The sequence below is a fragment of the Sphingobium sp. B8D3A genome, assembly GCF_025961995.1.
Classification (GTDB): domain Bacteria; phylum Pseudomonadota; class Alphaproteobacteria; order Sphingomonadales; family Sphingomonadaceae; genus Sphingobium.
On the sequence record NZ_JAOQOS010000001.1, the window covers coordinates 503,727 to 734,412 of the forward strand.

175 protein-coding genes, 1 tRNA gene, 3 pseudogenes and 1 riboswitch (2 of these 180 only partly in view) are annotated in these 230,686 nt (G+C 63.1%); of the genes and pseudogenes, 92 read left to right on the forward strand and 87 right to left on the reverse strand.

Annotated elements, in window-relative coordinates; all coding sequences use genetic code 11:
- The 7 genes from M2342_RS02495 to M2342_RS02525 all read left to right on the forward strand — a co-directional run.
- Nucleotides 1–244: the end of an MFS transporter gene (locus M2342_RS02495; protein ID WP_264577899.1), read on the forward strand. 992 nt of this gene lie to the left of the window's left edge; the window shows 244 of its 1,236 coding nt (coding positions 993–1,236); the start codon falls outside the window, past its left edge; it ends in the stop codon at nucleotides 242–244.
- Nucleotides 241–1,587 carry an MFS transporter gene (locus tag M2342_RS02500; protein WP_264577900.1) on the forward strand — a complete coding sequence of 449 codons (1,347 nt, stop codon included), beginning with the start codon at nucleotides 241–243 and terminating at the stop codon, nucleotides 1,585–1,587. Before M2342_RS02495 ends, M2342_RS02500 begins: the two co-directional genes overlap by 4 nt.
- 236 nt (nucleotides 1,588–1,823) lie before the next feature.
- Nucleotides 1,824–4,667, forward strand: a complete 2,844-nt coding sequence (locus M2342_RS02505; protein ID WP_264574185.1) for a TonB-dependent receptor plug domain-containing protein — start codon at nucleotides 1,824–1,826, stop codon at nucleotides 4,665–4,667.
- An 80-nt stretch (nucleotides 4,668–4,747) separates the two neighbouring features.
- Nucleotides 4,748–6,220, forward strand: coding sequence for an FAD-dependent oxidoreductase (locus M2342_RS02510; RefSeq protein ID WP_264577901.1), 1,473 nt, complete (start codon nucleotides 4,748–4,750; stop codon nucleotides 6,218–6,220).
- A gap of 73 nt (nucleotides 6,221–6,293) precedes the next feature.
- Nucleotides 6,294–7,325: a hypothetical protein gene (locus tag M2342_RS02515; protein WP_264577902.1), complete on the forward strand. Its 1,032-nt coding sequence runs from the start codon at nucleotides 6,294–6,296 to the stop codon at nucleotides 7,323–7,325.
- A 34-nt stretch (nucleotides 7,326–7,359) separates the two neighbouring features.
- Nucleotides 7,360–8,271 carry a LysR family transcriptional regulator gene (locus M2342_RS02520; protein WP_264577903.1) on the forward strand — a complete coding sequence of 304 codons (912 nt, stop codon included), beginning with the start codon at nucleotides 7,360–7,362 and terminating at the stop codon, nucleotides 8,269–8,271.
- Between the two features lie 56 nt (nucleotides 8,272–8,327).
- Complete coding sequence (locus M2342_RS02525; RefSeq protein ID WP_264577904.1) at nucleotides 8,328–9,647, forward strand: hypothetical protein; 1,320 nt, start codon at nucleotides 8,328–8,330, stop codon at nucleotides 9,645–9,647.
- Nucleotides 9,648–9,713: 66 nt separating this feature from the next.
- Here M2342_RS02525 and M2342_RS02530 read toward each other — a convergent pair whose 3' ends face one another.
- The 4 genes from M2342_RS02530 to glpD all read right to left on the reverse strand — a co-directional run bounded on the left by M2342_RS02530 (nucleotide 9,714) and on the right by glpD (nucleotide 14,541).
- On the reverse strand, nucleotides 9,714–10,502 hold the full coding sequence (locus M2342_RS02530; RefSeq protein ID WP_264577905.1) for a DeoR/GlpR family DNA-binding transcription regulator: 789 nt from the start codon (nucleotides 10,500–10,502) through the stop codon (nucleotides 9,714–9,716).
- Between the two features lie 129 nt (nucleotides 10,503–10,631).
- On the reverse strand, nucleotides 10,632–12,119 hold the full coding sequence (gene glpK / locus M2342_RS02535) for a glycerol kinase GlpK (RefSeq protein ID WP_264577906.1): 1,488 nt from the start codon (nucleotides 12,117–12,119) through the stop codon (nucleotides 10,632–10,634).
- A 39-nt stretch (nucleotides 12,120–12,158) separates the two neighbouring features.
- A complete protein-coding gene (locus M2342_RS02540; protein ID WP_264577907.1) occupies nucleotides 12,159–12,995 on the reverse strand; it encodes an MIP/aquaporin family protein in 837 nt (278 codons plus the stop codon).
- Nucleotides 12,996–13,023: 28 nt separating this feature from the next.
- The gene (glpD, locus tag M2342_RS02545) at nucleotides 13,024–14,541 is read right to left on the reverse strand and encodes a glycerol-3-phosphate dehydrogenase (protein ID WP_264577908.1); all 1,518 of its coding nucleotides are present in this window, start codon (nucleotides 14,539–14,541) and stop codon (nucleotides 13,024–13,026) included.
- A 294-nt stretch (nucleotides 14,542–14,835) separates the two neighbouring features.
- On the opposite strand from glpD, the gene M2342_RS02550 reads away from it, so the two are divergent.
- The 7 genes from M2342_RS02550 to M2342_RS02580 all read left to right on the forward strand — a co-directional run bounded on the left by M2342_RS02550 (nucleotide 14,836) and on the right by M2342_RS02580 (nucleotide 22,830).
- The gene (locus M2342_RS02550; RefSeq protein ID WP_181561543.1) at nucleotides 14,836–15,036 is read left to right on the forward strand and encodes a hypothetical protein; all 201 of its coding nucleotides are present in this window, start codon (nucleotides 14,836–14,838) and stop codon (nucleotides 15,034–15,036) included.
- Between the two features lie 20 nt (nucleotides 15,037–15,056).
- Entirely contained in the window at nucleotides 15,057–16,136 is a 1,080-nt protein-coding gene (locus M2342_RS02555) for an FAD-dependent monooxygenase (protein WP_264577909.1), read from the forward strand.
- Between the two features lie 521 nt (nucleotides 16,137–16,657).
- A riboswitch (cyclic di-GMP riboswitch) is annotated at nucleotides 16,658–16,734 on the forward strand.
- Between the two features lie 349 nt (nucleotides 16,735–17,083).
- Nucleotides 17,084–17,527 (forward strand): DUF4402 domain-containing protein, encoded by a 444-nt coding sequence (locus M2342_RS02560; protein WP_264577910.1) that lies wholly within the window; start codon nucleotides 17,084–17,086, stop codon nucleotides 17,525–17,527.
- 19 nt (nucleotides 17,528–17,546) lie between these two features.
- Nucleotides 17,547–18,119: a hypothetical protein gene (locus tag M2342_RS02565; protein ID WP_264577911.1), complete on the forward strand. Its 573-nt coding sequence runs from the start codon at nucleotides 17,547–17,549 to the stop codon at nucleotides 18,117–18,119.
- A 34-nt stretch (nucleotides 18,120–18,153) separates the two neighbouring features.
- The gene (locus tag M2342_RS02570) at nucleotides 18,154–19,101 is read left to right on the forward strand and encodes a hypothetical protein (protein ID WP_264577912.1); all 948 of its coding nucleotides are present in this window, start codon (nucleotides 18,154–18,156) and stop codon (nucleotides 19,099–19,101) included.
- A gap of 16 nt (nucleotides 19,102–19,117) precedes the next feature.
- Entirely contained in the window at nucleotides 19,118–21,769 is a 2,652-nt protein-coding gene (locus M2342_RS02575) for a hypothetical protein (RefSeq protein WP_264577913.1), read from the forward strand.
- Between the two features lie 131 nt (nucleotides 21,770–21,900).
- Nucleotides 21,901–22,830, forward strand: a complete 930-nt coding sequence (locus M2342_RS02580; RefSeq protein ID WP_264577914.1) for a DUF4402 domain-containing protein — start codon at nucleotides 21,901–21,903, stop codon at nucleotides 22,828–22,830.
- A 61-nt stretch (nucleotides 22,831–22,891) separates the two neighbouring features.
- On the opposite strand, the gene M2342_RS02585 is transcribed toward M2342_RS02580, so the two are convergent.
- Nucleotides 22,892–24,346, reverse strand: coding sequence for an amidohydrolase family protein (locus tag M2342_RS02585; protein ID WP_264577915.1), 1,455 nt, complete (start codon nucleotides 24,344–24,346; stop codon nucleotides 22,892–22,894).
- Nucleotides 24,347–24,767: 421 nt separating this feature from the next.
- Here M2342_RS02585 and M2342_RS02590 point away from each other — a divergent pair, with 421 nt between their 5' ends.
- Nucleotides 24,768–27,035: a TonB-dependent receptor gene (locus M2342_RS02590; protein ID WP_264577916.1), complete on the forward strand. Its 2,268-nt coding sequence runs from the start codon at nucleotides 24,768–24,770 to the stop codon at nucleotides 27,033–27,035.
- Between the two features lie 321 nt (nucleotides 27,036–27,356).
- Here the strand turns inward: M2342_RS02590 and M2342_RS02595 are convergent, their stop codons facing one another.
- The 4 genes from M2342_RS02595 to M2342_RS02610 form a co-directional block, all read right to left on the reverse strand.
- Entirely contained in the window at nucleotides 27,357–28,619 is a 1,263-nt protein-coding gene (locus M2342_RS02595) for a lipase family protein (RefSeq protein ID WP_264577917.1), read from the reverse strand.
- Nucleotides 28,620–29,157: 538 nt separating this feature from the next.
- Entirely contained in the window at nucleotides 29,158–29,946 is a 789-nt protein-coding gene (locus tag M2342_RS02600; RefSeq protein WP_264577918.1) for an SDR family NAD(P)-dependent oxidoreductase, read from the reverse strand.
- Nucleotides 29,946–30,803 (reverse strand): phytanoyl-CoA dioxygenase family protein, encoded by an 858-nt coding sequence (locus M2342_RS02605; RefSeq protein WP_264577919.1) that lies wholly within the window; start codon nucleotides 30,801–30,803, stop codon nucleotides 29,946–29,948. Before M2342_RS02605 ends, M2342_RS02600 begins: the two co-directional genes overlap by 1 nt.
- A gap of 5 nt (nucleotides 30,804–30,808) precedes the next feature.
- Complete coding sequence (locus tag M2342_RS02610) at nucleotides 30,809–31,624, reverse strand: D-glutamate cyclase family protein (RefSeq protein WP_264577920.1); 816 nt, start codon at nucleotides 31,622–31,624, stop codon at nucleotides 30,809–30,811.
- Between the two features lie 131 nt (nucleotides 31,625–31,755).
- Between M2342_RS02610 and M2342_RS02615 the strand changes: the two genes are divergently transcribed.
- The gene (locus tag M2342_RS02615) at nucleotides 31,756–32,472 is read left to right on the forward strand and encodes an SDR family NAD(P)-dependent oxidoreductase (RefSeq protein ID WP_264577921.1); all 717 of its coding nucleotides are present in this window, start codon (nucleotides 31,756–31,758) and stop codon (nucleotides 32,470–32,472) included.
- On the opposite strand, the gene M2342_RS02620 is transcribed toward M2342_RS02615, so the two are convergent.
- The 3 genes from M2342_RS02620 to M2342_RS02630 all read right to left on the reverse strand — a co-directional run bounded on the left by M2342_RS02620 (nucleotide 32,473) and on the right by M2342_RS02630 (nucleotide 37,358).
- Entirely contained in the window at nucleotides 32,473–33,672 is a 1,200-nt protein-coding gene (locus tag M2342_RS02620; protein ID WP_264577922.1) for an MFS transporter, read from the reverse strand.
- 921 nt (nucleotides 33,673–34,593) lie between these two features.
- Nucleotides 34,594–36,033, reverse strand: a complete 1,440-nt coding sequence (locus M2342_RS02625; RefSeq protein WP_264577923.1) for a glutamine synthetase family protein — start codon at nucleotides 36,031–36,033, stop codon at nucleotides 34,594–34,596.
- A complete protein-coding gene (locus tag M2342_RS02630; RefSeq protein WP_264577924.1) occupies nucleotides 36,030–37,358 on the reverse strand; it encodes an aromatic ring-hydroxylating dioxygenase subunit alpha in 1,329 nt (442 codons plus the stop codon). The genes M2342_RS02625 and M2342_RS02630 overlap by 4 nt, the downstream gene beginning before the upstream one ends.
- A gap of 191 nt (nucleotides 37,359–37,549) precedes the next feature.
- Here M2342_RS02630 and M2342_RS02635 point away from each other — a divergent pair, with 191 nt between their 5' ends.
- A complete protein-coding gene (locus M2342_RS02635) occupies nucleotides 37,550–38,137 on the forward strand; it encodes a TIGR00730 family Rossman fold protein (protein ID WP_264577925.1) in 588 nt (195 codons plus the stop codon).
- Nucleotides 38,138–38,151: 14 nt separating this feature from the next.
- Here M2342_RS02635 and M2342_RS02640 read toward each other — a convergent pair whose 3' ends face one another.
- Genes M2342_RS02640 through M2342_RS02695 form a run of 12 tightly spaced genes read right to left on the reverse strand, consistent with a single transcriptional unit; the run spans nucleotide 38,152 to nucleotide 47,654 of the window.
- Entirely contained in the window at nucleotides 38,152–38,721 is a 570-nt protein-coding gene (locus M2342_RS02640; RefSeq protein WP_264577926.1) for a HupE/UreJ family protein, read from the reverse strand.
- Nucleotides 38,718–39,356, reverse strand: coding sequence for an urease accessory protein UreG (ureG, locus tag M2342_RS02645; RefSeq protein ID WP_264572313.1), 639 nt, complete (start codon nucleotides 39,354–39,356; stop codon nucleotides 38,718–38,720). The genes M2342_RS02640 and ureG overlap by 4 nt, the downstream gene beginning before the upstream one ends.
- A 5-nt stretch (nucleotides 39,357–39,361) precedes the next feature.
- Entirely contained in the window at nucleotides 39,362–40,135 is a 774-nt protein-coding gene (locus M2342_RS02650; protein ID WP_264577927.1) for an urease accessory protein UreF, read from the reverse strand.
- The gene (locus M2342_RS02655) at nucleotides 40,050–40,568 is read right to left on the reverse strand and encodes an urease accessory protein UreE (RefSeq protein ID WP_264577928.1); all 519 of its coding nucleotides are present in this window, start codon (nucleotides 40,566–40,568) and stop codon (nucleotides 40,050–40,052) included. Before M2342_RS02655 ends, M2342_RS02650 begins: the two co-directional genes overlap by 86 nt.
- 17 nt (nucleotides 40,569–40,585) lie before the next feature.
- The gene (gene ureC, locus M2342_RS02660) at nucleotides 40,586–42,295 is read right to left on the reverse strand and encodes an urease subunit alpha (protein WP_264577929.1); all 1,710 of its coding nucleotides are present in this window, start codon (nucleotides 42,293–42,295) and stop codon (nucleotides 40,586–40,588) included.
- Nucleotides 42,295–42,603 (reverse strand): urease subunit beta, encoded by a 309-nt coding sequence (locus M2342_RS02665; protein WP_264579972.1) that lies wholly within the window; start codon nucleotides 42,601–42,603, stop codon nucleotides 42,295–42,297. The genes ureC and M2342_RS02665 overlap by 1 nt, the downstream gene beginning before the upstream one ends.
- Nucleotides 42,604–42,634: 31 nt before the next feature.
- A complete protein-coding gene (locus M2342_RS02670) occupies nucleotides 42,635–42,937 on the reverse strand; it encodes an urease subunit gamma (RefSeq protein WP_181560798.1) in 303 nt (100 codons plus the stop codon).
- 1 nt (nucleotide 42,938) lies between these two features.
- Nucleotides 42,939–43,757 carry an urease accessory protein UreD gene (locus M2342_RS02675; protein WP_264577930.1) on the reverse strand — a complete coding sequence of 273 codons (819 nt, stop codon included), beginning with the start codon at nucleotides 43,755–43,757 and terminating at the stop codon, nucleotides 42,939–42,941.
- A 2-nt stretch (nucleotides 43,758–43,759) separates the two neighbouring features.
- Nucleotides 43,760–45,217: an aldehyde dehydrogenase family protein gene (locus M2342_RS02680; RefSeq protein ID WP_264577931.1), complete on the reverse strand. Its 1,458-nt coding sequence runs from the start codon at nucleotides 45,215–45,217 to the stop codon at nucleotides 43,760–43,762.
- A gap of 4 nt (nucleotides 45,218–45,221) precedes the next feature.
- A complete protein-coding gene (locus M2342_RS02685; protein ID WP_181560796.1) occupies nucleotides 45,222–45,638 on the reverse strand; it encodes a DUF3830 family protein in 417 nt (138 codons plus the stop codon).
- 17 nt (nucleotides 45,639–45,655) lie between these two features.
- Nucleotides 45,656–46,852 (reverse strand): cystathionine beta-lyase, encoded by a 1,197-nt coding sequence (metC, locus tag M2342_RS02690; RefSeq protein ID WP_264577932.1) that lies wholly within the window; start codon nucleotides 46,850–46,852, stop codon nucleotides 45,656–45,658.
- Between the two features lie 16 nt (nucleotides 46,853–46,868).
- The gene (locus M2342_RS02695; protein ID WP_264577933.1) at nucleotides 46,869–47,654 is read right to left on the reverse strand and encodes an SDR family NAD(P)-dependent oxidoreductase; all 786 of its coding nucleotides are present in this window, start codon (nucleotides 47,652–47,654) and stop codon (nucleotides 46,869–46,871) included.
- Between the two features lie 159 nt (nucleotides 47,655–47,813).
- Between M2342_RS02695 and M2342_RS02700 the strand changes: the two genes are divergently transcribed.
- Genes M2342_RS02700 through M2342_RS02710 form a run of 3 tightly spaced genes read left to right on the forward strand, consistent with a single transcriptional unit; the run spans nucleotide 47,814 to nucleotide 52,583 of the window.
- Nucleotides 47,814–48,824, forward strand: a complete 1,011-nt coding sequence (locus tag M2342_RS02700) for an isopenicillin N synthase family dioxygenase (protein ID WP_264574219.1) — start codon at nucleotides 47,814–47,816, stop codon at nucleotides 48,822–48,824.
- Nucleotides 48,808–50,928 (forward strand): hydantoinase/oxoprolinase family protein, encoded by a 2,121-nt coding sequence (locus tag M2342_RS02705; protein WP_264577934.1) that lies wholly within the window; start codon nucleotides 48,808–48,810, stop codon nucleotides 50,926–50,928. Before M2342_RS02700 ends, M2342_RS02705 begins: the two co-directional genes overlap by 17 nt.
- Nucleotides 50,925–52,583 (forward strand): hydantoinase B/oxoprolinase family protein, encoded by a 1,659-nt coding sequence (locus tag M2342_RS02710; RefSeq protein WP_264577935.1) that lies wholly within the window; start codon nucleotides 50,925–50,927, stop codon nucleotides 52,581–52,583. The genes M2342_RS02705 and M2342_RS02710 overlap by 4 nt, the downstream gene beginning before the upstream one ends.
- Before the next feature lie 24 nt (nucleotides 52,584–52,607).
- Here M2342_RS02710 and M2342_RS02715 read toward each other — a convergent pair whose 3' ends face one another.
- Nucleotides 52,608–53,597, reverse strand: coding sequence for a LysR family transcriptional regulator (locus M2342_RS02715; protein ID WP_181560790.1), 990 nt, complete (start codon nucleotides 53,595–53,597; stop codon nucleotides 52,608–52,610).
- A gap of 239 nt (nucleotides 53,598–53,836) precedes the next feature.
- Here M2342_RS02715 and M2342_RS02720 point away from each other — a divergent pair, with 239 nt between their 5' ends.
- The gene (locus M2342_RS02720) at nucleotides 53,837–54,595 is read left to right on the forward strand and encodes an SDR family NAD(P)-dependent oxidoreductase (RefSeq protein ID WP_264574222.1); all 759 of its coding nucleotides are present in this window, start codon (nucleotides 53,837–53,839) and stop codon (nucleotides 54,593–54,595) included.
- Nucleotides 54,596–54,620: 25 nt separating this feature from the next.
- Nucleotides 54,621–56,045 carry an allantoinase AllB gene (allB, locus tag M2342_RS02725; RefSeq protein ID WP_264574223.1) on the forward strand — a complete coding sequence of 475 codons (1,425 nt, stop codon included), beginning with the start codon at nucleotides 54,621–54,623 and terminating at the stop codon, nucleotides 56,043–56,045.
- Nucleotides 56,046–56,849: 804 nt separating this feature from the next.
- Here allB and M2342_RS02730 read toward each other — a convergent pair.
- Entirely contained in the window at nucleotides 56,850–57,335 is a 486-nt protein-coding gene (locus M2342_RS02730) for a MarR family winged helix-turn-helix transcriptional regulator (RefSeq protein ID WP_264577936.1), read from the reverse strand.
- A 319-nt stretch (nucleotides 57,336–57,654) separates the two neighbouring features.
- Between M2342_RS02730 and M2342_RS02735 the strand changes: the two genes are divergently transcribed.
- From M2342_RS02735 to M2342_RS02760, 7 genes and pseudogenes are all read left to right on the forward strand, one after another.
- Nucleotides 57,655–60,447 carry a TonB-dependent receptor plug domain-containing protein gene (locus M2342_RS02735; protein WP_264577937.1) on the forward strand — a complete coding sequence of 931 codons (2,793 nt, stop codon included), beginning with the start codon at nucleotides 57,655–57,657 and terminating at the stop codon, nucleotides 60,445–60,447.
- Complete coding sequence (locus M2342_RS02740) at nucleotides 60,444–61,832, forward strand: MFS transporter (RefSeq protein ID WP_264577938.1); 1,389 nt, start codon at nucleotides 60,444–60,446, stop codon at nucleotides 61,830–61,832. The genes M2342_RS02735 and M2342_RS02740 overlap by 4 nt, the downstream gene beginning before the upstream one ends.
- Nucleotides 61,833–62,053: 221 nt before the next feature.
- Nucleotides 62,054–62,677 (forward strand): RNA polymerase sigma factor, encoded by a 624-nt coding sequence (locus tag M2342_RS02745; protein WP_264577939.1) that lies wholly within the window; start codon nucleotides 62,054–62,056, stop codon nucleotides 62,675–62,677.
- Nucleotides 62,565–62,798, forward strand: a pseudogene (locus tag M2342_RS17070) (FecR/PupR family sigma factor regulator); the annotation flags it as partial. The gene M2342_RS02745 and the pseudogene M2342_RS17070, both read left to right, overlap by 113 nt.
- A 192-nt stretch (nucleotides 62,799–62,990) precedes the next feature.
- Nucleotides 62,991–63,689 carry a FecR family protein gene (locus tag M2342_RS02750; protein WP_264577940.1) on the forward strand — a complete coding sequence of 233 codons (699 nt, stop codon included), beginning with the start codon at nucleotides 62,991–62,993 and terminating at the stop codon, nucleotides 63,687–63,689.
- A gap of 121 nt (nucleotides 63,690–63,810) precedes the next feature.
- Nucleotides 63,811–66,816: a TonB-dependent receptor gene (locus M2342_RS02755; protein WP_264577941.1), complete on the forward strand. Its 3,006-nt coding sequence runs from the start codon at nucleotides 63,811–63,813 to the stop codon at nucleotides 66,814–66,816.
- A gap of 138 nt (nucleotides 66,817–66,954) precedes the next feature.
- Nucleotides 66,955–68,154 (forward strand): FG-GAP repeat domain-containing protein, encoded by a 1,200-nt coding sequence (locus tag M2342_RS02760; RefSeq protein ID WP_264577942.1) that lies wholly within the window; start codon nucleotides 66,955–66,957, stop codon nucleotides 68,152–68,154.
- A 227-nt stretch (nucleotides 68,155–68,381) separates the two neighbouring features.
- Here the strand turns inward: M2342_RS02760 and M2342_RS02765 are convergent, their stop codons facing one another.
- Nucleotides 68,382–68,510 carry a hypothetical protein gene (locus M2342_RS02765; RefSeq protein ID WP_264577943.1) on the reverse strand — a complete coding sequence of 43 codons (129 nt, stop codon included), beginning with the start codon at nucleotides 68,508–68,510 and terminating at the stop codon, nucleotides 68,382–68,384.
- A 104-nt stretch (nucleotides 68,511–68,614) separates the two neighbouring features.
- Here M2342_RS02765 and M2342_RS02770 point away from each other — a divergent pair, with 104 nt between their 5' ends.
- Both M2342_RS02770 and M2342_RS02775 read left to right on the forward strand, forming a co-directional pair.
- Nucleotides 68,615–68,830 (forward strand): hypothetical protein, encoded by a 216-nt coding sequence (locus tag M2342_RS02770; protein WP_264577944.1) that lies wholly within the window; start codon nucleotides 68,615–68,617, stop codon nucleotides 68,828–68,830.
- An 86-nt stretch (nucleotides 68,831–68,916) separates the two neighbouring features.
- Nucleotides 68,917–69,168 (forward strand): annotated as a pseudogene (locus tag M2342_RS02775) (efflux RND transporter permease subunit); the annotation flags it as partial.
- Here the strand turns inward: M2342_RS02775 and M2342_RS02780 are convergent.
- The 10 genes from M2342_RS02780 to M2342_RS02825 form a co-directional block, all read right to left on the reverse strand.
- Nucleotides 69,153–70,598 (reverse strand): spinster family MFS transporter, encoded by a 1,446-nt coding sequence (locus M2342_RS02780; RefSeq protein WP_264577945.1) that lies wholly within the window; start codon nucleotides 70,596–70,598, stop codon nucleotides 69,153–69,155. The pseudogene M2342_RS02775 and the gene M2342_RS02780 sit on opposite strands and share 16 nt — an antisense overlap.
- Nucleotides 70,599–70,646: 48 nt before the next feature.
- Nucleotides 70,647–71,804 (reverse strand): 12-oxophytodienoate reductase, encoded by a 1,158-nt coding sequence (locus tag M2342_RS02785; RefSeq protein WP_264577946.1) that lies wholly within the window; start codon nucleotides 71,802–71,804, stop codon nucleotides 70,647–70,649.
- Nucleotides 71,805–71,844: 40 nt separating this feature from the next.
- Entirely contained in the window at nucleotides 71,845–73,959 is a 2,115-nt protein-coding gene (locus M2342_RS02790) for a TonB-dependent receptor (RefSeq protein WP_264577947.1), read from the reverse strand.
- Nucleotides 73,960–74,080: 121 nt separating this feature from the next.
- Nucleotides 74,081–75,001, reverse strand: coding sequence for a helix-turn-helix transcriptional regulator (locus M2342_RS02795; RefSeq protein ID WP_264577948.1), 921 nt, complete (start codon nucleotides 74,999–75,001; stop codon nucleotides 74,081–74,083).
- Between the two features lie 500 nt (nucleotides 75,002–75,501).
- On the reverse strand, nucleotides 75,502–76,578 hold the full coding sequence (locus M2342_RS02800; protein ID WP_264577949.1) for an isopenicillin N synthase family dioxygenase: 1,077 nt from the start codon (nucleotides 76,576–76,578) through the stop codon (nucleotides 75,502–75,504).
- 185 nt (nucleotides 76,579–76,763) lie between these two features.
- Nucleotides 76,764–76,982, reverse strand: a complete 219-nt coding sequence (locus tag M2342_RS02805; protein ID WP_264577950.1) for a hypothetical protein — start codon at nucleotides 76,980–76,982, stop codon at nucleotides 76,764–76,766.
- A 68-nt stretch (nucleotides 76,983–77,050) separates the two neighbouring features.
- Nucleotides 77,051–78,415 (reverse strand): hypothetical protein, encoded by a 1,365-nt coding sequence (locus M2342_RS02810; RefSeq protein ID WP_264577951.1) that lies wholly within the window; start codon nucleotides 78,413–78,415, stop codon nucleotides 77,051–77,053.
- A 4-nt stretch (nucleotides 78,416–78,419) separates the two neighbouring features.
- A complete protein-coding gene (locus M2342_RS02815) occupies nucleotides 78,420–79,328 on the reverse strand; it encodes an amidohydrolase family protein (RefSeq protein ID WP_264577952.1) in 909 nt (302 codons plus the stop codon).
- A 38-nt stretch (nucleotides 79,329–79,366) separates the two neighbouring features.
- Nucleotides 79,367–80,764 carry a spinster family MFS transporter gene (locus M2342_RS02820; RefSeq protein WP_264577953.1) on the reverse strand — a complete coding sequence of 466 codons (1,398 nt, stop codon included), beginning with the start codon at nucleotides 80,762–80,764 and terminating at the stop codon, nucleotides 79,367–79,369.
- 50 nt (nucleotides 80,765–80,814) lie between these two features.
- Nucleotides 80,815–81,966 (reverse strand): iron-containing alcohol dehydrogenase, encoded by a 1,152-nt coding sequence (locus M2342_RS02825; RefSeq protein ID WP_264577954.1) that lies wholly within the window; start codon nucleotides 81,964–81,966, stop codon nucleotides 80,815–80,817.
- Nucleotides 81,967–82,207: 241 nt separating this feature from the next.
- On the opposite strand from M2342_RS02825, the gene M2342_RS02830 reads away from it, so the two are divergent.
- The 3 genes from M2342_RS02830 (at nucleotide 82,208) to M2342_RS02840 (ending at nucleotide 84,394) form a co-directional block, all read left to right on the forward strand.
- Entirely contained in the window at nucleotides 82,208–82,507 is a 300-nt protein-coding gene (locus tag M2342_RS02830; protein ID WP_181560674.1) for an antibiotic biosynthesis monooxygenase family protein, read from the forward strand.
- A gap of 142 nt (nucleotides 82,508–82,649) precedes the next feature.
- Nucleotides 82,650–83,678, forward strand: coding sequence for a 6-bladed beta-propeller (locus tag M2342_RS02835; RefSeq protein ID WP_181560673.1), 1,029 nt, complete (start codon nucleotides 82,650–82,652; stop codon nucleotides 83,676–83,678).
- On the forward strand, nucleotides 83,678–84,394 hold the full coding sequence (locus M2342_RS02840) for a ThuA domain-containing protein (protein ID WP_264577955.1): 717 nt from the start codon (nucleotides 83,678–83,680) through the stop codon (nucleotides 84,392–84,394). Before M2342_RS02835 ends, M2342_RS02840 begins: the two co-directional genes overlap by 1 nt.
- A gap of 15 nt (nucleotides 84,395–84,409) precedes the next feature.
- Here M2342_RS02840 and M2342_RS02845 read toward each other — a convergent pair whose 3' ends face one another.
- A complete protein-coding gene (locus M2342_RS02845; protein ID WP_264577956.1) occupies nucleotides 84,410–85,465 on the reverse strand; it encodes a mandelate racemase/muconate lactonizing enzyme family protein in 1,056 nt (351 codons plus the stop codon).
- Nucleotides 85,466–85,663: 198 nt separating this feature from the next.
- Between M2342_RS02845 and M2342_RS02850 the strand changes: the two genes are divergently transcribed.
- The 3 genes from M2342_RS02850 to M2342_RS02860 are packed head-to-tail and all read left to right on the forward strand — an operon-like array spanning nucleotide 85,664 to nucleotide 90,271.
- Nucleotides 85,664–88,225, forward strand: a complete 2,562-nt coding sequence (locus M2342_RS02850) for a TonB-dependent receptor (RefSeq protein ID WP_264575532.1) — start codon at nucleotides 85,664–85,666, stop codon at nucleotides 88,223–88,225.
- 59 nt (nucleotides 88,226–88,284) lie between these two features.
- Complete coding sequence (locus tag M2342_RS02855; RefSeq protein WP_264577957.1) at nucleotides 88,285–89,490, forward strand: cobalamin-independent methionine synthase II family protein; 1,206 nt, start codon at nucleotides 88,285–88,287, stop codon at nucleotides 89,488–89,490.
- Nucleotides 89,491–89,524: 34 nt separating this feature from the next.
- Nucleotides 89,525–90,271: an SDR family oxidoreductase gene (locus tag M2342_RS02860; protein ID WP_264575534.1), complete on the forward strand. Its 747-nt coding sequence runs from the start codon at nucleotides 89,525–89,527 to the stop codon at nucleotides 90,269–90,271.
- A gap of 70 nt (nucleotides 90,272–90,341) precedes the next feature.
- Here M2342_RS02860 and M2342_RS02865 read toward each other — a convergent pair whose 3' ends face one another.
- Nucleotides 90,342–91,250: a helix-turn-helix domain-containing protein gene (locus M2342_RS02865; RefSeq protein ID WP_264577958.1), complete on the reverse strand. Its 909-nt coding sequence runs from the start codon at nucleotides 91,248–91,250 to the stop codon at nucleotides 90,342–90,344.
- Between the two features lie 138 nt (nucleotides 91,251–91,388).
- Nucleotides 91,389–92,117 carry a GntR family transcriptional regulator gene (locus tag M2342_RS02870; protein WP_264577959.1) on the reverse strand — a complete coding sequence of 243 codons (729 nt, stop codon included), beginning with the start codon at nucleotides 92,115–92,117 and terminating at the stop codon, nucleotides 91,389–91,391.
- 243 nt (nucleotides 92,118–92,360) lie between these two features.
- On the opposite strand from M2342_RS02870, the gene M2342_RS02875 reads away from it, so the two are divergent.
- Nucleotides 92,361–93,548: a hypothetical protein gene (locus M2342_RS02875; RefSeq protein WP_264577960.1), complete on the forward strand. Its 1,188-nt coding sequence runs from the start codon at nucleotides 92,361–92,363 to the stop codon at nucleotides 93,546–93,548.
- Nucleotides 93,549–93,715: 167 nt separating this feature from the next.
- On the opposite strand, the gene M2342_RS02880 is transcribed toward M2342_RS02875, so the two are convergent.
- The gene (locus tag M2342_RS02880; protein ID WP_264577961.1) at nucleotides 93,716–95,017 is read right to left on the reverse strand and encodes an IS701 family transposase; all 1,302 of its coding nucleotides are present in this window, start codon (nucleotides 95,015–95,017) and stop codon (nucleotides 93,716–93,718) included.
- An 83-nt stretch (nucleotides 95,018–95,100) separates the two neighbouring features.
- Nucleotides 95,101–95,882, reverse strand: a protein-coding gene (locus M2342_RS02885; RefSeq protein ID WP_264577962.1) for an IS5 family transposase whose coding sequence is annotated in 2 segments (ribosomal slippage) — nucleotides 95,101–95,558 and nucleotides 95,558–95,882 — 783 coding nt in all. Because the reading frame shifts where the segments join, the coding sequence is not laid out codon by codon here.
- 106 nt (nucleotides 95,883–95,988) lie between these two features.
- Between M2342_RS02885 and M2342_RS02890 the strand changes: the two genes are divergently transcribed.
- The 7 genes from M2342_RS02890 to M2342_RS02920 all read left to right on the forward strand — a co-directional run bounded on the left by M2342_RS02890 (nucleotide 95,989) and on the right by M2342_RS02920 (nucleotide 119,830).
- Nucleotides 95,989–96,195 (forward strand): hypothetical protein, encoded by a 207-nt coding sequence (locus M2342_RS02890; protein WP_264577963.1) that lies wholly within the window; start codon nucleotides 95,989–95,991, stop codon nucleotides 96,193–96,195.
- Between the two features lie 1,915 nt (nucleotides 96,196–98,110).
- Complete coding sequence (locus M2342_RS02895; protein ID WP_264577964.1) at nucleotides 98,111–100,549, forward strand: ATP-binding protein; 2,439 nt, start codon at nucleotides 98,111–98,113, stop codon at nucleotides 100,547–100,549.
- Entirely contained in the window at nucleotides 100,546–100,935 is a 390-nt protein-coding gene (locus tag M2342_RS02900; protein ID WP_264572414.1) for a response regulator, read from the forward strand. The genes M2342_RS02895 and M2342_RS02900 overlap by 4 nt, the downstream gene beginning before the upstream one ends.
- A gap of 233 nt (nucleotides 100,936–101,168) precedes the next feature.
- The gene (locus tag M2342_RS02905; RefSeq protein ID WP_264577965.1) at nucleotides 101,169–101,855 is read left to right on the forward strand and encodes a response regulator transcription factor; all 687 of its coding nucleotides are present in this window, start codon (nucleotides 101,169–101,171) and stop codon (nucleotides 101,853–101,855) included.
- Between the two features lie 602 nt (nucleotides 101,856–102,457).
- Entirely contained in the window at nucleotides 102,458–104,179 is a 1,722-nt protein-coding gene (locus M2342_RS02910) for a ShlB/FhaC/HecB family hemolysin secretion/activation protein (protein ID WP_264577966.1), read from the forward strand.
- 34 nt (nucleotides 104,180–104,213) lie between these two features.
- The gene (locus M2342_RS02915) at nucleotides 104,214–104,984 is read left to right on the forward strand and encodes a SapC family protein (protein ID WP_264577967.1); all 771 of its coding nucleotides are present in this window, start codon (nucleotides 104,214–104,216) and stop codon (nucleotides 104,982–104,984) included.
- A 272-nt stretch (nucleotides 104,985–105,256) separates the two neighbouring features.
- The gene (locus tag M2342_RS02920) at nucleotides 105,257–119,830 is read left to right on the forward strand and encodes a YDG domain-containing protein (RefSeq protein WP_264577968.1); all 14,574 of its coding nucleotides are present in this window, start codon (nucleotides 105,257–105,259) and stop codon (nucleotides 119,828–119,830) included.
- 60 nt (nucleotides 119,831–119,890) lie between these two features.
- Here the strand turns inward: M2342_RS02920 and M2342_RS02925 are convergent, their stop codons facing one another.
- A complete protein-coding gene (locus tag M2342_RS02925) occupies nucleotides 119,891–120,322 on the reverse strand; it encodes a response regulator (RefSeq protein WP_264577969.1) in 432 nt (143 codons plus the stop codon).
- Nucleotides 120,323–121,152: 830 nt separating this feature from the next.
- Between M2342_RS02925 and M2342_RS02930 the strand changes: the two genes are divergently transcribed.
- From M2342_RS02930 to M2342_RS02950, 5 genes are read left to right on the forward strand one after another with little or no spacing between them, the layout of a single operon-like run.
- The gene (locus M2342_RS02930; RefSeq protein ID WP_264577970.1) at nucleotides 121,153–122,670 is read left to right on the forward strand and encodes a putative bifunctional diguanylate cyclase/phosphodiesterase; all 1,518 of its coding nucleotides are present in this window, start codon (nucleotides 121,153–121,155) and stop codon (nucleotides 122,668–122,670) included.
- Nucleotides 122,667–124,676, forward strand: a complete 2,010-nt coding sequence (locus M2342_RS02935; protein WP_264577971.1) for a TonB-dependent receptor plug domain-containing protein — start codon at nucleotides 122,667–122,669, stop codon at nucleotides 124,674–124,676. The genes M2342_RS02930 and M2342_RS02935 overlap by 4 nt, the downstream gene beginning before the upstream one ends.
- 1 nt (nucleotide 124,677) lies before the next feature.
- On the forward strand, nucleotides 124,678–125,193 hold the full coding sequence (locus tag M2342_RS02940) for a YfiR family protein (protein WP_181560762.1): 516 nt from the start codon (nucleotides 124,678–124,680) through the stop codon (nucleotides 125,191–125,193).
- A gap of 6 nt (nucleotides 125,194–125,199) precedes the next feature.
- Entirely contained in the window at nucleotides 125,200–127,455 is a 2,256-nt protein-coding gene (locus M2342_RS02945) for an ATP-binding protein (protein ID WP_264577972.1), read from the forward strand.
- Nucleotides 127,439–128,182, forward strand: coding sequence for a response regulator transcription factor (locus M2342_RS02950; RefSeq protein ID WP_264577973.1), 744 nt, complete (start codon nucleotides 127,439–127,441; stop codon nucleotides 128,180–128,182). Before M2342_RS02945 ends, M2342_RS02950 begins: the two co-directional genes overlap by 17 nt.
- A 172-nt stretch (nucleotides 128,183–128,354) precedes the next feature.
- Here M2342_RS02950 and M2342_RS02955 read toward each other — a convergent pair whose 3' ends face one another.
- From M2342_RS02955 to M2342_RS02980, 6 genes are all read right to left on the reverse strand, one after another.
- Complete coding sequence (locus M2342_RS02955) at nucleotides 128,355–128,801, reverse strand: nuclear transport factor 2 family protein (RefSeq protein WP_264577974.1); 447 nt, start codon at nucleotides 128,799–128,801, stop codon at nucleotides 128,355–128,357.
- Nucleotides 128,802–129,272: 471 nt separating this feature from the next.
- On the reverse strand, nucleotides 129,273–129,833 hold the full coding sequence (locus M2342_RS02960) for a fasciclin domain-containing protein (protein WP_181558481.1): 561 nt from the start codon (nucleotides 129,831–129,833) through the stop codon (nucleotides 129,273–129,275).
- An 86-nt stretch (nucleotides 129,834–129,919) separates the two neighbouring features.
- Nucleotides 129,920–130,651, reverse strand: a complete 732-nt coding sequence (locus M2342_RS02965; RefSeq protein WP_264577975.1) for an anti-sigma factor domain-containing protein — start codon at nucleotides 130,649–130,651, stop codon at nucleotides 129,920–129,922.
- Nucleotides 130,644–131,204, reverse strand: a complete 561-nt coding sequence (locus tag M2342_RS02970; RefSeq protein WP_264577976.1) for a sigma-70 family RNA polymerase sigma factor — start codon at nucleotides 131,202–131,204, stop codon at nucleotides 130,644–130,646. The genes M2342_RS02965 and M2342_RS02970 overlap by 8 nt, the downstream gene beginning before the upstream one ends.
- Before the next feature lie 122 nt (nucleotides 131,205–131,326).
- Nucleotides 131,327–131,860, reverse strand: a complete 534-nt coding sequence (locus M2342_RS02975; protein WP_264572088.1) for a PEPxxWA-CTERM sorting domain-containing protein — start codon at nucleotides 131,858–131,860, stop codon at nucleotides 131,327–131,329.
- A gap of 251 nt (nucleotides 131,861–132,111) precedes the next feature.
- Complete coding sequence (locus tag M2342_RS02980) at nucleotides 132,112–132,747, reverse strand: tyrosine-type recombinase/integrase (protein WP_264579973.1); 636 nt, start codon at nucleotides 132,745–132,747, stop codon at nucleotides 132,112–132,114.
- 124 nt (nucleotides 132,748–132,871) lie between these two features.
- On the opposite strand from M2342_RS02980, the gene M2342_RS02985 reads away from it, so the two are divergent.
- The 3 genes from M2342_RS02985 to M2342_RS02995 all read left to right on the forward strand — a co-directional run bounded on the left by M2342_RS02985 (nucleotide 132,872) and on the right by M2342_RS02995 (nucleotide 135,487).
- Nucleotides 132,872–133,102: a type II toxin-antitoxin system ParD family antitoxin gene (locus tag M2342_RS02985; RefSeq protein ID WP_413715102.1), complete on the forward strand. Its 231-nt coding sequence runs from the start codon at nucleotides 132,872–132,874 to the stop codon at nucleotides 133,100–133,102.
- Complete coding sequence (locus tag M2342_RS02990; protein ID WP_264577977.1) at nucleotides 133,099–133,425, forward strand: type II toxin-antitoxin system RelE/ParE family toxin; 327 nt, start codon at nucleotides 133,099–133,101, stop codon at nucleotides 133,423–133,425. Before M2342_RS02985 ends, M2342_RS02990 begins: the two co-directional genes overlap by 4 nt.
- 346 nt (nucleotides 133,426–133,771) lie before the next feature.
- Entirely contained in the window at nucleotides 133,772–135,487 is a 1,716-nt protein-coding gene (locus M2342_RS02995) for an AIPR family protein (RefSeq protein WP_264577978.1), read from the forward strand.
- A gap of 258 nt (nucleotides 135,488–135,745) precedes the next feature.
- Here the strand turns inward: M2342_RS02995 and M2342_RS03000 are convergent, their stop codons facing one another.
- Entirely contained in the window at nucleotides 135,746–137,182 is a 1,437-nt protein-coding gene (locus M2342_RS03000; protein ID WP_264577979.1) for an IS1182 family transposase, read from the reverse strand.
- 596 nt (nucleotides 137,183–137,778) lie between these two features.
- Between M2342_RS03000 and M2342_RS03005 the strand changes: the two genes are divergently transcribed.
- A complete protein-coding gene (locus M2342_RS03005; RefSeq protein WP_264577980.1) occupies nucleotides 137,779–140,196 on the forward strand; it encodes a TonB-dependent receptor plug domain-containing protein in 2,418 nt (805 codons plus the stop codon).
- A 501-nt stretch (nucleotides 140,197–140,697) separates the two neighbouring features.
- Here M2342_RS03005 and M2342_RS03010 read toward each other — a convergent pair.
- Entirely contained in the window at nucleotides 140,698–141,660 is a 963-nt protein-coding gene (locus M2342_RS03010; RefSeq protein ID WP_264577981.1) for a hypothetical protein, read from the reverse strand.
- Nucleotides 141,661–142,097: 437 nt separating this feature from the next.
- On the opposite strand from M2342_RS03010, the gene M2342_RS03015 reads away from it, so the two are divergent.
- From M2342_RS03015 to M2342_RS03030, 4 genes are all read left to right on the forward strand, one after another.
- A complete protein-coding gene (locus tag M2342_RS03015) occupies nucleotides 142,098–142,919 on the forward strand; it encodes a hypothetical protein (protein WP_264577982.1) in 822 nt (273 codons plus the stop codon).
- 629 nt (nucleotides 142,920–143,548) lie between these two features.
- A complete protein-coding gene (locus tag M2342_RS03020) occupies nucleotides 143,549–144,562 on the forward strand; it encodes an aldo/keto reductase (RefSeq protein WP_264577983.1) in 1,014 nt (337 codons plus the stop codon).
- 105 nt (nucleotides 144,563–144,667) lie between these two features.
- Nucleotides 144,668–145,522 carry a VOC family protein gene (locus M2342_RS03025; protein WP_264577984.1) on the forward strand — a complete coding sequence of 285 codons (855 nt, stop codon included), beginning with the start codon at nucleotides 144,668–144,670 and terminating at the stop codon, nucleotides 145,520–145,522.
- A gap of 38 nt (nucleotides 145,523–145,560) precedes the next feature.
- Nucleotides 145,561–145,977: a putative quinol monooxygenase gene (locus tag M2342_RS03030; RefSeq protein ID WP_264577985.1), complete on the forward strand. Its 417-nt coding sequence runs from the start codon at nucleotides 145,561–145,563 to the stop codon at nucleotides 145,975–145,977.
- Between the two features lie 51 nt (nucleotides 145,978–146,028).
- Here M2342_RS03030 and M2342_RS03035 read toward each other — a convergent pair whose 3' ends face one another.
- Nucleotides 146,029–146,934: a LysR family transcriptional regulator gene (locus M2342_RS03035; RefSeq protein ID WP_264577986.1), complete on the reverse strand. Its 906-nt coding sequence runs from the start codon at nucleotides 146,932–146,934 to the stop codon at nucleotides 146,029–146,031.
- Nucleotides 146,935–147,142: 208 nt separating this feature from the next.
- Between M2342_RS03035 and M2342_RS03040 the strand changes: the two are divergent.
- The 3 genes and pseudogenes from M2342_RS03040 to M2342_RS03050 all read left to right on the forward strand — a co-directional run bounded on the left by M2342_RS03040 (nucleotide 147,143) and on the right by M2342_RS03050 (nucleotide 149,983).
- Nucleotides 147,143–148,240, forward strand: a pseudogene (locus M2342_RS03040) (alkene reductase).
- A gap of 27 nt (nucleotides 148,241–148,267) precedes the next feature.
- The gene (locus M2342_RS03045) at nucleotides 148,268–149,527 is read left to right on the forward strand and encodes an MFS transporter (RefSeq protein WP_264577987.1); all 1,260 of its coding nucleotides are present in this window, start codon (nucleotides 148,268–148,270) and stop codon (nucleotides 149,525–149,527) included.
- A gap of 42 nt (nucleotides 149,528–149,569) precedes the next feature.
- Nucleotides 149,570–149,983, forward strand: coding sequence for an SRPBCC family protein (locus tag M2342_RS03050; protein ID WP_264577988.1), 414 nt, complete (start codon nucleotides 149,570–149,572; stop codon nucleotides 149,981–149,983).
- Nucleotides 149,984–150,246: 263 nt separating this feature from the next.
- Here M2342_RS03050 and M2342_RS03055 read toward each other — a convergent pair whose 3' ends face one another.
- Entirely contained in the window at nucleotides 150,247–151,683 is a 1,437-nt protein-coding gene (locus tag M2342_RS03055) for an IS1182 family transposase (protein ID WP_264577979.1), read from the reverse strand.
- A gap of 277 nt (nucleotides 151,684–151,960) precedes the next feature.
- The gene (locus M2342_RS03060; RefSeq protein WP_264577989.1) at nucleotides 151,961–152,401 is read right to left on the reverse strand and encodes a hypothetical protein; all 441 of its coding nucleotides are present in this window, start codon (nucleotides 152,399–152,401) and stop codon (nucleotides 151,961–151,963) included.
- Between the two features lie 97 nt (nucleotides 152,402–152,498).
- Between M2342_RS03060 and M2342_RS03065 the strand changes: the two genes are divergently transcribed.
- From M2342_RS03065 to M2342_RS03085, 5 genes are all read left to right on the forward strand, one after another.
- A complete protein-coding gene (locus M2342_RS03065) occupies nucleotides 152,499–152,906 on the forward strand; it encodes a hypothetical protein (RefSeq protein ID WP_264577990.1) in 408 nt (135 codons plus the stop codon).
- Nucleotides 152,907–152,908: 2 nt separating this feature from the next.
- Complete coding sequence (locus tag M2342_RS03070) at nucleotides 152,909–155,398, forward strand: HD domain-containing protein (protein ID WP_264577991.1); 2,490 nt, start codon at nucleotides 152,909–152,911, stop codon at nucleotides 155,396–155,398.
- Between the two features lie 196 nt (nucleotides 155,399–155,594).
- Nucleotides 155,595–156,743, forward strand: a complete 1,149-nt coding sequence (locus M2342_RS03075) for a DUF2235 domain-containing protein (protein ID WP_264577992.1) — start codon at nucleotides 155,595–155,597, stop codon at nucleotides 156,741–156,743.
- 69 nt (nucleotides 156,744–156,812) lie between these two features.
- A complete protein-coding gene (locus tag M2342_RS03080) occupies nucleotides 156,813–158,060 on the forward strand; it encodes an AAA family ATPase (RefSeq protein WP_264577993.1) in 1,248 nt (415 codons plus the stop codon).
- On the forward strand, nucleotides 158,057–158,947 hold the full coding sequence (locus tag M2342_RS03085) for a hypothetical protein (protein ID WP_264577994.1): 891 nt from the start codon (nucleotides 158,057–158,059) through the stop codon (nucleotides 158,945–158,947). Before M2342_RS03080 ends, M2342_RS03085 begins: the two co-directional genes overlap by 4 nt.
- 235 nt (nucleotides 158,948–159,182) lie before the next feature.
- Here the strand turns inward: M2342_RS03085 and M2342_RS03090 are convergent, their stop codons facing one another.
- The 6 genes from M2342_RS03090 to M2342_RS03115 all read right to left on the reverse strand — a co-directional run bounded on the left by M2342_RS03090 (nucleotide 159,183) and on the right by M2342_RS03115 (nucleotide 166,625).
- On the reverse strand, nucleotides 159,183–161,006 hold the full coding sequence (locus tag M2342_RS03090) for a hypothetical protein (RefSeq protein WP_264577995.1): 1,824 nt from the start codon (nucleotides 161,004–161,006) through the stop codon (nucleotides 159,183–159,185).
- Between the two features lie 161 nt (nucleotides 161,007–161,167).
- The gene (locus M2342_RS03095) at nucleotides 161,168–161,491 is read right to left on the reverse strand and encodes a DCL family protein (RefSeq protein WP_264577996.1); all 324 of its coding nucleotides are present in this window, start codon (nucleotides 161,489–161,491) and stop codon (nucleotides 161,168–161,170) included.
- 91 nt (nucleotides 161,492–161,582) lie between these two features.
- Complete coding sequence (locus M2342_RS03100) at nucleotides 161,583–164,216, reverse strand: DEAD/DEAH box helicase (RefSeq protein ID WP_264577997.1); 2,634 nt, start codon at nucleotides 164,214–164,216, stop codon at nucleotides 161,583–161,585.
- Nucleotides 164,213–165,178 carry a DUF1837 domain-containing protein gene (locus tag M2342_RS03105; protein WP_264577998.1) on the reverse strand — a complete coding sequence of 322 codons (966 nt, stop codon included), beginning with the start codon at nucleotides 165,176–165,178 and terminating at the stop codon, nucleotides 164,213–164,215. Before M2342_RS03105 ends, M2342_RS03100 begins: the two co-directional genes overlap by 4 nt.
- Before the next feature lie 507 nt (nucleotides 165,179–165,685).
- Nucleotides 165,686–166,039: a DUF3768 domain-containing protein gene (locus tag M2342_RS03110; RefSeq protein WP_264577999.1), complete on the reverse strand. Its 354-nt coding sequence runs from the start codon at nucleotides 166,037–166,039 to the stop codon at nucleotides 165,686–165,688.
- Between the two features lie 37 nt (nucleotides 166,040–166,076).
- Complete coding sequence (locus tag M2342_RS03115) at nucleotides 166,077–166,625, reverse strand: hypothetical protein (protein WP_264578000.1); 549 nt, start codon at nucleotides 166,623–166,625, stop codon at nucleotides 166,077–166,079.
- 952 nt (nucleotides 166,626–167,577) lie between these two features.
- Between M2342_RS03115 and M2342_RS03120 the strand changes: the two genes are divergently transcribed.
- The 3 genes from M2342_RS03120 to M2342_RS03130 are packed head-to-tail and all read left to right on the forward strand — an operon-like array spanning nucleotide 167,578 to nucleotide 169,345.
- Nucleotides 167,578–168,480 carry a hypothetical protein gene (locus tag M2342_RS03120; protein ID WP_264578001.1) on the forward strand — a complete coding sequence of 301 codons (903 nt, stop codon included), beginning with the start codon at nucleotides 167,578–167,580 and terminating at the stop codon, nucleotides 168,478–168,480.
- Nucleotides 168,481–168,506: 26 nt separating this feature from the next.
- A complete protein-coding gene (locus M2342_RS03125; RefSeq protein ID WP_264578002.1) occupies nucleotides 168,507–168,803 on the forward strand; it encodes a hypothetical protein in 297 nt (98 codons plus the stop codon).
- Nucleotides 168,800–169,345 carry a hypothetical protein gene (locus M2342_RS03130; RefSeq protein ID WP_264578003.1) on the forward strand — a complete coding sequence of 182 codons (546 nt, stop codon included), beginning with the start codon at nucleotides 168,800–168,802 and terminating at the stop codon, nucleotides 169,343–169,345. The genes M2342_RS03125 and M2342_RS03130 overlap by 4 nt, the downstream gene beginning before the upstream one ends.
- 46 nt (nucleotides 169,346–169,391) lie before the next feature.
- Here the strand turns inward: M2342_RS03130 and M2342_RS03135 are convergent, their stop codons facing one another.
- The gene (locus M2342_RS03135; protein ID WP_264578004.1) at nucleotides 169,392–169,784 is read right to left on the reverse strand and encodes a hypothetical protein; all 393 of its coding nucleotides are present in this window, start codon (nucleotides 169,782–169,784) and stop codon (nucleotides 169,392–169,394) included.
- Between the two features lie 166 nt (nucleotides 169,785–169,950).
- Here M2342_RS03135 and M2342_RS03140 point away from each other — a divergent pair, with 166 nt between their 5' ends.
- The 3 genes from M2342_RS03140 (at nucleotide 169,951) to M2342_RS03145 (ending at nucleotide 172,316) form a co-directional block, all read left to right on the forward strand.
- Nucleotides 169,951–170,691: a hypothetical protein gene (locus M2342_RS03140; protein ID WP_264578005.1), complete on the forward strand. Its 741-nt coding sequence runs from the start codon at nucleotides 169,951–169,953 to the stop codon at nucleotides 170,689–170,691.
- 97 nt (nucleotides 170,692–170,788) lie between these two features.
- Nucleotides 170,789–170,968 carry a helix-turn-helix domain-containing protein gene (locus tag M2342_RS17075; protein ID WP_413715108.1) on the forward strand — a complete coding sequence of 60 codons (180 nt, stop codon included), beginning with the start codon at nucleotides 170,789–170,791 and terminating at the stop codon, nucleotides 170,966–170,968.
- Nucleotides 170,969–171,143: 175 nt separating this feature from the next.
- Entirely contained in the window at nucleotides 171,144–172,316 is a 1,173-nt protein-coding gene (locus M2342_RS03145) for a hypothetical protein (RefSeq protein ID WP_264578006.1), read from the forward strand.
- Nucleotides 172,317–172,333: 17 nt separating this feature from the next.
- Here M2342_RS03145 and M2342_RS03150 read toward each other — a convergent pair whose 3' ends face one another.
- Together M2342_RS03150 and M2342_RS03155 are read right to left on the reverse strand one after the other, a co-directional pair.
- Complete coding sequence (locus tag M2342_RS03150; RefSeq protein ID WP_264579974.1) at nucleotides 172,334–173,521, reverse strand: tyrosine-type recombinase/integrase; 1,188 nt, start codon at nucleotides 173,519–173,521, stop codon at nucleotides 172,334–172,336.
- A 181-nt stretch (nucleotides 173,522–173,702) separates the two neighbouring features.
- Nucleotides 173,703–173,794 (reverse strand) — tRNA-Ser (locus M2342_RS03155).
- A 363-nt stretch (nucleotides 173,795–174,157) separates the two neighbouring features.
- Here M2342_RS03155 and M2342_RS03160 point away from each other — a divergent pair.
- Together M2342_RS03160 and M2342_RS03165 are read left to right on the forward strand one after the other, a co-directional pair.
- Nucleotides 174,158–175,315, forward strand: a complete 1,158-nt coding sequence (locus M2342_RS03160) for a M23 family metallopeptidase (protein ID WP_264571391.1) — start codon at nucleotides 174,158–174,160, stop codon at nucleotides 175,313–175,315.
- Nucleotides 175,254–175,667: a bactofilin family protein gene (locus tag M2342_RS03165; RefSeq protein WP_264571390.1), complete on the forward strand. Its 414-nt coding sequence runs from the start codon at nucleotides 175,254–175,256 to the stop codon at nucleotides 175,665–175,667. Before M2342_RS03160 ends, M2342_RS03165 begins: the two co-directional genes overlap by 62 nt.
- 32 nt (nucleotides 175,668–175,699) lie before the next feature.
- Here M2342_RS03165 and M2342_RS03170 read toward each other — a convergent pair whose 3' ends face one another.
- Nucleotides 175,700–177,280: a peptide chain release factor 3 gene (locus M2342_RS03170; RefSeq protein WP_264571389.1), complete on the reverse strand. Its 1,581-nt coding sequence runs from the start codon at nucleotides 177,278–177,280 to the stop codon at nucleotides 175,700–175,702.
- Nucleotides 177,281–177,685: 405 nt separating this feature from the next.
- Between M2342_RS03170 and M2342_RS03175 the strand changes: the two genes are divergently transcribed.
- Entirely contained in the window at nucleotides 177,686–179,788 is a 2,103-nt protein-coding gene (locus M2342_RS03175) for a TonB-dependent receptor (RefSeq protein WP_264578007.1), read from the forward strand.
- Nucleotides 179,789–179,971: 183 nt separating this feature from the next.
- Nucleotides 179,972–180,508, forward strand: coding sequence for a hypothetical protein (locus tag M2342_RS03180; protein WP_264578008.1), 537 nt, complete (start codon nucleotides 179,972–179,974; stop codon nucleotides 180,506–180,508).
- Between the two features lie 31 nt (nucleotides 180,509–180,539).
- Here the strand turns inward: M2342_RS03180 and pheT are convergent, their stop codons facing one another.
- The 5 genes from pheT to rpmI all read right to left on the reverse strand — a co-directional run bounded on the left by pheT (nucleotide 180,540) and on the right by rpmI (nucleotide 185,653).
- Nucleotides 180,540–182,942, reverse strand: a complete 2,403-nt coding sequence (pheT, locus tag M2342_RS03185; RefSeq protein WP_264578009.1) for a phenylalanine--tRNA ligase subunit beta — start codon at nucleotides 182,940–182,942, stop codon at nucleotides 180,540–180,542.
- A 130-nt stretch (nucleotides 182,943–183,072) separates the two neighbouring features.
- The gene (pheS, locus tag M2342_RS03190) at nucleotides 183,073–184,185 is read right to left on the reverse strand and encodes a phenylalanine--tRNA ligase subunit alpha (protein ID WP_264571385.1); all 1,113 of its coding nucleotides are present in this window, start codon (nucleotides 184,183–184,185) and stop codon (nucleotides 183,073–183,075) included.
- A gap of 89 nt (nucleotides 184,186–184,274) precedes the next feature.
- Nucleotides 184,275–184,922: a choice-of-anchor C family PEP-CTERM protein gene (locus M2342_RS03195; RefSeq protein ID WP_181561531.1), complete on the reverse strand. Its 648-nt coding sequence runs from the start codon at nucleotides 184,920–184,922 to the stop codon at nucleotides 184,275–184,277.
- A gap of 152 nt (nucleotides 184,923–185,074) precedes the next feature.
- Nucleotides 185,075–185,437 carry a 50S ribosomal protein L20 gene (gene rplT, locus M2342_RS03200; protein ID WP_181560727.1) on the reverse strand — a complete coding sequence of 121 codons (363 nt, stop codon included), beginning with the start codon at nucleotides 185,435–185,437 and terminating at the stop codon, nucleotides 185,075–185,077.
- A 12-nt stretch (nucleotides 185,438–185,449) separates the two neighbouring features.
- Complete coding sequence (gene rpmI / locus M2342_RS03205) at nucleotides 185,450–185,653, reverse strand: 50S ribosomal protein L35 (protein WP_014078133.1); 204 nt, start codon at nucleotides 185,651–185,653, stop codon at nucleotides 185,450–185,452.
- A 262-nt stretch (nucleotides 185,654–185,915) separates the two neighbouring features.
- Here rpmI and M2342_RS03210 point away from each other — a divergent pair, with 262 nt between their 5' ends.
- On the forward strand, nucleotides 185,916–186,707 hold the full coding sequence (locus M2342_RS03210; RefSeq protein ID WP_181560726.1) for a universal stress protein: 792 nt from the start codon (nucleotides 185,916–185,918) through the stop codon (nucleotides 186,705–186,707).
- Between the two features lie 37 nt (nucleotides 186,708–186,744).
- Here the strand turns inward: M2342_RS03210 and M2342_RS03215 are convergent, their stop codons facing one another.
- Nucleotides 186,745–189,531, reverse strand: a complete 2,787-nt coding sequence (locus M2342_RS03215; RefSeq protein ID WP_264578010.1) for a [protein-PII] uridylyltransferase — start codon at nucleotides 189,529–189,531, stop codon at nucleotides 186,745–186,747.
- 60 nt (nucleotides 189,532–189,591) lie between these two features.
- Entirely contained in the window at nucleotides 189,592–192,177 is a 2,586-nt protein-coding gene (gene mutS, locus M2342_RS03220) for a DNA mismatch repair protein MutS (protein WP_264579975.1), read from the reverse strand.
- A gap of 197 nt (nucleotides 192,178–192,374) precedes the next feature.
- Here mutS and M2342_RS03225 point away from each other — a divergent pair, with 197 nt between their 5' ends.
- Nucleotides 192,375–194,636, forward strand: coding sequence for an NADP-dependent malic enzyme (locus M2342_RS03225; protein WP_181560724.1), 2,262 nt, complete (start codon nucleotides 192,375–192,377; stop codon nucleotides 194,634–194,636).
- Nucleotides 194,637–194,695: 59 nt separating this feature from the next.
- Here the strand turns inward: M2342_RS03225 and M2342_RS03230 are convergent, their stop codons facing one another.
- A complete protein-coding gene (locus tag M2342_RS03230; RefSeq protein ID WP_264574243.1) occupies nucleotides 194,696–195,463 on the reverse strand; it encodes a hypothetical protein in 768 nt (255 codons plus the stop codon).
- Nucleotides 195,464–195,575: 112 nt separating this feature from the next.
- Nucleotides 195,576–196,052: an outer membrane protein assembly factor BamE gene (locus M2342_RS03235; RefSeq protein WP_264571380.1), complete on the reverse strand. Its 477-nt coding sequence runs from the start codon at nucleotides 196,050–196,052 to the stop codon at nucleotides 195,576–195,578.
- A 178-nt stretch (nucleotides 196,053–196,230) separates the two neighbouring features.
- Between M2342_RS03235 and M2342_RS03240 the strand changes: the two genes are divergently transcribed.
- The 3 genes from M2342_RS03240 (at nucleotide 196,231) to M2342_RS03250 (ending at nucleotide 198,030) form a co-directional block, all read left to right on the forward strand.
- A complete protein-coding gene (locus M2342_RS03240; protein WP_264574244.1) occupies nucleotides 196,231–196,746 on the forward strand; it encodes a ubiquinol-cytochrome C chaperone family protein in 516 nt (171 codons plus the stop codon).
- Nucleotides 196,747–196,750: 4 nt separating this feature from the next.
- On the forward strand, nucleotides 196,751–197,302 hold the full coding sequence (locus M2342_RS03245) for a YceD family protein (RefSeq protein WP_264578011.1): 552 nt from the start codon (nucleotides 196,751–196,753) through the stop codon (nucleotides 197,300–197,302).
- 143 nt (nucleotides 197,303–197,445) lie between these two features.
- Entirely contained in the window at nucleotides 197,446–198,030 is a 585-nt protein-coding gene (locus M2342_RS03250; RefSeq protein ID WP_264578012.1) for a hypothetical protein, read from the forward strand.
- 97 nt (nucleotides 198,031–198,127) lie between these two features.
- On the opposite strand, the gene M2342_RS03255 is transcribed toward M2342_RS03250, so the two are convergent.
- Nucleotides 198,128–198,556 (reverse strand): GFA family protein, encoded by a 429-nt coding sequence (locus tag M2342_RS03255; protein ID WP_264578013.1) that lies wholly within the window; start codon nucleotides 198,554–198,556, stop codon nucleotides 198,128–198,130.
- Nucleotides 198,557–198,604: 48 nt separating this feature from the next.
- On the opposite strand from M2342_RS03255, the gene dinB reads away from it, so the two are divergent.
- Entirely contained in the window at nucleotides 198,605–199,702 is a 1,098-nt protein-coding gene (gene dinB, locus M2342_RS03260) for a DNA polymerase IV (RefSeq protein WP_264578014.1), read from the forward strand.
- Here dinB and M2342_RS03265 read toward each other — a convergent pair.
- Both M2342_RS03265 and M2342_RS03270 read right to left on the reverse strand, forming a co-directional pair.
- Nucleotides 199,699–201,279 (reverse strand): SLC13 family permease, encoded by a 1,581-nt coding sequence (locus M2342_RS03265; protein WP_264578015.1) that lies wholly within the window; start codon nucleotides 201,277–201,279, stop codon nucleotides 199,699–199,701. The genes dinB and M2342_RS03265 overlap by 4 nt on opposite strands.
- 121 nt (nucleotides 201,280–201,400) lie before the next feature.
- Complete coding sequence (locus M2342_RS03270) at nucleotides 201,401–202,009, reverse strand: flavodoxin family protein (RefSeq protein ID WP_264578016.1); 609 nt, start codon at nucleotides 202,007–202,009, stop codon at nucleotides 201,401–201,403.
- A 137-nt stretch (nucleotides 202,010–202,146) separates the two neighbouring features.
- Here M2342_RS03270 and M2342_RS03275 point away from each other — a divergent pair, with 137 nt between their 5' ends.
- From M2342_RS03275 to M2342_RS03305, 7 genes are all read left to right on the forward strand, one after another.
- A complete protein-coding gene (locus M2342_RS03275) occupies nucleotides 202,147–204,486 on the forward strand; it encodes a prolyl oligopeptidase family serine peptidase (RefSeq protein WP_264578017.1) in 2,340 nt (779 codons plus the stop codon).
- Between the two features lie 50 nt (nucleotides 204,487–204,536).
- A complete protein-coding gene (locus M2342_RS03280; RefSeq protein WP_264578018.1) occupies nucleotides 204,537–205,112 on the forward strand; it encodes a hypothetical protein in 576 nt (191 codons plus the stop codon).
- Nucleotides 205,113–205,165: 53 nt separating this feature from the next.
- The gene (gene guaA, locus M2342_RS03285) at nucleotides 205,166–206,746 is read left to right on the forward strand and encodes a glutamine-hydrolyzing GMP synthase (RefSeq protein WP_264571370.1); all 1,581 of its coding nucleotides are present in this window, start codon (nucleotides 205,166–205,168) and stop codon (nucleotides 206,744–206,746) included.
- A 365-nt stretch (nucleotides 206,747–207,111) separates the two neighbouring features.
- Nucleotides 207,112–209,955 (forward strand): TonB-dependent receptor domain-containing protein, encoded by a 2,844-nt coding sequence (locus M2342_RS03290; protein WP_264578019.1) that lies wholly within the window; start codon nucleotides 207,112–207,114, stop codon nucleotides 209,953–209,955.
- Between the two features lie 59 nt (nucleotides 209,956–210,014).
- Nucleotides 210,015–211,616 carry a carboxylesterase/lipase family protein gene (locus tag M2342_RS03295; RefSeq protein WP_264578020.1) on the forward strand — a complete coding sequence of 534 codons (1,602 nt, stop codon included), beginning with the start codon at nucleotides 210,015–210,017 and terminating at the stop codon, nucleotides 211,614–211,616.
- Nucleotides 211,609–213,303: a tannase/feruloyl esterase family alpha/beta hydrolase gene (locus M2342_RS03300; protein ID WP_264578021.1), complete on the forward strand. Its 1,695-nt coding sequence runs from the start codon at nucleotides 211,609–211,611 to the stop codon at nucleotides 213,301–213,303. Before M2342_RS03295 ends, M2342_RS03300 begins: the two co-directional genes overlap by 8 nt.
- A 32-nt stretch (nucleotides 213,304–213,335) precedes the next feature.
- Nucleotides 213,336–213,458, forward strand: coding sequence for a hypothetical protein (locus M2342_RS03305; RefSeq protein WP_264578022.1), 123 nt, complete (start codon nucleotides 213,336–213,338; stop codon nucleotides 213,456–213,458).
- A gap of 23 nt (nucleotides 213,459–213,481) precedes the next feature.
- Here M2342_RS03305 and M2342_RS03310 read toward each other — a convergent pair whose 3' ends face one another.
- The 6 genes from M2342_RS03310 to M2342_RS03335 are packed head-to-tail and all read right to left on the reverse strand — an operon-like array spanning nucleotide 213,482 to nucleotide 221,348.
- Nucleotides 213,482–214,228, reverse strand: coding sequence for a response regulator (locus tag M2342_RS03310; RefSeq protein WP_264578023.1), 747 nt, complete (start codon nucleotides 214,226–214,228; stop codon nucleotides 213,482–213,484).
- A complete protein-coding gene (locus M2342_RS03315) occupies nucleotides 214,225–216,894 on the reverse strand; it encodes a sensor histidine kinase (RefSeq protein ID WP_264578024.1) in 2,670 nt (889 codons plus the stop codon). The genes M2342_RS03310 and M2342_RS03315 overlap by 4 nt, the downstream gene beginning before the upstream one ends.
- Nucleotides 216,891–217,481: a potassium-transporting ATPase subunit KdpC gene (gene kdpC / locus M2342_RS03320; RefSeq protein ID WP_264576724.1), complete on the reverse strand. Its 591-nt coding sequence runs from the start codon at nucleotides 217,479–217,481 to the stop codon at nucleotides 216,891–216,893. Before kdpC ends, M2342_RS03315 begins: the two co-directional genes overlap by 4 nt.
- Nucleotides 217,482–217,492: 11 nt before the next feature.
- Entirely contained in the window at nucleotides 217,493–219,526 is a 2,034-nt protein-coding gene (gene kdpB, locus M2342_RS03325) for a potassium-transporting ATPase subunit KdpB (RefSeq protein ID WP_264578025.1), read from the reverse strand.
- Nucleotides 219,527–219,539: 13 nt separating this feature from the next.
- Complete coding sequence (gene kdpA / locus M2342_RS03330; protein ID WP_264578026.1) at nucleotides 219,540–221,243, reverse strand: potassium-transporting ATPase subunit KdpA; 1,704 nt, start codon at nucleotides 221,241–221,243, stop codon at nucleotides 219,540–219,542.
- Between the two features lie 15 nt (nucleotides 221,244–221,258).
- On the reverse strand, nucleotides 221,259–221,348 hold the full coding sequence (locus M2342_RS03335) for a potassium-transporting ATPase subunit F (RefSeq protein ID WP_181560703.1): 90 nt from the start codon (nucleotides 221,346–221,348) through the stop codon (nucleotides 221,259–221,261).
- 366 nt (nucleotides 221,349–221,714) lie between these two features.
- On the opposite strand from M2342_RS03335, the gene M2342_RS03340 reads away from it, so the two are divergent.
- The 3 genes from M2342_RS03340 to M2342_RS03350 are packed head-to-tail and all read left to right on the forward strand — an operon-like array spanning nucleotide 221,715 to nucleotide 225,918.
- The gene (locus M2342_RS03340; RefSeq protein ID WP_264578027.1) at nucleotides 221,715–223,388 is read left to right on the forward strand and encodes an MFS transporter; all 1,674 of its coding nucleotides are present in this window, start codon (nucleotides 221,715–221,717) and stop codon (nucleotides 223,386–223,388) included.
- On the forward strand, nucleotides 223,385–224,545 hold the full coding sequence (locus M2342_RS03345; protein WP_264578028.1) for an HlyD family secretion protein: 1,161 nt from the start codon (nucleotides 223,385–223,387) through the stop codon (nucleotides 224,543–224,545). The genes M2342_RS03340 and M2342_RS03345 overlap by 4 nt, the downstream gene beginning before the upstream one ends.
- Nucleotides 224,545–225,918 carry an efflux transporter outer membrane subunit gene (locus M2342_RS03350; RefSeq protein ID WP_264578029.1) on the forward strand — a complete coding sequence of 458 codons (1,374 nt, stop codon included), beginning with the start codon at nucleotides 224,545–224,547 and terminating at the stop codon, nucleotides 225,916–225,918. Before M2342_RS03345 ends, M2342_RS03350 begins: the two co-directional genes overlap by 1 nt.
- 25 nt (nucleotides 225,919–225,943) lie before the next feature.
- On the opposite strand, the gene M2342_RS03355 is transcribed toward M2342_RS03350, so the two are convergent.
- From M2342_RS03355 to treY, 5 genes are all read right to left on the reverse strand, one after another.
- The gene (locus M2342_RS03355; RefSeq protein ID WP_264579976.1) at nucleotides 225,944–226,513 is read right to left on the reverse strand and encodes an alpha-ketoglutarate-dependent dioxygenase AlkB; all 570 of its coding nucleotides are present in this window, start codon (nucleotides 226,511–226,513) and stop codon (nucleotides 225,944–225,946) included.
- Nucleotides 226,514–226,529: 16 nt separating this feature from the next.
- On the reverse strand, nucleotides 226,530–226,793 hold the full coding sequence (locus tag M2342_RS03360) for a DksA/TraR family C4-type zinc finger protein (RefSeq protein ID WP_264571358.1): 264 nt from the start codon (nucleotides 226,791–226,793) through the stop codon (nucleotides 226,530–226,532).
- A 65-nt stretch (nucleotides 226,794–226,858) separates the two neighbouring features.
- Entirely contained in the window at nucleotides 226,859–228,829 is a 1,971-nt protein-coding gene (malQ, locus tag M2342_RS03365; protein ID WP_264578030.1) for a 4-alpha-glucanotransferase, read from the reverse strand.
- Nucleotides 228,830–228,840: 11 nt separating this feature from the next.
- The gene (locus M2342_RS03370) at nucleotides 228,841–229,173 is read right to left on the reverse strand and encodes a DUF2934 domain-containing protein (protein WP_264578031.1); all 333 of its coding nucleotides are present in this window, start codon (nucleotides 229,171–229,173) and stop codon (nucleotides 228,841–228,843) included.
- Nucleotides 229,112–230,686, reverse strand: the 3' portion of a protein-coding gene (gene treY, locus M2342_RS03375) for a malto-oligosyltrehalose synthase (protein WP_264578032.1). Its footprint extends 702 nt past the window's final position; the window shows 1,575 of its 2,277 coding nt (coding positions 703–2,277); the start codon falls outside the window, past its right edge; its stop codon occupies nucleotides 229,112–229,114. Before treY ends, M2342_RS03370 begins: the two co-directional genes overlap by 62 nt.

The following is a 230,686-nucleotide window of genomic DNA, read 5'->3' on the forward strand; positions in this document are numbered from 1 at the left end:
CTACTCGGCCGGCGCTGCCGCCGGTCCGCTGGGTGCGGCACTGCTGATGAGCGCGGCGCCCACAGGCGGCCTGTTCTTCTTCATCGCCCTGTGTGCGGGCCTGACGCTCGCTTTCGGCCTCTGGCGGCAGGCATCGACCCCGCCTGTGCCGGCCCCCGACCAGCAGGATTTCCAGATCGTCCCGCGCACCACCCCCATGGCCTCGCTGCTGGACCCCAACACTGTCGACGGACACACCGAATGACCGCATCCCCCCTGCCAGCCTCCCCCGACCAGCCGGTCGAGACTGCCACGCTGCGCCGCGCGATCGCGGCCTCGGCATTGGGCAATGCCACCGAATGGTTCGATTACGGCATCTATGCCTATGGCGTGACCTATATCTCGGCTGCGCTCTTCCCGGGCGATCTGGATGATGCGGTGCTGTTCGCGCTCGCGACCTTCGCCATCTCCTTTCTGGTGCGTCCGCTCGGCGGGCTGTTCTGGGGACCGCTGGGCGACCGGCTGGGGCGCAAGTCGGTGCTCGCATTCACCATTCTGCTGATGTCGGGCGCCACGCTCGCGGTCGGGCTTATCCCGTCCTATGCCAGCATCGGCCTCTGGGCGCCCGCGCTGCTCATCCTGCTGCGGATGGTGCAGGGCTTTTCGACCGGCGGCGAATATGGCGGCGCGGCGACCTTCATGGCCGAATATGCGCCCGACAAAAGGCGCGGCTTTTACGGCAGCTTTCTCGAATTCGGCACGCTGGCCGGCTTCTCCTTCGGCGCGATCCTCATGCTCAGCTTTTCGATGCTGCTCGGGGAGGCGCAAATGTATGAATGGGGATGGCGCATTCCGTTCCTCGTGGCGGGGCCGATGGGGCTTGTCGGCATGTATCTGCGCTCGCGCATGGAGGACACGCCGGTCTTCCGCGCTCATGAGAGCGAAGAGCGGCCGTCGGTATCGCTCCGCCAGCTCATGCACAGCCACTGGCGCCCGATGCTGGTCGTGGGCGGACTGGTCGTCGCGCTCAATGTCGTCAACTATACGCTGCTCAGCTACATGCCGACCTATCTCGAGCGGCGCATCGGCCTGACCGCGCAACATGCGCTGATCGTCCCGATTGTCGGCATGCTGTTCATGATGCTGTTCCTGCCCTTCGCCGGGTCGCTCTCGGATCGGATCGGGCGCAAACCGATGTGGCGCTTCTCGCTCATCGGCCTGCTGGTCTGTGTTGTGCCGCTTTATCTGCTCATGGGCACGGGCTTCCTCGGCGCCACGATTGCATTCGTGTTGCTCGGCCTCCTCTATGTGCCCCAGCTGGCGACGATTTCGGCGACATTCCCGGCGCTGTTCCCAACCGCCGCGCGGTTCGCGGGCTTCGCCATCGCCTATAATGTCTCCACCTCCATCTTTGGTGGCACGGCGCCGGCCATCGGCAGCGGCCTGATCACACTGACCGGGAACGAGCTGATGCCGGCCTTCTATATGATGCTGGCCTGTCTGGTCGGGCTGGTTGCCTTGCGCTTCATGCCGGAAACGGCGGGCCGCTCGCTTCACGAAGATGTTTTTGCTCGCGGTGACCGCGCCGGGACGCCGACGCGCCTTTGAGCGTTCTCGAATCGAGAATGCACCGCCAAAGCTACATGGCCTTCTGATCTGGCCCTCTCGCGCGTACCGCAGATCCTATCGCGCTCAGCCCTAACGGGAATCGTGTCGAACCCAGCTCTGCTGGTTCGGGTCTTCGGTCTGGCGATGCGCAATAAGAGCTTGAGCAGGGAGAGGATCAGATGAAAGCTATCAGCGCAGCCCGTTCGCGGTTCCATTTGGGCGTTTGCATTGCGGCCATGGTATGCCCCCTCAGCGGCGCCTTGGCGCAGGTGAGCGACGATGCCGCCGAGCCGGCGACGGCCCAGATTACGAGCGCGCAGCCGGAAGGCACCGGTGCGGCCTCTTCTGCCGGCGCAGCGGCCGATCAGGACATCGTCGTCACCGGCTCACGCATTCAGGCGAGCGGCTTCACGGCGCCGACGCCGACCTCGGTCATCAGCACCGCGCAAATTCAGTCCGTAGCGCCGACGCGGGTCGATGACGCGCTCCGCCTCATCCCGGCCTTTTCGACGACGGGCAACGGCGTTGCACGGGCTTTGTCATCCGCGACGGTGGTTGCCGATCTGCGCAATGTCGGCGCGCAGCGCACGCTGGTGCTGGTCGATGGCCGCCGCCATGTCGCGACTGCGCCGGAGGGCACGGTCGACCTCGGCGTCATCCCGGCCATTCTCATTGAACGCACGGAAGTTGTCACCGGCGGTGCTTCGGCATCCTGGGGATCGGACGCCGTGTCCGGCGTGATCAACCTCATTCTCAAGTCCAAACTCCAAGGCGTCGAGGGCACGGTTCAGAGCGGCATTTCGCAATATGGCGATGCCCAGAACGTGCTGGCCGGGCTGGCGGCCGGAACCAGCTTTGGCGGCGGGCGCGGCCATATTCTGATCGGCGGCGAATATTCCAAGAATGAGGGCATCGGCCAGACGCCCTATCGCCCGCGTCCCTGGGTGAGCCGTGGCGTCGCCGGCAACTCGGCTTATGCGCAAAATGGCCTGCCTGCGACCATCTACGCGGACGACGTGCGCCGCACCGACCTGTGGGAAGGTGGCCTGATCACCAGCGGCCCGCTGCGTGGCACGACCTTCCTGCCGGGGCAGCAGACCGGCCAGTTCGGTTATGGCGAAGTCTTCGGCAACCGGATGATCGGCGGCACGAGCAACTACACCGAGATCATCAATCCCGGCGGCAACCTCCAGCAGCCGGTCGAGCGCTATTCGGCGATGGCTCGCGTCTCCTATGAGGTGGTCGACAACCTCACTCTGTTTGCGGAAGGCAGCTTCGCGCGGTCGATCACCAATGGTTATTTCGCCGAGCCGCGTCAGCAGGGCTCCGTCACCGGCAACCCCACCTGTTCGGCGACCACCATTCCCGGCGGGCAGACCGGCAATGTGCTGGTGCCGATCACCAACCCCTATCTGAGCGATGACTTCCGCACGCGTGCGCTTGCCGCCGGCGTGACCTGCTTCAACTTCGGTCGCTCTCTGCGCGAGCAGGGCCTGGGCGCCGTGCGTGGACATGTCGGCTCGCCGTCGGTCTATCGCGGCGTCGTCGGCGTGGAAGGCACGCTCGGGGACTGGTCGTTCGATGCTTATTACCAATATGGCCGCAATCACTTCGTCCAGGAGTATGTCGGCCAGATCAACATGATCAATTATCGCAAGGCGATCGACGCCGTGCGCTCCGGCAGCAACATCGTTTGCCGCGTGAATGCCGATGCCAATCCGCTCAATGACGACCCGGCGTGCGCACCGCTCAATCTCTTCGGCTTTGGATCGCCCTCGCAGGAAGCCATTGCCTACATCACCGGCACGTCGCGTTTCGACCTCATCACCAAGCAGCAAGTGGCGGCGTTCAGCGCCAATGGCGCGCTGTTTGAAGGCTGGGCCGGCCCGATCAACGCCGCGTTCGGCGCGGAGTATCGCGAAGAGTCGATCGATGCGACGGTGGACGCCATTTCGCAGGCCGGCCAGTGGCAAAGCGGCGCGCGCCAGCCGATCTCCGGCAGCTATAATGTGAAGGAAGTGTTCGGCGAACTGGCGATCCCGCTATTGAAGGATCTGCCGTTCATTCGCTCGTTCGATCTCAACCTCGCCGCGCGTTACACGGACTACAGCACATCGGGCGGCGTCACGACCTGGAAGGTCGGCGGCACGTGGGAATTGTCGAGCGAACTGCGGCTTCGCGCCACGCGGTCCCGCGATATCCGGGCCGGCAATTTTGCCGAGCTGTTCGCGCCGACGACGGTTGCGCGCCAGAATATTCGCGATCCGCGCCGGTCGACCAACTACACCGTCGAGGTCGCGTCTCTGGGCAACCCCAATCTCGATCCTGAAAAGGCCGATACGCTCACGGCGGGCATCGTCTATCAGCCCCGCTGGCTGGACGGCCTGCGTCTCTCGGTCGATTATTACGATATCGACATCAAGGGCGTGATCGGGACGATCTCGGCGAACGAGGTGCTTGAGCGCTGCTATGTTGACGGCATTTCCGACTTCTGCAGTCTCGTCACGACCTCTGGCGGTGCCCCGGCCGGCGACATCACCGGTGTGACGGTCCGCTTCGAGAATCTGGATCGTCTGAAGACCAAGGGCGTCGACTTCGAAGCCGCCTATCGCTCCTCGCTGGAGAACATCTTCGGTCAGGGCGCCGGGTCGCTCTCCATTCGCCTGCTCGGGACATATCTGGACACATTGGCCACCACGGCCGTGTCCACCGCCAGCACGGAAGAACGGGCAGGCGAATATGTGACGCCGCACTGGCGCGTGTCCGGCCTCGTCACGCATGAGCTGGGCCGCCTGACGAGCACGCTGGACCTGCGCTGGCTGCAGGGCGGCAAGATCGACAATGATTTCGTTGTCGGGACTGGCACGCTGAACAGCATCAACTTCAACGATACGAAGAACACCTTCTACACCAACGCGACGTTCACGGTCGATGTCTCGCGGGATGCCGATCGGAGCCGGGAGATGTTCATTCGCCTGAACAATATCTTCAATGTCGCGCCGCCCTTCCCGGACCAGGCATCGCCCTTGTTCGATCAGGTCGGGCGCGCATTCCGCGTCGGTCTGCGGTTCAAGATGTAAGGGCACCCGCGCTTCACCAACACTCATGGGATGGCGCCCGCAGCGCCATCCCTCCCCAGAAAGGATATGGTTCGCCGATTATGGACAGACCTAAAGTTCAGGAAGTTCGCCAGTCGGAGGATCGTTTTCTGGCCTCTGACGTGTTCGAGACGGGTGGTCGGGTGCTGCCGCGGGCCAATGGCACGGGGACCTGGGTCGAGCCTGCACGCGAGATTCCGGTGTATCACAGCTGCGACGTGCTGGTGGTCGGCGGCGGGCCTTCGGGCACGGCGGCGGCCTGGGCGGCGGCGCAGGCCGGGGCCGATGTGGTGCTGATGGAGCGCTATAATCATCTTGGCGGGCTTTCCACCGGCGGCCTCGTCATCTGGATCGACCGGATGACCGACTGGACCGGTCGCCAGGTCATCCAGGGCTTTGCCAATGATGTGCTCGGGCGCTTGCCCGCCGCTGGCCTTGCCGGACCACCGCGCGCCGACTGGGGCTCGCGCGATCCCAAGAAGGCGAGCTATTGGGGCCAGCGCACTGCGGCCTTCCACGGCACGGTCTGCTGGTCGCCCACGCTCGATCCCGAGCGGTTGAAGCTGATCAGCCAGGAGATGCTGCTGGCAGCCGGCGTGCGGCTGGTGTTCCACAGCTGGGCAGCGGTGCCGATGGTCGCCGATGGCAAGGTCGAGGGCGTGGTGTTCGAATCCAAGGCCGGGCGTCAGGCGCTGCGCGCCAAGGTGGTGGTCGACACCACTGGCGATGGCGACATCTTCGCGCGCGCCGGGGCCGAGTTCGACACCGACATCGAGGAAGGCGACGTCCACCACAGCGCCAACACCGGCTTCATGCTGGGCGGTGTGGACATGGACCGCTGGCTGGCCTTCCGCGCCAATGAGCCCGAGCAATATGCCGAGTTCGCCAAGCTCGGCCGCGAGCGGCTCGGCTTCTTCCAGCCGCCTTATGTCTCCTGGCGCAACGACATCGCGCTGTTCCTCGGCCCGCGCCAGTCCGGCCTCTCGGCGCTGGACGTGGATGACCAGACCGAGCTGGAGATCCGCTCGCACCGCTTCATGCAGACGCATTGCGAGTTCTTCCTCGAGCATGCGCCGGGCTTCGAGCAATGTTATATGCTGCAGAGCGGCTCGCAGCTTGGCGTGCGGCACACACGGCGTCTGGCCGGCATGGGCAAGATCCTGCGCAGCCAGTGGGCCGACGGCATTGCGCTGCCTGACGAGGTTGGCGTCAGCCCTTCGGTCAGCCTCAAATATCCGGTGATCTCGGTGCCCTATGGCGCGCTGGTCCCGCGCAAGCTCGATGGCTTGCTGGCGGGCGGCAAGCACATCAGCTGCGATGCCAACTCGCATGGCTTCATGCGCGAGATCCCGCAATGCTGGCTGACCGGCCAGGCCGCCGGTGCTGCAGCCGCGCTCAGCGTGAACGCCGGCGTCCAGCCCCGCGCGCTCGATGTGACCAGCCTGCAGGCAGAGTTGCGCAGGCAGGGCGTGTTCCTGCATGACCAGCCTGGTGAGACGAGCCAGACAGCGCAGGCGGCCAGCCGGCAGGCCTGAGGCTCCCATAGAGACGATGGAGAGGATCAGAGAGATGTGGAGCGGTAACAGGACGAAGCGAACATATGCCGGGTTGCTGGCCAGCCTCCTGATCTCTCCGATCCTCGCCGGCGCCTCTCCCGCGACGGCTCAGGCGCCGACATCGCGCTCGACCGAGAGTGTCAAGGTCTCGGCCGTGGTGGCGGAGCGCATCGGCTCAGGCCCCGTCATCTATCCGGACATGCCGGGCCTGGAAGGCGATCTGGGCAACAACATCAACGGCCCGTCGGTGATCCGGGTGCCGAGCTGGATCAAGAATCCGCTCGGCAAATATTATATGTATTTCGGCCATCACCGCGGCGGCTACATCCGCCTGGCTTATGCCGATCGGCCTGAAGGCCCCTGGACCGTCTATAAAAATGGCACATTGCGGCTGGAGCAGACCTCGGCGCTGCACCACATCTCGTCTCCCGATGCCGTCGTGGATGAAGAGAATAAACGGATCGTGCTCTATTATCATGGCGCCACCGAGATGCCCGGCGGCGACTATGGCGGCCGGCCCTACGCCCAGCGCAGCTTTGTTGCGACGTCGCCAGATGGTCTGAGCTTTACCGCTGCGTCCGGCGCGTTCGGGGCGCCCTATATTCGCGTGTTCAGCTACAAGGGCAGCAGCTATGGCCTGGGCATGGCCGACAAGGCGAGCGCCTATCCGGTCTGGCTGCGCAGTGGCCAGTTCTTCCGGTCCGCGTCGCTCCTGCCGCCGTTCGAAGCCGGCCCGCGCATTCTCGATGAGATGCGTCATGCCGGCGTGACGCGCATCGGCGACACGCTGCATGTCTTCTACACCAATGTAGGGGACTCGCCAGAGCGCATCCTCCATGCCAGCGTCGATCTGCGGCCCGACTGGTCGGAGTGGACAGCCTCGACGCCAACAGAAGTGATGCGCCCGGAAAAGGCCTATGAAGGCGCCAATCTGCCTTTGGTCTCCTCGCGCGGGGGCATGGCGACGGGCGCGGAGCATGCCTTGCGCGATCCCGGCGTTCTCAACGACGATGGCCGCATCTATCTCTATTATGCCGTCTCCGGCGAGAAGGGGATTGCGGTGGCGCGGGTGACTTTCAAATGATGACGCGCGGGCGGCCATTCGTGAGCGCGCCCTGATGGATACGCTGCTCAACATGCGCGCCTTTCTGGCCGTGGTTGAATGCGGCAGCCTCGCTGCTGCCGCGCGCAAGCTCAATATCGCGCCGTCGGTCATGTCCAAGCGGATCGGGCGACTGGAGGATGAACTGGGCGCGATGCTGTTCGTCAGGACGCCGCGCAAGGCCGAGCTGACGGCCTTTGGCGAACGACAATTGCCGCGCGTCCGCGCGCTGGTGCGCCAGACCGACGACGTCGTCGCCGGCGCGCGCCGATCCCGCCAGGCGCTAGACGGGCACCTGCGGATCAAATGCCCGACCACGGTGGCCAGCAGCTATTTCGGCCGCTTCTTCGCGGATTTCGTGCAGAGCCATGTCGGCGTCAGCATCGATCTCATGCTGGTCGATCGGTCCGTGAACCCGATCGAGGAGGGCTTCGATCTGGCGATCGGCGCCATGGCCGCCTCTTATGCCGGTGTGATGGATGTCCCTTTGTGCGAGCATCCGATGGTGATCTGCGCCGCGCCGTCCTATCTGGCCCGAAGGGGACACCCCAAGCATCCGCGCGAGCTGGTCGAGCATGATTGCCTCAACTCGCAGTCGGTCGGGGGAACCTGGGTCTTCGAGAGCGAGTCAGGCGATCTGGCGGTGGACGTCAGTTCGCGCTTTGCGGTCAACACCGCCATCGTCCTGCGCGATGCCGCTTTGAGGGGCGCGGGGATCGTCATGCTGAGCGAGTTCGTCTCGCGCGAAGCCGTGCGCGCTGGCCGGCTCGTGCAATTGCTGCCGGACTTTCCAGTCAAATCTCTCTGGCTCAAAGCCCTGGTTCCCAATGTCAAAATGAGCCTGCCGCTGGTGCAGGCGCTGATCGAAGATCTCCTCGCCTTCACCCAGCCCGTGGCGCCCTGGGACCGGGCGGACCCGGCCAACTGAACCAGCGCCTGCGGGCGACCCATAGAAGGAACACATCGATGCAGAGCAGGCGTGATATGCTTCAGGCTTCTGTCGGGCTGGCGGGCGTTGCCGTCTGGGCTGGCGGAGCGCCGGCCTCGGCTGCATCCGCTCCGGCACCCACCGGCGCCGCGCCCTTCGCGTCTCCGCTTCAAAAGCAGCTGCGCGAAGACATGGAGACCTACGCCTCGTTCGGCAGCAAGGTCTCGGGCTCTGCGGGCGATCTTGCCACCGCGGCGTGGATCGGCAAGCGCCTCGCGACGGTCGGCTTCAAGGTCGATGAGGTTAAATTCCCGATCCCCACATTCGAGCCGGCGGTGACGGAGTTGCGCGCCGGGGACAAGCGGGTCGCGGTGGCCGCGCAGCCGGTCGTCGTCCCCACGCCTGCGAAGGGCATTACCGCACCGGCCGTTCTGGTCCGCGATGCGTTCGAGGCGCAGGGCGTCGCCGGGAAGATCGCCATCGTCGTCCTGCCTTATGGTCGCCACGCGGCGATTTTCTCGGGCGAGGTCAAGCCGATGCTGGATCGGGTCATTCCGAACAAGCCGGCCGCGATCGTCATCGTGACGACCGGGCCGACCGGCAGCATCGTGGCGCTCAACACCCGGTTGAAGCCCATCGCGGACGTGCCCATCGCGCTGATGGCGCCGCGCGACCTGCCGATCATCGCCGAGGCGGTTGCCGCGGGCCGACCCCTGACCCTCATTCTCACCGGGAAAAGCGCGACCGGCCACACCAGCAATATCATCGCGCGGCGCGAGGCGGGCCCCAAGTGGCTGGCTTTCTCCACGCCCCGCTCGGGCTGGGGCGTCAGCGTCGGCGAGCGGGCGCCCGGGACTGCCGCCTTTCTCGAGCTGTGCCGCTGGGCGGCGATCCGCTACCCGGATCATTCGCTCTTCGCCATCAACGCCGGCGGGCATGAGCTCGATTTCGCCGGCACGCACCACTCTCTCTCCGAGGGGCCGCCGGCCGCCCAGACACAAATCTGGACCCATCTGGGCGCCGGGCTGGCCACCCGCGATGCCTATGAGGTGCTGAGCCGCAATCACCAGCTTCTCTCCTGCGCCGATCCGCAGCGTGTCCTCATGACCTCGCCGGGCTTGATGGCAGAGACCACTGAGGCGTTTCGCGGGCTTGCGGGTTATGAGCGGCCGATCGAAGTCGTCGGTGGCGCGGGCGAGCTGTCTTCGATCATCGACCGGGGCTATGTGAATGCCTTCGCCGGCCTTGGCATCCATCGCTGGTGCCATGTCGAGGACGATACGATCGACAAGGTCGATGCCGCGCTGCTCGAACCGGTTGTGGAAGCCCATCGCGCCGTGGTCGAAGCGGCCGTCGCGCGGGCGGTGAGGGGCTAGGCGGGATCTTGAGCCCCTCCCCTTCGGAGGAGTGAAGCCAACCCCACGAACCTCCTGCGCTGCGCCTTACTCCGTCGTGGCGCTTTCGGGCATTGCGTTGACGACCTCGACATTATGCTCGGCGCAGACTGCGGCGAGTTCCGGGCTGTCGAGATAGTCGGTCACCAATATGTCGACGGCACTGATGTGGCCGATGCGGACCGGGGCGCTGCGGGTAAGCTTGCTGCTGTCCGCGACGAGGATGACGGAGCGCGAGTTTTCGACGATGGCGTGCGAGACCTGCACCTCGTTCAGGTCGAAATCCAGCAACGAGCCATCCTCATCGATGGCGGACGCGCCGATGACCGCGAAATCGACCTTGAAGTTCCGGATGAAATCGACCGCGGTGGGGCCGACCGCGGCCCGATCGGCATGACGCACCCGCCCGCCGACGACGATCAGGTCGATTGCGCTATTGCGGCAAAGGATATCGACCACGTTCAGATTGTTGGTGAGGACCATCAGATTGCTGCGACCGGCCAGCGCCCGCGCGACTTCCTCGGTCGTGGTGCCGATATTGATGAACAGGGAGGCGCCATCGGGAATGCGGGCCGCAGCCTCCTTGCCGATTGCCTTTTTCTCGGCCACGGACAGGCGGCGGCGGGCCTCATATTCCAGATTCTCGACGCCTGAGCCGAGAATGGCGCCGCCATGGACCCGCGACAGATAACCGCGCTCGCACAGATCGTTGAGATCCTTGCGAATGGTCTGGGGCGTCACATTCATGCGGCCGACGAGATCCTCGACCGTCACCTTGCCGTTGCGGCGCGCCAGATCCAGGATCTGGCGGTGGCGGGTGTTGGATGCGCTCGACATGCCGGCGTTCTGACGCCTCGATCCTTGAGTTGCAAGCGTCCTTGTAGCCCGGCGCACGGCATCACGGGGGGCCGTGATGGCTGCGCGGCCTGCCCTTCGTGGCATGGAACAGCGGGGCGAAAGCGCGGCTTAGGAAATGGCGCGTTCAACCGCTTTGCGCCAACCATCGACGGCGGCCGATCGGGTTGCTTCCGGCATCTTGGGCTCGAAGCGCCGCTCGCGGGTCCAGATCCGGTCGAGGTCATCCAGACTGCTCCAGACGCCGGTCGCCAGCCCGGCCATGAACGCCGCGCCCAGTGCCGTCGTCTCGACAATGGCGGGCCGCTCGACCGGCGCGACCAGCACGTCGGAGAGGAACTGACAGAGCCAGTCATTGACCGCCATGCCGCCATCGACGCGCAAGGCGGTTTCGCCTTCGCCGACATCGGCCTTCATGGCGTCGATCAGGTCCATGGTCTGATAGGCGACGGATTCCAGCGCGGCGCGGGCCAGGTGCGCGTCCGTCGCATCGAGCGTGAGGCCGCAGATCAGTCCGCGCGCGTGCGGATCCCAATAAGGCGCGCCCAAGCCGACAAAGGCGGGCACCATATAGACGCCATGACTGTCCGGCACGCGGGTGGCCATGCCGTCCGTTTCCGAGGCATGGGTGATGATCTTGAGCCCGTCGCGCAGCCATTTGACCGCCGCGCCGGCGACGAAGATCGAGCCTTCCAGCGCATAGGTCGTCGTTCCGGCCAAGCGATAGGCCGGGGTGGTGAGCATGCGCGTCTTCGAGAGCACGGGCTCCGTGCCGATGTTCATGAGCGCGAAGCAGCCTGTGCCATAGGTTGATTTCGCCATGCCGGTGCGGAAGCAGCCCTGACCGAAGAGCGCGGACTGCTGATCGCCGATCATCCCCGCGACCGGGATGGCCTTCCCGAGAATCTCGGCATCGCACTGGCCGAAGATGCAGCTATTGTCCCGAACCTCAGGCAGCATCGCGGCGGGCACGCGGAAGAGGCTGAGCAACTCGTCGTCCCAGGCCTGGTCCATGATGTTGAACAGCAACGTGCGGCCCGCATTGGTGGGGTCGGTTGCGTGGACCGTGCCGCCGGTCAGCCGCCAGAGCAGGAAGCTGTCGATCGTACCGAACGCCAGTTCGCCGCGCTCGGCGGCAGCGCGGGCGCCCGCGACATTGTCCAATATCCACGCGGCCTTGGTCGCCGAGAAATAGGGGTCGATCAGCAGCCCGGTCTTGGCGGTGACCATTTCTTCGGCGCCGCTGTCCTTCAGCCGCGCGCATTCATCGGCGGTCCGCCGGTCCTGCCAGACGATCGCGTTGTGGATGGGCTTGCCGGTCGCCCGGTCCCACACCACAACAGTCTCCCGCTGGTTGGTGATGCCGATCGCGGCGACATCCGCGACATCGACGCCGGCCTTGGCCACCACATCCCGCATCATGGCGACGGTGTCGGTCCAGATGTCCTCCGGATCATGCTCCACCCAGCCGAGTTTGGGATAATGCTGCTTGAATTCGCGCTGCGTCGTGGCGACCGGATTGGCGGCGGCATCGAACAGGATGCACCGCGTCGAAGTCGTGCCCTGGTCGATCGCGAGAATATAAGGTGGCTGGGCCATGATTGCTCTCCTGTGGTCGCCGGCTGCGCGGCGCGATTGTCAGTTGGCCGCGTCTGCCTCGGCGGGGATCGTCTCCTGCAGGACGCGCTTGTGGCGTGCGGGCAGGAATGGCCGGATCAGCCAATGATAGACGCTGGCGCCCAGCACGCCGCCGCAGAACGGGCCGGCGATGGGCACCCACCAGTAATTGCCTGGCCCCGGGAAAGCGGATTCGCCCCAGCCAGCCAGATAGCCGAAAATGCGGGGACCAAGGTCGCGCGCGGGGTTGATCGGCCACCCTTCCAGATACCCCGCGCCGCCGCCGATCATGGCGACCAGCAGGCCGATGATGAGCGCGCTCGAATTGGCCTCGGGCGCCTGCGTGTTATATTCCTCGGTGATCGCGAAGATGCCGAGCAGCAGGAAGCCGGTCAGTACGATCTCGTTGAAGAACGCCCGGATCGGCGTGATGTGCGCCCCCGGCGCGGTGAAGAACACACCGGCGCCGCCACCGGCCGCCCGCTCCACGCCCTGCGTGGCGTTGAACGCGTCGATCACCGGTGAGAACATCATATAGACCACCGCGGCACCCAGAAATGCGCCGAAGATTTGCGCCAGCCAGAACGGCACGACCTTGCGTCCGGGGAAGCCCCGATAGATCATGAGCGCGAGGGTCACCGCCGGGTTGGCGTGCGTGCCGGAGACGGCGCCGGTCACATAGATGGCGATGGTGACGGCAAGACCCCAGGTGATGCACACCCCGAAATAGGCTGTGCTGTAAGGGCTTGGATCATAGAGAAAATACATCGCGGCGGCAGAACAGCCGATGGTGATGATGATGAACACTGCAATGCATTCGGAGATCAGTTCTCCAGTAAATGCCTTCCCCGGTGACATTGGCCCCTCCACGTTTATTGATTGTCATTTATCCGACGGCGTTGACGTCCACCCTCGCATGATCCGCGAGATAGGCTTCCAGCACCGCCACCTCTTCCCTGCGCATATGCAGGCCAAGTTTCGATCGACGCCAGACAATATCGTCGACCGAGCGTGCCCATTCATGCGTGAGAAGATAATCCACTTCGGTTTGTGTGAGCCCGGCGCCGAAATGCTGCCCGAGATCGTCGGCCGTCTTCACGCCTGCGAGCAGCTTGAAGATGCGTGAGCCATAGCTCTCCGCCAGGCGGCGGATGGTGGTTTCGCCGAGAAAGCCGACCTTTTCCCGCAGGCCGGCAATGAGGCCGTCCAGCCCTCCCGCGCCCAGGTCGCCGCCGGGCAGCGGAGCGGTGGCTGTCCAGGCCGGTCGCAGGCTCGGAAGGTGCCGGGCGAGCTTGTCCATCACCTCTTCGGCCAGCGCGCGGTGCGTGGTGATCTTGCCGCCGAAAACGCTCATCACCGGCGCCGCGCCCCCGGCATGATCCAGCGAGAGGACGTAGTCGCGACTGATCTCCGACGCGTTGGTCGTCGCGTCGTCATAGAGCGGGCGCACGCCAGCGAAACTCCATATCACATCCTGCGGCGTGATCTGCGTTGCGAACCAGCGGTTCACGGAGTCGCAGAGATAATCCGTTTCGGCGGCGTCGATCGTCACGACGTCCGGCGCGCCCTGCCACTCCACATCCGTCGTGCCGATCAGCGTGAAGTCGTTTTCATAAGGAATGGCAAAGACGATGCGCTTGTCCGGATTCTGCAGGATATAGGCATGGTCGCCCTCATACAGCTTGCGGGTGACGATGTGGCTGCCCTTGATCAGCCGCAATGTGCCCGCGCCCGCAACGCCGGCCCGCTCGGGCAGAAAATCAGCGGCCCAGGAGCCGGTGGCATTGACGAGCACATGCGCCGTCACGGAGAACGGCGTGCCGTCAGTGCCCTGCAAGGACACGCGCCAGCCATGCTGATCCCTTTGTGCGGCGAGGCATTTTGTGTGGGTGAGGATCGTCGCGCCATGCTCGGCGGCATCCTGCGCGTTGGCGACGACGAGGCGGCTGTCGTCGCCCCAGCAATCGGCATAGACATAGCCGCGGCCAAATCGAGATTGAATGGCGCTGCCATAGCCATCCCCGGCCAGCCTGATCGCCCGGGAGTGGGGCAGGCTGCTGCGCCCGCCCAGCCGATCATAGAGAAACAGGCCGATGCGCATCATCCACATGGGGCGCATGCCGCGATCATGGGGCAAAACGAACTCCAGCGGGCGGATGAGGTGCGGCGCCGCACGCATCAGCCGTTCCCGCTCCGCCAGGGCCTTGGCGACCAGCCGGAACTCATATTGCTCGAGATAGCGCAGCCCGCCATGAATGAGCTTGGTGCTGGCCGAGGAGGTGTGCGCGGCGAGATCGTCCTGCTCGACGAGCATGACACGCGCGCCACGGCCCGCCGCATCGCGCGCAATCGCAGCGCCGTTTATGCCTCCCCCAACGACCAGAACATCATACTCAATAGCCATGAAGCGACTTTCGCAGCACTAACTAACGAAAGTCAAATGCTTTCGTATCTTTCGTTATTTTGAGATGGATAGATGGTCGGGCGCCGGCGCGAGCGAATTTCGCTCGCAAGACTATATTGGCTAGCGAGTTTCCCGTTAGCTTAGCCGGACGACGGGGTCGGCGCGAGATACGGGACCTATCAGCGCACGGAAAAGCGAAATTTCAAACGAACCCCGTCGGATGTACCCGCGCGGCGTCGGCAGGCTATCAATATCACTGGACCGAAGCACGCCGTGATGGCTATCGGCTGGGCCATGAGTGTCATCGCAACCATCATGAATTCGGCCACCGGCCAGCCCGTTCAGAAAATGACCTTCGGTCGCATGCCCAAGCCCTGGGCCAGCTTTAATCTGGAAAGCGGCGAGCTGGTGACGATCGATCGCGTGCAGGTCGGCAAACCGGCGCCCGGCAAGTTCGTCGCCCCCGTCGAGGTCTGGGTGACGCCGAAAAGCTGATGTCGGCAAGCGCGGAGCGGATGAGCGACATTCTGATCGTCGGCGGTTCGCTCGCCGGCCTCATGACCGGCCTCGCCTTGTCGCGACATGGCTTCTCGATCACGTTGCTGGAGCGCTCGACCGATACCGACCGGACCGGGGCAGCGCTGCAGGTCGGCTATGGCTTGCTTGAGCAGTTGACCGGGCGTCCTCACGCTACGGGCGCGCTCGCGACGGGCGTTCAGGCATGGCAATCGGTCTATCGCGGTCTGCGCGCAGCGGCGGACGAGGCCGGCATTGTCGTCCTGCAGAACGCCCGTGTGGAAGCGACGGGAGAGGCGGAGGATCGGGCCTGGGCAAGGACCGCCGATGGTCGGCGGTTCGACGGCAAGGTGCTGGTCGGCGCGGACGGCTATCAGAGCGTTGTGCGGCGGCAGGTCAGTCCGGAGCGTCCGGATGCCGTCTTCGCGGAGTATCTGGCCTGGGTCGGCTTTGCCGAAGAGTCGGCGCTGTCTGTCCGCTTTCCGTCCAATCTGGAGTTTCTCGAGTCCGAGCCCTATGTGCTTCTCGGCTTTCCGCTGACAGCCGCCGATGGCAGTCCGGAGCGTGGCCGCCGCCGGGTCGGCTGGGGCTGGTACGACGCCGGACATAACGCAATCCTGCGTAGAACAGGGGCGGTCGAGGGCCCGTTGGCGCGGCATTCGCTGCGCCCGAGCGACATGCCGGATGAATTGTTCGACGAGCTGGCCGCACTGGCGCGCCGGCACTGGCCATCGCCCTGGCGCGACGCGATCCTGGAATGTATCGCCCGCAAAGCGGTGCTCGGCACACCGGTCGTGGAATATTGTCCGGACCGCCTTGTCGCCGGCCGCATGTGTCTGGTTGGCGACGCTGCCCATGTCTGCACGCCGATGACAGGCAATGGCTTTGCAACCGCCGCGCAAGATGCTCTCACCCTCGCGCGCTGCCTCGACCCGGCGGTCCTGCAGGCCGACCCCAAAGCCGCACTCGCGCGATATGAAGCGTCCCGGCTACCCGAGGTGCGCCGACTGGCCCGGTCTGGCCAGCAGGTCAGCCGGAATTTCGTGGGCTCTGTGGTTGAGGCGGTTGCTCTGACATAGCGGTGGGCCGGTAGCACGAAGACCTTTTCAAGCCTGCCTTTCGTCGCCCTCCGGCATTGCGCCGACATCTTGAGGCAGCGGCCCACCGCAGAAGCGCTTAGATGAGAACCGACGCTTGGCAGCGTCGCGCGCTCCACGCCCTGACAGGCGAAGCGAGGGGAGAGGAGCCCAAGCGGCGTTTTTCGCGGGAGGGGCCTTGGCATTTAGCCCGGATGTGTAATTCGTCGGGATCATAGCGACGGCAACGAAATACATTCTCATGGAATTCGGTTTGGCGCGAGCTAACCGCATCGTCGGTTCGCTTCAGTCCGCGAAGTTCTTGGCGTTTTGCTTAGGCTCTGATGACGCAAACCTCACGTTTATTTCATTGAAAACAAACGCGCTCCTAATCCGGCTACTCGATCTGCGGTTCAACATGGGAGTAGTCGCACAATTCTCCATCTGGTCGTTCACCACATAAGCGTTGACTGCGTAGCGTATAATAGTTAAATCAAAATTTACCTAATAGCGCCCGAGATTCTCGGTCGAAACGGCAAACCATCGGCGACGATGGGACGCAAAGCCTCCGGTCCCTCACAGGGATAGCGGGGTTACCGAAACGGAGAACTATTGTGGACCTGTCGTCCTCGCGCCTTCCAGATCCTTTACGCCCTCGTCGGGCGACGGCCCGTCTTTGGCGACGGTCAGCAAGCACCAGTACCGATCATCACGTGATCCAGTCGCTTGCGACTGGCTCGCCAGATGCACGCGCTTGCAATCCAAAGCTCCGCGAAACGCAGTCGCCCGAGGGACTCTAAGGTAGGCGGAGTCTAATATTTTCCGATTAAATTCATGTGCATATCAAGTAAGAGAAAGACATCGTCATGTTCGTGAACTTGAAGTCTATCGCGACAATTGCGCTTCTGGGTTCCATCCCGGCGGCAAGCTACGCTCAGTCCTCAGCATCTGTGTCGACCACGGGTACAGCCCGGATCGTTCAGCCGATCTCGATCGCAAAAACCAGCGACCTTGCGTTCGGCACGATCGTGAAACCCTCGGTAGCAGGGACCAACACGGTCACTGTCGATGCCTCGACGGGCAATCGCAGCCTGTCTGGTTCCGGCGACGCCGTTGCCGCTGGTGGCACGACGTCGCGCGCCGCCTATACGGTCTCGGGTGAAGGGGGGCAGACTTTCTCGATCTCGGTGCCCGCCAGCTTCTCCATGACCGGTACGCCCGGCGGCACGATCACCGTCACCCTGACGCCGAGTGCCGCAACAGGCACATTGTCCAGCTCCATCGGCACAGCTGGCACCGCGACCTTCGGCGTCGGCGGTAGCTTCTCCCTGCCCAATACGCAGGCCTCTGGCAATTACTCGGGCACCTTCACGGCGACCGTCGCCTACAACTGACCTGTGACAGGAGCGTCTCGTGACGGTCTCATCATCCATCCGGATGGGAGCGCGCCTGTTGCTGGCGACCGCTCCTGCGCTGGGAGCGCTGTGCCTTTGCGCGGCGCTTGCAGCCTCACAGGCGAACGCGGCGGAAGCGAATGCGAAAGGCCAGGTTTCGATCGTGGAGCCAGCTTCGATCACGCAATCGGCGAAGGACATTGTTCTGCAGCCGGTGCTGGTTCTTCAGTCGAGCCTCCGGGTCATGATCTTGTCGCCAGGGCCGCAGTCAAACGAGAGCGACCAAAACACCGGGCTTTCGATGGCCGCTCCTATTCAAATCGCCGGGGGCAGCAACCAGACGTTTTCGCTCCTGGTCTCAAAAGCATTCGTCCAGCCAGGCGCAGGGGGTTCGCTTAGTGTCCCGATGGCGACGCTGAGCGATGATAATTTCCCGTCCTTTGAAGCCGGCCCCTCGGGTTTCGAGGATGTCCTCATGGGCCGGCTGAGCGGCGATGGCCTTCTGTCTGTTCCTCCATTTCTTTTGAAAGCGCTGCGCGACAGCTACGGGCCCGACGGCGGGCCTTTGCTGGTCCTGGCGCAATATGAATGAGCGAGAGACGCCGGTGATGACTCTCCCAGGCGTCGTGACGCGTCTCACGCGATCTGCGAACCAACGCAAGAGCATCGCTATCGCTATCGCGTTGGTCGCTGGCGCCTTCCCATCCGCTTTTTGCACTTCCTCTTCTGCCCAGCCTGCGACGACAGAGCAGGCCGGCGGGAGCGCCAGCCTCAACATCAATCCAAAGCGGATCACCTTTGATCGGCTGGGGCGGACGTCGAGCATATTCCTCTTCAACCAAGGGACTGCCGCCGGGGTATATGACATCAGCTTTGTCGACCGGGTCATGTTGCCCACCGGTCAGATCCGCCCGACGGATGAAGCAGACGGCGCGCCGGAGGTGAGAGACCTCAGTGCCAAGCTTCAATCCGCGCGTTCCATGATGCTGGTGACGCCCAGGCGCGTGCTGCTCAAGCCGGGGATGGGGCAGACAATCCGTCTTCGTGCAGGTGGCACCGGCGACTGGCCCGCCGGCGAATATCGCACGCATCTGACGGTGACGGCGGTGCCGCCACCTGACACGGGCCTAACCGCCGATCAGGCTGCGAATGCTGAGCCCGGTGCTGTTTCGTTCCGCATCGCATCTGTTCTTGGGATTTCCATCCCTGTGATCGTGCGTATCGGCACGCCTCAGGTTGAGGCCGCGATCGAAAACACACGGTTCACGATGGAGAGCCCTGGGCCGGGGTCTGAGCTGAACAGCCCTATGCCAGTCGTCACTTTTGACCTTGTGAGGCGTGGGCCGAATTCCCTTTTCGGCGATATCGAAATCCGAAAGGCGAAGGCGCGCCGTGAGGACGAGCCGTTGGGTGTCGTGCGGGGGATCGGTGTCTATCCTGAGATAGAGCGGCGACAGGTAAAGATCGCTCTGCGCTCTCATCCGCAGCGAGGCGAGCAAATCAGCGTCGTGTTCACCGACCAAGATACAGCTCCGGGGAAGATACTTGCGCAGAGCCAGATCTCCTTGCCGTAGCCTGTGGATTGGACTGATGCTCATGATCGCCACTGCTCAGCCTACTCCTCTTTGGGCGGACAGCGGCGAACTGGCCGCTGACGATACTCAACTTTTGCTGCTTGAGGTTGTCCTTGACCGGGCATCTTTATCGGATGCGCTTCCCGCACTTCAGGTGGGCGACGATATCGTTCTCATCCCCGTCGGCGCGCTGACGCGCCTTCTCGATCTGGATGTTCAGGTTTCACCGGCAGATGGGAGTTTGACGGGGCAGGTGGGCCAGGCTCGCCAGTCCATCTTCCTTGATATTGCGTTGGGTGAGGCGCGGGCGGGCACGGCGCGCATCATTCTGAAGCCGGGTGACGCGCTGCAAGACAGCGGCGACATCTACCTGACCGTTTCCCTGATGGAACGGCTGCTCCCGGTTCGAATGACATTGGATGTGTCGGAATTGACGCTCAATCTCGAGGCTCGAGAAAAGCTGCCCGTGCAGATGCGGGCTGAGCGGATGGCGCAGGGAGGGGGCATCGCGCATTCTGGCGCTGTCCTGGAGCCGGTTCTTTCGGTGGCGGCGCCAGCTGGCATGCTGTCTTTTCCCGCCTTCGATGTAACCATGGATTTGGGCTCCGATACGCGTGGGCAACCCTTTCAAAGGCGGTTCGACGTGCGGGCTTCGGCCGCACTCTTGAACGCCGGGTTTCAAGGTTATCTCGCCTCCGACGATCGTGGGAAGCCAGCTCTGGCGCGGTTGCTTCTTGAGCGGCGTGAGTCGAAGGGCGGCTTGCTGGGCCCCCTGCAGGCGACCAGTGCTTCCTTGGGCGATACATTCCTGCCGGCCCTCGCACTGGGCCCCAGAAGTGTTGCCGCGCGTGGTTTTGCGTTTTCGACCCGGCCTTTGGAGCAGGCGAGCATCTTCGAACGTGTCGATATTCGCGGCGAACTCCCGCGTGGGCATGACGTCCAGATTTATGTGAACGACATCCTGAGCGGTGCGCAGTCGACGGCGGTCGAAGGACGCTACGAATTTGACGATGTCCCGCTGGTTCGTGGCCTCAATGTCATCCGCATTGTGGATTATGGCCCCAATGGCAGCCGGACCGAGACCACCCGGGTCATTTCCGTCGGCAGTGGACAGGCCGCTCCCGGAGAACTGATTATCGACTTTGGCATTGGCGAGCAGGGCAAGACCCTCGTTGGCTTCGAAGGCTCGCAGGAGCCATCCGTGGGCGCTGGGCGGCTCGTCGGTACGCTGAATGTGCTGTACGGCTTTTCCGAAAGCTGGACAGGCGCGGTCGGTCTCGCGCGCTATTCGTCCACGCAGGATGCCGCGCGCTTCCTCCTCTCGGCCGGCGTGCGAGGTTCGGTATTCGGCCTGGCTGTTCAGGCCGATGCAGCGCGAGACAGTCTGAGCGGATATGCTGCTGCCGTGGGCATCGCGGGCAAGCCGTTCGGGATCGCATCGACGATACGACGCGCCGAATTCCGAAATGGCTTTGTCGATGACGCCGCCCCCCATGGTGGTGACGGGCGCGCTCTGCGATCTGGAACCGAAGCAACTTTCGACTTTGGCTTGAAGGCCGGAAACCGCTCGATCATTCCGGTGGCCTTGCGGATCGGTCAAGACGCCTATGTGGACGGACAGAGCGCCGTGTATGGGACATTGAACATGTCGCTTCCCGTTGCCCGTGCGCTGGTCTCTGCCAGCTGGGATTATAACCGCGTGACCGGGCCAGGGGCTCAGAACCGATTGACCGGAAATGTCTCGGCGTCTCTCAATCCGGGCTATGACTGGCAAGTTCGCGGCGGGTTTGACTATGATGTGCAGCCCTCTCTTCAGGCCCGATCCTTTAACTTGGCTGTCGACCGAAGCGTCGGAGAAGGCTCCTCCCTGCGGCTCGCGGCCGGACAATCATTTGTAACGACCTGGGATACGACGGCGGAAGCGGGATTGAGTGTCCGCTTGCCGATAGCCGATCTTACCTTCAGCGCGGATTATTCCAGACCCCGAGGGGACTGGAGCGTCGGCATCCAGCTAAGCTTCAGTCTGGCACCCAATCCATTGAGCAGGCGCTATGCTGTGCGGCGCTCCGGGGCGGCATCGGGTGGGAATCTGGCGTTCGAAAGTTTCTTCGATTCCGATGGCAACGGTCGACGAGATCCGGGCGAATTGCCTGTATCCGGGCTCAAGCTGAAAGGCGGGACCAGGGAGGAAGTCACCGACGCGAACGGCCGAGCGCTGGTGACCGGCCTGGGATATGGCCCCTCCGCCCGAGTCACGATAGGGCTGGATGATGTGGATTTGCCCTATGTCGCCGTCCCTCCCCAAATTGTGGAATTTGCGCCCGTCCGGGGCAAGGTGGCGGTGCTGGCTTATCCGTTCAAGCCGGTAGGGGAAGCGCTTGTCCACATCGTCTTGCGGCAACCGACTGGCAAGCTCGTGGGCCTGTCGTCCGTGCGCGCTGCGCTTGTGGGTGAGGATGGCACGCGGAAGGAGGCGGTTTCCGAGTTCGACGGCAGCATTTATTTCGAGAGCCTGCCTCCGGGCACCTATGATTTGGAACTCGATCGCGAGCAGGCCGGGCGGTTGGGCATGGCCATGGCCGCGCCGGTCTCCGTCATCATTCCGGAAGCGGGAGGCATGGCTCCGGACGCGAACGCAACCGTCATTTTCGAAGGGACAAGGCATTGAGACATGCGACCGCATCTGGGGCGGCGCGCAGCGCTTGGCCCACCAGGCAGCCGGCGCCGGTGCGGCGGCTGCGCACACTGGCAGCGACTTGTGCGGCAATGCTCTGGGTGGCGCTTCCACAAGGGTCGGCGTTGGCCCAGTCTTTCACAGTCAACACTATCACAACGAACACGCCGAACTTCGGCAATGTGGCGGCGGCGGCGAGCGGCGACACCGACTTCGCCATTACGACGAGCGGCGCGGTCTCCTCGGCGGCGGGCAGCGGGGGAAATATCGCCTCGGGCACCAAGTCGGCCGCCACCGTCACCATCCGGTGCTCGGGCGGCAGCGCGTGCACGAGCGCGACGGCGATCGTCCGCCTCTTTTCGCTGACGACGATCAGTGGCCGGGCTCAGAAAGTGAAGAACTTCACCGTGGCTTCCGGCACTGCAACGGTGGGCGCTGTCACCACGAATCCCGATGGCTCGATCACCTTTCCCCTGACCGGCTTCTCCTCAACGAGCAGCCGCACCTTCCTCGTTGGAATGACCCTGCCGATTCTTGGCGATAACGCCTCTACCAGTACGAGCGCGTCAGCCTCATGGGGCGTGGGCGTCGCGAAATCGCCGACAGTCCCGTCCGCATCTTCGCTTTCCCGAAACGCGATGGCGACAATTCGGAAGTCGCTGACCCTCACCAAGAGCAGCGATCTGGCGTTCGGCGCGATCCGACCGCCTGCGAGCGGCAGCGGCACTGTCTCGATCAGCAACGTGAATGGTGCCCGGTCCATCGGAACGGGAAGCCCCGTCCTGCTTCCCGGCCTCACCAGCGGTCGCGCGCAGTTTTCCATTGGCGGACAGGCAAGCACGGCAATCACGGTCACAACGCCGGGCAGCCTGACAATGAGCGGGAGCGGCGGGGGCACGCTCAGTGTCACACTTTCGCCATCCGCCAGCGGCGCACAGACGCTGAATACATCGGGCTCCCTCACGTTGGGCGTAGGGGGCACTCTCACGGTGCCGAGTAGCGCCGCCTCGGGAGATTACGCCGGCAGCTTTGCCGTTACGGTGAGCTATAATTGACGAGCGTCCTGTTGCGCCTCGGAAGCTGCCGCAGGGCTCGCTTGAATCAGCATCGATGTATCTATTCGCAGCAGTAGTAGCGCCCTATGGCCGACTTTGCCTGCGCGATGTCTCGCTCAGACGCCGGTGACCGGGCGAAGGCGTCTCGCGCTTCCTCGACGAGCCGCGCTTCTAGTGCGCGCAGATCGATCCCGGTGCATTGCCCTCCCTGAACGATGGGGCGACCGCCGATGAGCAGACATTCGACATGCTCGGCTCTGGCCCGTCCGAGCACAAGGCGAACAGGATCGGGATCAGGCATGATGCAATCGGCTGCCAGAACGCCGAAGCGAAGGATCAAAAGATCCGCATCCTGGCCCGCTGCGACCGCATGGGCGGGCGTCGCAGCAGTGCCGAGGATGGACTGCCTCCCCCAGTCGAAAACGCCTTTCAGGATTTTGCCGGGGTCCCGGCCCATGCCCCACTTCGTCTCGCGAGCGCCTACATGCCATGCCAGCCTCAGCTCCCGTAGCATATCCTCGTCGTCGTCCAGAGCCATGCCATCCAGCCCGAACGCGACACGCACGCCAGCATCGAGCAGACGGCCGATCTGAGGCATGCCCGACCGGAGACGCAGATTGGAGGAAAGGTTGACGCTCACGATGACGCCGCGTTCGGCGAGTAGCGCGATGTCGCGATCATCGAGCCAGATTGCATGTGCGACAGTGAGCTGCTCATTGAGCAGGCCCAGGCTGTCTAGCCAGCTCACGACCCCCCCCGGACAGTTGGCCCGCGACCAATCCCGTTGAAGCTCGGTTTCCAACATATGTGTGTGCACCCGTCGTCCGTCCGCTGCTGATGCACGCGCGATCGCCTCGAGCGTCTCGGGTTTTGTCCATTGCGGCGCCACCGGATGGTACTGAAGCGTGAAATAGTCGTGCTCGAGTGCCTTGGCCTGCTCGAACCATGAGAAATTCGTGGCACAATCCCGCATTCCATCAGCGGACGCGAGAATCCCCGCGCGCTGCTCTTCAGGATAGAAAGCGGCGAGACGGCCCAGATCGCCGTAGACTTGGGGGTTTCTGTCAAAGAACGGCCAGCCAAACCCGACACGGATTCCCACATCGCGCGCGGCCCGCGACACAGCCTCCGCCTCAGCGAGCAAGGCGTGCCCGTCCTGCGTATTGTGGCAATGGTTGACGGCGGCGACACCGCTCAACGCAATCCTGCCGAGCGCCACGACGGCGTTGAGCCAGGGATCGACTCGAGGGTGGCGGCGCAGGTCGGGCAACCAGCTTTCCAGAGATTGATCGGGCGCGCCAAAGGCGAGGGTCCGAAGGCCTCTGCCATGATCATGCGCGTTGGACAGTGCGGGCATGATCAGGCGCCCGGCCTCCTCCGGACTTAACGACTCCGCGGGCACCGGCTCGACCGTCAAGATCCGTCCTTCGGTGCCTATGCTGATCCGACTTGGTCCGAGCAGCGTGCCTTGCGCATCCACAAGGACGCGTCCCGCCAGCAGTGTCCGCAGTGTCATGACGGGTTTCCCATTCTGCCTGTGCTCACCCAAAACCCAACGGCCTTGATCTGCAATCACTCTAAAGCGCCTGGACGCTCCAGGCGGTGCAAAAAAGAGATCGCTCGACGCCGCTTGCAACAACGCCGGACCCTCCTCTTACACATTTAGCAACAGGTCGGTTCGCTTCTTGCAATGGTGCAGCGGGCAAAACTTTGTCTTGATGTGTGTGCGCCGGGGAACGCGGTGCCCAGAAATGCTGGTCAACAGCAGGGAGGTTACACGCGAGGACATCTGGACGGTGCGTGGCGCAAGAGAGGTTACTCGCAAGTATCGAGAAAAAGGGGTCGGAGTCATGTCTCTCATCAAGAACGAAAACGGGTCTACACGCAGCGGCCGCTGCACATTCAGCGCGCTCTCCATATCCTGCGCAGCCGCTGTCTTGGCCACGTGCATCGGCACGGCGCATGCTGCCGACGCCGCCGATGCTGCCGCAGCGGAGGCTGCTGACGATCAGGGCGTCATCGTCGTCACCGCGACGCGGCGCGAACAGGCAATCAACGAGGTTCCCCTCTCGATCACCAGCTACGACAAGCGCCTGATGGACCAGCAGGGCGTTCGCACGATCGACGACCTCTCCCGGCTGACCCCCGCGCTGAACTTCACGTCGAGCGCCGGTTCTACCGCCAATAATGGCAGCAACATCGCGATCCGCGGCCTTTCCTCGGACGTCGGCTCCGCCACGACCGCGATCTACATCGACGAAACGCCGATCCAGATCCGCAACGTTGGCTATTATGGTGGCAACCCTTATCCCCGGATTTTCGACCTCGACCGTGTCGAGGTTTTGTACGGCCCACAGGGCACCTTGTTTGGCGCAAGTGCGCAGGGTGGCGCGGTGCGCTTCATCACGCCGGAACCGAACTATGACTCGCTTAAAATTTACAGCCGCGCGCAGGTTTCCTTCACGCAGGAGGGCTCGCCCAGCTACGAAGCCGGTCTCGCTTTCGGAGCGCCGATCAGCGACAAGGTCGCCTTCCGCCTCAGCGGCTGGTATCAGGACACGGGCGGCTACATCGATCAGGTCGTGCACGGCACCGACGTGGTGAAGGCCAAGGACATCAATTCCGGCAACGCTGCCGTCTTCCGTGCTGCTTTGGGCATGAAGCCGACCGAGACGCTCACCATCACTCCGAGCTTCTATTATCAGCGCGTCCACACCCGCTCGCGCGATGACTTCTGGGAAGGCTACGGCCTGGCCGCAGAAAATGATTATCACAGCGGCGTCTACGCCCTCGAGCCGAGCACGGACACCTTCTACCTACCGGCCCTGAAGGTCGAATGGGAAGTTGCGCCCAATATCGACCTGATCACCAACACGTCCTACTTCGATCGCAAGCAGAAGCAGACGCTGAACTACGCGACTTATTTCTCGGTCCTGCGCTCGGGCAGTCCTTTCGGCACCTACGCCAACAAGGACCTGAACAACATGGGCGTATACCTGAACATGCGTCAGAAGAACTTCGTTCAGGAAGCGCGTCTGCAGTCCTACGAGAACGCGCTGCTCGATTGGACGGCCGGCGTCTATTACTCGAAGAGCAAACAGGAATTCGCCAACTACACTGGCTCTGGCCGTATTCCTGGCGTTCTGGTGAACGGCTTCCAGCAATATCAAGGCGTCTACAGCTATGTGAACCTGGTCGATGCCAAGGACGAACAGATCGCCGGCTACGCAAGCCTGGACTTCAAGCCGACCGACAAGCTGACGCTGACCGCCGCGATCCGCTACAGCCATGTTGATTTCGACTTCACCAACATCACCGATGGTCCGACCTCACGGGGCGTGCGCACCGTCACGACGGCCAGCATGAAGGAACACGCCTGGACGCCGAACTTCGGCATCTCCTACAAGTTCGCGCCCAACAACATGATCTATGCCTCGGCGACCAAGGGTTTCCGCCCCGGTGGTGCTCAGGCGAAGATCGTCAGCGACCTGTGCACGGGCGATCTTGCCACGCTCGGCCTGACCGAGAGCCCGACTGCCTATGAGTCGGATAACCTCTGGTCCTATCAGGCAGGCACCAAGAACTCGCTGTTCGGCGGTGCGCTCCAGGTCGGTGCCAGTGCCTATGTGATGAAGTGGAAGAACATCCAGCAATCCGTGCGTTTGCCGACCTGCGCCTTCTCCTTCATCTACAATCTCGGCAACGCCACGGGTAAGGGCGGCGAACTCTCGCTGGATCTGCGCGCGGCCCGCGGCCTGAACATCGGCGGCAACGTGGCCTATGTCGATCTGACCTATGACAGCGACGTGCTCGGCGGCAATGGGCTGGTGCTCAAGGCCGACGGGCAGCACATCGGCGGACCGGCCTGGACCGGCCGCGTCTATGGCAGCTACGAACGGGAGCTCAGCGCAGGTGTGGACGGCTATGTGCGTGGCGAATATTCCTTCGCCAGCCACACTTTCCGCGGCGCGGTGCCCGGCACCTATGGCTATGATGCCGGCCTGACCGAACTGCCCGGCCGCAACTTCGTCTCGGCCCGTGCCGGCGCGCGGTTCAGCGGCGTGGACCTTTCCGTCTTCGTCGACAATCTGCTGAACTCGAACGACCTGCTGGCACGCAATCACGACTCGGTAGGCTCGCCGCTCTACTACAACCAGACCTACCGCCCGCGCACGGTGGGGCTGACCTTCCAGTATCGCTACTGACGACAGGATTTGAGACGAAGGGCAAATAGCCCTTCGGGTCGCGCGACGGCGGGAGCAGCGATGCTTCCGCCGTTCTGCTTTGTTATGCGCGAAAGTCGTGGGCCGACTTGATCGGCGCAGGCGCGCTGGGCGCCTGCCTGGCAGAAATGGCGGGACGGGATGTATAGCCGAGGCGGTTCCGGCGCGCGACTGTCCTTCACCCAACGTGTCTCCTGACTGGAGGGGGCTAAGGGTGGGGCTTACGCCAAATTGCGCGCGCAGTAATCACGCGCAAAAGCGCGCTCGCGCGCCGGAAAAAGGGCTTATGAAGTCGCCCGCCGCTCAGTCGATATAAGCGTCCTTGCGCTGCTGGACTGGCCCGGGGTGCTGGATGCTTGCGCAGTTAGAGGCTGGCACATGGCCCTTGAGCAGATTCTGCGCGAAGGGGATGGAGTCGGCAGCCGAAACCGTGACGGCGGTGCTGTGGTCCTCACCCGGATAGGTGTGCCAATGGACCTGCGTCCCCGCCGCGCACATGGCGCGCACGGCGTTGTACTGTCCCTGCGTGCCGGCCATGTCGTCCGCAAGTCCGGTGCCAACGAACAGCGGGCCGGGGATGCGCCCATCGGTAAAGGCGAAGGCGGCGTCCATCTTGCTGTCGAGCGGCGCGAGATCCGCTGTGAAGACCGTCTGCCCGTCCTTGAGCCCCATCTCCTCCGCCTTGGCCATCAGGTCGCGCAGGCAGCCGTGCCGCGAAAGGCGCAGCAGCGGATAGCCCGCGGGCGTGACGAAATCGGCCGGATCAAGATCGGGATTGAGCGCGCGATCTGTGCCGGCGATGCGCAGCATGGCAAAGCCCGGGTCCATCGCACGGGGATCGGTCATCTTCTCGCCCTTTGCGGCCTGCCCGGCGGCCTCCGGCGTATCGAAGGTCATGACGAGGCCGGTCGCGACGGTGCCGAGCAGGTCTAGCTGTGGCGCATAGCTCTTTGCCAGATAGGCAGAGCCAATCGCCGCGCCCGAGCCCTGGGACTGACCGACGAGTACCACACGGCGCGACAGCACAGCGGGATAAGCGGCGGAGGCGGCGCGGGCGGCGTCCAGCACGGCATGCCCCTCGGAACGCCAGATGAGATAGGGGTGGACGCCATCTGTCCCCAACCCTTCATAATCGGTCGCGACGACGGCAAAGCCCGCCTCCAGCCAGCGCTGCAGATAGCCCTGATCGCGCAGCGACGTGCCATTCCACGAGGGCGCGCAGACATCGGCAAAACCGGTCGTGCCATGCGCCCACGAGACGAGCGGCCAACCACCCTTCGGTGCGCTTCCCTTGGGCAGGAATAGCATGCCCGAAACGACGATCGGCCATTGATCTCCCACGCCGCTCGTAGAGGAATAGAGGATGCGCAGTGCTTGGCCGCTTTCCGGCTGCCTGCGGTCCGCCGGCAACGGCTCTTGCCGCAGCATCTGGCCAGGTGCGGGGATTTCGCCGGTCCATTGATAGAAAGCTGAAACGCCGCCATCGCCATCGATGTCGCCCAGATCAACCGGGCTGGCAGTGTGCTGCGCCGTGTGTTCAGGCGCGGGCGCGGTCTCCTGTCCCATCGCCGGCCGGGCTAGCGCTACCAGGGGCAGTACGGACCACAGCGCAAGGCGAGCCAATCGATCTGATCGGTGCGAGGGCGCAGGGCGAAGGGGGCGGGTCATCATCGGCGGAGTCACTCCTTGTGCATCCTGCCGTTCTAACCTGCTGCGGGATAGTGTCGCGGGGGGATTGTGGCACCGGGGAGGTGCTGGCGGGGCAACGGGGTTGGCCCGACGCGGACAAATCCTTGCCTGACCGGTTGTCCGCTATTGGGTCTCGCGGAACGCTAGCGCTATCACTAAAAGTCGTTGGGAGCGCTCTTTGCCGATCTTCCCCGTAGGGTCTGAGTAGCGCCGCAGGTGCGTATCGAAGAGCCGTATTGAAGCATCGCAGCGCACGTAGCGGTCCTTCGATACGCCGCTTCGACAAGCTCAGCAGCTACTCAGGACGAACGGCGGGGCGTCCAGTCCGGTTTGGAACTCAGTCTTGCAAAAGCGCTGCCGGGATGATCGACAAACTGGACTCACCGCATCATCGATTGATCGGATGGTCCAAGCCTCAAAGCGTCGCGCCGCCGTCCACGACCAGTTCCTGCCCTGTCACGTTGCGGCCGCCGTCGCCGACAAGGTAAAGCACCATGGCGACGATGTCCGCCATCTCGCTGGGGCGATTGAGCGGGATGCCCATGTCGGCCACATAGGCTCGCAGGGCTTCCTCTTCCGACAGGCCTTTCAACTCGGCCATGGCGCGCCAATTGGCCTTCATGCGCGGCACGGCGATGGGGCCGGGCGCGACGTAGTTGACGGTCACGCCGTCCGGTCCCGCCTCCAGCGCCGCGCTGCGCGTGAGGCCACGCAGGCCCCATTTGGAGGCGGAATAGCTCGAGCGACCGGCCCGGCCGCGCATGCCGTGATTACCGCCGATATTGACGATGCGCCCATGCCCCGCTGCACGCATCACCGGCAGCAGGCGGCTCATGACGATGAACGGCGCCCGCAAATTGGTGGCGATGGTGTTGTCGAACTCTTCGATGCCAAACTCGCCGATGGGCGGTGACAGCGGGCCAGTGTGGCCGGCGGCATTGACAATGACGTCCACTGCGCCTTGCGACCAGCCCAGGAAGCTATCGAGCGCCGCCTCCAGCGCGGGCGCATCGCGCACGTCTGCGGTCAGCACCAGCGCTCGGTGGCCATTTGCGCGGATCTGCTCGGCGACATCCTCCATGGCGGCGGTGCGCCGTGCGACCATCGCGACATCATAGCCCTGCGCGCCCAGCGCCAGCGCGATCTCCCGCCCCGTGCCCGCGCTGGCACCGGTGACGAAAGCGATGGGGGTTCTGCCCGCCATCACTGCGCGTCCGCGAAGAATTTGCGCTTCGAGCCGGCCTGAATCTTGTAGATCGAGCTGCCGGCTCGCGAGGGGAAGGGCAGGCGAACATAATTCTGCTCGAAGCGCACTTCTCGCGTCGAGGGGCCGCAGACGAGGCGGGATTCATATTCGTCCCAATCCACCTTGTAGAAGAGCGGGAAGGCATCGCTGGCGGCATATTCATAGAAGAGAATGCGGCGCGGATCGCCCGAGCGATTCACGCTGGAGCCATGGAGCGTCATCGGATGGTGGAAGCTGACGGTTCCGGGCGGACCTTCGAGCAGCACTGCCTTCGCCATGTCGAAGTCAGCGGGATCGACCGCACCGCAGAAATAGCCTTCCTCGTCATGATGATCGAGCAGCGGCCCCTTGTGACTGCCGGGGATGACTTGCATCGCGCCGTTGGAGGCGTTCGCGCCATCCAGCATCACCGAGGCGACGCAGGTGGACATGTTGGTGTGCGGCGCGAAGGCCCAGTCCTGATGCCACTCCAGCGCGGCGCCGCCATTGGCGGACTTCATGTTGATCTTGGTGTGCGAGAGGCGCACGTTCGCGCCGATGATGCGGGTGAGGACCGCCAGAATATCCGCATTGCCCGCCTGCTCGGCATAATAGGGGTCGATGCGGTTGGGCTTCTTGATCCGCTGGATGGTGCGGTTGCCCCGAACGTCCGTGTCGAAATCGAACCAGGCGTCATCGCCCTCCACCGTCTCCGCCTTGGCGGCGACGCGGTCGGTGAGCGCGCGCAGATTGTCCAGCACCGGACCCGCCAGCAGGCCGGGCAGGACGACATAGCCGTTTTCGTAATAATCGGAGACGATCTGATCGATGTTCATGAGGGTCAGTCCTTGGGGAGCGGCAGGTCTGTGACGACCATGTGCGCCTTGTGGTGCGTGATGCAGAGCGGCAGACGGGCGTTGCGCACGGCATTCTGGCCCGTCGCGCCGCACGCCCAGAAGACCGGCAACTCGCCGGGGTTCAGGGTCGTGAGGCCGTGGCCGCCATAGCTGTGCGAAAGATCGGCGATCCCCAGATCGCCAGGCAGGCCGAGCGAAACCGGCGCGCCGTGACATTGCGGGTAGCGGGCGCTGAGCAGCGTCGCGCGGATGGCATCGGCGGGGCTGAGCGCGCGCATGGAGACAATGAGCTTCCCACCGAACGGGCCGACGGGGGTCGTCTCGCGATCCGTCTCGTACATGGCCGAGACATTGCCCTCATCGAGGTGGCGCAGGCGTACACCGGCGCGCTGAAGAATGGCTTCGAAGGAGAAGGAGCAGCCAAGCACGAAGGCGACGAGATCGTCCGCCCAGACGGCAGAGGCATCGCGCGGGGTCTCGACCAACTCGCCATCGCGGAACACCATATAGCCGCCGGTATCGCGGGCGATGTCGAGATCGTCGGCGAGCGCGGGGAGCGCACGGACGCCCGGCTCGCTGCGGCCGAGGATCGGCAGCGCTTGGGCGTTGGCGCGGCAATAGGCCTCGAAATCCTCCGCATAGGCCGCCGGGACGGCGACAAGATTGCCCTGCATGAAGTCGCGCGCGACGTGGTTGGTGAAATCGGTGAATGCCCCCGCGCGGATCGCACGCCGCACGGCGCGCGGATCGGCGCGGTCGAATGCGGGCGTGGACGCCCCTGCGGAGAGGGCTTGGGTCATATTTGCTCTTTTACGCGCGCGGGGCGTTGCCGAGAGTTGCTTTTTGATGCCTCCCCCGTTGCCGATCCGGCCATGGGCGGCACCGCGCGGCCGTGCTTGGCTACGCCTTTTGGTTGCGGGAGTGCGCAGATATGGCGGGCATGATGATCATCGGCGGCACGCGCGGACTGGGCGGCACGATTGCAGGGGAATTTGCGCGGGCTGGACATCAGGTGGCGCTGGCGGATGAAGGAGCGGCGCCTGACGGTGTCTATCCCTACGTCGCCATCGACCTCGCCCACCCTGAGGCTCCAGTCTACGCCGTCGCGCAAGCGCTCACCCACCTCCCCACGCTCGATGCGCTGGTGATCGCCGCCAGCGCCATGGAGAGTGCCCCCATCGAACGCTGGACCGGAGCGATGTGGGACCGGGCGGCAGCGATCAACCTGCGCCTGCCTTTCCTCGCGGTGCAGGCGGCGCTTTCGGCGCTGCGCGAATCGGCCAATGCGAGCATCACCCTGCTCTCATCCACTGCGACACTGCGCGGGCAACCCTTCACCCATGGCTATCAGGCAACCAAGGCCGGTGTTGCGGGGCTGGTGCGCAGCCTCGCTGCCGAACTGGGGCCGGACGGCATCCGCGTGAATGCGGTGTTGCCAGGCTGGCTCGATACGCCGCTGACTGACGCATACTGGACCACGCGGGAAAATGCCGCGGATGAGCGCGCGCAGATCGAGGCGCGCATTCCGCTGCGGCGGCATGGTTCAGCGCAGGAGGCTGCGGCGCTGGTCTGCTTCCTCGCGTCACCCGCCGCCAGCTATCTCACCGGGGCCATCCTGCCGGTGGACGGCGGCGACACGGCGGTCTGATCAAGCCGCCGACGCGGCCGCTTTGGGCGCCGTCGGCACGCGGGGCAACGCAATGAAGCAGACCAGCAGGCCGACGATCGCGACGCCGACATAGCCTGACCAGTGCGTCAGCGCGAAATAGACGGTGGGGGTGAGGAACGAGGCCAGCGACACGAACTGGTTGACCGAACCTGCCACTGTACCGCCGCCGACCGTTCCGGTCGCGAGCGCCGGCATAGTCGCCATGCAGATTCCGGTGGCGGCGCCATAAGTAAACAGCCAAGCCATCAATCCCGCAATGGCGATGATCATCGGGCTGGACGGCAGGAACAAAGCGATCTGCGCAACGATGCCGATGACCACGACGATGCCGAGCAGCCGCCGCATCGGGAAATCCCGGGAGAGCAGCGCACCGGTAATCGTGCCGCCGAGCAGCACCGCGGCGATCTTGGCAATGGCCACGATGCTCGCAGACGCGGCGAGCGAGACGCCATGCACCTTTGCCAGATAGGTTGGCGCGGCAAGGCTGGTGCCGTAGGAGATCATCGCCGGCATCGCCATGGCAAAGCCGAGCATCAGGATCGGCGGACGGCGCAGGCCGGCAAACAGGGCAGCCAGCTTCTCACGCCCATTCTGCCCTTCCTTGCGGATTGCCGCGACATGCGGGAGGATGAAGGCCAGCGCCGCGCATCCGAGCATGATCGCGCCGTGGAAGGCAATCGCGAGCCGCCAGCTGTCACTGGTGGTGAAGGGTGCGGCCATCAGCAGGCCGAGCGAAAAGCCGGTCGGCGCATAAGTAGACCACAAGGTGAGTGCGCGGGTGCGCGAGCCGCCCTCCAGCGAGCCCATCAGCATTGCCGCGCCGCCGTTCAGGATGCCGAGATAGCCCACGCCCGCCATCAGCACGCCCAGGTTGAACAGCCAGATATCCTGCGCGAACCACAGGATCACGTCCGCCAGCACGAAGACCGGCGAGGTTAGCAGCAGCACCAGGCGCGGCCCAAGGCGATCGACAATGCCGCCGCCAACCGTCGCCACGATCGTCGCGGGCAGGGAGAAGAGCGCAATGGTGAGGCCAATCGCGGCAGCGGGCGCATCCATCGCCTCGGTAATGCGCAGCGCCAGCGGAGAGAGAATGCCGACCAGCGCCATGCTCATCAGGCCGATGAGATAGACCAGCGCTATGGTGCTCCAGTTTCCTTGCGTTCGTGGCGGCAGCATCGGCAGTTCCTCATCATGCGGCCGGACGAGCGCTCCGGCATGAGGAGGCAGGATAAGGAGACGCCCGGTGCCCACAAGCGGGGTTCGCAATCTGCACCGAGGTGTTCACATTTTTTGGCGGGCTGCGGCTTGGCCGGTGAATGGGAGGAGACGGGCGGATGCCGCCTCATTAGAAGTATGGCGGGAGACCCGCCTATCCAGAAACGACGGCATTGCTGACGTTCGTCATTTCCGCGATGGTATTCCGATGAAGCAGAGCGCAGATGCAAAACTTGTGGCGGAAGCAGTCGCACACAGCGTTGGCAACCGCCGCGAGGTCGAAGCGAGCAAATACGCTGGCTGCTTCTCCTGCTGCGCGACATTTGATGTAAGCGAAGTCCGTGAATGGCTTGATGAATGGACTGTTCCCGAGAAGCAGAATCGAGTGAGGCGTTGGACGGCCAGATGCCCCCGATGTAGCGCCCCGACCATCATCGGCAGTTCTAGCGGGCTTTTAGATGACCAAGGTTACCTGCCCATTTTGCATCATGTTATCAAGCATCAGCCGACGGTTCGGTGAGGTCCTTTAACCATCTCAAACTTGCCGGGCGCCGCCCCCCATGAACGCTTAAAAGGGGGCTGATCGGACACGGCAAACATAGTGACGGCATTCCGGGGGCCTGAGTAGCGGCTGAGCCTGTCGAAGCGAGGTATCAAAGGACCAGCCCCTGCTCTGCGATGCTTCGATACGCGCCTGCGCCGATACTCGGACTCTACTCGGCACGGACGGTGAAGATCGGCAAAGACCATTCCTGCGGGAACTCAGCTGTTTCCGCCTTTTGGTTTGTTTCGCAAACCCGGACGTGCATTGCGAGGAACGCTTTTCAGGCGACCTGTTTCACGCATAGACGGCAGGGATGCCGTCCCGTGATCCGCTTCCCCTCAAAACAAATCGAAATACTCGCGATGTTCCCAGTCCGTCACGGTCTGGTTGTAGCGGGCGACTTCGGCGCGTTTGATGAGGAGGAAGTGGTCGACGAAATCATTGCCGAAGGCGGCGCGCAGGAGGGGGTCTGTGTCCAGCCGGTCGAGCGCGGCGTCGAGCGTGTGGGGGAGTTTTTCGACCTGCGCAGCATAGGGTGAGTCCACCGGCGGGGGCAGGTCCATGCCGCCCTCGATTCCGGCAAGGCCGGTGACCATTTGAGAGGCGAGGTAGAGATAGGGATTGGCGGCCGGCTCGCCCACGCGGTTCTCGATACGGCGCAGCTTGGCGGCGCCTCTGGCGAGCACGCGCAGCATGGCGCCGCGATTGTCCTCCGCCCAGGCCACGCGGTCGGGCGCGAGGCTGTTGGGCCGGTAGCGCTTGTAGCCATTGATGGTGGGCGTGGAGAAGGGCGCGGCCCCCGCTGCGCCGGCGAGCAGTCCGGCGAGGAATTGCTGGCCAACGCCGGAAAGGCCATCCGACCCGTCCGAGGGCGCGAAAGCGTTCTCGCCGGTGCGGATATTGCGCAAGGATTGGTGGAGATGCCAGCCGCTCGCCATCGCCTCGGGCAATTGGGGGCGACACATGAAGCTGACATGATAGCCATGGCGCCGGGCGATCTGCTTGGCGGCGCTGCGGAAAAGAATCATGTCGTCCGCCGGGCCAATGCCGGTGCCCGCCTTGAAGACGAACTCGCATTGGCTGGGGCCGAACTCCACTTCCAGCGAATGCAGCGGCAGGCCGAGCGCGAGGCAGTTTTCGCGCAGGATCTCGACGATTGGCTCGACCTGATCGTAACGCTGCTCGGTGAGATACGCATAGCCCTGATGGAGCAATGAGACCTGCGGGGGGCGGCCGGGCTGGCCGGCATCACCCAGCGCGAGCGCCGCGTCTTCCAGCCGGGTGAGGTAGAATTCCACTTCGAGCCCGCTCACATATTCAAAGCCGCGCGCCGCCAGCCGGTCCACCGCCGCGCGGGCAAGCCGGCGGGTGGAGGCGACGACCGGGCGACCATCATGATGATAGAGATCGCACAGCATCCAGCCGGTGCCGGGTGCCCAGGGCAGAACGCGGAAGGTGGCCGGATCGGGCACCATGATGACATCGCCGCCGCCCTGCAGATCGGCATCGCCAATCCCGGCGCCGGCCGCGAAAACCGGCACCACTGTACGGTGCGATGTATCCTTGAGCAGCAGCGTCGAGGTGATCGCGCAGCCATCCTCGAATGCGCCCGCGAGGGAGTCGGCCAGCAACGTCTTGCCGCGCGTGATCCCGTGCATATCCGCAAAGACGAGGCGGACGGTATTGATCCCGTCAGCCTCGATGCGCTTAAGGACATCGGCGGCCTGGCGACGGGCTTCGTTGCTCCACAGGCCATGGGTGGCGATGAAGTCGCTCATTCTGCGGAAACAGGAGTCGGCTGGGAGGCCCAGGGTGCGGCATCGCGGCGGCGGCGGTCCACCTCACGCCAGTAGGCCTCAAGGTCCGCACCGGCGGGCGCGACGCCATCCACGGTGCCCGGATCACGCACCTGCTGCGCTTCCTCCGCTGTCAGATCGAGCAGGGGGCGCTCGCCCTTCTGCAGCTTGCCGATCTCGCGGATGAGCATGGTGCGATAGGCGACGATGCCCTTGTCCGTGGTGCCGAGATGCTCGCGGGTGCGATCCTGGATGCGGCCCATGGACTCCACCGCCCACTGGTCGTGCACGTTGATGTCCTCGCCCATGCCCGTATAGGTGCGGCTGCGCTGCTCCACCACGTCATAGCCATAATCATTCTGGCGATTGAGGCGCGGCTTGTAGTCCGGCAGCTCGTAGAGCGTGAGCCGCTGGCGGCGCATCTCTTCCTTGTCCACTGCATCGGTAAAGCTGGTGAAGGCCGCGTACCAATAGCAGCTCACATCATCGATCGGCACATGCCATTGCGTGATCGTCATCGTCTCGGAAAGCGGGATGACGAAGGCCTGCGGGAAGAACAGGTTGGTGATGCGCACATGCGTCTTGCCCTCAGGCAGCGAGCGCAAGGCGGTGAGACGGAAGCCAATGTCCGTCTTGGTGATCGTGATGTCCGGGTTTTCGAACTCGCGCAGCACCTGGATCATGGTGAGGTCGCTGTCTGCCGAGCGGCCGCGGAACTGCTTGCCATAAGCGTCCGCCTCCTCATCCTCGAAGAAGCGGTGGAGGAAGCTGGCATGGGCCGGATCGACGCCGACTTCCAGCGCCTGCAGCCAGTTGCAATCGAGATAGCCCTTGAAGGCGAAGACATGGCTGTCCGGCGCAGCGAAGCAATCGAGACCGGGGAAGGCCGGCGCCTCGCCCTCGCCCAGAAAGCCGAAGATCATGCCGGCACGCTCGACCACCGGGTAGCTGCGCTGCTTCACACGGCTGCACAGGCTGGAGCCGGCCGGCTCGCCGGGGGTCTGGATGCAATTGCCATCGACATCGAACAGCCAGCCATGGAACAGGCAGCGCAGGCCGCCATCTTCCAGCCGCCCGAAGGCGAGATCGGCGCCGCGATGCGGGCAATCCCGGTCGAGCAGGCCGAGGCGGCCCTGCTCGTCGCGGAACAGCACCATGTCCTGCCCCAGCACCTTTACGGCCTTGGCGGGCCGCGGCCCTTCCAGCTCCTCCAGCAATGCGATGGGCTGCCAGTAGCGGCGCAGGAGTGCGCCGAGCGGCGTACCCTTGCCGCTCAGGGTGATGAGATCATTTTGTGCTGGTGTCATGCTTGGCTTCCCGTGGGTCGTCTGTGCGGTGCTGGTGCCCTGATGACGTCCGTTCTGCCTCAACCGCTCGCGCGCGCGTGTTGCCGACTGGCGCCCGCTGCGTTGCTGGAATCAGAACCCATCAGCGCTTGCCGTGACGGATTTCGAAACATAGGCTCGCGCATCGACCATTCGAACATGCGAGCACATCAATGAGCCAGCCAAAGCGCGACATCCGTACCGTTGCCGTCTTCTGCGGATCCAATCCGGGCCTTGGCGACACTTATGAACGCGCGGCGGCCGAGCTGGGCGCGGCGCTGGCCCGGCGCGGGATCGGCATCGTCTATGGCGGCACGCACAAGGGGCTGATGGGCATCCTGGCCGATGCCGCGCTGGCAGGCGGCGGTCATGTCCATGGCGTGATCAACCAGCGCCTGTTCGATCGCGGGCACCTCCACCCCGATCTCTCGCTGCACGAGATCGTCGAGACGATGCGGGTGCGCAAGGAGCGGATGCTCAGCGTCGCGGATGCCTGTATCGCCCTGCCCGGCGGCATCGGGACGCTGGAGGAGTTCATGGAGGCCTGGACGCTCAACCAGCTTGGCGAGATCGACAAGCCGGTCGGCCTCTACAATGTCGGCGGCTTCCACGAGCCATTCATGACCTTTGTCGACACGATGATCGGGCAGAAATTCCTCCCGCCTGAGCATCGCAACGGCATCGTCGTCGAAGGCGATCCAGACGCGCTGATCGACGCCCTCATCGCCTTCGAAAAGCCCGACGTGCCGAAGTGGCTCTGATCGCCTGAGCGCGATCAGGCCGCGAGCAGGAACACCGCGAAACCGGCGCCCACCGCACCCATCGCCCGCAAGGCCTGTGCGGGAACGCGGCTTCCGATCACCACGCCCAGCGCGTGCAGCGCGGCCGTCGCCCCGATAAAGCCGAACGCGAACGTGGCGACGTCCCCAGCCGGAGCCTCAAGACCATGCGCCATGCCGTGCACAAAGCCGAAAGCACCCGTCACTGCCGCCGCGACAGCCCATGAGGCCTTCAGTCGAAGGGCCAGCGCCAGACCAAGCAGGAGGATGGAGAGCAGAATGCCGCCTTCGGCAAGGCCGGCTGGTTGGCCGAGCAGCGCATAGCCAAAGCCGATCACCATCGCGCCCACGAAGGCGGCAGGTGCGGCCCATTTCGCACGGCCCGCCAACATGCCGCCCCACAGTCCGACCATGACCATCGCGACGAGGTGATCGGCGCCGGTGAGCGGATGCAGCAGGCCCGAGACCAGCGGACTGGCGACCTCATGGCCGGGATGTGCCTGTGCCGCCGCCGGCAGCATCAGCGCGATCATGGCGACGAGCGCCGTTTTGAAATGTCTGATCATCCGTTCAGCCCTCCATGTTCGATGATAAATGCCTCGATCTCCGCGACGCCCTGGCCGGCCCGCACATTGGCGAAGACGAACGGGCGCTGTCCGCGCATCTTGCGCGCATCCCGGTCCATCACCTCAAGGCTGGCACCGACATGGGGCGCGAGATCGATTTTGTTGATCACGAGCAGGTCCGAGCGCGTGATGCCCGGCCCGCCCTTGCGTGGAATCTTGTCGCCCGCCGACACGTCGATGACGTAGATCGTCAGGTCCGCCAGCTCGGGGCTGAAGGTGGCGGCAAGATTGTCACCGCCGCTCTCGATCAGCACCAGTTGCAGGCCCGGGAAGCGCTTTTCCAGCGTGTCCACCGCCGCCAGGTTCATCGAAGCATCCTCGCGGATCGCGGTATGCGGGCAGCCCCCGGTCTCGACGCCCAGAATGCGTTCAGGCTCCAGCGAGCCGGCGCGGGTGAGGAACTCGGCATCCTCGCGCGTGTAGATGTCGTTGGTGATGGCGGCGATCCGATAGCGCTCGCGCAGCGATTTGCAGAGCGCGTCCATCAGCGCCGTCTTGCCCGAGCCAACCGGCCCGCCAATGCCGACGCGCAGGGCGCCGGTGGTCTGCGCCTGCATGGCGCCATCCTGTTCCATTGTCGTCATGTCCTGAACAGCCTCGTATATTGGGTTTCATGCGCCATGCAGCCGATCTCGGCGACGAGCGTGCAGCCGCGCAGGGCGAGGAAGGGATCGCCGTCGGGCAGCGCCATCACCTCCGCTGCCAGCGCACGGATCGGCTCGCGCAGGGCAAGCAGGGCCTGCTGGCCATCGGTCTGACCGAGCGGCACGAGCCGCTGGGCGGCGGAAACGAGATTGGCGACGCAGCCATGGAGATAGGCCACAAGACCATGTCGCTCCGATATGCCCTGGCAGCCGAACAAACAGCCCGCCGCTACCGGATAGGCGAGCGCGCCATCCGGCACATGGGCGATCAGCGATGCAAAGGCGGAAGGCTGCGTCGACTGAAGCGCGATGCGGCGAAAGGCCGCACCTTGCGCCGTGGTTTCCAGATGGCGCTCGAAGCCGCTCTGGGCGGCAACCGCCAGTTCGGCCACCTCGGTCAGCCGCGCTGCATCGCTGGCCTGCGCGGCGCGAAGGGCGTGGAGGAAAAACGCCGCCTCGTTGAACAGCGGGCCATGCTCCAGCAAGTCGCCGATCCACGCGACGGTGGTGTCGCGGCTGATGACATGCCCCGCCTCAACCGCCCACTCGATGCCGCCCGAATGCGCAAAGGCGCCGATGGGCCAGGCGGGCGACATCCAGCTCAGCAGATCGAAGAGCGCACCGTCATCCATGGCTGTGATGATGGTGATGGTCGTGGTGGTGATCCCCGTGACTGTGATGATCGCGACCGTGATCGTGGGCGTGAGCATGGCCGGGCGCACCCTCATAGGCGCCACCTTCGGGATCGAACGCGGCTTCGACCGCCTGGCACGTGCCACCCAGCCCCTCGACCATATGGGCGATGACATGATCCTCGCGGATCAGCAGCCGTTCGCCATCGAGCTGGGTCGGCAGATGGCGGTTGCCCAGATGCCAGGCGATGCGCACCAGCGCGGGGAGGTCCGGGGCGGTGATGGCGGTGAGTCGCTCGGGCAGCGCCTCGACGGCGACAAGCGTGCCATCGTCCAGCAGCAGCCCATCGCCATGGCGCAGATGGACGACATTGGGCTGATCGAGCAGGATCGCGCGGCCGGCCTGCGTACGATAGACGATGCGGCGGCGGCGGCGCTGGTCATGATCGAGCAGCACCGTGTCGGTGGCGTCATGGCTGTGGCCGGGCTGGATGGCGGTGATACGGAGCATATTGCGTCCCGACCCTTTCAATAGAGGAAGTAGCGTTGGGCGAGGGGCAACTCGTACGCAGGCTCGCAGGCCAGCAATTCGCCATCCGCCCGTACCTCATAGGTCTCGGGATTGACCTCGATATGCGGCAGCGCGTCGTTGAGCTTCATGTCGCGCTTGCCGATGCTGCGGGTGGCGCGCACCGCGCTGAGCGTCCGCGAGAGACCGAGGCGTGCGGCAGGATCGGTGTCCAGTGCGGCGGCGCTCACGAAGGTGATGCAACTCGCCGCCATGGCGCGGCCATAGCTGCCGAACATCGGCCGGGCATGAACGGGCTGCGGCGTCGGGATCGACGCATTGGCATCACCCATCATCGCATGGACGATCATGCCGCCCTTGATCACCAGCTCCGGCTTGGCGCCAAAGAACGCCGGATGCCACAGCACCAAATCGGCCAGCTTGCCGACCTCGACCGAGCCGACCTCATGCGCGAGGCCCTGCGCCAGCGCGGGGTTGATGGTGTATTTGGCGACATAGCGCTTCGCCCGTGCGTTGTCCGCCTGTGCATCGTCGCCGGTAAGCGGACCGCGCTGGCGTTTCATCTTGTGCGCGGTCTGCCAGGTGCGGGTAATGACCTCGCCCACGCGGCCCATTGCCTGACTGTCTGACGAGATGATCGAAAGCGCGCCGAGATCATGCAGGATGTCCTCGGCCGCAATCGTCTCCTTGCGAATCCGGCTCTCGGCAAAGGCGAGGTCCTCCGGGATCGACGGATCGAGATGATGGCACACCATCAGCATGTCGAGATGCTCGTCGATGGTGTTGACCGTGAAGGGCATGGTCGGGTTCGTTGACGACGGGATCACATGCGCCAGCCCGGCGAGGCGGATGATGTCCGGGGCGTGGCCGCCGCCTGCACCCTCGGTGTGGAAGGCGTGGATCGTGCGCCCGGCGAAGGCGGCGATCGTATCCTCCACGAAACCGCTCTCGTTAAGCGTGTCGGTGTGAATCATCACCTGAATGTCCATCGCATCGGCGACGCTCAGGCAGCAGTCGATGGCCGCAGGCGTGGTGCCCCAGTCCTCATGCAGCTTCAGTGCGCAGGCGCCGGCGCGGATCTGCTCAATGAGGCCATCGGGCTGGCTGGCATTGCCCTTGCCGGCAAAGCCGAGGTTCACCGGCAAGCCCTCGGCGGCCATCAGCATCCGCTCGATATGCCAGGGGCCGGGGGTGCAGGTGGTGGCGTTTGTGCCGGTCGCCGGGCCGGTGCCGCCGCCGATCATGGTGGTGACGCCGCTGGCGATAGCCTCCTCCACCTGCTGCGGGCAGATGAAGTGAATATGGGCATCGACGCCGCCAGCGGTGAGGATCTTGCCCTCACCTGCAATGATCTCCGTGCCAGGGCCGATGACGATATCGACGCCCGGCTGGATGTCCGGATTGCCGGCCTTGCCTATGGCGGCGATGCGCCCATCACGCAGCGCGATGTCCGCCTTGTAGATGCCGGTCCAGTCCAGCACCACGGCATTGGTGATGACGGTATCGGCCGCCCCGGAAGCGCGGGTGACCTGGCTCTGGCCCATGCCATCGCGGATGACCTTGCCGCCGCCGAACTTTACCTCCTCGCCATAGTCGGTGAGGTCGTGTTCGATGCGGATGACAAGATCGGTATCGGCGAGGCGCAGGCGGTCGCCGGTGGTGGGGCCATACATGTCGGCATAGGCCGCGCGGGTCATGCGATATGCCATCAGTCCAGTGCTCCCATCACGTCCTGCCGAAAGCCGATGACCGTGCGCGCGCCGGCCACCGGCACCAGATCGACCTCGCGGCTCTGCCCGGGCTCGAAGCGCACCGCCGTGCCAGAGGGAATATCCAGCCGGTGCCCGCGCGCGGCAGCACGGTCGAAATCGAGCGCCGGATTGGTCTCGGCAAAATGATAATGGCTGCCGACCTGCACCGGCCGGTCGCCGGTGTTGGCGACGGTCAGGCGCAGCACGGGACGACCGGCATTCAGCTCCAATTCGCCATCGGCGGGGAGAAGTTCGCCGGGAATCATCTCGGCCGGCGCGCGGGGGTGGGCTGGGGCGTCAGCGGATCGGGTCATGGACTGTCACCAGTTTCGTGCCATCGGGAAAGGTCGCCTCGATCTGCACATCGGGTATCATCTCGGCGATGCCCGGCATGACCTGCTCGCGGGTGAGCACATGCGCGCCGGCTTCCATGAGATCGGCGACGCTGCGCCCGTCGCGCGCGCCTTCCAGCACGAAGTCGCTGATCAGGGCGATGGCCTCCGGGTAATTCAGCTTCACCCCGCGCTCCAGCCGCCGTCGCGCCACCATGGCTGCGACGGAGAGCAGCAGCTTGTCCTTCTCTCTGGGTGTCAATTGCATCTCAGCACCTCCACAGACCGGGCAGATCGGGCCGGCCCCGCAGCAATTTGAACGATGCCGCCAGACAGCGACGCAGCGCCGGTGGATCCCGAGCGAGCAGTCGGACGGCAAGGATGCCGTTCCACAGGCTCGCGCCGGCCAGCACATCGAGATGATCCTCAAGCATGGCGCGCACCGCATCGAGGCGGGTGACCGCATCGCCGCCAATGGCCAGAAGCACCGCGCTGGCACGGGCGCCGTCGCCCAGCGCCGGGCGACCGAGCTGGGCAGCCGGCGCCTCGCCGAGGGCCAGCACATCGGCATAGAGGAGTTTACCGCCGCGGCGGACCCGAACGCGATCGAGCAGCTGGCCCGTCGAGCACTGCTCGCCCCGCGCAACACGCCCGAACACGACGGATTCGCACCAGAGCAGGGCTGAATCCTCCTCCAGTACGATCTGGGTGTCGCGCTCCAGCCGGGCGCCATCGAACAGGATGGTTTCCTGCGGCAGCCACTCTGCGCTGGCGCGGGGACCGACATGAAGGCGCGTGGCAACGGTGCAGGCGGAGCCGGTGCTGCCATAGACCTTCTCGGCGGCCTGCGTGGTCAGCAGCGATGCGGTATCCTCGGCCCACGCCACGCGCTGGTCGATGCTGTCTCCGCCGCACAGGCCGCCGGATGTGTTAATGACGACCGCCTCGACGGCAGGGCCGCGCGGCACGCGCACGCGCAGGCAGCCGCCCTCCTGCCGGTGGCGCAACACCGTCTTGCCGGCGCGTTGCTCGAAGCGCAGCGAAAGCGTCCCATGGCTACGAAGGTAGGAGGGGACGGCCTGCAGCACCGTCAGACTGCCGTATCGATCCAGACGGACTTGAGCTGGAAATGCTCCTCGACATGCTGGCGGCCATATTCCCGGCCCTGTCCGCTCGCCTTGACGCCCCCGGAGGGCACGGCAGGATCAATGCGGTTATAGCAGTTCACCCACACCGAGCCGGCCTTGAGCGCGCGCGACAGGCGATGCGCACGGCCGACGCTGCTCGTCCACACGCCCGCGCCAAGGCCGAATTGCGTGGCATTGGCGCGGGCGATGACCTCATGCTCGCTATCGAAGGGGAGCGTGGCAAGGATGGGGCCGAAAATCTCCTCCCGCACCGCGCGCATCTCGTCATGCGCATCGACCAGCACCGTGGGTGGGAAGAAAAAGCCCTGATCATAATCCGCGCCGGAGAGTCGCGCGCCGCCGGACAGAGCCTGCGCGCCCTCGGCCAGCGCATCCTCCATATGCGTAGAAACCCGACTTAGCTGCCGCGCCGACACGAGCGGGCCGAGATCGGTCTGCGGATCGAGGCCATTGCCGATCTTGAGATCGGCCGCGATGCGCGCGACCTCGGCGGCGAACGCGCGATGCACTGGGCGCTCGACGAACAGCCTTGTGCCGGCGCTGCACACCTGGCCGGAATTGGCAAAGGCGGCACCGACTGCGGCCCGCGCTGCGGCTTCGAGATTGGCATCGGCAAAGACGATGTTGGGCGACTTGCCCCCCAGCTCCAGCGACAGGCGCTTGAGATTGCCGGCAGAGGCGCGAATGATCTGCTGGCCGGTTTCGACCGAGCCGGTAAAGGCGATCTTGTCGACGCCCGGATGGGTGGCGAGGGCGGCGCCGGCCTCCGTGCCGAAGCCCGTGACCACATTGAACACGCCATCCGGAACGCCGGCTTCCAGCGCGAGCTTGGCAAGGCGCAGCGGCGCGAGGCTGGCATCTTCGGCCGGCTTGAGAACCAGCGTGCAGCCACTCGCGAGCACTGGACCAAGCTTGAGCACGGAAGCCCAGAGCGGGCCGTTCCAGGGGATGATCGCGCCGCAAACCCCGACCGGCTCCTTGACGGTACAGGCGAACAAGCCGGGATCGGAGGGGGCGTTGGTTGTCCCTTCGATCGAACGGGCAATGCCGGCGAAATAGCGCAGCAGATCGACGAGCATCGCTACCGATCCGCGCGTGTGACGGATGGGAGACCCCATTTCCAGCGTGTCGAGCCGCGCGAAATGCTCGGCGTCGCGCTCAAGCAGGTCGGCGAGGCGCATCAATAACGCCTGTCGGCCGGCGGGAGAGAAGCGCGACCATGGCCCCTGCTCGAACGCCGCGCGCGCAGCGGCGACAGCGCGGTCGACATCCTGCGCCGTACCGCGCGCGATATGAGCCAGCAGGCTGCCGTCGGCGGGGTTGATCGTCTCGAACGTCTCGCCGCCGCTCGCTTCCGTCCACTGGCCGTCGATCAGGAGCTTTTCGATGCGCGGCGCCATGCGATCAGCCCCTCACCCGGAAGCTGACGGATTGGGCGCCTTCCCACAAGACGGTGCGGCCGAGTTCGGGCAGATGCTCAAGTCCTTCGATGATCGTGAGGAAATGGATGCCCGCCAGCGGCCCCAGCTTGCTGGCAAAGGCCACCCCGCCATAAGCGAGCAGGATCTCGCATTCGCTGTAGCCGCCGGGGTAGAAGATGAACTGGCCCGGCGCCGGATAGCGCGTCGGGTTCTCCCAGGGCAGATCGTATGTGGCATCGCCAAGCGGAATCCATACGCCCTCACCGCTCCAGCGGACGTGAATAAGCTTTTCGTCATAAGGCAGCATTGCCTTGAAGCGCGCGGCGGTCACGGGCGCCAGTTCTTCTTCCAGCTTGGCGACGAAGCTGAACGGGCCGGCGGTAATGTCGATCAGGGTCATGGGGTGTTCCATCAAAATCAGGCTGCGGCATGAAGCCGGGCGAAGCCGCGCTCGAGATCGGCGATGAGATCCTCGACCGCCTCTAGCCCGACATGGATGCGCACGGCCGGGCCAGGCGCGGACCACTCGGTCGCCGAGCGCAGCGTGTTGGGATAGGTCGGCACCACGAGGCTCTCATAGCCGCCCCAGGAATAGCCCAGCTTGAAGAGATCCATATGATCCATGAAAGCCGCGAACTGTGCCTCGCTGCATGCTTCCAGGACGAAGCCGAACAGACCCGAAGCGCCGTCATAGTCGCGTTTCCAGATCGCATGACCGGGATCATCCGGGAGCGCGGGATGCATCACCCGGTGAACCTCCGGCCGAGCCTGCAGCCATTGCGCGATAGCAAGACCGGAGGCGTGATGCTGCTTCATCCGCAGTGGCAGGGTGCGCAGACCGCGCATCGCCATGTAGATATCGTCCGGCCCGCCGCAATAGCCCGAGGCCGAAGCCGTTTTCTTGACCGGAATGAAGGCTGCTTCGGTCGTCACCGCAATGCCGAGCATCAGATCGGAATGGCCGGAAATATATTTGGTCGCGGCGTTGATGGACACGTCCACGCCATGTTCGAGCGGCCGGAAATTGATCGGCGATCCCCACGTGTTGTCGAAGATCGTCCAGATGCCGCCCGCACGGCATTCTCTGGTAATGGCGGGCACATCCGTCATCTCGAAGGTGAGCGAGCCGGGGCTTTCCATATAGACGACGCGGGTGTTAGGCTGGAAGAGATCGACAATGCCGGCGCCGACGTCGGGACGGTAATAGGTCACCTCGACCCCGAACTTGCGCAGAAAGCTTTCGCAGAAATCGCGTGCCGGGCCGTAGAGGCTGTCCACGATCAGCAGATGATCTCCAGCGGAGAGGAAGGCCGTGAGCGAAGCACAGATCGCGCCGAGGCCGCAACTCGTCGTGATGCCGCGATAGCCACCTTCCAGCAGGGTGATCGCATCCTCGAAGGCGCGTGTGGTCGCGGTGCCTTCGCGTCCGTAGGTGAAGCCCTCGAACGCGCCCGAAGCCCGGTCCCGCCGCGTTTCCAGCAGCGCATCCACGGACTCGAACAGGACCGTCGAGCAGTGGTAGACCGGCGGATTGACGACGCCAAAATTGGCTTCCGGATGGCGCCCGGCGTGCAGTGCCTGCGTATCGCGATGGAAGCCCTTGAGATCGGCCATGCTCTTGCTTTCCCCTTTAGATGACGGTGCCGGCATCCACGACGATGTCCTGCCCGGTGATCATGTTGCCTGCCGGCCCGACAAGATGGAAGAGCGCCGCTGCGACATCTTCCTCGGTGACGAGACGGCCCAGCACCGTGGTGGCGAGGAAGCGCTTGAGCGGCGCGTCCTCCGGCTCGCCATTGCGCTGCGCGGATTCACGGAACATGCGCGACAGGCGCTCGCCCTCCACGCCGCCCGGAGAGATGAGGTTGACCCGCACGCCATAAGGCGCGGCATCGAGCGCGGCGGATTTGACGAGGCCCCGCAGGGCCCATTTGGACGCCGAATATATGGCAAAGCCGGCGTTGCCCTTATGGCCATAGGTCCCGCCAATGGCGACCACGCGGCCCTCGCCTCGTTCCACCATGCTGGGCATCACGGCAGCCATGGCATTCATCACGCCCAGCACATTGATATCGAAGCAAGCGCGATAGTCTTCCGGCGTCGCCTCCCACACGGGACGGCGCGGCACGCCCACACCGGCCACGCAGACCAGAAGATCGATGGCGCCGAGTGGTGCGACGGCATCGCGCAAACCGGCTCCGTCGGAGACATCTGCCGCGACGGCCTGTGCGTCGATGCCTTCCGCGGCGAGCGCGGCGACGGCCTTCGCGCCGGTGTCAGGATCGCGACCGACCAGAACCAGCTTTGCACCTTGCCGCCCCAGCGCCCGTGCCAGGCCAAGGCCGAGGCCACGCGTGCCGCCGGTCACCAGCGCGGTCTTTCCGGTCAGATCGGGGGCATTCTTCATGTTAGTCATTCGTGGCATCATCCGCAGGGGGACTTCTTTTACATGCCTACCGCAAATCGGCTGCGCGGGAAGTTGATCATTCGGCGACAGGCCCGTACCTAAAAAGCACCGCTAGCCCCATCCGCGTTGTCCTAAACGAGTCACGGACAGCCATTGGAGTGTTCAGATATGAGCCGTAGCGAAAGAAGCGAGGACGATATTGCAGCAGCAGCTGCCGTGTCGCTGGACGAGATTCCCATCGTGGATTTCGCGCCTTTCCTGTCCGGCGACCCGGCCGCTCGCAAGGCTGTCGCCGAAGAAATCGCCTTTGCCTGCGAGAATATCGGCTTCTTCTATCTGACTGGCCATGGGGTCCCGCAGGCGGTGATCGACGCCGTGTTCAAAGCTGCTGCGGATTTCTTCGCCAAGCCCATGGCGGAGCGGGCTGAGGCATTCGCCACACCGGACTGGTATCGCGGTTACATTCCCATGCCCCCGCAACAGCCGCTCTCTCGCAACACCCGCATGTTCGAGCAATATCGGATGCAGCATGAGTGGCCGGCCGATCCGGACGACATGGAGCATGCGCGCATCTTCGATCAAATCAATCGCTGGCCCGCTGACATGCCGGAGTTCCAGGCGGCGGGTGAGGCCTATCTCGATGCCATGGTGACCCTTGGCCGCGAGTTGTTGCGTGCCTTTGCGATCGGTCTGGGTCTGGACGAGCATCGGTTCGATGGCTGGTTCAAGCATCCACCCTCGCAGTTGAGCATGAACTATTATCCGGTGTTGCCGAACGCGGCGGACAGCGACGTGTCAAACATGATTTCGCACACCGACGAAGGGCCGTTCACGATCCTGGCGCAGGGCGAGGTCGGCGGCCTTGAGGTCAAGCGGCGCGACGGCGCGTGGATTCAGGCGCCGCCCCTGCGCGGCGCGTTCACGATCAATGTGGGCGACATGATGATGTGGTGGTCGAACGGCCGCTTCATTTCCAACTATCACCGTGTGCGCAACCGCACGGATGTGGAGCGCTTTTCTGTGCCCTATTTCGCCAATCCCGACCGCAATGTGACGGTAGCGCCGCTGCCGGAACTCGTTGGCGCAGACGGCCCCAGCTACCAGCCGGTGCGCGTTGCTGATCATCTCGCCCGTTTCTACAGCCAGCTCTCCAAGAATCCCCATGACGTCTATAACTGAGGCTGCCTCCCCCGCCGCTGCGGGGATCGGCGCGAAGATCGGTGCCGATATCGGCGGAACCTTCACCGATGTCGTTCTGGAGGTTGGCGATCGTCGCCATTCGACCAAGCTGCTGACCACCTATGACGCGCCCGAGCGCGCTCTCCTCGACGGGGTGAGCCTGCTGCTGGATGAGGCCGGCATCGGGCCGGCGGACGTCTCGCTGGTCGTTCACGGAACGACGCTGGCGACCAACGCCCTGATCGAACGACGCGGTGTCAAACTTGCGCTGCTGACCACCGACGGGTTCCGCGACGTGCTGGCGCTGGGCACTGAAAGCCGCTTCGACCAATATGATATCGGCATGGAGAAGCCCGATCCGCTGGTGCCGCGCAAGTGGCGGCTCGGCGTGGCGGAGCGGATGGACGCGCTCGGCAACGTGTTGCTGCCGCTCGATGAAGAGGCCGTGCGCGCCGCCGCTACCCAGTTCCGCGCCGAGGGTGTGGAGAGCGTCGCCGTCGCGTTCCTGCACAGCTATGTGAACCCGGCGCACGAGCTGCGCGCGGCGGAAATTCTGCGCGAGGAAATGCCGGGTGTGGCTCTCTCGCTCTCCAGCGAGGTCTCGCCGGAGATGCGCGAATATGAGCGCTTCTCCACCACCACGGCCAATGCCTATGTGCAGCCGCTGGTCGATGCCTATCTGCGCCGGCTGCAAACGCGGTTGACGGAGATGGGCTTTGCCTGCCCGCTCTACCTGATGCTGTCTTCCGGCGGCCTGACCACCGTGGATATCGCCGCGCGGTTTCCCGTGCGGCTGGTGGAGAGCGGCCCGGCGGGCGGCGCAATCTTCGCCGCGTCCGTGGCCAGCGAATGCGGTGAGGACCGCGTGCTGGCACTCGACGTGGGCGGCACGACCGCCAAGATCTGCCTCATCAACGATGGTGCGCCGCAGACATCGCAGGTGTTCGAGGTCGGACGCGCCCACCGCTTCCGCAAGGGAAGCGGCTTGCCGTTGCGCATCCCCGTGGTGGAAATGGTCGAGATCGGTGCCGGCGGTGGATCGATTGCCGCGGTGGACAGCGCCGGGCGCCTGACGGTAGGGCCGCATAGCGCGGGATCGGAGCCCGGCCCGGCCGCTTATGGACGCGGCGGCGAGCGACCGACCGTGACCGACGCGGATATCACGCTCGGCCGCATCGACCCCAGCCGCTTTGCCGGCGGCAAGGTAACGCTGCACCCCGAAAAATCGAACGCCGCGCTGGCCGGGCTCGGTCTGTGGGATGGCAAGGCGGAGACGCTGGCAGTGGGCGTCAGCGAGATTGTCGATGAGACAATGGCGAGCGCAGCGCGTGTCCACGCCGTCGAGCAGGGCATGACGCTGGACGAGCGCACGCTGATCGCCTTCGGCGGCGCTGCGCCGCTCCATGCGGTGAGCTTTGCCGAAAAGCTCGGCATCGGGCGCGTGATCATCCCGTCGGGCGCCGGCGTCGGATCGGCGGTCGGCTTCCTGCGCGCGCCGGTTTCCTATGAGATTGCCCGCAGCCTCACCATGCGGCTCGATCAGGCCGATCTGACCCGCCTCAATGCTCTGCTGGACGAAATGGCCGCCGAAGCGCGCGGCCTCGTCAGCGCCGGCGCGACCGGAGCGGACCAGAGCGAACGCCGCGTCTGCTTCGCCCGTTATCAGGGGCAGGGCTATGAAATCCCGTTCGAGATTCAGGCCCGCCAGCTCGGCGAGGCGGACATCGCCGTCCTCCAAGCTGGCTTCGAGCAGGCTTATCGCGCGCAATATGGCGGCATGGTGCTCGACCTTCCCATCGAAATGCTGACCTGGCGCGTCAATGTGAGCGCGAGCGGCTTCCGCGCGGGAGCATCCGGCACGGCGGTCGCAACCCGCACTGCCACGCCGGTCGGCAGCCGGCGCGTGGTCGATCCCACCACCGGTCAGGCGATGGATTTCGCGCTCTACGCCCGCGAGACGATGCAGGCCGGCGAGCGGTTCTCCGGCCCGGCGCTGGTCGCCGAGCGTGAGACGACCACCGTGGTCTCGCCCCGTTTCGACGGACAGATGGACGAACGCGGCTATCTGGTGCTGACCCGCCGTGAAACAGGAGACGCCCGATGAGCGATGCGCTGACCGAACTGCGGATGCAGGTGATCTGGACGCGGCTGATCTCCATTGTCGAAGAGCAGGCCCAGACGCTGATGCGCACAGCCTTCTCGACCACGGTGCGCGATGCCGGCGATCTTTCCGCCGCGCTGTTCGATCTGGACGGACGACTGGTGGCAGAAGCGGTCACGGGCACACCAGGGCATGTGAACTCCATGGCCGAAGGCGTGCGGCACTTCCTTGCCAAATTCCCGGTCGCGACGATGAAGCAGGGCGACCATTTCATCACCAACGATCCCTGGCTGACGGCGGGACATCTCCACGACGTCACCGTGGTCTCCCCGGCTTTCCATGAGGGGCGGGTCGTTGGCCTGTTCGGCGTGTGCTGCCATCAGGTCGATATCGGCGGCCTTGGGCAGGGGCCGGATGGCCGCTCGATCTACGAGGAAGGCTTGCAGATTCCGTTGATGAAGCTGGCCGACGCGGGGCGTATCAACCAGGATCTCATCGACATTCTCTGCCAGAATGTGCGGATGCCGCTGCAGGTGAAGGGCGACGTGCTCTCCTACATCACTAGCAACGAGGCTGCCGCCCGTCGCCTGAGCGCCATGCTCGGGGAATTCGGCATGGCGGATCTTTCACAGGTCGCGGACTACATCATTGAGCGCTCGCTGGCGGCGACTCGCGCGGAAATCGCCAAGCTGCCGGATGGCCAGTGGTCCAGCACGCTGGTGATCGATGGCTATGATGCGCCGGTGACCATCGTTGGGACGCTCACCATCGATGGTGATACCCTCTCGATGGATTATGAGGGCACGGACGGCTGCCTGCCGCGTGGCATCAACGTCGTGCTGAATTATTGCCGTGCTTACACCGTGTTCGGCCTGCGCTGCGTGATCTCGCCGGAAGTGCCGAACAATTTCGGCGCGCTGGAGCCGTTTGAGGTCACCGCACCGGAAGGCTCCATCCTCAATGTCCAGCGCCCCTGGCCGGTCGCGGCGCGGCATGTCATCGGGCAGATGCTGCCGGATGTGGTGTTCGGTTGCCTCTCGCAGGCCATCCCCGACCGGGTGCCGGCCGAGGGCTCGTCCTGTTTGTGGTCCGTGCAATTGCGAGGTCGGCTGCCGGCGGAAGGCAATGGCCGACAGGGCGATCCATTTGATGCGATCTTCTTCAATTCCGGCGGCTCTGGCGCGCGACCCGGGCAGGATGGCCTCTCTGGCACTGCCTTCCCCAGCGGTGTACGCGCTATGCCGGTCGAGGTGACCGAGAGCGGTGCGCCCATCGTCATCTGGCGCAAGGAATTGCGTACCGATAGCGGCGGGGCCGGCGCGTTGCGCGGCGGCCTGGGGCAGACCGTGGAAGTCGGGATGCGTGATGGCAGCGGCTTCGAAGTACTAGCGATGTTCGAACGGGTCGACCGCCCGGCCAGGGGGCGCGATGGCGGGCATGACGGCGCGGCGGGTACGGTGTCGACCTCCGGCGGCAAAATGATGCGCGCCAAGGGCCTGCAGGCGATACCCGCCGGCGAGCGGCTGGTGCTGCAGATCCCCGGCGGCGCGGGCCTGGGCGACCCAGCCCAGCGCAGGCCGGACAGCGTCCGTGCCGACCTGGATGAAGGCATGATTTCCCGCGAGAGCGCGAAGGCGATCTACGGCCAGGCCCTCTAGTAACGGCCTGGTCGGCCATGCCGGTCAGGCGTCGAGCGTGAACCCGTGGGCGGCATCGTCATCGTCCTCATCCATGGACCATTCCGCCGCCCCCGGCAGGGTCGGCAGGGAACGGCATTCATGGAGATCGCGTGCCATCTGCTCGGCGAACTTCGCTGCGACCAATGGCAACGGGCGGCCCTTGAGCTGCCCCAGCACCAGCGGCCCGTAGGTCCGGTCGATGTCGCTGATCCGGCGCACCGCGAACCGGGGATCATGGCGCCAGACATCGGCCCCAATGTCGATCTGAAAGGTGATGAGATCGCCGCCGGCAACCAGTTCGCCCAGAAAGTCGAAGCTGTTGGCTTCCACCGCTACATTGAGCTTGGCTGAGCTTGAGAGCAGCCGGTTCTCGACGATTTCGCGCCCGCCAAAGGCCATGTCCGGCATGGCGACGTCATATTCTGCGCATTGCCGCAGACGCAGCACCTCATGCTGGGCGAGCGGATGGTCCGCCGCCATGACGGCCACCAAGCCCTGACCGATCGACATGATCGGGTGAAGCTCCGACGAGCGAAGCGGACGGAAGATCAGCACGATATCCATTTCATAATCGATCAATGCGCGCACCGCCGTGCTGTGATCGGTCACGGAGAGCTTGAACTTCACATTGGGATGTTTTTCGCGAAAGCTGACGATGTGACGCAGGACGAAACTGCGGGCGACTGCCTGGCTGCAGGCAATGCGCACCTCGCCCCGCTGCAGACCTTCCAGCTCCTCGATCTGCGAGTAGACGCGCCGCAATTCGGAGGTCTGCATCCGTATCCAGCTGATCAGCACTTCGCCGGCGGCAGTGAGGCGGACGCCAGAGGTGTGTCGCTCGAAAATAACGGCGTTCAGGTCATGCTCGACGTCCTGAATGCGGCGGAGCAGGGCGGAGGGCGTCACGTTCAACCGCTCGGCCGCCTGACGGACCGAACCCACGCGCGCGACCTCATCGATATACTGCCAGATCCTCTGGTTGCGTAGCGCCATCAGCGACTCCGTTCGATTTTCGGCTACACCATGCCCCTGGTTTAGCACCACTTGGTCACCGGCACATCCCTTATGCACCGATGTATCGAATATCGTCTTTGAAGTCGGCTTCGGTCGAAACGCACCTCTTTAAAGTCGAATCGAATAACAGAAGTCAATATCAATTTTGATTCTGGTCTATTTTCGAACAATAACGTCACGGGCGGGCAATGAATCTCGATCTCGATAGTAAAGTTGTGATGATTACAGGCGCCGGGAAAGGTATGGGTCCTGCAATTTCACAGGCCTTTTCTAGTGAAGGCGCCAAGATCGTCATCCTTGGCCGTGATATGACCGCGCTGGAGACCCTGAAGGAAGAGATTGGCCCGAAGGCCTCCGTCACCGTCATCCGCTGTGACGTCACCAGCGCCTCCGACTGCGAGGCCGCGGTAAGCCAGGCCGAGACGGCGCATGGCCGTGTCGATGTGCTGGTCAACGTCGCTGGCGGCACAGGGCCGGTCGGCGACACCGCCTGGGAGACCACGCCGGAAGGTTTCGATGAAATCATCAAGCTCAACATGGGCGGCTGCTTTTTGATGATGAAGGCCGTCCTGCCCGGCATGATCGCGCGGCGTTATGGCAAGATCGTGAATGTCGGTGGCACCTTCGGCATGCATGGACGCGCCGGCCGCATGGCCTACTCCGCCTCGAAATGGGGTCTGCGCGGCATCACCAAGTCGACGGCGATCGAGGCTGGGCCTTACAATATCAACGTGAATATCGTCGCGCCCGGCATGGTTGATGGTCCGCGCTTCCGCACCAAGGTGATGCCGGGTATGGCCGAGGCAGCCGGGCGCAGCGAAGAGGAAATCATCGCCGAGCACGCTGCCGAATATGCGCTGCGCCGCATCAGCAGCGCGCAGGACGTGGCCAATGCCTGCCTGTTCCTCGCCTCCGACGTTTCGCGCCAGATCACCGGCATCGACCTGCCCGTCGATGGTGGCTGGGCCGCTCTCTGATCCTCTCATAACCATGGAACCCGCCATGAAAGCCGATATCGTCATCAACGGCGCCACAATCGTCACCGACAGCGCCATGTTCCCCGCCTCGATCGCGATCAAGGACGGCCTCATCCTGGCCATCGGAGCGCGGGAGGCGATGCCCGAGGCCGCCGAGGTGGTCGATGCGACCGGCAAGCACATTCTCCCCGGCGCCATCGACGCGCATGTGCATTTCCGCGATCCCGGCTACACGCACAAGGAAACCTGGGAAACCGGTACGGCCAGCGCTGCGATGGGCGGCGTCACCACCGTGTTCGAGATGCCAAACACCAATCCGCCGACGGGCACGGTGGAAGCACTCAACATGAAGCTGGAATCGGCCAAGAAGGCCTATGTCGACTTCGGCATCTACGGCCTGCTCGGCGAGGATAATCTCGACCAGCTCGAGGCACTGATCGAGGGCGGCGTCGCCGGCTTCAAATGCTTCATGGGCAACACCTTCGGCAACCTCCCATCCCCGCCGAGCGGTGCGATCCTCGAAGGGTTCGAGATCGTCGCAAAGCACGGCTATCGCGTGGCGCTGCACGCCGAGAATGCCTCGATCATGGCGCGTCGCTCGAAGAAGCTGCGCGAGCAGGATTGCTGCGACCCGCTGGCGCATCTCGACGCCCGCCCGCCCGTCGTCGCGGTGGAAGCGGTCTCGCGAGCGGCCATTCTCGCGGAATGGACCGGAGCGCGCATCCACATCCTGCACGTCTCATCCGGCGACGAACTGCGTCCGCTGCGCGAGGCGAAAGCCCGCGGTGTCGACATCACGGCCGAGACTTGCCCCCATTATCTGCTGCTCGACGAGCGCGCTTATACCGAGAAGAAGTCGCTCATCCGCGTCAATCCGCCGGTGCGCGAGAAGGTCCATCAAGAGCAGCTCTGGCAGGGCGTTGCGGACGGCACGATCGACATGATCGCCACCGACCATGCGCCGCACAGCCATGCAGAAAAGCATAATGATGACATCTGGAGGGCCGACTGCGGCTTTACCGGTGTGCAGACACAGATGCCGCTGATGCTCACCCAGATCGCCAATGGTCGGATGACGCTGACGCAATATGTCCGCATGACCTCGCTGGCGCCAGCAAAGGCATTCGGCCTCTATCCGCGCAAAGGCGCCTTGCTGCCGGGCTCCGATGCGGACATCGTCGTCGTCGACATGGAGAAGGCGGTCAAGGTCGACTCCGCGTTGCTCAAGTCCAAGGGCTCCTCGACGCCCTTCCAGGGTTACGAGACCAAGGGTGCCCCGATCCATACGCTGGTGCGCGGACGCTTCGTGATGCGTGACGGAGAGTTGGTGACGAGCGCGATGGGCCACGGCCTCAACGTGCGGCGCATTCAGCAGATGCCTGCGCCGACGCCGCGCAATACCCACACCACGACCAAGGCTATTCTCGAAAAGCGAGGCAAGCGTTACTGAGCTTGGGGGGCTACGATGGCGCCGATTTCGCGCAAGCGATTGAGCGCCGTCGCTTTCAGTATCTAATCGCGTTGTTCTGCGGCAGTTACCGTCCGCGAGGCGCGGCTCCGCCCGGCGGGGGGATGGTGGACGTGCCTGGTTATTCGACAATGCACAGGGCCTGACGGATATGACCGCAGAAGTCTTTAGGCACACACGACGGTAATCGTCGATGATCGAGCACCACTCTCACACACGTTACGAAACTGCTTGAAGAGCCGGCGACTTCTTCGGCGACAGTTGCTTTGGCCGTCACGGTGCGCTTTTAGCTGCGCGTTACACCGGCGGCGACAACGACGCGCACCTGATCGCGCGCGGTCACCGCCGCTTCTGCCTGAGCGCTCGCCCCCTTTAATCCGCGACGGACGCAGCCCGCCAGGTCAGCCGAATAAGCAGTGCCAAATCCGAGCGCATAGCTGAATGTGCCGGGAAATGCCGCCGCTGGACATGTGAACGCGTGCCAAGGCCATGGCCTGTGACGGCAGCGCTGACCGTTTACCCGCCTCCTCCTCCTGCACAACCGCACTTGCCCACCGCAGATTTGTCTCGGCCACGCGAAGATCGGTGTCGGTGGCACGCGCTTCCTCAAAATAGGCATCGAGCCTTGGATCGTCGTAGAGCCTGTCCGGTTGTTCCCGCATCATTTTTGCGTGAGGAACGGATCGGCGATGTCTTGACGCTGTGCGATTGCGTCCGTCTGTATGCATAATTGGCTTGGCCTCGCCGCCATCATGGCGGGGTCCTGAGCACGGAGCAACCTGAGCTCTATCCCTTGCCTCGCCCATAATTTTCGATCGCCTGGCTAACCCGCTGGAGGACGGAGAGACAGGTCTCCAGCTCAGAGCGGGAGACGTCGCTGAGCAGTGCGTCCCTTATGTCGCTGACCTCCTGCGAGATCGCCTCGATGATCGGATGCGCCGCTGGCGTAAGGTGCAGGTTCTTGACCCGGCGATCCGTGCTGCTCTCGCGCCGCTCAAGCAGCCCCTGACGGACGAGCTCGTCCACGATGGCCACCAAAGTGGCGCTGGTGACGGACATATGTTCCGCCAGTTCGGTCTGGGTAATCCCCGGCTGCAGTCGCGCCCAGGCGAGCACCCGCCAGCGGGGCTGTGTCTGGCCCGCGAAGCGCAGATGTTCATCCAGCAGATTGCGCCACGCGCGGCCGGTGCCGACCAGCCACCACGACATCTGCACCCGCAAATCAGCATCCGAACCGGGTTCCTGGCCACGGGCCGGCGGCGGTCCTGGCACGAACCGCTCTTTCGCCTCCTTTGCGGAAAACGGCACGATTTTCGGCGAATCCTTTGCGTCTTTCGACCTTCCCATCATCGCCCTCCTGCCTTGTTGGTCTTGATGCTTCAACACCCATTGCCTTCACTTTAAAAGATAGGATATGAATTACTAGTCGCCCTAAACATTAGGGCGGTAAATTCATGTCCATACGTGCTCTACGCCGTGCCACACGGAAGCGGTCGGGCGAACGATATGGGCAGAGACTGGGGAGAGGATTGCAATGCTGGCGCTTCGTCAACGAGTTCGGGTTTTGAGAAATTCTGCGGCCATTCTGGCGATGGCTGCGATCGGCGTGGCCTCTGCCGCGCACGCGCAGGATCAGGGCGGTCCAGCACCGCAGGCCGAGGATCGGGCCGCATCCGGTTCGCAGGAGATCGTCGTGACCGGCTCGCGCATCACGCGCGGCGGCTTCACCGCGCCGACTCCCGTCACCGCGATTGGCCGCGACCGACTCGAGACGACTGCCGCGACGAATATTGGCGACGTGCTGAGCCAGTTGCCCAGCTTTCGGGCCACCTCCAGCCCTTCCGCCACACAGACGACGCCCGGCAATGCCGTCGGCTCCCGCGTGCTGGAACTGCGCAGCCTTGGCAGCGAGCGCACCCTGGTGCTGGTCAATGGCCGTCGGTTCGTGCCGACGACAGCGCGCGGGACGGTCGACACCAATTATATCCCCGGCATCCTCATCGATCGCGTTGACGTCGTGACCGGCGGTGCCTCGGCGGCCTATGGTTCGGACGCGGTTGCGGGCGTCGTGAACTTCATCCTCAACAACAAGCTCGATGGCCTTCGGGCCGAGGCCCAGTCGGGCATCTCGCAGCGCGGCGACGACCGCACGATCTTCCTCTCGGCGGCCGGCGGCACATCCTTCGCCGGTGGCCGGGGCCACGTCGTGTTCGGCGGGGAGTATGAAGACAATGATGGCCTGGCGGACTGCTATCAGGCCCGCTCGCTGTGCGCGCAGGAGTGGACGCTTGTCGGCCGCCCGGCTGGCGCGGCCGGTGCGGGCGCCCCGGCGCTGAGCATTCTCAACAATGTCCACACCGCCACCATAGCCCCGGGCGGCCTTATCCTCAGCAATGGCCCCCTCAAGGGCCTGCAGTTCCTGCCGGATGGGACGACAGCGCCCTACGAGGTCGGCAGGCTCGCGGGTTCGCTGTTTCAGCAGGGCGGCAGTGGGAAAGGCCAGAACGCCTTTCTCGCCGGCCTGCTTCTCAAGGTGCCGGTCGAGCGCTTCAGCACCTATGGCCATGCCGAATATGAATTCAGTGACGCGCTCAAGGCCACGCTGGAAGCATCCTATGGCGAAGTCCGCGCCTTCTCGGTGAGTGCACAGCTGCGCGACAGCACAGGCTCGCTGATCGGTCCGGTCCGCCGCGACAATCCGTATCTCCCCCGGTCGGTCACGGACGTCATGGATGCCAACGGCATCACCCAGTTCAACATGGGCCGCGCCGGGCTCGACCTCGGCAATGCCCGCGGCGCGACCAAGAGCACTGCCTTCCGTATCGTCGGCGGCCTTTCCGGCGCCATCACCGATAGCTGGACGTGGAACGCCTACTATCAATATGGCCGCAGCACCTATCATCAGGAAGCGACCAACAACCTCATCCGCTCGCGCCTGCTGCTGGCGGCCGATGTCACCACCGGCCCCGGCGGCACGCCAATCTGCCGCTCGACGCTCACCAACCCGACCAATGGCTGCCAGCCGCTCAACCTGATCGGCGCCGGCCGCTTCAGTCAGGAGGCGCTGGCCTATGTCACCGGCACATCGATGCTCGACCTGAAGATCACCCAACAGGTTGCTGCGCTCGACGTGCAGGGCGATCTCGTCGACTTGTGGGCCGGCCCGCTGTCGCTCGCGGCCGGCGCGGAATATCGCCGCGACGAGGTGAAGGGCTCGACGGACCCGCTCTCGCCGACCGGCGCCTTCTACGTCTCTAACTTCGCTGCTTCCAACGGCAAGGTCGAGGTCAAGGAAGCATTCGTTGAGGCGGTCCTGCCGTTGCTTAAGGACAGTGCGCTGGGCAAAAGCCTGGAGCTGAACGGCGCCGCGCGCCGCACCGACTACAGCACGAGCGGCGCGGTCACCACCTGGAAGCTCGGCGGCGTCTATGAGCCGGTCGATTTCCTGCGCCTGCGTGGCACGCTCTCTCGCGATATCCGGGCGCCCAATGTGAACGAGCTGTTCGGCTCGGTCACGCGCAGCTTCTCGTCCTTCACCGATCCGGTGACGAGCAAGCAGGGCCTGATCGAAATCGTCTCGGGCTCCAACAACACCCTGCGCCCGGAGAAGGCCGATACCTTCACGGCCGGCGTGGTGCTGAGCAACCTGTCGTTTCTGCGCGGCTTCAACCTCTCGATCGATTATTACAATATCCGCGTAAACGACGCGATCGCGCAGATCGGCTCATCGACCATCGCGACGCGCTGTCTGGTGAACAACGCGACCGAGTTCTGCCCACTGATCACGCGGAACGGGGCAGGCGAAGTGACGCTGATCAACGACCGTCTGCAGAATGTGAATGGCTTCAAGACCCGGGGCCTGGATATCGAGGCGAGCTATCGCACCCGCATCGGTGCCGCCGCATCGCTCGACCTGCGGCTGCTGGCGACCAAGACGTTCGATCTCATGATCATCGACAGCGCCGGTTCGGTCGACCGCGCCGGCCAGACCGGCTTCCGCGCCAGCAACACCCCCGGCGTGCCGGACTATGTGCTGGACGGCATGGCGACCCTCAAGGCCGGGCCTTTCAGCGTGAGTGCGCATGGCCGCTACATTCCCGAGGGCAAGTTCCTCGTCGAGTTCGTCGGCCCCGAGGATGCGGGCTACAGTGTCGGCCTCGCGAACAGCATCAGCACCAATCGCGTCGCCGCCCGCTTCTATGCGGACCTCACGCTGGGCTGGAATGTGAAGGCCGGCCGTAGCGATTTCGAATATTTCATCGCGATCCGTAACCTGTTCGACAAGGATCCGCCGATTGCGCCCAGCGCGGTGGGCATCACCAATCAGGTGCTGTTCGATCAGGTCGGACGCGCGTTCCGCGTCGGGGTGCGCCTCAAGCGATGAGCGAGCCGGTCGGCACGCAAGCCAAGGGTGAGACGCAGCCGGCATCGGCCGGCGCGTCTGGAGCCGGCGACGATTGGCCGTCGCCGGCCCGCGCCTGGTACACGATCTGGCTGATCGCCTTCGTGACCATGCTCTCCAATGTCGACCGGAACATCATCAACCTGCTGGTCCAGCCGATCAAGCGCGACCTGGCGCTGAGCGATACCCAGATCAGCCTCATCATCGGCTTCGCCTTTTCGTCGGCCTATATGGTCGTCGGCTTGCCGATGGCTCGCGTCGCGGATCAGCGCAGCCGCAAGATGATCCTGACGGCCGGCCTGACGGTGTGGAGCCTGGCCACTGCGCTCTGTGGCATGGCCAGGAGCTTCGGCGGGCTGTTTTTCGCGCGCGGCGTCGTCGGGGGCGCGGAGTCCGTCGCCGGCCCCTCGTCCATGTCGATGATCTCGGACATGGTGCCGCGGTCAAAGTTGCCGCGTGCCTTCGCGGTCTATCAGCTCGGCATCAGCGCCGGTCAGGCCACGGCGTTGTTGGCCGGTGGCCTGCTGGTGGCGTTCTTTGCCGGAATGGGGCCGGTCCATATCCCGGTTCTGGGCGAGATGCGCGAGTGGCAGCTCGTCTTCCTCGTCTGCGCCCTGCCGGGGCTGGCAACCGCCTTGCTCTTTCTCGTCACCGTGCGGGAGCCGGTGCGCCGCAATCGCCGCGGCAAGGGCAGCGTACCACTGCGCGAGGTGGGGGCGTATCTCCTGTCAAACCGCATATTGTTCCTTCCACTGTTCCTCAGCATCGGCATCGGCGCGATCGAGACGACGGGCCTCATGACGTGGCGCGCGGCCTTTTATGAGCGCACCTATGGCTGGGGACCGGCGCAGATCGGGCCACTGCTGGCGCTGTCGCTCCTCATCTCCACTCCGATTGCGTTGACGCTGGGCACCTGGTTCGCGGAATATATGGGCAAGCGCGGAAATCCCGATGCGATGGCGCGGGTCTGCTTCTATTCGCAAGCCCTGTCCGCTCCTTTCGCGATCGCCACCTCGCTCATGCCCAGCCCCTGGCTCGCCTTCTTCTGCGGCATGATCTCGTCGATCATCGGCCTCGCCAGCGCCCCTGCGCAGAATGCGGCGATCCAGATGGTGACGCCAAGCGAGATGCGCGCCCAGATTAGCGCGGTGTATCTCTTCACCATCAGTGTCATCGGCAATGGCCTCGGGCCGCTGCTCATTGCGCTGGTGACCGATTTCCTGCTGAAGGACGAGAGCATGCTGCGCTACTCGATGGCGTTCTTCGCCGCCGTAATGGCCCCCGGCGGGGCGGCGCTCATGTATCTGGCGATCAAACCTTATGCTCAGGCTGTAAGGAGTTCTGGTTTTGGGGAGCCGTCACGCTGAAGGGGTTCGGAGGGCGCCAATAAACTAATGATCTTGAAAAGGATTTTAGCGAGGATGGGCTGCCATCCTGAGCTCTCACTCACCCAATATCGCGCTCTAATTGCCGGGCTTCTTTAGTTCGCGCACCCACGAAACACACCGCGGTTTTTCCAGTCGGCTGCCCCGCCCCGCTCAGCAATTTCATCAATCTGTCACGGGCATCGGTCCATAGGGCTGGCGCGATGGTGGAGCGACAAGATGCTATCGCCCGGTGGGTGGCGCGAGAAATCCTGCCTTACGAGGGGCGGGTGAGGACGGCGCTTGCCCGGCGATGGCGTGGCGTGGTCGACCTGGAGGACGTGCTGCACGAGGCCTACTGCCGCCTGTCTTCTCTCCAGTCGATTGACCATATCGAGCAGCCGCTTTCCTATTTTCATCGCACAGCGCATGCTGCAGCGGTCGATCTGGCCAGGCGGGCCAAATCAAAAAATGTCATCCTCATGACGGAAACGGAATGGTTTGACGTCGTAGATGAGGGGCCCCTGGCAGATCGTGTGCTGCAAGCGCGCCAGGATTTGGGGCGCGTACAGGCTTTGCTGTCCACTCTTTCAGAGACGTGCCGCAAAGTGATCGAGTTACGGCGGCTCGAAGGCCTCTCTCAAAAAGAGACGGCAAAGCGTCTCGGGGTGAGTGAGCATGTTGTTGAGAATCACATGGTGCGTGGGTTGAAAAAGATGCTCAAAACCATGACCGATGAGGACGCTGCGGCGGAAAGGACGACCGGGATGGACGTCGGGCCGCAAGCAGCCCCCCCAGAACAGAAAGTCAGAGAGGTTGTACGGATTGGTAAGCCCCGGCCCTACTGAAAGCAGAAACGATCAGGCAGCCCGTTGGGCCGTGCGGACTTCCTCCGGCGACATATCGGCGGCGGATCGCGTGACGCTTGATGCATGGCTCGCTGCAGATCGTCGGAACAGAGGCGCATATCTTCGCTGCTGCGCTGGGATGCATGCGCTCGGAGGAGGCGCACCACATCCACATGGCCCCGCGCACGAGCCATTTGGCACCGCCTTGCCGGGCTCTGAGCGGCCTGCGTCCAACGACGATGCGCAAGACCACAGCGCGCCGGGGCGGCGGGCAACGGCTTGGCTGCTGAGCTCGCTCATTAGCGGCGTTTCTTTGGCAGCGTCCATCGCGATCGTTGCCCAAACGGGCTTGTTTAGCGCGAGGGTACCGGCTTCGCCCGCCAGAGACCTTAATGTTTCTGCTGTTCGCGTGTTGAAACTGCAGGATGGATCGGTCGCCCATCTACGCGCCGGTGCCGATATCGTATACGACATGTCAGCCAAAGTACGCAAAATCAGGTTGATCAGCGGGCAGGCGGTGTTCGAGGTAGCCAAGGATGCCACCCGTCCGTTCGTGGTGCAATCCGGCGATGTTTATGCCCAGGCAACCGGCACGGTTTATTCCGTCAATCGCATCGGAGCTACGGGCGGCGCGATTCATGTGACGGAGGGCAGCGTGCTTGTGTGGGCGCGCGATGGGCGGGATCAAGCCGTGCTGCTTCACCAAGGCGGCAAGCTATCGCTTGATCCAGGACCGAGAGCGGCCGTCTCCCGCGCGCCTGCCAGACCAGTGGCTCCCGAGCCGGTCATCGCTCAGATTTCGCTCGATAACACGCCCATTGCGGCTGCTGCCGAGCGGTTCAATCGCGTGAACCAGACCAAGATCATCATTACCGATCCGGCGATAGGCGAGATCAAGATTGTCGGGCTGTTCCGGGCCAGCGAGCCCGATCGTTTCGCCCGGGCCGCTGCTGCTGTTGCTGGGGCGGAGCTGGTTTATGACAAGAGCAGTAATGTCATAAAACTGAAGTAAAAAATTCTCAAATAATTAATATTATTCGAGTGACGGATAATATAGTTCAGAGCAGTCATCCCGATTGTAATTCATAACATTCAGGGGTTCGGCAATGTATCTTCCTCTTTCTCGAAATTCTGTGTCGATTGTTGCGCTCGCCGTCGCGACAATCTTGCCGTCGCAGGTTCAGGCCCAGACGCAAACCCGTCAATTTGATCTGCCTGCCCAATCGGCCGCGAGCGGCGCCAAGGAATTTGCCCGTCAGGCCGGCATTCAGATCATCGTTGCAGGACGCCATGCCGAAGGTCGCACGACCAACGCAATCAGGGACAGCTTGGACCCCCGCATTGCACTGGACAGGCTGGTAGCCGGCACAGGCCTCACCGTCCGCTCCTTCGATGGCGAGGTCGCCATCCTCGTCGGGGACGAAGAGCAAGATGGTGCGGCGCTGGTGGTCACCGGATCACGCATTGTGCGCGACGGATATGAAGCACCGACGCCCCTCACGGTTCTTGGCCGGGAGGAGATTGAACGTGCCGCGCAGGTCAATCTCGCAGAGCAGATCAGCCGTCTGCCAGCACTGGCAGGCAGCAACAATCCGCGCAACACGGCGAGCAACATCAGCGGCGGCTTCATGGGTATAAGCAGCTTGAACCTTCGCAACCTGGGCGCCACGCGCACCCTGGTGCTGCTGGATAGCCAGCGGCTGCCGGCGGCCTCGCTCAACGGCCTGGTCGATGCCAATTCCATTCCGGGAGGCTTGGTAAAACGCGTGGACGTCGTGACTGGCGGCGCATCGGCCGCCTGGGGATCAGACGCTGTGGCAGGCGTGGTCAATTATGTGCTCGACAAGGAGTTCACGGGCGTCCGGGGCGAGGTCCAGGGCGGGGTGACCACTTATGGCGATGACAGAAACTACAAGATTTCCTTGAGTGCAGGCACGGATTTTGCGGGTGGTCGCGGGCATGTCCTCGTCAGCGGCGAGAATTGGTACAGTGAAGGCATCGAAGGCATGCCGCGCGACTGGTATCGCGGTCGCAAGACCCTGGTGAACCCGAGCTACTCTGCAACAAACGGTCAGCCCTATTATCTGGTGCGGGATAATGTCGGCTACACGACGGTGGCACCCGGCGCCATCGTGACGACCGGGCCTCTGCAGGGCCTCTATTTTGGCGAGGGTGGTACCCCCGCCCAGCTTAATTATGGATCGACTGTCAGCAACCCGTTCATGGTGGGCGGTGACTGGCGCTATACCGATTTCGGCAATGGGCCGCAGAATCTCGATCCGGAACTATCTCACCGCAGCGTATTCACGCGGCTGAGCTATGATGTCGCCGATGCCGTTAAGCTGTTTGGCGAGTTTTCGTTCGTTGAGGCAAAGACGAAGACGACGGGTACGCCGATGTTCAACTTCGGCGGAATCATCATCCAGCGCGACAATGCATTCCTGCCCTCAGAGGTGGGTGAGGCAATGGACGCTGCGAAGGTCACGACGTTGAACGTGGGCACATGGAACTCAGCGATCGGCGGGATCGTGACCGAAACCCGACACGACCTTTACCGTTATGCCATCGGCGCGGAAGGCACGGTCAATGGACTCGGCACGGAGTGGAACTGGATCGTGCGGGCCAACCGCAACATCAGCAAATTCTATAATGGCACAAACATCCCGATCACCGCCAATTACACCAAGGCGCGAGATGCCGTGCGCAACAGCAGTGGCGCTATCGTCTGCCGGTCCACGCTGACCGACCCCACGAATGGCTGTGTGCCCTTGAATATTCTGGGGACCGGCGTCGCGTCGCGGGCCGCGCTGGATTATGTGATGGGCCACAGCTATCTCAACGCCCAGATCACGCAGGATGTCGTATCTGCAACCGTCCGGGGCGAGCCCTTCGCCACCTGGGCAGGTCCGGTCTCCCTGGCGTTCGGCCTTGAACACCGCCGGGAAGCGGAACAGGGCGAAAGCGACCCTCTCTCGCTCGTGAACAGCTATTGGGCAGGCAATTACAAGCCGATTTCCGGCGCCTACACGGTCAAGGAGGCCTTCCTCGAGATCGTCGCGCCATTGGTCAAAGATATGGTGTGGGCGAAATCGCTGGACCTCAATGCCGCGGTTCGCGCGACCGATTACAGCACATCGGGCTATGTGACGACTTGGAAACTTGGCCTCACCTGGGCGCCGATCGACGACATCCGCTTTCGCGCAACGCGCTCCCGTGACATCAGGGCAGGCAATCTTTCCGAGTTGTTCCAGGCCGGGCAGACCAACACGACGACGCTGGTGGACCCATTCAAAAATGACCAAGCCTATACGGTCTTCCAGACCACGGTGGGCAACCCTACAGTGAGCCCGGAAAAGGCGGATACTCTTAACCTGGGCGTGGTTTTGCAACCCAGCTTCGTCCCCGGATTCTCGGCTTCAGTGGATTATTTCGATATCGTCGTGAACGACGCCATCACGACGCTGGCAGCCAGCACGATCGTCAATCAATGCTATCAGGGCAACAGCGTGATCTGTGACCTGATCGAGCGCGATGCGGATGGCTTTATGACCGAAGTATTCCGCCGTCCGATCAATCTCAGCCGCCAGAGCGTGCGCGGGCTGGACTTTGAGGCGGGCTATCGGATCCCGCTGGAGGCTGTCTCGGCCTCTTGGGGGGCGGGCAAGCTGAGCATCCGCATTCTGGCGACGCGTTATCTGGAAAGCAGCCTGGATGACGGCATCTCATCCACGACGTCAGATCTTGGCGTGAATACCGGTACCCCCACCTGGCGCTATCTTGGAGAAATCGCGTTCGACAAGGGGCCGCTCTCCCTTTCCATCACTGGGAGAGGCTTTAGCGATGGCGTGCTGAACGCTTCGTGGATCGAGTGCGCCACCAATTGCCCAACCTCTACCATCGCGAACCGCACGGTCGATAACAACCATGTCGATGGGGCGTTCTACGTCGATTTTGGCGCAAGCTATCGCCTGTCGGACGGGGTGAAGCTCTATGTCGCAGTGGATAACGTCGCAAACAAGGCGCCAGCGCCCTACGCGTCGGCGGGAACTGGGATCGGCAGCGCCCAGATCGGCATTTCCCAAACCTATTATGACGTCGTCGGCCGGTCCTTCCGCGCTGGCGCCCGCTTCCAGTTCTGATTGCGATCTGATCCACGGGAGATTGAAATGACCCTTGCAGGCCATGCCCTCCGCGCTGTTGTCCTCCTTTTCCTGCTGACCGCGCCGCTAGCCGGGCAGCCGGTGGATGGCAATGCGGACGCATGGTCGCGATGGAATGTGCCGCAGGCCGCGCAGGATGCAAAAATTCTGCCGGCCTGCACTGGCCCTTATCAGATCTCATCGGGCGATCTGAACGGGGATGGCCAACCGGATCTGGTGATCCCTTGCCGGGGGACATTGTTGTCTCCCAAGCTTGCGCGCCCGGCCAATGACCAGCTGACTGTCTATCTCTCCCCCTGCAAGCCCGGGGGACAATGGGAGAGGCAGGATTTCTCGGTCGGCTTTGGGCCCTATCATTCCGCAATTGGGGATCTTGATGGGGATGCCTTGCCGGATGTAGTCGTCCCAAACTATCAGGCGAATGACGGGCGTGACCTCGCCATCCTCTATGGCAAAAAAAACGGGAAGAGGCTCTTCGAGCTGACGACCTTCCTGTCTTTCGACGATCGCGATCTGGTCAACGAATATGGCTTGGATGCGAAAGGAGAGCCCCGCTACCCGACGCCCGGCCTTACCAGCGCCGTGATCGCCGATTTGAATGGCGATGGACGACCGGATATTGTGACCGTCTCCTATCAGTCGAATAAATTCTATGTTCTGCTGAACGAGGGAAGGCGCAAATTCCGTACCATTCGCTATCCTCATCAGGCGCCCCCGTATGACCAGATGCTGGGTGGCCCCCGCGATATCGCTGCCGCCGATTATGATGGAGACGGCATCCTCGACCTCGCTTTCTCTATGTACGAGACAAATCTCATCGAAGTGTGGCGGGGCGACGGCAAGGGCGGCTTCGCGCCGTGGCGTCGCAACCCATCGTTCGGGCGTATCCCCTATCATCTCAAGACGGGCGATGTTGATGGTGATGGACGAGCGGACATTGTCGTCGGAAATCGCAGCACCAGCGACAATGTCGTCCTGCTGCACAATGGCCCGGATCGCTTTGTCTATCGAGGCTCCTTCACGCCAGAAACCGCCAAAAATGCCGAGGCGACAGCAGATGAAATCCGCGATGTGATGCTGGCGGATATCGACAAGGACGGACGGCTGGACTTAGTCGCTGCGGCGCGTGAATCCGGTAAGCTCATCTTCTGGCGTGGCGCTGGCGAAACCGGCTTCAACCGTGCCTTTGTCGATCGCCGCGTGGCTGAGTTCCCGCGCAAGGGGCCCCGCGGCCTTGCGATGCTGCCAGATGCAGTGGCCGTGATATTCTATGATAGCAGCGAGGTTGGCATACTCCCCCTGCCGCCGAAAGATTGACGAATACTCAGCCGTCGTGAAGTCTGACGAACCGCGCCAAAAATCAGTACGATTTACCAGACAGCACCAAGTCATGCGTTTTCGTCATCCTAGAAGTCGTTCGGAGACCGATTGGGGGGCTGAAGCTGACGTTGGTCGCAGCGGACAGGTCGCCGACGGCACATAGCTCACCACAAAGTCCGTGAGACTCTAGTTGCTACAGAGCGCATGTCAGGTGGCCACGTCGCCTAGCGCTTGTCTCCAATCTCGGTCGCGATCATGCTTTGCCGATCCCGCAGGGTAAATGCGAATATGTGCTCGGTCTGCATTTGTTCGCGCAAAAACGCCGCGCCCGATCTCATCGGTGCCGCGATCATGGCAGCTCTCGCTCTTTTCGGCGGCACGCAAGTCATCCTACGATGAAGAGCTCATTTCAAAAACACCGGTTACGTCGTGGCGGCGGAGTGATAAGGGACGGATGATGCGCAAGCTTCTCCCTTTGCTCGCCTGCCTGATGCTGGTGCTTTCCGGCTTCGCTGGCATGGCGCACGCTGCTGAAGCGGTGGGCGGGAGCGTGCTTGGCGCCGAACTTGCGGTCCACGCACCGGGTGATGGCGACGAGGTGCCCGCGGACGGCGACAATGGATTGCCGCATCATCACCATCCCTGTCACTGCGGCGTCGATACTCACGCTTGAAAAGGCCATAGCCGCGGCGGGCGGCGCAGCACCGTCAACCGACGCGGCCAAAGCCGCTATCGAAGCCGCCCGCGCCAACCAAATGGTTGCGGGCCTGCGTCCAAAGCCTGGGCTTTGTGCCCATGGCCTTTGCCAGCGGCTCCGGAGCCGAGGTCCAGAAGCCGCTGGCGACCGTGGTGATCGGCGGCCTGATATCCGCAACGCTGCTGACGCTGTTCGTTCTTCCGACACTCTATGCCAGCTTTGGACAACGCGCTGTCGGGCGGCGCAGTCATCCGATGACCTCGGACAAGCGTCCCCCGCTTTTGTCAAAGCCGGTTAGTCAGACGCGCGAATGATGTGCATTTGAGGTGGTCCGAATGGTCATGTGACGCGCCGCAAGGAAGAAATGCCAGGCGGGCCACACCATCGCTGCGAGGCATCCCATGATCACCCATTGCGTGGCCTGGGATGTCGCGGAGCGGCATGCGCTGGCCAGTTCCGGGCCGCTCCCGGCGGCGGCCGCACCGCCGGGGCACGCGCTCGAAAAACCACCTTGCTCAAGGACGCTGAAGAGATGAGCTGCCAGCAGATCGATCCCCATGCCGGCAAGCAGTGGACCAAAACCCATCGCGATCAGACTGAGGCAGAAGCTCGCGATGACCGATGCAGTCGCCCGGCCGTTCGGCCCGACCGTGCTGTGCAGCATGGCGTAGGAAGGCGCGAGATAGGTCGAGTTGACGACGGATGCGAGAAACAGGATCGCCGCGAGGCCCTGCCAGCTGTTTTGCGCATAAGCCGCGACATATAATGGCGCGCTGAGCGCAACGCCGATGGCGGGCACCCACATGATCCAGCGGTCGTCAAAGCGGGATGCCCAATGGACGATGAGCCCGCCTCCCAGCGTCGATATGGCCGATCCGAGCATGAAGGTCAGCGCAATGATCACGCCCAGCTCCGTGTAGCCCAGGTCGAACCGGCGGATCATGTAGGGGCCCATGAAGGTGACATTGGGCGCGCCGACCAGTCCGGCAGCCGTCAGAGCAATGATCACATTCCGGGCAATGGGGGATTTCCATAGCGTCATCGCAACTTCGATCAGGGACCCGGCGCTGGGCAACGTCCGCGCGGATGCCCGCTCAAAGCGGCCCCGCTCAGGCTCCTTGATAACCATCCAGGTCAGCAGGGCTACCAGCAGGCCGGGCAGACCCACGACCAGCATCGCGCTGCGCCATCCCCAATGGTCCATGACGAAGCCACCGATCACGACGCCGGCAAACCCGCCCAGCGGCAGGCCCAGCCCGAAGATCGACATCGCGCGCGTTCGCGCCTCCGGCGGAAAGAGATCACTGATCAACGAGTGTGAAGCGGGCAGGCAAGCCGCTTCACCGACACCGACACCGGCTCTGAACAGGCAAAGCTGCACGAAACTTGTCGCGAGCCCGCACAGCGCGGTCATGATCGACCAGAAGGCCACGCAGAGGGACAGGATCAACGTCCGGTTTCCCCGGTCGGACAGGCGCGCCATCGGAAATCCGACGACGACATACAGGAGACTGAAGGCGAAGCCGGTGAGCAGGCCAAGCTGCCAGTCCGCAAGGCGCAACTCTTCCTTGATCGGCTGGGCGAGGATCGAGAGGATGAACCGATCGAGATTGTTGAGCAGATAGACGAGCAGCAGGATGGAGAGCGCGATCCATGAGGCACGCGTGACATCTGGGCGGCTGGTCCCCCCCTTCAGATCGACCGCCTCATCCACCGCTGATTCGGCTGGCCTGCCAGAGTTCATTGCCTCGTCCCAACCCTTATCCCGATATCCGCCATGCCGATGTGTCGCTCAGGCCTTTGGGGGCACACCCTCCATATGGTCCGTTTCCCCATCAAGCTTGCCGAGCGCTTTGCGGGAAAAGGCGATGATGTCACCATAACGCTGCTCCCGCACCTTGTTGACCCATTCGGGGTCGCTGATCTGCCCGCGCCCGACAGCGACGAGGTCGAAGTCGCCCCGCTGCAGACCCTGGTCTAGAAGGGTGATGCTCGCCTGTGCATCGGATTGCGATTCCAGGCCCTGAGCCGTTTCCATGATGTCGGTGCTCAGGCCGACGCTGCCCACGGCGATGACCGGGAGTCCGCTCAGTTGCCTGACCCAAGCGGCCAGCGTCTTGTCGCTCTCCGGCCAGGCAGCCTCCCAGAAACGTCGCGTCGACACGTGGAGAATATCGACTCCTGAGTCCCGCAGCAGCGAGACGAATAACGCCAGCTCCTCTGGCGTCTCGGCGATCCGCGCCTTGAGATCGATCTCCTTCCACTGGGAAAAGCGAAAGGAGATGATAAAATCTTCCCCGCAGGCTGCACGTACGCTTCGCGCAATTTCGGCAGGATAGCGCGCCCGCTCGGGCAGCGACTGGCCACCATAGCGATCCGAGCGGCGGTTGGTTTGCTGCCACAGAAACTGATCGAGAAAATAGCCGTGCGCGCCGTGCAGTTCTATGCCGTCTGCCCCGGCCTTTTGCGCGAGAAGCGCCGAGCGAACGAAGGCCTGTTTGATTTCCTCTAGGTCCTCAAGCGTCGCCGCCCGACCACGCGGTCGGTCCGCCGCCATCAATCCGGATGGGCTGAGCGTCGGCGTGACGACCACCCCGTCTCCCAGATCCTCATCCTTGCGCACGGCGCCCTCATGCCAGAGTTGCAGGAGAATGTGCCCGCCTGCCGCGCGCACTGCCCCAACGCACTGTCGCCAGGCCTCGAACGTGCCTTCGTCCAACCGGCTGAAAACAGCCGACCGTGTCGCGCTGGGGTGATCGACCGCGACCGACTCCGTGATGATAAGGCCCGCGCCACCCTTCACGCGCCGCACGTAGTAATCGGTGAGCGTATCGGTCGGCGCGCCGTCGACGCTCCATCCGCGTTGCATGCCGGGGAGGACGAAGCGATTGGCGAGTTGCCGCCCTTTCAAAGTGAACGGATCGAAGAGGAGGGAGGACTGATCCGTCATGCGGTTGCGCCTCGCATCGATGATAGCTGGCCTGCCACGATCAGTAGCGCCATTTGACCGTCGCGCCGAAGGTGCGCGGCGGATTGAGCAACACCAAGTCGCCATTTGCGGACGGCTGGAAGGCCGCGATCTGCGCCTTGTCCTCGATGTTCCTGACGAACGCCGAGATCTGCCACGCGCGATTGGGGGTTTCGAAGGTCAAGCTCGCATTGGAGCGCAAATAGCCATCCTGATAGGAGCCGGGGGCGTTGCTGTTGGCCACGAAATGGCCCGTCACATATTTGCTGTCGATGCCGAAGGTCAGGCGGGCGCCGCTGTCGAAATCGAACCGGTGCTCGTAGGCGCCACCTAGCGTGAAATCGGGCGCGGCCTGGATCTGCTTGCCCGACAGGTTGGTCGCGCCAATGATATAGGTATCAAAGCGGGCATGGAGCCAGGTGGCCGCCAGCGACAGGCGACCCGCGGAGGAAACGGCGACCTCGGCCTCCAACTCGCCGCCGTACATCGATGATTTCTGCGAATTGGTCGTCTGGATGAAGAAGCCGGGAATGGCGGCGTCGCGGATCACCTGCAGCGCCTGGAAATCCTTGTAATCATAATAGAAGACTTCGCCGTTGATCTGGAGGCGGTTGCCGAGCAGGCGGTTCTTCGACCCCAATTGATAGGCAGTAATCGTCTCCGGTCGGTAGGAGCCGGTGAAGCCGGGCAATTGCGGAACCTGATTGATGCCGCCTGATTTGAAGCCGGTGCTGACCGTCGCGTAGACCAGCGACGTCTCGGCCAGATCGAGCTCTGCCCCGGCTTTCCAGGTCCATTTGCGGGTCCGGAAATTCTGCAGGATCGGCAGTTCGGTGGTGGAGGTCGGCGAGATGGTGCGGACCACACCCGTCGCGGACTTCTCCTCGTCGGTATAGCGCAGCCCGCCGATGACCCGCAGCATGGAGGCGAGGGGCACGGTGACTTCGCCGAACACCGCTTTCGAAGTCGTCACCAGATGCGGATCGCTGGAGAAGTAGGGGATCTCGTCCTGATTGAAGGTCTGTGAGGCCGGCCCGGTCTCGCGTGCGTAAAAGCCGCCGAGGAGCCATTTGAAAGGCGACTGGGCAGGCGATGCGAGGCGCAGCTCCTGCGTGAACAATTTGCTGCGCACACCCTGGATAAAGCCTGAGGACGACGTGCCCAGCACCTGCGTCTGCCGGGCGAGGAAGTCGTTGTCGCGGTAGCCGGTGAGCGAGGTGAGCGTGGCCCAGGGGAGCGTGAGATCAATCTGATTATAGACCGACCAGCTATCGCTATGATTGAAATCCGCGAGGTTGCGTCCGCTCAGCCCGGTATAGGGGCGGAAAGGGCGGCCGGCGCACAAAGCGCTGGTGGTGTTGGACGGGCAATAGTCCCAACCCGCGCCATCGTTGCTGAGCTCGGAGCGGTCGGCACTGAGGACGATCTTTAGTTGATCGCTGGGCTGGACCAGTAGACGCGCGCGCCCGACCCAATCAGCGGCATTGCTGTATCCATCGGGATAGAAGCCATCGCGCCTGTTTGAGCCAAACGCGAAACGGATCGCGGCCTTTCCACCCACGGGCACGTTCAGCATCGCCTCGGAACCGAATGTCGCATAATTGCCCGCAGTCAGCGCGATATTTGCCTGCACTTGCCCCAGCACCGGTTCGTTGGTCAGGAAGTTGATCGCGCCGCCATTTGAGTTGCGGCCATAGAGCGTGCCCTGCGGTCCACGCAGAGACTCCACGCGCGCGATGTCGACCAGAACCGGGGGATAGGCCTGCGGATGGGCCAGAAAGATGCCGTCGACCGTATAGGCTATGGCGGAATCGACACCGGCCTGCGTGCTGAACGTGCCAACACCGCGCACGGTGACGATCGGCGTGCTCGTCGCGGTCTGGAATTCCACAGCGGGCAGCCGGCTCTGCAGGTCCGTCAACCCGGTGATGCCGGCCCGCTCGAGGGCCCCTCCGCCGATCACCGAGACGGCAACAGGTGCGTTCTGCAACGTCTCTGCCGTCCGACGCGCAGTGACGACAATGTCCTCGATCGTTGCCGATGGTTCGCTTGCGGGTCCGGTCTGCGTCATCCCCGGCGTCGCCACCAAGGCCGCCAGCACGCAAAAACCCGACAGACTGTCAGAGCCCTTCCACATATCCTCGCCCTCTTCATTTCGTTGTTTTGTGGCGAGCAGGCTTAATTGGCCGCAGCCAGGCCGTCTTTCCGATTTCCGCAGTGGATTTTTTGAAATTTGGAAGTGCGGGTCGATTCTGAGTCTAAGCAGTGCGACCATATCGCAATTGCCGTGGCGAAACCCCGGCATAGGACCGAAAGCTGGTGCTGAACTGACTGCTGCTGTTGAAGCCACACTCCAGCGCAATGTCCGTGATCGATCTATCCTGCCAGGCTGGCGATTTGAGGAGCGCCTCTGCTTGTTGGAGCCGGAAATTCCGGATCATCCGGGCGGGTGACTCTTCAACCTGGCAGATGAGGTGCAGGTAACGCGTGGATATCCCGAGTGCGCGCGCAATATCCGCCGCTGAAAAATCGGGATCGCTGAAGTTTCGTGCGATGATCTCGCGAACGCGCAGCACATCGGCGCTGCGCTTGTGCAAGCCAGGGCTATGGTCATCGGCTTTGACGGGACGCAGAGTATCAAGGAAGCCGTCCACCAGCTTCGTGCTGATCGAAGGAAACTGCGCCAACCCAATGCATGATCGAAGCGCAAACATGATGTCGCGCGCTGCGAGCCCATTGGCATCGGGCAAGACAGTCGCTGCTGTGCTCAGATGAAGCGGCTCTGGAACATGGCGCGCGACCATCCAGTGAGGCAGAACGAGTGTAAGATGCCGCGTGTCGCCAAGGCTGATCGTCCTGATTGGATCGTTCGTATTGATGACGACGAGTTTATGTTCCGGGATTTCCTGTATTTGGCCATCGCCTCGGCCGATCCAGGTGGGACGGTTCGCGATGTAGAAGCAGAATTTCGCAGCGCGATTGTCGGAACCGCCGCCGCTTATGACCTCGAAGCGCTCGGGCACCAGCCAGTCAAAGAGCTGGATTTCGCTCTGACTGTTCGTGGTCGCGGCCACGATGACAGGCCGATGTGGCGTGCCGACATATGTCGCGGCCTGATACAAGGCAAAGCCACTGTTCCACGACCCATTGATTGGCGAAACTGAAATGTTCTGTGCCATGATGGTATCAAGATGTCATGCGATGCGCATTCCGCATAGTGTCAATGCGTGGGGTCGCTCTTTGCGTGACCTACCCGGCTTAACTGGTCCCCGGTACATGTGACCCCCAGTGGGCCGGTCATAGGACAACCCTTGGACAGCGCGCCCGCGGGTTGTCCTCAGTTTTAACAGTTCAACATAGCCGACATTTCACCGCGCGAAACGGTCCGTGAGGAGCTGCCTTCGTTCATGAAGCTGGCTTGCGCCATGAGCCTGAGATCGGCGGCGGTTAAAATCGAAGCGCACGCTGTCGGTTGCGGTTGCGGTTGCGGTTGCGGTTTCGAGGGGATCCATCTGAGATCGTTTAGCAAGGATTCTTCGGGTGAGTCAGGCTGAATCAATCGCGGTATGACGCGGCTTCGGCACGAGGTGGGAGACAGATCGCATTCTGCTCGCGCCCCTTGCCTTATCCTTCTGTCTGACGACGCCAGCTCTTCTCTCTAATGAGCCGCTCATCAGAATTACACGCAATCGGCGTAAAACCGTGCTGCTACATCAGGGTGGGATCTCAAGCGCGCCTTGAGGTGGTTCATGCCGACATCGCGAAAAAGCGGGTTGCTGGGGTCTGAACTCACCCCGCGTTCGACTGCGCGGAGTTCGGGAGGAAGGTCGATTAGGGGGATGCTGCCCTCGTGGCTCGCGCCGAGAAAGAACGGAATGGAATAGCGCGCCGTGCCGGGCTCTGGTGAGGTGGCGCAATGGACGTCCGCGTGGACGAAGCCGTTGGTGGCCAGTTCAAGCAGTTCTCCGGTGTTCACGACGAAGGTGCCCGGCACAGGCGGCGCATCGATCCACGATCCGTCCTCAAGCTGGACCTGCAGACCCGGCAGCACGTCTTGCAGCAAGATGGTGATCAGCCCGCCATCCTTATGGGCGCCGACGCCCTGTTTCGACGTGGCTTGATCGCGACCGGGATAGCGCACGATCTTGAGATGCTGGCGTGGGCCCGACTTGTACATGGGCGCAAAGGCATCTTCGTTCTGGCCGAGCGCCAGGGCGATCGCGCGGAGGACTTCGATCCCGACCCGCGTCACCTCCGCCTGATAGGCCAGAATGATGCCTCGCATCTCCGGCAGGGCATCGGGCCACTGATTGGGCCCGATGGCGCGATGCCAGGCGGGTGTGTCGGGGCCAGTCGGCAGCGGGGCTTCCTCGCGGTCGAAATCCACCTGCTCGCGCCAGTCGGGCTTACCGCCTGTTAGCTCCATGCCCGCCCGGCAATAGCCCCGGAAATGCGGCGATCTGATCATTTCAATGGCGAGCTTGTCTTCCTCCGGCAATGCGAAGAACTGCTTGGAGACGGCGAGCGCTGCGGCGCACAGCGCGGGGTCGACGCCATGACCCTTAAGGTAGAAGAAGCCGAAACGGTGCAGCACGCTCCTCAGATGTGCGATCAGCGTCTCACGGCCTCGCGCGCTGCCTTGCAGTCTGGAGATGTCCACGACCGGCAGGGTGTCAGGCAGATCGGCACCCTGTGCGGGTTGATCGTCAACGCCGGCTTTTCCGGCCACAAGATCTGAAAGAACGTCCAACATCATACTCTCCATTTGTGTCGCCAAGCGTGCAGTCATTGTCCAGGCAGGCAATGATCGCGTTGGCTGATCCATGGTGTTGATTTTGAACGACCGTGTCGGTGGGTAAACCACATTCGTTCCCACCGTCGTTGGGATAAATCCCACCTTTCGAAAATTGTGAATCTATATTTCCGGTGATGGAAATATATTCAGAGATAGAAAAGATTTACATCGGATTTGAGCTGCGTCTGAATCTCTTCAATATGGGTACCGACGAGATTTGGCGCGAGGTAGATCGCCTTCCCACAGGTCGCGCAGCACAGGTCGCGTTTGGGCGTCTCCAATGGCTGGTGGGCCACAAGGTCTGGCGTCAGGCTGCAACAGGCGCAGCCGCCGGGGCTCGAAAATCTTTCGAGCTGATCAATCATCTCCTGTGTCCAGCGCGCGTGGCAGAATGGGCAGGTCGCGTGATTATTCATATGTCTTCTTTCCATGGCTATCCCAGGTCTGCGCGACGGGAGATGATGTAGGTTTCGTTCTGGAACCACAGCCCGCCATATTTGCGCAGCGTCTGGCGGGTGGCCTCGAGATAGCGATCGCTGTTCATCGCCACGGACAGCCGGTCGTCTTCGATCTGCGCCACGTAGCTGGCGGCATTCCAGGCCGCGAGCAGCGTGGAGGAGCCGATCGACTGATCGATTTCGGTATCCAGCGTCTGGATGCCATAGCGGAACACCGAGCGCTCATCGGGTAGATCGTGAAGCTGGAATTTGCGCGCGTCACGGCCGAGTTCGACCTGGACAGCAGCCATCAGTATCTGCCGCTTGTGGACGAAGGGGGCTTCGTTCGGCCAAATGGTCTGAATCAACTCCATGCCCGGATCGTCACCAAAGGAATGGACGCCCATCAACTGCCCGCTCAGGCGCAACGCGCGGGCGAGCGGCGCGACGATCTTCTCCGCCTTGAAGGATAGCTCTGCCCGCGCGCTATAGGGTTGGGACAGTAGTACGAAGTCGAAATCGGCACTGGCCCGGCCCCGACGTGGAATGACCGCGTCGAGCGCGAACCGATGGTCGCGGCGGTACAGGATGAGGACAGCGGGGACTTCATGCAGCGGGCGCCCTGTGGCGGCACTGCGGCGCACGCGCCAGTTGCGTTCCAGAAATGGCTGAAGCTCGGCGATCGCCTCCTCGAAATCGCCGGCCGTGGTCCCATCGAGCGGCACTTCTTCCCAGACCATCCGGCTGGCGTCCACCGGATTGCGCGGGTTGAGCCAAGGGGCCTCGGTATAGGGCAGGTTGGTGACGACCAGCACCGTCGCCGGATGCTCCTGAAACCTGTCGGGCATTTTCTCCAGCATCAGTCGCACGTTTTCGAGGCTGATTTCCTTCGCGACGATGTAGAAAGGTAGCCAAGCGTAACGGCGGTGCGCGCCGCGCAGAAGCCGGGTAAGTGCGGTTCCATCGCCGGCGCCCCCATCAAACAAGCGGATCGCGGGCGGACGGGGCTGGGCGAGGGCCAACTGCTGCAACGCGCGGTCGGCGATCACCTGCTTTTCCGATGAGGTGTTCACGAACATCAGATATTTCTGGCGGTTGTCGTAGAAGCGGAAGCTGTGCTCGACGCTCATCTCGGCGCGACCGATAATGGCCGATCGCAACGTCGCTGCCGATAGCCCGCCCTGCTCGGCGATGAAGCGGTGGACCCGTTCTACCGTCTGGAGCGTCACGCGGCCGCCCTGCTGCAGGCGGCTGACGAACTTGCCGTCGTTGACAGCCTGCCGCCCGAATGTCGTCTGGGCGATCTTCAGCCGCTTGCAGGCTTCTTCGACCTGAGCCAGCAGGGTCTCGGCATCGGTCATGCCGCTACCATCGCATCTCGGGCACTGACCAGTCCGTGCCGATGGGCGGCAGGCGCAGCAGGCGGGTCGCAGTGCCGCCGAAAATCAGGCGCTTGTCCGCAAGGCTCAGCCGGTCGCTCCGCAGCAGAAAGTTGAGGCTCTCGGCATAGGTCAGTCCGCGGCGCCGTGGGCGGGCACCGCGGGGAAGATCGGCCGTGCGCAAGCGCGTATAATCGCTGGCCCACATGATCCGCTCCGCGCCGAACGCGGCAATCAACTGGTCGAGCCGCGGCCACAGATCCTCGAACGGGTAAGACTCTTCCGACAGGAGCGGGGCGCCGCAGAGCTTCACGGCAATGTTGGGGTAGCGAGCAAGGTCGAGCAGGTCGGGGAAGGTCGCCCAGGACATCGTCTCGGGCGGCGACACGGGGTGCTGCGCGACGCCGATATGGTCGATGATCAGCGTCAAGGTGGGATGCCGTTCGGCAATCTCCGCCATGCGCGCGCATCCGCCGTGGGTGGAGTTGAAGATGGGCAGGCCGACCTCTTCTGCCGCCGCATAAAGGGTATCGAACTTTCCGGTATCGAACTCTGGGCGCATTTCCGCTGTCGCGAAGTTTCCGACCAATGCGCGCCCTGCCACCATGGCGGGATTGGCTGCGACCTTGCGGACAGCAGGGCCGAAGTCGTCGACGATCGGGAAGAAGGTATGGACCCCCGGGAAACGCCCCGGGAAGAGGGTGCTGGCGAGTTCGATAAACGCGTCGTCGGTGACCGCGAGCGCCCGGTCGACGCCGATCGCGTCCATCGCTTCGCGCGCGAGTTCGATCTGCATCCTTGTCAACAGGTGCATGTCTGGCCCGTCCAGCCGAACTGCAGGAAAAGGCTCATGGATTTGCGCGTCGATGATTTCGAGCGTGTCGATCGGGGCCATGCAGTCGGGGTCTCCTCCGTGGGTCTGACCTTGCGCGCTCATTGCCCGGCCTCCAGCGCCATCCGGTCGACGCTGCGGGCGAATGGCTTGAGGCCCTGCCAGGTGATCAAAAGTGTCAATGGGCCAAGCAGGGCAGTGCTGAGCGAGATGGAGTAGTTGAGCAGTTGCGGATCGCGGAAGAGATAGTCCGTCAGGATCGCGACGAGGAGCGGGCCTACCGCAAAGGCCAGAACATTGGTGCAGAACTGGCTCACCGAGCTGACCTGCGCGCGCATGCTGTTGGGCGTGACAAGCTGGAAGGCGGCGATAGCGGGGCCGGCGCCCATGGCGGAAACGAACACGGCGATCGATTGAAGCGTCAACACCATCCAGGGATTGGGCAGCAACGGCGCGACGATGTAGCAGGGCACGGACACGCACAGGCCGTAAAAGACGATGCGCAGATTAGCGTCGGAGCGCCCCTGCTTCATCCAGCGTTCCGAGACGCGCGCGCCGAGCAGCAGGGCGATGGGCGAGAGGACCATGGCGATCCCGCCCGTGATCATGCCGACATCGGACAGCTCCCAGCCGAATTCGCGGTGGTAGAGCGTTGGCATCCATTGCGAGATGCCCATAACCATCAGCAGCTTCATGGCGAGGCCGCCGATCGCAGCGAGATAGACGCGCCAGTCATCGCGCATGAAGCGGGCGACATCCTTCACCGGGACGCTTTTCAGCTTACGGCCTTTTAGTCCACGCCGCGCCGGCTCCTTGGTGGTCAGCACGACGAGCGCCCAGATGAGGCCCGGCGCGCCGACGATGATGAAGGCCCACTGCCAGGGGCGGATCGTGCCGCCGAAGGGCAAGCTAACCGTCGGGAAGTGTTCGACCATCGCGAGCACCGCGCCGCCCATGAAGAGCGCAAGCCCCGTGCCCACCGTCGCGCCGATGGAAAGCACACCGGTTCCAAAGGCCACCTTTTCCCGTGGGTAGGAGTCCGTCACGATCGACCAGGTCGCCGGGCCGTAGCCCGACTCGCCGGCGCCGATACCCATGCGCGCGAGGAACAGATGCGTGTAGTTTTGAGCCAGACCGCACAGCATCGTGGCACCGCTCCAGAAAGCGATGCAGGCGGCGACGATGTTGCGGCGATTGCGGGTGTCCGCGATGCGGGCGATGGGCAGGCCGGCGATGGCGTATGTCAGAGAAAAGGCCGCGCCCAGCAACAGAGCCGCCTGCGTATCGGAAATACCGAAATCGCGCTGCACGGGCAGGATCAGCAATGCGAGAACCTGACGGTCCACGACCGTGAACAGGACGACGACCGTCAGCACGAAGAGCGAATAATGCGCTTGCCCGCGGGTCGGCATGTCCGTGTCATCTGCGCGTGCGCCAAGCGTGGGACCAGCCGTTGCTTGGGAGACGCCAGGATCATGCGCATCGTGATGGACAGTCAAAAATCGTCTCCCAAAACCCGTTGTTTTTTATCTTCTATCCGCATGTCGATTCAGAATGCAGCGCCGTAGATTTGGCGCGCGTCACGCCATTCGACAGGGCGCACATTGCGGTCCAGCAAGCGGGTGACGGTCATTGCGCCATCCGTCATACGGTCCAGCGCATCGACCGGCACGCCATGGTCGGAGAGGCGCATGGGCACGCCGCAATCGCGGCACAATCCTTCGATCAAACGCAGCCCTGCGCGCGCGATCTCGGCCGTCGTTCCGTTGCCATCCGCACCAGCCGCCATAGCGATGTCGGCATAGCGTGCCTCCGCTGCTGGCAGGTTGAAGGCGAGGACGTGCGGTAGGAGGATGGCGTTCGACACGCCGTGGGCGACATGGAACTCGCCGCCGAGCGGATAAGCCAGCGCATGAACCGCGGCCGTGTTCACCGGGCCAAGGCATAGGCCCCCATAGAAGCTGGCCCGCGCCATGTCCGTCCGTGCTTGTACATCGTTGCCATTGCGCACGGCGTTGAGCAAACTGCGGAAGACGAGCCGCACGCCCTCCAACGCGAAGGTATCGATCACCGGATGGGCAAAGCGGTTGGCATAGGCTTCAATGCAATGAGTCAGCGCGTCCAGCCCGGTTGCGGCGGTGACGGCGGGCGGCATCGACTTCGTGAGCATCGGGTCGATATAGGCGGCATCCGGCACCAGATGCTCGCTCACCACGCCCTTCTTGAGCAGGTCATTCTCATCCAGCAGGATGGCAATGGGCGAAACCTCGCTGCCGGTGCCGGCGGTGGTCGGGATGCACGCGAGCCAGCATCTGCGCGGGCCGGACAGGCCGTCGCGCTGAACATGCGCGATCGTCTGGCCGCCATCCATCAGGGCGGCGGCGAGTTTCGCAAGATCCATCGAGCTGCCGCCGCCGATGCCGATGACGGCATCTGCGGCCCGACTTTGGGCCCTGGCCAGCAAGGCCTCGAAGTCGCTTACGGATGGCTCCCTGCCGCTGTCGCACCAGATTTCGGTGCGCAAGCCTTGCGACCGCAAGGGGCCGGCGACGCGCTCCGCTGCGTCGCGTACCGGTGGCGTCGTCACGATAAGGGCCGACTTCGAACCGATCTTGAGAAGATCATCGACCAATCGCGCTGACACATCCGGCCCGAAATGGAGGAGCGCGACCTGTTTGATGCTTATCTGCTGGGGACTCATGGTCGGCGCGTTCCTGACGGTGATTTTGCAGGATCGGGATGACATGGCCCGCCGGGCGGCACTTACCCTGGCCGGAAGTTGCAGATGCCCGTCGCGGTATGTCTAGCGCCCCCGCCTGTGGGCCTCCTGCAAACCAGGCGTCGGGCGTAGAAAAGGCACAGCGAACTTCCGCGACGGATAAGCGCGCTCCGGTAGCAATGGGCAGTCATGGCCGCTGGCAGCAACGTCGACAGAGAAGATCATGATCACCGAAATCGCACATCTCACCATCGATCCGGCGAAGGCGGAGGCTTTCGAGCTGGCCGTGGCACAGGCGGCGGCTATTTTGCGGGCCGCCAAGGGCTCACACAGCATGACACTTGAGCGGGTGATCGAAGACCCGGCCCGTTATCGCCTGCGCGTGGAATGGGACAGCGTCGAAGACCATATGGTCGGCTTCCGGGAGTCCGACGGCTTCCTCCAGTGGCGGGCGCTCGCCGGCCCTTATTTCGTCGAACCGCCCTTTGTGGAGCATAGCCAGACGGTCGGCCGCTTTTTCTGATCTCGCCGCCGCATACCGCGAGGGGCAGCATCATTTTCCGGCCCGGGCAAGTGGCTCCGGGGAGTGCTTCCTAGGTTGCGGTCCTGTCCTCCCCCTTTCAGGCCGCCTTGTTCCGTGCGGACGGCCCACACAGGAAGAAACCATGTCCACTGGCTCAATCACATTCGAAGTCGTGCCCAATTGGGAAAAATGTCCTGCCGGTGATGAATTCAGCCATGAGGACGTAGCCGGCGTCGCTTGCGATTCCCGGGACAGGGTCTTCCTCCACACCCGCAAGGGAGAGCGGGTGATGGTGTATGATTCAGACGGCAACTTCCTCTACAAATGGGGCGATGGCGTGTTCAATCGCGCCCATGGCATCACCATCCATGACGACCTGGTCTACTGCACCGACGATCAGGACAGCGTGGTGCGGGTGTTCGACCTGGAGGGGAATTTCCAGTGGATGCTGGGCGAACCGCGCAAGGTCAGCGATACAGGCTATGGCTCGATCAAAGGCCGGAAGCCGCAGATCCATCATAATGAATATGTGGAGCGCTCTGCGGATGGCTTCAACTGCTGCTGCAATGTGTGCATCGCGCAGAACAAGGACATGTTCGTCGCGGACGGATATGGCAATGCGCGCATCCATCATTTCTCGCCCAAAGGCGAACTGCTCAACAGTTGGGGCGAGGTGGGGACCGGCCCGGGCGAGTTTCATCTCCCCCACGGCATCGCGCTCGATCGTCAGGAAAATGTGATCGTCTGCGACCGCGAGAATGATCGCCTGCAATTCTTCGATCGCTCCGGCAAGTTCATCGCCATCTGGGATGACGTGCTGCGCCCGACGGACGTCGTGGTGGACGACGAGGGGCTCATTTACGTCTCCGAACTCTGGCGGCCGATGGAAGCCGGCCAAGGGTCTTTCACGCATGGCTTTGCGGACAGGGATCTGCCCGGCCGCGTGACGGTGTTTGCGCCGCAGGGCAATATCGTCGCGCGATGGGGCGCCGATTCCAACGCCCGCTCGGCCCCGGGCAACTTTATCGCGCCGCACGCCCTGGCGCTCGATTCGCAAGGCAGCCTCTATGTGGCCGAGGTTTCGGTCTCCTTTGGCTCCGGCTTCAATCGCATCGCGCGCGAGGCGTGCATCGATCACCAGATCCAGAAGTTCCGCAGGGTCGATCGCTGATGGCGCTGCCGCTGCTCGCAAACCTGGTTTGCGGAAGCCCCCATCGCAATCACGACTTTGATTACGCCCGGATCAACCTGGCGCAGGCGCTGTATGATGCCGGCGGCATTCGCACAGATTGCTTCATCGATTATGAGAATGTGGATGCATGGGCGCGCTGCGACATGGTTGTCAGCTACACCTCGCAAGTGCCGGTCTCGGAAGCGGCGTCGAGCGCCATGCGGGCCTTTCTGGAGCGCGGTGGACGCTGGTTCGCGCTCCATGCCAGCAATTCGGTGGGGGACAATCAGATTGTGCCGCAGATCATGGGCACGCGGTTCATAACGCACCCGCCCTTTCAGCGGTTCCGGGTAGACACCGCTCGTCCGGAAGACCCGCTGCTCGAGGGGATTGCGCCGTTCCAGATCGACGACGAGCTCTACTGCGTCGAGACGGTGCGCGATGATATCGAGGTTCTGTTGCAATGCCACTGGGGCGGCGAGGCCTTTGGCGGGCGCATGATGGAAACCAAGAATTGGCCGTTGATGTATCGGCGCCATGTCGGCGAGGGTGGCCTGCTGTATCTGGCTCTGGGGCACGCCAATCGCCCCTATGACAAACCCTTTGCGGATCGGCCCGACCAGCCCGATCATCGCGGCCCTTGGCAGGACCCCGTGTTCAAGACGTTGATCCAGCGCGGCGTGGAGTGGGCCGCGCGGCGGCGTCCTTTCGCCTAGAGCAGAGCCGGTGCTTCAGGCGCCGGGGCCGTTCCGCTCCAGTACGTCCTCATCCAAGCTTAGCCCGAGGCCGGGCCGATTGGACAGGATCAGATCGCCATCCTCGATCTGTAGTTTCTCGCGGAACAGCGGTTGCGCCCAAGGGACAAGACCCACGATCAATCCATTTGGGACGGCGGCGATTGCATGGCTCAGCGTTTCAGGCGCGAGATGGTTCACCACGGGCAGTCCGTGGGCCTGCGCCATATGGGCGACCTTGAGGAAGCCCGTCAGCCCGAGGTCCTGGTCGATCATCACATAATCGCTGCCGCGCTTCTCCATCAGGGCGCGAAATTCGTGGGGGTGCTGGAACACTTCGCCGGCGCAGATCGCCTGCCGCGCATTGGCCCGCACGAAGGCCATGCCGTCATAATCATGATAGGCGACGGGGTCTTCGATCCAATAGAGATCGTCCGCCTCCGTCTCGCGCGCGAAATGCAGCGCCTGCTTGGCTGTCCACTGAAAATTGCCATCGACGATGATGCGCACGTCCGGCCCGGCGCATGACCGCACGAAGTGGACATGCTCGATTGCCGTCGCCAGCGGGGCAAAGCCGACCGGACATTTGATCGCCCGAAACCCCCGGCCAAGGAGGTCGGCGATGTGGGCGGCGAGCGCGTCCTTGGGCGGCCCGGGCATCAGTCCCCAATTGGCGGACACGGGCAACCGGTTGCGAAACCCGCCCATCAGTTTCCAGACCGGCTGACCGACCGCCTTTCCCTTGATGTCCCAAAGGGCGACATCGATTGCGCTGCCGGCGCGCAACTCCAGCCCGCTGACCGGCGCGCCGAGGAGGGGGCGTGTGAGCCGGTCGTGAATGGGTTCGACCTCCGCCTCATGCCCTATGAGGCTCTCGACCATCGCTTCGATCAGCAGAATGAGGGGCTTGAGCGTGCGCGGGCTCACCCGGCTGACAGAGCCGATGCCCTCGATGCCTTGGTCGGTCATCAGGCGCAGCACGATGTGCGTTCCCGCCATCACGCCTTCGAAATTGACCGTCGCGCCCATCACCTTGGCGCCGGTGATCTTCATGCCCGCTCTCCCGATCGACCCCGGCACCCTGCCCAGAGTTCGGGCGCCTGTCTGCATCGCCGATGAGGCGCGGGCAATAAAGAGCCGACTGTCCCAGCCAATCCGCAAGGCAAACTTCCGAAACGGATAAGTGCGCGCAGGCCCACCTCATATGGTTTAGGTCCCGAGGCAAAGAAAAGCGGGGTTCAGGAGGGTGAAATGCGGAAGGCTATTAGCAAGAAGGCGGGGATGATGTTGACCGGCATGTTGCTTGCGACGGTGAGCGCCGGCGCAGCGGCGCAGGCGCAGCAGACGCAAGGCACAACCGATCGGGCCAGCACGGCGGGGAATGGCCTTTCCGATATCGTCGTGACCGCCACCCGGCAGCAGACCAATGTGCAGGATACGCCGATTGCGATCACCGCCGTCACGGGCGACACGCTCGCCACGCGCGGTATCCAGTCGGCAGCGGAGATTTCGCAGGTCGTGCCCAACGCCACCTTCTCGCGGGCGCAGGGTGCCTTCGGCCCGGGGGTAACGACCTATATTCGCGGCATCGGTTCGCGCGATACGAGCCTCGCTGGTGAGGCCGCCGTCGCTTTCTATATCGACGACATCTACTATCCGCTTCTGCTCGGCGCCAATTTCGACTTGCTCGATCTGGAGCATGTCGAGGTGTTGCGCGGCCCGCAGGGCACGCTGTTTGGGCGCAACGCGCTCGCCGGTGGCGTCGTTCTCGTCAGCAAGCAGCCCAGCCTCACCGAGGCCTCCGGCTTCGTGGACGTCACAGTCGGCGCTTACAAGCGCCGCGATTTCCGCGCCGGAATCAATCTGCCGATCGTGGCGGACAAGCTCGGCATGTCGCTCTCCGTTCTCTCCAAGAGGCGCGACGGATTTGTGAAGCGGCTCGATTTCCGGTGTCAGATGGAGGCCAATGGCACGCCGCAGCTGGCGGGGCGCATCCCCTATGTCGACCAGACGCTGGCCTCTTCTCCCAACAACCGGCCCGATGATTGTCAGGTCGGGACGCTGGGTGGCGAAGACGTGCGCGCGGTGCGAGGCGCGTTGAAATTCCAGCCGAGCGACGGCATCCGCTTCACTTTGTCCGCCGATTATATCCAGGATCAGTCGGAGAATGTCGCCGATACTCTGATCGCGACTAATGCCTCTCGCGCCGCGACGCGCGCGTCCTGGGTCGGGCAGGCCAACCTGCTGGGCGTGGCCTATGATAACAGGTTTCTGACCGGCAACCGCTTCTCCACTTATGCGACCTATTGCGATCCGGTTGGCGCCGGTACGGTGGTTGCCGGCAGCACCTTCTACAACGGCAATCCCAATCATGGCGGGGTCTGCTACAGCCCGCGCGTGGATGTCGTGAACTGGGGCGTTTCCGGCAAGCTGTCCATCGACCTGACGAGCGATATCGAATTCACCGGCATCCTTGGCTATCGCAATTTCAGCGACACGCATGCGTTCGATACCGATGGCTCGCCGTTGGTCCAGGAACACACGCTGGCGACGATCACCTCCCGATATATCAGTGCGGAAGCCCGGCTTTCCGGGCGCCACCAGTGGCTGGATTGGGTTGCCGGTGTCTTCCTGTTCGATGCCGATGGCCGCAATCGGGCCGTCACCTACTCACCGTGGAACGGTTTCCTCAAATATCAGAACACGACCTACGAGCCCACCAGCAAGGCGGTGTTCGCAAATGTCACTGTGCGTCCGTTCGAGCGCCTGTCCGTCGTGTTGGGCGGCCGCTACTCGAAGGATGCGAAGGACGTGCATTATTCCAATCTGGACGATCGCGATCCGGGCAATCCGAACTTCTCCCAGAACCTGACGTTCAATGTCAAACCCGAGGAGAGCCGCTTCGACTGGAAGGCCGGGCTGACCTATGAACTCAATGCCCAGACCATCGCGTATGTGTCGGCGGCCACCGGCTCGCAAGCCCCTGGCTTCAATGGGCGGCCGCTGCAGCCTTCGCAGAATCAGCAATATCCCGGCGATCGCACGCAGGCCTATGAACTCGGCATCAAGACCGAGTTTCTCGACCGACGGGTGCGCCTGAACGCGGTGGCCTTCTACACCGATTACAAGACGCGCATCTTCGGCCTCAGCGGGCAGGAAGCGCAGATCGGCACCAACGGTGGCCCATTGCCGGGCACACAGATCGTCATTCCCGATGTTGCTAATGGCAATGGCATTACCACCTGTCGCGCCCGCACCCCTGCGGAGGCTGCAGCCGGTCAGGGTGTGCAGTGCATTGGCCGGACGTTCTTCGTGAACCTGCCGGGCAAGGCCAAAGGCTTCGAGCTGGAGCTCGAGGCGAGGCCTGTCGAGGGGCTGCTGATCAATGGGTCGCTGGGCTATTCGCAATTCACCTCGCCCGACCTCAACGCGCCGGGGCGGATAACCAACCGGCTGACCGCCGTTGGCATCGGCATTCCAGAATGGACGGCCAATGCAGGGATCGAATATCGCGTCCCGGTTCCGTCGCTGGCAGGCTCGGTCACGCCGCGGCTGGACTGGTTCTACACAGGCAGCATTCCGTTTGATGCGGTCGATCCCGCCTATTTCCAGAAGGCCTATTCGACCTTCAACGGACGCCTGACGTACCAGAATGACGATCTTGGCCTGTCCGTCTCGCTGGGTGCGACGAACCTCACCAACAAGGCCTATTATCGCAACTACTTCATCTACAGCAGCATCGGTTTCGCCAGCAGCCAAGGCCAGCCTGCCGCGCCGCGGGAGTGGTACCTCAAGGTCAGCAAGACTTTCTAATTCAACGCGCAGTCCTCGCCGGCAGCGCTGGCGAGGACCGCCATGGAGATTGATTTGATATGAGACGTTCTACCGACCACATTCTGAGCAGCCACGGCGGCAACTTGCCCCGGCCCGCCAAGCTGGACGTGCTGCTGGCGAAGGCCGACGATCATCGCGCCGAGATCGACGAGCAACTGCCGCTGGCGGTGCAGTGGGTGGTGGACAAGCAGATCGCCTGCGGTGTCGATATCGTTAACGATGGCGAATATGTCAAAGCCGCCAATATGGGCCATTATGTAGGCTATATTCAGGCCCGCATCACCGGCTTTGGGCAACGCGAACGGCCCGAAGGCCTCGCACCCAAACGCGCATTTGTGGCCGAGCGGGATCGCCGCGATTTCCCCGGCTTCTATGAGTCCGGCCTGTGGTTCGCCGGCTCGGGCGGCCCGGTGCGTCCCGGCTTTTCCAAGCCCGGCGTCGTGCCCCAGCCCTCGAAGACGGAAGCGATCTGCGATGGGCCGGTCACCTATATCGGTCAGGAAGCAATCCAGAAGGATATTGCGGCGCTCAAAAAGGCGCTGGTCGGCAAGGATGGCGCGGACGGCTTCATCGCGGCGCTCGGCCCGCTCAGCCTCGGCGCCGGCACCCGCAACCTGCATTATCGGGACGAGCGCGACTATATGATGGCGGTCGCGGCGACCATGCGCGAGGAATATAAGGCGATCACCGATGCGGGCCTGATCGTTCAGATCGACGAGCCCGAGTTCGCGACGGCGTGGATGTTCTACCCCGACTGGAGCGTCGAGGAATATCGCGATTATCTGCGCTTCTGCGTCGAGGTCATCAATCACGCGCTGGAAGGATTGCCCGAGGAGCAGGTCCGTTTCCACATGTGCTGGGGCAGTGGCCACCGTCCGCATGTGAACGATATCGGCTTTGAGCACATCGCCGACCTGATGCTGATGATCAACGCGCAGACCTACACGTTCGAGGCGAGCAATCCGCGCCATGCTCACGAGTATCGCGTGTTCGAGACGCTCAAGCTGCCCGATGGCAAGATTCTCGCGCCGGGAGTGGTGGGGCATTACACCGATCTGGTCGAGCATCCGGAACTGGTCGCGGAGCGGCTGGTCAACTTCGCCAAGTTGGTCGGCATGGAGAATCTCCACGCCGGTACCGATTGTGGCATCGGGTCGCGCGTGGGGCATGAGGAGATCGTCTGGGCTAAGCTGTCGGCCATGGCGGAAGGCTGCCGCATCGCCAGCAAACGCCTGAAATCCTGATTTGCGTATGGATGCCGAGTCAAGAGGATCAAACATGGTGGATCAAGGCGATCGCAGCGTATTTCTGGTGACCGGCGGAAGCCGGGGCATTGGAGCTGCCATCGCACGAGACGCCGCCAAGGCGGGCTACCATGTGTTGCTCACCTATGCCGGCCGAGCGGACATGGCAGCGGCCGTGGTGGATGCCATTCGGGCGGAAGGCGGAAGGGCGCAGGCGGTCCAGGCGGATACTGGTGTTGCCGGTGATATCACCACGCTCTTTGCGGCCGTCGATCAGGTCGGCCCGCTGGCGGCGCTGGTCTATAATGGCGGCATTGTCGGCGAATCCTCAACACTTGTGGACGCGAGCGACGACCTCCTGGCCAAGGTGGTGGATGTCAATCTCACCGGCGCCTTGCTGTGCGCGCGCGAGGCCGTGCGTCGCATGTCCACCGCGAACGGCGGGGGAGGAGGCTCGATCGTGCTGATCTCGTCGCGCGCCGCGCTCTATGGCGCGCCCGGCGAGCATGTCTGGTACGCGGCCACCAAGGGTGGGGTGGACAGCCTCGTACTGGGCCTCGCGCGCGAAGTCGCGCCGCAGGGCATTCGTGTCAACGCGGTGTCGCCCGGCCCGATCGACACCGAAATTCATGTCCCCGGGAAACTGGACCGGATCGCCTCGGCCTTGCCGATGCGCCGGGCCGGTCAGCCCGAGGAAGTCTCCGCCGCCGTCATGTTCCTGGTTTCCGACGCGGCCTCTTATGTGGCCGGGGCCAATATCGCCGTGGCCGGCGCGCGATAACGAGCGCGTAAATCCGTCATTCCGGAGTGGGGCTTATGCGCGCCCCTCCCGGGTGCCGCTTTTCCAAGATTTACTGCAACAGGGCCGGTTCTGCGCGCTCCGTCGCGTGTTTTAGGCGATACTGGCTGGGCGCCATGCCAAAATGCTGGCGAAACGTGCGCGTGAAATGCGGGGCGCTGTTGAATCCCCAGCTGAACGCAATCTCCGTAATGGATCGGCCCCGCCAGCGCTCGTCGCTGAACTGCCGCGCGCATTCCTCCAACCGCCGCCGCAGGATATAGGCCGATGGGGACTCGTCGCTTACCGCGAAGATCATGCGGAGGTAGCGGTCGGACAGCTTAAGCCGTTCCGCCACGAGCGAGGGAGAGAGCGACGGGTCGCGCAGATTTTCCTCGATGAAAAGGCGGACTTTCCAGAAGCGCCGTTCCATCAGCGACGTCGCGGATGATGGTTCGTCCATGACTTCCGCGTAGGCGGTGGCCAGAACATCCAGCAAATGCGTGGCCACACGCTCGTTGAAGTGGAGACCGGGCCTTGTTTCGAGCTTGGCGGAGAGATCCTTCGCCATTGCCAGCGCGGTGGATGTCAGCCCCACATCGCCAGGAATGCGCTGGCCATAGAAGCTGTCGGGCACCGGAAAAATCTGCCGGATAGCGGTTGAGTTCACCCGGATCATGATCACTTGGGTCGGCTGCCCGAAGTGCAGGGTGTATTCGGCGCTGTGGTCGTACATGGTGATGTCACCGGGATATAGTTCGATCTGCCGGCCATAATGGCGCAGGCTGGCCCCGCCGGACAGGACGAGGATGAAGGTCGATTGACGATCGGCGGGGGTCAATGCGCCTTCCGGCCGGGAAATCGTCACGGAGCCGCACCGCATCTGGATCAGCAACAGCGGCCCGAGTTGTTCGGCCAAAAGCATGGAGTTTGGGATGCGGCTGTGCACCGTCACCTGCGCCCGCCCGCCTTTCCAGACCACGGGAGGTGCCTGACTGGGCTCAATGGCTCTCGCTCGACGCATAAAAGACGGTCCTCTCCACCGTTTTTCGTATTTCCTATACGATATCCTAGTTGCGCTGGCAGTCAATGGACCTGCGCAAGACGGTTCGCCACAAGCCTAGCTTTGCTGCGGCTCTCCGATCAGCCGTTCATAGGAGTTGCCGATGTGTAGCCGCATGGCGGCTTCGGCCCCGTCCGCGTCCCGACGGCTCAGCGCTTGCGCGATGAGCCCATGCTCGCGGCTGGCTTCGATCGCGACCTCGGTATTCGATTTCAGGCGAAAAATGTGGAGGTGCGCGTGCAGCCGTCCCAGCGTCTCTTGAATGATCGTATTGCCGCTGCCGCGCGCGATCATCTCGTGCAATTCCGCATCGCGATCGGCGTAGTCATCATAGCCGAAAACATGGGTCTGCGGGTCCATCAGCGCGACATGGCGTGTCAACGCGCGCATATCCGCGTCGGTCATGTTTCGCGCGGCATGTCGGGCGGCGTGCGGCTCCAGCAGCAATCGGACGGCGAAGAGATCGTCGATCTGCGTCCTAGAAAGCTGCGGCGCGCACCAATATCCGGCATAGAGGCGCCGCACGACCAGGCCGATCGCTTCCAGCATGCTCAAGGCCTCGCGGATCGGCGTTTGCGAAATGCCGAGTTCGCGGGCCAGCTTGTCGATCGAGATCCGCGAGTCTGGCGGAATGCGCAGAGCCATGATGTCTGCGCGAATGATCTGGAACACGTCTTCGACCAGGCCGTGCCTGCGCTGGAGTTTGCGCCGGGCACGCACGGACGAGCGGGACGGTCGGGTGTCGGCGGCGCCTTCATCGGCAGGGAAGTCAGGGGGCGGGGTCATCGTCGGGCGTTTATAGCGTGCCGGGCCGGCGCTGTCCGGCAGAACGGCACGCCGCAGATACTATCGCGCGTCCATGCCGGATTGGCGAAGTGGAAGTTCCGCCTGAGGCAGGTTGGGAAGGCCCGGAAACCGTGCTTCTCGGACGAGTGGGATGCAATGTGGTTTACCCGGCCATCCGTGGATGGACAACTCGCTACGCCTGCGAAGGGCAGGCAAAGTTCGCGAGGCGATAGGGGAGCGGATATGCAGCTGACGAATAGAAACCGGCCCCACCGCGTGCCGGAGGATGAAGCGCCCCAACCCTCCGGGCCGAAGCCACGCTTCTACGACAGTCGCCAGAATTACCTGATGTTCGTGCACAGTTGTACCGAGAAGCTGGTGATCGCCGACCGCGTCGCGCAGGAGCTTGAGCATCTCGATCCGCAGCAGCCCGCACTGAGGTTCTTCGATGCCGGCGTTGGCGACGGCACCGTGATGTCGCGCCTACTGCGCGCCATGCACCGGCGCTTCCCGCACTTGCCCTTCTATGTGGTCGGCAAGGAGATTAGTCTCGAGGATTTGCGCCTCGCGCTCGACAAGCTGCCGGATCGCTTCGTCGAGCATCCCGAAACGGTCGTGGCACTCACCAACATCTCCTATGCCGAGGCGCCCTGGCTGCGCCGGACCCGTCCGCAGGCGCAGAAGGCGCTGGTCTGGAAGGACGTCGCATTGCACGGCGAGACCTCTGCCGACATGGAGCAGCAGATCCAGTCTCTCATGCCGTTTCTCGCGGACCATTGGCGGATGAAGGCCAACCCCGCGACGGGCGCATTGTCGCCAGAAACGCCGACTGTGCTGTTGCTCTATCGTGAAGCCTATCGGTTCATCCTCGACCGGGTCATTCCTCGCCCGGCCGCGACACGCGCCGATTTCGATCTGGTCCTGGCGAGCCAGCCCTTTCGCCTCAAGGCCGACGTGCAGTTCAAGGCTGAGCGCGTGCTGGCGCCGTTGGCGCGGGCCTTGCGCCCCGGCGGCCGACTGATCGTGGTGCAATCCGCCGGCGACGATCCGGCCATGGAGATCATTCGCAAGGTCTGGCCGGAGGAGCAGCCCTTTCCCTACGGCCGGCAGGACCTGATCCGGGCCACGCAAGCAGCCTTGTCCGGCGGCACCGCCCATTATGCCTTCGACACGCTTTCCGATGAAGCCGCGTCGATTCGCTTCGAAATGCACGTGCTGGGCAGCGAAGGCGACCGGGATGCCACGCTCATCGGTACGTCGGCGCTTTATTCCGCCTGGATCGCCGCAACCTATGTGGCGCAGATCGAGAACGAGCGCGTGGCCGAGCAAATGACAAGACCTGGCTATCTTACGGCCACCCGGGAGGTTCTGGCAAAGCACGGGCGCCTGTGGTTCCGGGACGAGTGCCTGGTCATCGAACGGGTGGCGTGACAGATGAGGGCGACATTGGATGGAATTGGCCGGTATCGGCTTGCCTTTGGTCATCGCCCCAATCTGGAGATCGCCGGTTGGCTTTTTGTTGATGGGTCCGCTGGATGTTTGACACTCTGATCTAGCACTACTTTGGCAGATTTCTGCGGATCATACGTCGCCATCGTTTACGGCAATGGGGGCATGTTGGCGGCGGAGGCTGGCTGAGCTGGATCAGGATCGCCTGCCTGATGGCCGGCAAGGTCGGCTGTGGCGGCGGGCTCTGGCTTCTTTTTTTTCCGACCCGCTGCCTTGAGGCGGCGAGCTTGCAGGAAGGCGAACGCGATCATGCTCATGAGGGTATGGCGGTGAAGACCTTGCCATGATCGTCCCTCAAAGTGATCGAGGCCAAGCTCTTCCTTGAGTTGCTGATGGGCTTGTTCGCAGACCCAGCGGGCCTTGATGGCACCGGCCAGTTTCCTGAGCGGCGTGTCGGCGGGCAGATTGCTGAGGTAGTATTTGCGCTCGCTGGTGGAACGATGCTCGCCGACCAGCCAGACCTCTTCGCCGGGAAGATGCTGCTGTCCGAGATCGCCGATCCGCTGCGGCGGGCCGTCTGCCACCCGCACGCGCATGGCAGCAAAGCGCGCCGAGAGCCTGCCCTTTGTCCCACGCCGCCAGCTCACGGTCTGCCACTTCGCGCTCTCGAGCACTTCCTGGGCAGGACGCGAAGCAACGTCAGGCACATGGTTCTTGCGTGGCCGCCCGCGGCCAGCAACTGGGAAGATCATGGCAACATCGGCCGGATAGACCTTCTGCTTGTAAGGTATGCTCACTGCCCAGGTCAGACCGCGCTCGCTCAGTGCCTGCCGGAACGGGCCGGACAGGCCATAGCCAGCGTCGGCCAGTATGCCGCCCAAGCGCACACCAGCGCTGCGCACGCGGTCGATCTCGGCAAGGGCGATCTCGGGCTTGGTGCGATAGGCGCGCGCCTCTGCAGGAACCTTGGCACGATCCATCCGCGCCGCATCGCTGGTCCAGCTCTCAGGCAGGAGCAGGCGCAACCCGATCATGACCGGCACTTCGCACGATGCCAGCGTCACCGATACAAGCGTCTGGCAGTTCGCGTTCTTGCCCAGCACCGAGGCATATTGCGGCGCCACGCCCACCGACGCACGCCCCTTCTTGGGCAAAGCCGTGTCATCGATGATTAGCCAGGCATCGCTGCCACCTACAAGCGCATCAGCCTGTCTGCACAGTTCCTCCTCCAATGGCGCGCTGTCCCACGAGGCACCGCCGATGAAATGGTGCAGTTGATCATAGCCGATCCCCGGCGAACGCATTGCCATCGGCTGCACGCTCTTGCGGTCACCAGGGCCGATCAACCCCTCGACATAGGCCGGGCACATCCGCGCCCTGCGCCGATCGCCCAACATCCCCACAAAGGGCGCAAGCCACTCCGTAAGATCATCCCGCCAAGCATCCGCCATCGCCAGCCTCCACACGCTGACGATCTTGAATCACGATAAGCGACTCATGGGAATCTCAAAAATGCACTTCTGCCAAAGTAGTCCTAGGCGGCGTGGACAAATTTGAGCCAGTATCTGGCGGTGGCGAGATGGACCATGCTGAGGAAGCTGTTGGCCAGTTGGTCGTAGCGGGTGGCAATGGCGCGATTGATCTTGAGATAGCCGAACATGCGTTCGATGCGGTTGCGCTGTCGGTAGAGCGCCCGGTCATACTCAATTGTTACGCGGCGGTTTGACCTGCCCGGAATGACGGCCTTGATCGTTTTTTCGACGAGGTCAGCGCGGATGGCGTCGGCGTCATAGCCCTTGTCTGCAAGAAACGCATCTGGTGCGCGCTCGGGCAGATCGATCAGAGCATCATAAGCCTTGCAGTCCGCAGCTTCACCGCTCGTCAGGATGAAGGCAAGCGGTCGTCCGAGGGCATCAGCCAGGCAGCGAAGCTTACTGGTGAACCCGCCCCGCGAGCGGCCAAGAGCGCGTCGATGAGTCCCCCTTTTCCGCCCGCTGCCGAGACATGGGCGCGAACTGTGGTGCTATCGATGCTGTAATGGCCGGTATCCGCCATGATCTCGGCCAGCGTCACGGCAACGGTTTCCCAGACCCCGGCCTCGCTCCAGCGCCGGAACCGGCGATAGATCGTGTTCCAGCTACCATATTTTGGCGGAACGTCTCGCCACGGAGCGCCACACCGGAGCCGCCAGAGAATGCCGTTGCTGATCGAACGGTTCTGCTCAGGTGGCCTGCCTCGGCCACGGTTCTCCGGCTCGATCGGCAGCAAGTCCTTCAGAACGCGCCACTCCGCTTCGGTCAAATCGCCCCGGCTCAAGCCTGCCTCCAAAAAGCAGTCTTGAATCAAGGGAAGTGTGCCACGTCAATCGCTAACCCGTGCGGCAATCATTGTCGAAAGCCCAGTTCCGTGCGAGCACGGCTACATGGAAGTGCTGACAATCCTCGTTATGATCGTCGCGGTGCTCTCGGCAGCCATGACAAACGCAATCGTGCAAAGGCGCCTGCTCGCTTCGGCGCGTGGATGGTTCCGCAGCACAGTCGTTTCCGGCTTTTCAGGCTTTCTTGCGGCCATTGGCATCATCGCAACCTACTTCATCATAGGCCACCTGATCTGGAAATTGGCGCAGTAGCCAATTTGTCCACGCCGCCTAACGTTGGAGATAGGAGATGCTCGGGCAGTGCCAGAGCATGCGCGCATTAAGACGCTCACACCGGCATCGCGACAAAAGCGCCGTTCGTCAGGTCAGTGCCGGAGGCCGCGCTATGGCGGACTGAAACGAAAATACGCAGATGGGGAGCGCCCCGATGAATGCCAGTCCTTCCACTCTTCGTCGCGAGGGGCTGTGCCTGAGATTTGTTGCGCTACCGGCTGCGGGCACATGCACCAGCACTGCTTCGCCTTGTCGATCTGATCACGAAGCCGTCCATCGACGTCCGAGTCGTCGCATCAAGCTTGTCGGCTGATCGACAGTTCTCTGCGGAAGAAGCCTACAACCTAAGCGACGGAGATGGGCTGGTAGCTGCCGTGTCGGATGTCATGAACCAACGTCGGATTCAGCGAATTCCCCATTCAGAAGCTGACCTTCCGGATCGTCAGACTTAGCCGACGTCCAGTGGCGTGGATGAACGAAGGACGGCTTCCGCGTGGTATCTCCCAGAAGTTGCTTCGAAGTCCGGGCAGCGGTTTTTGCATCTTTGGCATCCAGTGCCATCCTTTCGCCGCGATAACCGGCTGGCTCTAACGCGTTTCACCTTAACTCTTGCGATGATATTGAGCCGGTCGTATCGATTATCCAGTTGCAATGCGGATGAGTCTTGCCGTCGTAGACGCGGATGGTCCGATGAGCTTGCGCCATCGCTGGCGAGCGCCAGCCGCGGTTGCTGGTTCGGTAGCATTAACCCGTGATTATTGATCGGCTTTACCCATCCTGATCAGTGAGACACGGCAAGTGACCGTCTCGTCTGAAGAGGCCGTTCAGCCGATCTCGAAGATCTCCTCATAGGCGCCGATATTCCAGAAGTGGCGCCCCATCATGCTCGACTCGCCCAAAGCCATGCTCGCCCCGAGGATTGCTTACGCCAAAGCCATTGAACTGCTCGACGTTTAGTTTGTTTCGAGTGCGCATCCCACTGTCAGTTATGAGGGCCATTTCGCGGGATCAATTGATAGGTTGGTTATAAAATCGGTTTACGTTGTTCGCGATTCCGACGCACTGAGGCGGACACGCGATTTGATGAAAACCGCGATTTTCTCGAGGGCTTTGGGTTCGCATTTGGGTTGAGGGGGGATCGCTGAGGTTCAGGATCTGGCGGAGACGGAGGACGCTAACCAGCGTTGTTTTTAAATGGAAAATTAATAAAAATTGATCTTCGTCATAAATATGGTCATCAATACACTTTTTGGCGCGTTTGCAGGAGTTAAGGCTAGATCGTCGACTGGCTCGACACCAAATGTTTCACTATGATTTTTTGCTGACCCTACGGACCGCCGCAAAATTCATAACCCGTCCGGTCCAGCTCAAACGCGCTATCAGCAGGGCAACTGGGAAGAGTGAATACTCGACTATTCCAACGCTCCCGCGCCATCTCCCGCTGCGATTAACGGGACGATGAGAAGTTAATCGGGTAGCTTGGTTGCGATCTACAATCTAGACAAAGTTGATTTAGACAATCATTATGCAGATTGAGTAAGATTGGAGAGTGAAGCTGTGCTGAAGCTCCCTACCTAGTGAGTAGCTGCCTAGTGCTGACTATCTCCTATGCGAGGTGGGGTGGAGTGCTGGAAGATGCAATTTTGGGGAGAGCTTTGATGGACGCTGCGTTGCGGCTCGATCCAATGAGCTTTGCTTCTACAGTTAATTTGCTGCTCGGGCATATCTGAGTGCGCCGCGTCGCAAATAAACGAAGCTTGAGCAGATTTGCCAGTTTTGGGCTTGTCTGGGCGATTCAATCATGGCTCGGCAAACTTGGGCTAGACGGAACGGCAGGATGAAACGTGTTGGACCGCGCCGACCTATAGTATGGCTCTTTCTGGTGCCTGCGCTGATGATCCCGCTGCTGCTGGCCTCGACCCTAACCTGGCTGCAGAGTGAATATGACCGTTGGGAAACGCTGCGTGTGGAAGCCTTGGCATCTAACACCCGCAGAAGTCAGGTCAGCGATTTGCTGTCCATCATGCGATCGGCTGAGACTAGCCAGCGGGGCTATGCGATCAGTGGCGATGAAGCGCTCCGAGGCCGATTTGTCGAGGGCGAGCGCGCAACGCGCCGTTTATTGCGCGAGCTGCACAGCGCGTATGGCGGTGACGTCGTCCAGCAAGCCAAGCTATCCGACCTCGATCAGACGGCGGACGCGAAATTCGCCGAGATGGAAGAGGTGATCCATCTGCGTGACACGCAGGGCACTGCCGTCGCGCTTGGTCGGATCAGCGATGGTCAGGGTCAGCGGTTGATGGCCCGGTTCGAACAACTGGCGGGCCAGTTAATGCAACGTGAGATCGCCACGGGCGCTCAGCGCGTGCAGGCTGTGCAGGCGCGATCCGCGACCATTCAGCGGGCGATGTGGATCATCCTTGCCATCGGAAGCATTGTGTTGGCCGTCATGCTTTGGTTGCTGTGGCGGCAACGGCAAGCGCAATACCGTATCGCGCTGGCGAGCTACGATGCCGCCAAGCGCAATCAGGCAATCCTCAATGGTACGGCCGATCCGATCCTCATCATCAACCCAAGCGGGACGATCGAGATGATCAATCCTGCCGTCACGCGCACGCTGGGCTATGAGGGGCACGAACTCGATCGTCGCGACATCAGTGTCGTCACCGACATTGCGCCGGGAAGCGGCAGCTTTCACGAGCGGGTTGGCCTGGTCGACGGCGTGTTGAAGGTCAGCTTTTTCCATGAGCAACTCGTGCGCGACCGCAGCGGCAAGATGATCCCGTTCGATATCGCGCTTGGCACCATGCGCTTGCCGGACGGAGACCATCTCGTGATGTCCCTGCGCGACATCACCGAGCGCCGCCGTCTCGACCAGCAGAAGAACGACCTCATCTCCTCGGTCAGTCATGAATTGCGCACGCCGCTCACGTCGATCATCGGCGCGCTGTCGCTCCTGAACGCCGAAGCGGGCGGAGAACTGCCCGAAGGCGCGCGCGAGCTGGTCGGCATTGCGGAAAACAATGGCCGCCGCCTGATCCGGCTGATCAACGATATGCTCGATGTTGATCGGATCGAAGCCGGGCGGTTCCAGATGTCGATGGCCCAGGTCGATCTACGCGATATCGCTTTGCGTGCTTGCGAGAATTTCGACGGGCTTGCCCGCTCGCAAGGCGCCGCATTGACGTGTCACGTGCCGGAGGCGCCGGTGATCGTTGAAGTGGATGACGATCGCATTCTTCAGGTGATCGGCAATCTCGTTTCCAATGCGCTCAAATATACGCCGGGGCAGGGCCGTGTGCAGATTACCGTGCGCCACGGGCGGCACGATGGCGAGGCAATCGTGCAGGTGGATGACGAAGGGCCGGGCATTGCAGCGGAATTCCGTTCGCGAATCTTCGGCCGCTTCGAGCGCGCTATCGAGCATGAAGGGACTGCCGGCACCGGTCTCGGACTTGCCATCGCACAGGAGATCGTCAGCCGTCATGGCGGCAAGATCTGGTTTGAGGATCTGCCGAAGGCCGGCACACGCTTCGTTTTCTCGCTCCCCGCATCGGTGTCGGCGACTGTCGCCGACGATCTGGACCTGGAGACCAGCATCCTGATTTGCGAGAGCGACCCGCAGGTGGGGCTTTCCCTGCAATCTGACCTCGCGAGTGAGGGCTATGCCAGTCACCTCGTCACCAATGCCATGGCAGCCCGCGACGCCATTGCCGAGCATGGTTACACGATGCTGCTGCTGGACATGGCACTGGAAGATGCCAACGCTTTTGAGATCGCGCGTGATCTGCGCCAGCAGGCGGGGCCTGACAGCCTCTCGATTTTGGTGGTGTCACCGCAGGATCTTGAGGCGCCAACGACCCGTCTCTCGCTGGATTTGGTCGATTGGATCGAAAAGCCCGTCGATGTCCTACGGTTGAAGGCTGCTGTCTCCGCCAGTGTCCCGCTTAATAGGAGAGAGCGGCCGACCGTCCTCCATCTAGATGACGACCAGGACACGCTAGACGTGACGGCCATGGCGTTGGCTGGTGAAGCCGAAATCTTCAAGGCCCGCTCGCTGGAGCAGGCCCGCACCCTGCTTGCCAGGCGGCAACCCGCCCTGGTGATCCTTGATTATCATTTGGAGCACGGAACGGGGCTCGATCTACTGCCTGACTTATTCACCGCAGATGGTGTCGCAATTCCAGTTATCATCTATTCCGCGCAGGACTTGCGGTTCGACGATCTTACTCCGGTCGATGCGGTGCTCCTGAAATCTCGTGCGTCCATGCCCGATCTCAAGGCGACCATTCGCCGGGTGATTGCAGAACGTCACGTCAGGCTCGGGTTATGAGTGGTCAGGCACCCCTTGCCTTGCTGTATGTCGATGACGACGCGGACATCCGGCATATCGTGAAGCTTGCGGTATCGCTCGATCGCGCGATGGACCTGCGCGCTGCGGGGAGCGCGGCAGAGGCTCTGGCGTTATTGGATGCCAGTGACTGGCGACCGGACGTGATCATGTTAGATGTGATGATGCCGAAAATGAGCGGTCCGGAGTTGATGGGGACGCTGCGCCATGACTATGGGCTTCATGGCAAGCCCTTCATCTTCATCACGGCTATGGGGCGGGAAATGGACCTTGCGAGCTATCGCAAACTGGGGGTGGCGGACATCATCCTGAAACCCTTCAACCCGATCACGCTGGCTCAGCATATTCGCAAGGTCGTCAATATTTGAGGTGCTTCGCGAGACGGCCCTCGCGCTTTTACGCATCAGCAAAGAGACCTCCACCCGTCAGGGTGGCGCACACCCGGTTAGGGCTGGCCAGCAACCAACCCGACCGAAGCGGCGTTTGGGGGTTACGGTAATTTTGGTAATATCTGAGAAAGCATAAGGGTTTAGCGAGGGCATGAGTCATTGAAAGGCGAGAGATAGGAGCCATTATGCCAGACAGTGTCTTAGTAAGCATCGTGGAAGATGATGATGACCTGAGGAGTATATTGAGCCGGTTCTTGTCCGGCGTCGGGATGAAGGTCGCTCCCTTTGCCAATACGGCTGATCTTGACGATGTTTGGCGGGCTGATCCGCCCGATGTCGTGATCCTGGATGTGAATCTTCCGGGCGAGAATGGCATCATGGCTGCGGCCCGGCTTCGGTCATGGTCGCAAGTGGGGATCATCATCCTCACCGGACGCACCGCGGAAGAAGACAAGCTGCTCAGCCTGTCCATGGGGGTCGACCATTATCTGCATAAGCCCGTCAATCTGCGCGAGCTTGAGAGCGTTATCAGAAATCTGGCGCGACGTGTCAGCAAGAGCCGGACAAGCCAGGAAGATCCTGTTGGCGAAAAGGGCTCGTGGCATCTCGACCTGCGCGCCTGGCTTTTGACCGCGCCGAACGGCAAATCGGTCAAGCTCTCCTCGCTGGAGTGCCAGATATTGGCGCCGCTGCTGGAAACGCCCGGGCAAGCGGTTTCTCGTGATGTGTTGAATGCGAACCTTGGGAAAACCCATGTGGACCCGGACAACCGCGCATTGGATGTCCTGATCTCCCGGATGCGCCGACGGGTGGAGGATTTCACCGGCATGGCATTTCCGGTCCGCGCGGCGCGGGGGACCGGCTATGTCGTCACCGCTACCGATCATCCCCGGGCTTGAACCGCACGCCCGAATGGCGCAGCCAGGCCCGCGCGGGGAGTATATATCTCCCAAGGCGCCATATTGAACTGAGCATGATTTTCTCGCGGTGTCGGTTTCCACGCGCCGCTTTTTTTCGCCGGTCGATGATCCATTTGATGGATGACCGCGCTCCTCTTGCATCCGTTGCCTGAATCCTGAATCTCGCTCGGGGCGCCTCGGCAGTGCGTCGGTGGCGGTGACGCGAGCCGGGTTCTCCGGGCCTTGCAGGTATGCGCGGCGGGATCTGCATCCCTAGTCCTCTCCTTATCGACATTGTCACTGGGATCACCGTCCACCGGGGGAAGCGGGTGGATCGCGTAGATCCCGTTTGCTCGCAGCCACAGGAAGCCGTGCCTCTCATGCTTCACCTTCCTGATACGCAAAAGCCGTTATCATTATTCAAATACATCTTAGATGATACATAGTGAAATATGTAACATAGGGTTACATATATTATGTAACAGGCCAATTTAACTAATTATTAATCAGAATTACTCATTACAGGTCGCAGATTTACTTTCAGACGTGACTTAATGTCTCTTTGTAATTGGCTTGGAATGATGAAACAGACCACAATCTTAATGCTTTCGACGAGCCTTGCCCTTCTGGGTGCGTCGGCGGCTACTGCGCAGACCGCAATTGAACGCAGCCTCCCGCCGGTTCCGGTCGCGCCGGGCGCGCCCATTGCGGCGCCAAACATCGTCCCGGCATCGCAGGACGAGACCCCGCTTGGCGCGACGCTGCGCCACATCGTTCTTCTCTCCGGCACGGATGAGCCGCTCGCCTCCGACGTGGTGCCTGCCGATGGGGTCGACGCCTCGCGCGTCCCCAATCTCGATCGCGCCGGTATCGACAGGGCGTTGCAGTCGTTCATCGGTCAGCCGCTCTCGCGCAAGCTGATCGCCCAGATCCAGGCTGGCATCGCGCGCAAGGCGCGCAGTGTCGGGCGCCCGTTCGTTTCTCTTTCCACGCCTGCACAGGAAATCACCTCTGGCGTCCTGCAAATCCGCGTCACCGAGTTCCGGGTCGGCGACATCAAGGTGCAGGGCGCTGACGGCAAGGCGGCCAAGGCCGTGCGCGATGGCATCCGCCAGAAGTCGGGCGACCCGGTGAAAGCGACCCCACTTGCCGAAGATCTCGACTGGCTCAATCGCACGCCGATGGGTGAAGTCGGTGCGCGTTTCGCGCCGGCGGTGGACCAGGACGGCGTCACCGACCTCACACTGGCCGTGCGTCGCGACCGCCCTGTGCGGGTCTATGGCGGTTGGAGCAATGGCGGTTCGGACTCCACCGGGATTAACCGGTTCTTCCTCGGTGCGATGGCCCGTCTGCCGCTCATCGAGGGGGGCTATGCGTCCTATCAGATCACCGGCAGCACGGATTTCTGGTACAAGGATGGCAGCATTCTTCGCGGTCAGCCCCGCTATGTCGCACAAGGTGGCCGCCTCTATATTCCGACGGCCCCCCGCCAGAATATCGAACTGACGCTGAGCGATGCGCTCACCAATCAGGTCATCAACGCGGACTTCTCGGTTCGCCAGCGCACCCGCGAGGCCACCCTCGGCTATCGCTCGGCGCTGTCCAACCTGGGGCTGCCTGCCGGCTTTGGGGATGTTCTCGCCGGCGTCGAGTTCAAGCGCCAGCGCCGGGACGTCTTCTTCGGCCAGCTGACCGCGCTCTCCGACTCCGCAGATATGTGGCAGGGCCTGCTCGGCCTCTCGAAGGGATGGACGGGCAATGGACGCCAGCTTTCGGTCAGCGGTAACCTCCATGTCAGCCCCGGTGGGCTGAGCGCCCGCAGCTCGGGCGCGCGGCTCGCTGAACTGACCAACGACCGCGTCACGTCTGACCGCTATGCCTATGCGACGCTGGACGTATCCGGCGCGGTTCGCCTGCCGAAGAACTTCGCGCTGACGAGCCAGTTCGCGTTCCAATATACCCGGCGTCCGCTGCCGCTGCCTGCCCAGATCGGCGTCGGTGGCGAGGGACTGGCCCGCGGCTACACAGCCGATGACGGCAGCTACGATCGCGGCTTCGTGCTGCGCAACGAACTGCGCCTGCCGCCCTTCGCCCTGATCGGCAAGGATGACCAGCTTTCTCCCTACCTCTTCACCGACGTCGCGCATGGGCGCGACCTTGCCGCGCGTCGCAACACGACCGTGGCATCGGCGGGCGTGGGTACGGACTACCGCTTCGGCCGGCACCTCTCCGCCGGCATCAATTCGGCCTGGGCTCTCAAGGATGGGATGAGCACACGTTCCGGCGACTGGCGCCTCCAGGCCCGCGTCACCGCCAGCTTCTAAATCACAACCCGACTAACAGCGAAGGACCACTCGCATGACCACGGTTAACAACGACATCGAACTCTCTGGCTCGCAGCTTCTCTACGATCAGCCCGAGGCGCTCCACTCCGAAGTTCACGGCGCCCTGCGCTTTCAGCGCACCGAAGCGGGCTTCCCCCACGCGCGCGAACTGCATCTGGTGCCGCTGCTCGTCGGCGAGTTTCCGCAGGCGATGCGCCACTATCCGATCATCTTCGCGGGTGCCGAGCGCACGCCGCTGGCCGTGATGGGCCTGGCCGAGGGCGAGAACCTGTTCATGACGAACGGCCAGTTCGAGGCCGGCGCCTATGTGCCCGCTTATCTGCGCCGCTATCCCTTCACGCTGGCCGGTGCCGGCGAGGACCAGTTCGTCGTCTGCATCGACCGTGCAGCGCCCGGCTTCGCGGAGGGTGACGAGGGCGAGGCCCTGTTCTCCGGCGGCGAACCGACCGAATTCACCAAGAACGCCATCGCGTTCCTCGACGAGTTCGAATCCGAGCGCCGCCGCACACAGACCTTCATCGACATGATCGAGGCCGCCGGCCTGTTCGAGGTCAAGAACACGTTCATCCCGGGTGAAACGCCCGAGCATCTTGCGGACTATTATGCCGTCTCGGAAGAGACGCTCCGCGAACTGCCCGATGCAGTGCTCGCTGACCTCGTCAAGCGCGGCGGCCACGCGATGATCGACATGCACCTGGTCTCGCTGCAGCGCTGGGACGATCTCATCGCCCGCCGCGCGGCGCGCCGCCAGGCCGAGGAAAAGCCGGTGGCAGAAGCCGCCTGAGAAGGGCCGCCTGACCACCCATGATCCCCCGAAGGATGGCGGCCGGCACAATCCCCAGCCGGCCGCCATCCGCCCCAGAAGATTTCCGCTGCGATACGCAGCACGCTGACTTTTCCGCCGCGATACGCGGCACCGGATTTTCCGCCGCCCAGAGCGGCCCGCACATGAAACGCCCGCCCGGGAAGGCCCGCAGCAGGCACCGAAACCAGAGCGATCTTCCCCGCCCTTTCGGCGGCCGGACCACTGCGCTCACAGAAGATGGGATTGATACGATGACCACTCGCTCTCAGGCTCGCCGCGCCGCACTCTTCACCAAGCCGTTGTTCGGCCTGTCGCTGTGCGCGTTCGTGCCGCTGGCGCCTGTCTATGCACAGACATTGCCATCGGGCGGGACGGTGGTGACCGGCTCTGCGACGATCAGCGCGGGCCCGGGACGGACGGACATCCGCCAGACGAGTGGCAAGGCCATCATCGAATGGAATGACTTTTCCATCGGCAAGGGCGGTACGGTCGCGATCGACAATGGCAGCGGCGCTACGCTGAACCGCGTGACCGGCGCAGCGGCCTCCAGCATCGATGGCCTGCTCCAGTCGACAGGCTCGGTCTATCTCATCAACCGCAACGGCATCGTGATCGGCAAGGAAGGCCGGATCGACGTTGGCGGCAAGTTCGTCGGCTCCACGCAGGACATGAGCAACGAGAGCTTCCTCGCTGGCGGCAATCAGACGCTCGCGGGCGCGAGCGAAGCCTCCATTGTCAACTACGGCAAGATCGGTAGCCTGGGCGGGGATGTCGTGCTGGTCGCGGCGAAGGTGGACAATCAGGGCGCGATCGAGGCGGCCAACGGCTCGGTGGGCCTGCTGGCCGGCTATCAGGTGATGCTGCGCGACCAGGCGGACCGGGACGGCAAGTTCTCGGTCGTCGTCGGCGGCACCGGCACGTCCGTCACCAATGCGGGCCAGCTCAAGGCCGCCGAGGCCGAACTGCGCGCGCAGAGCGGCAACATCTATGCCCTCGCCGGCACCAGCGGCGCGATCAACGCCCAAGGTGTGTCCGCACAAGGCGGGCGCATCTTCCTCACTGCCGGTGAAGGCGGCGAGGTTTCCATCGCCAGCACGCTCACCGCGAAGAAGGCCGACGCCACCGGCGGCGCCATCGAAGTGACCGGCAAGAACATCCTGCTCGATCAGGGCGCGAAGCTCGATGCCTCCGGCACGACCGGCGGCACCGTGCTCGTCGGCGGCGACTGCGAGGGCGGCCACAATGCCGACACCCGCCTGCTCGACCGCGACATTCAGCGCGCGCAGGCCGTCGTCGTTGCACCCGACGCGAAGATCGACGTGACCGGTTCTGCCGGCGCGGGCGGCAAGGCCGTGCTCTGGTCCGATAATTTCACCAATTTCCACGGCACCATCGACGCCAGCGGCGCCACCGATGGCGGCCGGGTCGAAACCTCGTCCAAGAATGTCCTTCAGGCCGTCGGCACGGTCGATGCCAAGGCCGGCAGCGGCAAGGCGGGCGAATGGCTGCTCGATCCTGCCAGCGTCACCATCTCCACGGCGGCGGATGCCTCCGCCACCTATGCGGGCGGCACTTACACGCCGACTGCCGGCACCTCCACGATCAACGTCACCAACCTCAACGGGCGGCTCAACAGCGGCACCAATGTGACGATCACGACCGGCGGTGCGGGCGTCTCGGGCGGCACGGGCGACATCACGCTGGCCAACGGCGCCAACATCAGCAAGACGGCAGGCGGCGACGCCGCGCTGACGCTGAAGGCGGACGGCAACATCACCCTGAACGGCACGATCAGCTCGACCGTCGGCAAGCTGACCGTGAACCTGAACAGCCGCGCCAATGATGCCGCTACCGGCTATGTGCAGATCCTGAATAACGTCAGCACCAATGGCGGCGACCTCAACATCTGGGGCGGCAGCGGCGCGGTGGGCAGCGGCGCGGCGATCAGCAATACTGACAACATCGCGGCCGTGAACATCCTTGGCTATGCTAATAATGGATTGATCGATCTGGGCAGCGGTTCGTTCAATGCGACCGGCAGCAGCACTGCTGCCCGCTATTCAGACGACGTGACCACCGGCATTCGCCTCACGAATATGAATATCCGGGCGGGGGGCGCGATCACCCTGACTGGCACGAGCCTAAACGGGAGCGGGATCAGGGTGGATCGGACCGGCAGCGGTCCGTTCGACATCGCCGGCGGCAGTGGCCCGATGACGCTGACTGGCACCTCGTCATCTGCCTATGGCCATGGTTTCTCTTCCTCTAATGTCGGTTTCACGTCGGTCAACGGCGACATTTCGATCAAGGGGACCAACATCAATACGTCGGCCGGCTATAACGGCCTTGATTTCTATTATTCGCGGGCGATGACGACCGGCACCGGCAGCATCAGCTTCGACGGCACCACAAGCAACATTACTGAACAGACGAACAATGTTGGCTACGGCACCCGTGTCGTGGGCGGAACGATCTCGACGACGACGGGCGCCATCACGTTCAAGGGCACCAGCGTCACGGCGGGCGGTCTGTTCCTCGACACCGGTTCGGGATCGATCACCTCGACCAGCGGCAATATCAGCATGATCGGCGCGAGCACCAGCAGCACGCTGTCCAGGGAAGCGATCCTGTTCGGTGCCGGTAACATCACGATCTCGACCGGGGGCACCGGCGCCTTGTCGTTCGTCGGCACCTCGGCCGCCAATGGCGCAAGCCCTGCACTCGGCGCTGCCGGCACCAGGGCGACGATCAAAGCGGGCAACGCAAGCAGCGGCATCTATCCCACGCTGAACCTGACCGCCGGCACGGGCGGACTGACGATCCGCGCCAACGGCACGGCGGTGGGCGCCAAAAGCATCGATCTGGTGACCGGGACGACAGATGGGACGTCGCCAAAGTCGTCCATCAAGAGCGCCGGCGCCATCGATATCTATGGCAACCTCTTCGTCAATCTGGACGCCGTCAACCTCGCTATCCAGCAGACCGGCCCCACCGGCACCGTATCCATCGCCAGCGATGAGGTCATCAAGTTCGGCGCGCTGACCACCGCGACTAACGATGCCATCACGCTGAGTGGCGCGCTGGGCTGGGATTTTGACGCGAACAACTCGACCACCATGAGCGGCAATAGCGACCTGTACGTCCTCGCGCCGAACGGCGGCGGCAATATTGGCAAGATCGTCAAGACGTCATCCGCCACTGGCGCCAGCAAGGTGATCGTGCGCACCAGACAACGAGTCGCCGTCAATTACGGCATCACGGCCGCGTCCGGTGCAGGCAAGATGGACGTGACGCTGAATACCAATTTCGATGACAGCAACTCCAGCGCCAGCTATATCGACATCGCCTCCGCCATCACCACCCAAGGCGGTGACGTGATCGCCTATGGCACGTCGACGCTGGGCGGCTTTGCATTGGGCAACACCGGCAGTCCCGGCGTGCGAGTGACGGGATCGGGCGCGATCGACGCGCGGCGCGGTACGACGGCAGGCGGCAATGTCAGCCTCTTCGGCAGCGTGGCGAACGTGAGTAATCCCGGTCAGACCGGCAATGGCATTACCCTCAGCGATAGCTCCAGCATCATCACGGCAGGCACGGGCGGCATCACGCTCACTGGCGCTTCGGGGGCGCTTGGTGGATCAACCCCGGATCAGCGCTCGGGCATCTACTTTGGCAATAGCAGCCTGGTTTCCGGCAGCGGCGGCATCACCCTCACGGGCACGTCGGTCTCCGGCCATGGTATCATGTTAGGCACCGACGTGATGTCCGTCATGAACGCAGGTGCCGGCACGCTGACTCTGAACGGATCGGCCCAGAACCTGGCCGGCATCTCTCGCAGCAGCAACTCGAGCGGCATATTCGTTGGCAATGACGTGGTCATGACTGGCCAGACGACCTCCGGCGTCAATGTGGGCACCAACTTCTCCGGTGCCGGCACCGTGACGATCGACGGCACAAACAGTGTGACCCTGCTCGGGGACAGCGCCGGCGTTGGCATCAACTTCGGCGCTCCGGTCGATCTGAAGGCGGGCGCGGGCGGCGTGACGATTTCGGCGCCGCGCTCGGGCAGCGGCTATAATGGCTTCCAATCCAGCAATGCCGCCTCCAAGATCAGGTCTGGTGGCGTGATCGACATCACCAGCGCGGGCAGCATCACCATTGCCGGCACCATCTCTCAGACGGCCGGTGGAGCCAGCCGCATTGTCGCCAATGGCGGCGCGGTGACGCTGGGCAGCAACGTGACTATCGACGCCAACGATCTGCTGGTCGAGGCGAAGGATGGCAACCTCACCACGCAGGCACTGACGGTGAGCAGTGGCGCCCTGACCGCGAAGAGCAGCAAGAACCTCAATATTTCCGGTGTGACTACCGTCTCCGGTGCGCTCACCGTGTCGTCCGCGACCACCACCGTCATCACCGGCAATATCAACCAGACCGGAACCAGCGGCGCCGTGGCGATCAGCGCGGCCAGCGATGTGACGACCGGCGCGATCGGGCTGGCCACGGCCAATGCGACCAACATCACGTCCGGCGGCACGCTCTCGACCGGCACGATCACGCTCAATGGCAGCAGCGCCGTGACGCTCTCGGCGGTCAACAACCTCACGCTCGCCACGGTGAACAAGGTCGCCGCCGCGACGGGGGCCTCCAGCCTGACCGCCAAGTCGAACGGCAACGTCACCGTTTCCAACGCGATCAACGCCGCGAGCGGCGCGGGTAAGCTGGACGTGACCCTGGTCTCCCGCGCGGCCGATGCGGCGACGGGCACCATAACGGTCAGCAATGGCATCACCACGCAGGGCGGCAATATCCTGCTACGCGGCGGCTCTGCAGCGGTGTCTCCGCTGCTCGACCCGACGGTGGATCTGGCAGCCTATACGGCGGCGATGCTGGCGACAGGCACGAACATCGACATCAGCTCTTCCAGCGCGGCCTTCACGGCCGGCGGCGGCGACATCGAGATGCGCGCGCTCGGCAGCAATAACGCCAATACGGGCCTCAATCTGATAAACAAGACGCTCGCTACCACCGGCACAGGCAGCCTGCGGCTGTATGCGCTGGGACGGGCCAGCGACTATTATCCGGTGCAGACCAACGCCACGACCAACCTCAGCACCGCGAGCGGCGACCTCATTGTCATGGGCGCCAGCCGCTATGTCGGCAACGATTTGGGTGTTTACCTGAACGGTGGCGCGATCAGCAGCACGGGCGGCGCGATCACCATCAGCGGCGTCGGCAATGGCTCCTCCTCCGCCACATCAAGTTACGGCGTGCTGATGAACACGAACGCCAGCGTGGCCGTTTCGGGCGCCAAGGCGCTGACGATCAACGGTCGCGGCGGCGCCGCCACCGCCAACGGCACCGGCATCTCCATCTCTGGTGGCGCCGCCGTGCGCTCCACGGCTGCTGGCGCGATCAACCTCACCGGCTTCGGTGGCGGTGCCGCCGGCAGCGCGGCGCTTACCCATAGCGGCATCTTCTTCGACGGCGCGAACAACGTCGCCGTGGTCAATGCCACGGGCTCCGGTCCGGTGACCCTCACCGGCCGGGCAGGCAACGCCAACAGCTATGGCATCTACCAGGGCAACACCGGCGCCGCGACGCTCGGCACCGCAGCCTATACGGGCAATCTGACGCTCGTCGCCAACAGCATGTTCCTCAACGCCAAGAACGGCGCCACCCCGGTCGCCGCCAAGCTGCTGACCAAGGGCGTGCTGACCCTGCGCCCCGAGGACGGCGGCAATCTGACGCTCGGCTCGGATATTTATGCCGGCTTCATCAACAATAATGTGCTGACCGGCACCTATAGCGGCATCGTCTTCGGCGGAACGACGGGCACCGGCACGGGCCTGACGCTCTACACCCAGAACGGCGCGAACACCTATGCGATCCCGGTGACGCTTGCGGGCACGGGCACGGTGAGCGTCACCGGCGATACCGATAACAAGTCGCTGATCGCCAATGGTGGCCTGGCGCTGGCCGGCAGTGGCCTGTTCACACAGTCTGTGGACATCAGCGCCAGCCAGCTCACCGGCAGCGCGGGTACCGTCTCGTTCAACAACAGCGGCAATACCATCGGCAAGCTCGGCCCGATGTCGCTCACGAACAAGCTGGATCTGTTCACCAGCAGCGGGCTGGAGATCAACGGCGCCGTGACGACCGGCAGCGCGGTCATCCGCTCGGTCGGCGATCTGACCATGACGGCGGGCAGCAGCGTGTCGGCAAGCGGGGCCAACACCTCGCTGCAACTCGCGACGAACGGCAAGTTCTTCAACAACAGTGGCGCAAGCGCGCTCTCCGCCGCCAATGGCCGCTGGCTGGTCTGGCTGCAGGACCCGACCAACGATGTCGGCGGCCTCTCCTACAGCTTCCGCCAATATGGCGCGTCCTACGGCATCACTGCCCCGGCGCAGACCACCGGCAATGGCGTGATGTACAACCAGATGCCGCTGCTCAGCATCTCGCTGAAGGACAATGTCACCAAGGTCTATGACGGCACAACCGACGCCCTGCTGACCCAGGCCAACTTCCTCGTCACCGGCCTGCTCGGCAACGACAAGGCGAGCGTCTATGCGCTGGGCAGCTTCGATAACAAGAATGTCGGTGCCTCCAAGACGGTGACGGCGGACGAGATGGCCGTGGTTGTGCGCGATGGCGCTATCCGCATCTACGGCTACGGTCTGGCGAACTACACGGCCTCCGCCGTCATGGGCAGCATCACGCCGCGTGCGCTGACGGCCAGCCTGACGGGCGGGATCACCCGCGCATATGACGGGACGACCACCGCCTCGCTCAGCGCCTCCAACTATGCGCTGGCGAATGCGGTAAGCGGTGACTCGGTGTCGCTGGTGATGCCGACGACCGGCCTCTATGACAGCAAGAACGCCGGTACCGGCAAGACGGTGACCGTCTCCGGCCTGGCGCTGACCGGGGCCGACGCCGCGAATTACACGGTGAACACGGCAGCCACGGCCAGCTTCGGCGTGATCTCGGCCAAGCAGCTGGGGGCCTCGCTCACCGGCGCCTCCAACAAGGTCTATGACGGCAACACATTGGCTTCGATCACGGCGTCCAATGTCGCCATGACCGGCGTCGTCTCGGGCGACGCCGTGTCACTAGCCGCGGGTCTGGTCGGGCTCTATGGCGACAAGAATGCCGGCACCGGCAAGTCGGTCACGGCCTATGGCCTCAGCCTCACCGGCGCGGATGCGGCGAACTACACGATTGCGGGCTCCGTCACCGGCAACATCGGCGCGATTGCCCGCAAGACCCTGTCGGCCTCGCTCGTCGGCCCTGTCACCAAGGTTTATGACGGCAGCGCCACGGCAACCATTTCAGGTACTAATCTGAATGGTGTGGTGGCGGGCGATGCGGTCACCGTCTCGTCGACGTCCGCCAGCTATGACAGCAAGAACGTCGGCACGAACCGGCTGGTCACCGCAACCGGTCTGGCGTTGGCCGGAGCGGACTCGTCCAACTACACGCTCGGCAGCACCAGCACCTCCGGCTATGTGGGCACCATCACGGCGCGCGCCGTCACGGTGGGCACGACCGGCCATGGCAGCAAGACCTACGACGCCGCCACCGGGCTCACAGGTGCGCAGCTTTCCGGCGTCGGCTTCACGCTGGCGCAGGGCGACAGCGCAACGCAGGCGCTCCTGACCGCTGACGGGGTCACCCTGGACAGCAGCGGCATTTCCGGCATGCTGGCCGACAAGAATGCCGGCACCGGCAAGTCGATGACGGTCTCCGGTTACAGCCTCGTGAGCAACGGGCTGGGCAACTATGTGCTCAGCTCCACCTCGGCGAACGGCATTGCGGATGTGGCACGCGCCGCGCTGACCATGACCGCGTCGAGCATGAGCAAGACCTATACCGGGACCACCAGCTCGATCGGCACGGTGACGATTTCTGGCCTGAAGGGCAGCGACACGGCGTCGGCCACGCAGGCGTATGACAGCAGGAATGCGGGCAGCCGCCTGCTCCAAGTCCAGAATGGCTATGTCGTCAACGATGGCAATGGCGGTCTGAACTATATCGTCAGCCGTATCGACGCAGCCGGAACGATCTACAAGCGTGCGGTCAGCACGACGGTCCACGCCAATGACAAGGTGTATGACGGCACGACGAGCGCCACCGGTACGTTCGACCCGCTTTCGGGTGTGATATCCGGCGACATCGTCGCGGCGAGCGGCACGCTCAGCTTCGCGGACAAGAACGCCGCCAACGGCAAGGCAGTCAGCGTGGCTGGCGCCGTCCTGACCGGTGCGGATGCGGGCAACTATGTGCTCGATCCGATCGCCAACGGCACGGCCAACATCACCCGCGCCAATCTCGTGTTGACCGCTGTGAGCGACAGCAAGAGCTATGACGGCACGGTCGCCTCTTCCGCGGCGGTCCAGGCGCTCGGCCTGGCAGCCGGGGACAGCTTCACGGCAACCCAGGCGTTCAACACGCGCGATGCGGGGTCACGCACCCTGCAGGTCCAGGCCGGCTGGTCCGTGAACGACGGCAATGGCGGCAACAACTATGTCACCACCTTTGGCTCGGCCGCATCCGGCACGATCGCTCGCAAGGTGCTGACCGCGACGGCCATCGTCAACAACAAGGTCTATGACGGCACGACGACGGCCACGGGCGACCTCTCCTCGCTGGGCGGGATCGTCGGCACTGATCAGGTGCTGCTGGACAAGACCAATGGCAGCCTGGCCTTCTATGACCGCAATGCGGGCATCAACAAGGCCGTGACCGCCACCGGTTATGCTCTGGGCGGAACCGATGCGCACAACTACACGCTGAGCAGCATTGCCAACAGCAGCGCGACAATCAGCCAGGCGCAGCTGGTCCTGTCTGCGGTGACAGACACCCGCCAGTATGACGGCACGACCGCCTCGGCGGGCGCGGTCCAGGCCAGCGGCCTGATCGCGGGTGACGGCTTTGTGGCCACGCAGCGGTTCGACGGCTTCAAGGCCGGCGCGCATACGCTGCAGGTCGACAGCTACACGGTGTTCGACGGCAATAGCGGCGGCAACTACCTCGTAAACTATGGCGCGATGGCGAACGGCACGATCAGCCAGCGCGTCCTGCAGGCCACCGCGACGGTCCAGAACAAGGTCTATGATGGCACGACGACGGCTACCGGCACCTTCAGTGGCCTCGGCAATACCATCACGGGTGACGATGTCTCGCTGAATCACAGTGGCGCGACCCTTGCCTTCTATGATCGCAATGCCGGCGTCGGGAAGACCGTGACGGTCTCGGGCGCAACGCTCTCCGGCGCGGACGCGGCGAACTACACGCTGAGCGACATTGCCGACGGGACGGCGACGATCTCCAAGGCGACGCTCAACCTCACGGCGGTGTCGGACTCACGGGTCTATGACGGCACGACCGGCTCGACGGGCGTTGTCCTCTCCAGCGGCCTGATCGCCGGCGACAGCGTGACCGCGACCCAGGCGTTCAACAGCAAGAATGCGGGCAACCGCACGCTGCAGGTCGACCACTGGACCGTGGAAGATGGCAATGGCGGTGGCAATTATGCCGTCGTCCTTGGCACGGCGGCCAGTGGCAGCATCGCGCAGAAGCTGCTGTCCGGCTCGCTGACCGGTACGGTGAGCAAGGTCTATGACCGCACCACCAGCGCAACGCTGCAGCCAGTCAACATCGCCGGCGTGATCGCCGGGGACGATCTGGTCGTCAACACTGCCAGCGCCGATTTCGCCAATGCGAATGTCGGCACCGGCAAGACGGTCACCGTCTCGGGCATGCAGCTCACGGGCACCGATGCCGCCAACTATGTCCTGAATGCCACCTCAGCTTCTGCCGACATCGGCACGATCACACCGCGTCAGGTCAACGTGACCGTGACCGGCCATGGCAGCAAGACCTATGACGGCAATGCCAACCTCGCGCTCTCGCAGTTCGGCAGTCTGGCGCTGATCCTCGCCGATGGCGATACCGCGACGCAAGGCATGCTGAGCGCCGACGGTCTGGGGCTCGACTCTTCGACCCTGTCGGCAGCGTTCGCAGACCGCAATGCCGGCAATGGCAAGGCGGTGACGCTGAGCGGCTTCTCGCTCATCAACAACGGCCTCGGCAATTACGCCCTGACCTCGACATCTGCATTGGGTCTGGCCGACATCGCCAAGGCGACCCTAACGCTCGATGCCGTGTCCGACAGCAAGATTTATGACGGCACGACGACATCGAACGGCGTGGTGCAGTGGAGCGGTCTGATCGGCGGAGACAGCTTGAGCGCCACACAGGCGTTCGACAGCAAGAATGCCGGCAGTCGCCAACTCGTGGTCAACGATCTGACCATCGATGATGGCAATGGCGGCGCCAACTATTTTGTGGTGCGCAACACGGCTGCGGGCACCATCTCGCGCAAGCAGATCAGTGCCACGCTCACCGGCGCCGTTAGCAAGGTGTATGACGGCACGACGACGGCGATCCTGCTTCCGAGCAACCTCGTCGATATCGTGTCGGGCGATGCCGTCGCGGTGACCGCCAGCACGGCGAACTATGCGGACAGGAATGTCGGCACCGGCAAGCTGGTCACCGTCTCCGGCATCCAGCTGAGCGGCGCCGATGCGGCGAACTATGATCTGCTGAGCGACAATGCCTCCGCTTATGTGGGCACGATTTCCGCCCGCCAGATCACCGTCTCCGCGACGGGCCTCGGTTCGAAAACCTATGATCGCACTGATGTTCTCGGCAACAACCAGCTCGGCAGCATTGCCTTGCTGATTGCCGATGGCGACAGCGTGACCCAGAATCTGATGACGGCGGATGGCATCGGGGTCGATCTCTCGGGCATGACCGGCACGCTGGCTGACCGCAATGCCGGCACCGGCAAGAGTGTGACCCTGGGTGGCTATGCCCTCACCGGGAACGACTTCGGCAACTATGTGTTCTCCACTTCCACCACCCATGCTCTGGCGGACGTGGCCCGCGCGGCCCTGACGCTGAGCGCCGTGTCCGATCAGAAAATCTATGACGGCACGACCATCTCCGATGGTGTGGTGCAGATCAGCGGCCTGATTGCCGGGGATAGCGCCACGGCGACCCAAGCGTTCGACTCCCGCAATGCGGGCAACCGCCTGCTGGTGGTCCAGAATGGCTATGTGGTCGACGACGGCAATGGTGGCGCCAACTATCTGGTCGGCGTGGCGTCGGCCAACGGCATCATCGACCGCCGGACGACCAGCACCACGGTGTCCGTCCAGAACAAGGTCTATGATGGCACCACCACGGCCACTGGCACGTTCAGCGCGCTCACCAATCTGGTGACTGGCGATCATGTCGAGGCAGCCGGTACCCTGGCCTTCGCCGGTCGCCACGCCGGCATCGGCAAGACGGTGACCGTCTCCAACCCGGTGCTGACCGGTGCGGATGCGAGCAACTACATCCTCGATCCCGTGGCCGACGGCACCGCCGACATCCTCAAGGCCAATCTGGTGCTCACCGCCAGCGCAGACAGCAAGGTCTATGACGGCACGAACGCCTCTGGTGGGACGGTTGTGGCCAGCGGCCTCATCAGCGGCGACCTCGTCACCGCGACCCAGTCGTTCGACAGCCGCAATGCGGGCGTCCGTGCGCTGCAGGTCGAGAATGGCTGGAGCGTGCAGGACGGCAATGGCGGCCACAACTATGCGGTCGTGATCGGATCGGCCACGGCCGGCACCATCACCCCCAAGACGATCACCGCCGCGGCGACGGTCGGCAACAAGGTCTATGACGGCACCACCGCTGCAATCGGCACCTTCGCCGATCTGGACGGGGTGATCGGCACGGATCAGGTTCACCTCAACGACGCCAATGGCCGATTGACGTTCATTGACCGCAATGCGGGCTTCGGCAAGGCCGTGGTCGCCACGGGCTATCTGCTGGAAGGGTCGGATGCGGCGAACTACACGCTCAATTCCATCGCCAACGGCACGGCCGACATCTACAAGGCCAGCCTGGTGCTCAACGCAACCAGCGCCAGCAAGGTCTATGACGGCACCACGCTGTCGAACGGCCTCGTGCAGGCGGTCGGTCTCATCACTGGTGATACCGTCATCGCGACGCAGGAATATGACCAGCGTCAGGCGGGCACCCGCACGCTCACCGTGCAGAACGGCTACGCGGTCTATGACGGCAATGGTGGTAACAACTACGCCGTCTCGCTCGGCTCGACCGCCAGCGGCACGATCACGCAAAAGGTGCTGAACGCCGGCGCGATCGTGAATGACAAGGTCTATGACGGCACCACGACGCTCGCGGGAAGCTTCGATGGTCTGGTCGGCGTGATCGGCCACGATCTGGTCTCGCTGGATGACAGCAACGGCCATATGGCCTTCATCGATCGCAATGCCGGGAACGGCAAGAGCGTGATCGTCTCGGGCCTCGGTCTCTCCGGTGCGGATGCCGCCAACTATGTGCTGAGCAATGTCGCCAATGGCACGGCCAGCATCCTCAAGGCGAACCTGACGCTGACGGCCTCTGGCGACAGCAAGGTCTATGACGGCACCACCGGGTCCACCGGGACCGTGACGATCACCGGCCTCGTCGATGTCGATACCGCCACTGCCACGCAGTCGTTCGACAGCAAGAATGCGGGCAACCGCACGCTGACGGTGACCGGCTGGACGATCAACGACGGCAATGACGGTAATAACTATATCCGCAATATCGTCACAGCGTCGGGCGACATCACGCAGAAGATGCTGAGTGGCGCACTGACCGGGACCGTCACCAAGGTCTATGACGGGACTGACAATGCCACGGTGCTGCCGATCAATCTCGATGGGGTGATCGCCGGCGATGCGCTGACGCTCACCACGGCTGGCGCTCATTATGACGATCGCAATGCCGGCACCAACAAGATGGTGACGGTGGGCGGCATGACCCTGAACGGCGCGGATGCCGGCAACTATGTCCTGCTGCAGGATTATGCCGCAGCCAATATCGGCACGATCACGCCGCGGGCCATCACGGTGACGGTCTCCGGTGCGGGCACCAAGACCTATGACGGCACCACATTGCTCGGCGCGCACCAGCTCGGCACCATTGGGTTTACACTCGCCGATGGCGACACGGTGACCCAGGATCTGCTGAGCGCCGATGGCGTGCTCCTGGATACCTCCGGCGTGACCGGCCTGCTGGTCGATCGCAACGCTGGCACCGGCAAGGCCGTGACTCTCTCGGGTTACGCCCTGACCAATAACGGCTACGACAATTATGTGCTGGCGGATGGCTCTGCCCTTGGCATCGCGAACATCGCTCGTGCTGCCCTGACGCTCGGCACTGTGTCCGATACCAAAACCTATGACGGCACCGATGCCTCCTCCGGCCAAGTGCTGATCACGGGGCTGGTGCAGGGTGACATGGCCCAGGCGACGCAGGCGTTCGACAGCCGCAATGCCGGCAACCGCACGCTGCGGGTCAACAACTGGACTCTCGACGATGGCAATGGTGGCGCCAACTATATCGTGGGTTTCGACACCAATGCGACCGGCACGATCGCCCAGCGCCTGATTGCCACGGTGGCCCATGCCAATGACAAGGTCTATGACGGCATGACCGCCGGCACGGGCGGGTTCGATCCGCTCACCAACGTGGTGACGGGAGACCATGTCGCGTTGACCGGCGCCACCTTCACCTTTGCCGATCGCAATGCCGGAACCGGCAAGGTGGTGACGGTGTCGGGGGCCGGGCTCTCCGGGGCGGATGCTGGCAACTATGTGCTCGATACCATCGCGCCGCTGGTCGCCACCATCTCGCCCAAGGCCCTCTCCGCACGGTTCGTGGGCACGCTGGTCAAGGGCTATGATGGCGCCGATCTGGCCAGCTTCGTGGCCAGCGACGTGGCACTTGATGGGCTGATCACCGGCGACCAGGTGGTTGCGAACGGCACGGCGCGTTATGCCGACCGGAACGCGGGCACTGGCAAGATGGTCTCGGTCGCCGATCTGGCCCTGAATGGTGCGGATGCCGGCAACTACACGGTCAGCCCTACTCTTGCCGGCGCCGTGGGTACGATCAACCAGCGCCAGATCAGCATCGTCTTCGCCAATCAGAGTAAGGTGCGCGGCGCGGTCGATCCCGCCTTCACCTACACGCTCGGCGGCGAGGGCATGGTCGCGGGTGACCACCTGACCGGCAGTGCATCGCGTGTCGCAGGTGAAGCGGTCGGCAATTACGCCATCGGACTGGGTTCGCTGTCGGCCGGCGGCAACTATGCGCTGAGCGTCACGCCGGGCAATTTCGCGATCCTGGCATCGGCTTCCGGTGGGAATGGTGGGTCCGGTAATGGCGGAACCGGGAATGGTGGGTCTGGGAATGGTGGGTCTGGCAATGGCGGTTCGGGTAACGGCGGAAGCCCGCTGCCTTCCACCGTTATCGATGCAGCTCATGGTGCGGCCGATACGGCCTCGCAGAGCACTCCGCCCAGCAACACGTCGGCTTCGACCGCACCCGTGCGGGGCGGCGCCGGGTTCGATCCGGGCGCGGTGTTCGGCTGGGGCGGTGCGAACCAGTTGCCCGGTACGATCCCCGTCAACGTGCAGGTCGGCTATAATGACGGATGGGCCGATGCCGGCCAGACCATCACTGGCCCGGGTGAACTTGGCCGCACCGGCGTCGCCAATGCCGATGGCGCTGCGACGAACGGGAATGGCCAGAGCAGCGAGCAGGGCACAGTCGAGGCCTCGTCCGATGAGGAACTGGTCTGCAAGAGCGGAACCGAACAGCAGGATTGCAGGGTCACGGTGAAGGGAAGTGGTCTCCCCTATCCGACCAATCGGGTGATCTCGCCAAGTCTGCGCTTCATCCGGCGCTGACGGGGCACCCGGCAATCCAGCCAGAAGGCACGGACGCAACAGTGTCCGTGCCTTCTTCTTTCATTCAGGGGATGGCGCGGTGGGGTCCGATGACAGCTGGTGGCCGAGCATCCGCAGAATATCCAGCGCCAGCATGTCGGGATCGAAGGGTTTTTTGAGCGTGCCGAGGATGGGACCGTCGCTGGCGCGCCACTGCTCGGTGAGTTCGGCATTGGCGGTGAAGAAGATGATAGGGGTCTGCTGGTCTGTTCGCCGCACCCGACGGGCTGTCTCCAGGCCATCAAGGCCGGGCATCATGACATCGAGCAAAATGACGTCGGGCTTGCAGGCCGGATCGGCGAGCCGTGCAAGCAGCGCTGCGCCGCTATTCACGTCCTGCACCTCGAAATCAGGGACGCGGGCCAGTAGACGCGTTACAACGACTCGAAGATCATCCTCATCGTCTGCATAGAGTATTTGGGTGGACTTTCCGACACTTGCGACCTGCGGCATGTCTTTACCCTATCCAATGCGAACGGCGTGCAGCCGAACGGCGGGCTTATTTTCCCCCGTTTAAATGCCTTCCCTATCGTGCAATCAATAGCAGACGATCATCTGCGGCAAAAATTTATATGGTGTCATGATGGAACAGCCGAAAAATTTGGATTCACCCACAACGCTGTCGGTCGCGCGTGTGCGGGAGCTGCAGCACAAGATGCGGAACAAATTAGGCGTTATGGATGGAACGTTCGAACTCATGCATCCGCCGACAGCAAATCACGATCCTCAGGAAGCGGAGGATATCGACCGTTTCAAACGAGCGTCAAAGTCTCTTCATGATCTTATTGAAGAACTGTCCACCGCAATAACTTAGTTAATGAAAATTAATACTTTTGCGGCTGCAGATGCTTTCAATATGTTACAAGAAGAAACTTAAATTTCTTGAATAGTTGTGCCAATCATTGCCTTAAGGGGGCGGGAATGAGCCGCTTGCACTCGATGATTGGCAACAGATAGGGCCGGACCGCTTCTCTCTCCTCGGCGGCTTGCCCTATTTTGTCACGGCCGACCATCGGTCGCGGTCTCGCTGAGCCGCGCTGGACTGAAAGGCTCGTGCGGATGTTCATCAATCGTTTTCGTGTGGCGCAATCCCTTGTCGTGCCTGCGAAACCCCGCCCCCAAAATCTGACCTCATGCCGGCCGCTGCGACGCGGGGGCAAGGGACCCATGCGACTGAAGCCGCTTCCCTCCTGCCAGGCAGGCAACTGGTGAAGCACGATCCGATCCCCTCCCATAGTGGCGATAGCCCTTCGGCTTTCACGCCTCGCGCCGCAGGGGAGCGTGTGGACGAGACGTGGCTGGATCGCGTCTGCGAGATGATCGAGGCGACCGCGCTTGGGGAGTGGGCCTTTAACCCCGAGACCGATCTTGATGCCGAGCCGGAAAAACTCAGACTTGCCCTCGCGAAACTGATGAGGCGGGTGTCCACATTATTGCGCGCCAGTGAGCGGGCGGCGCTCACCGACCCAGCGACGGCTCTGGACAATAGTGTCGGCTTTCGTCGTCTGGTCGAGGCCGCCATCCACGAAAGCGGTGCGACCAGCCCGGTCGGCGCCATCATTTATCTGGGCCTGGACTCGTTCCGAAAGATCAACGACCGGCTCGATTTGTGGGAAAGCGACCGGCTGCTGCAGGCGATTGCGGGGCGATTGCGACTGGCCGCAGACTGGTGCCGGGAGTTACGACCGACCGGCCCCGCGCCGATCATCGCGCGCCTCGCTGGCGATGAATTCGGCATCTTCTGCTCGGGTGCGCTGACAGCGGACGATCTGGAGGAACTGGCGACCCGGTGCCTGCGCCTGCTGGCAGAACCGTTCGACCTTGATGGCGGGACGCTTCCGGCCACGCTCACCGCGAGCGCTGGCGCCGCGCGGATGCCGCACGATGCCAGGATCTATGAGCGATTGATAGCGAAAGCCAGCATGGCCATGCATCAGGCGAAAGCGCGGGGCGGCAATCAGGTCTGCCTATGCGATCCGCAGATCATCGAACGGGCGCAGGACTGTGCAAGGCTGGAGGCCGAGTTGCGGCTCGCGGCGGACAGGGGCGAGCTGGAATTCGCTTTCCAGCCCAAGCTGCCCACCAGACCCGATGTGCGTCCCTCTGTCGAGGCGCTGGTCCGGTGGCGCCACCCGCAGCGGGGCATGTTATTGCCCGGCAGTTTCCTCCCGCTGGCGGAAGAGGCCGGTTTTCTGGTGCAGATCGGCCGCTGGACTCTTCTGGAAGGGATGCGGGTCGCTGCGGACTGGGCGCGGCAGGACATGCCTTGCCTGCTCTCGCTGAACATCACCGTGCAGGACATCCGGCAGCCGGACTTCGTGGACTTCGTGCGGGCGTCTTTGGCGCAGACCGGCGCATCCGCCGAGCTTCTGGAGTTTGAGGTCACGGAATCGATGTTGATGGAGGACTCGCCCATCTTCGTCGAGCGCTTGCTGGAGGTTCGCTCGCTGGGCATCCGCATTGCGATCGACGACTTCGGCACCGGCTATTCCAACTGGGCCAGAATGCTGCTTCTCCCGATCGATTGCATCAAGATCGACCGTTCGCTGGTGACGGACCTTGCCACGCGCAAGGACTATCAGACGGTCGTGCGCACCTTCGTCAGCCTCGCGGACGGTCTCGGCTTCGAAGTGGTGGCAGAAGGCGTGGAAACGGCGGCCCAGGCCGAGATGCTCAAGGAGATGGGCTGCGATGCGCTGCAAGGCTATGCCATCGCGCGGCCCCTCAATGAAGCGGACGCGCTCGCCTGGCTGCGCTGTCCGCACATGGCCGGTTTGCCCGTCGCCGGGAGCGACCGATGAGCGTCAAGGCCTCCCGGTGGCGGCTGATGGCAGCCGCGGCGCTGGTCGGCGCCTGCCTACCCGGCGTCAGGAGCGCCCATGCTCAGGATCTGAGCAACTATTCGCTCGAAGACCTGCTGACCACCGAATCCACCTCCGTCGCCAAGCGCAGGCAGCGCCTCAGTGACAGCACCGCCGCGGTCACCATCCTGACCCAGGAAGATATTTTGCGCTCCGGGGCGCAGAGCATTCCAGAGGTGCTGCGGCTGGTGCCCGGCGTCGAAGTGGGCCAGATCGACACCGTCTCGACGGCGGTTTCCGTGCGCGGCTTCAGCACGCGCTTTGCCAATAATCTGCTCGTGATGATCGATGGCCGCTCGCTCTATGTCTCCAGCCTCTCCGGCGTGCTGTGGGACCAGCAGCTCGTGCCCCTGTCCGACATCGAGAGGATCGAGGTGGTCAGGGGACCGGGCGCCACCCTGTGGGGGTCCAACGCCGTGAACGGCGTCATCAACATCATCACCAAGGACAGCATCCAGACCCAGGGCTGGCAAGCGAATGCGTTCATCTCCGCAGACGGGCGCAACGGCACGGTGCGCTACGGGGGAAGCAAGGACAAGCTCAGCTATCGCGCCTATGTGACCGCGCGCGACATCGACGGTCTCAAGCAAGCAAATGGCGAAAGCTGGAACAGCGGCTCGCGGGCCGTGCAGGCTGGCTTCCGCCTTGACGCGGTGCCGGACGAGAATGACACGATCACCCTGCAGGGCGATGTGCAGCATGGCACCTTCGTCGCGAACCTGCTGCAAACGCCGCCGCAGGTCCAGCAGACCGGCATGTACCCGTTCGACGGCAGCTTCTCCGGCATGAATCTGCTCGGGCGCTGGTCACATCGCTGGGATAGCCAGCGCGAGTTCAATCTGCAGGCCTACCATGATTGGGTTCAGCGGCGCGAATTCGGCGTCAACATTTCCCGCACCGTGGATGACCTTGACGCGAGCCTGCGGCTGGGCGGCGACCGGCAGGAACTGGTCCTTGGCCTCAACCTTCGGCGGACGACCGATTCTCTGGGCTCTTCGGACCGCTTCGTCTCCTTCACCGTACCGCGCGAAACCCATCATTGGGTGAGCGGCTTCGCGCAGCAGGATCTCTGGCTGGTGCCGGATCGCCTGCGGCTCTCTGTCGGAACGAAGGCGGAATATAACACGATCAGCGGCTTTGCCCTTCAGCCCAGCGTTCGCCTGCTCGCCAAGCCCACGCCCTCTATGACCATCTGGGCCGCCGCCTCCCGCGCGGTGCGGACGCCGGCACGGTTCGAGGAGGCCGTCCGGGTCAATCTGGGGATCCCCACCGGAACGCCGATGAATCCGACCCCGATGCCCATGGTGGCGCGCATCGAAGGGCAGGCCGATCTGGCCGCTGAAAATCTCGACGCCTTTGAGCTGGGGATTCGCGGCAGCCTCTCAAGTTCCTTCACTTATGACATCGCGGCCTATTACAACCGCTATCGCAACCTCATCGGCTACGCCGCGCGCGGCCAGTCCATGGTCTTCTCGCCCACGCCTGTTCTGCTGCTGGATTATCAGAGCGCCAATATCGGCAAGGGGCAGACCTATGGCGTGGAAGCCGCGATCACCTTCAGTCCCGCGCCCAATCTGAAGGTGCAGGCCAATGCCTCGATGCAGCATCTCTCCTTCGAGACAGACAGTCCGACATCGATCAGCCATGCGCTCGCCGGCCTCTCGCCCAAGTTTCAGGCCGGCATGCGGGTCAGCTACGATGTGGCACCCAATCTGGAAGTCGATGCGTGGCTGCGCCATGTCAGCGCTTTGCCGGCGAGCGATATTCCGGCCTATCAAGACCTCGATCTTCGCATCAACTATGCGCTGATGCCGCGCCTCAATCTGTCGCTGATCGGCCAGAACCTGCTGGCCGACAGGCGGGTCGAGTTCGCGCAGCAGCTCTATCCCGCGCCCCGCAGCTATGTCGGTCGCTCCGTCGCCCTGCGTCTCTCGGTGGATTTTTGAGATGATGCGCCTCGTTCATCTCCTCACGGGCCCCTTCATCGCGCTTCTGGCCTTCTTCGCGGCCTGCGCGCCCGCGCGCGCGGCTGACGAGCAGAGCGAGCTCAAGGCTGCGATCATCTACAACATCATCCGCTTCGTCGACCTGCGCCCGCCGCGTGACCGTGTGGTCCTGTGCGTTTCCAGTGACGAGCCTCTCGCGGGCGCCCTGCAGGTCTATGAAGGCCGCAATGTCGCTGGCGGCCGGCTGGAGGTGCGGATCGTGAAGCGGACGACGTGGAGCGTCGACTGCCGCATCGCCTATGTCGGCCCCGGAACGAGCACTGCGCCGCTCGTCGCCTCGTCCCCGCCACCGCTGCTCATCGGCGAAGGATCGGACTTTCTCGATCGGCAGGGGAGCGTCGCGCTCGTCAATTTCGGCAGGCAGATCGGGTTTGAGGTGAACCTGAAGGCCGGGGCTCGCGGCGGGGCCGTCTTCAGTTCACGCCTCCTCCGCCTCGCACGCGCCGTCAGGGATTGAGGACGCATGCCATGGTTCTCCCCCTGGAGCTTCCGCCGCGGCCTGATCGCGACGGTGCTCAGCAGTTGCATGGTTGCCCTGCTCTTGAGCTGCGCCGGTTTGGCGGCCTGGCAATATCATGTCCAGAGCGCGGCCAATGCCGAGCGCCAGCGCGAGCTGGGCGAGGTGGTCGCTGCCACGCTGGGAGCGCCGCTCGTCTTCAACGACGTGAAGGCGATCCAGGAAACGCTGGCTTCCATGGCGACCATCAAGACGATCCGCTCTATCGAGGTCTATAACGAGCAGCAGCGCCGGATCGCCGTCCGTGGGCAACCGTCGCAGACGGGCAATCAGGATAAACCTGCGGCCCTCGTCGGATCGAAAGCGGACCAGGCGGGACTGCAGGTCGTCACGCCGATCATGGTGGCCGGGGACACCGTGGGGTGGCTCAAACTCTCCACCGAAACCGAGACGCTAACCGAAATGATGCTGCGAACTCTGGGCATCGCGAGTGCCTTTGGCTGCCTGGCGTTTCTCGTCGCCTGGCTCATCGCCCGCAAGATGCTCACGCTGCTCTTCTTCCCGATGGACCGGATGGTCGAGGCCATGGAGCGCATCCGGCAGACGGCGGACTATTCGGCCCGTATGCCGCAGTCGATCGGGGATGAACTCGGCCGCATCGTGAAGGCATTCAATGGAATGCTGACCGAAATCGAACGCCGCGAGGGCGCGCTGGCGGCTACGCTGACGGATTTGCAAGCGGCGCGCGATCAGGCGCAGGCAGCCAATGTCGCCAAGTCCGAGTTCCTCGCCAGCATGAGCCACGAGCTGCGCACTCCCCTCAATGCCATCATCGCCTATGCCGAACTGGTGAAAGAGGAACTGGCCGCGCTCGACGACAAGGAGAACCTTGCCGATGTCACGGTCATCCACCGGTCGGCGCTTCAGTTGCTCACCCTGATCAACGAGGTGCTCGATTTCGCCAAGATCGAAGCGGGCGGGATGACCCTCGATCTCGAGATGATCGATCTGGGCGACATCATGCGCGACGTGCTGGCGACACTCGAGCCGATTGCCTCCCGCCGCAATAACAGCGTCGCCTTGCAGATCAACGTTCCGCCCACGCCGATGCGGATCGATCCGCTCAAGATCCGCCAATGTCTGCTCAATCTGGGCGGCAATGCCTGCAAATTCACGGATGAGGGGCATATCGTGCTCAGCGCCTCGCTCAAGGAGGAGGGCGCAGGCACGCTGCTGATCCTCAGCGTGGCGGATACCGGCATCGGCATCGATGCCGAGCAGATCGACGGTCTGTTCGAGCCGTTCGTGCAGGGCAGCACAGCCTCCTACCGGGCGGGCGGCACGGGCCTTGGTCTCAGCATCACCTTGCGGTTCGTGGAGTTGATGGGCGGCACCATCAGCGTCTCCAGCGAAAAAGGGCTGGGCACTATCTTCACCGTCGCCATCCCGATCGAGCGAGAGGCGCAGTCGGGCGTCCTGTCCATCGAAGAGATGACGCCGGTCGGGAAAAAGCCGGACCATATCATCGCCATCGATGATGATCCGGCCTGCCTTGCCATTCTGGATCGCTGGCTCTCCCCGGCCGGATATGATCTGCGGCTGGCCTCCGGCGGCGAGGTGGGTCTGCAGATGGTGCGGGAGACCAGCCCCTGCGCCATTCTGCTCGATCTCGTTATGCCGGGCACCGATGGGCGCGCCGTGCTGCGTCAGCTGTCCGAAGACGAAGCGCTGGCGGCGATCCCCTGCTTCATCATCAGCGTCCACGATATGGAAGCCTCCAGCTTTGCCTTGGGTGCGGCTGCCTATCTTCCCAAGCCGCTGCAGCGGGACCGGCTGCTGTCTCTGCTCGGGCTCTATGCCGAGGCGCGGCAGCTTGCGGCGCGGGTCTGCGTATCCGGGTTCGACGCGGCGATGAGCGCGAAGCTGGAGCGGAGTTTGAAACAGGCTGGCTTCACTCTCTGCATGGCGGACGACCGGCCCGACCTGGCCGTGGTCGATCTTGCCCAGATCGCCAGCGACCATGTTCATCGCGGGACGCGCGCGCGACGGGCCAGTGCGGTGCTGGTGATGGGGGAGCGCCGGCCCGAAGACGACGTTCTGCGCCGGCTCGGCGGGGATGCGTTCCTCGATCCGAGAAGCTTTGCACCGGAAGCCCTCGTCAAGGCTGCCGTGAAGCTGGTCAAAGGCCAGCGGGAGGCTCTGGCGCGCGTCCGGACCGATCAACCCTTTGATGATGGAATGCATCATGTCCTACTCGACTAAGATTGACGTGGCGTCGGCTCAGGGGCAGGCGCCGGTCGTACTGGTTATCGACGACGTCGCGGACAATCGCGTGATCGTCTGCCGCCACCTGGCGCGCATGGGCTATATGCCGGAATCGGCGGACAGTGCCCGCAGCGGCCTGGCCGCCATCTACGCCTCCCGGCCCGACATCGTGCTGCTGGATTATATGATGCCGGATCTGACCGGCCTCGCTGTCCTGCGCGAATTGCGGTCCAACCCCCATTATGCCGACTTGCCGGTCATCATGCTGACGGCGCGGACCGAAGCCACAACGATCGTCGATGTTCTGGAAGCCGGCGCTAATGATTATGTGCCAAAGCCCATCGACTTCATCGCCCTCAAGGCGCGGATCGAGAAGCAACTGCACGCATCCCGCGCGACCCGGGCCGTGCGCATTGAATATGCCTCAATGGACCGGCGCCAATCCACCGGCGCGCTGGAACGGCGCGAACTGAAGGACCGGCTCACGCGGGAGATCGCGCAGCGGATGCGGCTGGAAGAACGCCTCTCGGCACTCGGCGCCCAGGCCGCAACCGTGGATGGGCAATGTGTCGACCGCGCCAAGATCGCCCAATCCCTCAAGCGCGTGGAGCATCTGCTCAGCCGCTTGGCCTCTCATGATGGCCCTGCCAATCCGGCGGTGCTGATGGAGGCCGTGGTGCTGCTCCGCAAGGCGCTGGAAGAGCTGCATGTGGAGGCATCCTGACACGGATGAGTGCTATTGATCGCCTAATCTCGGCCATTCCGAGTGTCGTTGCGAATGCCTGTTAGCTGCCATGCATTTAGGAAGAAGCGCAGCGGCTTTCGGGGAACGGAGCAGCAACCCTAAGCAGCTAAATTGGGGTGGATCGCGGGCATCGAGAAACGAGCGAAGACCGTCATGGAGTGAGCGTCTCGTGGGCGAGCACCACTCGCCATCCTTCCGGGAGTTTCCGCCAGACCGAGGTAATCACAAGTTTGCCCGGCTTTTTATGGCCAGCATCTGTGACGTTCATCCACTGAATTGATGTAGCCACATCATTTCCCTGAGACACGATCTCAGCCGGCCGGCCTTCCTTGAATTTGATGCCAGCATTCTTGTCGCTCCACCATTTGCGCTGCTCGCTGAGGATGACGTCCCAGCCCCGCATCGTTTCGCCGTCGAACGTAATTACCAGAGACGGGGACTGCCAATAGCTGCGCATAAAATCGTCTGCATCGAGCTTTTCCGCGGCGCTGATCATTCCAGCAATCGCCTTCCGTACCTGATCTTCCGGACTCTGCGCGTGAATTGGTGAGGTGCAAATCGCCAGAGTAAGCGCGACTGCTGTCGTAAACCTGCGCATTGGAGACCTCTTCACTTAGTTGAGCTCCTAAAATGTCCAAACGCCTTCGTAGTCGCAATGTCCATTGTGTCGTCATGTCCGGTCAGGCCGGATGTGGCCGCACCCGCCAACAAAGCGGTCATTCAGCGCGACTTCTATTCTGTCTGAAAACCGACATTCGTTCATGTGCTGGAGTCTGGACCATATCGATGCGGGCTCGGTCCATTTGCCGAGCCCGCACTGAGACCTGGGTATGTTAGCCCAATTAGATGCCTTCGGAACCGGTGTGGCGCCAGTCGCGCCGCATTTTACGCGGTAAGGCACGTGTGAGTTGGCATTTTGACCAATCCAGCAGTTGCTTTTTGCGCGCCCTGAAATCCGGCTCGGATACTAGATGCGCATCACGATCACGGAACAGCTGACGAAGTTCTTCACCCACGGTGATGGGCCGAAAGACACGTAGTAAGAAAGGCAAATCCGTGCGGAGCGGCCTCACGGCATTAGAACCTTATCGACGACGTGGATGACGCCATTGGACTGGTTGACGTCTGCAATGGTGATGCGGGCCTTGCCGCTTTTCGTATCGGTCACCCACCAGGCACCCTTAGGATCCTGCGAGAGGGTGATGTCCTGGCCTTCGACAGTTTTGAACATCGCTTTGCCGCCGTGCATCTTCGCCATGGAAGCAATTTCCTTAGCGTTATGCTTGCCGGGCACGACATGATAGGTCAGCACCTTGACCAGCATGGCTTTGTTCTCGGGCTTCAGTAGATTGTCGACAGTGCCGGCAGGCAGCATGGCGAACGCCGAATTGGTTGGCGCAAAGACCGTAAAGGGCCCTTTGCCGTTAAGCGTGTCGACGAGGCCTGCGGCCTTCACGGCAGCGACGAGTGTCGTGTGATCCTTCGAGTTGACGGCATTTTCGACGATGGTCTTGGTCGGATACATGGCTGCGCCGCCGACCATCGGATTGGCTGCTGCGACGGCAAGCGTACCGATCGACGTCAAGGCAAGGATGCTTGCGATCCGCAGGGCTGTGCTAGATTTAGGCATGAAGACATGTCCTCTCTCAAACTCTCGCCCCCGGTGATGGAGACGAAACAGTTACGAGAGGGTAGCGGCCACGGATGCAGTGGGGCTCAGATTATGTTGATCGAGCCGGCGGCCACAGGCGCAGAGCTTGGCGCCTTGTGCGGGGCGCCCTCGCTCTTTTCGAGCGTGATGGCGAGTGTGGCGCCGTCTTTCAACAGGGGACGCAACTGCGGTGCGACTATGATGCGCTTTGAACCCGTCGCTGAGACAAGGCCGAGCGACCGTGGTACATTGTCCGCCGGGATAATCCAGAGTTCGGGCGAAAGCGGGCTTGACGGCATCTTAAGCGCTCGAATGCTGAGCTCGCCGCTGCTCATGCCGTAATTGACGGCGAATTGGTGCGCGTCCTCCCCCGTGCCCAGTTGCGCGACGGCGGGCTGGCCGGCGCGAGTAACCTGGATTGGCGTCTGGGCCGGTGGCGGCGCAGGACGGAACATCACGAAGAGCGCGAGGCAAGCCGCAATGGTGCCCATTGCCAATGTGCCTAGTCGCCAAGCGGCCAATTTGCGCCGGATTGCGTCGGGCTGGCTCAAACTTGGCGCGCCGCTGGTCTGTAGCCGCTGCTCGATCGCGTGCCAGAGATTTGGCGCGTCGGTGTCGTCATAGCCATCGAGAAGCGGCTCGAAGCGGGCCTCCCAAGCGAGCACCTCGGACCGGAACGCTGGATCGGACACTTGCAGTCGAAGCGCGATGGCGTGATCCGCCCCGTCCAGGATGCCGAGTGCCAGTTCTGCTGCGAGCATGTCGCGCTCTTCCCGACTGAGTGCTGCGTCAGCCATCGCCGATGCACTCCTTGAGCTGCGCGAGACCGCGACGGATCCAGCTCTTCATTGTGCCGAGCGGGACATTCATACGATGAGAGAGCTGCACATAGGTGAGGCCGCCAAAGAAGGCCGCGCGGATAGCGTCGGCAGGGTTACCGCCGAGTTCCTCCAGGCAATGGACGATGCGCGCCTGGCTCTGCGCCTCTTCGATCTGTTGCGGGGCGCTGGCGCGCGTGTCGGCAATCGAGCCAGCATCATCGATGACGATGATCGTCTGACGATTGGCACGACACCAGTCGATCGCTCCGTTGCGCGCAATGGCGCACAGCCATGTGATCGGACTTGCCTTGGCCGGATCGAAACGTCCGGCGCGCTGCCATATTTTGAGAAAGGTTTCCTGCACGATATCCGCCGCCACGTCCCGATCCTGACAGATACGCAGGCAGACGCCGAATAGCTTCGCGCTGGTCATATCATAGACCTGCCGCAGCGCGGATGGATCGGCTCGCGCGACCTGGGCCAGTGCTGCCACCAGCTTTTCGCGGTCACGATCGGCAGCCTCGGTCATATCGTTCGGCGGCTCTCCCAGAGCGCGAGAGCATAGCGACGTGTCACGTAATGCATAGGGAATTCAGATCGCAGCTGGCCGGACGCACCAGGAAGGGAGTGGCCGGCCAACCGCAGTAATAATCAGGCCGCGAGCGGCGCGAGGTGTGGGCGGCGCGTACGTAGTGCTGTGCCCACAAGGGCAAAGCCGATGATGAACAGCGCCCAGCTGACCGGTTCAGGGACGGCTGCCACTGCGCTGGAACTAGCTGTCACGAAGGACGAGCTGCCAGGCGAGAAGGTGTTCACCCGGTAGATGCCGTTGCTGCTCTGGTTGAAGAATGTAACCGTGTTATGATTGCTGCTGCCCGTAGTCTTAAATGTGACGCCCGTGCCATCAAGAAAACTTGGGCCAGTGGTGAAGTAATTGCCGTAACTGCCAGTTGGAGCGACGATGTCGAAGCCGTTCACCTGGCCGGTAATGCTGGTAATGACGTAGGCGGTCTGACCACCCACCATCATTGGGGTGTCAGACGTTGTGAAAACCCCGCTGCCGTTCACCGAGCCACCGAACAGGGGAGTGCTTGTCGCGAAGTTGAACATATACTGCGCGGCGTGAGCCGGCAGGCTACATGACAGGGCCGCAATCGCGACGAGCCCGCTTGCCTTTTTTAACATCAGTCGTCTCCCACATCTGTCGTCATGCAGGCGACAGAAATGTGCCCGCGTGATAGATACGGGCGTGGAGTTCGGGCGGACGCAGACGTGGTAAAATAAATGCTAATGGCGCTCGTTGCTTCTGGCATCCACCTCGAAGCGTCGCAAATCGCCAACTAGCCGTCGTTCGCGTGGCTGCGGGCAATCGCTGACATCTGCTGTCATTCATATGAATGAACCGGCTTCCCAAGGAGGTCAGGAAGCCGGAATTTTCAGATTTCGGTCCGTTCGGACAGCGTCAGAGCATCATCGATATCTACGCCGAGATATCTGACGGTATTCTCGATGTTGGTGTGGCCGAGTAGGATTTGCACTGCCCGAAGGTTGCCTGTGGCTTTGTAGATCAGTGCCGCCTTCGTCCGCCGCATCGAGTGCGTGCCATACTCTCGTTTGTCGAGGCCAATCGTTGACACCCATTCGTCGACGAGGCGCGCATATTGCCGTGTGCTCAAATGACCGAGGTAATCGATCCTGCTTGGGAATACGAAGTCGCGGATCGTCCCGCCGCGCCGATCAAGCCATGCCTTCAGGCTCTTGCGTGCCTCGGACATGATCTCGAATTGTACCGGACGACCAGTCTTTTGCTGGATGACAGTCGCGCGATCACGAAATGATCCTGCACTCATCAGGTCGCCGATCCTGATCTTGACCAGATCACAGCCACGCAGCTTGCTATCGATTGCCAGGTCGAAGAGCGCCCGGTCGCGTAGACGCTTATTTTCGTCGAGATAGAAACGGATGGCCCAGAGATCGCGCGGCTTCAATGGGCGCTTTGGCCCAACATTCTGCCCTGCATTCCAAGGGCGCCGGTCATGTATGGCGGGATCAAGGTCTGAATGTCCCTTGATAGTTCTCCGATGGCCAAAATTGGCCGGCCGGAAGATATCGGAACGTCACTATGTGCGGCGATTTGAGCCTCGCGACATCTTGCCAAATTTTGCCAAACCCGCTATATCATAGGCCATGTCAACGATGAACATCTCGCTTCCGGACGCGCTCAAAGCGTTTGTGGACCAGCAGGTAAACGTGCGTGGTTACGGCACGAGCAGCGAGTATGTGCGGGAGTTGATCCGCAAGGATCAGGACATTCAGCGCCTTCGCGAAATGCTTTTGGACGGCGCCAGTTCTGCAGCCACCGCGCCAGTCGACGCCGGATATTTCCAAGGCCTTCGTAACCGTGTGACGCAACGCGCGGGGGCGTGACTGCCAAACTTGTCATACCGCGCGCCAAAGCGCGGGAGGATGTGGACCTTGCGGTCGAGCATTACACGCACGAAGCTGGCGCGGAGGTGGTCTTCGGCTTCATTAATGCTCTTGAACAGGCCTATACATTCATCGGGGAAATGCCAGCGGCAGGATCCCCGAGGTGGTCTCATGAGCTGAACTTACCGGGGTTGAGGACCATAGGGCTGAAAGGATTCCCGTGGATCGTTTTCTATCTTGAATTCGAGACCTATGTAGATGTCTGGCGCGTGCTTCACGCCAAACGGGACATGCCGGTTTGGTTAGCCGATGTAGATGATTAACGCCAACAACTCGGTCATTCGATTGATAAGATCCGCTTCCTGATAGCTGACGTTTGTTCATCCTTGCTTGGGCGACCGGCCCTGGGACAAAGCTGCCTTCCCTAATCGACATGTTTAGGCAGCTCTTGTTGGTAGCCGACGTTCACCGTGCGCGCGGCTGACATCTCGCAAGAGCAGAAGCGCGGCCTATGCTACCTGTCGGCTTCCGATCGAAGAACATCTGGAGCATACTTTGGCGTAACGGGCCGCCGAATCACTTCATTTTGAATAGTTGCATTCAGGGATAACCGCCACCACGGCCATATAGCCTGTTTGCCATTCGGTTAACGTACGTTAGCTTGGCGTCATGGCTAATCCATCACCCTCCACCCCGACATTGCTCGATTGGAGCCAGGTTCGTTCGGGCATCCAAGCCTTCCAGCGCTCGCTGGGCCTTGATGGCGAACCCCGAGCATTCCAATATTTCGCGTTATCCAAAATCCTGAAAATCGACGACGATGAAATTCGGACGGCGATTACCGACGGCGGTGATGATCGTGGCATTGACGCGGTCTATGTCGACAGTCGTCCAGAGCGACGGGTTATCCACCTTTTTCAATTCAAGCATGTTTCAAATTTTGACAAAGTCGGAAGCTCCTTTCCGTCTAACGAGATCGACAAGATCCAAACCTTCCTTGAATGCTTTCTGCGAAAGGATGTATCACTCGAAAAAACTTGTAACCCTCTATTATGGAATAAGGTGCAGGACCTTTGGGTAGCGTTGGAAGAAGCGGTTTATTCGATCCATATTCACCTCTGTAATAATGCGACCTCGCTAATTCCCTCCCATGCTACCCGGTTCGAAGAGGCTCTGCGTCCGTATCAACATGCGGTCCTCACACAGCACGATCTGATCTGGTTCTCGCGCCACCTCTCAAAGGGTGCGACTGTCGATAGAGAATTCCATCTCGGCCTTGTCGAAGATCAGTATTTCGGTCGGACGGACGGATTTGCGAAAGGCCTGATCGGCACAGTTCGCGGGGATGAGATTGTTCGATTGATAGCGGACAAAGATTTCCCGCAAGAGGTCGACGATACTCTGTTCGAAGACAATATCCGCCTTTACTTGGGTGAGGAAAACGATATTAATCGGAAAATCCTGACAACGGCGCTCAGCGATAAAAATAGTCAGTTTTGGTATCTGAATAATGGTATCACCATCGTTTGCGACAGAATGGACTACCAACCTAGAGCAGCTAGCCCAAAGGTAAGGATGGTCAACCCGCAGATCGTTAACGGGGGGCAGACATCGCATGCACTATTCGAAGCGGCGCGATCGGACATAGCGCGCATCTATGATGTGAAGCTGCTTCTGCGTGTCATCGAAACCGCTGATCGGGCCTTTACCAACAGCGTTGCAGAAGCCACCAACAGCCAGACGCCGATCCGAAGTCGCGACATACGTTCCAATGACTCGATTCAAATCCGCATCGAGAATGCGCTCATTGGCCAAGGCTACTTCTACGAGCGAAAGAACGACCAACATATCGAGCAGCCTGCGGAGACGCGCATCGACGCCGTGAAATTGGGCCAGATCATTCTAGCCTACGTCCTACGCGAACCAGATCGAGCGAAGACTTCCTCCAACAGGATATTCGGTGAGTATTACGGTTGGGTCTTCGACGAGACCATTCTCTCCGCTGAAAACATAATCGCCATGTGGAAGGTCTATCGGATGGTCGACGACGACCGCCGCCTAGCCATCACGGCGCTCAACTCGCGTCTAAAGCAAACCTATGACGAATCGTGGATCATCGAGGGCGTCTTCCACATCCTCTACCTGCTCAGCCTCACATGCGAGCGCGAGGGGACCGATCTCTACGACTTCGCTGGCGTGGAGAGGCACTACGCCGCGGTGAAGTCACAGATCGATGATTTCATGGCCCAGAACAAGGGACAAGCTGCCTATCGGGTCTTCCGCAGCGCCATGACGAAGCAACTCCTGGCGCGCTTCACTCGTGGACAGCAACTTGATCTCGCACTGGAGGCGCCACCGCCTCCAGCCTTGAGCGGCGGCGCATAGAATCTGTGCTTGCGGGGGCCTTTGCTAGGCAGCTTGTGTAAGTAGCAGACGTTCGCGATAGGTGATCTGAAACACCGGCTCTGGTCGACTGCTGCCGCCCTAATCTCGGACATTCAGGGGCCCGACAGGGCGCCCTTAAAGCCGCCATTCGTACATCTCCGTTTGGATGACGCAAACTGGGACAGGCCGTGTAAAAACGGCTTCACAGGAGCTGGTCGGTAGTTTCGGAGCAGCGCGCTGAAGGTTGAGCGTTGACGATCAGGTCTGGATTGCTGCGATGAGCGACCGGACGCCGAGGATAGCGACCAGCCTTTTGAAGTTATAGGCCAGGATGTGGAGACTGGCCTCCGTTCTCACGTGCCTGAGTGTTTTCATCTGAAAGTGCGTCGACCCCATCCAGGCTTTCAGCGTCCCGAACGGATGCTCGACAGTCTGTCGGCGAATCCGCATGGCCTCTGGCGCACGATCAAGGCGCCGCTCCATCGCCTCGACGACCTCCTCATGTTCCCATCTTCTAACCCGGCGCTCCTTGCCGGTCGTGCACTGGTCATGAAGTGCGCATGTCTGGCAGTTCGAACTCCAGTAGCTATGGAGCGTCATGCCGGCTTCGACCGAGGTGTAACGATAGATCAGATCTTCGCCAGCGGGGCATTGATAGACGTTTTCCTGCTCCCGATAGACGAAGTCCTGTTTGCCGAAGCGACCTTGCGCCTTCGCCCCTGATGTCAACGGCCGGGGCACAAAGGCGGTAACGCCCATTCCCTCGCAGGTCCGGATGTCCTCGCCCTTGAAATAGCCCTTGTCGGCAATGGCATCCAAAGCCTCGACCCCCATGGCGTCCTTGGCTTTCGCCGCCATGGGGGAGAGTTGCCCGCGGTCATATCCAATATTCAAAAGCTCGTGCGCGACAATGAGGTGATGCTCGGCATCGACGGCTGCCTGGAGATTGTAGCCGACGATGCTCGTGCCGCGCCCCGCACTCGCCATGGCGCGGGCGTCCGGATCGGTCAGCGATACTTGCTGGTCCGGCGCCTTGCGAACTTCATCTTCACGCGCTGCGAGATCGCGCATTTGCGCACGCAGCCGGGCGATCTTCTCCATTAATCGCTTCGCCTTCGGCTCGGCAAAGTCGCTCTCCTCGCGATCGGCACGATCAAGCGCGTCGAGATACCGATCGATATTGTCCTGCACCTGCTTCATCCGCGAGGCGACCTTTGCGGCGGTGTAATTCTTGTCGCGGTTATTGACCGCCTTCATCTTGCTGCCGTCGATCGCGACAACCGCCCGCGTAAACAGCCCCAATTGTCGGCACAAAACGATGAACTGGCTGCACACAGACTGGATCGCAGCGCCATTCGCCTGGCGGAAGTTGGCGATCGTTTTGAAGTCGGGCGCTAATCGCCCTGTCAGCCATATCAACTCGACGTTGCGCTGCGCTTCCCGCTCGAGCCGCCGGCTCGACTGGACCCGGTTCAGATAGCCGTAAAGGTAGATCTTGAGCATCGTCGCTGGATGATAGGCCGGGCGACCGGTCTCAGCCGGCGTCATGCCCGCGAACTCCAGCGCCTTCAGATCCAGCGCATCGATAAAGGCGTCGACGGCCCGAACGGGGTTGTCTGCCGACACATAATCATCGAGCGATGCTGGCAGCAGATAGTCCTGCCGACGGTCTTCCCCCTGAACGAAACGGCCCATCCCAAAGCCTCCCGAAACGCCAGAGAACCATAGCAGATTCCGACGTTTTTACACAGCCTCGGGACATTCCTGCCGTTCCCCAACCCGCCCGGGAACGGCAGCTTACGCCGGAACTCGCCATTCGCGGGGCGAAAAAAAGGGCGTGCTGGTCTGACCGTGATGAGGGACGATCAGGAATGTCTCGGTCCAAGCGCGCAACGGGGTGGCGGACATCCGGTAGCTACCCCCCCCTGTGAGCTTCTCGCCCTGATCAGCCATTCCCTTTCCAGCTCTGAATCCTAAAACCGGGCATTCGTTCAGGTTCCAGCTCACGGCAGCGAGTGATGGCGATGCTCCCTCCGATCCGATGCTGGCGGCTGGCCCTAGCACTGGTCACCGCGATACGTGCGCTTTGCGCCTGTTCGTCGCAGCAACTCCACGCGACCGGCCGGGCCTGGTGAAAAATGTGTGCAGCGAACGGCCACCCGCAGATCGCCAACAGTGCGAGCTGCGGTTGACCTTAGGCGAATATGATCATAACGGGCGTTACGTGGTGATATATCGTATCATGGGGCGTAAAGTTGAAAGCATCATTCGTAGGGATCGTCGCAGGAATTGTGGGTGTTTCTTCATCGGCAGCGCTGGCGCAGGAGGGGCCGCCTACCGTAAATCAGCCGGCTGTAGCGGAGCAGCCGCGCGGGGCGACGGAAGACACGCGGGAGCAGGCCAAGGACATCGTCGTGACCGGCTCGCTGATCCGAGGCTTGCCGAAGGAGTATGTGGCAAGCCCGGTGTTCACCTATGGCAAGGCAGATATCGCACGATCAGGTGCCGCCTCCCTTAGCCAGTACATGCTGAGCATCCCCCAGAACTTCACCGGCGACCTGAGCGATTTCGGATCATCGGCGTCGAGCATCGGCACGACGTTGGGATCGGGCACGACCTACAATCAATATGATGGTTTTGCGAGCTTTGCCCTGCGCGGCTTGGCGTCTGACGCTACGCTGACGTTGCTCAACGGACGCCGCATGGCGTCGGTCGGCATGATAGAGTCGCCCACCGTATCGGTGCTGCCGTCGGCGCTGATCGAGCGCATAGACATCATCTCCGATGGCGCTTCCGCGACCTATGGCGCGGACGCCGTCGCCGGCGTCGTCAACATCATCACGCGCAAGCCGAAGGCCGGACTGGAACTGCGTCTGCGCGGCGCGACCGCGACGGAGACAGGCGCCAAGAACTGGGAAGCGAGCGCCCTGACCGGACATAGCTGGAGCAGCGGCAGCATCTACGGCATGGCCATGTACCAGAAGCGGCAAGCCTATGTCGAAGACCCGATCGTCGCCGACGGCACACGTCTTCAGATCACGCAGTTACCCAATGAAACCGTCAGCGGTTTCTACGGAGGCATTCGCCAGGAAGCCGGAAACCTCACTTTCTCGGTCGATGCGTCGCGCTTTCAACGCGACCGCGATGCCATGCGCAACTATCCGGATTTTCCGAGATATAATCGGCTCTACAAGGCCAAGACCACGGGCTTTTCCATCAATGGCACCGCGCACTGGCAAGGCGATGGCACGACATCGGTCGATCTCAATATCGACTATGGCCGTAATAAGTCGTCGAGCAGCCTGTTCAGTGGCGCGGGTCCCTACATCACCCCGAGCACGCGATATGACTATACCAACTCGCTCCTTACAGCCGAGTTGAGCGGGCAGACCTCGCCATTTTCCCTGCCAGCTGGACCAGTCATCGTCGCGGGCGGTGTCCAGTACCGGCGGGAAGAACTGACGACCACCGCCAAGATTTTCTTCAACCGAAACGGGGGCACACGCACGACCAAGTCGATCTTCGGTGAGGTAAACGTCCCGTTGATCGGGTCGGAACAGGCCGTCCCTCTGGTACGATCCCTGTCGCTGTCGGCAGCGTCCCGCTATGAAGACCTGGGTTTCGATCATGCGTTTGCCCCCAAAGTCGGGCTACGCTGGCAGGTCGATCGATCGATCGCGTTGCGCGGCACCTATGCCCGCTCGTTCCTGGTTCCGCGTTTCCGTGACACGATCGGCATTGCGGAGCAGGTGTCGTTCTGGAACTATTCCTACGCCTTCCTCGATCCCCAAAACCAGAATCCTTTGCTGCCTGCCGGTAACGCCGTCGTGATGTACCGGTCCGGTGCCAACCCCGATCTGAAGACGCAGAAGGCCGACACCTTCACGGCGGGGCTCGATCTGACGCCGACAATGATCCCCGGTCTTACGATCAAGACCGGCTATTATCGGATCAGAATAACCGGCAGGGTCGTCACCCCTTCACAGGACGACAGCGTGAGCGTGCCCGCCCTGCAAGCCTTCAACACGCGCAATCCCACCGCGGCTGAGGTCGCGAGCATCGTCAACAATCCTGCGGTCGCGAAGTTTTTCACCAGCGACTTGCCCTTTTACACCGGCGGGGAGGATGCGATCTACACCAGCCCCGGCCAGATACCTGCCGCGCTGCTCGCCAACGTGCAGGCGATCGCTGACATACGGCCGCAAAACTACGCCGTCGAAACCACCGATGGCATCGATCTGGACCTGACCTACCGCGGCCGTCTGCTGGGTGGCGACATTGCCGTGCGTCTCACGGGGCAGTATATTCTCGACCTCAGCCTTTCGGCGCCGGGTGGTCAGGCAGTATCGCGGCTCGATGGCTATGCACAACCCTCGGATGTGCGGCTCAACGGCACGCTCGTGTGGGGACGGGGCGGTGTTTCGGGGGGCACGGTCGTCAATTACGTCAACGGTTTCACGGACAACCGTCCGGGACGGACAGAAACCAGGATCAAATCCTACACCACTGTCACTGCCTTTCTTGGCTTTGACCTGAGCCGCTTGTTCTCCGCGCCCGTGTTCAAAGATAGTGAGGTGCAGTTCGTCCTGACCAACATCTTCAACGCGCACCCACCCCAAATTGTCGATGCGGTGTTGGGCTTTGATCCGTACAACAACCCTCCGAACCCGCGAACGATTGGGCTGACGCTGACCAAGCGCTTCAACTGATCGGGGTGGGTGGCACAAGTCGCCAAGCGCTTTGCCACCCTTTTTCCAACAGACAAAGGTTTAGCAAAACTCTTGCAGCAATAGCGTGCTCGGCTGCTTTCCAGAAACTGTATTCTGACGATGGAGAAATGGGACAGCTAAGCGGGCGGGGCGGTATCGCCATGCGGACGCGAAGGCGCGCGGAGGCGTGAGGCGGATTGTGTGATGGCGGACCACCATGTACAGAATCGGCATCTGGCCGCTTTCGTCCGGAGCCGACATCCGAAGGTCGCTTCAGGAACAACCTTAACTGGTCGGGAGGCCCTAGCTGGAAGAAATTCACGCCGTGTTTACAGCCGCTTGAAAAGCGGTCATTCGCCGATCTTGGTGCACGCCCTAAAAGCCGACGTTGGCTCAGCCTGATCCATCGGCCGCTTTCAGGCGGGCTTTCGGGCCATGCGGATGACCGCAATGGCGTGGTTAGCTGCCGGATCCGAGTTTCCCCGCAGGTGCTGCTTTCAGTCACTGATGCCCGATGATGGTTCCGGATGTCGCAATAGTCCCTTCGGCGTTCTTAATGTAAACGATGAACGCCAATTCCTTGCCTTTGGGGCCGTAGAGATAGCCCTCAAATTTGCCCACATAGGTTCCATTTTCGGCGGTTATGTCGCCAGAGATGCGATGAGTCTGCTGGTCCATGCTACCCGTGATCAGGGCGAGAAAGGTCCGGTCTTCGCCCGACGGCAGCCTGGCTGAGAAAGGAAATTTTCCCGAAAGCGCGCCTGTCTTGCTCAGGAACAAGTGGCCGGTTATCTGGTTCGGAATGGTGTCATTGTTGATGAGACTATTGAGGTTCATCATAGTCGAATAGAAGGTTTCGTCGATCGGTGTGGGTAGGTCCGAACCTGCCGTCCTGCTGCCAATCACAAAGTTATACGTTAGCTCGATATATTCTTTAGGCACGCCTGATCCGCTCGCGTAACTATGCCTGACGTTGGGCAGCGCGACATACTGATAGGTGTAGTTATCGTCCTTGGGATACCAGACGCCCAGGCTCGTCGTGCTGAAATCAGGGTTCCGTTTATTGAGCGAGATGCCCCGCTCACCCTGGAATAGGTTATCTTCTGCGGAGAAATTCGAGAACTTTCCTCTAGCAAAGTCGGCGAAATTGGCCGTGATGCTGGGCCGTCCCGCAAAAGCCACCTCGACCATGACCGGTTGGATGCTGGCGTCCAGCTTGCTGTAGATGCCCGTCCCGCTAATGCCAGTCACCTGGGTTAACGCAAATGGCGGGCCGGCCCTCCAATCGCTCAGCGGATCGCTGTAGGTCGAGTAGCTCGGGCTGGGGGTTGGTGGGGGTGTGGGCGTGGGCGTTGTGGTCATCGGAGGCAGCGTCGTGCCCCCAGATCCCGAACTGTCGCCGCCACCGCAACTGGACACAAGCAGAACTATGGCAGCAATCGCCGCTCTTGGCTTGAATGTCATGATCCCCCCGCTTGCCTTCTTGTTTTGCCGATACGTCATAATCTCTTGCGTTGACGGCAGCCTTTAATCGTCCCTCCACATTCTCTTCAGGGAGCGCTGCTTTCGGTCAAGCCGATTTGAGAATGCCCGACCCAAAATGGATCATTTGCGATGTCAGCGCGACGATAGATCGCTCCAAACCAATCGCGGAGCGGATTGGACTGCGAAAATGACCGCAAGGTTGTCGGTTGCAGTCAGGCCGCTTTGGGCGGGAGATCGGGCGCAGGGACGTTCGCGGTGCGTCGGATGACTATGAGCGAAGTGCCCTGCAGCGGCCCGTTCCCTGTCCGGCGCAATTTTAGGATCGACCTTCCCTATTTTGACTCTATTTATCGATCTGAATTGGGGGGAACGACTGGATGACAAGGTTTTGGTATGCGCGAGGCGCCGCGCTACTTTTGACGATTGCTGCCGCGACAACGGCGCCCGTTATGGCAAAGCCTCCCAAGCCATCGAACGGAAGCTGGCGCATTGTGCCTCTTACCCTGACCGAACCGCTGAAAGTCACCGTGGGTGACAAGATGACGCCGATCCTCGAGCAGAGGTTGGTTCCTGAGGCGGCGGTCCTGACCAGCACGGCGGTCCAGTACGGCTCCTATTTGCTTACCCCGGACGCGGCGCTGATCAGAGTAACCACTAAACAGGGCACGGCTTGGTGCAGCATCGACCCGCTTCGTACTCATCCCGGCAATCCGAAAACGTCGTTTGGTGAAGCGCTCCTGATGGGCCGCAAGATCGTCGAGCGCCGCGAGAGTCCCTGCTTCGCCGACACGAATGGTGATGGCTTGATGGATAGCGCGATGATCGGGTCAGAGCGCGGCTATGTGGTGCCGACGATCGACAAGCTTGGGAAACCAACACCCGTCACGCCTTTCGCGGTTCGCGAAACCGATGCCGCGGCGGTGATTTCCTATCCGCTCGTGCTACAGGCGGAGTTGACCAAGCCTAAGAACGAGGCACCCAGTCTCATCTTTTCACTCTCGGTCTCTTCGAAAGAGTATTCATCCCAGATCACAGGATTCAGGCTCGTTGGTGGGCCAGACGACCGGACATCCTTTGCCGGGTTCTCCGGCCTTGCGACCATCGAAACGAAATTCGAAGAGCCGGTCCCGGCGCTGTATACCCTCGGCTCGATTAGCGAGGACGGGAACGCCGTAGTAACTATCACCCAAACAATCTCTGCGCGCCGCTTTACCCTCGGCGACATATTGACCTTTTAGCGAGGGGCATTTTCACTGTACTCGTGCGCCCGGAGTTGGCCGATTTCGTTCACGCAGCTCTCTTTGTTGCGGCCTAGCCGTCTCCGCTGTAACTTGAACTTAGGCCAAATCGCGGTGCCGCTGTCGACCATGCCGCAGTTGATCTCGAGGTTCCAATCGTTGCGACAAATGTCAATGACGCGATTGTAGTCGGTGCCCGTCCGTTCGCATTTCAGGCTCTGACCTTACTTCTGGCCGCGGCGGCCTCGCGCAGGCCCTCTAACCCATGGTCCACGGTGCCCTCGCTCCATTTACCGCCGGACAGTTCAATAGGACAATAATGGCGGGTTCCGGCAGAAGCGGTCATTAACCCGCGCGGCGTGGAACTGCTTAAGTTGGTCGTTGGGGGCCGAAAAAAGTGCTCTCCAGACCGCCCTATTACTTCGTGGCGCCAGTCCGGGGGGCAAAGTCCTGCTCAATCTGACCGGTCGAGCCCGTTTACCCATGCCTCCCTGTTGACCCTTGGCGATCTGTGAAGTCCCTTCCAAAGTGCTGCGATCTCTGCCCGGCTACTCGGCACCGCGCCAAGAACATATTCCTTTCTTCAACGCCGAACACGGGGTTCGGAACAGAACTGAAAGGTTACAACAATGGCACTCAAGGACATTCTTCCAAGCCAGATCGGCTTCGGCGCAGCGCCGCTCGGCAACATGTTTCGCGACATTCCCGAAGAGGAGGCGATGGCGACCGTCGAGGCGGCGTGGAATGACGGGATTCGCTATTATGACAACGCGCCCTTCTACGGCGCAGGGCTCGCGGAAATCCGGATGGGCGCGGCCCTTGCCGACAAGCCGCGCGATGCGTTCGTCATCAGCACTAAGGTCGGCCGGGTCATACTGGACGAAGTCGAAGATGTCAGTGCCCGCGATCTGGGCGAAAAGGGCGACGTGTTCAAATATGGCCGCCCGAACAAGATCGTGAACGACTATTCGGAAGACGCCACCTATCGGTCGATCAAGGACAGCCTCAAGCGCCTCAAGATCGATCACATCGACATCGCCTGGGTCCACGACATCGCACAGGATTTCTATGGCGACGAATGGCTCGCCATGTTCGAGCAGGCGCGTCGGGGGGCGTTCAAGGCCCTCGACCGGATGCGCGATGAAGGCGTGATCAAGGGCTGGGGTCTCGGCGTCAACCGGGTCGAGCCGATCGAACTGCTGCTCGATCTCGAAGGTCCGCGCCCTGACGGCTTCCTGCTTGCGGGCCGCTACACGCTGCTCGATCATGACCGGGCGCTCCAGCGCGTGATGCCGAAGGTGGCGGAGCGTGGCCTTGGGATTGTCGTAGGCGGTCCTTACAGCTCCGGTGCGCTCGTGGGTGGACCCAATTTCGAATATGCGCCTGCGACGCCCTCGATTCTGGACAAAGTCGCTCGCATCAAGGCGCTGGCTGATCGTCACGGCATCAGCATGAAAGCCGCTGGCCTCCAGTTTGCGCTCGCCAACCCCGCTGTCGCCGCCGTCATCCCGGGTGCCAGCCGGCCTGGCCGCATCGCAGAGGATAGCGCAGCCCTCAAGGAGGTTGTGCCTGCCGACTTCTGGCGCGCGCTGCGTGACGAAGGGCTGGTCAATCCGGCGGCTCCGCTCCCCGTTAACGACTGATCGAAACGACCCTTCCCACCCACTCTCCGGTCAAGGCAACGCTTTGACCGGCTGGCACCCCGCGCCCGCTCGATCGGCGCAAATCCCCATGAAAGGAGAACCACCATGACCGATGTAAAGACCAGCGATGCCGTAACCCTTGGCCGCCGTGACGTGCTGCGCGCCACCAGCGCCGCACTTGTGGCGGGTGTAGCAGGCGCGGCCACGCCCGCGTCCGCGTCCGCTGCAACGGGCGCCGCCCTTTCTCCCGCCGCTCGCAACGCCGCGCCGCTCGGCGCCCGGCTTCAGGGTGTCCAGCATTTCGGGCTGACGGTCCAGAACATGGAGCGCGCTTTCGAGTTCTATACCGAGGTGCTCGGCGGCACCGAAGTGTTCCGCCATGGCGACTTTCAGGGCGATCCGGTGCAGAATACGCTGCTGGCCGATCAGGAGATCCGCGCCAACGACCTGCACGTCAGCCCCGCAACGATCGGCGTGCCGAACCTGCGGGACGGCGATCAGCGACTGGACGTGCGCTTCATCCAGTTCGACAATGTCGTGATCGAACTGCTGCAGTATCGCAACGCCAGCGAACCGATGGGCGGCCCGAACAGCTTTGCCCCGCCGCTGGAGAACATGAGCCCGGCCTTCCCGCGCATGATGCACATCTGCTTCTACGTGCGAGACGATGTCGACTTCAACAAGTTCATCACCGATCTCGAAGCCGAGTCCGCCCGGCGCGGCATGACGCAGGTGCGCGCCAACCGCACCATCCGCCTGCGTAGCGAAGCCGATCGCCGCGCCGCGCCGCAGAATACAAACACCAACAAGGTGACCGTCGCGCCCTCCGATGGCTGGGAACTGATCTACTGCAAGGGCCCGGAAGGCGAGCAGCTTGAGTTTGTGAAAGCGCTTGGCCCGGTGAAGCAGCGCTTCGCCAACGCCCTTGCCGGACGCCAGCGCGCGCGCGCCGGACTGTGATCCCCAACACCGTCCATCACCATCGAAAGGAAACTACCATGCCTCTTTCGTTCAAGATGATCGGCCTGTCAGCCCTGATGTTGGCGGCCATGCCTGCCCCCGCGGTCGCGCAGGAAAGCGCGGCGCCCAAGGAGGGTATCCGCTACGCCCAAATTCCCAAGGGCGCATGGTCCATCGTCGCCGAGGTTCGCGCAAAACCGGGCAAGGAAGCCGAACTGCGCGAGGCTACGCTGCCATTGGTGCCTCTTGTCCGCAGCGACCCCAAGAACCTTGTCTATTTCCTGCAGGAAGATCGCGCCGAGCCGGGGCACTTCGTCTTCTACGAAGTCTTCGCCTCGCGCGAGGATTTCGAGGCGCACAACGCCATGCCTTACGTGCAGGCTTGGTTCGCAAGACTCCCCGAACTCGCTCAAGGCGGCGTAGAGGTCATGCGCATGGAAGTGCTTGGGCACTGACAGACCTGAACAGACGAGGCCGGTCCACCATTGCGGCGGATCGGCCGTGTTCTATTTCTGCTCGAGGAATGCCTGCATTCGAGGCACCGTGAAGTCCAGGAAGGCCCGGACCCGTGCGGGCAGAAACTGCGATCCCTTGAACAGGGCGTGGATGTCATCCGCCTCGCCCAGGTCGCTGTCGACCAGCAACTCCACCAGTTCTCCCCGCGCAATCTGGTCAAGCAGGTGATAGTCGGCCACGCGGATGATGCCGACCCCCTCCAGCGCCATGCGGCGGAGCGTTTCGCCATTGTTGGCCAAGAGCGAACCGCTGAGCATCCGCTCGACAATCCGCCCGCCCTCCCGCATTGGCCAGACCGGCATCGCCCGGCGGAAATTGAAGCCCAGGCAATTGTGATGGACCAGATCCTCGGGACTGCGCGGTGTGCCGTGGCGGGCAAGATAGGCCGGCGATGCGACGATACGGCGCCGGGTCTCGCCGATCTTGCGGGCCATCAGGTTGGAATCCGCGAGTTTGCCGACGCGGATCGCTATATCGGTGCGCTCCATATAAAGATCGGCCAACTCGTCCGACAGGGAAAGATCGACGATCACCCTTGGATAGGCCTCGAAGAAGGCCGGCAGAATCGGCTCAAGCGCTGCCGTCCCGAACGTCACGGACGACGTGACGCGCACAATCCCTTCTGCTTCCGCGCCGCCTTGCGCGATCTGTTGCTCGGTCTCGTCGAGCTGCCCCAGCAGGTTCTGGCTGCGCTCATAATAGAACTGGCCTTCCCCGGTCAGCGCAAGACGCCGCGTGGAGCGTTCGATCAGCCGCACGCCGAGGCGCGCCTCCAGCCGGGCGATGAGCTTCGATACGGTAGAAGGCGTCATCAGCATCAGGCGGGCCGCCTCGGAAAAACTGCCTGCCTCGACGACCCGGACGAACACCATCATCTCGCCTGCGCGATTATCCATGAGCCACCTGTGATCTGTTTTCCTCGAACTGCGGCCGGTTTAACGGGCTTCTCGGCTCATGTCGCTTCATCTGTGAACCTGGCTATCAAATGCAGTGAAAAGCCGCTGTCTAATCAGGCGAGCGGCATTGTGCGATTTCCATCGGCGACGGGTTGCCGGGCTCTTCGGACTCACCGGCACCAGGGTTCAAGACGAAAAGGAACGCGACATGTCTGACACGCTTGCTGCCGATCTCTTCACGCCGACGACGATTGGCGCGATTGATGTTGCCAACCGCATTGTGATGGCGCCACTCACCCGTTCACGCGCGGGGATGGATGGTGTGCACAGCCCGCTGGCTATTGACTATTATCGTCAGCGTGCGTCCGCCGGTTTGATCATCACCGAAGCGACCAATATCTCGCGGCAGGGCCGGGGCTATGCCTACACCCCCGGTATCTACACCGATGCCCATGCCAAGGCATGGCGCGCGGTGACCGACGCGGTTCACGAAGCGGGCGGTAAGATCGTGGTCCAGCTCTGGCATGTCGGCCGCGTCTCACACTTCAGCCTTCAGGAAAACGGGGTGCCACCGGTGGCACCAACGGCCATTCGGGCCGGGGGCCGGGTCTATACGCTAGCTGGCGATGATGTACCCTCCATGCCGCGCGCGCTGGAGACGGATGAAATTCCGGGGCTGGTCGAAGACTATCGTAACGCTGCCCGCCTAGCCAAGAAGGCTGGGTTCGACGGGGTCGAGGTCCACGCCGCCAATGGTTACCTTCTCGATCAGTTCCTGCGCGACAGCACGAACCGCCGCACCGACTTTTACGGCGGCTCGGTCGAAAACCGTGCGCGCTTTCCCATCGAGGTGGTAAAGGCTGTTGCCGATATCTGGGGCGCGGATCGGGTGGGCGTGCGCATTTCGCCGCTGTCCACCGCGATTGGCGAAACGCCGCTCGATAGCGATCCGCAAGCGACCTATGGCTACTTTGCGCAGCAGCTGGGCGGGTGAGGCCTTGCCTATCTGCACGCCGTGGAAGGACAGTTGCGTGAAGCCAATGCCGCGTCTGCGCTCGATTTCAAGGCGCTGCATGCGGCCTTTGGCGGCGCATACATCGCCAACAACGGCTATGACCGGGAACTGGCCATTGACGCGATCGCATCGGGTCATGCGGACATGATTTCCTTTGGCCGGGCATTCATCGGCAATCCCGATCTGGTCGGACGTCTGCGCCGGAACGCTTCGCTCATCGAAGCCCCGCTTGCTGCATACTATGGCGGCGGAGCGGAAGGTTACACCGACTTCCCGCCATTGGCCGTCTGAGGCCAGCTCAACGCGCAGGAGATCATCATGAACACGTCAGCATTGCTGGCGACGGGAGAGTTGTGCCTGCCAGGCGCACGCCCGGTCGTCCGATCCAAAGAAAACCGCGACGAAAGCGCCGAGCACGGCGGCACCATGACGCTTATGGCGCTGGCGCTGGGCAGTTTCGTGATCGGCACGTCGGAATTCGCCAGCATGGGGATCATCCAGCTCTTTGCCAAGGACCTTGGACTGAGCATCCCGCAAGCCACCAGCGCCATCACCGCCTATGCTTTCGGCGTAGTGATCGGCGCGCCGCTGGTCACGCTGGCGGCGGCGCGGCTTAATCGGCGCAAGCTGTTGCTGTGGCTGATGGTGCTGTTCCTTGCCGGCAATCTGGCCTCCGCCGTAGCGGATAGCCTCGGCGCCCTGATAGCGGCGAGATTCATCAGCGGCTTGCCGCAGGGCGCCTACTTTGGAGCTGGGGCGGTAGTAGCCGCCCATGTAACAGGACCGGGCCGGGCGGGCCGCGCTTTTGCCATAGTCATGACCGGCCTCACGGTCGCCACGATTGTCGGCTCACCGCTCGCTACGTTCATGGGACAGACGCTGGGATGGCGCGAGACCTATGGTGCCGTCGCTCTCCTCGCCGGCCTTGCAATTGCCGCGATCTGGAACTGGGTGCCCAAGAGCGCGGCCCTTGATGGGGTACCGGTGGTTCAGGAACTGTCGGCGCTGCGCAAGCCTGCGGTCTGGGGCGTGATGCTGGTTGCTGCAGTTGGCGTCGGCAGCATATTTGCGGTCTATACCTTCATCGGTCCGATCGTCACCGATGCTGCGCGCTTGCCCGCCGCCGTCATTCCTCTCGCTCTCGGCGTCTTTGGCGTCGGCATGACGGCCGGCAACCTGCTCGGCGGTCGAATTGCAGACCGCTATCCAGCGCGCGGGATCGTTTTGGGCTATGGCAGTGCGCTGGTCGTGATGGCTGTTCTTGCCACCCATGGCGCCGATCCTCGCCTGCTCTTCCCGGGCCTGTTTGGCGTCGGCGCGGCAATGATGATGGCGATCCCGACAATCCAGGTCCGCCTGACGCAGTTTGCACCCGAAGCTCCCAGCTTGGCAGGCGCCATGAACCTCGCGTCTCTGAACGCTGCCAACGCGCTGGGCGCCTGGAGCGGGGGCCTGAGCATTGGCGCCGGCTTCGGCCTCCTGTCGGCAGTTTGGGCGGGCTTCGGCCTGACCTTCGCCGGCCTCATCCTATTCGGTCTGACCCTCTTGGGTCAGCGCCGTACCGCCGAGGTCTTTTGACCTTCGATCCACACCACAACCAACGTTGAAAGGTAACTTATCATGGCAAAGGCATACGCAAGCATCGACATCGCCCGCAGCGCGGCGGAGGTCTGGCAACTCATCGGTGGTTTCAACGCACTTCCCGATTGGCTGCCCTACATCCCTTCGTCACAGCTTGAAGAAGGCGGTCGCGTCCGCAGGATCCGCAATCTGGATGGCGAGGAAATCGTGGAACGCCTCATGGTCTTCGACGAGGAGGCGCGCAGCTACAGCTATCACATCCTGCAGGCGCCATTTCCGCAGGCGAATTATCTGGCAACCTTGCGCGTCCTGGACATCGAAGACGGGCGCGCCGCACGTGTCGAGTGGTTCGGGCAGTTTGACCCGGTCGGGGTCACGGAAGACGAGGTCGTAAGCTTGTTCAAAGGCATCTATGAAGATGGCTTGGCAGCGCTGGCGAGCAAGTTTGGATAAGTGAGCCAAATGATGGCGAACGGCGGGTTTCTGAAAAATCCGTCGTTCGCCCGCGGTCATGGAGATGGCTTGAGTTGGTCGGCACCTACCGCCGGCATTGCAGACATTCGAACGCCTGGAGCGGGTGCCTAAAGCCTTACGTTTGTTCATCAAGCCAGCGCGCGGTGGCGAGCTGCCGGAAGTGGGACAGGCCGTGTAAAAACGGCTTCACAGGAGCTGGTCGGTAGTTTCGGAGCAGCGCGCTGAAGGTTGAGCGTTGACGATCAGGTCTGGATTGCTGCGATGAGCGACCGGACGCCGAGGATAGCGACCAGCCTTTTGAAGTTATAGGCCAGGATGTGGAGACTGGCCTCCGTTCTCACGTGCCTGAGTGTTTTCATCTGAAAGTGCGTCGACCCCATCCAGGCTTTCAGCGTCCCGAACGGATGCTCGACAGTCTGTCGGCGAATCCGCATGGCCTCTGGCGCACGATCAAGGCGCCGCTCCATCGCCTCGACGACCTCCTCATGTTCCCATCTTCTAACCCGGCGCTCCTTGCCGGTCGTGCACTGGTCATGAAGTGCGCATGTCTGGCAGTTCGAACTCCAGTAGCTATGGAGCGTCATGCCGGCTTCGACCGAGGTGTAACGATAGATCAGATCTTCGCCAGCGGGGCATTGATAGACGTTTTCCTGCTCCCGATAGACGAAGTCCTGTTTGCCGAAGCGACCTTGCGCCTTCGCCCCTGATGTCAACGGCCGGGGCACAAAGGCGGTAACGCCCATTCCCTCGCAGGTCCGGATGTCCTCGCCCTTGAAATAGCCCTTGTCGGCAATGGCATCCAAAGCCTCGACCCCCATGGCGTCCTTGGCTTTCGCCGCCATGGGGGAGAGTTGCCCGCGGTCATATCCAATATTCAAAAGCTCGTGCGCGACAATGAGGTGATGCTCGGCATCGACGGCTGCCTGGAGATTGTAGCCGACGATGCTCGTGCCGCGCCCCGCACTCGCCATGGCGCGGGCGTCCGGATCGGTCAGCGATACTTGCTGGTCCGGCGCCTTGCGAACTTCATCTTCACGCGCTGCGAGATCGCGCATTTGCGCACGCAGCCGGGCGATCTTCTCCATTAATCGCTTCGCCTTCGGCTCGGCAAAGTCGCTCTCCTCGCGATCGGCACGATCAAGCGCGTCGAGATACCGATCGATATTGTCCTGCACCTGCTTCATCCGCGAGGCGACCTTTGCGGCGGTGTAATTCTTGTCGCGGTTATTGACCGCCTTCATCTTGCTGCCGTCGATCGCGACAACCGCCCGCGTAAACAGCCCCAATTGTCGGCACAAAACGATGAACTGGCTGCACACAGACTGGATCGCAGCGCCATTCGCCTGGCGGAAGTTGGCGATCGTTTTGAAGTCGGGCGCTAATCGCCCTGTCAGCCATATCAACTCGACGTTGCGCTGCGCTTCCCGCTCGAGCCGCCGGCTCGACTGGACCCGGTTCAGATAGCCGTAAAGGTAGATCTTGAGCATCGTCGCTGGATGATAGGCCGGGCGACCGGTCTCAGCCGGCGTCATGCCCGCGAACTCCAGCGCCTTCAGATCCAGCGCATCGATAAAGGCGTCGACGGCCCGAACGGGGTTGTCTGCCGACACATAATCATCGAGCGATGCTGGCAGCAGATAGTCCTGCCGACGGTCTTCCCCCTGAACGAAACGGCCCATCCCAAAGCCTCCCGAAACGCCAGAGAACCATAGCAGATTCCGACGTTTTTACACAGCCTCGGGACTTTCCTGCCGTTCCAGAGCGGTAGTTCGAACGGCAGCTCTCGCCAATAGCCGACGTCCGGTGCTTCCCCGACTGGCCGCCCAAGCGCGACCGGAGATGGGCTGTCAGTTGCCCGTCCCGGCAAGTCGATTAGCGGGCAACCCGGCATATCTCTTCGATCAGCAATGGTGACAGCTCGTACGCGTCGAGTGGCGAGCTGGCCCCCAAACCGACTTACTCTTTGACGCCTCTATCAGTCAGATCTAGCGAGAGCGACAGCTGCCTGGCTCCAGACTGATATACTTTGTCGTAGAGGCGCTTGAGAATCGGTGCGAGCTTGACCATAGCGGCAACTTCAAATTCGGGCAGAATTTCGGTCCGAGACACGACGGCGGCGTCTACGCTCAGCCATAGTACGACGCCTTCCTCGCCGATCGACTGATTTTCCTGAAACGTGATAAGAAGATCATCATAATTTGCCGCGATCAAGGACAACGAAATTCCGAGCTCGTCGGCAGCACGGCTAAGGACAGCAAGCAGTGCGACTTCTTCAAACGTTACGATTCCAGTGCGCGAAGCTCTCGCGTCGAGACCTGGAATCTCACGCCGCCAATGGCGCAGGCGTTCCTGCGTCATTCCAGTCAGCTCAAGAATTTGGGCGTGTGTAAAGTTCATGGACAATCAAAATGCGGCAAAAGGAACCGAGTTGGGGTTGAGCCCGTTCCGACTTGGTGTTAACCCCATGTTGCGAGATATGCCAGAAGGAGGAGCTATGGCCAACCGCTATGAACGCGCAGAACTCCTGACTGCTATCTGGAAATTAGGCGCCGGAAATGAGCGGATGCCGACCTCCCATGGCATTCTTGATCGCGCGCTGAACGAGGAACTAGACCAGCTGCCTGCGGCGTTGACCGAGGGCCTGACGTTCTCGGTTACAGGTGTCGGGCTACGGTGCCTTGAGCTGCCTGACATTCTGTTGGCGGCGCAAGAGGCGATGCTGACCAGCGAGCCAAACCCGACCTATCTGTCGACGATTGTTACGTTTGATCGGGAAGAGGCGCGGCAAACGGTCTTGTCCTACGGTCTCTCGACAGCGGACGCCGCTGCCATCGGCGAACGCTTGCGCAATGCCGTGGTACGAGCGCGCACCCCGGTCGATGAGTCGCTGGCTGCAGCCTGATCTTGGCGGAGACGCCGATCCGAAGCGCACTGCGCGACGCGGTGCCGACTTTGGCAAGCCAGATCGATGCGCTGTGCGCAGATTGGCTCGGCAATCTGCGCACCAGTTTGGATGAAGCGCCCCAACGATTTCGTCCCAAGCAGCTGAACGATCCTATCTGGGGCACGATCGAACTCCAGCCCCGCGAAGTCGCATTGCTGGATTCGCGACTGTTGCAGCGTATGCGCGGGGTGAGACAGCTCGGCCTGGCTCAGCTGGTTTTTCCCGGCGCGGCGCATGATCGCCTCGAACATATCGTCGGCGTTGTCGGCGCCGTCGACAGGATGGCAGATTCGCTTGAGCGGCAGGTTGCCCGGCGCAACGCCGAGTTTAAGCGGGACCAGAGCGGAGAAATGATCCCCGGCGTCGACGAGGATGAGCGCGCCACGCTCCGCCTCGCGGCCATGTTCCATGACCTTGGCCATGGCCCCTTCAGCCACGCGCTTGAGCCGGTGCTCGAAGTCACATCACCGCTCGCGACTGCATCGGAGGATGGCGGCGAATGGCGCCGCGAGCTCCGTTCTGCCAGTTCGCTACTCACTGCCCGCTACAGTCTGAACAGCCGCCCGGCTGCCTCGGAAGTCATCGCGGTGATGATCGTGGTGTCGGAGGCGGTGACCGAACTTTTACGTTCCGGCGGATTTCGGCTCGGCAATCTGGACGCTACTGACGTCCAGGAGCGAATCATCGCCTGCATTATCGGCGGTGTTGCGGGCCCGGGGGTTACGCATCTTTCGACCGTGATCTCTGGCCAGGTCGATGCCGACCGGCTCGACTTTCTCCAACGCGATGCACACCATTCGGGATTGGAGATCGGGTTCGATACCGAGCGGCTGTTGTCCAAGCTCGAGATCCTGCAGATCCGCGATAGCAATCTGGAAAGCGCCGATTTAGCGATGCGCCAGCGCATCGCGGCCGCCAGAAACAACGTCGTGCACCAGGTAGGTATAGCGGCTTCGGGATATGGCTCGTTCGAGCAGATGCTGATCGGCCGCACCTTTCTGTACGACCGGCTCTATCATCACCATAAGGTGCGAGCCGCCGAAGCGATGGCGCAGCGCATGCTGCTGGTCGCAGAACGGGACCGCGAGCGGCGGTTTGACCTTTCAGAGATTTTTCTGAACGTGGGCGACGACACGTTCCTCCGGATTGTGGCCGGGGAGGTTACGCACCCCAAGCTAGCCATCTCGTCCGTTTCGGCAGCCGCACTCGCGCGAGGAATTCTCGACCGCAACCTGCTCCACCGAGCCTTCGCCTTTCGGGGGCGATTCATTGCGACACCGCCGGGCCTCGGTGCCGAGAGCGCTGACGCCAACCGCGACGCGCAGTGGAAGGAGGTCGTCAAGCGACTGGACGGCCTGCAGGCCCGCTACGAACTTGGCGCGGAAATTCATGCATTGGCGACCGACATTGCCACCGTCCTGCTCAAAGCCGGGATCGACGTTGATGAGCTGTCACCGGTAATGGCAGCGCTGGAGGACACGGGCCCCGAGCAAATCATTGTCGACCTTCCGGGGCGCAAGGCAGGGGCGATCCGTATTCTCGCCCGCTATCCTGACGGTTCGCTCAAGCTCCCAGAGTTTTCATTCAACCCGCAAAAATGGGCCGACGCGTACGATCTGCAGAAGCGGACCGGATATGTGTTTTGCGCAAGGGAAGTATTGCCGGTGGTGGCGCTCGCGAGCCGCATTGCGTTCTTGCGCCATTTCGGTGTGGTCATGGCAAAGGATGCAGACGCTTACATCAAGGCCGGGCAAACCATCGAAGCAAGCTGGCTGGAGGGGCTGATCAAGGCCGAGCTGATCGACGCAGACACTGCGGAGCTCCTGACCTGCGAACGGCATTCCCTGCTTCGGGTTCGGGCGGAGGATCTCGGAGTTCCCGACGCCTGGCTTGGTGAGGACCCTGATTTCGCGTCTGCGATCGCTGGCCAACTCAACCGCCACCTCAAGGGCGGCCTAATGGCAGCCGGACGTGAGGCACTCACCAAAACCATGGAATCGCTGTGGCGCTTCGTTGACATTTGGTACGCCGGGTCACGCACGACGTCTGAACTGGCAAACGAAGCCGAGCTGCAGAAGCTGCTTGTCGAGCACCTGCGAGCTACGCTTCAGGTCGATGAGGGGACCGAGATTGCCGGCGGCGAACTCGACCTCCTTGTCGAAAAGCAGGTTCTGATCGAGAACAAGTTCCACGCCTCCCCCGCCAATCCGGACAAGGTGGGCAGGGGTGCCGGCGCTCAAGGCAGGCGCTACGGTCTCGCTTTGCCATCGCAGCTGGTGGTTGTCGCAGCAGCGCGGCGCATGACGGTCAACGGAACCGTCCCGGCCAAGACAAAGGCGATTTCGGTGAGGCCCGTGAGCACCGAAAACGACAATCGTGTGGAGATCCGAATCGACCTGCCATTTGGTGCGAAATTGCCATCGCAAGAAACCGGCGAACATGTAAGCTGAGCAGTACGCCAGCCGTTCGGTGAATTGGCTTGTCATGTCACTGCAGTGAGCGCGCTATGGAGCCCAGCATGTCAGGGGCACGAGAACGCAACGGCGGTTATACCGCTAGCCTTACAGTGATCGGTCAAGCGGTGCGAGCATGAAGCCGCGAATGATTCATCGAGGGCCAAGACTGATGGCTTGATGCGGGGGGCACATGAGCAAGAACATTGTCATCTGCTGCGACGGGACCGGCAACCAGGTTTCGGGCGATCTCACGAACGTCCTCAAGCTCCATCGCTGTGTTAGGAAGGATGAGGGGCAGCGCGCCTTCTACGATCCTGGCATCGGCACTATTGGCGATTCAAATCCCTGGCGCCAGCGCTGGAACCGGGCGAAAGGCGTGTTCGGGCTCGCTACAGGTGCCGGGCTCGACGACAATATCCTCGATGCCTATCGGTTCTTGGTAGAGCACTACCAAGCTGGTGACCGCTTGTATTTCTTTGGTTTTAGCCGCGGAGCCTACACAGTGCGGGCGCTGGCCGGGCTGATCCACGCAATCGGGATTCTGCATCCTGACCAGGCCAATCTAGCACCCTATGCTTTGACGGCTTACAAGTGTGCGGGCGAAGAAGGCCGGTTCGAGATCGCGTGGGATTTCGCCCGCGTCACCGGGTCAGCGCGTGCCACCATCCACTTTATGGGTGTTTGGGATACGGTCGCTTCGATGATCGTGCCCCGCCGCGACAGGTTCTATCTCCCAAGTCTGGGCACGCTGCCGTTCACACGAACCAACCCCAGTGTACGCGCGTTCCGCCACGCGATGGCAATTGACGAACGTCGCCGGATGTTTCGGCTCAATCACTGGAATGGCGACACCCAGTTTGTCATCGACCCATTTTCCAAACCGCCGCAAACCGAACCCCAGGATTGCCAGCAGGTGTGGTTTGCTGGTGTGCACGCCGATGTCGGTGGGGGTTATGCGGAGAGCGAGAGCGGTCTTTCGAAGTTTCCGCTCGTTTGGATTGCGCAAGAGGCGCTGGCCCATGGACTGCAGCTCGACCATGGCATGCTTGACCACCTCGCCCTCGGGACACCGGTTGCGGGCGGGCGCCGCCAATACGTTGCCCCCGACGCCTCCGGCATGCTTCACCGTTCATTGAAAGGCGCTTGGTGGCTGATCGAATTCTTTCCGAAGAACATCAGGTGGCGCGAATGGCCAAAACGCCTGGGCTTGCTGGGATACTATTTGCCGATGGGAGAGCCGCGCGCTATAGCTACGGATGCTTTGATCCACCCCAGCGTTCAGGAGCGAAGAGCCGCGCTTCCGGAATATCAACCGCCTAATGTGACCGATGCCATGTAGGACCGCCCGATGACCGTCACATCCGCGATCCGGCGTGGATTTACACAGCATATCTGCTAACATTCTATCATGTACGCCCGCACCCTTTCGCTCTACGACTTCAAGTGCTTTGGCACGGCCAAGCTTGATCTGCAGTTCCCAGGGCGAGACGATGAGGACGCCTCCGAACTTGCAAACATCAACCTGATCCTGGGTGATAATGGCGGCGGAAAGTCGTCGGTGTTGCGCGGACTGGCCATTGCAGTATTGGCTCCGGCTCTGCTTGAACAGGGCTTCGTCCCCTATCGGTTGGTCCGCCGGCCGGCGGCAGACAAAGGCCCCGAAGTGTCGCTCCTCAAGGTCACCGGACGCCCGGAGGATGGGGAACGGCCCTTTATCAAGCGTAAGACACTCGAGCTGCTGGCCCGCATCGAACGGCGCGACAACTCAAGTCGGGACCGGCTGACGCTTGAGAGCACCCCCAACTCGCCGATCGACAAACTGCTATCGGACGACTTCTCGCCTGCATTCTTTGTCGTTGGTTACGGTGCGACGCGGCGGGTGGAAACGGGCGAGTTTTCGGACAGCAGCGCACGGCGTTCGCGCGGTCGGCGGTATCAGCGGATCGCCAGCTTGTTTGAAGACCATGTTGCTCTGCGCCCCCTGGCGAGCTGGCTTGAACGCCTGCGCGGGGATCAGCGCCTGTTCGACAACGCGGTTGCTCTGATCGACGCGGTGCTGCCGCCGCAAATCCGGTTTTCCGGGGTATTCGATCGCGAGGACGACCAGTACATCTTCGACTTTGACGGGGTGCCCACGCCATTCACCGCGTTGTCTGACGGCTACAAGGCTTTCGTCGGCTGGGTCGGGGATCTCATCGGTCATCTAGCGGATGTCAGCAAGGGCGCTGCCCGACTTGAAGACATCGCCGGGATCGTGCTCGTCGATGAGATTGATCTGCATCTTCATCCAGCGTGGCAGCGCGAAGTAGTACCGACGCTTTCGCGCGTCTTCCCCAAGCTGCAATTCGTCCTGACCTCTCACAGCCCGCTGGTTGCCAGCACCGTCCGGCGCCAGAACGTGTTCGTGACGGAAACGGCGGAGGATGGCAGCGCCACGATCAAGCAGCTCGGCGAGTTCGTCTATGGACGCAGCGCTGAACAGCTGCTCCTATCGTCCTACTTCGGCCTGGTCAGCACCCGACCCGCCGCCTTCCACAGTGAAGCTGAGAAGCTGTTCGAGCGTGTGGCGAGCGGCGAATCCGAGGCGGCGCTGGAATACCTCAACCGTCTTACTGGCGATGACGAGGCGCACAGCGTGGGCGCTGCCAAGGCATGATCCGCTACGATTGCGAACCCGCGGGAATTTCCGCTCAGGTTGCTGCCCTCGACGCCAAGTGGGAGGGGAAGGCCGAGAAGGAGACCAAGGCGCTGATCAAGGCCGGGAGATTTCCCCCAGGCGCAAAGACCATCTGGTCGCTTGTGAAGCCGGCCTTCATGGCAGTCCAGCACAACAAATGCATCTATTGCGAGAAGCAGCTTGCCAATTCCACTTACGGAACGATCGAATGGGATCTGGAGCATTTCCGCCCCAAATCGACCGTAGCGTCATGGCCGGATGCAGCGCGTCACGCTGATCTTAAATACGATTTTGCGACCGGCGACACCTCGGCCACAGGCTATTACTGGCTTGCATATAATCTGGGCAACTACGCGGCTTCCTGCAAAGTATGCAACTCGACCTTCAAGCACATCTACTTTCCAGTTGCTGGCGCACGCGGCGCTGTTCCGGCGCAACCTGAGGCATTATTAGCTGAGGAGCCGTTCCTTTGCATGCCACTGGGCTCCCGCGACGAGGATCCCGAAAACCTTCTCCGTTTTGTCGTCACTACGGCAATTCCGGCTGCAGATAACGGTCCGTTGCGCGACCGGGGACAGGTCATCATCGACTTTTTCGGGCTCAATAAGCGGGACGATCTGCATCGGGAGCGGTCGCAGATGATCGGCCTGCTTGGCAATGCGCTGGCCAATCGGGCGGATGGGCACGGGCGAGAAGTGGATGAGCGCATCATTACTCGGATGGAGGGCGACAATATTCCCCATGCCAATTGCGTTCGCTCGTTCCGTCGCCTGTGGGAGACCGACGAGCCGCTCGCGCGCCGTGCACACGATCTTTGCCTTGAATTTGGCTTCAGCGAGCCTGGAACGGCGCCGCCGCGCTTGTAGAGAACACACCAACTTACCAGCCAGCTATAGGCCGAACATTTGAAGAGGTCTGAGCGATTCAGCCACGGCCAACTTTCGATGGCTTGCGTCGAGAGCGGACGTTTGTCGGCTTGGACTCGAATGTCCGACGCTGGCCGGTTGCCGACAGGTGGCTTCAGCTCACCAAAAAGATAGTTGCCGGTTGCCGTTGCCCCCTTCGGCGCTGGCGGCACTCATTCAGGGAGTTTCTTCGTGATCACGGCCGGCACACAACATATCCGAACGCGTTCATTTCGGTGCATGCCGAGAAGAAGCTCATCAGCAGCTGATAGAGCTGAATGAAGTAGGGATCAGGGCGACCGCCAGCCCGGATCTCGCTAAGGGCTTCCTCCACCGCGCCCTTGCTGAGCGAGGAAGTAACGATCATCGCGCGGCGTATGGCGTCGGGGGCCGCTCGTGCCTGCTCGAAGGCCTCGGCGAGCAACTCCTGATCGCCTCGGATGACCCTCGGAATAGCGGTGTGAACGCCGCCTCCACTGATGTAACTGTTTCCCCAACCGTTGATCTTACCACCCATCGCCGTGGCGGGGAGCATCATGCGTTCGAGATTCTTCTGGGCTTGGCTGACGGACACATGAAAGGGACTGGCACCGAGGGAGAGGGGCCCGTGCTTGCCGTGGTAAAAGCTGATGCGCGGCGGGCTGGCCTCATTGTCGAGACCGATGAAGTCAGCCCACTCGTCGCCGAGATCGTCGCAGACGAGAATTCCGTCTCCGTGGGCGACGCTGGCTACGATGACGCCAAATGTGGAGTCCTCGTCGAAACTCGTGTGGCCTTGCGCGAACGTCCCCTTCTCGTCGGTGACATTATCGAGGTCCGCGTTCGTGACGAGGTGACGTAGCAGCACGTCGCCACCCTCGGCCATCGCGCCGTCGCGGAACAAGTTCCCGCCTATATAGCCGAGAGCGGGGTCGCTGAAGAGAATGATATAGCCATTTTCCTTGTCGATATAGCGGCGCAGCGAAAGCCGGTTGGGATCGGCGCCGAGCGGATAGTCGGTTTGCTCGACGGACACGTCGGAAGCTAAAGGAAGGTCCAGCTTGCGCAGCCCGATACCGGATTTGTTGAGCGCGATCGCGCCGACTGGATCTTGCGGCGCCCCCGGACGTGACAGCGAACATAGCTTTCCCGCGACATCTCCAATCTCAAGCACTTGGCCAAGTTCGTCGAGAACGCCGTCGATCTCGACGTTGGAAAGCTGGAGAAAGTTGCCTTCCTCGAAGCGAACGAGGCGAATCCGCCGGGCGTCGTGAATGGCTCCAGCCAAGCTGGCAACATCGACAGCAAACGCCACCGGCCTTGCCGTCTCAAGAGCCTCCTCGAGGTTCACCGCACGCGCGAATGTACGAATGAAATCGTTCCTGGCCGGTTCCGCATCGAGCAGTTCCTCGATCACGGATACCGCATAGTCGACCAACTCAAGATGGCCGATCCGCTCCGAGCGCAAAGCGATGCGTCCCGTGCTCGGGGTCGTCCTGTAATGGTCCTGGCCCGCACGCAGCGCGTAACCGAGCGGCGCATAGCGGTTCGCTCCGGATGGGCCGACGACCGCTTTGAGATCGTTCGCCTCATAGCTTTTCGTCCGCATGGCAAAACCCGAGACGGAAAGGTTTCGAAGCCGCACCTTCTCGAAGATCGCGTCCCGTCGAGCGATGGCGGCGTCCACCCGCTCGGCCGATACCCGGCCGAGATAGCGGGTCCCGAAAGCATTGGGCAGGTTGAAACGAGACTTGAAGATCGCCGCATGGCCGCGATGTTCGACGAGGAGCAGGAAGCCCCACACCCTTTCGTCAGCCCCGGCGTGATCGGCGAGGAATGCCGGTTTTTGCTCATAGGAGAAGCAGATCGCGGACCAGACGGCCGGACCTTGCTCCACGCGCCGGTATGCGAAAAAATTATGCGAAGGTTCCGCGTGGGACGCCCTTATCGACGTGAAAAGGCCGTTGATGGCCGCAAGGCTAAGGGGTTTCTTCAACCGGTGGAAATTGGCCGTCTTAGCAGCCCGAAGATGCTCGATCATGCTCCCCCCTTTGACCTGACCCTTGCTCAAATCCCCAGGACGTTACTAGGCCTATACCCGGTCATTCTAGTGACGTCTGTCGGCACCGAGAAGCGGAGACCTGTACCGGCTCGGTTCGACGTCCGCCGGCGAGTTGAGGATTCGACGTCCCTGCCGGCGGATCAGTCGTATGGCCTCGGTTTAAGACAATGACCTATCGAGAAGTCGATCTTCGTGTCATTGCTTCTGATAACCCAGAAGCACCTCTTCGAAAACTGTGGTACGTCTTCCGGCGGCGTGTTTACTTCGAAGCCCGCAATGCCGGTTCCGGCCTTTTCCTCAAACTGATCATGACGCCTGAGTAGTGCGCACAGATCGGTCGCGTCTTCGGCGCTGACGCAGTCACCGATGTTGTACCGATTTAGCATAGCCGTGAAGAACGCCGTTGCGTCCCCAGCCTTTTCAAACGATCGCGTGGTGAGAGTAATGCGCCGTGTCTTTCCCATGCTGACCTCTTAGTAGGGAGATAAAAATGTTGGTTCCCAGTGTCTACTGAGGCGGCGCCGGGCCGTGCGTCCGATGACGGGCGCCGCGTGGTCAGTCTGCCCCCGCAGCCGGCAATGGCGGTGGCTCGCCTAGTAGCTTCTCGCGCAACTCTCGCACTATGATAATGGGTATTCCCGCGCTTTCCAACGCGTCGCCGTTGGTACGCATCCAATTGCGGCATGCGTCTTGGTCGAGGTCATCCATCGCCATCACCTCGTACAGCGCGACGGCGCTCATCCTGGAGAGACCCAGTTCCATCAGTGAGAGAAGCGTCTGCGTGGAGATGCCAAACTCGAGTGCCAGACCTATGTCGAAGCGGTCGTGAAGAAGATCGGTACGCCCGATGTTCTCCAGATGCACCCTCAGAACGTCCACGTAGGCAGCGATGTACTTTGGTGCGGCGAACCGCGCGGTCTGCTCGACCATCTCCATTGTTTGCCGGCAGATCTTCGGGATGTTGACGGCCTTCCCGCTCCGTCGAAGATTCTCTATTCGCATCTTAATCATACGGGCGAGTGACCAACCTCGGAGCCATCGCTGAACGGTTACTGCATGACCGTAGATCAGTTCATCCGGCTTAAAGGCTGGGTAGAGGTGGTTGTTGATCGTCTGCATCACGAACATCATGGAAGCTACCGCCTCGTCGTCCTCGGCGGCCGCCGGGACGAGATCCTCGGCTTCGCCCGGATGCCGCTCGAAGAACTCAAGGAGGGACTGCATCGCGATAGCGCTCACGCCAGGATGCCGCGCGCTCAGCGTTGAAGGCAGGCGATTAGCCTTGCATAGATCGGCGAGCGCCTTGTCCAAATCCGCGACGAAGCTCGGATCGTGCCGCTTCGCGAATGCGGCATCGGCAACGGAGCCAGCGCGCAGGAACGCCGAGATCAAATAGGACGAGACCTGTTCGAGCTTGGAGCCGCGGCCGACTTCGTCCATCGACATGCCCGCGCGTTCATTAAGGAAGCCGAGCAGCTCCTCGGGCTTCTCCATAACGAGGTCCGTTTCACGCTTAATCTCGTAACGCGCGCGCTTGGGCACACCGTGTGGCCACGCTTCTTCGTCGTGAGGGTCGATACAGATGATCTTGCCTTGGAACTCGTCACCCCATCGACCCGCCCGACCGGCCAAGTTCCAGAAGTCGTGCGCCAGCATGTGCTTGCCGCTTCCCTTTCTTGGACCGCGGAGCACGATCATCCGACACGAGAGGTTGACGCCCTCGATGAGGGTCGACGTGCACACGAGGAAGCGTATCTTGCCAGACTTGAAGAGCCGCTCGATCTCCGATCGCAACAGCGACGGCATATTGCCGTAGTGGAACGCGACACCCCGCTCGACGAGGGGCGCCAGGAGGTAACCCGGATGCACCCCCTTCCGCGAGAGATCCGCAAGGGCCGCGAGTTCTGGATCGATGGCTTCACGAACCGTTCCCTGGTTCAGCAGAAACGCAATCTTCTCTGCCTCGTCGGGACCGTTGGCGTATATCAAGGTGCCCGACCGGTGACCCGTCAGGGCCTCAGCGATGAAGGCTATCCTCTTTCGGAGCCCGATCGGACGGTCGGTCAAGCTCAGGATTCCGACGCTCTCAGGCTCGTCGCCGCGTCGGATAGCGAGATCGTACTTCGTGGTCTGTCGCTTGACCTGCTGCGCGAAGAGCACGTTTTGGAGAACCGTCGGCGCATCGCTATCGACCACTCGGCGATCCGCTGAGGCCGGCGCGTCATCCAGCAGTGTGTGGGGGTTCTGTGTCGCCGGGCTGATGAACACTGCCCTAACATTGGGACTTGCCCGCGTCACGCGCTCGATCGCATCCTGCAGGATCACACCGCGCTTGGTGTCGCCAATCTTGTGAGCCTCGTCAACGATCAGCAGGTCGATCTCCATCTCATCCGATAGCGCATTGGCAAAAAGGTGCAGTCGCTCTTGCGTGAAGACCGCGACCAGCGGAGGTCCGCCGTTTCGCATCGCCAAGTATTCGTCCGTCAGTGGGAGCGAGCTAACTCGAATCTGACCGGCGCCGAAGCTTGCGCTTGCTAGCAAGTTCCTCAGGTTCGTCTCAGTCTCGCTGACGAGCGCGCGGGTCGGCGCGAGGTATACGACCATCCGGGCGCGTTTCGCCCGCATTTGGTCTAGTAGCCATTGCTGCACCAGATACGTCTTCCCGCACGCGGTTGGCGCCGACGCGGACATCCAACCGTGTTCGTCCTGCGAACCTCTCCAAAAAGACCGCTGGAAGAGGTTGACCTCCAAGAGTCCGCCATCGGCCTCAAGCACCACCGAGTTCATTAGACGGTTTCGCGTCAGCTCCAGCCGAGCGCCGACGCCCAGACGGGCATCGAGATCCACTCCGACCTCACCTCTCCTCTGCGCAAGCCCGACCGCCAGCTTGTTGGAAAGCTGCTCGAACAGCAGCGCCGCAGCATCTCGCGTCGGGCCGCGTTGCGCCAACGTGATCGATGAAGTCGCGATCAGGAGCGCCGCTTCACGCGGCGGCCGAGCTTCGGAGCGCGCAAGTATGCTGCCGGCGAGGAGAAGTCGATTCCAGTCGATGGCGCCCAGAGCCTCTGCGACGGCTCCCACCGGCTGGACGTTCTCAAGTTCCTGTAGCGCGTTTATCCTAGACAATAGTGCGAGGTCGCTCGCCACACCCTCGGCGAGTAGCCACTCAATGAGCTCATCCCCGGTCACTTCGCCAATCCCAGGGAGTCGAGCACAGCCAAGCGAAAGGCCTCGGCGTCAGGAAGCGGCAGGCAGAGAAACTCGATCTGGCAGTCGGTGAGTTCCTCGAGGATCAGTCGATTCCCTACGTTCTCAGCCCACTTCTTGAGCGCTTCCCTTGAGGCGTCGATAACGTCGTTCGCGCCACATTTTCCGCCAGCGGCCGGATAGGCTCCGCTATCAAAGCCAACCAGCGCGACCGCACGATATCGCTTCCTTTTCACGAGCGGATCGCTTTGGTCGAAGAACCGGCGCAGCGAGGCATTGAGGTCCGGATTCCCGAGGTCGGCCCGCTCGCTCAACAACACGAGGTCCCGTTCGCGTTTGGCCGCCTCCCCCTCCTCCTCGTCGAGAAACGGCTTCAACGAGCTAAGGCATTCTCGAATTGCCCTGGCTGGGTCGGAGTGGATCTTGGACTCCCCCCAGTAAAGGTTCAGCACCCCGTCTTCGTCCACGTCCGCGTATACGCCATCTGAGCCGTGGTAGTGCACCTGCGCACTTGTCTTAAGCGACATCTTGCAGAGAATCTGCGGCAAATTAAGGAAACGTTCGGCGAGTAGGTAGAGGAGCAGCTCCCCACCTTCGCCGGACGTTTTCAGATCGGTAAACGTAGCCAACGCGCGATGGTAGAGTTCGATCGTGGCGGCGGAACCGCCTTCCCGATTATCTCGCTCCTTCGCGCGTTGGCGCGCCTCGTGCGGGATCGCATAGTCGATCACCGCTGAGCGCATAAATTCGGCGAGCCGAACTGGGCTCACTCGTCCATTTGCGTCCACTTTCAAGCAGTGGCAGTGAATGCGGACCTTACAGCCCTCAACTTCAATATCGCGCTCAACCAGGTCAAGGTGGACCGCAAGAGTGTTGGGCTTAGAGGCGATCGCCTGCTCGAAGTCTGTTAGCGAAAGCGGAGCTAGCGCATTCGTGTTGACCACTCCTACTTCCTTGTACCTCAGGCCCTACGGTCATTATTATTTAGCAGTCATTCTGGGAGTTGGCTATCTTAACGCCAAGCCGTTCTGACCTGTCCAGGACTTGAGGAATGGCGGCTTGCGGGCATAAAAGTTGGGCCTTTGAATGGCCGCATTTGGGGCGCGTGGAAGTCAGTCCACTTCGAGGCGTCAATGCGGCAGCTTCTATCAGGAGCAGACGTTCGCCGTGGCCAAGCTAAACGGCTGGGTCTGGTCGAAGGCGGTCAGTGCATTTGTTGCGATTGTACGTCCGCTTTGCTTCGATCAGCAGTTAACAGCGGACAGTCAGGACTGTCCAACTTAGCCGACGTTCAGAAGCGCGCGTGAACGAAGGGCAGATTCCGATCATCCAGTTGCAATGGCGACGCGCCGCGATCGTATATGCGGATCGCCCGATGAGTTTGCGCTATCCCTAGCGAGCGCCGCGGTGGCGGCTGCCTCTGTAGCACCAAACCGTGACTATGATCGACCTTACACGTCCTGATCCGTCATGACCGTGAGGATACGGCAGGTGACCGTCTCGTCTGAAGGGTCAGGCGAGCCGAACTCCAAGTGCACGTCATAGGTGTCGATCTTCCAGAAGTACCACGCACCATCATGCTCAACCTGCCCAAAGTCATGCTCGCCCCAAGGATCATTGCCCACGCCAAAACCATTAAACTGACGAATGCGGCAGAGAATCTGCAACATTTGATCCTTTGGTAGGGCGGCGAACGCTCGCGTAAGTAATGTACGTCCACCCTCGCCCGTGGTTCGTAACCGATCATTAAGCTCGCGAATGCACTCGACTTTCGAAGCACGGTTCACCCCTTCGCGACAATCCATGTCGTCGTTCCTTTGCTGCTGAGTTGAAATTGAAGCGTTAGTCGGCTGGCGTGATGGCGAGCCTCATCATCCCAGGCGGCCACAGAATGCGCGGGGCGTCGGCCAGGCCGCAGTTTCTGCGCCTGATCAGCTTCATGCCAATAGAGTCGAATAGCTGGAGCGCGGTGGGCGTAATCCCGGAAACCACCGTATAATGGTCGGGTTCTTCAGCAAGGTAGAGGAGGACAGGCTTGCCGCTGGCCAAGCTGACCTTGATCCATTCGAAGGCATCATCGATCCCCGACCATTTGCGATAGTCAGGTCGCTCGATAGCAAAGCTGTGATTTGGAAGACTGGCAGTACGGGCGATGAGCTTCGTAACGGCCAGTCGGCGACGTAATGAGAGGCCCCAAGTTAGTGCTTCGACCGGATCTCTTTGGGAAACGAACGCCACCGCCTCATGAAATAGCGCGCCATAGTTTAGCCGCGACAGAGCGATACCATGGCTAGCCGCGCTCAGTCGCACGGCGTTGATCGCTGCGTAGATGCCGCAAAAACAATCGAGCTCACCTTGCCGAAGCGGCTTCAAGCGATCGGCGGCAGTCAACTGAACGGTGTTGGTAGGTGTGGGTGCTGATGGTGAATGGGGGCTGATGGCTTTGCCCCCTGCGGTCACCGAGCCGACCTCAATACGTAGCGCTCAGCCGCGGTAATGACGTTCATTGCTTGAGGGGGCAGTCCATTGAAATGGAGAGTATTGAGGTGATGATCGGTCAAACAAATTTGTTGCAAGAAGTAAACAAATAAAGACCTCACCATTTTCTTTCATACTAAATCATGAACGCCACTTATTGTTATGATATTTTGACCAATATGTCAACAAAAAGCATTTCGGCTATTTTGTGAACGATTGCGGTTGCCGGCTTTTGCATTTTAAGAATGCCTTCTTTATGGCGTCGGTACAGCAATCATGCGCCCATCTTTACCTTCAACTGCGCGATGTCCTTTGGGGATAACAACTAGCCGACCGTCACGTCCCATAGCGGTGCGGGCATTTGGCGGTACAGCAACAAGTCGTCCGTCCTTACCACGACGGCCTGTCCATCCGGCTGGTATGGGAACTTCGCGTCCATCGGGTCCGATATCGCCATGTGCATTTGGGCCAATGACAACAGCACGGCCATCCCGTCCCTTTTCGATATGGCTTGGCGCTTTCACGTTCGCGTAGCGCAATGGCCGGTTTGCGCTGCGCCGGTTGTGAGGATTATCGGTCATAACAAGTCCTTTCATGTGAACGCGGACAGGCGACGGAAGGCCAGCGAGTGCCGCGCTAAAAATTGGCATTGGACAAACAAAGGCGGTGCAATCGACGCGCATCGATTAGGTCGCCGAAGCTACCACCCTTGATCTCGCTGCCGCATTCGGCATAGTTGAGCGGCCTTCGGTCAGTCCCGAAGGTGAGGCGTCAGAACCTCGAAGCACGAACGCCGGTCGAAAGTTGCTTTCGGCCGGGTGGCCGTCACGCATGTCCAAGGTCCGCCTAAAGGTGGCGGCGCCTTGTGTTCGTGCAGGGTTCTGAACACCCGGCTTTGCCCGGCGCCTCTTTTCAACAGGGAGGCGAGATGACGGGACTATTTCAGAAAGGATCGTGGCAAGGGTTGGTGCGAGGACTGACCCTCGGCATTGTTGCGGCTGGCACAGTGTCGCCAGCGCATGGACAGCCACTTGATCCAGCATCAATGTGCGATCGTCGCGAAGTAATGGATGTATTCCGAAAAACAGTAGGGGACTGGTCCGGCCGACAGGTGTTGCTGGTCAACTGGATGGAACGTAGCCTTGGTCGCCCCGCCATTTGGTCAATGCTCAACACAAAGGCTCTGGCCTACACACAAGCAGCCCAACCAACGTCCATTTGCCAGGCGGATTTCCGATATTCCACAACGCCGACCGCGACGGACCCTGAGTTAGATGATCAATTTAGGATCAACAGCGTCGTCTATAGGGTGACGCTGGCGGCACGCGGCGGCATTCCAAACGTCGAGATTCTCAATCTCCCTCAATCGATCAATACAGCCGCGGATGCTGTGTGGATGGGAGAGCGCATCACACTTTCGAACATTCTTTTGTCCCGCATCCTCAATAAATTGCGCGATGACAAAGCTGTAGCTGGCCGACAAGCGGAAAGAACCGCCCCTGTTGCGCCAACCCCCATTCAACCACAATCCCGCCCTCGCAATGTTGTCAGCGCGCTGGCCGAGACCTTTGGTCAGTACAATAATGAGTTGGAAGCTGAAATGCGCAGGCAAGGTGCTGGCGATATCGTTGATGCCGAGCGTGCACGACGGGCTGCGCTAACGCCGAAAGAACGGGCGGCCGAAGATGCTTGGAACCTTGGTCCTCGCAAAGGCGAAACGATGTGCCGTGAGGAGCATGGCGTCACGCGCTGCAAAACCGGTCGCTAGCGGATCGTCAGGGGGAGGCACGGCTCATGCCATTCATCGTATCGCTTTATAAGTATCTCATTTTCGCATTCTGCTTCGTCATACTTGTCGCTGTGGCATTGGGGCTCATGCTTGTGCTCGGCAATAGCGGCACAGGAATGGAGACGGTGACGCCCTATGCCCTTGCAGGTGCTGCTGCCATGCTCATGATGCTGGTGCTAAGCTTGGGCGGCATCGCGATCCTGATTTCGCTACACGATCGTCATCGCGAGATCGCCGAAGGGATCGACCGCATCGCGAATGCGCTCGAACAGACGCAAGATAAAGGCGGCCCCCACACATGAGGCGCAGCAACGCTCATGTCGGCTGGGGCCTTGCCTTCATAGGGATGGCATTGCTCATCGCAGGGTTCATCTATCTCGGTTTCACGGCGCCCTCGTCAGTGCAGCCAGCCCCGGCCGACTCGACCAATGACGCAATTGCAGAAGATGCCGACAATGGCTTGGTAGAGCCGTCAGCCGTTACACCGGATGCAGATGCGACCGAGGCGCAGGATTTATCGCGGCGAGGCACTTTGCCGCCGGATTTCAGGAAGTACCTCGTCGAGCGCTATTATAGTGAAACGGCCGACGGGAATGCTCAATGCAATGGCAACATTTGGTCGTTCGAACCGGACGGCACATTTGAGATAACGGCCGTGGCTGACGGCGAGATCTCCCGCGGCCGATGGAGACTCCAGGGTGATCGTCTAATGATGAGTCAGATATCGATCACCGACATGGACACCCAAGCGGTGAGGTCGGAAGAAGACGCTGACACCAAGATCAGCTGGCATGACGGCATCCTCATCATCGGATCCATCGCGCTTTACTCATGCCATTTGTGATGGCGAGTAAAGCGCGATGGATGATCCGCCAGAAAATTGCCGAGCTTTATGATGGGTCTGCAAATTCGAAGGACGCCAGCTCAAGGTCGCTGACCAGCTTAAAGTTTGCCGCTATATCACAATAGGCAAAGTGATAGCTCTCGCCTAGGCGCAAAGGCTTTCCGTTAATTGCAAACGATGCAAACCGCTCATCACTCGACGATGGGCATTCTGGATTGGCGCCAAAATCAAGAATCCCACCCTTTTTGAGAATGAACGGCCAGACATCGTCTGATGCCTCCTTGCCCCACCACCCACAGGCTGAAGGCTTTTCTACCCAGTGTCGGTTATGATCCAGGATCAAGTCCGCAACGATGTCGTCGATGCCTGAACCAGGGCATGAAAAGACCGCTCGAACTACTCTCCAAGATCGTCCTTCGCCCTGCTTAACGTCGCTCATTTTTAGTCCTCACACCATCACTCAGAAACATGGCTCGTATTAATCATGCGAAGATTGCCATGGAACAATCAGCGGCCATCGGTCAAAGGCAGATCGCCAAGCCACGTAGTTTCATGTCTGCACAGGCGGTTGGCTCGGAGTTTAGTGCGAGGGGGAAAGGTTAGAGATGACAGAAGAGGTGAGCGATTGGGTTTCTGCATGGGAGGCCCTCAGCAGAGTTCGAGCCTCAAACCACACCGCGACAGCTCAGTCCGATGCCCAAATTGCCGAAGCGCAGTTACGGGATGCACTTTTAAACGGCAGGCTGCAGGCAGCGGCTCGCTTCATTATTCAAGAAGCCGACAGCGAGACACCCCCTAACTTCCACATTGATGAAGCGCGCAATACCCAGCTTATTGCTCATGCTGATCAGGCAAACTCAGAGTTTGCTTTATTTGACGCCATTGTGCCGCATGACTTTTTTGCCATCGGGGAGGGCTGGGAAATCGTCGACATTCAGTGGGAAGTAGGACGGATAGTCGCCACGAGAGCGTCAGGCAAATCTGGTAATCTCACACGCCGGTATCTTGATGGGTTGATATTCAATCGAAAGAGCATCGAAGGTTGGCTCGAAAGTCGAGGCGACGTGACGGAGATTGCTGTCTCCCCCCTGACGAAGGTTTCTAAACACAAAGGAAAAGGCGGGCGTCCACCTAAAATCGAGCAATGGCATCAATTTTGGCAAACAGTTCTCCGGCTTTCCGAAGACGGTAAGCTAAATCTCGAAAATTTCAGAACGCCGGGTAAGTTGCGGGATGCTATCCTATTAGAGATTAATGACGGGCTCGCGGAGTACACGATCCTTCCAGTGGTACGAAAATACATCTGGCACGAATTCGTGGATAAACCTGGATCGATAGATGTTTAAGTAGGTTTGTACCGGTTTACCTCAACAGCATTTTTCAAAATTCGACATCTCACTCCTCGTTCGCAGCATCCCGCTGCGGACGAAAGGAGCTTTTGTTATGCACATTCATAAAAAGACGATCACCGTCGCACAGTTCTGCGAAATGTCCGGTATCGGAAAAACCCTCACATATGAGCTCATTCGTGATGGGCGGCTGAAGGTATGCAAGGTTAACCGACGCACACTCATCACTATGGACAGCGCAAATACGCTGCTTTGTGTCAGCACGGAGCACTGAGCCGATAAGAGATCCTAGACGCATTGTTCCAGGATTAGGCGAACTGCACACACGACGCATTCGTAGTGTGCAGTAGCCCAGTAAGCCCACTCACAACCTAGGTAATATCCTACTCCATAGGCCCATTCCTATGGTCGCAGAGAGGTATTGCCTATTCACACTGGATAAACTGAAAATGAAAAACTTTAAAAAACTATACGCACGCCGCATCGATAAGGGGGCCATCGCTCGCAACAGGAGCAGCCACAATCATCCTCTTATTACCAAGCTCTCGAAGCCAAAGAGACAATCGGGAGCTCGTTCTAAAAAATCAACATTCACCGATGGGCCGGTAAATGTAGAGACCCCCGTCCGTCTTACAGAGGCAGATAACAAGAATCGACAGCCAAAACGTAAGAAGACTGGATTCTACAAATGCAAGGATGTTGGTCAGGTGGCTAAGCTTTTGCAGAGCCAGAATAGAAAACTCCGCATCAAAGGTTTTCGCGCACTTAAGGGGCGCGCTGGGATCCCACGGGAAAGAATCTGCTATCTTAAAAAAATCATGAGAGATTTTCCGTTCTGCGGCGACACGAATCAAATCAATGGTCAGCTTCTGGAGGTAGGTTTCGCGCGGCTCCACACTGATGCAGTGAAATTCATAAGCGGCGGACCCGCTTGTTTGGTTACGCTGATAGATGGCCGATTTACGACCTCGCACCTGCAGCCGAGGATAAACCTCGTTGAGATAAAGCGAAGGGCTGATGCTACGCTTCGACAGATGGCGCCTAACTATCTAGCCTGCATCGAATTCGCCTTATATAACTCCCACAAGCACCCGACTGGAGGCCGGGTGTTGAGTTACCACGTCCACGCTATCATATGGGGAGGTGAAGATCCCTTCAGCCTTGGGAACATCGTAGCTGAGAAGCGTCAAGCCAAGTTTGAGCCCAATTTTTCCGGCGCGGATCCCATTAGAGTTAAGCGATGCGAGACGACCGCAGCTAATCTTGCTCGTGTCCTTGGCTATATGATGAAGGCGCCACATGAGTGCCCATCATTTTATCCGGGCAAGAACGGTCGAAAGGGGAATACGCACCATTCCCCGAAGGGTGATCGGCACCTCTACTACCTTCGGTTGTTGCAACTAAGGTCGCTACACACCTGGGATCAGATGATGTTTGGCAAAGGAGAAGGCGCCCATTTGCGACGGACCGCCCTCAAGCAGATGAAAGACTTGAGCCTTAGCAAGGCGAGAGTTTCCGAGAATTCGCCGCACGCTGACGAGGTTCTCCCCTGGTGGGCGGATTTATACACAGAGATCAAGATCCCTAATTACAAGACGCCTGTCATTATTGCGAGAAAATGACAACATCGGTCGGGGCGTTACGCCCCGACCGGCTTGCCATGACAATGATCGGCCCAAGCCTGCATAATAACACGACGCTTCTCCAAAGCCCTTTGCCTTCGATAAGCTCGCTCCACAGCATTTTGGATCGTATGAGCTAACGACATTTCTATGTCCTCGCGTGCAAAACTGGTAGCCTCGCCAGCCCAATCTCGGAAGGTTGAGCGAAAGCCATGAACCGTGATATCGGTTCGATCCATTCGTTTCAGCAACTGCGCCATCGACATGTCCGACATGGTTCCGCCTCGCGGCGCTGGAAACACCAACTTATCAAGTCCGACGTTATCAGGCTTCACGGTTCTGAGTACCGCCAAGGCTGAGGCGCTGAGCGGCACCTGGTGCGTCTCGCCAGCCTTCATTCGTTCCGCCGGCACCGTCCAAAGTGCTTTCTCCAAATCGACCTCGCCCCATGTCATCCCGCGTGTTTCACCCGAGCGTGCTGCAGTCAGAATTGTAAATTCAAGCGCGCGCGCTGCGACAGCAGGGCGGCTTGCGAGCTCTGCCATAAATGCCGTAACTTCATTGTACGGCAGAGCTGCGTGATGCCGAACTTCCATCTTGCTCCGCTTAGGCAGTAGCAGGTCGAGATGCCCCTTCCCTCGAGCCGGATTCTCTCCTTCACGAAGACCCTGCGCTTTCGCGGCGTCGAGAATGCGTTCAATGCGGCCACGAAGCCTGGAGGCTGTTTCGGCTTTCGACAACCAGATCGGCTTTAATACCTCAAGCACATGCTCTGCTTTGACCTCCGCAATGGGCAACTCAAACATCGGAGCTGCATAGGTCGTCAGCGTGCTTCGCCACTGTTGGCGATGCTTCGGGTTTTTGAAGCCATCTTCAATCGAATCGAGCAGCTCCATCGCAAACGCGCCGAAGGTAACGGTCGGCGTCTTCTCGACTTTGGTCGCCTTGCGCTCAGCGACAGGATCAATGCCCTCAAGATACAGAGATCGAGCAGCCGCAGCCTTTTCTCTCGCTTTGGCTAAGGTAACATCGTGCACCGAGCCGAGGCCCATTTCTCGACGCCGGCCATTCAGCCAGCACACATAGAGCCAAGATCGAGTGCCCGAGTTACGGACGCGTAAGTATAAACCGCCGCCGTCGGAATAGATTCCGGGCTTCGTGAGTCGCTCCACCTGCTTGACGTTTAGTTTGTTTCGAGTGTGCATAAGCCATGGCGGTATGCCGGGCACCGCAATGGATCAAGCCATAAAATCGGTCATAAAATCGGCTGGGGTTGTACACGATTTCTGACGAACGGGCGCGGACACGCGATTTCACGAAAACCGCAGTTTTCTCGAGTGCTGGGGGTTCGCATTAGGTTGAGAGTGATCGCTGAGGTTCAGGATCTGGCGGAGACGGAGGGATTCGAACCCTCGGTAGCCCCTTAAGGCTACGACGGTTTAGCAAACCGCTGGTTTCAGCCACTCACCCACGTCTCCGCGCTCACCGGGGGAAGTGGCGTCCCGTACCGGCTGAGAGCGGCCTATAAACAGGCTGTTCGTGCATGGCAACGCCCGGTGTCGCCTGTTTCTCGAAAGGCTGCAATTTATCGCGCCAACAAGCTCTGGTAGGCATGCGTGACGAAGATCGCAAAATGATGCGACTCGACGCAGTGCCCGGTGGCGGTCTCGTGGCAATCGGACGCGAACCAACGCCGAACACGCGCCGCCGTTCCACTGTCATTCATCGACTCGTCGTGTCCACTTTTCGACTCATCGCAGGGCTTGGCGCCGCGATTCGCTTGCGGAGGGGCGCTCTGGTAGCCGCCGTGGCAATTCAAACGATATAGAACAGAGCAATCCTTGTCCGCTGACAAAACCAATTCCGGGGGTGTGATCGCACGTCTGCTGTCTCTCGCGCCCGAGCGGGAGATTTTTCTCCGCACCGGAGGACGCGTGCGCTTCATCCGTATCTCCACGCGCTTCCAGATCGTCGCTGCCAGCGCGCTGGCAGTGCTGGCTTTGCTCTGGGCCGTCGGCACATTCGCGATCCTGTGGAATCAGGCCAGCCTGCTTCTCGAGCGCGGCCATGTCGCGCGGGATCGGGCCGAGGTTCTCTCCCAGCAGGCCAAGGTGAAGGCCTATCGAGAGTCGGTGAACGATATCGCTCAGGATATCGAGCAGCGGCAGAAGGCCCTCGATGAACTGCTGCGCTCCAGCCTCGGCACGGGGATCGAAGAGGGCGGCGCAGGTGCGCCCGCTGACGGTCCGGAGGTCAGCAAGCCGCTGAGCGCGGCGTCCCCGGAGGCCTCGCGGCTGGAGGCGCTACGGCGTCATCAGGAAGTGCTCGAGACGCGCCTGGCTGGCGCGGTCGAACATCGCCTCGCGGCGGTCGAAAAGGCGATCCGCAGTTTCGGCCTCGATCCGGCCCGCATGGCGGTGCGAGAGCGGGGGCAGGGCGGTCCGTTCATTCCCGTCGCATCGATTGTCGCCGACCAGCCGGAGCTGCGAGATATCGCGCTGCTGCTGACCCGTCTCAACACCATGGAAGCCGCGCTGGCGGCGATCCCCTCCGGCAAGCCGACGGCGGCGCCGATGACCACCAGTTCCTATGGCTATCGGCGTGACCCCTTCAACGGCAGCCTCGCGTTCCATGGCGGCATCGATTTCCGGGGACGCATGGGTCAGCCCATCCTCGCCGCCGCGCCCGGCACGGTGACCTTCGTCGGCACCAAGCATGGCTATGGCAATGTCGTGGAAGTCGACCATGGCAAGGGCCTCTCGACGCTCTATGCGCACCTCTCCGGCTTCAATGCCAAGCCGGGCCAGAAGGTGGCACGCGGCACCCAGATCGCGCGCATGGGATCCACGGGCCGTTCGACCGGCACGCATTTGCATTTCGAAGTCCATGTCCATGGCGCGGCCGTCAATCCGCGTCCCTTTCTGGAGGCACGCAGGGATGTTCTCGAAGTCCAGCAAACGGCCAAGCGGCGCGTCGCCGACAGTGGCAACCGGGGCTAAGCACACGCCGTTCTCGATCCTCGGCAGCGATGTCAGGATCACGGGCAATCTGGAAGCCAGCGTGGATCTGCATATCGATGGAACGATCGAGGGCGACATTGCCTGCGCGGCGCTGGTGCAGGGCGCCGAAAGCCGCATCGCTGGCCATGTGAAGGCCAAGAGCGCCCGGATCGGCGGCCTGATCGAGGGATCGATCACGGCAGAGGAGCTGGTGGTGGAGGCGACCGCCCGGATCACCGGTGATGTGAGCTACGAGCGCATCACCATCGCCACCGGCGGCCAGATCGATGGGCGCATGACGCATAGCGGCCAGCCGACCGAACTCAAGCTGATCAAGAGCGATGTCGGGTAAGTGAGCAGGGAGGCCGGGGCTAACCCCTCCGATCAGCGCTCGCGTGTGGCGCTGAAGCTGATGTCCGGGTTGCGCTCGGCCTGATAGCCCACATCCCATGCCGATCTGGCGAGGAAGACGGGGTTCTCGTCGCGATCCTTGGCCATGCTCGTCCGGTTGATACTGGCGAAGTCTTCCAGCTTCTTGGCCTCCCCGGTCAGCCAGCGGGCCGTGTCGAACGGCGCCGGCTCCAGCACCGCGCCGACCTTATACTCCGCCTCCAGCCGGCTGATCAGCACATCGAGCTGCAGCTGGCCGACGACGCCGATGATCCACTGGCTCCCGATCTCGGGATAGAAAACCTGGATCACGCCCTCTTCGGAGAGATCGTCCAGCGCCTTGCGCAACTGCTTGGTCTTGGTCGGGTCCTTGAGCGCGATGCGGCGCAGGATTTCCGGCGCGAAATTGGGCAGGCCGGTAAAGCGCACATCCGCCTTTTCGCTCAGCGTGTCGCCCACCCGCAGCGTGCCGTGATTGGGGATGCCGATGATGTCGCCGGGGAAAGCCTCGTCGGCAATCTCGCGGTCCTGCGCGAAGAACAGGATCGGCGAGTGGACGGCGATGGGCTTCCCGCTGCCGGAGGGCGTGAGCTTCATGCCGCGGCGGAACTTGCCCGAGCACAGGCGCATAAAGGCAATGCGGTCGCGGTGCTGCGGGTCCATATTGGCCTGCACCTTGAAGATGAAGCCGGTCACGTCGCCGCGTTCCGGCTCGACCGGCGCGGGCTCGGCCGGCTGGGTGCGCGGCGGCGGGGCATGGGCGGCCAGCGCGTCGATCAACTCGCCAACGCCAAAGCGCTTGAGGGCGGAGCCGAAATAGACCGGCGTCAGGTCGCCATGGCGATAGGCGGTCAGGTCGAACGCGGCATAACCAGCCTGCGCCAGTTCGGCCTCTTCCCGCAGGCGCGCAAGACCTGCGGCGGAGAGCACGGTCGCGAGTTTCTCATCGTCCAGGCCGGTGAGCTGGGTAAAGCTGCCGTCAAATTCCTTGCTCGGGCCGACCGGCTGGTAGAGCCGATTGGTGGCAAAATCGTAGATGCCCTCAAACTCGCCGCCCATGCCGACGGGCCAGCTCATCGGGCAGACATCCAGCGCGAGCGCGTCGGCCACTTCATCCAGCAGCGAGAAGCTGTCGCGCCCCTCGCGGTCCACCTTGTTGACGAAGGTGATGATGGGCACGTTGCGCAGGCGGCACACCTCGAAGAGCTTGCGCGTCTGCGGCTCGATGCCCTTGGCGGCGTCGATCACCATCACGGCGCTGTCGACGGCGGTCAGGGTGCGGTAGGTGTCTTCCGAGAAGTCCTCGTGCCCCGGCGTGTCGAGCAGGTTAAAAGTGATCACGCTGCCATCGGGCTGGGTGCGCTCGAAGGTCATGACCGAGCTGGTCACCGAGATGCCGCGCTGCTGCTCGATCTTCATCCAGTCCGAGCGCGCGCGACGATTGGCCCCGCGCGCCTTCACTTCGCCGGCGAGGTGAATGGCGCCGCCGGCGAGCAGCAGCTTTTCCGTGAGGGTCGTCTTGCCTGCGTCCGGGTGGGAGATGATCGCGAACGTGCGGCGGGAAGGGATCGTCATAGCAAGCGTCTTAATCCAGGGAGCGAGCGCGCCGGGCGTGGTCGGGCCGGCAGCAATGTGGCGCTGCTATAGGGGCTGGGGCGGCGATCCTGCAAGGCACGGCTTACGGTGGGGCTGGTGCGGCGTGAGGGCATGGATAAGGCGCACCCTTCCTGTCGGCGCAAGGGGGCTGCGCAGGGGTTTCAAGCGCCGATTGCCCCAAGGGGGTTGACGAGCTGCCGGTAATCGATTGTACTGTAAGCCGGTTGATAAACGTAAATCGGGACGCCACGCGTCGCCGATGACCGTAGCATTTCGGTAACACTCCGCCATAAACTGGTCTGCGCGCGCATCGTGCGTTGGACATTGTCATGCATCTCTCTATGCAATCGATTGCTCGATTTTGTTTTTTGCAGGAGATGGATGATGAAGCGGCTTCACGCCGGTGTTGCGGTTTTGGCACTGATGGCTGTCATGGGTGCAGCGCCAGTTCGCGCACAGCAGACCACCACAAACAGTGTTGATACCGCGCCTGACGAAATCATCGTCACCGCTCAGAAGTCCGGTGTACAGGCGCTGCAGGAAGTGCCGCTCGCCATCCAGGCGTTCAGCGGCGAAGACCTCAAGGAACGCAACATCAACAATATCGCGGACCTCGCCACGGCGATTCCGGGTATTTCCGAGAGCCAGCGCCAGTCGGTCGCCTCGCGCTCGTTCAGCATCCGCGGCGCCGGCGCCGGCGCTGCCAATGGCGACTCGGCTATCGGCTATTATGTCGACGACGTGCCGTTCGTTGTCACCAACTTCGGCATTGCGCCGCCAATCCGCTTCCTCGACCTCGACCGCGTCGAGGTTCTGCGCGGTCCGCAGGGCACGCTCTATGGCCAGGGTTCGGCCGGCGGTGTGTTCATCTTCCACACCCGCGATCCTGACCTTACCGAGATCAAGTTCGCTGCCGAGGCGCAGGCCTCCCAGACGCGCGGGGCCGGTGGCCTCAACTATGGCGTTGCAGGCGTCGTCTCCGTCCCGATCATCAAGGATGTGCTTGCTGTCCGCGTCAGCGGTGGCCACTCCTATAATCCGGGTTGGGCGGACGAATATTACGGTGCGTTCGACGGCACGCCGGACCGCAAGGGCGTGAACGAGGTTCGCGACGACGACATTCGCGTGGTCGCGCTGTTCCGTCCGGTCGACAACCTCAATATCCGCGCGCAGTACTGGCATTTCCGTCCGCGCCAGCAGTTCCTGGGCGGTCTCGCCTCGACCCAGCCGCCTTATTACGCGAACACGGCGGCGCAGCCGAGCTTCGGCAATGGCGACTTCAAGCTTTACAGCCTGTCGGCCGGTCTGGACTTCGATACCTTCTCGATCTCTAGCGCCACCACTTATCTCAAGGGCAATTTCGGCATTTACGTGCCGATCGCGCCGGCGGGTGCCTTCTCCAGCCAGTTCTTCCCGGACATGTTCAGCCAGGAAGTGCGGATCAACTCCACGACCGACGGCCCATTCCACTGGCTGCTCGGCGGCGCCTATCAGGACGGCAGCGGCCCGCAGGAAAACTATCTGCGCATTCCCGTTGCGGGCATCGACACCAATGCCGACAACAACACCATCACCAAGAACTGGGCGGTGTATGGCGAACTGGGTTACGACCTGTTCGACGGCAAGCTGCGTCCCCGGGTTGGCCTGCGCTATTATCATGACAAGCGCACGTTCGAAGACGCCAACACGACGAACACGAACAAGAAGAATGTGACGACCTGGCGCGTCAATCTCTCCTATGTGCCCAATGATGATCTGACGGTGTTCGCCACGGCGGCGACCGGCTTCCGTCCGGGCATCGTCCAGTCGCAGATCCAGGCGGACCTGCTTGCGGACGTCGGCATCCCTGCCGGCACCCAGACCCGTCCCGAAAGCTCGACCAACTATGAGGCCGGCATCAAGTGGCGCTCGCCCGATCGCACGCTCAACGTCGGGTTGAACTTCTACATCAACAAGCTCGAGGACATGCTGACGCCGACGCCGACGCTGGACGCGAACGTCTCTGGCTTCTCGAACTTCGGTGACGGCACCAGCAAGGGCGTCGATATCGAGATGCGCTGGCGGACGCCTCTGGACGGGCTGACGCTGAGCGCAGTCGCGAACATCAACCAGGGCAAGTATGACACGGTCGATCCCGCCGTGCAGGCGCGCCTGCCGTACCTGCGTCCCGGTACGCGGCTCGTCAACACGCTCGAGGAAAATGCCCGCGTGGATGCGACCTATGAGACATCGCTAGGCGGTGACCTCAACGGCCTGTTCAACGTCGCATGGACCTACAATGGCAACCGCCTCCAGACCAACGGCGAGTATGTGAAGGCCTATAGCGTATACAGCGCCAATATCGGTCTGCGGTACAAGGCATATGATCTAACGCTGTTCGGCGAAAATCTCGGCGATTATGATGGTGCTGTGCTCACGCTCAATACCTCCAGCATCCGGGTGACGCCGCGCACGATCGGCGTGCGTCTGCGCGTCAACTATCAGTGATCCGGTCACGGGCCTGGTGACACGCCCGGCCGTCAGATGAAAAGGGCGGGCGCGGCGAAGGCTGCGCCCGCCTTCTTTTTGGTGCTATCCGCCGGCAGAGATCGTGCAAAGCGGCGGGAACCAGATGGCAGGGATCGCAATTCTGCAGGCACCGCAGCTGTTGCGGTCGGAGACACGGTCATCATGAACAGGCTTATCCGCGCCGCCCTTCTCAGCGCTGTCCTTGCGGCAGGTCCCGCCTTTGCGCAGGACGAACCGGAGAAGGAGGACAAGACAGCGCAGAAAGCGGGCGAGATCGTGACGCAGCCCGCGCGCGACGTGGGCATCGAGAAAACGAAAATCCCCGAGGTGCTGGCCCGCGCTGTCGAGCAGCCCTATGCGCCGGCCGGCAAGGGCTGCCGCGCGGTGATCGACCAGATCGCCGAGCTGAATGCGGTGCTGGGCCCGGACTTTGACGCCAACAGCAAGGCCAATGAGAACAAGTTCGGCAATCTCGCGGCTGCCGGTGGCGCGGCGATCGTCAACTCGATCATTCCGTTCCGGGGTCTCGTTCGCGAAGTGAGCGGCGCGGCAGGGGCCGAGCGTCGCCTGCAGGCCGCCATCAACGGTGGCGTCGCGCGCCGGGGCTATCTGCGCGGGCTGGCGGTCAGCCGAGGCTGCAAGCTACCCGTGCCGCCGGCACCCGCTCCGGCCGAGGAGGAGAAGCGGAAAGCGGACTGATCGGCCCGGACTTCCGCCGCTCCTCTGGTTCTTATCCGCGCAGTGTCGCGCCCTGTTTGGTGGCTGCGGCCACCACGCGATCAGCGATGGCCTTCAACTCTTCGTCCGTGAAGCTTTTTTCGCCGGGCTGCAGTGTGACTTCCACGGCGAGGCTCTTCTGCCCTTCCGGGACGCCCTGCCCGGCGAAGAGATCGAACAGGCGCGCATCGACGATGGCGTTCTTGTCCGCCCCCCGCACGGCGCGCACCAGCGCGTCGGCTTCCAGATTCACCGGCACGAGGAACGCGAAGTCGCGGGTAACGGCCTGCAAGGCCGGCGGCGCATAGGCCGTGCGCATGAATGTGGTCTTCTTGGGCACGGGAATCGCATCGAGCTGGATTTCCGCCGCAACGACCGTGCCATCGAGATCGAAGGCGCGAGCGAGGCGCGGGTGCAGCACGCCATAAGCGGCAAGCACATTTTTGGGGCCAAGGCGCAGCGTGCCGGATTGGCCGGGATGATAGGCATCGCCAGCCTCGCCCATCATCTGCAGGCGTCCGGCAGGCGCACCGGCGGCCGTCAGCAGCGCAATGACCTCCGCCTTGATGTCGAAGGCATCGAACGGGCGGGCCTTGCCGCCCTGCCAGCCGCGCGGGCTCTTCTCGCCGGCCATCAGGATGCCGAGGGTCAGCTTCTCGTCGCTGCTGCCATCATCGGCGCGGAAATAGCGCCGGCCGATCTCGAACAGGCGGATCGAGGATGCCCCGCGATCGGCATTGCGTCGCGCGGCGGAGAGCAATCCGGCGAGCAGCGTCGGCCGCATCACCTTCATATCTTCGCTGATCGGGTTGGCTAGCGTCCAGTCGCCGCCACCAAAGGGCGCGGCTTCACTTTCAGAAATGAAGGACCAGTTGATCGCCTCGTTAAGGCCGCGAGCGGCAGCCGCGCGACGGGCGCGGCGCTCGATGAGCTGCAGCGGCGTTGCGGTCGGGCGGGCGACGCCCGGTGTGCGGGGCAGGGGCACGGACGGGACGTTGTCCAACCCTTCGATCCGCACGACTTCCTCGACGATATCGGCGGTGCCGTGGATATCGCGGCGCCATGTCGGGATGGTGATCCGCCAGTTGGCGCCGGCCTCCACGGTGAAGCCGAGCGCCGCGAGGATCGCCTGCTGGCGCTCCGCGCTCACCGTCATGCCGGCCAGCGCATCGACCATGTCGGGCCGATAGCCCTCGATGACGCGCGGCTCTGTCGGCGGGGTGCCGGCGCGCGTCGCCTCGGTGGGCGTCCCGCCACACAAAGCGAGAACCAGCCGCGTCGCGATGTCCAGCCCCTCATCCAGGAACGCCGGGTCCACCCCGCGCTCGAAGCGCTGGCGGGCATCGGAGGTGAGGCTGAGCGCCTGCCCCGTCCGCGCGATGCTCTCGGGCGTGAAATAGGCGCATTCGATCAGCACATCGCTGGTGCTCTCCTGCGCGCCGCTATGCTCGCCGCCCATGATGCCGCCGATATCGTGAACGGCGGAGGCGTCCGCGATCACCGTCATGCCCTCGGCCAGCGTATAGGTCTTGCCGTTGAGCGCCAGCACCTGCTCGCCGGCTTTCGCCTTGCGGGCGACGAGGCCGCCATCGAGGCGGGCCATGTCATAGACATGCAGCGGGCGGCCAAGGCCGATCATGACGAAGTTGGTGATGTCCACCAGCGCGCTGATCGGCTTCTGGCCGATGGCCTTCAGGCGCCGCTGCAGCCATTCCGGCGAGGCGCCGTTGCGCACGCCGCGCACCGCGCGGGCATAGAAGGCCGGGCAGCCATCGGCATCGTCCGTGCGCACGTCCGGGCCTGCGCCCTGCGCGTCGATCGCCGGGAGCTGTCCGATGATGTCATCGAGCGGCCGCAGCGTGCCGAGGCCCTTGGCAGCGAGATCGCGCGCGATGCCGCGCACACCCATGCAATCCTGCCGGTTGGGCGTGACCGAGACCTCGATGACCGGATCGTCAAGCTGCGCATAGTCGGCAAAGCGCGTGCCGATGGGCGCGTCCGCAGGCAGCTCGATGATGCCCTCATGATCTTCGCCCAGCTCCAGCTCGCGGGTGGAGCACATCATGCCGTTGGATTCAACGCCACGAATGGCCGCGACCCGCAGCACCATGCCATTGGCCGGCACCGTGGCGCCGGGCAGGCCGAACACGCCGACCAGACCGGCGCGGGCATTGGGGGCGCCGCAGACGACCTGCAGCGGACCATCGCCGGCATCGACGCTTAGCACCTGCAGCTTGTCGGCCTGCGGATGCGGCGCGGCCGTGAGAACCTTTGCGACGCGGAAGCCATCGAGTTTCTCGGCGGGGTTTTCGACGCCCTCGACCTCAAGGCCGATATCGTTGAGCACGCGCAGGATTTCCTCCAGCGAGGCGCTGGTGTCGAGATGGTCCTTGAGCCAGGAGAGGGTGAACTTCATGCGCGGGCTCCGGGATTGCCGGTAAGATCAAACCCGTGCTCCTGCGAAGGCAGGAGCCCAGGGCGGTGAAGGACGGCGGCTGCGCCCTGGGTTCCTGCTTCCGCAGGAACACGAACTCGCAAGAAATGGCTCATGCGCCCACTCCTCCGCTCAGCGTAGGCACATCCAGCGCGGAGAAGCCGTAATGGCGCAACCAGCGCAGATCGCCGTCGAAGAAGGCGCGGAGGTCGTTCATGCCATATTTGAGCATGGCGAGCCGGTCGACGCCGGTGCCGAAGGCAAAGCCCTGCCACTCAGCGGGATCCAGCCCGCAATTGCGGATGACATTGGGGTGGACCATGCCGCTGCCGAGCACTTCCATCCAGCCGCCATTTTCCGCATCGCCGCTGCCGCCGATGACGCGCTGGCCCTTCTCGATAGTGTAGCCCACGTCCACTTCCACCGAAGGCTCGGTGAAGGGGAAGTAGCTGGGGCGCAGGCGCAGGACGATGTCCTCACGCTCGAAGAACGCCTTGAGGAAGGTCTCCAGCGTCCATTTGAGGTGCCCGAGGTGAATACCCTTGTCGATCACCAGACCTTCGATCTGGTGGAACATCGGCGTGTGCGTCGCGTCGCTGTCCGAGCGGTAGACGCGGCCGGGCGCGATGATGCGGATCGGCGGTGGCGTGCTCGTCATGGTGCGGATCTGCACCGGCGAGGTGTGGGTGCGCAGCAACATGGCGGCCGGATTGCCGTCTCCGCCGGTCGCGCGGGCATTGTCGCCGAAGTAGAAGGTGTCGTGCATCGCGCGCGCGGGGTGCGTCTCGGGGATGTTGAGCGCGGTGAAGTTGCGCCAGTCATCCTCGATCTCCGGGCCGGTAGCGACCGCGAAGCCCAGATCGGCGAAGATCTCGGCCAGCTCGTCCATCACCTGGCTGACGGGATGAATGCTGCCCGGCGGCGGCAGGTCCACCGGCAGCGTCATGTCCAGCGTCTCGGAGGCGAGGCGGGCATCGAGCGCTGCCGTTTCAAGCGCGGTCTTGCGGGCGGCGATGGCGCTCGTCACGCTTTCGCGCAGGTCGTGGATCGCGGGGCCTTGCTGCTGGCGCTCTTCCGGGCTCATCCGCCCTAATGTCTTGAGCAGGGCGGTGATGGCGCCGCTCTTGCCCAGCGCGCTGACGCGCAGCGCTTCCACGGCATCGAGGGTGTCGGCGGCGGCGATGTCGGCGATGAGGCCGTCCTTGAGGGATGTGACGTCGGTCATGGCCGCGTCCGCTAGCCTAATTCACCGCAAACGAAAAGGGCGCCGGCATGCCGACGCCCTTTCCTTTGATGGTTGCGACCCGGTTTCGATCAGGAGAACTGAACGACCGACTGACGACGACGCAGCGTGCTGCCGATCAGCGCGAAACCGCCGAGCATCAGCGCCCAGGTCGTCGGCTCGGGCACCGGCACCGCGCTCATCGCGGTAACTGTCACGCCATCCAGCGCCGGGCCGGTCCAGGGCGAGTCGGTCATCGACGCAAAGCTGAGCGTCGTGAGGTTGCCCGAGGCCGTGAAGGTGTAGGTGTAGTTGGTCCAGCCCATGTTGGTCTTCGAGAAGCCCGTATTGTCGAAGCTGAACAGCTGGCCGTCATTGCCCGTCGCGGCGACTTCCAACGTCTTGACCGCCGGCCCGCCTTCGGGATTGCCGGCCATCAGGAAGTCGACATTGTAGGTCATGCCTTCAATGGTATCGAACGTCTGTGCGATCGCGCCCTGGGCGCTGCCGTTCAGATCGATACTGCGGCTGCCGCTGCCCGACTGCCAATAACCACCGATCAGCTCCACATTGCCGGATGTGATGGTCCAACCCGTCAGGGCCGTGCTCTCGGTGCCCAGGCGGAGGAAATAGGTGCCTGGGTCATTGCCGGTCTCGAAATCGCCGTTGATGAACGTTGCTGCCTGCGCAGCGGACGGGAGGGCGAGCGTCGCCGCGACCCCCAATAGCAGTCCCTTCATTTGGTTCTCCACTTATAGTCCCACGCACTCGCAATGCTGCAGTGCAGAAAAGGTTTCCGACGTGTTAACCAAAATTCCAGAGAGTCCCGAAAATGATACAAAAAGGGCGCCGGAAGCATCCGACGCCCTCTTCGCGATGATTGTGCAGATGCTCAGGCTGCGGGCAGGGCCGCGCGCGCCTGGGCAATGATGCCCTTAAACACATCGCCTTCATGCATGGCGATGTCGGCCAGAACCTTGCGGTCCAGTTCGACGCCCGCCAGCTTGAGGCCGTGCATGAACTGGCCATAGGTCAGGCCTTCCATGCGGACAGCTGCGTTGATGCGCTGGATCCACAGGGCGCGGAAGCTCCGCTTCTTCACCTTGCGGTCGCGATATGCGTACTGGCCAGCCTTTTCGACAGCCTGACGCGCGATGCGGATCGTGTTCTTGCGACGGCCATAATAGCCCTTCGCCTGATCCAAAATCCTCTTGTGCTTCGCCTTGGTGGTTACACCGCGTTTGACACGTGCCATGTCGCCTGCTCCTTACTTGAGGCCGTAGGGCGCCCAGAGGCGCACGTGAGCGACATCCGCGTCGGAGAGAACCTCCGTACCGCGATTCTGGCGAATATACTTCGCGTTGTGGCTGATCAGGCGGTGGCGCTTGCCGGCGACACCATGCTTGACCTTGCCGGTGGCGGTGAATTTGAAGCGCTTCTTCACACCGCTCTTGGTCTTGAGCTTGGGCATTTTCGTCTCCTTTGTCTTAGCGCAAGCACCCTGGAGGATGCTCGCAGACGATTACGGACGAACACGGCAGCCCTTACTGGCCGGCCCGTCCTTGCGGTCTTCCATAGGACATGGAAGCGCGGGCGTATAAGCGCGGCCGCGCGCCGACGCAAGCCCCTTAGGTGCGGGCCTGATTTGACTCCGGTCAACGACTCCTCGCCCCCATCGCATTAATATGGCACCAGTTTCGCACGATCCTGATGCGGTGAACAAGGAGGCTGCCATGAAGACGGTGATGGTTCTGATCCATGACGACCCGAGTCAGGAAGCGCGCCTGCAAACCGCGCTCGACATTGTGCGCGCGGTCGAGGGGCATCTGCTGTGTCTCGATGTCGTCCAGATTCCCATGATTGCGGACGGCTTTGGCGCGGGCGGCGGCACCGGCGTGCTGATGATGGATGAGCGCGACCGGGAGGACAAGAATATCGAGGCGCTCGAACCCCGGCTCGCCAATGAAGGCGTGAGCTATGAGTGGGCGCGCGTGCAGAGCCAGTCCGACGAGGGCATTACGGACAATGTCCGGCTGGTCGACATGATCGTCGTCGGCAAGCAGGCCTTCGGCGCGGTGAACGAGACCGGGGACACGGCCTCGCGTCTCGCGGCGCTGACCTCCGCGCCGGTCCTGCTGGTGCCGACGGAGCAGAAGCGCTTGGATCTCTTCGGCAAGGCGCTGGTCGCCTGGGATGGATCACGCGCGGCCGATGCCGCGCTGCGGGCGGCGATCCCGCTGCTGCGCATGGCCAGCGAGGTCGAGGTGGTGACGATCGGGGAAGGGGAAGGCGACCCGGACGAGGCGGCCGCCTATCTTGACCGGCATGGCTGCAAGGTCGTCAGCCGGCGCCTGCCCAAGGCTGGCGCGGTGAGCGACCAACTGATCGAGGCCATGCGGTCCTCCGGCGCGAGCTGGGCGGTGATGGGCTGCTATGGCCGCAGCCGCCTGCGCGAGCAGCTGTTCGGCGGCACGACGCGGACGCTGCTGGCCAAGGCGCCGATCCCGATCCTGCTTTCTCACTGAGACGCCAGCCGAGGCGCGCCCCGCAATGGGGCGCGCCTCAGTTGGCCATGGCGAAACTGTTGGTGTCGATCAGTTCGCCGGCCTGATTGCCGGCGGCTTCGATCAGCCGCCGTTCGAGTGTGGCGAGGCGGGTCTTGCTCTCCAGCTTTCCGCCCAGAAGATCGGTCAGATAGAAGGTGTCGACGGCGCGCTCGCCGAAGGTGGCGACATGCGCGCTGTGGACCATGGTCTTGGACTGGAATAGCGCAAAGGCGAGGCTGAGCAGCAGGGCAGGGCGGTCGCGAGCCATGACTTCCACCACGGTGAAGCGGTTGGAGGCCTTGTTGTCGATGAGCACCTGCGGCACGATCTGGAAGGCTTCGGCCCGCCGACGGGCCAGCGGGCGCTCGTCCAGCTTGTGCATCAGCTTGTGGCGGTTGAGCAGCGCGTCCTCGATATAGGTCTTCACCCGCTGCAACTGCTCGGGCGCATCGAAGCGCCCGCCAAGCGGGTCCTGCACCAGGAAATTGTCGAGCGCCGTGCCATCCTTGAGGGTGTGGATGCGGGCGTCGATGATGTTGCCGCCGGCCAGATGAATCGCCCCGGCGATCCGGTAGAACAGCCCGGGATGATCCGAGGCGTAGACGGTGACCAGCGTCGCGCCGCGCTCGGGATAGGAACGGGCATCGATGGAGAGATCGGACTGGCCGGCGTCCAGCAGATGCTGTGCGTTGCGCTCCAGGATGTCCTGCGATTCGGCGATCCAGTAGGATTGCGGGAAACGCTTCACCAGCCGGTCGAAGGCCTTGTCGTCCAGCGCCAGGCTCGCGCGCAAGGCGTCGCGCTTCTCCTCGATGCGCTCCTGACGGCCCCGCTGCTTGTGGCCGGGGCGGATGACCTCCTCGGCGGAGTCGTACAGCTCGGCGAGGAGCTGGCGCTTCCAGCTGTTCCACACGCCCGGTCCGACCGCGCGGATGTCGACGATGGTCAGGATCACCAGCAGCCGCAGCCGCTCCGGGCTCTGCACCACTTCGGCGAAGTCGAGGATGGTCTTGAAGTCCGAAAGGTCGCGCTTGAACGCGGTTGCGGACATCAGCAGATGATAGCGCACCAACCAGGCGACGGTCTCGGTCTCGGCATCGCTGAGGCCCAGGCGCGGGCAGAGCTTGGTCGCCACCTCCGCGCCCAGAATGCTGTGGTCGCCGCCGCGCCCCTTGGCGATATCGTGCAGCAGCACCGCGACATAGAGCACGCGGCGGGAGATGATCTTCTCGATGATCGCGCTCGCTAGCGGATGATCGACCTTGAACTCGCCCTTTTCGATCTGGGAGAGCAGGCCGATGGCGCGGATGGTGTGCTCATCCACCGTATAATGGTGGTACATGTCGAACTGCATCTGCGCGACCACGCGGCCGAAGTCCGGCACGAAGCGCCCGAACACCCCGGCCTCGTTCATCCAGCGCAGCACCTTTTCCGGGTCGCGGGGCGAGGTAAGCACGTTCATGAACAGCGCATTGGCCTGCGGGTCTTCCCGCTCCTTGCGAGTAATCAGCACCGAATCGCGGTTGAGCGCGCGCATTGCATCCGGGTGGATCTCCAGCCCGTGCTTGTCCGCCAGCGAGAAGATCTCGATCATCCGCACCGGCTGCTCGCGGAAGAAATCATCCTCGGGAATGGTGATCCGGCCCCGCTCCAGCACGAAGCCATCGAGCTTGCGCGGGCGGTTGAACATCGCCGGGATGTAGCGCCGGCCGCGGCTGGCCATCTTGTCATCGAGGTGGGCGAGGAACACCCCGGTCAGGTCGCCGACGGTCTTCGCCATCAAAAAATAGAGGTGCATGAACCGCTCGACGGCGGACCGGCCGCGCTTGGGCGAGAAGCCCATGCGCTCGGCGACTTCGATCTGCAGATCGAAGGTCAGGCGGTCCTCCGCGCGCCGGGAGATTTCGTGCATGTGGCAGCGCACGGCCCAGAGGAAATTCTCGGCCCGCTGGAACTGGGACAGCTCGGCGCGGGTCAGCAGGCCCACATCCACCAGCTCCGCGACGGTGCGCACCCGGTTCACATATTTGCCGATCCAGAACAGCGTGTGCAGATCGCGCAGGCCGCCCTTGCCCTCCTTGATATTGGGTTCGACGACATAGCGGCTGTCGCCCATCTGCTTGTGCCGGGCATCCCGCTCCGCCAGCTTCTCGGTGACGAAGGTCTTGGCCGTGCCCTGCATCACATCCTTGTCGAAGCGAGCGACGCATTCGTCGTAAATGCCCCGGTCGCCCCACACGAAGCGCGATTCCAGCAGGGCGGTGCGGATGGTGAGGTCCGACTTCGCCATGCGCACCGTCTCGTCGATCGAGCGGCTGCTGTGCCCGACCTTGAGGCCCAGATCCCACAGCGCATAGAGCATGCTCTCGATGACCTGCTCGGTCCATTCGGTGGGCTTGTAGGGCGTGAGGAAGCCGATATCGACATCGCTATAGGGCGCCATTTCACCGCGCCCATAGCCGCCCACCGCAACCACGGTCAGCCGCTCGGACGCGGTGCGGTTGCTGATCGGGTAGAGGTGCTTCACTGTCGCATCGAAGAGCAGGCGGATGATCTGGTCCATCAGGAAGGCCTGCGCCGTCACGGCGTCGCGCCCGCGCGTCGGGTTGCGGGCGAGGCGGTGGGAGACTTCCTCCCGGCCCTTGGCAAGCGCCTCGCGCAGCGCCGCGACGATCACTTGCCGGCGCGCGGCGGTATCGCTCAGTTCGGTTAGCTGGGCAGTGAGCGCATCGGCAATCTGGCGGCGATCGATGATCGCACGGCGGCCGGGCAGCGAATCGGGCACCTTGTTCATGGGTGCCATATAAGCGCGCTTTGCCGCAGTTGCAGGTGCAACCTCGGCATGGCGCGCAAATCGAGGGGCTCAGGCGGTGGGCGCGGTGGCGATCTGCTTGAGCTGGTAGATAAGGTCGAGCGCCTCGCGCGGACTGAGCGTGTCCGCGTCGATGGCGTCCAGCCGGTCGCGCAGCGGGTCGGTGGCGACCTCCGGTGCGGCGGAGAGCGTTGCGGCGAAGAGGGGCAAGTCATCGAGCCCCGCCGCGATGCCGCCGGTCTGCGCCTTGCCGGCTTCCAGCTTGCCGAGCACGGCCTTGGCGCGGGCCAGCACCGCGGCGGGCAAGCCTGCAAGCCGCGCCACCGCTATGCCGTAGCTGCGGTCGGCCGGGCCTTCGGACAGCTCGTGCAGCAGCACCAGATCGCCATTCCATTCCCGCGCGCGAACATGGTGGAGCGAGAGGGCGCCGAGGCGCTCGGCCAAGCGCGTCAATTCGTGATAATGGGTGGCGAACAGGCAGCGGCAGGCATTGCTGTCATGGATCGCTTCCACCACCGCCCAGGCGATGGCGAGGCCATCATAAGTCGACGTGCCGCGCCCCACTTCATCGAGGATCACGAAGCTGCGCTCGGTTGCCTGCGCAAGGATCGCGGCGGTCTCGATCATCTCGACCATGAAGGTCGAGCGCCCGCGGGCCAGATTGTCCGAGGCGCCGACGCGGCTGAACAGGCGGTCGACCAGCCCGAGCCGGGCGGCGCGGGCGGGCACGAAGCTGCCGGCCTGCGCGAGAATGACGATCAGCGCGTTCTGCCGCAGGAAGGTCGATTTACCGCCCATATTGGGGCCGGTCACCAGCCACAGCCGGTTGTCCGGCGTGAGCGTGCAGTCATTGGCGACGAAACTGGTGCCGTCCTTCGCCAGCGCGGCTTCCACCACCGGATGGCGTCCGCCCTCGATGGCGATGCAGGGCTCTTCGGCGAAGACCGGCCGGCTCCAGCCGCCTTCAACAGCGCGCTCGGCCAGAGCCGCCGCCACGTCGATGCGGGCGAGGGCATCCGCCGTGCGCGCGATGGCGGTGCGGCTGTCCATCACCAGCGTCACCAGTTCCTCGAAATGCGCCGCTTCGGCCGCCAGCGCATGGGCGCCGGCCTGCGTGACCCGGCTGGCCTGCTCGTGCAGGTCCACCGAGTTGAACCGCACGACTCCCGCCAGCGTCTGGCGATGGGTAAAGCCGCTGTCATTGGCCATCAGCTGGTCGGCGTGACGGGCAGGCACCTCGACATGATAGCCAAGCACGCCGTTGTGGCGGATCTTGAGCGCGGAGATGCCGGTCTGCTCGCGATAGCGCGCTTCGAGCGCGGCGATGGCGCGGCGACCGTCGCCGGCCATGCGGCGCAACTCGTCCAGTGCGGCATCATAGCCATCGGCGATATAGCCGCCATGCGCCGCTTCCGTCGGCGGGGCAGGCACGAGGGCGCGGGCCAGCTGATCGACGAGAGCGCCATGACCATCGAGCGATGGCAGCAGATCGTCGAGCAGGGGCGGTCGGTCGGGCAGCGCGCCCAGCCGCTCGCGCAGCGCACGGCCGCCGTCGAGGCCATCGCGCAATTGCCCCAGATCGCGCGGACTGCCCCGGCCGATGGCGACGCGGCCGAGCGCGCGGCTGAGGTCTGGCAAGGCGCGCAGGCGGGTGCGGACCAGCTCGCGCAGCGGCCCGTCATCGTGGAACCAGCGCACCAGATCGAGTCGCGCTTCCACCGTGGCGCGGTCCATCAAAGGCGCTGAGAGGTCCGCTGCGAGCAGGCGCGCGCCCGCGCCCGTCACGGTGCGGTCCACGGTGGCGAGCAGGCTGCCGGCGCGCTGACCGTTGGCGGTGGTGACGATCTCCAGGCTCTCGCGCGTCGCCGGGTCGATGGCGAGGTGATCCTGCGCGCCGGCCCGTATCGGCGCGGCGAGGAAAGGCATCCGCCCCTTGCCGACATGTTCGAGATAGCCCAGCAGGCCGCCCAGCGCGGAGAGCTCCGCGCGCGAGAAGCTGCCGAAGCTTTCCACCGTCTTCACGCCGAAATGCCGGCAGATGTCCGCTTCCGCCCGGGCGCTGTCGAAGCCGCGATTCTCGAAGGGGAGGGCGCCGGTCAGCCGATCGGTGAGACCCGGCCGCGCAATGACTTCGCTCGCGTTGATCCGCGCGAGTTCCGCCTCGATGCCGCCGGCATCCACAGCCACCACGTCCAGCCGGCCGGTGGAGATGTCGGCGGCGGCGACGGCATAATGGCCGGCGGCTTCCCCCACGGCCGCGAGCAGATTGGCGCGGCGGCTGTCCAGCAGCGCATCCTCGGTCAGCGTGCCGGCGGTGACGAAGCGCACGATGGCACGGCCGACCAGCGCTTTCGATCCGCGTGCCTTGGCCTGCTCGGGCGTCTCGGTCTGCTCGGCAATGGCAACGCGCAGCCCGGCCTTGATGAGTCGCGCCAGATAGCCCTCGGCGCTGTGTACCGGCACCCCGCACATGGGGATCGGCTCGCCCTCATGCTCGCCGCGCGTAGTGAGCGCGATGTCGAGCACGGCGGCCGCGGTCCTGGCGTCCTCGAAGAACAGCTCGAAGAAGTCGCCCATGCGGTAGAAGAGCAGGTCGCCCCCGGCTTCCGCCTTGAGCGCCAGATATTGCGCCATCATCGGCGTGGGGCCGCCGGGTGCGGCGCTGGCTTTGGAGGATTTGGCTGGCAGACTGGTCACGCGGTTGCGTTAGCAGGGGCTTTCGATCTCGAAAAGCCGGCGGTGGCGTTTCATCCACGGGGTTGTTCGTACCTCGCCTCTTGTGGAGCCGGGCGGAAAGTCGCTAGGGCGTTCCCAATTGCCGAGGAACCCTGCTGATGACCGATAAAGCCGCCATCGAATTCTCCGAGCGCGAGGCGCTGCTGTTCCATTCCTTCGGGCGGCCCGGCAAGATCGAGATCATCGCCTCCAAGCCGATGGCGACGCAGCGCGATCTGGCGCTTGCTTATTCGCCCGGCGTGGCCGTGCCCGTGCAGGCCATCGCTGATGATGCCGCCAAGGCCTATGACTATACCGCCAAGGGCAATCTGGTCGCGGTCATCTCCAACGGCACGGCGATTCTCGGCATGGGCAATCTCGGCGCGCTCGCCTCCAAGCCGGTGATGGAAGGCAAGGCCGTGCTGTTCAAGCGCTTCGCCGATGTCGACGCCATCGACCTGGAGCTGAACACCGAAGACCCGCAGGCCTTCATCGATGCGGTGGCGCTGCTCGAACCCAGCTTTGGCGGCATCAACCTTGAGGACATCAAGGCACCCGAGTGCTTCATGATCGAGGCAGCGCTCAAGGAGCGCATGAACATTCCGGTCATGCATGACGACCAGCATGGCACCGCGATCATTTGCGCCGCCGGCCTGATCAACGCCTGTTTCCTCACCGGGCGCGACATTCGCGAGACCAAGGTCGTCGTGAATGGTGCCGGCGCGGCGGCCATCGCCTGCACCGAACTGATCAAGGCGATGGGCGTGGCGCATGACAATGTGATCATGTGCGACCGCGAGGGCGTGATCTATCAGGGCCGCACCCATGGCATGGACCAGTTCAAGTCCGCCCATGCCGCCCGCACCGAGGCGCGGACCCTGCACGAGGCGCTGAAGGATGCCGATATCTTCCTCGGTCTTTCAGCCAAGGATGCGCTGAAGCCCGAATGGATCAACGAGATGAAGCCGCGGCCGATCCTCTTCGCCATGGCCAATCCCGATCCGGAGATCCTGCCGCCGGTGGCCAAGGCCGCGCGCCCGGATGCGATCATCGCCACGGGCCGCTCGGATTATCCCAATCAGGTCAACAATGTGCTGGGCTTCCCCTTCATCTTCCGGGGCGCGCTGGACGTGCGCGCGACGGCGATCAACGAGGCGATGAAGATCGCGGCGGCGCAGGCCATTGCCGAACTGGCCCGTCAGCAGGTGCCCGAGGAAGTCGCGCTGGCTTATGGCACCAAGCACAGCTTCGGCGCGGATTACATCATTCCCGCCCCCTTCGATCCGCGTCTGATGGAAGTGGTGCCGGCAGCGGTGGCGCAGGCGGCGATGGAGTCGGGCGTCGCCCAGCGGCCCATCGAGGATATGGACGCCTATCGCCAGTCCCTGCGGGCGCGGCTCAATCCCACCACCTCCGTTCTCACCCTCGCTTATGAGGGCGCCAAGGCCAGCCCCAAGCGCGTGGTCTTTGCCGAGGCGGAAGAGGAAGTCGTGCTGCGCGCCGCGATCCAGTTCCGCGATGGCGGCTATGGCACCCCGGTGCTGGTCGGCAGGCAGGATGTCTATGATCGCCTGCGCGATCTCGGCGTGCGCGATCCCGAGAGTTACGAGCTCTACAACAGCGTCAATTCGCCGCTCGTGCCGCGCATGGTCGACATGCTGTACGAGCGCCTGCAGCGCCGGGGCTATCTCCGCCGCGATTGCGAGCGCATGGTCAACCGGGACCGCAACATCTTCGGCGCGCTGCTGCTGCAGATGGGTGAGGCGGACGCGATGATCACCGGCGTCACCCGCACCTATGCGCAGACAATGCGCGAACTGCGCCGCGTGCTCGACCCCGCCGAGGACCGCACGCTGTTCGGCATGCACATCCTCGTCGGGCGTAGCCACACCGTGTTCATGGCGGATACCACTGTCAACGAGCGGCCGAATTCCGCCGAACTGGCGCATATCGCCATCGAATCCGCCGCGCTTGCCCGGCGTATGGGGCATGAGCCGCGCGTGGCTTTTCTCTCCTACTCCACCTTCGGCAATCCGCACGGCAACTGGCTCGATAATATTCGCGGCGCGGTCCAGATCCTCGACGGAATGGAGGTGGACTTCGAATATGAAGGCGAGATGGCGCCCGACGTGGCGCTCAACCGGCGCGTCATGGCGAATTATCCGTTCTGCCGCCTGTCCGGCCCAGCCAATGTGCTGATCATGCCCGGCCTGCAGTCGGCCAATCTCTCGGCCAAGCTGCTGCGGGAACTGGGCGGCGACTCGGTCATCGGGCCGGTGCTGCTCGGGCTGAACCAGCCGGTGCAGGTGGCGACGATGGCCTCGACCGCCTCGGAGCTGGTGACGCTGGCCGTTCTGGCTGCTGGCGGGATCGCACGCTGATCGTGATCGGGATCGGGTGAGCGCCGCCGGCTGAACCGCCGCGCAGCGCTCCCTTGGCCTTACAGGCAGCGCTGGAACGTCTGGGTGCGGCCCTTGATGGTGCCGTCGCGCAGCAGGATCGTGCCGTCCCGGCAGGATTTGCCATCTTGGGCCACGGCGTCGCCGACCACCACGATGCCGTGATAGGAGCCGGCCATCCAGTTCTGCGCATCGCCGCTCTTCAGCGCGAGGCCCACAGCGCGATCGACGGCCGGGATCAGCAGGAAGTTGCCGGACTGGACGATCGCCTCATCCGGGGTCGCGCTCGGGAGCGTCGGCGCCTCATCGGACTTGGGCGCAATCGCCTGGCCCTGCGCGATCGGCACGGTGGCCTGTTTCGCCGGTGCAAAAGCGGGGGCCGTCGCGCGCTTTTCAATCACGGCGGAGAGAAACGGCGCAGGACGGTCGGCGGGGATCAGGGTCGGCTGCTGGCCGGCGGGCGTCGCATCTTCGCTTTCGGTCGCGCGGGGCGCATGATCGATGATCGCTGCCGATACCGTCTCACCGCCCCAGATCGGCCCGCGTGCCGACCATAGCCAGCCGGCCAGGGCGATCACCAGCAATGAGATGCTGACCATGCCTGCCGCGATCAGGAGCTTTTGGGCAAGGCCGGGCCGGGCATCCACACCGCTTCGCGCGTGAAGCTGCTCGCTCGCGCGGTCGAAGCCGATCTCCAGCGACCCGATGGCGAATCGCCAGCGGCTCCGGCTGGCCTTGTAATGGCCGACTGTCTCAGTCCGTCGCGCGTAAGTCCGCTCGAGCGGCTGCAGATCGCCAATATGCTGCATGACCACGCTCCCGCTATAGGACGATTTGAAGCGATGGCGCGGTTAATGCAAGCTAAACCAGTCCGTCGGCGCGCGAACCGGCGCCGACTGATGGCAGGCCTGCAGCGCTGATTTACTGAGACGGACCTGCCGCTCCGGCCCCGCCAGCGCCAACCGCGCCGATATTGCCGAAGATTTCATCGAACAGGCTGCGCTTGCGGCCGAGCGTCGGCGTCGTGGCGCCGGTCGGCGAGATATTGGCGACCTGATCGAGCGTCGCGTTGCGATCGATCGTCGCGACATTGCCATTGGCATCGAACTGCACGGTCACCAACGTCTGCGCGGTCGGACGCGGGGAGGCGAACGCCAGCGCGCGGGTGTCGCGCGCCACATAATACCAGCGCTCCGGGCCGAACTGGGAGACGAAGGTCGGACGACCCAGCGCGCCTTCCACGGACGCCTTGTTGTCCACGCCCGGCAGCACCGAACTCACGATCAGATCGTCGATCATGAAGCCCTGATGCGCACGGATGCGCGTGCAGCCGCCCGCCAGCAGAAGGACGGCCGCTGCGCCCACGACCAGAAACGGCCGCCTCAAGCCACGCTGCATTCTCGTCTCCTGCCAATCATGCGGTCAAAAACCGGACATCCAATCAAAAAAGCGTCGCATCGCCTAACCCGCCCATTGCATTGCCAGCCGCCGCAATCAATATGCAAGTGCTGGCGCGGGCCAATGGTTGATCGGTCCCGTCCGCGCTTTCCTGTGCCGCCGCAAAGCTGAACCGAGCATGAGCCTCTTATCCACTCTGTTTTCCCGCAAGGATGATCGCGCTTACCTGCGCCCGCTCTACGATGCTGTCGTCGCGACGGCGCGGGAGCCGCATTGGTATATGGAAGGCGAGGTGGCGGACACGCTGGATGGCCGATTCGACATGGTGGCGCTGGTCCTCTCGCTGGTGCTGCTGCGACTCGAGGCGCTGGAGGCCACCAACGATTCGGCGCGGCTGACCGAGCTGTTCATCGACGATATGGATGGGCAGATCCGCCAGATCGGCTTTGGCGATGTGGTCGTGGGCAAGCAGATCGGCCGCATGGTCGGCGCGCTCGGTGGCCGGCTTGCCGCCTATCGCGCCAGCTTGCAGGGCGAGGCTTCGCTGAGCGAGGCGCTGATGCGCAACCTCTATCGCGGCGAGGCGCCGGCAGCGGATGCGCTGGCCTATGTCGAAGCACAGGTGCGTATGCTGGTGGCAACGATCGACGCATGCAGCCGCGACACGCTGCTGGCCGGCCAGTTGCGGGGGTGATGCCGTGAGCGAAGCGACATCAGGCGCCGCGCCGGAATTTTCCCGCATTCTGCGCCTCAACGAGCTTGGGGACGGGCGGCGGGACCGCACCGTCGAGGCCGACGCCGCCGAGCGGGCCGCGCTCGCGCGTCGCTTTGGCCTGCGCAGCCTCGATCGGCTGGAGGCGCAGGCGCATGTCGCGCCGGATGCCGGTGGCTGTCGAGTGACCGGGCGCGTGCGCGCGTCGCTGGTGCAGGCCTGCGTCGCGACCGACGAGGATGTTCCCGCAGAGCTCGACGTGCCGATGGACGTGCGATTCGTGCGCGGTCTCGACGAGAACGGCGAGAGCGACGCAGAAGAGATCGAACTGCGCGAGGAGGATTGCGATATCCTCCCGCTGGAGGACGAGCGAATCGACCTTGGCGAAACGGTCGCGCAGACGCTGTTCCTGAACCTCGATCCCTATCCCCGCGTGCCGGATGCCGACGCCAAGCTGCGCGCGCTGGGCGTGCTGAGCGAGGAAGACGCCGGCCCCTTCGCGGCGCTGAAGGGCTTGAAGCTCGGCGGTGGTGCCTAGGACGCGCAGAGAATATCGCCCGGAAGGATTGTCCGCTATTAAGCGGTCTAGAATACGCGACCAAGGGCTAAATGGGCGTGGTTAGCTGCCATTGCTTCAAGATACGAAGAGCGCAATAGTCTCCCTTGAGGGTGGGTGAGTGCATGGGAACCTATTGGCGATGGATACCCGCTGCATTGCTGGCGTGCGGTGTTGCACAGTCCGCTAATTCCCAGAAGACATCGCCGATCTCCGAACGGGTAGCGCGTTTGCCGGATACGGACTTTCGCGCTTGGTTCGGTAGCATGCTTACCTCAGAATATCTGAAGGGAGCAGATTGGGAAGCGTACTTTGGTGATGCGGGCCCAACACAAGGTTGCAGTGCACTTAGGGACATCAAAAACAAAATTGTACAAGATGATTTAGCTGCCTTTAAAGCCGCTTACGTTGAAGCGGTAGCGAATGGAATGTCCCCAGAAGTATTTTCAGATATTCCTGATGGCTATCTTGCCATTCAATTTTCCAGTCGGATGAGGCGATTCCAAAAAGATCTAAGAGAATTCTTTCGACCGCGTGTCCTCGAAATGGGTAAGGCTGGGCAACAGTGGATCAAGAGCCACGGATATCACGGACGCAAACTGGGCTACAATGGTGCTGGTATTCCGTATTGGCGGGGTCAAGCCGCCATGACGACCCTCGTCTGCCTTTTCCCCAATGACGTTGGTCTGCTGCGCGGATGGAACGACTAGCGTCCGTAATGTCGTCGTGTCCGGACAGGCGGCTTTTTGAAAAGAAAAGCGCGATAGCTGCCGTTCTACCACCTTGGAGTTCGTCCACGCCGCCGAGCTAGGCCCCGTCCGCCGGAATAAACCGCAACACACCCGCGATCCGTGACACGCCGGTGTCGGAAGGATGCGTCACCCCGTCATTCACGATCACCTCGGCGAAATCGAACGGGCTGATCCCCGCCAGGCAGGCGACATTGACGCCATATTCATGGGGGTTCGAGCGGCGCCGGTGATGGGTGTAGATGCCGCAGGTTCCGCAGAAATGGTGCTGCGCGGTCCCGCTGTTGAAGGTGTAGCAGCGCAGCGCCTCCTCGCCCGCCGTCACCTGCAGGTCTTCGATCCGGGCGGAGACCGCGATGGCGCCGCGCATCCGGCAATATGAGCAGGTGCAGCGGCGTGCCGAGCGCAGGCCGTCCTTCAGGCGCACATGAAAGCGCACCGTGCCGCAATGGCACGCGCCATCGATCTCAGTGACATTCAGGTCCATGCTTCGTTCCTCTTTCGTTCGCGCGGTTGCCATGGCATAACAGGGAGCATGGCGCAGACGCCCGAGCAGGATCGCAAGATCATCCATATCGATATGGACGCCTTTTACGCGTCGGTCGAGCAGCGCGACGATCCGGCGCTGCGCGGCTTGCCGGTGGCTGTCGGCGGCGGCGGGCCGCGCGGCGTGGTGGCAGCGGCGAGCTATGAGGCGCGCGTGTTCGGCGTGCGCTCGGCCATGCCGGGCGGCAAGGCGCGCCGGCTCTGCCCGGAGCTCATCTTCGTGCGGCCGCGCTTCGAGGCCTATCGCGCCGTCTCGCAGCAAATTCGTACGATCTTCGAGCGCTTTACCGACATCATCCAGCCGCTCTCGCTGGACGAGGCCTATCTTGATGTGACGCGCAACAAGCCCGGCGTTGCCTCGGCCACTTATGTCGCGCAGGAAATCCGGCGGATGATTCGCGAGGAGACGGGGCTGACCGCCTCGGCCGGCGTTTCGTGTAACAAGCTGATCGCCAAGCTCGCATCGGACCAGAACAAGCCCGATGGCTTGTGCGTCGTGCGGCCCGATGAGGCCGAGGCGTTCATGGCGGCGATGCCGGTGTCGCGCATCCATGGCGTCGGCCCGGTGACGGCGCGGCGCATGGCCGCGCTGGGCATTCATAGCGGCGCGGACCTCAAAGAGTGGCCGCTGCCGGCGCTGCAGCGCCATTTCGGCAAGGCGGCGGCCTTTTACTTCGGCGCGGCGCGCGGGCTGGACGAGCGCCCGGTGCGCGACCGGGAGTCGCGCAAGTCGATCAGCGTGGAAGATACCTTCGCCAGCGACATCGGCGCGGAAGGCCTGTTGCTGGCGGAGCTGGAGAAGATCGCCGCGCGCCTGTGGGGCCGGGTCACCACGAGCCGGGCCTTGGGGCGCACCGTCACGCTTAAGATCAAGCTGGGGGATTTTCGCATCGTCACCCGCTCCCGGTCGCTGCCCGCGCCGCCGGGAGATGCCGAGGATCTGTTCGCGATCGGCGCCGACCTGCTTCGCGCGCAACTGCCGCTGCCGGTCGGCGCGCGGTTGCTGGGGCTCGGGCTCTCAAACCTCATTGATCCCGAACGTGAAGAGCCGGACGAGACGCCCCAGCTCAGCCTCGCCTTCGGTTAGAAACGCAGGCCGAGCGCGACGCCGCCGAGCAGCCAGCAGAAGAAGGTGATCAGCACGATGCCGACGAGGTTCAGGATGAACCCGCCGCGGACCATCTGCCCCATGGTGACGGCCCCGGTGCCGAACACGATGGCATTGGGCGGGGTGCCGACCGGCAGCATGAAGGCGAGCGTGGCGGCGAAGGCTGCGGGGATGAGCAAGGTCATCTGATCGGCCCCGATGCCGAGCGCGACGGCGCCCAGCACGGGAATGAAGGTGGCGGCGGTGGCCGTGTTGCTGGTCACTTCGCTGAGGAAGACGATGAGGGTCACGACGGCGATGACGAGGAGCAGGATCGGCAGCGTACCAAGCCCGCTCACTTGCGCACCCAGCCAGCCATCGAGCCCGCTGGCGACAACCTCCCCCGCAAGGCTCAGGCCGCCGCCGAACAGCACCAGCACGCCCCAGGGCACGCCGCTTTCGGCATCCTTCCAGTCGAGCAGCATCTGCCCTCGGCCCTCGCCGGGCAGCAGGAACAGCGCCAGGCCGGCGGCAAGTGCAATGGCATTGTCATCGAGGCGCCCGAACCAGCCCAGATCGGCCTTGCTGCCCAGAATGGCGCCGACCACGCCGGGCACGACCCAGAAGAAGACCGCGCAACAGAAGACGAGGGTCACCAGCAGCTCGCTGCGGCTGAACCGGCCGAGGCCGGCCAGCTCCCGGTCAATGAGCGCGCGGCCGCCCGGCACCTCGCCGAAGGTGAACCGATAGAAGACCCGCGTCATCAGCAGCCACGCAATGAGAATGAAGCTGAAGGCAATCGGCACGCCGACCAGCATCCAGTTCAGGAAATCGACCTGCCGGCCCAGTTCCTTCTCGATATAGCCGGCCACGATGGCATTGGGCGGGCTGCCGAGCAGCGTGCCCACGCCGCCCATGCTGGATGACCAGGCAATGGCGAGCATCAGGCACGCGCCGAAATTGGCGAGCTCCCTGGGCGCCACGGCGGATGCGCCATCGCAGGCCAGCGCGCCGGTATCGTCGCGGCGATCACAGACCAGCGTGAGAACGGAGAAGGCAATCGGCAGCATCATGAGCGTCGCCGCCGTGTTGGAGACCCACATGGAGACAAAACCGGTAGTCAGCATCAGGCCCAGCACGATCTGGCGCGGGCTGGTGCCCACCTGGCGGAGCGTGAGCAACGCGACGCGGCGGTGGAGCTGCCATTTCTGCATGGCGATGGCGAGCAGAAAGCCGCCGAGGAACAGGAAGATGATCGGGCTGGCATAGGGCGCCGCAACCTGCGCCACGCTGCGGTCGCTCGCCATGGGGAAGAGCAGGATCGGCAGCAGCGCGGTAACGGCGATCGGCGCGGCTTCGGTGATCCACCAGAGCGCCATCAAGGTCGCGACGGCGGCGACCCCGCGGCCCTCCGGCGACAGACCCTGCGCATCGCCCAGCGCGAGCCAGACCAGCGCTGCGCCGGCCAGGCCGAGCGCGCGCAATGCCCAGATCTTGAGAGGCGAGCGCCCGGTCGTGGCGGGGTCGCCATCTCCCTGCTGTCCGGTTGGTTCACTCTCTTGCGATGATGTTGCCACCTTGCCCCCGCTCCCTGTCCCGCGCGAATGTGCGGCAGGAGCGGCGGCGTGGCAAGCCGCTCGCGGCTGGAATGCCGGCTGGGCTGGCGGCTGGCGTCCGGCCTGTCAGCCGGGGTCGTGGTCAGCCGGGGTAGGGGCTGTCCTTGAGGAGACCCGCGAGGTGCGCGGCATTGGATGCCACCATGCCGGCGGTCTTGCTCACCGGTTTGGGTGTCGACTTGAGGTCCTTGAAATCCGTGCTCCCCATCGCCTCGCCCACCCAATAGCAGGCGGCGACGGCGGGGATCGTCCAGCCGACATCGTTCATCGCCTGGAAGAGCTGCGCGCTGGAGAAATGGGCTCCATCCTCATTGCCGACAATGGCGGCGACGGCGACTTTGCCATAGCTCGGCATCCGGCCCGCATCGTCCGTTTCGCTCAGAAACGCGTCCATCCGCTCCAGCACGCGCTTGGCGATGCTGGAGATCTGACCCATCCAGATTGGCCCGCCGAAGATCAGGAGGTCGTGTGCCAGGATTTTCTCGCGCAGGGCCGGCCAGTCATCGCCCTTGCCTTCATCGGAGGTGACGCCGGGCAGGATGTTGAGCGCGGCGACGCGCACGGTTTCGCTCAGTGTCACATCATGTTCGGCGAAGGCGTCGGCCAGAACCGCGATCATCGCGTCCGTCGATGAGGGTTCGCTGGTATCGGCTTTCAGGGTGCAGTTGAGGGCGAGGGCCTTCAGGGTCATGCTGGTGCTCCGTGTCCGTCCCCCCCTCACACAACACCCCAGCCCCCAGAGAGTTCACCGCCCTGTGCTCCGCCATTGCACGCGGGCTGCCGCAGGGCTATCGCGCGCCGCAAGCCGTTTTCCCAAGGGCATTGAGGATGTTGGCCGTTTCCTTTCGCCTGCCTGTTGCCGCCCTGCTGCTGGCCTTCATGGCGCTGCCCGTGCAGGCGCAGCCGGGCGCTGCTGCGGCCGAGGACGCCGCCGTCGTCATCACGACGGACGCAGCCGCGGGTCGGGCCGTGGATTCCGCTGCCAAGCCGGGTGCGCTGCGGATCGGCCCGGCGCCCCGCCTGCCAGCGCTTAGCTACCCGCAGGCGCGCCGCCTCGACCTGACCGAGACGCATTTTGGCGTGCCCGTCGCCGATCCCTATCGCTGGCTGGAGGGCGACCCGCGCCACGATGCCGATGTGCAGGCGTGGATTGCGGCGGAGAATGAGACGACCTTCCGCTACCTCAAATCCTTGCCGGGCCGGGAGGCGTTGCGTGCCCGCATGGCGACGCTGCATGGCTTTGAGCGCTTCGGGAACCCGCGCAAGGCCGGCGAGCGCTATTTCTACACGCACAGCAAGGGCGAGAATTTCTCGCCCATCTATGTGCGCGAGGGCGTGAATGGGGCGGAGCGTCTGCTGATCGATCCCAACAGGCTCTCCACCGACGGCTCGGTTGCGCTCGCCGAGTGGCTGCCTTCGCGGGACGGGCGAGCGCTGCTGCTGGCGCTTCAGGAGCGGGGCAGCGACTGGCGGACCGTACGGGTACTGGATGTCGAGAGCGGCGCCCTGATGCCTGACCGGGTGGCCTGGGTGCGCTATTCGGCGCTGGCCTGGAATCACGAGGGCAGCGGCTTTTATTATGCGCGCTTTGCCGCGCCGACCGAGGGCGGGCGTGATCCCTCGTTCGAGAACCAGCAGGTCTGGTTCCACGCGTTGGGCACAGAGCAGGCGCAGGACCGGCTGGTCTATGCCACGCCGGATCGGCCCCGGCTGCTTCACCGCGCCGAGGTGACGGCGGACGGTCGCTGGCTGCTGATCAGCTCGAAAATGGGCACCGAGCAGACCGCCGAACTGGTGCTGATTCCGCTGACCGTGCCGGACGCCCGGCCCGTGACGCTGGTGCGGGGACTGCGCAATGCGTGGCAGATGATCGGCCAGCTTGGCGATCGGCTCTATTTCCGCACGGATGCAAAGGCGCCCAACGGACGGATCGTGACTATCGACGCCAGCCACCCGCGCCGTCGCCCGGTCGAGGTCGTCGCGGAGCGGCCGCAGACGCTGGCCGGTGGCTCGATGATCGGGGGCCGGCTCGTGCTCGCCTACATCGTGGATGGGCGGATCGTCGCGGAAATCACGGATCTCGCCGGCAAGCGTCAGGGCGATGTGCCGCTGCCCGGGCTGGGCGCAGCCGCAGGCTTCAGCGGCCGGCCCGGCGATCCGGAGACCTTCTACGCCTTCTCCAGCTTCACCCAGCCGCCGACGATCTACCGCTTCAATGTCGAGACAGGCGAAACCAGCATCTTCGCGCGCTCCGCGCTCGGTTTCGATCCGGCGGATTATGTGACGGAGCAGGTCTTCTACCCCGCGCGCGATGGCATAGCGGTGCCGATGTTCATCGTGCGGCGGCGCGATCTCGCCCGCGCGGGCATGCCGGCACCGACCCTGCTCTATGGCTATGGTGGCTTCAACGTCGCGCAGACGCCCAGCTTCTCGCCCACCCGCTTTGCCTGGGTCGAGCAGGGCGGCGTGCTCGCCATTGCCGGCGTGCGGGGCGGCGGGGAGTTTGGCAAGGCCTGGTACGACGCCGGGCGGGGCGCCAACAAGCAGACGACCTTCGATGATTTCATCGCGGCGGCCGAATATCTCAAAGGCCAGGGCTATACCGGCGCCAACCAGCTGGCCATTGAGGGACGCTCCAATGGCGGCCTGCTGGTGGGGGCCGTGGTGAATCAGCGGCCCGACCTGTTCGCCGCCGCTCTGCCCGGTGTCGGCGTGATGGACATGCTGCGGTTCGACCAGTTCACGGCCGGCGCCTTCTGGGTGGACGATTATGGCCGGCCCGACCGGGAGGCGGATTTCCGCACGCTGCTGGCTTATTCGCCCTATCACAATATCCGCAGTGAGGCGGACTATCCCGCCATTCTCGTGACCACGGCGGATAGCGACGACCGCGTGGTGCCCGGCCACAGCTTCAAATATGCCGCAGCCCTGCAGGCGGCGCCGCTCGGCGGAAGGCCAAGGCTGATTCGCGTGGATACCGGCACAGGCCACGGCATCAATCGCCCGACCGACAAAATCGTCGACGAATATGCGGATATGTACAGCTTTGCGGCCTATTGGACCGGCCTGACGCTACGGCAGCGGTCTGACCGCCCCAGCGAACCAACAGATGGCGCCAGTGCAGGCTCGGCCGCTATTCAGCCCGCGCTCATCGGCCCGGTGCGATAACGCTCTGGCCGGCGATGCTGTTGCCGGTGTTGCCAGGAAGCGATCCGCCGATGAACGTTCACTCCAAACTTGCCTTGGCCGCTGCGGCCGGGGCGATGGTCATGGGCTCTGCGACGCCCGCCTCTGCGCGCGGCTATGATGGCCGCTGGGATCGGTATCCGCGCCATCATCGCGGTCATGACAATAGCGGCGCCGTCATCGGCGCGATCATCGGCGTCGGGCTGATCGCAGCGATCGCGACGGCGGCTGCCAGGCAGCGCGATGCGGACCGCTATCCCACGCGCCGGCCGGGCGATCGCGGCTATGACCCGCGCTATGATGATCGCGCCGGCGACTATCGCAATGACCGCTATGACGACGGCTATGATGGGCGCCCCGCGGGTCAGGCGCTGGACGATGAAGACGCGGCGGTCGACGCCTGCGCCATCGCGGCGCGCGATCAGGCCTCGCGCGATGGCAATTATGCCGAGGTGCGGGACATCACCGGCGCGCGGCCGTTCGGTTCCGGCTGGGATGTGACCGGCACGCTGAGCATGCGGTCGAACTTCAGGGCCGGCGAAGGCCGCCTGCGCAGTTTCCGCTGCATCTGGGACGATGGCCGGGTGGACGGCGTCACCTTCGGCTGACGAGGCTTGCGGACAGGCTGGACAGGCCAGCCTGCCCGTCTTATCCGCTGCCCATGTCAGCACATTCCTCAGCTCACCCCGATTCCATCCTCATCGTCGACTTCGGCAGCCAGGTGACGCAGCTCATTGCGCGTCGTGTGCGCGAAGCCGGGGTCTATTCCGAGATCGCCCCGTTTACGCAGGCGCTGGCCGCCTTCCAGCGGATGAAGCCGCGCGGCATCATTCTCTCCGGTTCGCCCGCCAGTGTGTGCGACGAGGGCAGCCCGCGCGCGCCACAAGAGCTGTTCGAGAGCGGCCTGCCGATCCTCGGCATCTGCTATGGCCAGCAAGTGATGAGCCACCAGCTCGGCGGTGAAGTGCGGCCCGGCCATGAGACGGGGGAGGGTGGCGAGTTCGGCCGTGCCTTCCTCACCGTCACCGAGCCCTGCGTGCTGTTCGACGGGCTGTGGGAGACGGGCGAGCGCCATCAGGTGTGGATGAGCCATGGCGACAAGGTAACCAAGTTCGCGCCCGGCTTCCGCATCGTGGCGACATCGGACGGCGCCCCCTTCGCGCTCATCGCCAATGACGAGAAGCGCTATTATGGCACCCAGTTCCACCCCGAGGTGGTGCATACGCCCGACGGCGGCAAGCTGATCGCCAATTTCGTGCGCCATGTCTGCGGCTGTGCCGGCGACTGGACGATGGCGGAATTCCGCGCGACCAAGATCAAGGAAATCCGCGAGCAGGTCGGCTCGGGTCGGGTGATCTGCGGCCTGTCCGGCGGCGTGGATTCAGCGGTTGCCGCGGTGCTGATCCATGAGGCGATCGGCGAGCAGCTGACCTGCGTATTCGTCGATCACGGCCTGATGCGCCACGCCGAGGCCGAGCAGGTCGTCAGCCTATTCCGGGGGCATTACAACATCCCGCTGGTGCATGTGGATGCGAGCGAGACCTTCCTCGGCGGCCTCGCCGGCGTCACCGACCCGGAGGCCAAGCGCAAGTTCATCGGTAAGGCCTTCATCGACCTGTTCGAGGAGGAAGCCCGCAAGATCGGCGGCGCGGATTTCCTGGCGCAGGGCACGCTCTACCCGGACGTGATCGAGAGCGTCTCGTTCACCGGCGGGCCGAGCGTGACGATCAAGAGCCACCACAATGTCGGCGGCCTGCCTGAGCGCATGAACATGAAGCTGGTCGAGCCGCTGCGCGAACTCTTCAAGGACGAGGTGCGCGATCTGGGCCGCGAGCTGGGGCTGCCGGACATCTTCGTCGGTCGCCATCCCTTCCCCGGCCCGGGTCTCGCAATCCGCATCCCCGGCGAGGTGACCAAGGAGCGCTGCGACGTGCTGCGCAAGGCGGACGCCATCTACCTCGAGGAAATCCGCAACGCCGGGCTGTATGACGCGATCTGGCAGGCCTTCGCGGTGCTGCTGCCGGTGCGCAGCGTCGGCGTGATGGGCGACGGGCGAACCTATGACAATGTGCTGGCCCTGCGCGCGGTGACCTCCACCGACGGCATGACGGCCGACATCTACCCGTTCGACGCCGCCTTCCTCAGCCGCGTGGCGACGCGGATCATCAACGAGGTGCAGGGTATCAACCGGGTGGTGTACGACTATACCAGCAAGCCGCCGGGCACGATCGAGTGGGAATGAGATCGGCATAAGCTACGCACGGGTATCTTGCTAAACTCCCGGAGGCCGCGAGCCTCCGGGTCGGCTTTTGTTTACGCGCGAATTGGCGATCCCGGCCGCTCGGCGGTAATCGTGACAGCTTGACGCCGTCCCGCCTCCAATTACGCCGACAAATAATAGCCGATGACCGAAAATTCCGGCTCGGAAAATGGGCGTGATTTCAACGGAAAGCACGAAAATCTGCCGCCAACGCACGCGCTATTTGTTGAAGTTTCTACATCATATATTGACATCTCAACAACATTTGACAGATAATGGTCTGCAATCGATTGAATCGAGCATGCTCGCCAGGGAGGCGGGCGCTATTGTCCGAAAGAGGGGATGTTATGAACGAGCGAGTCTCAGCCAAAACGCGCGGATTGCGCGATTCTCTGCTGATCACGGCAGCAATCTGTGCGGTGGCGGCAAGCGTGCCGGCGATGGCGCAGGACGCGCCCCAGGCCGATGAGGCCGAAAGCATCGTGGTTACCGGCACGCGCCTAAGCGCCACCGGCTTTACCGCGCCGACGCCGGTCACGGTGATGGATGCGGACCGGATCGCAAAGATCGCGTCGCCCACCGTCGGTGAGGCGCTGGCCCAGCTGCCGTCCTTCCGGCCGTCCAGCACGCCGAACACGCAGAACATCTTCCCGGCCAATGCCGGCGCCCGCATCTCGGATCTGCGCGGTCTCGGTGCCTCGCGCACGCTGGTGCTGCTCGATGGCCGGCGCTTCACGCCCAGCACCTCGACCGGCAGCATCGACCTCAACATGATGCCGACCCTGCTGATCCGCAGCACGGAAATCGTCACCGGCGGCGCGTCGGCTGCTTATGGTTCGGACGCTGTCTCGGGCGTGATCAACCTGCGTCTCGACACGCGTCTCGATGGGCTCAAGGCGACGGCCGGCTACGGCGTGACCGATCGCGGCGATGGCGACCAGTATTTCTGGCAGATCGGCGCGGGCAAGCGCTTCGCCGATGATCGCGGCCGCTTCATCTTCGGCGCCGAGTATAACAAGGACGAAGGCACCGGTGGCTGCTACACCCGCGATTTCTGCGGCAATGAAGTCGGCGACCTGACCAACGTGCCGGGCCTCGGCGGTCGTCCCGCTCACAACATCATCACCGGCATGCGCACCGCGACGCTGACCCCGGGCGGCCTTATCACCGCGACCATCAACGGCGCAGGCACGTCCACGCCGGCGCGCGGCGGCGTGCTGGACGGCATTCAGTTCGGCCCCAATGGCTCGCCCACGCAGTTCGTCTACGGCCAGAACGCCAGCGGTCTCTTCCAGCAGGGCGGCTCGGGCGAAGGCCTCAACGCCTTCTTCGACGATCCGCTCCTCTCCATCCCGGTGACGCGCTACAACACCTTCGCGCATCTGGAATATGAGTTCTCGCCAGCCTTCACCGCCTTCCTCGAAGGCAGCTACGGCCATGTCGATGGTTTCACGCGGGGCCCGGAAATTCGCGCGGCGTCCAACATTGCCGTCGACAATCCCTTCCTGCCCGCCTCCATCCGCACCACGATGCAGAACAACGGCATCGCCGCGATCAGCGTTGGTAAGCTCGGCGTCGATTTCGGCCGCATGGACAGCACGTCGATCCGCGACACCTATCGCATCGTCGGCGGCGCACAGGGCGATCTGGGCGGGGGCTGGTCGTGGGATGCCCACGCGCAATATGGTGAGACGGCTTACAAGCAGAACACCATCAACAATCGCATCAACGCGCGCTACGCCAATGCCGTCGACGCGGTAGCCGGCCCCAATGGCCCGATCTGCCGTATCAATGCGGACAGCAACCCGAACAATAACGATCCGTCGTGCGTCGCGCTCAACATCCTGGGTCAGGGCCAATATTCGCAGGCCGCGAAGAACTACGCCTTCGGCACCACCTGGCAGGACAACAAGTACACCCAGCTCGCTGGTGCTGTGAACATCAACGGCACGCCGTTTGAGACCTGGGCCGGCCCGGTCGCCTTCGCGGTCGGTGTGGAAGGGCGTCGCAACACGCTCGACATCCGGGTCGATCCGATTTCGGCCGCCAACGGCTTCTACGTGTTCAACCAGACGCCGTCGGCCGGTAACACCAGCGTCGTCGAAGGCTATGTCGAGCTGGGCGTGCCCCTGCTGCGCGAGAGCGCTGTCGGTTCGCTCGACCTGAACGGTGCCATCCGCCAGGCTCATTACAAGAATGAAGGCGCCGCGGGCAGCAACACGTTCAACGCCACCACGTGGAAGGTCGGCGCGACCTACAAGCCGGTCAACTGGGCGATGCTGCGGACGACCTACTCGCGCGACTTCCGTGCGCCCAACACGTCCGAGCTGTTCACGACGCCCGTCAGCGGGGTCGGCGTGTTCTATGATACGGTCAAGGGCGCCGAGAAGTTCATGAACGTGCTTACCGGCGGCAATGTCCGGCTGCGTCCGGAAACGGCCAACACGTTCACCGCTGGCTTTACCCTGCAGCCGCAGGGCGCATTGCAGGGCCTGCGCTTCTCCGCGGACTATTATAACATCCGCATCAACGACGCGATTGCTACGCTGTCGGCGCAGGTCATCCTCAACACCTGCAACACGACCGGTGCTGCCGATGTCTGCTCGCTGGTCCAGCGCGACGCCAACAACTTCGTGGACACGATTTCGGTTCTCTTCCTGAACCTCAATCGTCAGCAGCTGCGCGGCGTCGACTTCGAGGCTGGGTACAACCTGCCGTTCGGCGGTGAGCGTTCGGTCGATTTCCGGCTGCTCGCCACCCACACGATCGACTTCACCAACAGCGCCCTGCCGGGCATCGATCGCGCCGGGGACAACAGCGCGTCCGGTATCCCATCCTGGATCCTTGATGGCATGGTGAGCCTCGATATGGGTCGCCTGGGTGTGAACCTGCAGGGCCGCTATCTCTCGAGCGGTAAATATGATGCGACGCTGATCGGCCCGGAAGATGCCGGTTACAGCATCACCCTGCCCAACAGCATCAACACCAACCGCGTGCCGTCGCGCTTCTACACGAACGTCGGCGTGACGTTCGATCTGATGAGCGAAGGCAGCAAGAAGGTTGAGCTGTTCGCCAACGTCTACAACCTGTTCGACGTGATGCCGCCGCCCTACTGGAACGGCAACAACAACGCCGTCTACTACGACAATGTCGGGCGTCGTTACCGCATGGGCGCACGGGTCGTCTTCTGATCAAAATCCTGAAAGCCCCGACCTCGGCCGGGGCTTTCGCTTTTTATGGAGAGGGCGCAATGCGCGAGGATGCTTTTCCGGCCAAAGGCATCAGCCGCCGGGCTTTTTCGATAAGCTGTGCGGCGGGGCTGGGCGGACTGCTTGCCCGTCCCGCACTGGCCGCAGCGGCACCGATCGCAACGACCACGCACGGGCAGGTTCGTGGGCGGTGCGAATATGGCGTCAATGTCTTCCGCGGCATTCCCTATGGCGCCTCGACGGCGGGCCGCAATCGCTTTGCTGCCCCACAGCCGCCCCAGGCTTGGAGCCGCGTGCGCGATGCGCTCGACTATGGCCTGCGCAGCCCGCAATTGCCCGATGGGCCGGACGGGCCGGGCTTCTCCTCCTGGCGTGAGCCCAAGGCCTCGGGCGAGGACTGCCTCGCGCTCAATGTCTGGACCCCCGGCCTTGCCGACGGGAAGAAGCGCCCGGTGATGGTTTGGTTGCACGGTGGCGGCCTGGCGGTCGGCTCGGGGGCGACGCCGGTTACCGACGGGCGTAATCTGGCGGCGCGGCAGGATGTCGTCGTCGTGGCCGTCAATCACCGGCTCAACCTGTTTGGCTATCTCTATTTCGGCGATCTCACCCGCGATCGCAGCGTCGCCGCCAATCCGGGGCAGCTCGATATGGTCGCCGCCCTGCAGTGGGTGCGCGACAATATCGCCGCGTTCGGTGGCGATCCGCAGAATGTGACGATCTTCGGCCACTCCGGCGGCGGCCTGAAGGTTGCGGGGCTGATGGCTATGCCGGCGGCCAAGGGGCTGTTCCATCGCGCGATCCTGCAGAGCGGCTTTGGCACTACCACTGTCGCGCGCGACGAGGCGGAGCGCATCACTGCCTCCCTGTGCAAGGCCGTGGGCGTGCGGGCCGGGGACGTGGAGGCATTACGCGCCATCCCCATCGAGCGCCTGCTGGCCGGCCTGCAGGAGATCACCGGCGGCAATCCCGTGCGCGGGCCGGGGCTGGTCGCCGATGGCACCGTCGTGGCGCGGACACCGTTCGCGCCCGATCTTCCGGCGGTCTCGCCCGACATTCCGGTGATGGTCGGCCATACCAGTGCGGAGACCACCGTGCTGTTTCCGCCGCCCGGCGCATTCGATCTCGACTGGACGAGCCTGCCGGGGGCGCTGGAGGGCCGCGTGGCATCGCCGGCGCCTTTGATCGAGGGGTTCCGCAAGCTGCACCCCAAGGCCACGGCGAGCGACATCTTCTTCGCCATCACGACGGAGGCCGGCATGGGCCGCAATGCCCGCATCGTCGCGGAAACCCGCGCGGCGGGCGCGACGAAGCCGGCCTATGCCTATCTCGTCAACTGGCAGTCCCCTGCGCAGGGCGGGCGGATGCGCAGTCCGCACGGCATCGAGGTGCCGATGGTGTTCGATATGGTGACGGAAAGCTATGGCAGCGTCGGCGAGCGCATGGCCAATGCCCAGCATCTGGCCGACGGCATGAGCCGCTATTGGGCCAATTTCGCGCGGACCGGCGATCCGAATGGCGATTGCCTGCCGCTCTGGCCGGCCTATGGACAGGACCAGCGGATGACGATGGTGTTCGACACTGAGTACGCAGCCACGGCCGATCCGCTCGGTGCCGAGCAGGCGATGATTGCCCGCTATGCCTGAGGCCTTCCCCATCCCGGCTGTAACGTCCGCTCGGTCTGCCACGCAGGCCGTGCTTGCTGTCCTCCTGCTCGTGCTGGTGGCCCTTGTCGGCGCGCCACATGCCATGGCCGCACCGAAGAGCGAGGCCACGCCGTTCACGCTCCCGGCTCGCCCGGCCAGTGCGCCGCAAATGCCCTGCAGCGACCTCGTCAAGCCGGTTTCCCAGCAAGCGGAGGACATCGTCTATCGCGTGCGCTCGGCAACGGTGGAAGGCGCCAGCGCGGCGACACCGGGCGTCTGCCTCGTCAAGGCCTATACGGCGCCGCAGACCGAGTTTGAGCTGAGACTGCCGATGGCCGGCTATGCCGGGCGGTTTCTGCAAGGGGGTTGCGGGGGCATGTGCGGAGTGATCGGCCGCGAGGTGACGCCGCTCTGCAGCAATGCGCATATCGCCGATGGTAGCTTTGCCGTGGCCTTCAACAATGGCGGCCATCACAGTGCCGGCATCGGCGATGGCACATGGGCCGTCGGCGCGCCGGAACTGCGCGAGCAGTTCGCGCACAAGGCCGCTCACGCCGTTGCCGTCGCCTCCAAGGCGATCGTTGCGCAATTTTACGGTGCGCCGCCGGCTTACAGCTATTTCGTCGGCTGCTCGGGCGGCGGGCGGGAAGCCTTGATGGAGGTCCAGCGTTATCCGGACGATTTCGATGGCGTCGTGGCCGGCTCCTCCGTCGCCATGCCGGCGGCGATGCAGCTCTTCCTGTGGGAAGCGCAGCAGGGGCTTTACCCCGATGGGCGCGAGATTTTCACGCCGCAGGCCGTCGAACTGCTGCACGCCGCCGTCATCAAGGCCTGCGACGGGCTGGATGGCATCACCGACGGCCAGATCGACGATCCGCGCCGCTGCCGATACGATCCGGCAAAGCTCGCCTGCCGTCCGGGTGCGGGGGGGCAGGCCAACTGCCTCAATGGCGATCAGGTCGTGGCGGCCCGCGCTTATTATCGCGGCCCGACCGATGCCGATGGCCAGTCCCTCTTCCCCGGTGGCGCGCCTTATGGCGCCGAACTGGGCTGGGTTGGCCACGGCGCGCCGACACAGACGGGCAAGTTCGCGGCACAATCCTTCCTGCAATATCTGCTGCTGCAAGGGGAACTCCCGGCCGACTTCACCTGGCGCGACTGGACCTTCTCCCGGGAAAGCCTGCAGCGGCTGCTCAAGGGGGGCGAACTCTACGATGCCGGCAACCCGGACCTTTCGGCCTTCCGCGATGCGGGCGGCAAGCTGCTGATGTGGCAGGGCGTGGCGGACAATGCCGCCGGCGCCTATGGCATGCTCGACTATTATCAGGCCGTGCGCGACCATGCCGGCGGGCTGGACGCGGCCCGCGCCTTTGCCCGCATGTTCCTCGTGCCCGGCGGCTATCACTGCGCGGGCGGCTATATCCCCTATGATCAGGATTTCCTCGGGGCCGTGGTGCTGTGGGTGGAAGAAGGCAAGGCGCCGGACGCCGTGGTCGCCAGCGCGCGCCTCGACACGGGCGTAGTGCGCCACCGGCCGCTTTATGCCTATCCCATGCTCACCCGTTACCGGGGCGGCGACGTGAATGCCGCGACGTCCTTCGAGCCGGTCGCGCCTAAGACGGAGCCGCAAGACGGCTTCGACTGGCCTGGCTCCCACGCCAAGGCGCGCCCGCTGACGGGGCGTTGATCCGCGCTCTCCTGACCGGCGCGGGGCGGGCCATGAGCGTCTCCCGCCCCGACGAACGTCTGCTGCTGATTGGCGATGCACTGCTGTGCCCATGGAGTGAGCGCAAACGAGCCGCAGCGCCGGCGCAGATCGGGGAGGCAGCCGCGCTGGATTGATCCGGCAGCGGTTCACCCGCTCCTTATCCGCCGGACGTCGCCGCTGTGTCTTCTGCGGCGAACTCTTCCGTCTCGCCTTCGACATTGAAGCGCAGGCGATAGCCGATGCCAAGCTCGTTGCCGATGATCCGGGGCCGCTGCGGATCGGCTTCCAGCTTCTGGCGCAGCGTGCGGACGAGCACGCGCAGATACTCCACATGATGCGCCTTTTCGTGCGGCCAGGCATGGGCCATGATCTGCTGATGCGTGATCACGCGGCCGGGGAATTTGGCGAGCTGGGCGAGCACGGTATATTCCTTGGGCGTCAGGTGCACTTCCTTCCCCGCCTTCAGCACGACCCTGTTGAGAAGATCGATTTCCACGTCGCCCGCCCGCACCATGGACACGCCGCCATCCTTGGCCATGCGATTGCGCAGCGCCACGCGCACGCGCGCCAGCAGCTCGTCGGTATCGAACGGCTTGGTCAGATAATCGTCGGCACCCAGATCGAGCGCGGCGACCTTCTGGTCCGTCGCGTCGCGGGCCGAGACGATGATCAGCGTCGTGTCCGACTGCTGCTTGAACAGCGGCACCAGTTCCAGGCCATCCCGGTCGGGCAGTCCCAGATCGAGGAGGCTGATGTCAGGTCGCTCCGCCTTCAGCCGCTCCATCGCTTCGCGCGCATTCTCGGCTTCGACGATGGCGTAATCGGCCCGGGCCAGCGCGGTGTGGATCAGCTTGCGGATATGCGGCTCGTCATCGACGATCAGCACCTTGTGACGGACGTTCATAGCAGATCCTCGTGGGGGACGTCGGAGATGATCAGCGCCTGCGGGATCGTGATCGTGAAGGCGGCGCCGCGTGGCTCGGCATTGTTCGCGGCCGACACCGTCAGGCCCATGGCCTCGGCAAAGCCTTTCACGATGGCAAGGCCAAGGCCGGTGCCATGCTTCGCCCGGTCCGAGCCTTCCAGCCGCGTAAAGGTATCGAATACCCGCGCTTCTGCACCCGCCGGAATGCCCGGCCCTTCGTCGACCACCGACAGGGCGATCGCATCCGGCAGGCGCTGGCCGCGCACGATCACGGGCGTGCCGGGATGAGCATAGCGACCGGCATTGTCCAGCAGGTTGATGAGACAGTGATGAAGCAGCGTCGGGTCTACACGGACCAGCGGAATGTCGGGCGCGATCTCTACCTCGACCGCATGGCCCTGCAGGGACTGGCGCGTATCATGCACGGCGCCCGCGACAGCATCAAAGAGGTCGGTCGGCTCGACCTTGAGCGGCAAGGCGCCGGCCTCCACCCGCGCCATGTCCAGCAGGTTGGCGACAAAGCGGTTTAGCCTTTGCGCTTCGGCATCGACGGTGTCGAGCAGATCGGAGGGATGCTGGCGTTTCAGCTCGTGGACCGCGGAGAGGATGGTCGTCAGCGGCGTCCGCAAATCGTGACTGACCGAGGAGAGCAGCGCCGCGCGCAGCCGGTCGCGCTCCTTGATCTGTCGCGCATCCAGCATCTCCTGCTCCAGCGCCATGCGATCGAAGGCGATGGAGGCCTGATCGAGCAGGCTCATCAGAAGCGGAACCTGATCGGAGCGCAGCGGTGGCCCGGCATCTTCCCGGGCCAGACCCAGCACGCCGAGCACGCCGCGCTTGGTCCGCAGCGGATGGAACAGCCAGTCCGAGGCGGTAAGCGTAGACGATCCGCGCCCGGCCGGCTGCTCATTGTCCATCGCCCATTGCGCGGCGGCCTTCTCGATCTGTTCGAGCCGATCCTCAGGTGGCACCGCCGCGCGCAGTTGCGGGCCGTCCGGCGATGGCAGCAGCAGCACGGTGCGCAGTTGGAGCAGGCGGCCGACTTCCGCGCAGATGGCGTGCATCAGCTCCTCCTGGCTCGCCGAGGCGGTGATTTGCCGGGAAAACCCTGCAAGAGCCGCGTTCTGGCGCGCGCTGGACTGAGCAAGGTCGGCCTGGGCGCGGACGCGCGCGGCGAACTGGCTGGTCACGATCGCCACACCCAGCAGCACCAGTATGCTGACGACATTCTCGGGATTATTGACCGTCAGCGTGCCGGTCGGCGGCAGGAAGAAAAAGTTGTAGGCGAGGCTCGAAAGCAGGCCCGAGACCAGCCCCGCCCGCAGGCCATAGCTGGCGGCGGCGAACATCACGGGCACGAGGTACATGAGCGCGATATTGCTGAGGTCGATCGCCTCGATGAGCAGCCTGCCGAGCGCTGTCATCGCGGCAATCATTACCGCCGACCAGAGATAGTGGGACGGTTTGCCCCATCCCTGGCGAAAACGCTGGCGCACCGCCTGCGGGCCGGGCGTGACGGCGTCGCCGGGCAGGACATGCACCGCGACATCGCCGATCTCGCGCACCAGCTTGTCGACCACGGAGCCATGGCGCAGCTCGAACCACCAGGGCCGCGCCGATTTGCCGATCACGATCTGGGTCGCGCGGGCGTCGGCCACATATTCTTTCAGCCCCTCGACGACGGACGTCGCAGGGATCGTCGCAGTCGTGGCGCCGAGGCGGGATGCGAGCGCCATGGTATCGGCCAGCTGCTCCCGCTCTTTGGGGGTGAAGGAGAGGCTGCGCTGGGTCTCGATATGGACGGCGGACCACGGCGCCTTGAGCGCATCGGCGAGCCGCTTGGCCGCGCGCACAAGGCCCTGCGCGCTGGTGACTTCGCTGATCGCGACCAGAATGCGTTCCCCCGCCGCGAAACTGCCGGCCAGGGCATGGGCACGCACATAATCGAGCATCTGGGCATCGACGGCCTGTGCGGCGCGGCGCAGTGCCATCTCGCGCAGGGCTGCGAGGTTGGACTTTGAGAAGAAATGGTTGAGCGCGCGGCTTGCTTCCTGCGGAATATAGACCTTGCCCTCTTTCAGGCGCTCGATCAGCTCGTCCGGCGGGATATCGACCACCTCGATCTCGGCCATTTCGAGGATGGAATCGGGCACGGTCTCGCGCACATGGATGCGGGTGAAGGAGGCGACGACGTCGTTGAGGCTCTCGACATGTTGGATATTGACCGTGGAATAGACGTCGATGCCCGCGTCCAGCAGTTCCTCGACATCCTGATAGCGCTTGGGGTGTCTGCTGCCCGGCGCATTGCTGTGCGCCAGCTCATCCACCAGCACGAGCTGGGGGCGGCGTGCGAGGATGGCGTCGATGTCCATCTCGCCGAGCCGGTGCCCTTTATGCTCGACGGCGCGGCGGGGGATGACCTCATGCCCGATCAGCAGCGCCTCGGTCTCCTTGCGGCCATGGGTCTCGACGATGCCGACCACGACGTCGATCCCAGCCCTGAGCCGCTGCATGCCGTCGGTCAGCATCTCGTAGGTTTTGCCGACGCCCGGAGCAGCTCCCAGGAAGATCTTGAGACGGCCGCGACCTTCCTGCGTCGCCTGACGCAGAAAGGCTTCCGGATCGCGGCGGTCTGGATCGCTCATGACGGCGTGGTAGCGCCGATTCCGTCCAGACGTCGATTGATTTCCAGCACATTGACGCGCGGCTCACCCAGAACACCGAGCAGCGGTTGTTCGATGCTCTGGTCGACAAGGGACCGGACCCTGGCTGCGTCCCAGCCGCGCGCACGGGCAATCCGGTCCACCTGATAGTAGGCCGCCTGCGGGGTGATGTGCGGATCGAGGCCTGAGCCGGATGCCGTGACCAGATCGGCCGGGACCCGCTTGCCGGGATTGGTCCGTTCCAGCGTGGCTATGTCTGCCTGCACACGGTCGATGAGCGCGCGGCTGGTCGGGCCGAGGTTGGAGCCGGAAGATGCCATGCCATCATAGCCGTCGCCCGCCGCCGAGGGGCGGGGGTGGAAATAGCGATCCGCCGTGAACGCCTGCCCGATCAGGCGCGAGCCGACCGGCTTGCCCTTCTGTTCGACCAAGCTGCCATTGGCCTGTGATGGAAAGATCAGCTGGCCGATGCCGGTGAGCGCGAGTGGATAGGCGAGCCCCAGCAGGAGGGCGAAGAGCGCTGTCATGACCAAAGCCGGTCTGAGCGCGGTGAGAATGTCCTTGTTCATGCGTCTGTTCCTCAGGCGAGGCCAAGGCCGTTGACGGCCAGGTCGATGAGCTTGATGCCGGCGAAGGGCGCGATCAGGCCGCCCAGGCCGTAGATGGCGAGATTGCGCGCCAGCAGCGGACCGGCGCCGATCGGCTTGTAGGTCACCCCCTTGAGCGCGAGGGGCACCAGCAGCGGGATGATGAGGGCGTTGAAGATGATCGCTGACAGGATGGCGCTCTGCGGCGTCGCGAGGCCCATGACGTTGAGCACGCCCAGCCCCGGATAAAGCACGACGAACATGGCCGGGATGATCGCGAAATATTTGGCGACATCATTCGCGACGGAGAAAGTGGTGAGCGCCCCCCGGGTCATCAGCAACTGCTTGCCGAGGCCGACGATCTCGATCAGCTTGGTGGGGTCGCTGTCGAGATCGACCATGTTGCCTGCCTCGCGCGCCGCCTGCGTGCCGGTGTTCATGGCGACGCCGACATCGGCCTGCGCCAGCGCGGGCGCATCGTTGGTGCCGTCACCGCACATGGCGACGAGGCGGCCGCCTTGCTGCTCCTTGCGGATCAACGCCAGCTTGTCCTCCGGTGTCGCCTGAGCCAGGAAATCGTCGACCCCCGCCTCGGCGGCGATCGATGCGGCGGTCAGCGGATTATCGCCGGTAATCATCACCGTGCGGATGCCCATATTGCGCAGTTCGCCGAAGCGCTCGCGGATGCCCGCCTTGACCACATCCTTGAGGAAGATTGCCCCCAGAAGCTCGCCGTCCTTGGCGACGGCCAACGGCGTGCCGCCGGCGCGGGCGATCTCGTCGGTGATGCGCCGCAGTTCCGCCACCGCGGGGCTTTTGTCCGGGCCTGCCATGGCATTCAGGACCGCATCGACAGCGCCCTTGATGACCGTGGTGTCGCCCGTGACCACGCCGGAAATCCGGGTTTGCGCGGTGAAGGGGATCACCTGCGCATCGGCCGGCAGGGCTTGGGCCGCCTCACCGAATTTCTCGCGCGCGAGCGCCACGATCGAGCGGCCTTCCGGCGTCTCATCGGCCAGACTGGCCAGCAGGGCGGCTTCGGCCAACTGGGCCGGCGTCGCCCCGCCGACCGGCCGGAATGCCGTCGCCTGCCGGTCACCGACCGTGATCGTGCCGGTCTTGTCGAGCAGCAACACATCGATGTCGCCCGCAGCCTCAACAGCCCGGCCGGACTTGGCCAGCACATTGAAGCGCACGAGCCGATCCATGCCGGCAATGCCGATGGCCGAGAGCAAAGCGGCGATGGTGGTCGGAATGAGCGTGATGAGAAGGGCCGCGAGCATCGACACCGGAATGGCGCCGCCGGCATAGCTGGCGAAACCGGGAATGGTGCCGACCGCGATCAGGAAGATGATGGTGAGGCCGACCAGCAGCAGCGTCAGCGCGATTTCGTTTGGCGTCTTCTGCCGTTCGGCGCCTTCCACCAGCGCGATCATGCGATCGAGAAATCCCTGGCCGGGATTGACGGTGACGCGCACGTGGATCTCGTCCGAGATGACTCGCGTGCCAGCCGTCACCGCAGACCGGTCGCCGCCCGCCTCCCGGATGACCGGGGCGGACTCGCCGGTAATCGCGGCCTCGTTGACCGAGGCGACGCCTGCGACGACCTCGCCATCCGAGGGGATGAGATCGCCGGTCCCGACCAGCACGGTGTCGCCGACCCGCAGCGCGCTGGCCGGCACGGTCTCGGGCTCCTGGCCGTTCTTCAGGCGGCGGGCGGTGAGGTCCGCCTTGGTCGCGCGCAAGGATGCCGCCTGTGCCTTGCCGCGCCCTTCGGCCAGCGCTTCGGCAAAGGTGCCGAAGAGGACGGTCAGCCACAGCCAGATGACGAGCTGGAGCTTGAAGCTGGCGGCAAGGCCATCCTGACCGACGATGAGCAGCACCGTCAGGAGCACCGCCACGATGGCGGTCGTGAACATCACCGGGTTACGGATGAGCTGGCGCGGGTTCAGTTTGCGGACCGAGTCCGTGATCGCCGGGACGATCAGATCGGCCGTGAAGAGCGATGGGGACGCTTGGCGTGCCATGGAGGGGCTCCAATCAGAAAAGCTGGCCACGGATCATCGCAAGATGATCGGCGATCGGACCAAGGGCGAGGCTGGGCAGGAAGGTGAGGCCGCCGACGATCAGCACGATTCCCACCAGCAGGCCGGTCCAGAGCGGCCCGGTGGTCGGAAAACTGCCCGCCGTCTCCGGCGTATAGGTCTTCGCCGCCAGCCCGCCGGCAATCGCCAGCATGGGCACGATGACGAAGAAGCGGCCGACCCAGATGGCGACGCCCAGAATCCCATTGTAGAAAGGCGTGTTGGCCGAGAGGCCGGCAAAGGCCGATCCATTGTTCGCCACCGCGCTGGTGAAGGCGTAGAGAATCTCGGAAAAGCCGTGCGGTCCCTTGTTGAGCGGGCCGGCCAGCCCGGCCTCGGTGACCGAAGCGATGGCCGTGAAGCCCAGGATCATGAGCGGCAGCACGGCGATGGCGAGAACCGCGAGCTTGACCTCGCGGGCCTCGATCTTCTTGCCGACATATTCCGGGGTTCGCCCGACCATCAGCCCCGCGACGAACACTGCGAGGATGGCGAACAGCAGGAAGCCATAGATGCCGGCGCCGACGCCACCGACAACGACCTCACCCAATTGCATGTTGAAGAGCGGGATCAGGCCACCAAGCGCGGTGAAGCTGTCATGCATCGCATTGACCGCGCCGCAGGAGGCCGCCGTGGTGACGACGGAAAAGAGCGCGGAGGCGGCGATGCCGAAGCGGACTTCCTTGCCCTCCATATTGCCGCCGGCGATGCCGAGGCTGTGCAGGATGGGGTTGCCCGTTGCCTCCTGCCAGTAGGTGATCGTCGTTCCGGCCAGGAAGAGCAGCATCATGGCGGCAAGGATCGCCCAGCCCTGGCGACTGTTCCCGACAGCCTTGCCGAAGGTGTAGGTGAGGCCCACCCCGATCACGAAGATCGAGAGCATCTGGACGAAGTTGACGAGCGCCGTCGGGTTCTCGAACGGATGCGCGGAGTTGGCGTTGAAAAAGCCGCCGCCATTGGTGCCGAGCATCTTGATCGCTTCCTGCGAGGCGACCGGCCCCAGCGCGAGGGTCTGCCTCGCACCTTCCAGCATCGTTACATCGACCGACCCCGCCAGCGTCTGCGGCACGCCGCTCGCAATATAGAAGAGCGCGATGACGCAGCAGAGCGGCAGCAGCAGATAGAGCGTCACCCGCGTCACATCGGCCCAGAAATTGCCGATGCCCTTGGCTTCCCGCCGCGCGAACCCGCGGAACAGCGCAAAGGCCAGCGCGATCCCGGTCGCTGCCGACAGGAAGTTGTGGATCGTCAGGCCGAGCATCTGGCTAAGGGGCGACATCGTCGACTCACCGCCGTAATTTTGCCAGTTGGTGTTGGTCGCAAAGCTGATTGCCGTGTTGAAGGCGAGCGGCTGGCTCACCCCCGGATGGCCCAGCGGGTTGAGGGGCAGCAAGCCCTGCAAGCGCAGGATCGCATAAGTGAAGACCAGTAGCGCCGTGTTGAACAGGAGCATGTGCACGGCATAGCGGCGCCAGCTTTGCTCCTCCTGCGGGTCGATGCCCGCCAGCCGGTAGAAGCCGCGCTCCAGTGGCCCGAGCAGGCCATGGAGCGGCGTCCGCCGCCCTTCATAGAGCGCGAAGAGCCACAGGCCGACGGGTTTGGCCAGTGCCAGCAATATGCCGACAAAGGCGAGGATCATGATCCATCCCTGAGCTGTCATGATGTCGCTCCCCGATCAGAAGCGTTCGGGGCGTGCGAGCACGGCCACCAGATAGAAGAGCAGGCCGACCGCGGTCGCAGCGGCCAGCCAATGGTCGATAGTCATGGCCGCCTCCCTACGCCTTGTCGCACAGCGCTGCGTAACCGAGCGTTGTGGCCAGCAAGCCGAGGGTGAGCCCCAACCAGAGCATATCCTGCATGATCGTTCTCCTGCACGACGTCGGAGACCGCAGGAGATGCGGCGCCGAATCATGTGCCGCAGGTCAAATAAGGCAGAGCTGCATTTGAATTCGAGAGACAGGAAAGGCGATCCGCATAGTATTTGCATATGAATCGCGCAGGTCTGGGGCCGCAGCGCGCTGGACTGGCCGACAGACCGCCCATCCCTGGAACGATCCGCGCGCTGAACACTTTGCATTGCAGTCTTCAGATATCCGTCCGAGGATAGAGGCTGGCATGGAAAGGCCCGTGGTTGAGCAGACGGTCTGAAGAGTCGGAATATCAGTTCGAGCCGCACGAGCGGCCGATGATGCCGGGGTCTCCGGCGACGCCCTACCACCCAGGCCGGCGCCGTCTGGGATATTTGCTGATCGGCGTGCTGCTCGGCCTCACGGGTGGTTTTATCAATGGCCTGCTGATGGCGAACCTGCCCCAGATCCAGGGTGCGCTCGGGCTGACCAGCGTGGAGGCCGGCTGGCTGACCGCCGCCTATACGATGACCAATGTCTGCATGAGCCTGCTGCTCATCAAGTTCCGCCAGCAATTCGGCATCCAGCGCTTTGTGCGGATCGTGCTGATCGGCTTTCTCGTGCTCAACACGCTGCAACTCTTCGTGCACAGCTATGGTCTGGAACTCTTTGTGCGCGCGGGCAGCGGCATCGTCGCAAGCGGCCTGTCCACGATGGCGCTGTTCTACATCATGCAATCGATGAAGGCTGAGGCGCGGCTGGGCGGGCTGGTGCTGGGCGTCGGCGTCTCGCAGATCGCGACTCCGCTTGCCCGGGTGATCTCCCCGGCATTGCTCATCCATGGCGATGTGCAGAACCTGTACCTGTTCGAGTTCGGCCTCACATTGCTCTGCCTCGCCGGGGTGTGGCTGCTGCGCCTGCCGCCAAGCGAGCGCATCGACGCCTTCGAGCCGCTGGATTTCCTGACCTTCGCCTTGTTCGCCCCCGGCATAGCCCTGCTCTCCGCCGTGCTCGTGCAGGGGCGCATCGTCTGGTGGTCGACGCAGTGGCTGGGCTATGCGCTGGCCGGCGCGATCCTGCTGATCGGCGCGGCGGTGATCGTGGAGCACAACCGCGCCAATCCGCTGCTCAACACGCGTTGGATGGGCAGCGCGGCGATCATCCGGTTCGCCGTCATCGCCGCCAGCATGCGTGTGTTGCTCGGCGAGCAGAATGTCGGCGCCAGCGGCCTGCTGACCGTGCTCGGCATGGGGCAGGACCAGCTGATCGGTTTCTACACGGTGGTCACTCTGGCGACCATATTCGGGCTGGCGGTCAGCCTGAAAACGCTCAAGCCGACGGACCTGCTCAAACCCGTGATTATCTCCTGCGCGCTCATCGCCATCGCGGCGTTCTTCGACACCCAGTCCAGCAATCTCACGCGCCCGGCGCAGCTTTATGTGACCCAGGCGATGATTTCCTTCGCCGCGATCTACTTCATGGGGCCAACGCTCATGGCCGGCATCCTGCAGGCGCTCGCCAAGGGGCCGAGCCATATCGTCAGCTTTTCGGCCGTGTTCGGCATTTCGCAGCAATTGGGCGGCATCGGCGGGGCGGCTCTGCTGGGCAGCTTCCAGATCATTCGCGAGCGCTTCCATTCTGAAATGCTGGTCCAGTCGCTCGTCGGCACCGATCCGCAGGTGGCGCAGCGCATCCAGCAGCTGGGCGGCGCCTATGCACGGACGCTGGGCGATCCGGCCTTGCGTCAGGCGGAGGGCAGCATCCTCCTCTCCCAGCAGGTCGCGCGGGAGGCCAATATCCTGGCGTTCAACGACGTGTTCATGCTGGTCGGTGCGCTGGCCACGCTCGCCTTTGTGTACCTTGGCGCGCGGTGGATCTATTATCGTCGCAAAGGCATTACCCCCCTGGCCGAAGAGCTTGCGGCCTTGGCGGCAATGAGGACCAGGGCCCAATCATGAGTGACACCTCCGCCGAACATCCGCGCCCATCGAACCGGACCGACCGTCTGGAAGATCCGGTGGAAGTGCCCAATGACACCACCCCCGTGGCCAGCGCGCCGAAACGCGGCTGGGCGCCCCCGCAAGCCGGCCGCAGGGTCACGCTGCTGGCCGTGCTGTTCATCGTCGTCGGCATTCTCATCGTGCTTTACGCTTGGGGCCTGCCGCCTTTTTCCTCGGCTGTTCAGACGACGGACAATGCCTATGTGCGCGGCCAGACCACGGTCATCGCGCCGCAGGTGAACGGCTATGTGGTGGAGGTGCAGGTTCAGGATTATGAGCAGGTCCGCAAAGGGCAGGTCCTCGCGCGGATCGACGACCGGATCTATCGCCAGAGAGTGGCGCAGGCGCAGGCCCAACTTGCCACGCAGCGCGCCAACCTCGCCAATAGCAGCCAGAGCGAAGCGTCGAGCCAGGCGCAGCTTGCCGGGCAAGCCGCCAGCGTGGCCAACGCCAAGGCGCAACTGGCGCGCGCGCAGGCCGATATGCGCCGGGTGAATGATCTCGTCAGCCAGGGGTCGGTCTCCCTGCGCGAGCGGGACCAGACTCTGGCGGCGTTGCGGCAGGCGGAAGCGGCCGTGCTGCAGGCGCAGGCGCAGCAGCAGGTGGCGAGCGAGCAGGTCCGCACCGTGACGGTCGGGCGCGGTGGCCTGCGCGCCAATGTCGATGCGGCCCAAGCGGCGCTGCGCCTCGCGGAGATCGATCTCGCCAACACGATCATTCGCGCCCCGCAGGATGGGCGGCTGGGTGAGGTGGGCGTGCGGCTGGGGCAATATGTCACGGCCGGCTCGCAGCTGACATTCCTCGTGCCGCCCTTCGTCTGGGTGGCGGCGAACTTCAAGGAAGCGCAGACGGCCCATATGGCGCCGGGCCAGACCGTGCGGCTGCGGGTCGACGCACTGGACGGGGCTGTCATCCACGGCAGGGTCGAGCGGCTGGCGCCCGCCGCCGGCAATGAGTTTCAGGTCATCCGATCCGACAATGCCACCGGCAATTTTGTGAAGGTGCCGCAACGGATCACGGTGCGGATCGCGCCGGATGCCAAGGACCCCCTCTATGCGCGGCTGAGGCCGGGCATGTCCGTCCAGGCCAGGGTCGATACGGCAGGGCACAGGTGATGCGGCCGGCCATCGCCTTGCTGGGCGTCGCGTGCCTGTCCGGCTGCATGGCGCCCCCGACGCCGCTGCCCTCCTCGGCCACCGTGGCGCCGCCTGCCGGCTGGCAAAATGCCGTGGTGGGGGACGGAGAGGTCGATGCCGGCTGGTGGCGGGCATTCAATGATCCCGCGCTGACGCAGCTGGTTGAGACCGCGATCGCCAACAATGTCGACATTGCTATCGCTGCCGCGCGGGTCCGCGAAGCGCGGGCGCAGGAGCGGCTGGCGCGCGCGCAGCTTTTCCCCACGCTGGATGCGACCGCCGCCGGCTCCCACGGCCGATCGCTCAACCCGTTCGGCCAGGCGACAGAGGGCACCAGCGCCCAGCCTGCGCTGCAGGTGGCTTATGAACTCGATCTGTTCGGCAGGATCGACGATCAGACATCGGCGGCGAGATCGGCCTGGTTGGCCAGTCAGGCCGCCCGTGATGCGACGGCGCTTTCGGTCGGCGCGGCCACGGCATCGGGCTACATCACGCTGCTGGCCCTCGATGCGCGTCGCGACGTCGTCCGCCGGACGATCACGGCACGGGCCGAAAGCCTTCGCATCGCCCGCTCCCGCGCCGAGGCCGGCTACACCTCCCAGCTGGAGTTGCGCCAGGCCGAGGCGGAATATCAGGCCGCAGCCATCATCCTCCCGCAGGTCGATCTGGCGATCCTGCGGCAGGAGAATGCCCTGCGCCTGTTGACAGGGGATGGGCCGGGCGTGATCCAGCGCGGCGGATCGCTCGACGCCCTCGTCGCGCCGCCCGTGCCCGACCAGGGGCTGCCGTCCGAGCTGCTGCGCCGCCGGCCCGACATCGCGCAGGCAGAGTTCGCTCTGGCCGCATCGGATTCCACCCTGTCAGCCGCGCGCAAGCAGTTCCTGCCGAGCCTTCGCCTGTCTGCTGCGGCGGGCGCGATCTTCAGCAGCGCGCTGGCGAACCCGGTGACGATCTGGTCCGTCGGCGGCAGCGTGCTGGCGCCCTTGTTCGAGGGCGGGCGCTTGCGCGCCGGCGTGGAAACGGCGGCCGCCCGCCGCGATCAGGCCGCCTTTGCCTATCGCAAGACGGCCCTGACGGCGTTTGGCGAAGTGGAGAATGCGCTGGGCAATGTCGCCAGCCTCCGCCAGCAACGCGCGAGCGCTGAGGCGCAAAGGGCCGCCATTGCCGACGCGTTGCGCCACGCCACCAACCGCTATCGCGCCGGCTACAGCAGTTATCTGGAAGAACTCGATGCACAGCGCGCCCTGCTCTCCGCCGACCTTGCGCTGGTGCAACTGCGTGCCGATCAGCTCAACGCCCTGATCACCCTGTATCAGGTGCTGGGCGGCGGCTGGGAGAGCGATGCGCGTTGACCTGCGCTAGCTTCGGGAGGCTGGCTCAGCCTCGGCGCCCTTTGTCGGATAGGCTGCGGAAGGTGATCGACCAGCGCGGCTGTGTCATCGGCGCGATGCTGTGTTCCCAGTCGTGCCGGACCTCGCCGCTCAGATGGTAGACCGATCGCGGCGCCAGTTCGAGCTTCGCGCGCTCGAAGCCGCCCGCATGGCGCCGGCGCAGCCGCAGCACCGCATCGCTGCCGAGCGAAATGCCCACGACATGCTCGAACACCGGCCGATCCCTGTGCCAGCCGATACCGGCCCCCGCATCATAGCGGGTCAGCAGCGACTGAACGAGATCGTCAGCGGCGAGCCCTGCAAAGCGGGCGGCGCGGGCTCTGAGCGGGAGCAGCCAGTCGGGTATGGCGTCGGTCGTCCCGAAGCTGCCGGTCTCGAAATCGTAGCGCCATCCAAAAGAGTGGGTGAGGCGCTTGCCGGTCCACTGCTGGAACCGGAACGGCGCCAGGTCCAGTGCGTCGATCCGCTCGATCAGCGCGGCTTCCTCCCGGGCATCGATGATGTTTGAGCGGGCGGTCAGGCCGGGCACAATGGGCGTATCGAACAGGTCGAGCATCGTCATGCCGGCGGCCTCACCGCAACTGGCTGTCCTTGCTGCCGCGCCGGTTGATGGCGGAAAATGACGGGCGCCTGTCGCGCGCCGACTGGCAGGCGACGCAGGTCCGCGCGCCAGGCAGCGCCTTTCTGCGCGCCTCGGGGATTTCCTCGCCGCATTCCTCGCACGCCAGGGTGCCGGGGCCCGATGGCATCCGCGCCCGGGCGGTTGCCAGAGCGTCTTTCACGCTGTCGTCGATTTGATCCTGAACGGCGCCGTCGGGCGCCCAGCCATTGGCCATGCTCGCCTGCTCCCGCATCTGTGTCTGCGATAAGTCCTATATGGGGTCGCTACCCCCGAATTTCATCAGGTCGCCATGGGGACATCGACGGACGTGTCCGCCTTGCGCCCGCAAAGATCGCGCAGCATCTTCGTGCGGCGCGCGACCTCCGGTCGTCGGAGCAGGGCGTCGATCGGGGCGGGCAGGCGGCGGCGCCAATTGGGGTGCTCGTCGAGCGTGCCGGGAAGGTTGGGCTGTTCCTCCAGGCCCAGCAGATCCTCGATCGAGATGATCTTCACCGGCGTCGGCGCCTGGGCGATGTGGGCGAGGGCTGCGTCGACCACGCTGTCCGTCGAGACGCTGGCAAGCGCCTCGGGCGCGCCGGCCAGCAGGTTCCACAGATGCTCGCGCTCCTCGGCGCGCCGGTCATGGTCTGCGGGCGTCTCGGGCTGCAGGCTCTGCCGCCATTCCAGATCGCGCGCGCGCCACCAGCCGGCGACGGTGGGCGTGTCGTGGGTGCCGGTCATCGCGACGCTGTGCGGGCGATAGGCCGAGGCGGCGGCGAATTTGCCGTGGGCGTCCCGCTCGAACCACAGCACGCTCATGCCCAATATGCCTCGCGCGGCCATGACCTCCATGAAGCTCTCGGGCGCGGTCCCAAGATCTTCGGCAATGATGAACGCCCGACTGCGATGACTTTCGATGGCCAGGATTCGCAGCAGATCGGCGAACGGATAGTCGAGATAGACGCCCTCCGTGCTGGGCGCGCCGTCGGGGATGACCCACAAGCGGCGTAGTCCGAACGCATGATCGATGCGGAGGCCGCCGGCATGGCGCAGGGCCGCCCGGATCATCCGAATCCACGGGCGGAACCCCTGCGCGCGCAGGGCGTGCGGCGAATAGGTGGTAAGGCCCCAATTCTGCCCGTCGGGACCGAGCGGATCGGGCGGGGCGCCGATGGTCAAGCCGCGGAGAAAGCCATCCGGATCGCTCCAGACGTCGCTCCCTCCGGGATCGACCCCCACGGCGAGGTCGGCGATCAGGCCGATGCGCATCCCCGCCTGGCGCGCCGAGGCTTGCACTTTGCCCAGGATCCGGTCGGTCTGGGTCTGCGCCAGAATGTGAACCGCAACCTCCTCCCAGTGGCTCCGGGCGAAATGGTCGACGGCCGGGCTTTGCGGGTTTTGAAACGCGGCCGGCCAGCGCTGCCAGGGGCGGCCGCGAAACTCGATGGAGAGCGCGTCGAATAGCGCGTGGCGGATCAGGGCCGGATCGGATTGCGCGTCGCTCCAGATTGCACGCTGGGCCTCCTCGTCGAGCGCCGCGAAGGCGGCGCGCTGCTTGAGAAGCGCCGCATCCCTGGCTGCGGTCCAGTCGATCAGATCATCATCGGCATGATCAGGCGGCGAAGCAGGCGCATTGGCCAGCAGGGTGTTGAGATAGGTGCGGCTGGACGGCGCATAGGGGCTGAAATGGCGAGCGGAACCCGGCACCAGCGCATGGACTGGACTGATCGCCAGCAGATCGGCACCTTGCTTTGCAAAGCCGAGGCCCGCCACGCGCACATCTTCGAAGGTGCCATACATCCCATCGCTGCGCAGCGAGGGTATCTGGATCGCTGGCCCCCAAATCGCTGGGTCTGCCAGCTCGCAGCATCGGGTCGGCGCCACCGCCAAGGTAAAGACATGGCCTGCGATGTCGACCCGATGATAGCCGATTGCGGAGAAGGCCGGCAGTTGCCCCGCGTGGATAACGAGACGGCCTGCGCTGCCGTCTTCATAGACGACCTCTGCAAAGGCTTCAGCCGCCAGACGATCCGGCAGAGGGACGGGCTGGCCGGCATCCGCACTCAGAAATTCCGGATTCCGCGCGGCCTCTTCAGTCAGTTTGCCCCAAGCCTCCGCCCGCTGCGCATCCGTCTCGGCGGCATAGCCCAGTGCCTGCAGGACCGCTCGAAGCGTGTTCTGCGACACGCTATGCGCGAGCCCGTCGGCATCCTTCCAATGGATCGCGAGCCCTGCCGCGTGCGCCAGGGCTAGAATCTCATCGTCAGGCACAGCGCCCGGCCTCAGGGTGTTTTGGCTTTCTTCGCGCGGCCAGCTGCCGATGCCTTTTTGGCCGGCAGCGCCGTCGAAGCCGGGGAACTGGCGGCCGCCATCGTTTCGCTCTGCTCCTGCGGCAAGGATAGGTCAGCATCATCGGCAGGGGAGGCAGCCTGCTGTTGCTGCTGGCTCAGGACTTCCTGTTCCACCTGCTCCCAATGCTCGCGGTCACGCCCATGGGGTCGGCCTTCGGCTTCCCACAGCTCATAGGCCCGCTTGCTGATCGTCTGATACTGGTCATCGTCCATATTGGGTTCCTTGCGTTTCGTGGGGTCGATCATGCTCGCCTTGCGCAGCATGGGGGCCGGCAATCCGGTCGGGCAGGGGAATGTCGATGGTCACCGCGCGGTTTTGCCATGTCCGGGTGACGCGCAGCCCTTCCGGCGTTCGCTCCAGTCGATAGCTGCCCATGGCGAACAGTTCCGCATCCTCCCGGCGGCGCGCGAGCAGGTCCTGTGTCAGCTTTAGCTTGCGGGCATCGCGCCCGGCGGGGCCGGAGGCCATCGCGTCCCAGTTGACGGCTCGGCGATTGTCCGGGTCGGTCAGGGCAATCGCGACGATTTCGGTGCCCTGATAGATGTCCGGCACTCCGGGCGCGGTGATCTGGAGGGCGGTCTGCGCCAGCATGAGCGCTTCCCATGTCTGCAGGAACGCCTGTCGCTCGTCGTCCGACCACAACGCCCCGTTCTCAAGCGAGGCTCTCAGGGACAGCGCAAGCTCGGTCACGCCGTTTTCAATCTCAAGCGCCGGCTCCTCATAGCTGGATTCAAGCTTCGCCTCGCGCATGGCCTTGGCCATGTGGTCCGCAATGCGTTGCGCGGCATCCGGCTGATCGAGCATCATCAGCGCGCATTGGATGGCATAGATGCCCCAGCGCGGCGGCAATGCCCGATCCTGCGCCTGTGCCAGTGCCTCCCCGTAGAGGCGCGCGCCCAGCTCCGGGAAGGCGGCCAAGGCGATGATCGCGGCCCTGGCATCAGCCGAGCGCTTGGTGTCATGGGTAGAGAGGGCATTGAGCGCGCAGGGGGTCTCGGATGCACGGTCGTTCATGCGCGCGGCAAAGCGCTCAAGGTCGATCGGCTGGAGGTCTGGGGCGGCGCCCACCTCGCAATATGGCAGATAGGCGATGGACCGATAGAAGACGGTATCCTCCTCGGACTTCGCGGTGAGCGCGCCGGTCAGCTGCTCGAATCGGGCTGCAAAGGCGCGCGCCAGCGGATCGTCCGGGGCAGACAGCAGACTGAACACGGGCCCCAGCATACCGCTTGGGTGCGGATCGCCACGCGCACCGGCGAGAGCCTGCGCGCAAAGGTCGCCCGGCGGCATCACGTCGGCGGCGTAGGAGCGATAGACCGGCCAGTGCATCGCAAGCTGCACGATGGCCGCGCGCACCTCCGGCGCTGCGACGGGCGATCCGGCCAGCGCCATGATGGCCGCATCGGTCACCCGGTCGAGCTCGGGCGTAAAGACGGTGTACAGCATCGTCCGGCGGACGCCGCGCACCTCAAGGGCATAGTCCGTCGGCACATGCGCGCGCGCTGCGGCTGCCAAGGCATCCAGCCCTTCCGGCGGGGTCAGCAATTGGGTGACCGGCGCCATGAACTCATAGCCGCTCATGCCCTCGACCGGCCAGCCCGGCGCCAGCGGCTCGCCTTCCTTGACGATCTTCTCCACCCAGATGGGGATGAAGCCCAGCGCCTCGCGTAGCCGGCGGAGGTAGCTGAGCGGGCGGGCCAGCCCATCGATATGGTCGACGCGGACGCCCTGGACGCGCCCGGCTCGAACCTGCTCCACAATCCAGCGATGGGTGAA

Coding starts and splice junctions, on each gene's coding strand:
- M2342_RS03000 (WP_264577979.1), bottom strand. CDS start 137,182: ATGGGCCGTTTCGTTCAGGGGGAAGACCGTCGGCAGGACTATCTGCTG.
- M2342_RS03235 (WP_264571380.1), bottom strand. CDS start 196,052: ATGCAGCGTGGCTTGAGGCGGCCGTTTCTGGTCGTGGGCGCAGCGGCC.
- M2342_RS02855 (WP_264577957.1), top strand. CDS start 88,285: ATGAGACGTTCTACCGACCACATTCTGAGCAGCCACGGCGGCAACTTG.
- glpK (WP_264577906.1), bottom strand. CDS start 12,119: ATGGCCCAGCCACCTTATATTCTCGCGATCGACCAGGGCACGACTTCG.
- M2342_RS02805 (WP_264577950.1), bottom strand. CDS start 76,982: ATGATTGATCAGCTCGAAAGATTTTCGAGCCCCGGCGGCTGCGCCTGT.
- M2342_RS03250 (WP_264578012.1), top strand. CDS start 197,446: ATGGGAACCTATTGGCGATGGATACCCGCTGCATTGCTGGCGTGCGGT.
- M2342_RS03045 (WP_264577987.1), top strand. CDS start 148,268: ATGAACACGTCAGCATTGCTGGCGACGGGAGAGTTGTGCCTGCCAGGC.
- M2342_RS02740 (WP_264577938.1), top strand. CDS start 60,444: ATGAGCGAGCCGGTCGGCACGCAAGCCAAGGGTGAGACGCAGCCGGCA.
- rpmI (WP_014078133.1), bottom strand. CDS start 185,653: ATGCCCAAGCTCAAGACCAAGAGCGGTGTGAAGAAGCGCTTCAAATTC.
- M2342_RS03085 (WP_264577994.1), top strand. CDS start 158,057: ATGATCCGCTACGATTGCGAACCCGCGGGAATTTCCGCTCAGGTTGCT.
- M2342_RS02965 (WP_264577975.1), bottom strand. CDS start 130,651: ATGGCTGACGCAGCACTCAGTCGGGAAGAGCGCGACATGCTCGCAGCA.
- M2342_RS02970 (WP_264577976.1), bottom strand. CDS start 131,204: ATGACCGAGGCTGCCGATCGTGACCGCGAAAAGCTGGTGGCAGCACTG.
- ureC (WP_264577929.1), bottom strand. CDS start 42,295: ATGGCATATCGCATGACCCGCGCGGCCTATGCCGACATGTATGGCCCC.
- M2342_RS03145 (WP_264578006.1), top strand. CDS start 171,144: ATGAAAAACTTTAAAAAACTATACGCACGCCGCATCGATAAGGGGGCC.
- M2342_RS02925 (WP_264577969.1), bottom strand. CDS start 120,322: ATGCCGCAGGTCGCAAGTGTCGGAAAGTCCACCCAAATACTCTATGCA.
- M2342_RS03125 (WP_264578002.1), top strand. CDS start 168,507: ATGCCATTCATCGTATCGCTTTATAAGTATCTCATTTTCGCATTCTGC.
- M2342_RS02910 (WP_264577966.1), top strand. CDS start 102,458: ATGCTTTCGACGAGCCTTGCCCTTCTGGGTGCGTCGGCGGCTACTGCG.
- M2342_RS03150 (WP_264579974.1), bottom strand. CDS start 173,521: ATGCACACTCGAAACAAACTAAACGTCAAGCAGGTGGAGCGACTCACG.
- M2342_RS02975 (WP_264572088.1), bottom strand. CDS start 131,860: ATGTTAAAAAAGGCAAGCGGGCTCGTCGCGATTGCGGCCCTGTCATGT.
- M2342_RS02680 (WP_264577931.1), bottom strand. CDS start 45,217: ATGGCGCCGCGCATCGAAAAGCTCCTGATCGACGGCCAGTGGACGGAA.
- M2342_RS02875 (WP_264577960.1), top strand. CDS start 92,361: ATGCAGCTGACGAATAGAAACCGGCCCCACCGCGTGCCGGAGGATGAA.
- M2342_RS02705 (WP_264577934.1), top strand. CDS start 48,808: ATGACGTCTATAACTGAGGCTGCCTCCCCCGCCGCTGCGGGGATCGGC.
- M2342_RS02935 (WP_264577971.1), top strand. CDS start 122,667: ATGAGCGTCAAGGCCTCCCGGTGGCGGCTGATGGCAGCCGCGGCGCTG.
- M2342_RS02870 (WP_264577959.1), bottom strand. CDS start 92,117: ATGACCCCGCCCCCTGACTTCCCTGCCGATGAAGGCGCCGCCGACACC.
- M2342_RS02890 (WP_264577963.1), top strand. CDS start 95,989: ATGGAAGTGCTGACAATCCTCGTTATGATCGTCGCGGTGCTCTCGGCA.
- M2342_RS03140 (WP_264578005.1), top strand. CDS start 169,951: ATGACAGAAGAGGTGAGCGATTGGGTTTCTGCATGGGAGGCCCTCAGC.
- M2342_RS02815 (WP_264577952.1), bottom strand. CDS start 79,328: ATGGCCCCGATCGACACGCTCGAAATCATCGACGCGCAAATCCATGAG.
- pheS (WP_264571385.1), bottom strand. CDS start 184,185: ATGACCGACGTCACATCCCTCAAGGACGGCCTCATCGCCGACATCGCC.
- M2342_RS02695 (WP_264577933.1), bottom strand. CDS start 47,654: ATGACTAACATGAAGAATGCCCCCGATCTGACCGGAAAGACCGCGCTG.
- M2342_RS02530 (WP_264577905.1), bottom strand. CDS start 10,502: ATGTCGAGCGCATCCAACACCCGCCACCGCCAGATCCTGGATCTGGCG.
- M2342_RS17075 (WP_413715108.1), top strand. CDS start 170,789: ATGCACATTCATAAAAAGACGATCACCGTCGCACAGTTCTGCGAAATG.
- M2342_RS02800 (WP_264577949.1), bottom strand. CDS start 76,578: ATGATGTTGGACGTTCTTTCAGATCTTGTGGCCGGAAAAGCCGGCGTT.
- M2342_RS02630 (WP_264577924.1), bottom strand. CDS start 37,358: ATGACACCAGCACAAAATGATCTCATCACCCTGAGCGGCAAGGGTACG.
- M2342_RS02500 (WP_264577900.1), top strand. CDS start 241: ATGACCGCATCCCCCCTGCCAGCCTCCCCCGACCAGCCGGTCGAGACT.
- M2342_RS02720 (WP_264574222.1), top strand. CDS start 53,837: ATGATTACAGGCGCCGGGAAAGGTATGGGTCCTGCAATTTCACAGGCC.
- kdpB (WP_264578025.1), bottom strand. CDS start 219,526: ATGGCACGCCAAGCGTCCCCATCGCTCTTCACGGCCGATCTGATCGTC.
- M2342_RS02620 (WP_264577922.1), bottom strand. CDS start 33,672: ATGCTGCCGCCACGAACGCAAGGAAACTGGAGCACCATAGCGCTGGTC.
- M2342_RS02525 (WP_264577904.1), top strand. CDS start 8,328: ATGCTTCAGGCTTCTGTCGGGCTGGCGGGCGTTGCCGTCTGGGCTGGC.
- M2342_RS03180 (WP_264578008.1), top strand. CDS start 179,972: ATGAACAGGCTTATCCGCGCCGCCCTTCTCAGCGCTGTCCTTGCGGCA.
- M2342_RS03355 (WP_264579976.1), bottom strand. CDS start 226,513: ATGCTCGACCTGTTCGATACGCCCATTGTGCCCGGCCTGACCGCCCGC.
- M2342_RS03275 (WP_264578017.1), top strand. CDS start 202,147: ATGTTGGCCGTTTCCTTTCGCCTGCCTGTTGCCGCCCTGCTGCTGGCC.
- M2342_RS02825 (WP_264577954.1), bottom strand. CDS start 81,966: ATGAGTCCCCAGCAGATAAGCATCAAACAGGTCGCGCTCCTCCATTTC.
- M2342_RS03225 (WP_181560724.1), top strand. CDS start 192,375: ATGACCGATAAAGCCGCCATCGAATTCTCCGAGCGCGAGGCGCTGCTG.
- M2342_RS02900 (WP_264572414.1), top strand. CDS start 100,546: ATGAGTGGTCAGGCACCCCTTGCCTTGCTGTATGTCGATGACGACGCG.
- M2342_RS02940 (WP_181560762.1), top strand. CDS start 124,678: ATGATGCGCCTCGTTCATCTCCTCACGGGCCCCTTCATCGCGCTTCTG.
- ureG (WP_264572313.1), bottom strand. CDS start 39,356: ATGGAACAGGATGGCGCCATGCAGGCGCAGACCACCGGCGCCCTGCGC.
- M2342_RS02860 (WP_264575534.1), top strand. CDS start 89,525: ATGGTGGATCAAGGCGATCGCAGCGTATTTCTGGTGACCGGCGGAAGC.
- M2342_RS02960 (WP_181558481.1), bottom strand. CDS start 129,833: ATGCCTAAATCTAGCACAGCCCTGCGGATCGCAAGCATCCTTGCCTTG.
- M2342_RS02605 (WP_264577919.1), bottom strand. CDS start 30,803: ATGAACATCGATCAGATCGTCTCCGATTATTACGAAAACGGCTATGTC.
- allB (WP_264574223.1), top strand. CDS start 54,621: ATGAAAGCCGATATCGTCATCAACGGCGCCACAATCGTCACCGACAGC.
- M2342_RS03215 (WP_264578010.1), bottom strand. CDS start 189,531: ATGGCACCCATGAACAAGGTGCCCGATTCGCTGCCCGGCCGCCGTGCG.
- M2342_RS02575 (WP_264577913.1), top strand. CDS start 19,118: ATGCTCATGATCGCCACTGCTCAGCCTACTCCTCTTTGGGCGGACAGC.
- dinB (WP_264578014.1), top strand. CDS start 198,605: ATGGCGCAGACGCCCGAGCAGGATCGCAAGATCATCCATATCGATATG.
- M2342_RS02995 (WP_264577978.1), top strand. CDS start 133,772: ATGGCTAATCCATCACCCTCCACCCCGACATTGCTCGATTGGAGCCAG.
- pheT (WP_264578009.1), bottom strand. CDS start 182,942: ATGAAGTTCACCCTCTCCTGGCTCAAGGACCATCTCGACACCAGCGCC.
- M2342_RS02615 (WP_264577921.1), top strand. CDS start 31,756: ATGGCGGGCATGATGATCATCGGCGGCACGCGCGGACTGGGCGGCACG.
- glpD (WP_264577908.1), bottom strand. CDS start 14,541: ATGGCTATTGAGTATGATGTTCTGGTCGTTGGGGGAGGCATAAACGGC.
- M2342_RS02585 (WP_264577915.1), bottom strand. CDS start 24,346: ATGACACTGCGGACACTGCTGGCGGGACGCGTCCTTGTGGATGCGCAA.
- M2342_RS02945 (WP_264577972.1), top strand. CDS start 125,200: ATGCCATGGTTCTCCCCCTGGAGCTTCCGCCGCGGCCTGATCGCGACG.
- M2342_RS02845 (WP_264577956.1), bottom strand. CDS start 85,465: ATGAAGATCACCGGCGCCAAGGTGATGGGCGCGACGGTCAATTTCGAA.
- M2342_RS03130 (WP_264578003.1), top strand. CDS start 168,800: ATGAGGCGCAGCAACGCTCATGTCGGCTGGGGCCTTGCCTTCATAGGG.
- M2342_RS02895 (WP_264577964.1), top strand. CDS start 98,111: ATGATCCCGCTGCTGCTGGCCTCGACCCTAACCTGGCTGCAGAGTGAA.
- M2342_RS03060 (WP_264577989.1), bottom strand. CDS start 152,401: ATGAACTTTACACACGCCCAAATTCTTGAGCTGACTGGAATGACGCAG.
- M2342_RS03175 (WP_264578007.1), top strand. CDS start 177,686: ATGAAGCGGCTTCACGCCGGTGTTGCGGTTTTGGCACTGATGGCTGTC.
- kdpC (WP_264576724.1), bottom strand. CDS start 217,481: ATGAACAAGGACATTCTCACCGCGCTCAGACCGGCTTTGGTCATGACA.
- M2342_RS02550 (WP_181561543.1), top strand. CDS start 14,836: ATGAGTGTCATCGCAACCATCATGAATTCGGCCACCGGCCAGCCCGTT.
- M2342_RS03030 (WP_264577985.1), top strand. CDS start 145,561: ATGCCTCTTTCGTTCAAGATGATCGGCCTGTCAGCCCTGATGTTGGCG.
- M2342_RS02835 (WP_181560673.1), top strand. CDS start 82,650: ATGTCCACTGGCTCAATCACATTCGAAGTCGTGCCCAATTGGGAAAAA.
- M2342_RS03315 (WP_264578024.1), bottom strand. CDS start 216,894: ATGAGCGATCCAGACCGCCGCGATCCGGAAGCCTTTCTGCGTCAGGCG.
- M2342_RS03350 (WP_264578029.1), top strand. CDS start 224,545: ATGCGGCCGGCCATCGCCTTGCTGGGCGTCGCGTGCCTGTCCGGCTGC.
- M2342_RS03305 (WP_264578022.1), top strand. CDS start 213,336: ATGAGCGTCTCCCGCCCCGACGAACGTCTGCTGCTGATTGGCGATGCA.
- M2342_RS03020 (WP_264577983.1), top strand. CDS start 143,549: ATGGCACTCAAGGACATTCTTCCAAGCCAGATCGGCTTCGGCGCAGCG.
- M2342_RS03270 (WP_264578016.1), bottom strand. CDS start 202,009: ATGACCCTGAAGGCCCTCGCCCTCAACTGCACCCTGAAAGCCGATACC.
- M2342_RS02915 (WP_264577967.1), top strand. CDS start 104,214: ATGACCACGGTTAACAACGACATCGAACTCTCTGGCTCGCAGCTTCTC.
- kdpA (WP_264578026.1), bottom strand. CDS start 221,243: ATGACAGCTCAGGGATGGATCATGATCCTCGCCTTTGTCGGCATATTG.
- M2342_RS02510 (WP_264577901.1), top strand. CDS start 4,748: ATGGACAGACCTAAAGTTCAGGAAGTTCGCCAGTCGGAGGATCGTTTT.
- M2342_RS02830 (WP_181560674.1), top strand. CDS start 82,208: ATGATCACCGAAATCGCACATCTCACCATCGATCCGGCGAAGGCGGAG.
- M2342_RS02955 (WP_264577974.1), bottom strand. CDS start 128,801: ATGCGCAGGTTTACGACAGCAGTCGCGCTTACTCTGGCGATTTGCACC.
- M2342_RS02765 (WP_264577943.1), bottom strand. CDS start 68,510: ATGATCGCGGCACCGATGAGATCGGGCGCGGCGTTTTTGCGCGAACAA.
- M2342_RS02670 (WP_181560798.1), bottom strand. CDS start 42,937: ATGCAATTGACACCCAGAGAGAAGGACAAGCTGCTGCTCTCCGTCGCA.
- M2342_RS03050 (WP_264577988.1), top strand. CDS start 149,570: ATGGCAAAGGCATACGCAAGCATCGACATCGCCCGCAGCGCGGCGGAG.
- M2342_RS02595 (WP_264577917.1), bottom strand. CDS start 28,619: ATGGGACAGGAGACCGCGCCCGCGCCTGAACACACGGCGCAGCACACT.
- M2342_RS03240 (WP_264574244.1), top strand. CDS start 196,231: ATGAGCCTCTTATCCACTCTGTTTTCCCGCAAGGATGATCGCGCTTAC.
- M2342_RS02655 (WP_264577928.1), bottom strand. CDS start 40,568: ATGCTCCGTATCACCGCCATCCAGCCCGGCCACAGCCATGACGCCACC.
- M2342_RS02625 (WP_264577923.1), bottom strand. CDS start 36,033: ATGAGCGACTTCATCGCCACCCATGGCCTGTGGAGCAACGAAGCCCGT.
- M2342_RS02520 (WP_264577903.1), top strand. CDS start 7,360: ATGGATACGCTGCTCAACATGCGCGCCTTTCTGGCCGTGGTTGAATGC.
- M2342_RS02770 (WP_264577944.1), top strand. CDS start 68,615: ATGCGCAAGCTTCTCCCTTTGCTCGCCTGCCTGATGCTGGTGCTTTCC.
- M2342_RS02650 (WP_264577927.1), bottom strand. CDS start 40,135: ATGCTCACGCCCACGATCACGGTCGCGATCATCACAGTCACGGGGATC.
- M2342_RS03195 (WP_181561531.1), bottom strand. CDS start 184,922: ATGAAGGGACTGCTATTGGGGGTCGCGGCGACGCTCGCCCTCCCGTCC.
- M2342_RS03290 (WP_264578019.1), top strand. CDS start 207,112: ATGAACGAGCGAGTCTCAGCCAAAACGCGCGGATTGCGCGATTCTCTG.
- mutS (WP_264579975.1), bottom strand. CDS start 192,177: ATGATGGCGCAATATCTGGCGCTCAAGGCGGAAGCCGGGGGCGACCTG.
- M2342_RS03135 (WP_264578004.1), bottom strand. CDS start 169,784: ATGAGCGACGTTAAGCAGGGCGAAGGACGATCTTGGAGAGTAGTTCGA.
- M2342_RS03230 (WP_264574243.1), bottom strand. CDS start 195,463: ATGCAGCATATTGGCGATCTGCAGCCGCTCGAGCGGACTTACGCGCGA.
- M2342_RS02790 (WP_264577947.1), bottom strand. CDS start 73,959: ATGTGGAAGGGCTCTGACAGTCTGTCGGGTTTTTGCGTGCTGGCGGCC.
- M2342_RS02635 (WP_264577925.1), top strand. CDS start 37,550: ATGAGCCAGCCAAAGCGCGACATCCGTACCGTTGCCGTCTTCTGCGGA.
- M2342_RS02665 (WP_264579972.1), bottom strand. CDS start 42,603: ATGATTCCCGGCGAACTTCTCCCCGCCGATGGCGAATTGGAGCTGAAT.
- M2342_RS03345 (WP_264578028.1), top strand. CDS start 223,385: ATGAGTGACACCTCCGCCGAACATCCGCGCCCATCGAACCGGACCGAC.
- M2342_RS02920 (WP_264577968.1), top strand. CDS start 105,257: ATGACCACTCGCTCTCAGGCTCGCCGCGCCGCACTCTTCACCAAGCCG.
- M2342_RS02715 (WP_181560790.1), bottom strand. CDS start 53,597: ATGGCGCTACGCAACCAGAGGATCTGGCAGTATATCGATGAGGTCGCG.
- M2342_RS02745 (WP_264577939.1), top strand. CDS start 62,054: ATGGTGGAGCGACAAGATGCTATCGCCCGGTGGGTGGCGCGAGAAATC.
- M2342_RS03055 (WP_264577979.1), bottom strand. CDS start 151,683: ATGGGCCGTTTCGTTCAGGGGGAAGACCGTCGGCAGGACTATCTGCTG.
- M2342_RS03300 (WP_264578021.1), top strand. CDS start 211,609: ATGCCTGAGGCCTTCCCCATCCCGGCTGTAACGTCCGCTCGGTCTGCC.
- M2342_RS03310 (WP_264578023.1), bottom strand. CDS start 214,228: ATGAACGTCCGTCACAAGGTGCTGATCGTCGATGACGAGCCGCATATC.
- M2342_RS03025 (WP_264577984.1), top strand. CDS start 144,668: ATGACCGATGTAAAGACCAGCGATGCCGTAACCCTTGGCCGCCGTGAC.
- M2342_RS03035 (WP_264577986.1), bottom strand. CDS start 146,934: ATGGATAATCGCGCAGGCGAGATGATGGTGTTCGTCCGGGTCGTCGAG.
- M2342_RS02795 (WP_264577948.1), bottom strand. CDS start 75,001: ATGGCACAGAACATTTCAGTTTCGCCAATCAATGGGTCGTGGAACAGT.
- metC (WP_264577932.1), bottom strand. CDS start 46,852: ATGGCCGATCTCAAGGGCTTCCATCGCGATACGCAGGCACTGCACGCC.
- M2342_RS03010 (WP_264577981.1), bottom strand. CDS start 141,660: ATGACATTCAAGCCAAGAGCGGCGATTGCTGCCATAGTTCTGCTTGTG.
- rplT (WP_181560727.1), bottom strand. CDS start 185,437: ATGGCACGTGTCAAACGCGGTGTAACCACCAAGGCGAAGCACAAGAGG.
- M2342_RS02555 (WP_264577909.1), top strand. CDS start 15,057: ATGAGCGACATTCTGATCGTCGGCGGTTCGCTCGCCGGCCTCATGACC.
- M2342_RS03075 (WP_264577992.1), top strand. CDS start 155,595: ATGAGCAAGAACATTGTCATCTGCTGCGACGGGACCGGCAACCAGGTT.
- M2342_RS03360 (WP_264571358.1), bottom strand. CDS start 226,793: ATGGCCAATGGCTGGGCGCCCGACGGCGCCGTTCAGGATCAAATCGAC.
- M2342_RS03165 (WP_264571390.1), top strand. CDS start 175,254: ATGTTCTCGAAGTCCAGCAAACGGCCAAGCGGCGCGTCGCCGACAGTG.
- M2342_RS03370 (WP_264578031.1), bottom strand. CDS start 229,173: ATGCTGCGCAAGGCGAGCATGATCGACCCCACGAAACGCAAGGAACCC.
- M2342_RS03295 (WP_264578020.1), top strand. CDS start 210,015: ATGCGCGAGGATGCTTTTCCGGCCAAAGGCATCAGCCGCCGGGCTTTT.
- M2342_RS03065 (WP_264577990.1), top strand. CDS start 152,499: ATGGCCAACCGCTATGAACGCGCAGAACTCCTGACTGCTATCTGGAAA.
- M2342_RS02600 (WP_264577918.1), bottom strand. CDS start 29,946: ATGGCGGGCAGAACCCCCATCGCTTTCGTCACCGGTGCCAGCGCGGGC.
- M2342_RS02850 (WP_264575532.1), top strand. CDS start 85,664: ATGCGGAAGGCTATTAGCAAGAAGGCGGGGATGATGTTGACCGGCATG.
- M2342_RS02710 (WP_264577935.1), top strand. CDS start 50,925: ATGAGCGATGCGCTGACCGAACTGCGGATGCAGGTGATCTGGACGCGG.
- M2342_RS03335 (WP_181560703.1), bottom strand. CDS start 221,348: ATGACTATCGACCATTGGCTGGCCGCTGCGACCGCGGTCGGCCTGCTC.
- M2342_RS03170 (WP_264571389.1), bottom strand. CDS start 177,280: ATGACGATCCCTTCCCGCCGCACGTTCGCGATCATCTCCCACCCGGAC.
- M2342_RS02810 (WP_264577951.1), bottom strand. CDS start 78,415: ATGACCGATGCCGAGACCCTGCTGGCTCAGGTCGAAGAAGCCTGCAAG.
- M2342_RS02540 (WP_264577907.1), bottom strand. CDS start 12,995: ATGTCACCGGGGAAGGCATTTACTGGAGAACTGATCTCCGAATGCATT.
- M2342_RS02840 (WP_264577955.1), top strand. CDS start 83,678: ATGGCGCTGCCGCTGCTCGCAAACCTGGTTTGCGGAAGCCCCCATCGC.
- guaA (WP_264571370.1), top strand. CDS start 205,166: ATGTCAGCACATTCCTCAGCTCACCCCGATTCCATCCTCATCGTCGAC.
- M2342_RS02880 (WP_264577961.1), bottom strand. CDS start 95,017: ATGGCGGATGCTTGGCGGGATGATCTTACGGAGTGGCTTGCGCCCTTT.
- M2342_RS03095 (WP_264577996.1), bottom strand. CDS start 161,491: ATGGGAAAGACACGGCGCATTACTCTCACCACGCGATCGTTTGAAAAG.
- M2342_RS02780 (WP_264577945.1), bottom strand. CDS start 70,598: ATGAACTCTGGCAGGCCAGCCGAATCAGCGGTGGATGAGGCGGTCGAT.
- M2342_RS02700 (WP_264574219.1), top strand. CDS start 47,814: ATGAGCCGTAGCGAAAGAAGCGAGGACGATATTGCAGCAGCAGCTGCC.
- M2342_RS03080 (WP_264577993.1), top strand. CDS start 156,813: ATGTACGCCCGCACCCTTTCGCTCTACGACTTCAAGTGCTTTGGCACG.
- M2342_RS03090 (WP_264577995.1), bottom strand. CDS start 161,006: ATGATCGAGCATCTTCGGGCTGCTAAGACGGCCAATTTCCACCGGTTG.
- M2342_RS03210 (WP_181560726.1), top strand. CDS start 185,916: ATGAAGACGGTGATGGTTCTGATCCATGACGACCCGAGTCAGGAAGCG.
- M2342_RS03110 (WP_264577999.1), bottom strand. CDS start 166,039: ATGGATTGTCGCGAAGGGGTGAACCGTGCTTCGAAAGTCGAGTGCATT.
- M2342_RS02950 (WP_264577973.1), top strand. CDS start 127,439: ATGTCCTACTCGACTAAGATTGACGTGGCGTCGGCTCAGGGGCAGGCG.
- M2342_RS03280 (WP_264578018.1), top strand. CDS start 204,537: ATGAACGTTCACTCCAAACTTGCCTTGGCCGCTGCGGCCGGGGCGATG.
- M2342_RS02505 (WP_264574185.1), top strand. CDS start 1,824: ATGGTATGCCCCCTCAGCGGCGCCTTGGCGCAGGTGAGCGACGATGCC.
- M2342_RS02985 (WP_413715102.1), top strand. CDS start 132,872: ATGAACATCTCGCTTCCGGACGCGCTCAAAGCGTTTGTGGACCAGCAG.
- M2342_RS02785 (WP_264577946.1), bottom strand. CDS start 71,804: ATGACGGATCAGTCCTCCCTCCTCTTCGATCCGTTCACTTTGAAAGGG.
- M2342_RS03255 (WP_264578013.1), bottom strand. CDS start 198,556: ATGGACCTGAATGTCACTGAGATCGATGGCGCGTGCCATTGCGGCACG.
- M2342_RS02685 (WP_181560796.1), bottom strand. CDS start 45,638: ATGACCCTGATCGACATTACCGCCGGCCCGTTCAGCTTCGTCGCCAAG.
- M2342_RS02640 (WP_264577926.1), bottom strand. CDS start 38,721: ATGATCAGACATTTCAAAACGGCGCTCGTCGCCATGATCGCGCTGATG.
- M2342_RS02610 (WP_264577920.1), bottom strand. CDS start 31,624: ATGACCCAAGCCCTCTCCGCAGGGGCGTCCACGCCCGCATTCGACCGC.
- M2342_RS02735 (WP_264577937.1), top strand. CDS start 57,655: ATGGCTGCGATCGGCGTGGCCTCTGCCGCGCACGCGCAGGATCAGGGC.